Origin of the sequence: Confluentibacter sediminis, assembly GCF_003258355.1 — a bacterium.
GTDB lineage: Bacteria > Bacteroidota > Bacteroidia > Flavobacteriales > Flavobacteriaceae > Confluentibacter > Confluentibacter sediminis.
In genome coordinates, this window is sequence record NZ_QKPO01000006.1 from 57672 (window position 1) to 242527 (window position 184856).

General features: G+C 32.6%; 143 protein-coding genes, 2 tRNA genes, 2 pseudogenes and 1 riboswitch (1 of these 148 only partly in view). Of the genes and pseudogenes, 81 read left to right on the plus strand and 66 right to left on the minus strand.

The features are described from left to right. Positions 1–30: the 3' end of an acyltransferase family protein gene (locus tag DKT72_RS06350; protein ID WP_111307900.1), read on the plus strand. 1113 nt of this gene lie to the left of the window's left edge; 30 of the gene's 1143 nt are visible here — the last part of the coding sequence; the start codon falls outside the window, past its left edge; its stop codon occupies positions 28–30. A gap of 30 nt (positions 31–60) precedes the next feature. Here the strand turns inward: DKT72_RS06350 and DKT72_RS06355 are convergent, their stop codons facing one another. Continuing rightward, positions 61–1059 carry a carboxypeptidase-like regulatory domain-containing protein gene (locus DKT72_RS06355; protein WP_162623252.1) on the minus strand — a complete coding sequence of 333 codons (999 nt, stop codon included), beginning with the start codon at positions 1057–1059 and terminating at the stop codon, positions 61–63. 281 nt (positions 1060–1340) lie between these two features. Here DKT72_RS06355 and DKT72_RS06360 point away from each other — a divergent pair, with 281 nt between their 5' ends. The 5 genes from DKT72_RS06360 to DKT72_RS06380 all read left to right on the plus strand — a co-directional run bounded on the left by DKT72_RS06360 (position 1341) and on the right by DKT72_RS06380 (position 8228). Next, entirely contained in the window at positions 1341–2510 is a 1170-nt protein-coding gene (locus DKT72_RS06360; protein WP_111307902.1) for an endo-1,4-beta-xylanase, read from the plus strand. 19 nt (positions 2511–2529) lie between these two features. Next, positions 2530–4251 (plus strand): IlvD/Edd family dehydratase, encoded by a 1722-nt coding sequence (locus DKT72_RS06365; RefSeq protein WP_111307903.1) that lies wholly within the window; start codon positions 2530–2532, stop codon positions 4249–4251. Positions 4252–4286: 35 nt separating this feature from the next. Next, the gene (locus DKT72_RS06370) at positions 4287–5636 is read left to right on the plus strand and encodes a GntP family permease (protein ID WP_111307904.1); all 1350 of its coding nucleotides are present in this window, start codon (positions 4287–4289) and stop codon (positions 5634–5636) included. 61 nt (positions 5637–5697) lie between these two features. Then, positions 5698–6531 carry a fumarylacetoacetate hydrolase family protein gene (locus DKT72_RS06375; RefSeq protein WP_111307905.1) on the plus strand — a complete coding sequence of 278 codons (834 nt, stop codon included), beginning with the start codon at positions 5698–5700 and terminating at the stop codon, positions 6529–6531. Between the two features lie 116 nt (positions 6532–6647). Further along, positions 6648–8228, plus strand: a complete 1581-nt coding sequence (locus DKT72_RS06380; RefSeq protein ID WP_111307906.1) for an aldehyde dehydrogenase (NADP(+)) — start codon at positions 6648–6650, stop codon at positions 8226–8228. 66 nt (positions 8229–8294) lie between these two features. Here the strand turns inward: DKT72_RS06380 and DKT72_RS06385 are convergent, their stop codons facing one another. The 3 genes from DKT72_RS06385 to DKT72_RS06395 are packed head-to-tail and all read right to left on the minus strand — an operon-like array spanning position 8295 to position 15393. Further along, on the minus strand, positions 8295–10241 hold the full coding sequence (locus DKT72_RS06385) for a sialate O-acetylesterase (protein ID WP_111307907.1): 1947 nt from the start codon (positions 10239–10241) through the stop codon (positions 8295–8297). Between the two features lie 19 nt (positions 10242–10260). Beyond that, positions 10261–12498 carry a glycoside hydrolase family 3 C-terminal domain-containing protein gene (locus DKT72_RS06390; protein WP_111307908.1) on the minus strand — a complete coding sequence of 746 codons (2238 nt, stop codon included), beginning with the start codon at positions 12496–12498 and terminating at the stop codon, positions 10261–10263. Between the two features lie 27 nt (positions 12499–12525). Continuing rightward, positions 12526–15393 (minus strand): TIM-barrel domain-containing protein, encoded by a 2868-nt coding sequence (locus DKT72_RS06395; RefSeq protein WP_111307909.1) that lies wholly within the window; start codon positions 15391–15393, stop codon positions 12526–12528. 247 nt (positions 15394–15640) lie between these two features. On the opposite strand from DKT72_RS06395, the gene DKT72_RS06400 reads away from it, so the two are divergent. Genes DKT72_RS06400 through DKT72_RS06430 form a run of 7 tightly spaced genes read left to right on the plus strand, consistent with a single transcriptional unit; the run spans position 15641 to position 21686 of the window. Next, a complete protein-coding gene (locus DKT72_RS06400) occupies positions 15641–16654 on the plus strand; it encodes a zinc-binding alcohol dehydrogenase family protein (protein ID WP_111307910.1) in 1014 nt (337 codons plus the stop codon). 38 nt (positions 16655–16692) lie between these two features. Next, a complete protein-coding gene (locus DKT72_RS06405) occupies positions 16693–17466 on the plus strand; it encodes an SDR family NAD(P)-dependent oxidoreductase (RefSeq protein WP_111307911.1) in 774 nt (257 codons plus the stop codon). Between the two features lie 20 nt (positions 17467–17486). After that, the gene (locus DKT72_RS06410) at positions 17487–18347 is read left to right on the plus strand and encodes a fumarylacetoacetate hydrolase family protein (RefSeq protein WP_111307912.1); all 861 of its coding nucleotides are present in this window, start codon (positions 17487–17489) and stop codon (positions 18345–18347) included. Continuing rightward, positions 18344–19171: an amidohydrolase family protein gene (locus DKT72_RS06415; RefSeq protein ID WP_111307913.1), complete on the plus strand. Its 828-nt coding sequence runs from the start codon at positions 18344–18346 to the stop codon at positions 19169–19171. Before DKT72_RS06410 ends, DKT72_RS06415 begins: the two co-directional genes overlap by 4 nt. A 5-nt stretch (positions 19172–19176) precedes the next feature. After that, positions 19177–19968 carry an SDR family oxidoreductase gene (locus DKT72_RS06420; protein ID WP_111307914.1) on the plus strand — a complete coding sequence of 264 codons (792 nt, stop codon included), beginning with the start codon at positions 19177–19179 and terminating at the stop codon, positions 19966–19968. 47 nt (positions 19969–20015) lie between these two features. Next, complete coding sequence (fucP, locus tag DKT72_RS06425; protein ID WP_111307915.1) at positions 20016–21344, plus strand: L-fucose:H+ symporter permease; 1329 nt, start codon at positions 20016–20018, stop codon at positions 21342–21344. 6 nt (positions 21345–21350) lie between these two features. Further along, a complete protein-coding gene (locus DKT72_RS06430; protein ID WP_111307916.1) occupies positions 21351–21686 on the plus strand; it encodes an L-rhamnose mutarotase in 336 nt (111 codons plus the stop codon). An 86-nt stretch (positions 21687–21772) separates the two neighbouring features. On the opposite strand, the gene DKT72_RS06435 is transcribed toward DKT72_RS06430, so the two are convergent. The 5 genes from DKT72_RS06435 to DKT72_RS06455 all read right to left on the minus strand — a co-directional run bounded on the left by DKT72_RS06435 (position 21773) and on the right by DKT72_RS06455 (position 28545). After that, the gene (locus DKT72_RS06435) at positions 21773–23362 is read right to left on the minus strand and encodes a solute:sodium symporter family transporter (RefSeq protein WP_111307917.1); all 1590 of its coding nucleotides are present in this window, start codon (positions 23360–23362) and stop codon (positions 21773–21775) included. A 64-nt stretch (positions 23363–23426) separates the two neighbouring features. After that, the gene (locus DKT72_RS06440; protein ID WP_111307918.1) at positions 23427–24611 is read right to left on the minus strand and encodes an aldose epimerase family protein; all 1185 of its coding nucleotides are present in this window, start codon (positions 24609–24611) and stop codon (positions 23427–23429) included. Positions 24612–24637: 26 nt separating this feature from the next. Beyond that, positions 24638–26146 carry an L-arabinose isomerase gene (araA, locus tag DKT72_RS06445; protein ID WP_111307919.1) on the minus strand — a complete coding sequence of 503 codons (1509 nt, stop codon included), beginning with the start codon at positions 26144–26146 and terminating at the stop codon, positions 24638–24640. Positions 26147–26170: 24 nt separating this feature from the next. Beyond that, entirely contained in the window at positions 26171–26872 is a 702-nt protein-coding gene (locus tag DKT72_RS06450) for an L-ribulose-5-phosphate 4-epimerase (protein ID WP_111308040.1), read from the minus strand. An 8-nt stretch (positions 26873–26880) separates the two neighbouring features. Then, the gene (locus DKT72_RS06455) at positions 26881–28545 is read right to left on the minus strand and encodes a ribulokinase (RefSeq protein WP_111307920.1); all 1665 of its coding nucleotides are present in this window, start codon (positions 28543–28545) and stop codon (positions 26881–26883) included. 127 nt (positions 28546–28672) lie between these two features. Here DKT72_RS06455 and DKT72_RS06460 point away from each other — a divergent pair, with 127 nt between their 5' ends. After that, positions 28673–29365 carry an NUDIX hydrolase gene (locus tag DKT72_RS06460; protein ID WP_111307921.1) on the plus strand — a complete coding sequence of 231 codons (693 nt, stop codon included), beginning with the start codon at positions 28673–28675 and terminating at the stop codon, positions 29363–29365. Here the strand turns inward: DKT72_RS06460 and DKT72_RS06465 are convergent, their stop codons facing one another. From DKT72_RS06465 to DKT72_RS06485, 5 genes are all read right to left on the minus strand, one after another. After that, on the minus strand, positions 29366–30955 hold the full coding sequence (locus DKT72_RS06465; protein WP_111307922.1) for a 4Fe-4S binding protein: 1590 nt from the start codon (positions 30953–30955) through the stop codon (positions 29366–29368). Further along, positions 30952–32256: an NAD(P)/FAD-dependent oxidoreductase gene (locus DKT72_RS06470; protein WP_111307923.1), complete on the minus strand. Its 1305-nt coding sequence runs from the start codon at positions 32254–32256 to the stop codon at positions 30952–30954. The genes DKT72_RS06465 and DKT72_RS06470 overlap by 4 nt, the downstream gene beginning before the upstream one ends. A gap of 206 nt (positions 32257–32462) precedes the next feature. Beyond that, entirely contained in the window at positions 32463–34019 is a 1557-nt protein-coding gene (locus tag DKT72_RS06475; protein ID WP_111307924.1) for a PKD-like domain-containing protein, read from the minus strand. 18 nt (positions 34020–34037) lie between these two features. Further along, positions 34038–35195, minus strand: coding sequence for a DUF5074 domain-containing protein (locus DKT72_RS06480; RefSeq protein WP_111307925.1), 1158 nt, complete (start codon positions 35193–35195; stop codon positions 34038–34040). Between the two features lie 36 nt (positions 35196–35231). Then, entirely contained in the window at positions 35232–37292 is a 2061-nt protein-coding gene (locus DKT72_RS06485) for a TonB-dependent receptor plug domain-containing protein (protein ID WP_111307926.1), read from the minus strand. A 106-nt stretch (positions 37293–37398) separates the two neighbouring features. Further along, positions 37399–37630, minus strand: a riboswitch (cobalamin riboswitch). A gap of 214 nt (positions 37631–37844) precedes the next feature. Between DKT72_RS06485 and DKT72_RS06490 the strand changes: the two genes are divergently transcribed. The 5 genes from DKT72_RS06490 (at position 37845) to DKT72_RS06510 (ending at position 42536) form a co-directional block, all read left to right on the plus strand. Further along, the gene (locus DKT72_RS06490; RefSeq protein ID WP_235841631.1) at positions 37845–38792 is read left to right on the plus strand and encodes a glycoside hydrolase family 113; all 948 of its coding nucleotides are present in this window, start codon (positions 37845–37847) and stop codon (positions 38790–38792) included. Positions 38793–38982: 190 nt separating this feature from the next. Beyond that, positions 38983–39738 (plus strand): class I SAM-dependent methyltransferase, encoded by a 756-nt coding sequence (locus DKT72_RS06495; RefSeq protein ID WP_111307927.1) that lies wholly within the window; start codon positions 38983–38985, stop codon positions 39736–39738. A gap of 18 nt (positions 39739–39756) precedes the next feature. Continuing rightward, positions 39757–40848, plus strand: a complete 1092-nt coding sequence (locus DKT72_RS06500; protein WP_111307928.1) for a glycosyltransferase — start codon at positions 39757–39759, stop codon at positions 40846–40848. A 9-nt stretch (positions 40849–40857) separates the two neighbouring features. Continuing rightward, positions 40858–41664, plus strand: a complete 807-nt coding sequence (locus DKT72_RS06505) for a glycosyltransferase domain-containing protein (protein WP_111307929.1) — start codon at positions 40858–40860, stop codon at positions 41662–41664. Positions 41665–41693: 29 nt separating this feature from the next. Then, complete coding sequence (locus tag DKT72_RS06510; protein ID WP_111307930.1) at positions 41694–42536, plus strand: hypothetical protein; 843 nt, start codon at positions 41694–41696, stop codon at positions 42534–42536. Here DKT72_RS06510 and DKT72_RS06515 read toward each other — a convergent pair. The 7 genes from DKT72_RS06515 to DKT72_RS18190 all read right to left on the minus strand — a co-directional run bounded on the left by DKT72_RS06515 (position 42533) and on the right by DKT72_RS18190 (position 50161). After that, positions 42533–43831: an HlyD family secretion protein gene (locus tag DKT72_RS06515; RefSeq protein WP_111307931.1), complete on the minus strand. Its 1299-nt coding sequence runs from the start codon at positions 43829–43831 to the stop codon at positions 42533–42535. The genes DKT72_RS06510 and DKT72_RS06515 overlap by 4 nt on opposite strands. Continuing rightward, positions 43824–46034 (minus strand): peptidase domain-containing ABC transporter, encoded by a 2211-nt coding sequence (locus DKT72_RS06520; RefSeq protein WP_111307932.1) that lies wholly within the window; start codon positions 46032–46034, stop codon positions 43824–43826. Before DKT72_RS06520 ends, DKT72_RS06515 begins: the two co-directional genes overlap by 8 nt. Positions 46035–46131: 97 nt before the next feature. Next, on the minus strand, positions 46132–47781 hold the full coding sequence (locus DKT72_RS06525) for a hypothetical protein (RefSeq protein WP_162623253.1): 1650 nt from the start codon (positions 47779–47781) through the stop codon (positions 46132–46134). A 20-nt stretch (positions 47782–47801) separates the two neighbouring features. Then, positions 47802–48803, minus strand: coding sequence for a hypothetical protein (locus tag DKT72_RS06530; RefSeq protein ID WP_111307934.1), 1002 nt, complete (start codon positions 48801–48803; stop codon positions 47802–47804). 178 nt (positions 48804–48981) lie between these two features. After that, complete coding sequence (gwsG, locus tag DKT72_RS06540; RefSeq protein ID WP_162623254.1) at positions 48982–49584, minus strand: grasp-with-spasm system ATP-grasp peptide maturase; 603 nt, start codon at positions 49582–49584, stop codon at positions 48982–48984. Next, positions 49569–49943: an MvdC/MvdD family ATP grasp protein gene (locus DKT72_RS06545; RefSeq protein ID WP_111307937.1), complete on the minus strand. Its 375-nt coding sequence runs from the start codon at positions 49941–49943 to the stop codon at positions 49569–49571. Before DKT72_RS06545 ends, gwsG begins: the two co-directional genes overlap by 16 nt. A gap of 59 nt (positions 49944–50002) precedes the next feature. Then, positions 50003–50161 (minus strand): hypothetical protein, encoded by a 159-nt coding sequence (locus DKT72_RS18190; RefSeq protein WP_162623255.1) that lies wholly within the window; start codon positions 50159–50161, stop codon positions 50003–50005. A 691-nt stretch (positions 50162–50852) separates the two neighbouring features. Between DKT72_RS18190 and DKT72_RS06550 the strand changes: the two genes are divergently transcribed. Continuing rightward, positions 50853–51584, plus strand: a complete 732-nt coding sequence (locus tag DKT72_RS06550; RefSeq protein ID WP_111307938.1) for a metallophosphoesterase family protein — start codon at positions 50853–50855, stop codon at positions 51582–51584. On the opposite strand, the gene DKT72_RS06555 is transcribed toward DKT72_RS06550, so the two are convergent. The 8 genes from DKT72_RS06555 to DKT72_RS06590 form a co-directional block, all read right to left on the minus strand. Then, positions 51581–52360 carry a TIGR04283 family arsenosugar biosynthesis glycosyltransferase gene (locus DKT72_RS06555; protein WP_111307939.1) on the minus strand — a complete coding sequence of 260 codons (780 nt, stop codon included), beginning with the start codon at positions 52358–52360 and terminating at the stop codon, positions 51581–51583. The genes DKT72_RS06550 and DKT72_RS06555 overlap by 4 nt on opposite strands. 31 nt (positions 52361–52391) lie before the next feature. Beyond that, the gene (locus DKT72_RS06560; RefSeq protein WP_111307940.1) at positions 52392–53093 is read right to left on the minus strand and encodes a DUF547 domain-containing protein; all 702 of its coding nucleotides are present in this window, start codon (positions 53091–53093) and stop codon (positions 52392–52394) included. Further along, positions 53093–53977, minus strand: a complete 885-nt coding sequence (locus DKT72_RS06565; RefSeq protein ID WP_111308042.1) for a sterol desaturase family protein — start codon at positions 53975–53977, stop codon at positions 53093–53095. Before DKT72_RS06565 ends, DKT72_RS06560 begins: the two co-directional genes overlap by 1 nt. A 74-nt stretch (positions 53978–54051) precedes the next feature. Further along, positions 54052–55020: an arsenosugar biosynthesis arsenite methyltransferase ArsM gene (gene arsM / locus DKT72_RS06570; RefSeq protein ID WP_111307941.1), complete on the minus strand. Its 969-nt coding sequence runs from the start codon at positions 55018–55020 to the stop codon at positions 54052–54054. 79 nt (positions 55021–55099) lie between these two features. Next, positions 55100–55912, minus strand: coding sequence for a purine-nucleoside phosphorylase (locus DKT72_RS06575; RefSeq protein WP_111307942.1), 813 nt, complete (start codon positions 55910–55912; stop codon positions 55100–55102). 37 nt (positions 55913–55949) lie between these two features. Beyond that, positions 55950–56597, minus strand: coding sequence for a TIGR04282 family arsenosugar biosynthesis glycosyltransferase (locus tag DKT72_RS06580; RefSeq protein ID WP_111307943.1), 648 nt, complete (start codon positions 56595–56597; stop codon positions 55950–55952). A gap of 26 nt (positions 56598–56623) precedes the next feature. Beyond that, positions 56624–57676 (minus strand): arsenosugar biosynthesis radical SAM (seleno)protein ArsS, encoded by a 1053-nt coding sequence (gene arsS / locus DKT72_RS06585; RefSeq protein ID WP_111307944.1) that lies wholly within the window; start codon positions 57674–57676, stop codon positions 56624–56626. Positions 57677–57743: 67 nt separating this feature from the next. Continuing rightward, the gene (locus DKT72_RS06590) at positions 57744–58079 is read right to left on the minus strand and encodes an arsenosugar biosynthesis-associated peroxidase-like protein (protein ID WP_111307945.1); all 336 of its coding nucleotides are present in this window, start codon (positions 58077–58079) and stop codon (positions 57744–57746) included. A gap of 198 nt (positions 58080–58277) precedes the next feature. Here DKT72_RS06590 and DKT72_RS06595 point away from each other — a divergent pair, with 198 nt between their 5' ends. The 21 genes and pseudogenes from DKT72_RS06595 to DKT72_RS06695 all read left to right on the plus strand — a co-directional run bounded on the left by DKT72_RS06595 (position 58278) and on the right by DKT72_RS06695 (position 82205). Next, positions 58278–59267, plus strand: coding sequence for a type I phosphomannose isomerase catalytic subunit (locus DKT72_RS06595; protein WP_111307946.1), 990 nt, complete (start codon positions 58278–58280; stop codon positions 59265–59267). A 584-nt stretch (positions 59268–59851) separates the two neighbouring features. Next, positions 59852–61207, plus strand: a complete 1356-nt coding sequence (locus DKT72_RS06600; protein ID WP_111307947.1) for an exopolysaccharide biosynthesis polyprenyl glycosylphosphotransferase — start codon at positions 59852–59854, stop codon at positions 61205–61207. A 34-nt stretch (positions 61208–61241) separates the two neighbouring features. After that, positions 61242–61715 (plus strand): UpxY family transcription antiterminator, encoded by a 474-nt coding sequence (locus DKT72_RS06605; RefSeq protein WP_111307948.1) that lies wholly within the window; start codon positions 61242–61244, stop codon positions 61713–61715. Between the two features lie 369 nt (positions 61716–62084). Further along, positions 62085–64373: a GumC family protein gene (locus tag DKT72_RS06610; protein ID WP_111307949.1), complete on the plus strand. Its 2289-nt coding sequence runs from the start codon at positions 62085–62087 to the stop codon at positions 64371–64373. A gap of 199 nt (positions 64374–64572) precedes the next feature. Further along, positions 64573–65718: an acyltransferase family protein gene (locus DKT72_RS06615; RefSeq protein ID WP_111307950.1), complete on the plus strand. Its 1146-nt coding sequence runs from the start codon at positions 64573–64575 to the stop codon at positions 65716–65718. 42 nt (positions 65719–65760) lie between these two features. Then, complete coding sequence (locus DKT72_RS06620) at positions 65761–66717, plus strand: glycosyltransferase family 2 protein (protein WP_111307951.1); 957 nt, start codon at positions 65761–65763, stop codon at positions 66715–66717. After that, positions 66717–67520, plus strand: a complete 804-nt coding sequence (locus DKT72_RS06625) for a glycosyltransferase family 32 protein (RefSeq protein ID WP_111307952.1) — start codon at positions 66717–66719, stop codon at positions 67518–67520. Before DKT72_RS06620 ends, DKT72_RS06625 begins: the two co-directional genes overlap by 1 nt. A gap of 19 nt (positions 67521–67539) precedes the next feature. Beyond that, positions 67540–68466: a glycosyltransferase family 2 protein gene (locus DKT72_RS06630; RefSeq protein WP_111307953.1), complete on the plus strand. Its 927-nt coding sequence runs from the start codon at positions 67540–67542 to the stop codon at positions 68464–68466. Positions 68467–69005: 539 nt separating this feature from the next. Then, positions 69006–69203, plus strand: a pseudogene (locus tag DKT72_RS18815) (DapH/DapD/GlmU-related protein); the annotation flags it as partial. 169 nt (positions 69204–69372) lie between these two features. Beyond that, entirely contained in the window at positions 69373–70701 is a 1329-nt protein-coding gene (locus DKT72_RS06640; protein WP_111307955.1) for a UDP-glucose dehydrogenase family protein, read from the plus strand. A gap of 55 nt (positions 70702–70756) precedes the next feature. Beyond that, complete coding sequence (locus DKT72_RS06645) at positions 70757–71878, plus strand: glycosyltransferase family protein (RefSeq protein ID WP_111307956.1); 1122 nt, start codon at positions 70757–70759, stop codon at positions 71876–71878. Positions 71879–72021: 143 nt separating this feature from the next. After that, positions 72022–73257: a glycosyltransferase family 4 protein gene (locus DKT72_RS06650; protein WP_235841632.1), complete on the plus strand. Its 1236-nt coding sequence runs from the start codon at positions 72022–72024 to the stop codon at positions 73255–73257. Positions 73258–73286: 29 nt separating this feature from the next. Next, positions 73287–74624, plus strand: coding sequence for an O-antigen ligase family protein (locus DKT72_RS06655; protein ID WP_111307957.1), 1338 nt, complete (start codon positions 73287–73289; stop codon positions 74622–74624). Between the two features lie 15 nt (positions 74625–74639). Next, complete coding sequence (locus DKT72_RS06660) at positions 74640–75791, plus strand: glycosyltransferase (protein ID WP_111307958.1); 1152 nt, start codon at positions 74640–74642, stop codon at positions 75789–75791. Positions 75792–75800: 9 nt separating this feature from the next. Further along, positions 75801–76463 carry an acyltransferase gene (locus tag DKT72_RS06665; RefSeq protein WP_111307959.1) on the plus strand — a complete coding sequence of 221 codons (663 nt, stop codon included), beginning with the start codon at positions 75801–75803 and terminating at the stop codon, positions 76461–76463. Between the two features lie 24 nt (positions 76464–76487). Beyond that, the gene (locus DKT72_RS06670; RefSeq protein WP_235841633.1) at positions 76488–77678 is read left to right on the plus strand and encodes a glycosyltransferase; all 1191 of its coding nucleotides are present in this window, start codon (positions 76488–76490) and stop codon (positions 77676–77678) included. Positions 77679–77702: 24 nt separating this feature from the next. Beyond that, positions 77703–78905 (plus strand): glycosyltransferase, encoded by a 1203-nt coding sequence (locus tag DKT72_RS06675; protein WP_111307960.1) that lies wholly within the window; start codon positions 77703–77705, stop codon positions 78903–78905. A 207-nt stretch (positions 78906–79112) separates the two neighbouring features. Beyond that, positions 79113–79673, plus strand: a complete 561-nt coding sequence (locus DKT72_RS06680; protein WP_111307961.1) for an LbetaH domain-containing protein — start codon at positions 79113–79115, stop codon at positions 79671–79673. Positions 79674–79682: 9 nt separating this feature from the next. Further along, positions 79683–80504, plus strand: coding sequence for a glycosyltransferase family 2 protein (locus DKT72_RS06685; RefSeq protein ID WP_111307962.1), 822 nt, complete (start codon positions 79683–79685; stop codon positions 80502–80504). A 24-nt stretch (positions 80505–80528) separates the two neighbouring features. Continuing rightward, positions 80529–80945, plus strand: a complete 417-nt coding sequence (locus tag DKT72_RS06690; protein ID WP_111307963.1) for a VanZ family protein — start codon at positions 80529–80531, stop codon at positions 80943–80945. A 6-nt stretch (positions 80946–80951) separates the two neighbouring features. Continuing rightward, positions 80952–82205: a WcaI family glycosyltransferase gene (locus tag DKT72_RS06695; protein ID WP_111307964.1), complete on the plus strand. Its 1254-nt coding sequence runs from the start codon at positions 80952–80954 to the stop codon at positions 82203–82205. Positions 82206–82657: 452 nt separating this feature from the next. On the opposite strand, the gene DKT72_RS06700 is transcribed toward DKT72_RS06695, so the two are convergent. The 5 genes from DKT72_RS06700 to gmd form a co-directional block, all read right to left on the minus strand. Then, positions 82658–85198 carry a fibronectin type III domain-containing protein gene (locus DKT72_RS06700; protein WP_111307965.1) on the minus strand — a complete coding sequence of 847 codons (2541 nt, stop codon included), beginning with the start codon at positions 85196–85198 and terminating at the stop codon, positions 82658–82660. Then, positions 85195–85935 carry a DUF8740 domain-containing protein gene (locus DKT72_RS06705; RefSeq protein WP_162623256.1) on the minus strand — a complete coding sequence of 247 codons (741 nt, stop codon included), beginning with the start codon at positions 85933–85935 and terminating at the stop codon, positions 85195–85197. Before DKT72_RS06705 ends, DKT72_RS06700 begins: the two co-directional genes overlap by 4 nt. Positions 85936–85939: 4 nt before the next feature. Next, complete coding sequence (locus DKT72_RS06710; protein ID WP_162623257.1) at positions 85940–86380, minus strand: T9SS type A sorting domain-containing protein; 441 nt, start codon at positions 86378–86380, stop codon at positions 85940–85942. A gap of 1006 nt (positions 86381–87386) precedes the next feature. Next, complete coding sequence (locus DKT72_RS06715; protein WP_111307968.1) at positions 87387–88469, minus strand: GDP-L-fucose synthase family protein; 1083 nt, start codon at positions 88467–88469, stop codon at positions 87387–87389. 125 nt (positions 88470–88594) lie between these two features. Further along, positions 88595–89707 (minus strand): GDP-mannose 4,6-dehydratase, encoded by a 1113-nt coding sequence (gmd, locus tag DKT72_RS06720; protein ID WP_111307969.1) that lies wholly within the window; start codon positions 89705–89707, stop codon positions 88595–88597. A 614-nt stretch (positions 89708–90321) separates the two neighbouring features. On the opposite strand from gmd, the gene DKT72_RS06725 reads away from it, so the two are divergent. The 3 genes from DKT72_RS06725 to DKT72_RS06735 are packed head-to-tail and all read left to right on the plus strand — an operon-like array spanning position 90322 to position 93882. After that, positions 90322–91866: an MATE family efflux transporter gene (locus DKT72_RS06725; protein ID WP_111307970.1), complete on the plus strand. Its 1545-nt coding sequence runs from the start codon at positions 90322–90324 to the stop codon at positions 91864–91866. After that, on the plus strand, positions 91859–92668 hold the full coding sequence (locus DKT72_RS06730; RefSeq protein WP_111307971.1) for an LbetaH domain-containing protein: 810 nt from the start codon (positions 91859–91861) through the stop codon (positions 92666–92668). The genes DKT72_RS06725 and DKT72_RS06730 overlap by 8 nt, the downstream gene beginning before the upstream one ends. An 8-nt stretch (positions 92669–92676) precedes the next feature. Further along, the gene (locus DKT72_RS06735) at positions 92677–93882 is read left to right on the plus strand and encodes a DUF2264 domain-containing protein (RefSeq protein ID WP_111307972.1); all 1206 of its coding nucleotides are present in this window, start codon (positions 92677–92679) and stop codon (positions 93880–93882) included. Positions 93883–94182: 300 nt separating this feature from the next. On the opposite strand, the gene DKT72_RS06740 is transcribed toward DKT72_RS06735, so the two are convergent. From DKT72_RS06740 to DKT72_RS06795, 11 genes are all read right to left on the minus strand, one after another. Beyond that, positions 94183–96909 (minus strand): AMP-binding protein, encoded by a 2727-nt coding sequence (locus DKT72_RS06740; protein ID WP_111307973.1) that lies wholly within the window; start codon positions 96907–96909, stop codon positions 94183–94185. A gap of 669 nt (positions 96910–97578) precedes the next feature. Beyond that, complete coding sequence (locus DKT72_RS06745; RefSeq protein WP_111308045.1) at positions 97579–98178, minus strand: HAD family hydrolase; 600 nt, start codon at positions 98176–98178, stop codon at positions 97579–97581. Beyond that, entirely contained in the window at positions 98175–99059 is an 885-nt protein-coding gene (locus DKT72_RS06750; RefSeq protein ID WP_111307974.1) for a decaprenyl-phosphate phosphoribosyltransferase, read from the minus strand. The genes DKT72_RS06745 and DKT72_RS06750 overlap by 4 nt, the downstream gene beginning before the upstream one ends. Positions 99060–99066: 7 nt before the next feature. Further along, a complete protein-coding gene (locus tag DKT72_RS06755) occupies positions 99067–100407 on the minus strand; it encodes a hypothetical protein (protein ID WP_162623258.1) in 1341 nt (446 codons plus the stop codon). Positions 100408–100594: 187 nt separating this feature from the next. Beyond that, complete coding sequence (locus DKT72_RS06765; RefSeq protein ID WP_111307977.1) at positions 100595–103426, minus strand: HAD hydrolase family protein; 2832 nt, start codon at positions 103424–103426, stop codon at positions 100595–100597. A 139-nt stretch (positions 103427–103565) separates the two neighbouring features. After that, complete coding sequence (locus tag DKT72_RS06770; RefSeq protein ID WP_111307978.1) at positions 103566–104372, minus strand: 4'-phosphopantetheinyl transferase family protein; 807 nt, start codon at positions 104370–104372, stop codon at positions 103566–103568. Next, on the minus strand, positions 104344–108351 hold the full coding sequence (locus DKT72_RS06775) for a non-ribosomal peptide synthetase (RefSeq protein WP_111307979.1): 4008 nt from the start codon (positions 108349–108351) through the stop codon (positions 104344–104346). The genes DKT72_RS06770 and DKT72_RS06775 overlap by 29 nt, the downstream gene beginning before the upstream one ends. Before the next feature lie 61 nt (positions 108352–108412). After that, a complete protein-coding gene (locus DKT72_RS06780) occupies positions 108413–114028 on the minus strand; it encodes a polyketide synthase (RefSeq protein ID WP_111307980.1) in 5616 nt (1871 codons plus the stop codon). Between the two features lie 1455 nt (positions 114029–115483). Then, the gene (locus DKT72_RS06785) at positions 115484–115675 is read right to left on the minus strand and encodes a hypothetical protein (protein WP_220628091.1); all 192 of its coding nucleotides are present in this window, start codon (positions 115673–115675) and stop codon (positions 115484–115486) included. A 113-nt stretch (positions 115676–115788) separates the two neighbouring features. Further along, positions 115789–116073: a PID-CTERM protein-sorting domain-containing protein gene (locus tag DKT72_RS06790; protein WP_111307982.1), complete on the minus strand. Its 285-nt coding sequence runs from the start codon at positions 116071–116073 to the stop codon at positions 115789–115791. Between the two features lie 239 nt (positions 116074–116312). Then, a tRNA-Phe gene (locus tag DKT72_RS06795) sits at positions 116313–116385 on the minus strand. Positions 116386–116482: 97 nt separating this feature from the next. Between DKT72_RS06795 and DKT72_RS06800 the strand changes: the two genes are divergently transcribed. The 7 genes from DKT72_RS06800 to DKT72_RS06830 all read left to right on the plus strand — a co-directional run bounded on the left by DKT72_RS06800 (position 116483) and on the right by DKT72_RS06830 (position 124338). Then, a complete protein-coding gene (locus DKT72_RS06800) occupies positions 116483–117211 on the plus strand; it encodes a type III pantothenate kinase (RefSeq protein WP_111307983.1) in 729 nt (242 codons plus the stop codon). Continuing rightward, complete coding sequence (gene bamG / locus DKT72_RS06805; RefSeq protein ID WP_111307984.1) at positions 117211–118524, plus strand: BamG family beta-barrel-assembly machinery protein; 1314 nt, start codon at positions 117211–117213, stop codon at positions 118522–118524. Before DKT72_RS06800 ends, bamG begins: the two co-directional genes overlap by 1 nt. Positions 118525–118548: 24 nt before the next feature. After that, complete coding sequence (locus DKT72_RS06810) at positions 118549–119913, plus strand: hypothetical protein (RefSeq protein WP_111307985.1); 1365 nt, start codon at positions 118549–118551, stop codon at positions 119911–119913. Further along, positions 119914–120468 (plus strand): LPS export ABC transporter periplasmic protein LptC, encoded by a 555-nt coding sequence (gene lptC, locus DKT72_RS06815; protein ID WP_111307986.1) that lies wholly within the window; start codon positions 119914–119916, stop codon positions 120466–120468. 75 nt (positions 120469–120543) lie between these two features. Then, on the plus strand, positions 120544–120732 hold the full coding sequence (locus DKT72_RS06820) for a hypothetical protein (RefSeq protein ID WP_111307987.1): 189 nt from the start codon (positions 120544–120546) through the stop codon (positions 120730–120732). Beyond that, on the plus strand, positions 120733–122025 hold the full coding sequence (locus DKT72_RS06825) for a hemolysin family protein (RefSeq protein ID WP_111307988.1): 1293 nt from the start codon (positions 120733–120735) through the stop codon (positions 122023–122025). A 186-nt stretch (positions 122026–122211) separates the two neighbouring features. Beyond that, the gene (locus tag DKT72_RS06830; protein ID WP_111307989.1) at positions 122212–124338 is read left to right on the plus strand and encodes a peptidylprolyl isomerase; all 2127 of its coding nucleotides are present in this window, start codon (positions 122212–122214) and stop codon (positions 124336–124338) included. A 52-nt stretch (positions 124339–124390) separates the two neighbouring features. Here DKT72_RS06830 and DKT72_RS06835 read toward each other — a convergent pair whose 3' ends face one another. Both DKT72_RS06835 and DKT72_RS06840 read right to left on the minus strand, forming a co-directional pair. Further along, on the minus strand, positions 124391–125320 hold the full coding sequence (locus tag DKT72_RS06835; RefSeq protein WP_111307990.1) for a GYDIA family GHMP kinase: 930 nt from the start codon (positions 125318–125320) through the stop codon (positions 124391–124393). Continuing rightward, entirely contained in the window at positions 125313–126641 is a 1329-nt protein-coding gene (locus tag DKT72_RS06840) for a hydroxymethylglutaryl-CoA reductase, degradative (protein WP_111307991.1), read from the minus strand. Before DKT72_RS06840 ends, DKT72_RS06835 begins: the two co-directional genes overlap by 8 nt. A gap of 230 nt (positions 126642–126871) precedes the next feature. On the opposite strand from DKT72_RS06840, the gene DKT72_RS06845 reads away from it, so the two are divergent. From DKT72_RS06845 to DKT72_RS06855, 3 genes are all read left to right on the plus strand, one after another. Then, positions 126872–128425, plus strand: a complete 1554-nt coding sequence (locus DKT72_RS06845) for a peptide MFS transporter (RefSeq protein ID WP_111307992.1) — start codon at positions 126872–126874, stop codon at positions 128423–128425. 23 nt (positions 128426–128448) lie between these two features. Beyond that, positions 128449–130227: a peptide MFS transporter gene (locus DKT72_RS06850; protein ID WP_111307993.1), complete on the plus strand. Its 1779-nt coding sequence runs from the start codon at positions 128449–128451 to the stop codon at positions 130225–130227. Positions 130228–130315: 88 nt separating this feature from the next. Next, entirely contained in the window at positions 130316–130870 is a 555-nt protein-coding gene (locus DKT72_RS06855) for a thioredoxin family protein (protein WP_111307994.1), read from the plus strand. Between the two features lie 3 nt (positions 130871–130873). Here the strand turns inward: DKT72_RS06855 and DKT72_RS06860 are convergent, their stop codons facing one another. Genes DKT72_RS06860 through surE form a run of 5 tightly spaced genes read right to left on the minus strand, consistent with a single transcriptional unit; the run spans position 130874 to position 135694 of the window. Further along, the gene (locus DKT72_RS06860; protein WP_111307995.1) at positions 130874–132913 is read right to left on the minus strand and encodes a ComEC/Rec2 family competence protein; all 2040 of its coding nucleotides are present in this window, start codon (positions 132911–132913) and stop codon (positions 130874–130876) included. Positions 132914–132936: 23 nt separating this feature from the next. Then, a complete protein-coding gene (locus DKT72_RS06865; protein ID WP_111307996.1) occupies positions 132937–133518 on the minus strand; it encodes a C40 family peptidase in 582 nt (193 codons plus the stop codon). 6 nt (positions 133519–133524) lie between these two features. Then, positions 133525–134637 carry a lipid-A-disaccharide synthase gene (gene lpxB, locus DKT72_RS06870; protein WP_111307997.1) on the minus strand — a complete coding sequence of 371 codons (1113 nt, stop codon included), beginning with the start codon at positions 134635–134637 and terminating at the stop codon, positions 133525–133527. A 3-nt stretch (positions 134638–134640) separates the two neighbouring features. Continuing rightward, the gene (locus DKT72_RS06875; protein ID WP_111307998.1) at positions 134641–134925 is read right to left on the minus strand and encodes a hypothetical protein; all 285 of its coding nucleotides are present in this window, start codon (positions 134923–134925) and stop codon (positions 134641–134643) included. Next, entirely contained in the window at positions 134918–135694 is a 777-nt protein-coding gene (surE, locus tag DKT72_RS06880) for a 5'/3'-nucleotidase SurE (RefSeq protein ID WP_111307999.1), read from the minus strand. The genes DKT72_RS06875 and surE overlap by 8 nt, the downstream gene beginning before the upstream one ends. Positions 135695–135914: 220 nt before the next feature. On the opposite strand from surE, the gene DKT72_RS06885 reads away from it, so the two are divergent. The 3 genes from DKT72_RS06885 (at position 135915) to DKT72_RS06895 (ending at position 140704) form a co-directional block, all read left to right on the plus strand. After that, positions 135915–138062: a carboxy terminal-processing peptidase gene (locus DKT72_RS06885; RefSeq protein WP_111308000.1), complete on the plus strand. Its 2148-nt coding sequence runs from the start codon at positions 135915–135917 to the stop codon at positions 138060–138062. Positions 138063–138069: 7 nt separating this feature from the next. Continuing rightward, on the plus strand, positions 138070–139167 hold the full coding sequence (locus DKT72_RS06890; RefSeq protein WP_111308001.1) for an ABC transporter permease: 1098 nt from the start codon (positions 138070–138072) through the stop codon (positions 139165–139167). A 112-nt stretch (positions 139168–139279) separates the two neighbouring features. Then, complete coding sequence (locus DKT72_RS06895; RefSeq protein ID WP_111308002.1) at positions 139280–140704, plus strand: carboxylesterase/lipase family protein; 1425 nt, start codon at positions 139280–139282, stop codon at positions 140702–140704. An 81-nt stretch (positions 140705–140785) separates the two neighbouring features. On the opposite strand, the gene yihA is transcribed toward DKT72_RS06895, so the two are convergent. Together yihA and DKT72_RS06905 are read right to left on the minus strand one after the other, a co-directional pair. Next, complete coding sequence (yihA, locus tag DKT72_RS06900) at positions 140786–141391, minus strand: ribosome biogenesis GTP-binding protein YihA/YsxC (protein ID WP_111308003.1); 606 nt, start codon at positions 141389–141391, stop codon at positions 140786–140788. Positions 141392–141427: 36 nt separating this feature from the next. Further along, positions 141428–142192, minus strand: coding sequence for an alpha/beta fold hydrolase (locus DKT72_RS06905; protein ID WP_111308004.1), 765 nt, complete (start codon positions 142190–142192; stop codon positions 141428–141430). Between the two features lie 293 nt (positions 142193–142485). Here DKT72_RS06905 and mraZ point away from each other — a divergent pair, with 293 nt between their 5' ends. The 18 genes and pseudogenes from mraZ to DKT72_RS06990 all read left to right on the plus strand — a co-directional run bounded on the left by mraZ (position 142486) and on the right by DKT72_RS06990 (position 161829). After that, positions 142486–142956, plus strand: coding sequence for a division/cell wall cluster transcriptional repressor MraZ (mraZ, locus tag DKT72_RS06910; RefSeq protein WP_111308046.1), 471 nt, complete (start codon positions 142486–142488; stop codon positions 142954–142956). Further along, complete coding sequence (gene rsmH / locus DKT72_RS06915) at positions 142931–143839, plus strand: 16S rRNA (cytosine(1402)-N(4))-methyltransferase RsmH (RefSeq protein ID WP_111308005.1); 909 nt, start codon at positions 142931–142933, stop codon at positions 143837–143839. Before mraZ ends, rsmH begins: the two co-directional genes overlap by 26 nt. A gap of 26 nt (positions 143840–143865) precedes the next feature. Next, positions 143866–144183, plus strand: a complete 318-nt coding sequence (locus DKT72_RS06920; RefSeq protein WP_111308006.1) for an FtsL-like putative cell division protein — start codon at positions 143866–143868, stop codon at positions 144181–144183. 64 nt (positions 144184–144247) lie between these two features. Beyond that, complete coding sequence (locus DKT72_RS06925) at positions 144248–146203, plus strand: PASTA domain-containing penicillin-binding protein (RefSeq protein ID WP_111308007.1); 1956 nt, start codon at positions 144248–144250, stop codon at positions 146201–146203. Continuing rightward, positions 146200–147663: a UDP-N-acetylmuramoyl-L-alanyl-D-glutamate--2,6-diaminopimelate ligase gene (locus DKT72_RS06930; protein ID WP_111308008.1), complete on the plus strand. Its 1464-nt coding sequence runs from the start codon at positions 146200–146202 to the stop codon at positions 147661–147663. Before DKT72_RS06925 ends, DKT72_RS06930 begins: the two co-directional genes overlap by 4 nt. Continuing rightward, on the plus strand, positions 147664–148905 hold the full coding sequence (mraY, locus tag DKT72_RS06935) for a phospho-N-acetylmuramoyl-pentapeptide-transferase (RefSeq protein ID WP_111308009.1): 1242 nt from the start codon (positions 147664–147666) through the stop codon (positions 148903–148905). Between the two features lie 12 nt (positions 148906–148917). Then, the gene (murD, locus tag DKT72_RS06940; RefSeq protein ID WP_111308010.1) at positions 148918–150249 is read left to right on the plus strand and encodes a UDP-N-acetylmuramoyl-L-alanine--D-glutamate ligase; all 1332 of its coding nucleotides are present in this window, start codon (positions 148918–148920) and stop codon (positions 150247–150249) included. Positions 150250–150343: 94 nt separating this feature from the next. After that, the gene (locus DKT72_RS06945; protein ID WP_111308011.1) at positions 150344–151537 is read left to right on the plus strand and encodes an FtsW/RodA/SpoVE family cell cycle protein; all 1194 of its coding nucleotides are present in this window, start codon (positions 150344–150346) and stop codon (positions 151535–151537) included. 81 nt (positions 151538–151618) lie between these two features. Then, the gene (gene murG, locus DKT72_RS06950; RefSeq protein WP_111308012.1) at positions 151619–152725 is read left to right on the plus strand and encodes an undecaprenyldiphospho-muramoylpentapeptide beta-N-acetylglucosaminyltransferase; all 1107 of its coding nucleotides are present in this window, start codon (positions 151619–151621) and stop codon (positions 152723–152725) included. 2 nt (positions 152726–152727) lie between these two features. Beyond that, the gene (gene murC, locus DKT72_RS06955; RefSeq protein ID WP_111308013.1) at positions 152728–154080 is read left to right on the plus strand and encodes a UDP-N-acetylmuramate--L-alanine ligase; all 1353 of its coding nucleotides are present in this window, start codon (positions 152728–152730) and stop codon (positions 154078–154080) included. Positions 154081–154096: 16 nt separating this feature from the next. Further along, positions 154097–154789 (plus strand): cell division protein FtsQ/DivIB, encoded by a 693-nt coding sequence (locus DKT72_RS06960; protein WP_317048425.1) that lies wholly within the window; start codon positions 154097–154099, stop codon positions 154787–154789. Positions 154790–154792: 3 nt separating this feature from the next. Continuing rightward, on the plus strand, positions 154793–156106 hold the full coding sequence (ftsA, locus tag DKT72_RS06965; protein ID WP_111308015.1) for a cell division protein FtsA: 1314 nt from the start codon (positions 154793–154795) through the stop codon (positions 156104–156106). A gap of 74 nt (positions 156107–156180) precedes the next feature. Beyond that, positions 156181–158133 (plus strand): cell division protein FtsZ, encoded by a 1953-nt coding sequence (gene ftsZ / locus DKT72_RS06970; protein WP_111308016.1) that lies wholly within the window; start codon positions 156181–156183, stop codon positions 158131–158133. Between the two features lie 222 nt (positions 158134–158355). Continuing rightward, positions 158356–158805: a GatB/YqeY domain-containing protein gene (locus DKT72_RS06975; protein WP_111308017.1), complete on the plus strand. Its 450-nt coding sequence runs from the start codon at positions 158356–158358 to the stop codon at positions 158803–158805. Positions 158806–158871: 66 nt separating this feature from the next. Beyond that, positions 158872–158945: transfer RNA gene (locus DKT72_RS06980), tRNA-Arg, on the plus strand. Positions 158946–159234: 289 nt separating this feature from the next. After that, positions 159235–159459: pseudogene (locus DKT72_RS18650) on the plus strand (Arm DNA-binding domain-containing protein); the annotation flags it as partial. Continuing rightward, positions 159448–160443 carry a site-specific integrase gene (locus tag DKT72_RS06985; protein ID WP_369074219.1) on the plus strand — a complete coding sequence of 332 codons (996 nt, stop codon included), beginning with the start codon at positions 159448–159450 and terminating at the stop codon, positions 160441–160443. The pseudogene DKT72_RS18650 and the gene DKT72_RS06985, both read left to right, overlap by 12 nt. A 276-nt stretch (positions 160444–160719) precedes the next feature. Further along, positions 160720–161829: a Fic family protein gene (locus DKT72_RS06990; protein WP_111308018.1), complete on the plus strand. Its 1110-nt coding sequence runs from the start codon at positions 160720–160722 to the stop codon at positions 161827–161829. A 301-nt stretch (positions 161830–162130) separates the two neighbouring features. Here the strand turns inward: DKT72_RS06990 and DKT72_RS06995 are convergent, their stop codons facing one another. Both DKT72_RS06995 and DKT72_RS07000 read right to left on the minus strand, forming a co-directional pair. Continuing rightward, the gene (locus tag DKT72_RS06995) at positions 162131–163216 is read right to left on the minus strand and encodes a restriction endonuclease PLD domain-containing protein (RefSeq protein ID WP_111308019.1); all 1086 of its coding nucleotides are present in this window, start codon (positions 163214–163216) and stop codon (positions 162131–162133) included. A 332-nt stretch (positions 163217–163548) separates the two neighbouring features. Next, positions 163549–165636 carry an AAA family ATPase gene (locus DKT72_RS07000; protein WP_111308020.1) on the minus strand — a complete coding sequence of 696 codons (2088 nt, stop codon included), beginning with the start codon at positions 165634–165636 and terminating at the stop codon, positions 163549–163551. Between the two features lie 984 nt (positions 165637–166620). On the opposite strand from DKT72_RS07000, the gene DKT72_RS07005 reads away from it, so the two are divergent. Beyond that, positions 166621–167157, plus strand: coding sequence for a BfmA/BtgA family mobilization protein (locus tag DKT72_RS07005; protein WP_111308021.1), 537 nt, complete (start codon positions 166621–166623; stop codon positions 167155–167157). Positions 167158–167582: 425 nt separating this feature from the next. Here the strand turns inward: DKT72_RS07005 and DKT72_RS07010 are convergent, their stop codons facing one another. From DKT72_RS07010 to DKT72_RS07060, 10 genes are all read right to left on the minus strand, one after another. After that, positions 167583–168377: a nucleotidyl transferase AbiEii/AbiGii toxin family protein gene (locus DKT72_RS07010; protein ID WP_111308022.1), complete on the minus strand. Its 795-nt coding sequence runs from the start codon at positions 168375–168377 to the stop codon at positions 167583–167585. Continuing rightward, the gene (locus DKT72_RS07015) at positions 168374–169165 is read right to left on the minus strand and encodes a type IV toxin-antitoxin system AbiEi family antitoxin domain-containing protein (protein ID WP_111308023.1); all 792 of its coding nucleotides are present in this window, start codon (positions 169163–169165) and stop codon (positions 168374–168376) included. Before DKT72_RS07015 ends, DKT72_RS07010 begins: the two co-directional genes overlap by 4 nt. A gap of 311 nt (positions 169166–169476) precedes the next feature. Further along, on the minus strand, positions 169477–169713 hold the full coding sequence (locus tag DKT72_RS18195; protein WP_162623260.1) for a hypothetical protein: 237 nt from the start codon (positions 169711–169713) through the stop codon (positions 169477–169479). A 283-nt stretch (positions 169714–169996) separates the two neighbouring features. After that, on the minus strand, positions 169997–171058 hold the full coding sequence (locus DKT72_RS07030; RefSeq protein ID WP_111308026.1) for a hypothetical protein: 1062 nt from the start codon (positions 171056–171058) through the stop codon (positions 169997–169999). Between the two features lie 2 nt (positions 171059–171060). Next, positions 171061–171807: an NARF domain-containing protein gene (locus tag DKT72_RS07035; protein ID WP_111308027.1), complete on the minus strand. Its 747-nt coding sequence runs from the start codon at positions 171805–171807 to the stop codon at positions 171061–171063. After that, complete coding sequence (locus DKT72_RS07040) at positions 171797–172264, minus strand: Mov34/MPN/PAD-1 family protein (RefSeq protein ID WP_111308028.1); 468 nt, start codon at positions 172262–172264, stop codon at positions 171797–171799. The genes DKT72_RS07035 and DKT72_RS07040 overlap by 11 nt, the downstream gene beginning before the upstream one ends. Further along, positions 172261–173919: a ThiF family adenylyltransferase gene (locus DKT72_RS07045; protein ID WP_111308029.1), complete on the minus strand. Its 1659-nt coding sequence runs from the start codon at positions 173917–173919 to the stop codon at positions 172261–172263. The genes DKT72_RS07040 and DKT72_RS07045 overlap by 4 nt, the downstream gene beginning before the upstream one ends. A 3-nt stretch (positions 173920–173922) precedes the next feature. Beyond that, positions 173923–174900, minus strand: a complete 978-nt coding sequence (locus DKT72_RS07050) for a nucleotidyltransferase family protein (RefSeq protein WP_111308030.1) — start codon at positions 174898–174900, stop codon at positions 173923–173925. Between the two features lie 205 nt (positions 174901–175105). Continuing rightward, positions 175106–175549 carry a hypothetical protein gene (locus DKT72_RS07055; RefSeq protein WP_111308031.1) on the minus strand — a complete coding sequence of 148 codons (444 nt, stop codon included), beginning with the start codon at positions 175547–175549 and terminating at the stop codon, positions 175106–175108. Next, positions 175549–176628 carry a helix-turn-helix domain-containing protein gene (locus DKT72_RS07060; RefSeq protein ID WP_111308032.1) on the minus strand — a complete coding sequence of 360 codons (1080 nt, stop codon included), beginning with the start codon at positions 176626–176628 and terminating at the stop codon, positions 175549–175551. Before DKT72_RS07060 ends, DKT72_RS07055 begins: the two co-directional genes overlap by 1 nt. A 1323-nt stretch (positions 176629–177951) precedes the next feature. Here DKT72_RS07060 and DKT72_RS07070 point away from each other — a divergent pair. The 5 genes from DKT72_RS07070 to DKT72_RS07090 all read left to right on the plus strand — a co-directional run bounded on the left by DKT72_RS07070 (position 177952) and on the right by DKT72_RS07090 (position 184637). Further along, positions 177952–178275, plus strand: a complete 324-nt coding sequence (locus tag DKT72_RS07070) for a tyrosine-type recombinase/integrase (RefSeq protein WP_317048426.1) — start codon at positions 177952–177954, stop codon at positions 178273–178275. 275 nt (positions 178276–178550) lie between these two features. Beyond that, positions 178551–179660 (plus strand): Fic family protein, encoded by a 1110-nt coding sequence (locus tag DKT72_RS07075; RefSeq protein ID WP_111308034.1) that lies wholly within the window; start codon positions 178551–178553, stop codon positions 179658–179660. Positions 179661–180428: 768 nt separating this feature from the next. After that, complete coding sequence (locus tag DKT72_RS07080) at positions 180429–182210, plus strand: purple acid phosphatase family protein (protein WP_220628092.1); 1782 nt, start codon at positions 180429–180431, stop codon at positions 182208–182210. Between the two features lie 77 nt (positions 182211–182287). Further along, positions 182288–183706: a purple acid phosphatase family protein gene (locus DKT72_RS07085; protein ID WP_111308036.1), complete on the plus strand. Its 1419-nt coding sequence runs from the start codon at positions 182288–182290 to the stop codon at positions 183704–183706. A 64-nt stretch (positions 183707–183770) separates the two neighbouring features. After that, a complete protein-coding gene (locus DKT72_RS07090) occupies positions 183771–184637 on the plus strand; it encodes a glycerophosphodiester phosphodiesterase family protein (RefSeq protein ID WP_111308037.1) in 867 nt (288 codons plus the stop codon). Positions 184638–184856: the final 219 nt, after the last annotated feature.

Sequence of the window (184856 nt, forward strand, 5' to 3'; positions counted from 1 at the left end):
AATAAGAAGCGTATTTATATTAAAATTTAATTCTAAAGTTATAAAATAAGCATGCTTTAGTTAAAGACCATATTCCAAAGGCAATAAAAAGGCCAATTTTCTAATAGCTAAATTACCGCCTACTGTTATGGCATCTGGTGGCGAATGATTACCATATTTGTCTATATAGAATATTTCTTTGCTTATTAAGGTGCTTTGTAAACTATTATTAAACATGATAATGAGGTCTTTGGAAAGTAGTTCTACCGTTGCTAAATCATTTTCCATAGAAACTTTAATCTTGCTATAAGGAAGCACTTCCTTCCTGTTTTCATAAATTTTGAATTTATTTTCAATCAATTCTTTTTTATAAATGGATCTAAAGAAATGTAGAAGACTCCCTTCGTAGGATAATTTTCTGTTATCAGTATGTTTTTTGCTGGTACTTTTTTTAAGTTCTTCAAAAAATGTGAAACCATCATAATATGTTGATGTTATAAATTGAAATCCATTTGGGGGTGTTTCGTATTGGATTTTGAAATTCTGTAAATTATAATTTACTACATAGCCTAGAAACTTGTTTTTTATAACCAGTGGTTCATTGGCATAAGCAATTAAAATCCCTTGAGATGGTTTGTAGGTGAGTTTAATAGCATCTTCATTTAAAATTTTACACTCGAGTGCAGGAGATGTAGTTCCCAAAAAAACTTCTCTAAACTCACGTAGCTTTTTTTCTCTACTCCAGGTATCGGTTTCTATGATTACTTCGTCAAGTTCTTGGTTAGATTCGTTGAGCTGAATTTTAAGAGGTTCAGTGAGAAATGAATAATTGGTTATAAAAACAGTTTCGAATCCCAAAAAACTTATAATTAGTGGAATGGAATTGTCGCTAGGTGTTCCAATTGAAAATGAGCCATCATCTCTAGATATTGTACCTATAGAGGTACCATTGAAATAAACAGAAGCTCCAAATATTGGATCTTTATTTGAGTCGAAAATAATACCCTTTATCTCTTGACCGTAACCAATGAATGAAATGATTACAAATTTTAATATAAAAAATTTTTTTTCATATCGCAATATAACTATAAAAACAGTTGTAAAACTATATATATAGTTTATTTTTTTATATGGTGTAAATCATAGTTGAAGACTGATTTATTTGTCGTATGGAGATTCAAATTTTACAAGAACTAATTGAAAATGGTTTAGTGTTTTTTGTGTAAACTTGTAATAGGGGATAATGTTTTTTACTTTATAAATAATAGTTTTTGGTATCTTGTTATAGTAGATAAACTTCTTTTGATTGTTTTTAAATTTTATATATTTACGAAAAATCTATAGCCATATTTCTTTAATTTATGAAAATCTCTGCATTTTTTTTAAGAATTTGTTTGACATCTTTAATTTTATCTAGTTGTTCTTCGACGGAAAAGGAAAAAGATAATACAGCAACAATACAAGATTTAAAAGACGCCTACAAAGATGCTTTTTTAATAGGATGTGCACTAAATGAGGAAGTATCTTCTGGTGTTGATTCTGTTTCACAAAAAATCATTTTACAACAATTTAATTCTATAACCCCTGAAAACGTTATGAAAGCAGAAGTTGTAAATCCTGAACCAGGGGTGTATGACTTTAAAGCTGCGGACGATTTTGTGGAATTCGGACAAAAGAATAACATGTTTATTGTTGGCCATACATTGGTTTGGCACAATCAAACACCTGCTTGGTTTTTTCAGGATGAAGAAGGGAATCCAAAAACGCCAGAAGCACAAATCGAACAATTAAGAAGTCATATAGAAACTGTCGCTGGCAGATATGCAGGAAAAGTAAATGCTTGGGACGTTGTCAATGAAGTGATAGATAATGATGGATCTTACAGAAGCGAAACCGCTTGGATAAAAAGTGTTGGAAGTGGTGATGAATTAGTGAAACATGCCTTTAAGTTTGCAAGTGAATATGCACCGAATACTGAACTCTATTATAATGATTTTAACGCTTGGCGGCCAGAAAAAAGAGATGGGATTATGCGTTTGGTAAGAATGCTTCAAAAAGAAAACATTAGAATTGATGGTGTTGGTATTCAAGGGCATTGGGGTTTGAATTATCCAAAAACAGAATATATTGAAGCGGCTATAGATTCTTTTGCATCACTGGGTGTAAAAGTAATGATTACCGAATTAGATGTCGATGTCTTGCCATTAACTAAAGAAGGGCAAATTATTGGTACAGGATTATTACATCCACAATATCAATTAGAGGAGTTTAAAACCTTTTTAGATCCTTATAACTATGGACTGCCTGTGGCTGTAGAAGAAGCATTAGCAAACAGATATGCACAATTATTCGAAATTTTCTACAGAAAAAAAGATAAAATAGATAGAGTCACAGTTTGGGGTTTACATGATGGGATGTCTTGGAAAAATGATTACCCTCTTTTTGGTAGAACCAACTATCCGCTATTATATGATAGAAACAAAAAACCTAAACTAGCTTTAAATGCTATTCTAAGTATTCCAAATAAATAAATTTCAGTTTTACAACATTATGAGTAAAGATAAAAAATTAAGAAGTCAAGAGTGGTTTGGTGGCAATGATAAAATGGGCTTTGTACATCGTTCTTGGTTAAGAAATCAAGGATACCCCAATGATTATTTTGAAGGCAAGCCTGTTATAGGTATTTGTAATACGTGGTCTGATTTAACACCCTGTAACGGACATTTACGTGATGTGGCTGAAGTGGTTAAAAAAGGTATTTTGGAAGCCGGGGGCTTTCCTTTGGAATTCCCCGTGATGTCTTTAGGAGAAACCATCATGCGACCAACTACCATGTTATTTCGAAACTTGGCAAGTATGGATACCGAAGAATCCATTAGAGCCAATCCATTAGATGGTATTGTGCTTTTAACAGGTTGTGATAAAACAACACCATCAACCGTTATGGGTGCTTGTAGTGTGGATTTACCAACTATTGTAGTGCCTGGTGGACCGATGTTAAATGGGAGATTTAGAGGAGAAACGATTGGTTCTGGTTCTTTCAATTGGATGATTAAAGAAAAACAAGCGACACAGGATTTTGATGCAGAAGCCATGCAAGAAGCTGAAATTTGTGCTGCCAGAAGCATCGGGCATTGTAACACGATGGGAACAGCTTCAACTATGGGAACTATGTGTGAAGCTTTAGGATTGACACTTCCTGGATTTTCATCTATTCCTGCAGCAGATTCTCGTAAAAAAGTCATGCAACAATTATCGGGTCGCCGTATTGTAGAGATGGTAAAAGAAGATTTAACGATGTCTAAAATATTGACTAGAAAAGCTTTTGAAAATGCCATTGTAACTAATGCAGCAGTTGGAGGTTCTACCAATTTAATCATTCATTTAATTGCCATTGCACGTCGTATTGGAGTGGATTTGAAGTTAGAAGATTTTGATAGTGTTGGTAGCCAGATTCCGTTGTTGGTAAATTTGATGCCTTCCGGAAAATATTTAATGGAAGATTTCTTTTATGCTGGAGGATTACCTGTTGTTATGAAAGAGTTGGGAGATTTGCTTCATCAAGATATTATCACGGCAAATGGAAAAACATTTAGAGAAAATTACGCAAAAGCCAAATGCTACAATGATGAGATTATTGCCAAAATAGATAAACCTTTACAAGAACATGCCGGTATTGCGGTTTTAAAAGGGAATTTATCTGAAAATGGATCGGTGATTAAACCTTCCGCAGCTAGTAAGCGTCTAATGAATCATACGGGTAGAGCGGTTGTTTTTGAAAGTATGGAAGATTACCATCATAGAATTGATAATCCAGACCTAGATATAGATGAAGATTGCGTTATTGTACTTAAAGGTGTGGGACCAAAAGGATACCCAGGAATGCCAGAAGTGGGTAATGTCGATTTGCCAAAAAAATTGATTATGAAAGGCGTAAAGGATATGATTCGTATCTCAGATGGAAGAATGAGTGGTACGGCTTATGGCACCGTGGTGCTTCATGTGTCTCCAGAATCAACCATTGGAGGAACGTTGGCTATTGTACAAGATGGCGATATGATTACGTTGGATGTTGAAAACAGATTGTTGCAACTTAATATTTCTGACGAAGAAATAACGAAGCGAAAAGCTAACTGGAAAGCTCCAGAGCCTATGGCAACAAGAGGCTATGTTCGTATCTATTTAGATCATGTTGAAGGGGCTGAATTGGGAGCCGATTTAGATGTGCTTGTAGGTGGATCTGGTTCTAAAGTCGAAAGAGATTTACATTAAAAATTTATAAAACCAACCAACTAACCAACAACTAAATGGTCGTTATTTATTTATTAGTGAGTGTCGCCTTGATAATTTTGCTAACCACAAAATTAAAAGTGCATCCCTTTGTGGTATTGCTTTTAGTGGCCATTCTTTATGGAATCGTTTCTGGAATGCCATTAAACCAAATTATAGATTCTGTAAACAAAGGGTTTGGAAACACCATGGGGGGCATTGGAATGATTATCATTCTCGGTGTGATTATTGGTGCTTTTTTAGAAAATTCTGGTGGTGCTTATGCCTTGGCAGAAAAAGTATTAAAGTTTACGGGAAAGAAAAAAATCCCATTCGCCATGGGAATTATTGGTTGGTTTGTTTCTATTCCGGTATTTGCAGATAGCGGATTTATGTTATTGGCACCTTTAAATAAAAGTTTGTCCAAAAAAGCGGGGATTTCATTGTCAGGTTCTGCCATTGCATTGGCTTTAGGTTTAACGGCGGCACATACTTTAGTGCCACCTACGCCTGGCCCTATTGCTGCGGCACATTATTTAAATGCTGATTTAGGATTGGTCATGCTTTTTGGTATTCCTGTTAGTTTAGGAGCGTTAGCTATAAGTCTTATTTTTGTTAAAAAGGTTGTTTCAAAAACATATATAGAACCAAGTCCAGAAGTTTCTGATGAAGAAATCGCAGAGCGACTAAAAACAAAACCAAGTGCTCTTAAATCGGTTGTACCCATTTTTGTTCCTATCATATTGATAGTAATTAAATCATTATTATCTTCTGTGTATGGGTATAAGGCAGAGAATTACGATTCATTTCCAACATTTATCAAAATTTTAACCTTTTTGGGAGAACCCTTTATTGCATTATTGATAGGATGTTTTTTATCTTTAACGCTTCCTAAAAAATTGAGTACCATCATGTTTTCAACAGATGGCTGGATAGGAAAAGCCTTAGTTGGTGCGTCCTCTATTTTATTGATTACTGGTGCAGGGGGCATTTTTGGACAGGTATTACGTGATTCCGGGATAGCCATTACTTTAGGAAACACATTAGCAAACGTTCATATAAGTATTTGGTTGCCATTTTTATTGGCGGCGGCTATAAAAACTGCTCAAGGGTCATCAACGGTAGCTTTAGTAACAACAGCATCCATTTTGGCTCCTATGATGTCTACTTTAGGTTTTGAAACCGAATTACAAAAAGCGATGGTAGTGATTGCTATAGGCGCGGGGTCTGCAGTAGTTTCACATGCGAACGATAGTTTCTTTTGGGTGGTTACCCAATTGTCGGGAATGGATGTAAAAATGGGTTACCGTTTCCATACATTGGGAACATTCGTTTTAGGGACTTCCGCGGCCATATTGCTATTTTTCACCTATTTGATTTTAACTTAAAATAAACTAATTATAAATAAGTATTTTTTAATCTGACAACTAAAACAATAAATTTAAACTAATGAAGATCTACAACACTACGAAAGGAATTTTAATTCAATCCGACAAATCATTCTACTTAGTAAATGAAAATTGGGATGATTTTTTTAATGATGATAATTTGTATGATAAAGCTCAAGACATTGTTAAAAAAAGTTCGCCAATTAGTAATGCAGAAGACATGATAGCTAACCATTTACTTGTGCCAATGAAAAGCCAAGAGTTATGGGCGAGTGGGGTTACATATTACAATAGTAAATTAGGTAGACAAGAAGAAAGTAAAGATGCAGGTGGTGGAGATTATTACGAGCGTGTATATAGTGCAGATAGACCAGAATTGTTCTTTAAAGCAACGGTTAATAGAACGGTGCCTTCTGGAGGAAAAGTGAATATTAGAAAAGATTCTACTTGGGATGTGCCAGAACCAGAATTAACATTGGCCATGACATCTTCAGGAAAAATAATTGGATATACTATTGGGAATGATATGAGTTCTAGAAGTATTGAAGGCGAAAATCCTTTATATCTACCGCAAGCAAAAACATTTGATGCCTGTGCTGGTTTAGGACCATGTATTTATTTGACAAAGGAAGCACTTCCTTCAGATACTCAAATTTCTATGAAAGTATTAAGAGGCGGTAATGTGGCTTTTGAAGATAAAATTGAAATAAACAAAATCATACGTAAATTCGAAGATTTAGTTAAATACTTGTACAAAGAATGTTCTTTTGCTTACGGAAGTTTTTTAATGACAGGAACTGGTATTGTACCAACGACTTCATTTACATTACAAAGTGGTGATGAGATCCAAATTACAATCGATCATATAGGGACTTTAATCAATTACGTGAGATAGGACTCCTAAGCTAGATATTCTGTATTCCTTTTTTATAAAACTCATACTAAGTGTTTTTTGAGCATTAGACATCTATGCTCTTACTTTAATGAAAATAAAAACAAAGAAACAGCAACATGATATTAACAGGAAAGAATTATATCGCAGGAATACGGTCATCAGAAGGTAAAACGACACTAAAAGGAGTAAATCCTTCCAATGGATTGGAATTACCAACGACCTTTTATGAAGCAACAATAGATGAAGTAAACAAAGCAGCAGAAAAAGCTCATGAAGCCTTTGTCGTGTATCGTAAAAAAAGTGGATATGAAAAGGCATTGTTTTTAGATGCTATTGCTGATGAGATTTTAAATCTAGGTGATGATTTAATAGCGCGTTGTTCTGCAGAATCAGGATTACCATCGGGTAGAATAATGTCTGAACGAGCAAGAACAACCTATCAATTAAAATTATTTGCGACGGTTTTGCGGGAAGGGTCTTGGGTAGATGCCCGAATCGATACCGCGATACCAGACAGACAACCATTACCAAGAGCAGATATTCGTTATATGCAAAAACCATTAGGGGTTGTAGGTGTTTTTGGTTCTAGTAATTTCCCATTGGCATTTTCTGTTGCTGGTGGTGATACGGCTTCAGCTTTAGCCAGCGGTTGCCCTATTGTAGTGAAAGCACATCCATCCCATCCAGGCACATGTGAATTGGTAGCTATGGCTATTAATAATGCTGCTGAAAAAACAGGCATGCCAAAAGGTGTTTTTTCTATGGTTCATGGTGCGTCTGTAGAAGTGGGGATGGCTATTGTAAATCATCCACATATTAAAGCCATAGGTTTTACGGGTTCGACTAGAGGAGGAACAGCTATTTTTCACGCTGCTAATAAGCGTGAGGAACCGATTCCTGTGTATGCAGAAATGGGAAGTACAAATCCTGTTTTTATTTTGCCAGAAGCATTAAAAGAACGTTCGGAAGAAATTGCTAAAGGATTAACCGATTCTGTAACACTTGGGGTTGGACAATTTTGTACAAATCCGGGATTGGTGTTTTTAAATAATGATGCCCATGTTGCTAATTTTCAAAATCTAACGATAAAACATTTTGAAGAAGCCGAAGCAGGCCCTATGTTGAATAAAGGTATTAAATCTGCTTTCGATAACGGCATTGAGCATTTGGCTAGCAATAAGGTTGAAGTCAAATTATTGGCTAAAGGAAAATCAAGTTCAGAAGGTTTTAAAGGCAGTGCTCATTTATTTGAAACGACTGCAAAAAGCTTTATAATAAGAGATTATTTAGAGGAAGAACATTTTGGGCCATCAACGATTAGTGTTATTGCAGATTCTAGGGAAGAGCTTTTGGCTTCAGCTAAAAAAATGAAAGGACATTTAACAGCAACCCTTTTTGCTACGGAAAGCGATTTAGCTAATTATACCGATTTAATTGAGATTTTAGAGCAAAAAGTAGGTAGGCTAATCATTAACGATTTCCCTACGGGGGTTGAGGTATGCTATTCCATGGTTCATGGGGGACCATTTCCAGCAACATCTAATAGTCGCTCTACATCAGTCGGGACTGCTGCGATCACACGTTTTACTCGTCCTATATGTTATCAAAATTTCCCTGAAAACTTATTGGCAGATGAGTTGAAAACGGAGAATCCTTTAGGGATTATGAGACTGTTTAATGGAGAATATAAAAAATAAAGATTAACAAAAAAGACGCGCCAAGAATTTAATTCTTGGCGCGTCTTTTAATGGGGTTGGGTTATATTAAAATTTGTATGTTTCATTTTCGGTGATACCTTTCCAGTTATCTGTTCTGAATGGCGACGCAGGAAATTTTTCTTCGTTATAAAGATTGCAATCACCAGCATCGTCTGCCCATCCATAATGTACAGAAACTGGATTTTTAACATCATCGTTATAAACAATCACTTTATTATGGCTTATGTAGGCCTTAGCATAATGAAATACCTTATCAGCTCCAGCAATTTCAAAGCCTTTTAAGTATCCATACTTATCAGGAGTCATTAAGCCGCTTCCCAAATCATCAAAAGATAAAATGATTTTATGGTCTTTTATTTCCATCGATTTATAAGTAGGTCCGCTAAAAACGACCTTTTTATTATAAACCTTGTTTAAGGCTATAGCGGCCAATCGTTTCCCGACATCTTGTTTATTGGTTGGATGAATATCTTTGGGGTTTCCAATATCGGTGGTCACAGCCATACCTGTGTTAGCAACGTTTTGTAATGTGTATGTTTGTGCTTCCCTAAGTTCTGCCCATTTACTGCCTTTATTACTGTTTCCGCCAAATTCATCAAACGTAGATAATTGAACAAAGTAAAAAGGAAAATCCCCTTGATGCCATTTTTGTCTCCAATCGGCAATCATTAACGGAAAGGCGGTTTTGTATTGTTCTGCTCTACCCACATTGGCTTCACCTTGATACCACAAAACACCTTCAATGGCATATGGAATTAATGGATTAACCATGGCGTTGAACAATAAGGAAGGGTAACTATTAGGAGATATGGAGCTTTTAATTTCAACTACTTGAAATTTCCACAATCCGGTTAAAGGTATAACAGAATTTTGGGTGGTTAATTTTAAATCGGATGCTTCCCCATAAATGCCACCACCTCCTGTATTATCAACAATTCTAACGGCAATAACATTAGAACCTTCGTTTAGAATTCCTGCAGGAATCTTATAAGCTCTTTTGGCGTCATATTGATTCGTTGAACCTACTTGAATGCCATTAACATAAGTAATGTCATCATCATCTATTTTTGCTAATTCCAAAAGGGCTTCTTTATTGGCATCTTCTTTTGTTATGTTGACCATTTTTCGCATCCAAACAGTACCATCTAAATTTACTAATTGTTGATTTTCCCAAAGGCTAGGGGCATTCATTTCTGGCCAATTAGCATCATTAAAGTTCTGTTCTTTAAAAGAGGATTCGTTATCAGTGCTTACTTTTGAACCTTGAATTTTTTCTGCTTTTTCTGAAACGGATTTCATTTGAAATTCTAAAATAGAGTCCGTTTCAATGTCTGGCATGTTTGCGATTATACTTTTAAATTCATCACTACTTTCAAAAGCATCTCTACTGGTCCAGGCTTCCACTTGTGTGCCTCCCCAAGAGGTATGTATAATTCCGATAGGAATTTTTAATTCACTATATATCTTTTTAGCAAAAAAGTAGCCTACGGCCGAAAAATTACCGACCGTACTTACATTACATACCTCCCATTTTCCTCCTTTTAATTTTTGCTTAGGTGTTGTTGCTACATCATTTTCAACCAAAAACTGACGTATCATTGGGTAATTAGCATCATTGATTTCTTGTTGAGCGTTCAGGGCTCTATCTACTGTAAATTCCATATTAGATTGCCCACTGCAAACCCAAACTTCACCAACCAAGATATCTTTTAAGGTGATTAAGTTTTTCCCTTTGAATGACATTTCGTAGGGACCTCCTGCTTTTTCTGGTTTTAAATCGATCTGCCATTTACCATTTTTATCAGCTTTAGTTTTTACAATTTGTTTGTTGAAATGGATTTCGATTTTTTCATTGGCATTCGCCCATCCCCAAACAGGAATGGGTTTATTACGTTGTAAAACCATGCTATCTGAAAACACCAATGGTAGTTCAACGTTTGCATAAGAGTAAGTGCCAAGAGTTAAAAAGAATAGTAAAAAATAAGTTCTCATTTATTTAATTTTTATGATTTTAATTTACTGAAATCGAGACGTCTCCTTTTATGGCTCTAGACGAATTCCCAATTCTTATTTTATAAGTTCCGGGCTCTACTATCCATCCTTTTTTATCTACATTGTAATAACCCAATTCTTTTATCGGTAATAGTATGGTTACATTTTTTGAGGTCCCTTTTTGAATGTCTACTTTTTTAAATCCTTTTAATTCTTGAGATGCTCTTTCTAATTTAGAATTTGGATTGGAGACGTATAATTGTGCGACTTCCTTCCCATCAAAATCCCCTGAATTTTTAATGTTGAATGTTACTTCAATAACATCTTTATCAGAGTAAGTTTGTTTGTTGGTCTTTAAATCTGAAAATTCAAAAGTAGTATAAGACAAACCATAACCAAATGGATATAAAGGTTCTATATTTTTAGTATCAAACCAGCGATACCCCACTAAAAGGCCTTCTTTATAAGTAACAGATTCGCCACCAGGAAAACTATGAGTGGCATGTGCTGGAGAATCTTCAATTTTTTTAGGCATCGTCCAAGGTAATTTACCAGAAGGATTCACCGTTCCTAAAATAACATCGGCCAAAGCATTACCACCTTCTGAACCATTAAACCAACTCCAAATTAAAGCAGATGATTTTTCTTTAATAGTATTGATATCAAAAGGGGCACCAGCAATCATAACCACGATGGTATTTGGATTTATTCCTAGCACTTTTTCGATTAATTCTTTTTGTCCAAATGGTAACGACAAATCTTTTCTGTCAGAGGCTTCAGTTTCATAATCACGGTTAGAACCTGCAAAAATAATGGCCATATCCGAATTTTTAGCAGCGTCTATGGCTTCATTTAATTTTACTTCATCTAACGTTTCAACAGTGACAGGGCCATCTAAAGTGACTTCCTCTTTTTGGTTATTTTCATTTTTCGAATATCTTTCCAAATAGCCTTCAGCATAATTAATTTTTATATCCTTTGGTAATCTATTTTGAAGTCCTTCCAAAGGAGTCACTTCTCTTTTGGTTTTTACTCCAGCACCAAATCCGCCCAAAGCATTTTTTTTCATGGCATTGTTTCCAATAACAGCAATAGATTTAACGCCATCTAATTGTAAGGGCAACAAGTTTTTGTTGTTTTTTAATAAAACAATAGACTCTGCTGCGATGTTGTAGGCGTCTTTATAATGCGCTTCGGTTGCCAGACTTCCTTTGATTCTGTTTTCACCATCAATTGCTTTAACCTGAAATAAAACTCTTAAAATATGCTTTACATGTTTGTTGATTTCTTCTTCAGAAATCTCTCCAGCTTTGGCAGCTTCCACTAGCTTATCCGCTAAAAAGAATTCATTAAATGGTTTTGGTGTACCCATTTCAATATCCAAACCATTTTCCAAAGTTTTTACGGTAGAATGCACCGCCGCCCAATCTGAAACGACAATACCTTTAAATCCCCATTCACCTCTCAATATTTGATTAAGCATATAATCATTTTCGCATAAATAATCGCCTCTAAACTTATTGTAAGCTCCCATTAAACTGTAAGCATGAGCTTCTGTAACGGCAGCTTTGTAGGCTGGTAAATATAGTTCACGTAGGGTACGCTCATCAACCAAGACATCCACTGTGCCTCGGTTAGTTTCTTGATTGTTGACGGCGAAGTGTTTGACGCAAGCCATTACATCATTATCTTGGATGCCAACAATAAAGGGTACCGATAATTTTTTGTTTAAAAAAGGATCTTCTGTAAAATATTCGTAAGTACGTCCACCAAGCGGTGTTCTTATAATATTAATAGCAGGAGACAATATCATGTCTTTATCTCGAGCACGTGCTTCTTGCCCAACACTATTGCCAAATACATATGACAATTCTGGATTCCAAGTAGCGGCCACACTACCGGCGGCTGGATAATACGTCGCAAAGTCGTTATCCCAGCCTGCTGGAGCCCAACTATCTCTAGAAATTTCTTCTCTAATTCCTAAAGGACCATCAGCCATTTTTAGTTCAGGAATCCCTAAGCGTTCAACACCTCCATTAGAAAACATACTGTTACCATGCAGCATGCCTACTTTTTCTTCAAGAGTCATTTTAGCAATAAGTGAATCTATTTTTTGATCGTTTTCTAAACTTATTTCTTTGCCTTGATAGGTTATTTCTTCTGTTTTTTCAGCAGTTGATTTTTCAACATCCTTTTTGCATGATGTAAGTATTGATAGCATAATCGTCATCAATAAAATAGTTGTTTTGAATTTCATGTGTGGTGTCTTATTTATAGTTTAGTGTTACTTTAATTTAATAGTTTGCTTTTGTCCATTATAAGTCACTTCTTGTCCTTTAGCATCAAATATAAATGGCTTTGGGTTTTCTTTACTGACTGAAACTATGACGAATTTTCTATTTTTCAACATGCCCTTAAATTCACCTTTCCGGTTGCCTATTGTTAACGTTCCATTGGTTTCATTATAGGTAAAAGGAATGGTCGCATATTGTCCTTTTTCATAATCATAATTAGATCCTTCGTCTTCATATAATTCAAAGCTTCCATCTTTGCCTTTGTACACATAAAGAACAATCGTGTCTGCTGGTTTCTCATCGGTATATTGAATTTCTGGTCCCATAGGAATTATAGAACCGGCAGGAATAAACAAAGGGATACGCTCATAAGGTGCTTCTACATTTAAGGTTTGACCACCTTCAATATATTGTCCTGAATAGAAATTATACCAACCCTTACCATTTGGAACATAGACATCTCGATTTCGAGCTTCATAATCATAAACGGGACAAACCATTAATGAAGAGCCAAACATAAACTGATCGCTAATATTTTCTACTTTTTTATCATTTGAAAAATCCATAACCAACGGACGCATGATGGTATAATCATCAAAATAAGTTCTACCTGCCATCGTGTAGATATAAGGCATTAACCTATAGCGTAGTTGATTGTAGTATAGAATAGACTCGTAGGCAGGATGCCCCTTAGGCGCCACATTCCAAGGTTCACGAAATGGAAACTGTCCGTGTGAACGATACAAAGGTGCAAAAGCTCCAAATTGATGCCAACGCGTATTCAATTCTCGCCATTCTTTATAATCTGGATTTTCCTTTCCATTTTTATCATATTCCAACTGTGCTGCTACATAACGATCTTCTACACAAAAACCACCAATGTCCATTGTCCAATAAGGAATGCCGCTAACGGCAAAGTTTAAACCTGCTGAAATTTGGGCTTTCATATCTTCCCAACGTGTAGCAATATCGCCGCTCCATGTGGCTGTGGAATACCGTTGTAATCCTGCAAAACCAGATCTGGTTAATAAAAACACCCGCCTATTTGGTTCTACACTTCGTTGCCCATTATAAATCGCTTCCGCATTCATTAATGCATAAGTATTAAAATATTGAGTTGAAGAGCCTAAAGCTGTAGGACCTTGTAATGATTTACGATAATCCATATCTGTACAATCCAATACATTGGGTTCGCTAGCATCCATCCACCAGGCATCAACCCCTAAGGGGTATAAATTATCATAAATCTGTTTCCAAAATAGTTTACGTGCATCAGCCGAATAAGCATCATAGAAAGAGCCTATATAGCCAGGTCCTACCCAGTCACGAATACTATCTTTTATTGCTTGTTGGTACATCCAACCTTTCTCATCAAATTCTTTAAAATGCTCTGTGGTGCGGTAAAATTTAGGCCATACCGAAATCATCATTTTGGCATTCATGGCATGAATGGAATCGACCATGCCTTTGGGATCTGGAAAACGTTCAGCATCAAATTTATGACTTCCCCAAGCATTTTCTTCCCAATAATTCCAATCTAAAACAATATTATCGATTGAAATTTTTCGATCCCTGAATTCTTTCAGATTACTTAGAATGTCATCTTCTGTTTTATAACGCTCGCGACTTTGCCAATATCCCATTGCCCATTTAGGCATGATTTGAGACTTTCCTGTGAGCGTACGATAGCCTTTAATTATTTCGTCCATAGTGTTTCCATAAACAAAATAATAATCCATTTTTTTATTCATTTCACTCCACCAAATTTGATTGTTTTTTTCCTCAGAAAGTTGAGGTGTTCTTACTCTAAGTCCGCAATACGATGTAGCACCATTTGGTTTCCACTCTATTCGCAAAGGCAGACGTTTTCCAGCTTCTAAATTCATTGAGAATTTGTAACCATTAGGGTTCCATGCCGTTCTCCAGCGTTCAGGAACAACTAATTCATTATTCAAATACACTTGAATATAACCAGCATAGTATAAAATGAATTTATATTCTCCACTTTCAGGCGCTTCAATATCTCCTTCATATACCACATTGGCGTTTTTTAATGGAAAATTTTCTGGTAAATTTTTAATGCTTTCTTTGTCCTCGAAGAAGATGGATGCTTCTTTTCGTACTAAATTCATACCGCCATTTTCAGGAGCGGAATAGGTACCTGTTAAACCACCAATCTCTCCATTTTTATCATATAATTTAAAAACCGTATGTAATTGTTCATAAGGACGGCTATCGCCAAAACGACTTAATGAATAACTATCCCATAAAAGGCCATAGTTTTTATTGGATACGATAAAAGGAACAGACACTTTTGTGTTGTATTGAAATAATTCTTCACTTTTATCTTTATAATTAAACTCGTCTGATTGATGCTGTCCTAAGCCATAAAAAGCTTCATCTTTTGGTGATTCAAAAATTTGACGAACTGAATATCCTTTCGTGCCTTCAACGGTGATAGGTTTAAAAGATTTACCACCGCCAGATTTTTCAGCTAAAATCAGTTTGCCGTCTTCATCTTTAAATTTGATGCCACCGTCTTTTATTGATATTAGTACTTTTAAAGTTTCTGTGCTTAGTGTGATGGTGTCTCCTTCTTCAGATACGTTAAATAGAACCGTTTTTATATTAGGAACAATGATTAAACTAGAATCCTTTGGGAATTCGTTTTCTGGAGTTGCCGATACATGAATGAGTTCGTTTCCTAAAACTTGTAAATGTAATTTATTTAGACCACCATCTTTAGGTTGAAATATACTAAGAACAATACCATCATTGGTTTTTTCAAAATGTTTAGAGGTACATGACGTCAATAGAATTACAGTTAATAAGCTGATATATAGTTTGTGGTGTTTCATTTAATAATTAATTGTATTTTGAATATTTAGTTGCTGTGGTGTTGGATTCGATTTGCAAATTACGCAATCGGTTGCTTTTTGGCTTAAATTTTTTTAAAAATTAATATGGTTAAATACTAGTTGTAAAATCTTTCTAAAGATAAAAGTTAATTTAAAAAAAACAATAAATTTATTCACGCATAGCTGAATTTTGCAATTCTAATACTTTAAATTTGTTCAAAAGAAAATACGTTTAAAAAAGAATTAAATGAAATATATTGTTTGTGAAGAGCCTAATAAATTTGCTTTAAAAGATAAAGAAATCCCTGTCAAAGAAGATAATCAAGCCCTAATTAAAATACACAGGGTGGGCATTTGTGGAACCGACTTACATGCGTACTCTGGTAATCAGGCATTTTTTACCTATCCAAGAATTTTAGGTCACGAATTGGCTGGCGAAATATTGGAAATTGGTGAAAACCCTCAAAATTTAAAAGTTGGGGATAAGGTTATTGTCATGCCTTATGTAAGCTGTGGAACATGTGTGGCTTGTAGACATGGTAAAACGAATTGTTGCAGTAACATTCGAGTTTTGGGGGTACATACTGATGGTGGTATGCAAGAGAAAGTAGCCATAAGAACCGATTTGTTGATTCCTGCAAATCATCTTTCATATGAAGAAATGGCTATTGTAGAGCCGTTGGCTATTGGAGCACATGCTATTAGAAGAGCTCATGTGCTTAAAGGTGAAACGATTGTTGTGATTGGTTGTGGTCCCATTGGTATTGGTTTGATGAAATTAGCACAAATTAAAGGTGCTGACGTTATTGCTTTAGATGTTGACGATGCCAGATTGGAATTTGTAAAAAATGAAATAGGTGTTAAGCATGTGGTAAAAGTCTCTGAAACTGCTGTTGAAGAAGTGTCTAAGATAACTAATGGAGATTTAGCCGCCGCTGTGTTTGATGCTACGGGAAACAAAAGAGCTTTAGAAAGTGGGATTAGTTATATGTCTCATGGTGGTAGATATGTTTTGGTAGGTTTGTCTAAAGGAGAATTAACGTTTAGTCATCCAGCCATTCATGCCAAAGAATCCACAATTATGTGTAGTAGAAATGCCACTTTAGAAGATTTTGATTTTGTAATAAACAATCTGAATAAATTTCCAACGAAAGCGTTCGTAACGCATCAAGTAAGTTTTAACGATATGATTGCTAATTTCGATTCTTGGCTAGACCCAAAAAACAAGGTCATTAAAGCTATGGTAAATTTTAATATCTAGTAAAAATGTATATTGTACAACCAATTTAGATATTAAAAATGAAATTTAGTCTTAAAAATAAAATAGCCATTGTAACAGGAGGAGGTAGTGGTATTGGAAAAGCCATTTCCAAAACCTTGGCGCAACAAGGAGCTTACATCCATATATTGGAATGGAATGCTGATAATGCAAAAATTACTAAAAGTGAAATTGAAAACGAAGGAGGTTTAGCAGAAATTCACGCCTGTAATGTTGCTAATCAAGAAGATGTTATTAACATCATTAATAATATTTCCAAGAATAGCACTATTCATATTTTAATAAACTGTGCGGGAGTTGCCCATATTGGAAATATAGAAAAAACACTTGAAGTAGATTTAGACCGCGTTTATAATGTCAATATAAAAGGTATTTATAACTGTATCTTTGCTGTCATTCCTCACATGAAAAAAAATGGAGGTGTTATTATAAATATGGCGTCGGTGGCTAGTTCTGTAGCTGTTTCTGATAGATTTGCTTATTCCATGTCTAAAGGAGCCACGCTTACCATGACTTATTCTGTAGCAAAAGATTATATTGGTTATGGGATTAGATGTAATTCTATTTCCCCCGCAAGAATTCATACCCCTTTTGTTGATGGATTTTTAAAAAATAATTATCCAGGTAAAGAACAGAAAATGTTTGAAAAATTGTCTAAAACCCAACCAGTTGGTCGAATGGGTATGCCGCAAGAAGTAGCAGATTTGGCCTTGTATTTATGCTCTGATGAAGCATCTTTCATTACTGGAACTGATTTCCCTATTGATGGCGGCTTTATAAAATTAAACGGATAAACGATTAAACTAGTAAAAACATGAAATTAATAAGATTTGGAGACGTAGGTAAAGAAAAGCCTGGAATTCAATTAGAAAATGGAACAAAAATAGATGTGTCTAATTTTGGAGAAGATTATGACGAATTATTTTTTGAAACCAATGGGATTGAAAGATTAAAAAATTGGTTAAAAGATAATGAAAAAAAATGTGCTTCCATTTCTGAAGACATCCGTTTGGGTTCACCCATTTGTCGTCCGTCAAAACTGGTTTGTATAGGTTTAAATTATGCGAAACATGCCGCTGAAGCTGGTATGAAAATCCCAAGTGAACCTGTGTTATTTTTCAAATCTACTACAGCAATCATTGGTCCAAATGACGATGTCGTTATTCCAAAAGGAAGTGAGAAAACAGACTGGGAAGTGGAATTGGCCGTTGTTATTGGTAAAAAAGCATCTTATATTTCAAAAGATGAGGTTTACAGTCATATCGCTGGCTATGTGTTGCATAACGACATTAGTGAGCGTGCTTTTCAAATTGAGAAAGAAGGGCAGTGGTGTAAAGGCAAAGGCTGTGATACCTTTGCGCCTTTAGGACCATTTTTAGCAACAACAGACGAAATTAAAAACCCTAATAATTTGAATTTGTGGTTAAAACTAAACGGCAAAACCATGCAAGATAGTTCTACAAATGATTTTATATTCAATATAGAAGAATCTATCAGTTATATCAGTCAGTTTATGACTTTGTTGCCAGGTGATGTGATTTCTACAGGAACACCATTTGGAGTTGGTTTGGGTCTGACGCCACCATTATATTTGAAACCTGGAGATATTATGGAATTGGGAATTGAAGGATTGGGCGTTTCCAAACAAAAAGTAAAAGCATACCAAGGAAAATGATTATAGATAGTCATCAACATTTTTGGCACTATGAACCGATAAAGCATGCATGGATTGATGATGATATGGCTGTTATTCGAAAGGATTTTATGCCTTCAGATTTAGAACGTGTTTATAAGGAACATGGTATTGATGGTTGTGTCGCTGTTCAAGCAGACCAAACCCTGGCGGAAACAGACTTTCTTTTGAAGTTAGCTTCGGAAAACAGTTTTATTAAAGGTGTCGTAGGCTGGGTAGATTTAAGAAGTAATACGATCGAACCTATTTTAGAGAGCTATAATCAACATGAAAAACTCAAAGGGTTTAGACATGTAGTACAGGGAGAGGCCGACCATAATTTTTTGATCCGTCCTAATTTCTTAATAGGAATTTCGTTATTGCAAAGATTTGATTTTACATATGATATATTGATTTTTCCACATCAACTAGGGGCGGTTTTAGAGTTTGTGAAGCAATTTCCAAACCAAAGATTTGTCATCGATCACATAGCAAAACCCTATATAAAAGATGGTTTTTATGATGGTTGGGCCGTTTTAATGAAAGAAGTAGCAAAACATGAAAATGTTTCTTGCAAAATTTCAGGGATGGTTACCGAAGCTGATTATAAACTTTGGACTCCAGAACAAATTCATCCATATATGGAATTGGTTTTAGAGGCTTTTGGATCTAAACGCCTCATGTTTGGATCTGACTGGCCGGTATGTTTGGTAGCAGGAAATTATTCAAAAGTAAAAAATTTAGTTACCCATTTTATATCAGACTTGAGTTCCAACGAGCAAAATGATATCATGGGAATAAACGCCATAAATTTTTATAATCTCTAATTTTAATGGATTTACATTTAAAAGATAAAGTCGTCGTTGTAACAGGCGCAGCAGGAATAAAAGGAAGTATAGGAGAAACAATTGTGCAATCTTTAGCAAATGAAGGTGCCATACCGGTCATTGTTTGCAGGAACGATCGCGGTTATGTTTACGAAAAAGAACTGAAAGACAAAGGTATTGATGCCCTTTTTATAAAAACAGATTTAACTAAGCCTGAGCAAATTGAAGCCGCAGCAAAAATGATAGGAGAAAAATATGGACGCATTGATGCATTAATTAATAACGTGGGAGTTAATGATGGTGCTGGTTTAGAGGATTCTATCGAGGCATTTATGAATTCTTTACAATTGAATCTTGTTAGTTTTTTTGCTATGAGCAAATATTGTTTGCCTTACATTAAAAAAGTAAAAGGAAACATATTAAATATAGGTTCAAAAGTAGCCCTTACAGGTCAGGGTAAAACCTCAGGCTATGCAGCTTCAAAAGGTGGTGTCTTAGGGTTAACAAGAGAATGGGCAGTAGACTTAATTAAAGAAAGTATTCGAGTAAATGCCATCATTATCGCAGAAAGTTGGACGCCAGCTTATGACACTTGGATTAAAACATTGGAAAATGGCGAAGAAAAACTGCAATCCATAGTCAAGAAAATTCCTTTAGAAAATAGAATGACTACACCGCAAGAAATAGCAGACACTTGTTTGTTTGCTATTTCAGATAGATCGTCGCACACCACAGGACAATTTATAACAGTTGACGGTGGCTATGTTCATCTTGATAGGTCTTTATTGACAGAATAAAATTACATCAAAGTATCACATTAAATAACTAAACCAACTAAACAAACATGAATAATGTAACCAAAATTCCAGTTGTTGCCAAGTCCGTTGTCTTTCCTTTTATTCTAATTACCTCGCTTTTTGCACTTTGGGGTTTTGCCAACGATATTACAAACCCCATGGTAAGAGCATTTCAAAAGGTCTTAGAACTTTCAAATGTTGAAGCATCTTATGTGCAACTTGCCTTTTATGGAGGTTATGGATGTATGGCTATCCCAGCAGCATTATACGTGAATAAATATTCCTATAAAAAAGGAGTATTAATGGGATTGGCACTTTACGCTTTAGGTGCTTTATTGTTTTTTCCTGCTGCACAATATGAAAGCTATGGATTCTTTTTGGCATCATATTACATTCTAACTTTTGGATTGGCCTTTTTAGAAACTACTTCAAATCCATATATATTATCAATGGGGGCTGAAGAAACAGCGACCAGACGTTTGAACTTTGCTCAAATGTTTAATCCAATGGGTTCAATTAGTGGACTATTGGTAGCTCAAAATTTTGTTCTTAATGCATTGCAATCCGATGATACTACTCCAGAAGGAATACCTATTTTTGATACTTTATCTGATACAGCCAAAGCAGCCATGAAGACTTCCGATTTGGGGGTGATTCGCAATCCTTATGTGATTTTAGGATTCGTAGTATTGGTGTTTTTTGTATTGATAAGTTTACTAAAAATGCCTCAAAACAAAGATCAAGAAGCTAAAGTTAATTTTGTGGCTTCCGTAAAAAGATTATGGGGGCAACCTCAATTTGCATTTGGGGTTATAGCACAGGTTTTTTATGTTGGCGCACAAATCATGTGTTGGACGTATGTGTATCAATACGCAGAAACTTTAGGTATTGATAGTAAATCAGCCGTATGGTTTGGTTTAGCTGGCTATATTGTGTTTTTAATAGGTAGAATAATTGGTACGGCATTAATGAAGAATATAGATTCAGGAAAGTTATTAATGTATTTTGCCATAGGGGCTTCTGTTACAACTATTGGTGCTATGTTATTGCCTGGTATGGCGGGTATTTATTCGTTAATTTCGACGTCTTTGTTCATGTCAATTATGTTTCCAACTATTTATGGTATCGCTTTGGAAGGACAAGGGCAGGATGCTAAATTTGGAGCGGCATTTTTGGTGATGGCTATTGTTGGTGGTGCTCTTTTGACTCCTTTGCAAGGTTCTATGTTAGATTTAGGCGGTGCGGGCTATGAAGATGTTAGTTGTTTGGGGATGACTGAAATGCGTTTCTCTTTTATAATAACACTTATTTGTTTTGTAGTTATTGGTGTTTATGGAAAAAAAGTGTATTCAAAGTATAATAAAATAAGTGCCTAAATTATAATGCAGACCAAAAAATATTACCTTTTCTGTGACTTAAAAGATGATGCTAATTTAATTGCAGAATATAAAGCCTATCATAAAAAAGTATGGCCAGAGATAATTAAAAGTATTAAAGATTCTGGTATAGAAAATATGGAAATCTATAATAAGGGCAATAGACTGTTTATGGTTATGGAAGTGAATACCTCCTTCTCATTTGAAAGAAAAGCCAAGATGGATGCTTGTAATCCTAAAGTACAGGAATGGGAAAAGTTGATGTGGAGATACCAACAGAAGGTTCCCGTGGCACAGGAAGGAGAGAAATGGTTACTTTTGGATAAAATTTTTGAATTATAATAAAAGAATGGTATGAAAAACAAAAAGCCTTTAACTCTTAGTTAAAGGCTTTTGCTTTTTTATCATAAGGTTAATTTACATTATAACTATGAAAAATATATGTAAATTAATACTACAAGACCACAAATAGTGTATCCAACAGGTTTTAAATATTTCCATTGGGTAATGTCCACTTGTTTCGTGTATTCATCTTTAAATTCTGTTTCTCTAGGACTTATTTTGCTTAAAATGAGCATGAATATCACCACTATAGCAAAAATAATTCCCATTAGGTGTAAGAAATGTGGAAAATATTCGCCTGCCTCCAAACGCATAGGTCTAATAACATACATAGCAAATAAATATACAACAACGCTAAATACTATTGAGATATTAGCTGCTTTTCCAGTAACCCGTTTAGAAAAAATACCTATTAAAACAATAGCCAAAATAGGAACGCTATAAGAACCATTCAGTTCTTGAAGGTATGTAAAAACACCTCCTTGTACACCATAAAGTAGGGGTGCAATTGCCATAGAGAAAATAGCCAAAAAGGTTCCAAATATTTTACCAGCTTTTACTACTTGTCTTTCATTAGCATCTTTATTTATATATTCCTTGTATAGATCCAAACCAAATAACGTTACCGAACTATTTAAGGCACTGTTAAAAGAACTTAATATAGCTCCAAAAAGAACAGCAGCAAAAAATCCAATAAATGCTACGGGAAGGACTTTTTTAACTACCATAGGATAAGCTTCATCAGCATTAGGGATGTCTCCTTTAAATATGTAGAAAGCAATAATTCCAGGTAACACCACAACAAAAGGTCCTAACAATTTTATGAATGCAGCTAAACAAAGTCCTTTTTGCCCTTCTTTTAAGTTTTTGGCACCAAGGGCTCTTTGTATAATAGCTTGGTTAGTTCCCCAGTAATAAAAATTAACTATCAGCATTCCAGTAAATATGGTCCAGAAAGGCACATCTGAAGTAGCTCCACCAATAATATTAAATTTTTCAGGTAAAGCCGTTGTAAGTGTATTCATTCCATCGAAAACATTGCCATCTCCAATGTACATTAAGCCAAATATTGGGATTAGACAGCCACCTATAATTAAACCCACTGCATTTATAGAGTCTGATACAGCAACAGCTTTAAGACCGCCAAAAATAGCATAAATACTACCAATAATACCAATGGCCCAAACAGTAATCCAAAGTGCTGGAACGGGCTCCATTCCTAATTTCTCTGGAATATCAAACATACTATTAATAGCCAATGCTCCTGAATATAGAACGGTTGGCAGCATAGATATGGCATATCCCATTAAAAACAATAGTGAAACAATTGTTTTTGTTGTTTTCCCATAACGGCGTTCTAAGAACTGGGGAATGGTGGCGATACCTACATTTAAGTATTTAGGTAATAATACAAAAGCAGTGAATACCATAGCGACTGCTGCAATTACTTCATAAGCCATAATAGGTAGCCCATCCCTAAAGGATGCCCCATTCATACCTACAATTTGTTCGGTAGATAAGTTGGTAAGTAGTAATGATCCTGCTATAACAGGACCTGTTAGGCTTCTTCCACCTAAGAAATAACCATCTGAAGTGTTTTCATCGGTTTTTCGAGTGGCCCACCATGCTATAATAGCAACAAGCAAAGTAAAACCTACAAAAGAAATAATTCCCATAATTTATTTGTTTAATTTTTTTTATTAGTTTAAGCGGTTGGCAATATACGCACTTATTCCTTATTTATTTTACAGAAAATTTAAAAGATGTTTTTGTCATATATTTATCTCCCGGACTTAAAACTACCGATGGGAAATCTCTTTGATTTGGAGAATCTGGATAGTGTTGCGTTTCCAAACAAAAACCAGTTCTATGTCCATAAGTTCCGCCTTGTTTACTTGGCAAGGTGCCATCTAAAAAGTTGCCAGTATAAAATTGAATAGCTGGTTCATCGGTTGATACTTCTAATAATCTTCCACTTTCAGGATCATAAGCGGTTGCCGCTAGTCTCATGCCTTCATTTTGATTGTTAAGTACCCAACAATGATCATAACCTAAACCTCTTTTTAATTGCTCATCTTGCACGTTTATATCTTTTCCAATCACTTTAGCTTGTCTAAAATCAAAAGGTGTATTGGCAACATCTTTTATCTCTCCAGTAGGAATTAATGTAGCATCAACGGGTAAAAATGTATCAGCATGAATGGTGATTTCTTCTCCTACAATAGGTTTAGAAAAATCTCCCGATAAATTAAAGTATGAATGTTGGGTAAGGTTGATTACTGTTTTTTTATCGGTTGTTGCTTCATAAAGAACATTCAATTGATTGTCGTTATTAAGTGTATAAGTCACCTTGGTTTCTAAATTACCTGGGTAACCTTCTTCCATATCTTTACTTAAGTACGTTAATACTAAAGAAGCAGTACTGTCTGTTGAGGTTTCTGCAGCATTCCAAACCACTTTGTCAAATCCTTTAACGCCACCATGTAAATGGTTTTGTCCATCATTGGTTGCCAAGGTATATTGTGTTCCATCTAAAGTAAATTTACCTTTCGCAATTCTGTTACCAAAACGACCAATTAAAGCACCAAAATAAGGAACTCCTGGAAGTTGGTATTTTTGGATGCTATCAAAACCTAGAACAATATCTTTATATGTTCCATTTTTATCGGGTGCAGTCCAAGATGTAATGATACCTCCATAAGTAATGATACTTATTTCCATACCTTTTTCATTTTTTAAAATGTACTTGTCCACTGGAATGCTATCTTTTGTAGTTCCAAAGGATTCTTTTGTAATGGTGACAGGGTTTTTCATTTCTTCGACTGGGATATTAGTGTCTGCTTTTTTTTCATTTTTACATTGCATACTTAATAAGCAAACACTTATTAAGGTTAATAAATAGAAACTGCGCTTTAATGTGCTCATTTGTTTGTGGTGTTTTTGTTAAACAATTATAAACGATGCTGAAACATATTATAATATGCCTCGTTGGCATTGATTTTATCTTTAAATTCTCTTACCGAGGTATTGTTATCTATAACCAATAATTCTACACCAGCAATATCGGCAAAATCTTCCATGTATTCCGTGGTTATTGCTTGGCTGTAAACGGTATGGTGTGCACCTCCAGCTAAAATCCAAGCAGTTGCTGCGATTTCTAAATTAGGTTTTGCATCCCACAAGACTCTTGCTACCGGTAAATTTGGTAAATCTGCCATTGGTTTTACGGCTTCAACTTCATTGACGATCAGTCTAAATCTGTTGCCCATATCTACCAAGGATACGTTGATAGCATCTCCCGCAGGCGAGTTAAATACCAATCTCACAGGATCTTCTTTACCACCAATGCCTAATGGATGTACTTCGCAAGATGTTTTTCCATCAGTAATAGATGGGCAAATTTCTAACATGTGAGAGCCAAGAACATACGATTTTTCAGGTGTAAAATGATAGGTGTAATCTTCCATAAAAGAGGTGCCACCTTCTAAACCATAATTCATAACCTTTAAGGCTCTAACCATAGCAGCTGTTTTCCAATCGCCTTCACCAGCAAATCCATAACCATCTGCCATTAAGCGTTGTGCAGCAATCCCTGGTAATTGTTTTAATGCGCCTAGGTTTTCAAACGTATCTGTAAAAGCTTTAAACCCACCTTCTTCTAAAAATGAGCGTAAACCTAATTCGATTTTAGCAGCATCAATTAAAGATTGTCTTTTGTCTCCACCTTTTTTAAGTGACGGAGTTAAATCATATGAAGATTCATAAATGTCTAATAGTTTATTCAAATCATTCTCCGATACTTTATCGATATGCTTAACAATATCTGATGAATCATAACCATTTACAGACATGCCAAAACGAATTTGTGCTTCTACCTTATCGCCATCTGTTACGGCTACTTCACGCATGTTATCACCAAATCTAGCGACTTTCATATGTTGTAAATCATCCCAACCAAGCACCACACGGGACCAAATACCTAATTTTTTTTGAACATGTTCACTTTGCCAATGACCAACAACCACTTTACGTTTTTTACGCATTCTAGACATGATATAGCCAAACTCTCTATCACCATGAGCCGATTGGTTTAGATTCATAAAATCCATATCTATAGTACTCCAAGGGATTTCAGCATTAAATTGTGTATGTAAATGGCAAATAGGTTTGTTCAAAATATTTAAACCAACAATCCACATTTTTGCAGGAGAGAAGGTGTGCATCCAAGTAATTAAACCAATACAATTTTTTGATGCATTAGCTTCTTGGCATATGTTTGTTATTTCATCAGGTGTTTTAACTGTAGGTTTGAAAACAACGTTTAAAGGGATGTGCGATGATGCATTTAATCCTTTTACGATTTCTTGTGAATTAGCTGCTACTTGTCTTAGAGTTTCTTCACCATATAAGTGTTGACTTCCAGTTACAAACCAAATCTCTTTTTTAGATATATCTATCATTTTAATAATATGAATTATAGTTAGTTATTGACCGTAATAGGAGTTTTTTCCATGTTTACGCTCGTAATGTTTTTTTATTAATGAATCTTTTAGGCGAGGTGCATTTGGGTTTATTTGTCTTGTTAAATAAGCCATTTCTGCAACTACTTCCAAAACTTTACTGTTATAAACAGCTTTGGCTGCATTCTTTCCCCAAGCAAAAGGACCATGATTTCCAATAAGAATCATTTCTACTTCTTTATAAGAAAGCCCTTTGTTTTTGAAACAATCCAATATCTGAATACCTGTATTATGCTCGTAATTTCCTTGAATAAGATCATCACTCATAGGTGGTGCACAAGGAATATCAGAAGTTAAATGGTCGGCATGCGTTGTTCCGAAAATAGGAATGTCTAATTGCGACTGTGCCCAGGCACAAGAATATGTAGCATGGGTGTGAGCAATACCACCAATATCGTCCCAGTTTTTATATAGGAATGAATGTGTTTTAGTGTCTGATGAAGGGCGCATGGTGCCTTCGATGATATTATTATCAAAATCTAAAATAACAATATCTTCTGGTTTTAAAACTTCGTAAGGAACGCCACTTGGTTTGATGGCAAAAACGCCATTGGCTCTATCAACAGCACTCACGTTTCCGAAGGTATATACTACCAAGCCTAAGGCGTCTAATTGCATATTGGCTTCGTAACATTCTTGTTTTAAATCTTTATATTTTGAACTCATGTTTGTCATTAGTTTATGGATTCAATAAAAGTGCTTAATTCTGAGTAAGAATCCATTAACACTTTGTAATCTTCAGTTTTATCGCTTTCTGGAAAATATTCTGCTTCAAAATCACTTCCCATATGTTTACTGGCCTCAATCACGTTAGGATAAATACCTGCTGCAACGGCTGCATAAATGGCTGCTCCTAAAGCTGGAGCTTGGTCAGATTCAGCTACTTTAATAGGTTTATTCAAAACATTTGCTAATGTTTGCATGATGAAAGGCGATTTTCTAGCCACACCACCAATACCAATAACAGTATCGATTCGTACACCTTCTTCTTCAAACCGATCTACAATTTTTTTAGAACCGAAACAAATCGCATTGATTAATGCTTTAAAAATATGTGGAGCTCTGGTGCCTAATGATAAATTAGACATGGCCGCTTTTAATTCTTGATTGGCATCAGGTGTTCTACGACCATTAATCCAATCTAAAGCTGTTGGAATACTTTCTGATAACGGAATGGCTGCTGCTTGTTCACTTAATTTTTTTATAAAAGTAGTATCAATTTCTTCTTTTAAATCTTCTTTTTGTTCTGCACTCAGAATGTTTGATGATAATACCAAATTATCAATAGGCCAATATAATACATCTTTAAACCAAGCCAAAACATCACCAAAAGCAGATTGACCTGCTTCTAATCCAATGAGTCCAGGAATGACCGAACCATCAACTTGTCCGCAAATTCCTCTCACTGTTTTCGTTCCAATATTTTCTTTTGGAGACACAATGATATCACAAGTCGATGTTCCCATAACGCGAACCAAGGTATTATTGTCTATTTTGGCACCAACAGCTCCTGAATGCGCATCAAAAGTGCCGACGGCTATAACAGTGTCTGTTGTTAGTCCCAATCTGTTTGCCCATTCTTGGCTAAGATTACCAGCAATTTCATCTGAAGTATAAGTGTCTTTGTAAAGTCTATGTTTTAATTGCACTAAAGCTGGATCCAATCTCTCTAAAAAGGCATCTTCTGGTAAACCACCCCAGCTTTCATGCCACATGGCTTTATGCCCTGCTGCACATCTACTTCTTTTAAACGATTTTAAATCCTTGTTGTCAATTAACAAATAGGTCATTAAATCGCAATGTTCCATCCAAGTAAATGCCGCATGTTTCACTGCTTCATCTTCACGGATAACGTGTAATATTTTTGCCCAAAACCATTCAGATGAATAAATACCACCTTCATATTTGGTGAAATCTTCGCCCCCCCAATTAGCAGCTAATGCATTGATCTCATTGGCTTCGCCAATCGCCGTATGGTCTTTCCATAAAACCATCATGGCATTTGGGTTTTCTTCAAATCCCTTAACCAAAGCTAACGGAGTCCCATCTTCTGTTACTGGAACAGGAGAAGAACCCGTGGTATCAATACAAATGGCTTTTATCGATGCTGCATCTGTATTGCTTTTGGATACAATAGATTTTATGGTGGTTTCCAAACCTTCAATATGATCTAAAGGGTGTTGTCTGAACTGATTTATGGATGCTTTGCAATAAGCACCTTTTTTCCAACGCGAGTACCATTGTACTTCTGAGGCTATTTCTTTCCCATTTTCGGAGTCGATGAGTACGGCACGAACCGAATCCGATCCGTAATCCAATCCTATCACATAACTTTTCATTGTAACATCTTTAAGAGTAGCTACAAATGTAATATAAAAATTTAGTAGTGTAAAAAAAACACTTTATAATAATTTTAATTAAATTGCCTTTTATAATAATTTTGTTAAATTGCCTTCAAAATAATATATGGCGCTAAATAAATATAGTAATACAGACAAAATTCTCTTAGCTGTTGATTGTATTATTTTTGGTTTTGATAAAGGAGGTTTAAAAATTTTATTGATTAAAAGGGATTTTGAACCGGAATTGGGAAAATGGTCCTTAATGGGCGGTTTTTTAAAAGAGGATGAAAATTTAGATGAGGCCGCCATTCGTATTTTGCAACAACTTACAGGCTTGAGAACCATTTATATGGAACAACTTTATACCTTCAGTAAAGTTGATAGAGATCCTGTAGAGCGAACCTTATCTGTAGCTTATTATGCCTTAATTGATATTGAAATGCATGATGAAGAGCTCATTGAAAATAATTCGGCACAGTGGTTTAGTCTTGATAAAGCTCCTGATTTGATTTTTGACCATAATCAAATGGTAGAAAAAGCGATGGCTAGATTAAAACGAAGAGCTTTAAGTAAACCTATTGGTTTTGAACTCTTACCTTCAAAATTTACCATGCGCCAATTACAGAAATTATATGAGTCTATTCTTAATAAAAAATTAGATAAACGAAATTTCATTAATAAAATAAACTCTTTTGGCATATTGGTTAGATTGGATGAAAAGGACACCCATGAATCTAAAAAAGGAGCTTATTTATATACGTTTGATAAAGAAAAATATGACGAAAAAGTTTTGGAAGGATTCAATTTTAAAATTTAGTTATTTCTGATTTACCAAATCCATTAAATTGACATCATTGCCTAGTAATATGTCATTGGAGTTGATGCGACCTTTCATGGAATCATTCTCTAATTTTAATACCCCTCTGGGGCAAACGGCACTGCAAATGCCACAACCAACACAACTGCTCCGCACAATGTTTTCTCCTTTTTGGGCATAAGCTCGCACATCGATTCCCATTTCGCAGTAGGTGGAACAATTTCCACAAGAAATACATTGTCCGCCATTTGTGGTGATTCTAAATTTAGAAAATAATCGTTGTTGAAATCCTAAAATAGCAGCCATGGGGCAGCCAAAACGGCACCAAACCCTGCTTCCAAAAATAGGGTAGAAGCCCGTGCCAATCACACCTGAAAAAATAGAGCCTATTAAAAAGGCATAGGTAGTTCTTAAGGTTTCAGACTTTATTAAAAACAGTTTGGTATCCGTGCTGAAATAATGCAATCCAATTAAAGCAATGATAACTACAAAATAACCAATGGCTCCATAAATAGCATCTTTACCAAGTTCTTTTCGTTTAAAAACCATAGTTAAAACAAAAACAAGTGTTAAAAATGTAGTTACCAATCCTAAAAAAGCAGGCCTCGTCAGCCAATATTTACTAGAGTCATTCCCTAAATAAGAATACACCACAGCGGTCGTCATCAATATTACAAATACCAAAACACTATGGATCACCCACCGTTCAATTTTCCAAGCCACTTGACGCTTATCACTTAATTGCCTAAAAGGATCGCCAACCGTTTCTGCAAGGGCACCGCAACCACAAACCCAAGAACAATACCAACGTTTCCCATATTTGTAAGTTAGAATGGGGGTGATTATGAAGATGGAAACAATTCCAAAAATTAATAACCCCAAACCAACATCGCCAGCATCTATAAACTGATTGATTCTATAGCGTTCAAAATTATAATAGTTTAAAGGCCAAATACTTTTTAAGTCGTAATAAGGTAAATCTGAATTTAAACGATACATAAATTCAGGGATTAAAAAGGCGAATGCCAATTGAAAAAACATTACGGAAAAAGTTCGCAATTTTTCATACTTGTTATTACGGTATTTCAGTATAAACTTATAACCAAATATTAAAATAGCGACGGTGTAAAGTGTGCCATAAACAAACCATTGGGTTGCGGGTCTTCCGCTTAATAAATTACTTAAAGGGTCGAATAATCCAATTAAGCCTGTATTTGATTCTCCGTTTGAAGATTGCCCTAAATATTCAGGATAAAAATAAAGGACAATATAAAAAAGGGTTAAAAAAACTCCCGTCAGCCAGCCTAAAACACCTCTTGATGAGATGGATTTAAACCATACGCCATCATTTTTTATCCCTTTTGATGTATTCAAATAAGCATCATTGGAAAAAATAATAGTTCCGATAGAAATCAATACTAATGAAAGCGTTAAGAAGAAGCTTTTATTTGAAAAATTGGTATTAAAAAGAGCGAGTACTAAAATGAAAAAACCAATAAAACCAATAGCAAGAGCTAATTTTTGTTTTGTAGAAATATCTTGAGCATCTGGTTTGGCTAAAGACATGCTTTGGTTTAGTTTACTACTCATGCTAGTTGTAATTGGTTTTTATACGTTTTTTGAATCTCTCGCTCATAATGTTTGTAAAATTCTGGATCAAAGTTCGCTTCAGATAAATTTTTTATGACATAATCTATATCTCGATTTTCTGTGAGCCACCTATCAAAAACCTCATGGCGCATCCGAATTCCAAACGTATTGATGCCTAAAAATTGATTGGTATTTTTATCAAAAGCCATTGTGATGCACTTAGTGTCATCGTCGTGTTTCCAATGAAAATGAGATTCGTTATCAGATTTGTTTTTGTGGCTATTTACCCAGCCATAAGTTTGATATTCAATATCAAAAAACTTGGCAGAATTAAACCAATGTCCAGGATTGTAAGACATTTTATTACCGCAAATGGTTTGTGCCAACACTTCTCCCATCATACGTCCGGTATACCAAACGGCTTCAATAGGTTTACGATTCCCAGTAGCTTCTCTTTGTTCAGCACAATCGCCAACAGCGTAAACATCGGGGATATTAGTTTCTAAAAACCGATTGACTAAAACACCTTTATTGGTTTCTATATCCGAATTTTTTAAAAAATCAATATTTGGGGACACACCAGCCGTTAATCCCACAAAATCACAGGCAATTTCTTCTCCAGTTTCTTCAATGATTATGGATTTTGCTTTGCCTTTGTCATCGGATATAATCTCTTTTAAATTAGATGATAATCGCAAATCAATATGGTGCTTTTTAATATGTTTGTTAATCATTTGACTTTCACCTTCGGGCAAAACACTATTCCAAAAACTACTTTCGCGGACTAAGAATGTCACAGGAATATTTCTGGAACTAAGCATTTCAGCCAATTCAATACCTATTAATCCGCCACCAATAATGACAGCACGTTTACAAATGGTATTATTTGGTGTAAAAACCTCTAAATTTTCTAAATCTTGTTTGCTGTATAAGCCTTGCACGCCGTTTAAGTCTTGTCCTTTCCATCCAAATTTATTCGGTTTACTTCCAGTGGCGATAATCAATTTGTCATATTGTACATTGTCACCTTCAGAAAAAACAAGAGTTTTGTTTCTAGTGTCAATAGTTTTTACAAATCCTTTTTTAAGGTCGATTTTGTTTTTCTTCCAAAACCAATCTTCAAAGGGTTTAGTGTGTTCAAATGTCATGTGTCCCATATACACATACATAAGTGCTGTTCGGGAAAAGAAATAATCAGATTCAGCAGAAATAATAGTTATTTGTTTGTCGGAATGTTTTCTAATGTGCCTAGCAGCTGTAACACCAGAAATACCATTGCCAATAATAACGATGTGGTCCATAAGATGGGATTAGTTCAATATTTGTCGTAGGTTCTGTTAAAACCTTAAATTAGTATATTCATTTTGTTTAAATTTAGATATTAATCAAAACTTATCATTCTTTTTTGTATATTTTATTTAAATGATTAATGAATAATAATTCTCATCTTAATTCTATGAAATAAAAAAGAGACTGCTTTTTAAACAGTCTCTTTTTTTGGTTTGTTTTATTCCAAGTTTAAATCCTTGAATCCGGAGATCTCGGTAGAAACTTCTCCTAGCCAACCTCCTTCTGCTCGATTAGAAGTATATACTTTTATAAAATCTATACCTTTTAATTCAACGGCTTTTCCATTAGAGTTTACAGCCCAACTGATATCTATTTGTCCCTTAATATCGTTATTGCCCCAGTTATCTGCATATCCCCATTCATAGGCTGGATTTACCCAATAACTACCTGTGCCAGAGGTGTCATATACATTAGATTCCAAAAATGTGCCTTTAAAGGTAACGCTTTCTCCTTTCCATAAAGGGTAGTAGCTTTGACTGTGAAATGAGTTTTTGGAAACATATCCCTTTTTACCTTGGTTATCTTCCCATGAAATATAATCAGGCACATTGCCAGAAGGCTCAGATTTTGGTTTGAAATAGGTGATCTCATAATTTTTAATGGTACTTGGTTTATTGTACTCTGAACCAGCAATTTCATACCATTCATCATCATCTATTCCATTGTCATTAGCGTCATAAGAAACCATGATAATTCCTGGCTCAGCCCAACTGCTAAGAGCGTTACCAAGTATAACAAAATCATTTCCTTCTTTATTAATGATTGTATGGTCAAAGCCTATTTTAACATACCCTCCAAATCCACCTAAAGAGATCATGCTATTTGAAGTTAATTTTCCTTCAGCCATAACTCGCATCGTTTCGTTTGTATCTTCTTCTGTAGCTATAGGTAGTGTATTGATAAATTGACCAGGAGCAGGGAAATACTCTAAGACACGAGTGATTTTATTTTGGTAGACTTTGTCGTTAACAGTAACGATCAGATTCTCGGTTGTTTCTCCTACACTGTTTTTAGCTTTAAATTGAATATTATAAGTGCCTGCTTCTGAAAATACATATAGTAAATTTAACTCGGTTGAAAACTCTTTGTTATTTATGAGCCATTTGTAAGTGTTATTTGCACTATTAGTAACTTGAGGTTCTATGCGGAACCATTTCATTTTATCTATTGTAAAACCATTGGTAGGTTCTAGGATAGTTATTTTTGGGACACTGGCTTCTATGCTAATGGTGCGATTATCAGCAAAAGTAAAAGTCATGATACCGTTGACTAAACTTATTGATGTAATGTCTGAACCGTCTTTTCCATTTTCTCCAGAAGCAGATGTTTGAGTATCTATACCATTGATGTACCAATTACCGTTTTCTCCAATTACAATTTCAGGAGCTGCACCTTCATCACCAGTATCTCCTTTGGCAGATTTTCCTGTATCTGTGCCATCAATAATCCAGTTGCCATTTTCTCCTATTTCAATAAATGATGTGGTATTACGAACAGATAATTGTGAGCCATCACTCATAGTAATAATGTAATAGCCTTCTTTTGTTTCATAATTGGTTATGTAAAGCCTATTGTTTAATGCGTCTAGCAGGTTTTTGTATTGTGCCATTTGCTCTTTTAATTCGTTAATGTCATCTTTCAGATTATCTATATCATCTTTATAACATCCTGTTAGCATGAATGCAGTGGTAATTACTAGTATTAATTTTTTCATTTTTTAAAATTTTAATTATTATGGATTAATTATGTTTTCTTTTAAATTAAATGCAATATGGGCAGGAATATCCCCTGTGGTTACTGTGAATTTTAGGTTTTTATCTTTATCAACACAGTATAGGGTTCCTGGAGATACATAGTCACCTGCGTCTGTTATGAAAATATTTTTAGAGACAGGGTCTACGGCAATACCATAAGGGGTTTTAATGCTACTCCTAATAGTTTCGGGAAGAAACGAGTCCTCTAGCAATGTTTCAGTTTTTACATCTATCATGGAATAGTTGATATTCCAATCGAAAGTGGTATAGCTAAATTCAGATCCTATTACGTAGGCTATGTCATTGACAATAGTTAGGTTGGAACATGCAATGTCAAATGTTTTTTTTATGATATCTGTTTTTGTGTCTATAACAAATAATTTTGAAGGAATCTCGTAATAATCGCCACGAGAACTTACATATAAGTCACCATCTTCATCAGCTTTTAGGTTGTGAAGATTAATAGCCACATCAATATCTTTGGTTTTTGTAAATGTTTTTAAATCTATAACAGAAATCGTTCTTTCATAGTCTGGTGGACTATAACCTCCAGAATTAGCTACATATAATTTGTCATTTATAACAGACATTTCTTCGGGTTGTCTACCCACTTTAACAGTCCTGGATATGCTGAGTGACGTGGTGTCTATTTCAGCAACAAATCCATTTGGAGAGTCAGTTCCTAATTGAACCTCTCCGTCATAAGCACTTACATAAGCTTTTCCTTTTGAAAAGGTGATATATCTACAATTTTTTACATCGATAACTTTTAGTCTTTTAGCTGTTTTTACATCCATAACTTCTACTTTGTTAGAGTTATTAATTACAGCGTATAATTTTGATCCGTAAATACCAATATCATTTCCTACATCGCCAAGACCTAAAGTAGATTCTGGGTTTGCTTGTCCGTAAACATTTCTTCTATAAGTTCCTGTTTCATAATCATAATAGTCTAATGACGATTTGTTCATGTTCATATTGCCTTCGTTAAGCAAAAAAAATCCCTTTACGGTTGTTACAATTTCAGGAGGTAGATTTTCTTCTTCTTCAGGAATAATAGGATCGTCGGTTTGACATCCAGAAAAAGAAATGATAGCCCATGCTAGAATAGGCAAAAATTTGTGTGTTTTTTTCATTGTTAATTATTTAGTTATTAAAAAAAGATTTTGAGATTATAAGTTTATAGTGAGGTGGAATCGATAATTTCTACCAGGCATGGGAAAGTTTAATACCACATCATAATATTGGTTAAATAAGTTGTTTATTTCGGCTCCTATTTTTACAGGAATATTAAATAATTCTCCATCCCAGAGTAAGGCCATGTCACTTGTGTACCAAGGCTTTACATAATTTACGGGAATGTTGGCTTTTTGACTATATCTTTCACCTGTGTAGATAAAGCTATAGTTCATTTGCCATTTTTTCCAGTCTATAGACGATGTTAATGTGGCGCTATGTTTTGGGGTATAAGGAATTTGGTTTTTATAGGTTGTGCTTTTAGGAGTTATGTCAGTTGCTTTTTGGTACGTATAGCCAAAGCCTAAATCTACATACAGTTCTGAAGGAAGTTGAAATCTTAAATTGACATTGGTCTCTAAACCTTTAATGTCCACTTTACCTAAATTTATCATAGTCCATCTAAAAAGATTAGAAGAAGGCATTGCTATGATTTTATCCTTTACACGATTATAGTATATGTCGGTTTGAAAAGATACAGAGTTTATAAATTTATGTGGCTCTATAACCCATGTTGTTCCTAAATTATATTGTGTCGTGAATTCAGGTTGTAATGAGCTATTACCAATAAAAGTATAATATAAGTCGTTAAATGTAGGCATGCGGAAAGATTCTTTATAGAATGCCCTAAGGCAAATTTTTTTTGTATCAAACGGTTGAAATGAAGCCGAGATAACGGGGCGGAATAGTTTTCGGTTATCTCCTTGTTGGTAGTATTTTACCTGTTCGTTTATATTAGCAACAAGTAAATTTGTTTGTATGGTAAGCCTGTCCCAGTCCATGTCACTAGATAGAACTCCTAAATATGAATAGCGAGTAGGGTATGGAAAACGATAGAGATTTGCATCCAGTGTATTTAGAATAAAATCGGTAGCCAAAGATAGGCTCCACCAGTTTTTAAGGGCATACTGATTGACTAATGAAACGTAAAATTCATTTTGGTAATATTTGTTGTCTAAAGCACCCTCAGTGGTTTTGTAATCAGGATCTATATAGCGGTTATAATCTCTGCTATATTTTATATTTAAAAGAAGGTTATGATTTTTAAAATATGAATTTTCTAATAATCCGTGTATGAAAAAATTTCGATCCCATTGTCGTTGTGTGTTAGAAAAACGATTGGCTACAATGGCACCTGGAAGCCCTCTTTCAGAATCGTATAAATATGCTTTTAGCATAGCTTTTCCTTTTTCACCTAATTTGGCATGTAGGGCCATTTCGCTTCGAAATGCTGTTATGTCACCATTTTGTCTAACAGCAGTAGTATCATATCCACCATCTTTTTTATATCGAAATTTGTATCGTCCATGTGCTTTTATCCACTCTGCGTTTGTTGATAAAGACAGTGAAGAGTTTAATTTTTGTTGGAAAAATACGGAGGGACTTATCAGTCCAAAAGAACCTGTTTTTAAGGATGTTTTTAAATGGTTTTTTTCTCCTAAGGCAAAATGCGGCGATTTGGTTTTTAAAAATAGCGTATTGGAAGAAAAAAATCCTTTTGCAGGCTGAAAAATGGATGATTTTTGTCCATTATATAATTCAATGGATTCTATATTGTCTAACGTATATTTACCTAGATCAACCTGCCCATTTTGAGCATTGCCTATATTCATTCCATCATAGAAAACAGCCGTATGGGCACTTCCAAGACTTCTTACGTTAATGGTTTTTATACCGCCAACACCGCCATAATCTTTCAATTGTACACCCGAAAAGTATCTCATGGCATCAGCAACCGAAAGACTGTTTAATTTTTCAAGTTGATGGCCAGATAAGATTTGAGCTGGCATCGCAGATTTCACATTAAACCTTTGTCTAAAGATGGTTGTGCTCACTACAACTTCGTCTAATGTATAAACTTTTGTAGTGTCTAATTCAGTTTTTACAGGAGTTTTTAAAGTATTGTTCTGCGAATAACTAGAATTTATAAATAAAACCCCAGTCAAAACTAAGACAATAACTTTTGCCTGCAAACACTCGCGTTTACAGTAATACATAAATTAAACTATTTGATAGTTATCAAATAGCTTTAATGGATGAAATGAAATCAAATGTAACTTAGCTCATTTGCATTTGGTTTCAAAGCTTTATTCCACGAAAGCTCTAAAATTATATGCAATGGCAGGTATCCTGACTTATTCCCATTTTAAACCGCCTTCCCACATCTGAAACAAAATGCAGTGGCAAAAGATTTGGCTTCAAACTTATAAAAGTAGTAGCCTGTTAAAATGTTGCATGGAACTTACAGTAACGGGTTTGTTCAGGACTTTCACCTGATTCCCTCTTCGTTAATTACGTTGTAAAACGTAGTTAAACCAATGCGGTGCAAAGATAGATAATTCATTTAATATACCCGTCTGGTTTTTATTAAATGATTAAAAATAATAGATTTTAAATAAAGCAGGATGATATAATTTTTATTGTAAGATTTACTGAAATTTTAAGAGGATTCCATCAGTTTGTTTAAATTTAAATATTAATTAAAGGCTATGAAATTTTTCTATTCATTTTGTTTGTGTTTATTGTTGAGCGGTTGTAGAACAATATTATTGCCCAACACAAAAATTAATGGCGTTAGTTTTGTGTCTTCAAGAGATACTATAAATAGGACGCATATAGACCCCGTTGTGAATATTCATGCCAATTATGCTTCTATCATGCCTTTTGGTTTTATCAGGAATTTAGAGCATCCCAAGGTTTTATATAATTGGAATAGGCAAATGTTCGGAGAAAGTAAATCCGGAATAAAACAATACATTCATAGTTTAAATAAAAGAGGTATTGAAATCATGCTGAAACCCCAACTTTGGGTTGCTCGCGGAGAATTTACAGGATTAATAAAAGCAGATCATGAAGAAGCTTGGCTGGAACTAGAACAATCTTATACTAAATATATATTATATTTTGCTGAGTTAGCTGAAGAAGAACATGTGGCTATTTTTTGTATTGGTACCGAGTTAGAAGGGTTTATTGATAAGAGACCAAACTATTGGAAGCAATTAATTAAAAACATCAAGAAAATTTATAAAGGTAAATTAACCTATGCAGCCAATTGGAACGAATATGATAGAGTTCCCTTTTGGGATCAATTAGATTATATAGGTATTGATGCTTATTTCCCTGTGAGCGATTTAAAAACTCCGACTTTAGAAGATTGTAGATTAGGTTGGTTAAAACATAAAGATACCATTCACGCATTTTCCATTATGCATGATAAACCTATTTTATTTACTGAATATGGTTATAGAAGTGTCGATTTTTCTGGAAAACAACCTTGGCGAAGTGATCGAGATATGAAAGAGGTGAACTTTGAAGCTCAAAAAAATGCGACTCAAGCACTTTTGGAAACTTTTTGGGGAGAAGATTGGTTTGCTGGTGGCTTTGTTTGGAAATGGTTTCATCATCCTGAACGTACTGGGGGTGAGGATGATTCGCAATTTTCGCCACAAAATAAACCAGCGGAAGCTATTATAAAAGATTGGTATTCGAAATATTGATTCCCTTTTTTTGTCTAAAACTATTAAATAATAGTTGACCCCAAAAACAGATGTTTAATTAGTTTTATGAGTATTTTTAAATTATTTAAAAGAAAAACCTACAATTTTTGTAGGTAATTATATTAAAAATTATATATTTAGAGATAAGTTATATTTTGTTAAAATTTATAATTAATTATTCAGTTTTATAATGAACAACCAAAACGAAGAAGATAATTCGGAAAAGTTTTTAGAGTTTCTGACCAATACAATTTACCATTTAGAAAATAACAATAGGCTAAATCGATTCTTTTCAGAGGACATACTGAGTGTTAATTTTCTTAATACAATAATTCATGGTTATCCATACTTGCCTTTTTCAGGATCATCGTTGAGACCCTTCTGTTTAAACCACATACTTAATGATATTGTAATAAACAATAGAAAAAATATTATCGAATTTGGATCAGGTATTTCAACTATATTAATTGGCAGATTAATCAAAAAGAATAATTTAGATACATCCATAATTTCGATTGAGCATGATTTAGAGTGGTCTCAAAAATTATCACAATTACTTTCCAATGAGAATTTGGATGGGGTTGTTAGTGTTTTACATTGTCCCCTAGAAGAATGTAAATTAGCCCTCGACAATAATTTATGGTATTCTACAGAGATTTTAGACTCAGTTACAGAGAGCAAAACTTTTGATATGATTATTGTTGATGGTCCTCCAGCTTGGATACAGAGTAAAGGCAGATCAAGATACCCGGCATTCCCATACATGATTGATAAATTAGATGAAAATTATTCGATTTATCTTGATGATGCTATGAGAGAAGGTGAACAATCCATCATTAAATTATGGGAAGAAGAATTCCTGATTAAATTTAAACACTCAGGGAATTCATTGGCTTATTATTATAATGGTATTTCTTTTTTTACAGAGCCGTATGTGTATTATTAATCCCGATATTTATTATTTATGTCATTAAAAAAGGGAATAACGGTACTGATATGTACGCACAATGGAGCCAATAATCTTCCAGAAACATTAAAACATTTGGCATTTCAAGAGTTTGATAAGGATATACCTTGTGAAATCATTATGATTGATAATGCTTCTACCGATAATAGTATAGATGTGGCAAGAAGAGTTTGGGCTGAACTTCAGGCAGATATTCCAATCGAACTATTTTTTGAACCTAAAAAAGGAAAGGAAAACGCCATAGATAAAGGACTGAACATGGCTAATTATCAATATGTTATTATTTGTGATGATGATAATTGGCTTGAAAAAAACTATTTTCAAGTGGCTTTTGATATCATGTCTAAAAATGGAGACATTGGCATGTTGGGTGGGCAAGGCATTCCTGCTAAACATTTGGATTTACCTGATTGGTTTTCGGGAATGAAAACGTATTATGCTGTAGGACAGCAAGGCTTAATTAGTGGAGAGATAAAGCATTACCATCCAAAATCTAGATTTATTTGGGGAGCTGGCTCTGTAATTAATATGAAGGCTTATGCCTTATTGAAGCAATGTGGGTTTGAACGTATTCTTACCTATGGGTTTGAAGGTAAGATCGCTAGGTCTGAAGACCTAGAACTCTCACTTGCCATATGGTTGACAGGCTATAAATTGTGGTACGATAGGAGGCTTATTTACGAACATGCCCTGTCGCAAGATAGACTTTCCTGGGAGGCTTTAATCCATATAGTAAGGATCTCCGCACCCGCCTACCACATTGTTAGAACCTATGATATTCTTATTTTTACAGGAAAAGATAATGCGCCAAATAAAAGTTATTGGATAGATTACATTGTTTTTTCTTTAAAAAATCTTAAAACATATTTTAACTTTCCAAAAGACATAGGAACCATATTTTGCATAATTTTTGGGAAGCATAAGCGAACAATAAATTATGTCTCTCAAGTTAGAGCGTTTTACCAATTTTTGGGATTGCTGAAACTAGGAAAAAAATATGATCGTAATTTCAAAAAGATCAAACAATTACAGGTAAGACTAAGTGAAACAGTAGAAAACTATAACCAGAAATTACTTGGTTGTCAATAATGTTTAAGTATGGGTTTGAAAGTAGTTACAGTAGTAAATGATGTTAACGATATAAATTTTAATCTCCTAAGGTTTTCCTGCATACTAAACGGGCTGGAGTTGGTTGTTTTGGTATCAAGTGGCAAAATATTCCATACGAGAAGAATTAAGGATGAGCTTCTTTACGATTACCTGTCAGACGATAGCATTGATGATGATGAACTCATTTTTTTTACAGATGGAACAGACGCTCTATTAGTAGCTGGAGAAGATGAGATTATTTCAAAGTATAATGCTTTTGATAAAAAAGTGGTGTTTTCAGCAGAAACAGGCTGTTGGCCAGATTCGAGCATGGAAAAGCGGTATCCTGATGACAATATACATACACCATACAAATATCTGAATAGCGGTGGATTTATTGGTAATGCAAGGACTATAAAAGACTTGTTGGAGGACAATGATTTTGATTTAGAAAATTATCCCTTGAGTAATCAATATCTATGGGCGCAACGTTATTTAAAGCATAGGGATAAAATCGCATTGGATTTTAATTGCGATATCTTTTGTGCTTTTTTTTCAGAAGAGGGAGAAGAGTATTTCCCTAAATCAGATAATGGTGATTTTTCACAATATTATCTTTACAAAAAAGAATGGTTCCACACAAACTTTGAAGTTATAGTTAATAGATTAAAAAATAATTTGACCCAAACATTCCCCTGCCATTTACATTTTAATGGTACATCAAAGTTTTTAATAGACCAAGACATACATGATATGGTATATTCAAATATTAAAAACTACAAACCCGTTCAATATTATTTTGAAAATGAAGAATAAAGAGTATAAAATTAAAAGTGTTTTTTAGTATGGATGAAAATCATGCTTGGTTTAACTCTACCTTTTTTTACGATATAAAAAAATGGCATCTTGTTTTATCTGAGATAGAAAATTTCATATTGTACCTCAAAAAAGATGAATATGTTTATTATCAAGTGTCTTTGAATTATGTACCTGTATATACTATTCAATTTGCTATGTTGTTTCCGAATGAACACATAATGGATGCCATCGGGAAACGATTTTTCGACTATTTCACACAGTTTAAAGAAAATAATAGACCTGAAAAATATATAGTAGAAGTTAAGGGAATTGGTTTGCCTTACCCGTCAAACACATTCCATATTGGTTTAAATCCAATCCCACATAATAAAAATGGACATGCTGTTTACAATATACAGGAGCATTTTTCAAAATTGATGTTTTCAGGGCTGAAGACCGAAACATTTATACAAGAAGACACCCATACTTTATCCATATATGCCTTAATAACTTTAGGAAAAGCCATTAGGAACCATAATCAGCAAGTAGCTAAAAATGTATTTATGAATCTGCAAAACAATTATTTTCTACACGGACAATCCATAAAAAAAGTCTTTCCTGAAGAATATGATGAAATATCAAATCTTTCAAACTCATTATTATCTGCTAATGATATTGAAAAGGAAGAGCCGTGGTTGGCAGCATGGTATGTATTCTGTAAAACATATGTTGAAGATTATTTAATTAACCAATCAGAACCAATTCAAACAGAAAACAAAATAAAAGAGTTATATTTAAAAAAAATAGACCTTATTGCGAATCAATTGGGAATTCCAATCGAAACAAAGGAAACCTTATCCAGTCTGGTTACCTGTTCTTTAATATATTAATACTTGAAAATATCCTTAAACTTATAAAACAAGCGTTCGGCGACACTTAAATCTTCAGTTACAATTTCTGCATTTCCCAATAATTCTTGAGTAAATTTAAAGTTTTTGTTGTATGAGGTTTTGATGCCATTTGGCAGTGAAATGAATACGGTATAATTATTTTCAGCGTTAGGAGAAATAGAAAAATTAGTAACCTTACCAATTAACATGCCGTATTGTTGGTAAGGAAAGTTATCTAATTTTATAAATACTTTTTGTCCCACAGTTACTTTTCCAGCATTTTGTGCGGGTATGACGAGCTTGCCCACTAAGGCAGACGTATCTGTGGGCAAAATCGAAAATACAATATTGCCAGAATTAACAAATTGATTTTCTCCCCAGTAATCTTGGAAACTAATAACACCATCGGTTGAGGACTTTAAAACATAATTATACTCCCAAGTCCTAATCGCTTCTTTAAGTATGTCATAGGACTGGATGAGATTTTTTAAGAATTTGGTATTGTCCTCTTGTTCATTGATACGTGTGCTTTTTAAGGTATGGCTTGCTGTAGAAATAGCCTCGGTCATTTGCGAAATCGAGATAGCCATGGCACTAATATTCTTTTGCATTTGAATGAACTCTAATTGTTTTAGTTCATAATCCCTTTGGGAAATCACACCTTTTTCAAATAGTTGTTTATCTCGTTCATAATCTGTTTGTTTTAGCTTATATTCTTGCTCCAATAAGTTTTTTTGATTAATCTGACTAATTAATCTATTCTTTAATTCTTGAAGTGATACTTTGTTGCCGCCCAATTGATTTTCATAAGGATCTAAATCTTTCAGTAAAAAATAATCCATATAACTTTTTTCAAAACTAAGATAGGCCATACTGACGTCACCCAATATAAGAAAAGCCGTTTTTTCAAAAGGAAACTTAAAAGAATTGACATTGAAGGGCAATGTGTCAATAATATTTTTTAAGAGATACACATCATTGAATTTTGCAGTGTTCTTTATAATCGCTAATTTTTGATTAACTTCTACTGTGTCACGATTATTAACAAAGATTTTCTCTAATTGCCCAGAATATCTAGATATTATTTTTTCTGTAGGTTGCTTGGTAGTTACCAATACTTTTGCCGTCACAAAATCGGGATATTTAATCATAAAAGATAGGGATACGATGATACACACGAACATAAAAATAAGTGTGATGCCCCACCTAACAATCCATGAAGGTGGATTGGACAAGATTTCCTGTACTTCTTCCGACCGTAACTCTAAATTGTCCTGTTTTGTCTTTTTAGGCATCTTTTGTTCCGCTTAATTTTTCCAATTCCAATTGATTTTTTACTAAATTATAATAAGCACCTTTTTGTTTTAATAACTCAGTATGATTTCCAGATTCTATAATCATGCCTTCATCAACAACAACAATTTGATCCGCATTTTTAACAGTGCTTAAGCGATGCGCAATAATAACAACCGTTTTCTCTTGGAAGAATTCATTTAAATTTTCCATGATGATTCGTTCGTTCTTAGCATCAAGCGCCGAGGTTGCTTCGTCAAAAAATAGTATTTCAGGATTTTTATAAACAGCTCTGGCAATAAACAATCGTTGCTTTTGTCCCGTACTTACGCCAATGCCTTCATTCCCTATTTTGGTGTTAAATCCTAAAGGCAGAGATTGAATAAAGTCATAAATATTAGCAACCTTAGTTGCTTTAATCAACCGTTCTTGATCTATCACGTCCTCTCCAACAGCAATGTTATATGCGATGGTATCATTAAACACATACCCTTCTTGCATCACTACACCGCAATGGGTTCGCCAAGCTTTATGAGAAAGCGCATTTAAATAGTGTTCACCATATAGAATGGAGCCTTTTTCTACATCATAAAACTTAAGCAGAATTTTCATTAAAGTCGTTTTTCCGCTACCACTGGATCCAACGATGGCTGTAATTTTATTGGCAGGCACCACCATGTTTAATCCTTTGATAACCTGTTCATCACTTCCAATATATCTAAAGGTGATGTTTTTAACCTCCAGATTTTGGTTAGGCTTGATATTGCTAATCAAGTGTTTTTCTTTGCTTTCTTCGTCGTCTTTATCATGAATTTCGCCTAAACGCTCCAAACTTATTTTGGCATCTTGCGTAGCTTGAATAAAACTTACTAATTGGCTTATGGGGCTATTTAATTGTCCGATAATATATTGAATGGATAGCATCATACCCAACGTGATAGAGCCTTCAATAACTAATAAGGCAGAAGTAAAGGTTATAAATATATTTTTAGCTTCATTGATAAAGGATGATCCAACACTTTGGGTTTGCTCTAAAGCCAAGCTTTGCATAGACACTTTAAAAAGGCGAGCCTGTACGTATTCCCATTTCCAACGTTTTTGTTTTTCTGCATTGTTCATTTTAATCTCTTGCATCCCATTTATAAGCTCTATAACCGTGCTTTGTTCCTGGCTTAATTGGGAAAAGCGTTTATAATCCAGTTCTTTTCTTCTTTTTAAGAAAAACAATATCCAGATAATATAGATTATGCTGCCAATGGCAAAAATAAAGAAGATAGACGTACTATAGTAAATAAGGACTGCTCCAAATACTAGCAAGTTTACCATTGAAAAAAGTGTGTTTAAGGTAGAACCTGTTAGCAGCTTTTCAATTCGGGTGTGGTCATTGATGCGTTGCATGATGTCCCCAGTCATTCTGGTGTCAAAATAAGCAATGGGAAGATTCATAAGCTTTATAAAAAAATCTGAAACTAAAGAAATATTGATACGCGTGCTTAAATGCAATAAAATCCAACTTCTAAAAACATCAACACTGGTACGCCCTACAAAAAGCATTAATTGAGCCATTAACACCATATATATAAAGCTGATGTCTTGATTTTGTATACCTACATCTACAATGCTCTGTGTTAAAAACGGAAAAATAAGTTGCAATAAACTGCCCACTATCAAGCCAATAATAAGTTGCAACAGGAGGCTTTTATATTTAAACAGGTATTGGAATAGAAAGCGAAACGATTTTTTATCGGTTGCTTCCCAGCTAAGTTGTTTGAATTTTGGAGTAATTTCTAACAGTAAGGCAATGCCTTCTTTGGTGTTTTCAGTGGCGTTATTGCCAATCCAGCGTTGAGTGAATTCTTCTTTGGTGTAGGTGATTAATCCATAGGAAGGATCTGAAATATAGACCACATTATCCTTAATTTTATAGACCACTACAAAATGGTTTTTATTCCAATGAACGATTAAGGGGAGTGGGGCTTCTTTTAGTTTCTTAAAATCAAATTTGACTCCTAAAGACTTAAATCCCATAGCCTCGGCAGCATCGCTTAATTTTAATAGATTGCTGCCTGCTCTTGTGGTTTCGGATAAATCTCTAATGTCCTGTAAAGAAATAAGCTTACCATAATGTTTGGCTATGATCCGCAGGCATGTGGGACCACAGTCTTTAGAGTCTGGTTGTTTATAAAATGGAAATTTTTTTTTCAATATTTATATTTTGAGTGCATATTAACTCATCTTAAGCAGATTATTTAATGATTTGTCAGATAGGATTAGATAAATTATTATCACAAATATTTTATTTTTATACTGAAAGGGAAAAAGTTTTAAAAGAAGTGTTGTCCGTTGTACAAATTCTAATAACGAGATTTCCTTCAGGTAAAATTAAATCAACTGTATTTTCAGCGGATGTTTTTCTTATAATGGATATTATTGGAACACTTCTGTTTTTGTATTTCGAATATTCTTCCTCATAGTATACAGAGATTAATAAATCTTTGTTTTTATTAAGTATTAAAAAATCATCCATTAATCTTATCTCCTTGAACTCTTTATGAGGATAAATTTCTTTGAAGTTTTTGCTTAGATTATTTATAACAAAATAATCTACCGGCTTCCATAATCTATCATTGTGCTTAAATAAATAAGAAGGCATCATAATTAATTCATCACGAATGTTTGAAACTATATTTACTTGGTCAATTGTTAGCGGATTAATATTAGTTAATTCTTTGAAAAAAGAAGCCATTCTCCTACTCCCTTTACTTGTCTCTTCTTCATAAATATGATCAAATCCAGCATACACAAATACTTTGTTATTAGAATTATTATCCAGTATTTTTTTTAAATTTTTTGCTTGAGCAACTTCTCTGTCGATACTATTATTAAAATCCTCATATCCTATTATTGTAAATCCTAAATCTTTGGCTTCTCTAATTAAATGTCCAAAGAATGGCTCTCGAGTATAATATCCTGTATTTATTTTAGGATAAGGTTCTACATTATTGAGTAAGGAGTCTTGGTCTTTATATAATGCTTCTAAAGCTAGGTGAGTATAACCGCTATTCTTTAAGGGATTTAAAAGTTTTATAGCTAATAGTCTATTTTCAGGACACCAATGATTTTCATTTAACATTACGACACGAGTTTTTTTTGATAAAGAAGTGATTTTTTCAATTACATCGTTAGCTTTATCAATTTCGGAACTATGAAATAAAGTATCTAAAACTGTTGATAAGTAGGTTTTTTTATCAAAAGCAAATTTATTAATAAGGCTATCATATTCAATATTATTGGACATAAAAGAATTTATTGTTATCAAATACTGAAATTGTATCCATTCATTTTCCTTAGATTTAACAATTGGTGCGTTTTTAAGTTTTTCTCTAACAAATAAATAGTTGGTATGTTCCTTATATGTTTCAAACACTTTAGAAAAAGTAAGTTTTTTTAAATCAGAATTAAAAGAAATTTTTTCAGATAGTGACAAACCGTCAATTAATATTGATTTAATATTATTGTTATTTATTCCTTTTAAAAGTACAAAGGCATTTTTATTGCCTCTACTCTTTTTGTATAAAACGACATTCTGTATAGTATCTTTAATAAGTAATTTTATATATTCTGTAGTATCTTTAGGTTTTTTTTTTGAATTTTTAAAAAATAAGAATACGTCGTATTTTGGTGAGACATTTGTGGAACCAAAAACTAACAGATTTCTTTGATCAATATCTTTAATCCCTTCAATCTTATTTTTTATTTCATTTTTTTCTAATGTGTTAAATTTAATATCTCCAAAAAAATCAATACTCATGTCAATCTCTTTATTATACAAAGTATTACCGTCAAAATAATTATATTTAATAAGTGGGTGAAAAGATTTACAAGAACTCAAAATCAATAACAAGAAAAGACCTGAAAACTTTAGCAAAAAATAATATTTTTCTGTTTTCATTATAATTAATTTTTTTTTGACTAATTTTTCCAAAGATTGGTGTAAGGATCATAATTGCATAATGATTTGTGATAATAAATATTTTTCTTTTTGACAGGGATTCTATTATCTGGGCACATATATCTAAATTCACAGTCTCTACATATTTCTATTTTGTCTTTGGTTACTTTCCATAAATCTCTAAAACCATCTTTTAAAACAATATCATTTATATTTTCATATTCAATATTTCCATAATATTCTTTTTGAATGTAAGAGGGTTTAACTTTTCCTATATTGTTGATATATATCCGTCTATTATAATATAGGTTATAATTTAAAGATTCTAAATAACTGTTTTTATTCATTACAAAATCCTCCATTTTTTCTATTCCTCTAGTTAATAAATCTTTTAATGAGTTAGTAAAATAACTTGTTTTATTATCTTTTGAGCCATTTTCTGCATATTCTAGTGGGCTTTTAATAAAAACTATTTTTTTTAATCTTTCATGTTTTGTTTTTAATTCCATAACAGGCTTTACTAAATTATCATGGAACAATGAGATAAAAGTTACTAACTTAACTCTAGAATAACTTAACAAATTTAAAACCATATTAAAGTTTTCAATGGAATTAGTAGAATTTATAATTATAATTTCATCTACTCCTGTTTTGTCGACTGATTTTTTTAAAAAATCAATTTTGAAATCTTGTAAATCATCAATCTCTATAAATATAAAATCTAATTTATGGGGTCTTTCTAATTCTAAACCCATTGAAGAAAACGGCTCAGGATTATTTGTTACAAAAATTAATTCATTGGTCAATAAATAATTGAAATATTTCTCTAATTCTTCCTTTTGAGACGAATAGTCATAAAAAAGAGAATCTATTGATTTATTTAGATAATTTATAAAAATTTCAATTACGGGATTAGGGATGTAATAAAAATTTGAACGTTGTAAATCGTAAATAATAGTTCTATTGACTCCTTTAACAATTCTACAACATTCATAAAATCTATAATACTCATTTCCTTTCATAAAAAGCTAGGTTTATAATATAAATAACATCTCATTTTATCTGTATTATATAATTTAGACTTGGCATAATGTAAAGAATTTACTTTGATAACAACATTTCTTTTTTCTGCAAAATATATGGACGCAGGGAGTTTGTTCTTATATTCTTTTGGTATTCTATCTATTAATTTGGACATATTTAATTTGAATTTTCATTAAGGTACTTCGCTACTTTTCTATGCAAACTATAATTACAAGGATCGCTTGTCATGCCGAACTGCCCGGCAGGATTAACTTCTAGAAAATAATATTTTCTATCAGGTGAATAAATAATATCAAGAGATCCCGTATTTAAATTTAATTTAATCATCATATTATTTATTTTTTCTTCTATATCTTTGGGCAATTTGTATGGAACATATCTAGTTGGATTTTCTAAATCATAATTTCTAAAATCTACTTTTGTTTTTTTGTCATTTTGAGAAAATATTGCCATCGAGTAACATTCACCATTCAAATAAAAGGTTCTTATTTCTATGATTTTATCAGTGTACTTCTGAAATAATGTCGGACTAAAATTTTTAGAAATAGAGTTTAGATTCTCAATTTTAAATGTAAAAAAAGGATAATTCTCATTATTATATTCTATATGCTTCCCTTCACCTAATGATTTTGTGAGAATTTCATTATTATTCGATTTAAAAAAATCATGTAGTAAAGTTTTGTTTGATAGAATTTTAGTATTAGGTACATTTAATCCACATTCTTGGGCTATTTTTAATATTTTTATTTTGGATGGCATATTTTTTTTTTGTACAACCATTTTTTATCGTTTAATAAGTCCATAATAATGGATCTTATTACACTAAATTCAGAATATAGATATTTTATTATATCACTTTTACCCTTAAATGTTTCTTCATAGGATTTAAGAAAACCAAATTTCCTAAACCAAACTATATTTACATCTTTTAAGAAAATCTTTTGGTTATCTTGTCTAAAATAAGCTTGTGACTCATTGGATAAATCATAGTAAAATTGGACATTTCCATTTAATAAGTCCTCATCATTCAAACGAAAAAAAGGTGCATTATACTCAATAAGCCACTCTATTACATTTTGAGTATCTAAATCAGTTGGTGTACTTAATATAAGAATCATAGTTAAAAGAAATTTAAGAGTGGATTAATTTATTAATCCACTCTTAAGTTTAAAAAAGTTTAATCCCAGTCAGAATCATCTCCATCATCTGAAGTTCCTCCATTGCTGCCAATAGTTACAGTATTTTGACTAGAATTTCCTCCATAGCCTCCGTAAATAGTTTTTAGAGACACTTTTTGACATTCAAACTCTCCAAAATTTAATTTTAATTTTTTCATAATAGTAAAATTTAATATTTATTTTTGCCCTGAACATTTAACGACCATCAAGGTTTTGGTCTGCCTTTCGCGAAAAGGATTTTGTTCATGCTCAAAGTTTTTTACTTTGAGCTTTTTTATAGATAAGCTTTTCTAATCTTTATTTTTTTTATTTTTCATAATACTATCTATAAAATCATATTGTAATCATTGGTTTTAACATATGTATAGTGATATCTTTTCTCAATTTTTACAATTAAAGTTGTTTTGTTGTGCTTATGCAATGCGTCTGAAATATACAATAACATTGAGTCTTAGGGATGAGCGACGATGTTGTTTTCGAAATATTTTTTGATGGTTTAAATTGAAGGAGTTCTAAAAATCTCTTTGTTGCATAAACGCAATTATTCATAACTGTGGTAGTTTAGTTGATGAGAGATGTTCAAATTTAGTAAATATAAAGTATAAAAAAAGTAAATTATATAAAAAATCTTATTTTTAACATATTTATAATACTATATTAATTGATTTTTAATATTACAATAATTATATATTAATAGGAAATTACTAGTAATATTAGTGCTTAGGTACAAATAAATATTATAATATTTCAGTAATTAAAGTTATTGGGTAGTGGTAATTAATACAAAAATTAACCTCATATTTTATCATTCTAATTAGTAGTAACCCTTAGTTTTGCAAAAAACAGATTATGAGTATATATGTTATTGGAGATATTCACGGTGGATTGAAGGCATTAATCCAATTGTTGAATAAAATGGAAATTAAGGATGAAGATCAACTCATTTTTTTGGGTGATTATGTGGATGGATGGAGCGAATCGGCTCAAGTCATTCAGTTTTTAAGAGAATTATCTGAAAAAATAAATTGCATTTTTATAAAAGGGAATCATGATGCTTGGTGCGAAACGTGGTTAAAAACGGATTATGTAAATCCTACTTGGTATATGCATGGAGGCAAAGAAACCATAGAAAGCTATGTGAATTTCTCTAAAGAGGTGAAAGAACAACATCTTCTGTTTTTTCAGAATATGCCATTATATCATATAGACGATAAAAACAGATTGTTTATTCACGCTGGTTTTACCTCCATGCATGGCGTAGAAAAAGAAGTTGTTAAAGAAACGTTTTATTACGACCGAACACTTTGGGAAATGGCGTTGTCGTTAGATAAAAATATTAGTCAAGATTCCGAATTATATCCAAATCGATTAAAGCATTATAGCGAAATTTTTATCGGGCATACACCAACCATAAATTTTAATTCTTATGAGCCCATGAATGCAGCCAATGTTTGGAATGTAGATACGGGAGCTACGTTTTATGGAAAACTATCAGGGATGAATATTGATACCAAAGATTTTTTTCAAAGTGATGTTGTAAGAACTCTATACCCTAACGAAATGGGTAGAAATAAGGTTTAGCAAATATGTTTTTTGTAATATTGGTAAAGTGTTTCGGCATCTGCACCCAGCCATTTTTTTATATGAATTGTCCAAAAGTGATATTGTAATTTAAAAACACCATGTTTTTCATATAATCTCGCTGAAGTTTGTAGTTTTTTATTAATAACTACAAAAGCATTTCTTTTATATAGCTCGTTGACTATAACCGAATCTTCACAGACTATGTAGTTTTCGTCAAAGCCCCCAATATCGCTAAAAAGAGCTTTAGTAATAAATAAACTTTGGTCGCCGCCTCTGCATATTTTCCAATTGAACTGTGTAAACCAACTGGCTAATTTTAACCACCAATGCTTGCTATCGAACTGCATTCTAAAGCAACCAGCGTTATGCCCTTTTTTTTTGTTGTTAATAATGAATTGGTCGAAATTTTTAGGAGGAAACGAATCGGCATGTAAAAAATAAAGGATTTTTCCTTTTGCTTTTTTTGCGCCAAAATTCATTTGTTTGGCGCGCCCTTTTTTAGAGTTTAAAAGCAGGATGTCTGGTCGAGTGTTTTTGCTTTTCAAAAATGTATTGAGACCTTTTTGATTTGCTTTTCGATACAATGCTTTGCTAGGATCAGAGTCCCTTGAATTAATAAAATCATTGACTATGTTTTGTGAATTATCCGTACTTCCGCCATCAATAACTATTATTTCAAAGATGTTTTTTGGGTTAGAATTATCTAGCAAATATGGTAGCAATTTACCAATATTTTTTTCTTCGTTTAAAATGGGGATTATAATGCTTATCATACGTTCCTATACATAAGGATGATATTTCGATTTACTCATTTAAAGCCCAATGGTAATCTTTATATTTTATTTTGGCATTTTCTGAAATTTTAATGGTTGAATATCGATTTAAAAAATCAATCAACGAACCACCTTGTTTAAAATCCTTTGAAAACCATTGAAAAATTTTTGAAAGTTGAAGATGGTTTTCACTGATGTTATTTCTGTTGGAGTCAGCTAAAAACGCTTGGGTGGCTTTAGTGAGTTGCGCGTCTAATTTTGATGCCACATAAGCTTCATTTTGCAATTTCGGACAAGAATATGAAGCGCAAACTATAGCAAAATGAATACGTGGTTCATTCATTTTTATTAAAATGTCATGTTCGATTTCATCTAAATTATACCATTTGTTTCCTAATTTCCATAGTCGTTGTTCCCAGGGATTTTTTATGTCTTTTATGCTTTTTATAGGATAATTGCGTAAAATTAAATCGACTGTCAAGGCATTATAGGCATTAATCCAATAAGCTAATTTTTCGTTTTTTGACCAATTATCTTTTGGTGTGTTTTCACTTAAATAAGCAATATAGTTGCTTAATGATTTTCTGTCTTTTTTGAGGTTTTGATAGTCAACTTGTTCGTTTTCAGATACGTACTTTTGTAAAATAGTAGTCCACTGTGAATGGTCAAAACTTTGAGCATGGATTGAAAATCCTAAAATGAAAAAAACTATTCCTGCAACTAATTTTGACATTACTTTTTGTTTAATGGATATAGCTCCTGACTGATAAAATCCTTTGGGAAATCTTCATCACCTTCAAAGCCCAATTCAATATCTCTTCCGCTATGCGGGATATGAACTGTTTTGAAAATATAATCCCAAATGCTTAATGTTAGACCAAAATTTACGCCAAACCTTGCCTGTTTAGGAAGTTGTTTGGAATGATGCCAAATATGCATTTTAGGATTATTGAAGATATATTTAAAAGGGCCATAGTTCCAGCCCAAATTAGCATGATTCAAATGTCCGATAACTATGTTGAAAAAATGAACAATAGCAATATCTTGTGCGTTAAACCCACCAATAATGGCAAGGGGTATATATCGGATTGAGTTATAAACGACAGGTTCCATCCAATGATAGCGCAAATGGGCTGCAAACCCCATTTCTTTAACGCTATGATGTACTTTATGAAAATTCCAAAGCAAAGGCACGCGATGTAATAATCGATGGGTATTCCATTGCACAAAATCGTTTACAATGAATAAAATAAATAAACCTAACCATTTAGGTAAGTTATTGGAATCAAAAAGTTTAAAACTTGAAATGGATAACCCCACCATTTTTAAAATATCATTTAGAATGGCTTCAGCGGTATTTGAAAGTGCTATGAGTACCATTAAATTAAGTAGAAAGAAATTGAAGAACATGTAAAATGTATCCAACAAAAAATCTTTCCGAAAAATGGATTGATTTTTCCGCCAAGGAAATATAATTTCAAGCAACCAAACTAATAATGAAATAGCAATTAAACCATAAAAATAGTTATCCCAGTGATTGATTGAAATTAACTCGTGTTTTAAGTAATTCCAATAACCAGAATATGATTTTTTTATGAGTTCAATATATTTTTCCATGCTACTTCCTGCAAAGGCAGAAAACTGTATTTTGAATTCAATTAGATAAAAAAGATTCCTGTTTTCGCAGGCATTTAACAACACCCACCACCATCATAATGATAGGTGGATCTACTAATAAAAATATCATCTCGACCCAAACTAGCCAAAGCACCCGCAGTTTTATCACAAATAGCCAAAGGTTGATTTTTTAGTAAAACATGTCCTTTTTTATCATCAAAATAATCAGCATCCCCGTAATAAATAGCGGCTTTTCCTGTAAAAATACATGGGCCATCGGCAGGCATGGGGTCTTTTATGGCAGCCACTTCAATAGATTCTATATAAATCAATGCATCAGTTGCGTAATGTTTTGGGTCTAAAATCCGGTATGGTTTTCTAGCTCTAATTTCTATGGTTCCAAAACCAGCATCAGTGAGCATTTTTACATAGTCAGCTATTGGTAAACTGCCACTAAGGCATAATGCGCGAAGCCTATCATCATTTCTTAGATCATCATTCATAGGTTGTTCACAAGTGGGGTCGCTCATTACCAATTTACCGTGAGGTTTTAACACCCGATACATTTCAGCAATAGCTTTTTTTAAATCATCAGCTTTAAAAATATTGAACAAACAGTTTTGAGCAGCCACATCAATGCTGTTGTCTTCAACAGGAAGATGCATGGCATCCCCTTTTTTAAGGTCAACAAACTCACTTTTAAACCAAGGGTTTAATTTTTCAGCTTCAATGAAGTTTTTACGGGAAGCTTCTAGCATTTCATCAACTACATCAATCCCAATAACACCACTTTTTTGACGATTAAAATATGAGAACTGCAATAATTCCATACCGCCACCAACACCAACATAAAGCATTTTTGGGTTGTTGGTTAAATCACGTGCATGTACGGTACTACCACAACCATAATTCATTTCCTGCATGATTTTAGGGATTTTAAGCCCAGGAAGTTCCCAAATGGGGTTTGTGGTGCAGCATAAACCAACATCTGGTGTTAAGGCTGCTTCTTTATATACGTTATGTGTGGTTTCTAAATAGCTCATTTTTTTAGATTATTAGATATTAGCCCGCTTCACTGTTAGACTTCATTCTAGTTTGTAATTCTTAGAGGCTGATGACTATTTAAAGTGTTTTAATCAATTCTTTAAAAAGCGTAATCATATTTGGTTCTGCTTTTTCTGCCATGCCTATAATTTCTGATATATCCACAGGTTTTAAATTATCTGGATCGCATTCATCTGTTAAAACAGAAACAGCTGCTACTTTTAATTTTAAATGATTGGCAACAATAATTTCTGGTACGGTGCTCATGCCTACGGCATCGGCTCCCAGAATTTTTAGCATGCGGTATTCGGCTCTGGTTTCCAATTGCGGTCCAACCACACTAGCATACACACCTTCATGAAGTTTGATGTTATTGGCCTTGGCAATGCTTTTAAATTGTGAATTGATTTCAGCATCATACGGTGCGCTCATATCTGCAAAACGCTCCCCTAAATGTTCTACACCTTTAAAAGCTAGTGGAGAGTTTCCTTGAAGGTTGATATGGTCTTCAATCAACATTAATTCGCCTTTTTTGAAATTAAGATTGATGGCACCAGCCGCATTGGAAACCAATAAAGTTTTTATGCCTAGTTTTTCCATAATGCGAATAGGGTAAGTAACATCTTGTAGCGAATAGCCTTCATAAAAATGAAAACGTCCTTGCATCACAATCACTTTTTTACCTCCTAAAATACCGTAAATTAGTTTGCCTTTATGAAATTCTACGGTTGCAGTTGGGAAGTTTGGAATGTGGTTATAGCTAGCTTCTTTTATGATGTCAACGTCATTTAATAGTTCTCCTAACCCAGTACCTAGAATGATGCCAATTTCAGGGTTATCAAAGCCTTTGCCTTGTAAATAGTCTACGGTTTCTTCTATATATTTAATCATTTAATTATTTGATTTTATTGCAATTACAAATGAGATTTTATGCTATGAAATCTTCATAGGTATCTATATCATTTAATGCTTCTAAAGTAGTAAATGATTTGTTCTTATTATTTAATTCTTTTATGGTTTCTTCCAATAGATTGGTAGTGCTCCATGGTTTATTTTTAAAAAGGCCTACATTCATTTTGGACAGTCCCAATAAATAATAACCACCATCTTTTGCAGGACCTATAACCACCTCATTTGTGTTTAAGTCTTTATAAGCTGTGTTAATGTGATGTGGTCTTAGTTCAAATAAATCGCTACCAATAATAATAACTTTATCATAACCCATTTGAAAGAGTTCTAAAAAAGCATTCTCCATTTTAACGCCTAAATCACCCTCAGATTGTACTTTTTTTCTAAAAATGTTATCATCCCAAATATCGTTTTTTTGAATAGTTTTAGAGTAAAAAACGAATCTGTCTGCAGGAATGTTTTTAGCAACAGTAGCCGTATGTAATAGTAGGTGTTTATATATTTCTAATGCCGTTTCATCGCCAACAGTTTCTGCAAGACGTGTTTTACATTTACCCAGTTCTGGATTTCTAGCGAAGATAATTAGTGCATTTTTTGATGTTGGAAAATAAAAATTAGCAATCATATCTTGATTGTCCTCAGTGTCATTGTTACTTAAAATTCCCATGTCATTATTTTTTAATAATATTATTTTTATGTTACGCTGCCTTGGCAACTACTACCTGCACCAGCGGTACAGCCATAGCAATGTTGTGAAATGACGATGTCTCGTCCTTTTAATAAGTCTTCATTGTATTCAGAGATATGTTTTATTTTATTATTTATAGGCAGCCCCAGCATTTGATTGAAGTCGCAATCGTATAAATAACCGTCCCAGCTAACAGAAATGGTATTGGTACACATCACGTTGGCAACAGCAGCAGGATTGTAAGCTTCTACTAATGTATACATATAATCTTCATAATTATCAGAAGCTATTAAATAATCTAAAAACCGACTAATAGGTAAATTGGTAATAGCGAATAAATTGTGGAATTGAATATCAAAATCGTCTTTTAAAGCCTTTTTGAAATCTTTTTCTAAGGACATTTGATTTCCTGGTAAAAATGCCCCCGATGGGTTATAAACCAAATCTAATTTTAAAGGGCTGTTTGGCATACCATACCCAATGGCATTCAACATTTTTAAAGCGTTTATAGATGCATCAAAAACACCGGTGCCTCGTTGTTTGTCTGTTTTTCCACGCGTCCAATGCGGCATGGAACTTACCACATGAATGTTGTGTTTTTTAAAGAACTCAGGTAAATCGTTGTATTTTTTGTTGGCGGTCATAATGGTTAGGTTAGAGCGAACCATAACATCTTCAACACCAACTTTACTAGCTTCTTCAACAAACCATCTAAAATCTGGATTCATTTCTGGGGCACCGCCCGTTAAATCTAAAGTATGTGCGCCGGTTTTTTTTATAACCTCCAAACATTGCTGCATGGTTGTTCTAGTCATAATTTCTTTTCGGTCGGGACCAGCATCTACATGACAATGTTCACAAACCTGGTTGCACATATAACCCACATTTATTTGAAGAACCTCTAGTTTTTTCGCTTTAAGTGGAAATTGATTGGTTTCAGAAATTTTATTCTTAAAAGTCGGCAAATCACCAGTTTTAAAAATGCCATTAGATAAAATCTCTAATTGTTTATGGGTATTGGCAAGTTCACTTTCGCGCTTGTGTAGGGACTTAATCATACTTAGTTTTATTTAGAAATCCTTCGGCTTCTCTTTAGCCATTTTAAAAATCAAAATGGATCTCTGCTTACATATCTAATTTATTAACTTTATTCATCATTTGAACCCCATGAACCAACGAAGCACCGCCCCGAATAGCCGCCGCCACATGTAAGGCTTCCATCATTTCTTCTTTAGTAATGCCTCGTTGTAAGCCATCGCCTGTATAAGCATCAATACAATAGGGGCACTGAATGGTGTGGGCAACAGCCAAGGCTATTAACGATTTTTCACGTTCGGTAAGTGCCCCTTCTTCAAATACTTTCCCATAGTAATCAAAGAATTTAGAACCTAATTCTTCATTCCATTCAGAGATTTTTCCAAATTTTTTTAAATCGGCAGGATCATAATAAGTCTTTTGCATAGTAGATGTTTTTGTTTAAAAAAGAAAACTACTGATTTAGGTCGAAAAAAACTAACCTAAATAACAAAAAGGACAATATATTTATAAGGTCGTGAAGTGTTTTAACAAGTATTATTAGTATTTGAAGGAATAATTTGGATAACAACTTCATCAAGGCTAATTTTGACGAATAATTTAATTTAATAAAGTTTTGTTATTATGATATCAAATACATCTGCATTGTATCCTTTGAAATTCCAACCTATTTATAGTTATAGAATATGGGGTGGAGATAAACTTAAAACAGTATTAAATAAGAACTATGATGAAGACTTTATTGGTGAGTCATGGGAAATCTCGGATGTAGACGATAATGAGACACAAGTTTTAGAAGGTTTTTTAAAGGGAAAGACATTAAGGGAATTAATTGATATTTATAAAGCTGATTTTGTAGGGAGTAAAGTATATAAGGAATTTGGTAATGAGTTTCCATTACTAATTAAATTTATAGATGCCAAAACGCCATTGTCTATTCAAGTACATCCAAGTAATGAGTTGGCAAAAGAACGCCATAATTCATTTGGAAAAAATGAGATGTGGTATATTATGCAAGCTGATGAAGATGCCGAACTTATTGTTGGATTTAATAAAGCGGTGGAGAAAGAAGAATACATACACCATTTAGAGGATTCAACCCTCATGGATATTCTAAATATTGAAAAAGTAAAGGTCGGCGATACCTTTTATATCCCAACAGGTCGTGTACATGCTATTGGTGCGGGCGTTTTATTAGCGGAAATTCAACAAACATCCAATATTACTTATAGAATTTACGATTATAATCGCGTAGATGCTAAAACTGGAGAAACCAGAGAGCTGCATACGGCATTAGCGGTGGATGCTATTGATTATCAATGTTATGATACATACAAAACGGATTATAAGGCAGAATTAAATAAATCTAGCAAATTGGTGCATTCACCATATTTTAAAACCAATATTATTGAAATTGATGGCGACATGGAAAGGGATTATAGTCATCTTGATAGTTTTGTTATTTATATGTGTGTTGATGGTGGTTTAAAATTGGAATGTCATAATGAAAGCTATACTTTGAATAAAGGTGAGTCTATACTCATTCCGGCATCTATAAATCATATAAGATTAACAGCCTTACATAAATCCCGAATTTTAGAAGCCTCTTTATAATACATTGCTATAGAATAACTTGCTTTAATGATAAAGCTTACTTCATGTAAAATTGATGTGGGATGCTTTTTTTATTATTTCTAAATCAATTGAAAATATATTCTTAAAAAGTTTGGTTTTAATAATCAATACTTTTACAAGTAGAATTATTATTTAAGGTGATTTTTTGTTTTAATAGAATTAAGCAATCTTTAAGAATCGTTAGATTAAAAAATCTAAAAGCCTTTATTTACAAGAATATCTCTAATGCTTTTCTGATAATTCAAACAAAAATTTAAAATTAGATAGTATTAATAATTTCAAAAAATAGTAATTCAACGAATATTAATGCTATGTATAGAACATGTAATAGTTATAGTTTCATTCTATATTATTTTTACACCGTAATAATATTGGACTAGAAAACAGTATTATAATAAATAAGACACCGAATTTTTGATTAATAGCGCATACATTGTATTGACACAAAAACCCTTATGAATAATAATATATTCAATACATTAAAAAAAAATTTGTTTTAAAATAACTTAATTTAATATGATTTGGCAACCAAGTAGCCAAAAAGTTGTTTAAATAATTGCTATATGAAAACTAGGAGTTACTCTCATTTAATTATTCCCTTCTCCATAATAATACATTTAACTATCATTAATGGTGTTTTGTATATTATGACTCCTGAAACTTACCAAAATGTTTTAAGTATATTGTATTATAACATTTCTTGGTTAATCATTACATATACTTTAAATTATTACCCAACTGCTCGTAAGGAACAGTTTATGACTAACATCAAGAAAATGTTTTATCTATACTTGATTTATGGTCTCGCTTATTTCTCTTGGTTTGGGTTTACCGGTAATTTGCCTAATCTTATTCAATATCATTTTTTAGTTTATTTAGTGATTTGTGTATTACTTACTATATACAGATTTATCTTCTATTATTTTATACGAAATTACAGGCTAAAAGGAGGTAATTATGTTAATGTAGTCGTTATAGGAAGGGACAAAAACCTAAAAAAGATACGTCGTGTTTTTGATAATCCATATTTTGGGTACCGATACTGTGGTTTTTTTGATGATGGCGCTTCAGCTAGTCCAACTTACCTAGGAGGATTTTTTGATTGCTTTAAGTATATAATAGATAATGATGTAGATGAGGTGTATTGTACAGCGGCCAAACTTTCTAAGTCAGAACTTCAAAGCCTAATTAATTTTGCAGATAACAATTTAATTAAGCTTAAAATTATTCCAGATAATAAGGATGTTTTTACCAGAGCTATGAGCATCCAGAAATATGATAATATTCCCGTCCTGGATTTGAGAACATTGCCATTGGATACTGAATTTTCCCGTATTGGTAAGCGTGTATTTGACTTGGTCTTTTCTTCTTTGGTAATTGTTACATTGCTTTCGTGGCTAATACCCATTTTATATGTGCTTATTAAGCTTGAATCCCCTGGTCCCATATTTTTTATGCAAAAAAGGAATGGACTAAAACGCAGAGCTTTTATGTGTATTAAGTTTAGATCTATGACTTACAATGGTGAAGCACATAGCAAGATGGCTACTAGAAATGATTTGCGTGTTACAAAAATTGGTAGAATCATGAGAAAAACCAGTATAGATGAACTTCCTCAGTTTTTCAATGTTTTTATGGGGCATATGAGTGTTGTGGGGCCTCGTCCGCATATGGAGCTTCAAACTACCGATTATGAAATATCAGTTGATAAATATCTTGTTAGACATTTTGTAAAACCAGGTATAACAGGTTTGGCCCAAATAAGTGGTTATAGAGGTGAGGTTAGTAAACCTTCAGATATTTTAAACAGAATTAGGTTAGATATTTTTTATGTAGAAAAATGGTCTTGGCTATTGGATGTGAAAATTATAATTAAAACAGTAACCAATGCTATAATTGGTGAAGAAAAAGCATACTAAAAGTAAAACAATATTAATTAAATAACAGATATTTATGAGTTGGTTTGTATTATGTGTAAAAGAACAACAAGAACTAGAAGTAGCAAATATACTGGAAAGAATGAATGTAGAAGTGTTTTGTCCAGTTGTGAGAGATACAAGGGATTGGAGCGACAACAAAAAAGTTGTGGAAACACCTTTGTTTAAATCTTTTGTTTTCGTTAATCTTGAAGAAAAATATAGAGGCCTTGTCTTTGGAGCTCCAGGCGTAGTACGTTATTTGTTTTGGCAAGGTAAACCTGCAGTTGTTTCCAATGAAGAAATATGGACTATGAAAAAATGGATGGCAGACGATAGTAATGATGTGGAAGCACTTTCAAAATTAATTCCAGGCAGTGAAATCATGATAGAGAAAGGTGTGCAAAAAGATCATAGCGGTATCGTGTATTGGGTTAGAAAAAACAATGTGTCCTTTTTATTAAAGGAAATGGGGGTTGTCGCTCAAGCCAAACTTAAAGACGTCGTATAATACGGTTAATTTTAATTTATAGAATAACCCAAATATTATATGAATAAACTCTAAAAAGTTAAATGATATTTATATATCTATTTTTATCATATTAAATGATTACTTTTTGTATTTAAACCCCGATAAAAATCTATATCCTGTAAATTTTAATTAATTCGCTTTTCAACTTATTTAGTTGCTTTGAAATATTAAAAAAAAAATGTTTCTTTGAGATTGTATTCTTAGAAATTAGTATAGAAACATGTTTAAATAACACGATAAATAGCTAGGTTTACGTTAATTTTATAAATCTCACTTTATTTAATTCTTTTATAAATAATAAATTATTTTGATTCACATATTACATTCATATAAATATAATCTGCAACTATGGAAAAAGATATTATGAAAATACTACGCAGCTATTTGCGTTATTGGTATTTGTTTTTAATAGGAGGAGCAATATGTGTTGCACTTGCTTTTTTGTATATCAGATATGAGGTGGTGCCCCAATACTATATTAGTGGAAAGATTTTGCTTAATGATAAAGAGCAAGGGAATGGTGCTTCGGGAACAGAATCGTTAAGTAATCTTGGCTTGATAAAAATGTCTAGAAATATTCAAGATGAAATTGGGGTATTTCAATCCTATGATTTAATGGCCATAACCTTGGAAGAATTGGGTTTGGGTGTTGGGTATTATGCGCAAGGTAGATTTGGTGATGTAGAATTGTATGGAGAAGCCCTCCCTTTTAAAGTGCAATTATATGATAGTCTTCCCATTTTACAATATGGGAAGGTGGGCAATATTTCAATATTAGATGAGCAAACTTATAAGCTAGACACGTTTGATTCTGAGGATCAAGTAAAGAGTATGACCTATAATTTTGGGAAGATTATAAGTACACCTTCCGGATCCTTTAGTGTGGAATGGAATTCAAATGATGGCGATTTCATATCAAAAGCCCCAATATCCATAGTATTTCGTAATGTGGAGAATATGGCCATGGGCTATAGTCAAAATTTAACGGTTTTTCCAGTTAGTGCAGAAGGAGGGGGGCTTTTAGAAGTAAGTTTAACAGATGCTATTCCCCAAAGAGGTGTTGACCTTATTAATAAGCACATTGAAGTATACGCTCGCAAATCTGCTGAAAACAAAAATGTATTAGCAAATACAACGCTTGAATTAGTAGATCAACGATTGGAACTCTTGACTGGAGAATTGGGAAATGCGGAAAGGGATGTGGAGGTTTTTAAAAGAAGTAATAATCTTACAAATGTTGAGGCGGATGCATCGCGATTTGTCACGCTTGCAGATGAAGCAAGTCGTGAATTAATTACTGTTAGAGCAGAAATAGATGCTATAAAGTCTTTAGAAATGAACGTGGAACAATCTAATTTAGAATCTTCTTCAGTGGTCACTTCTTTTAATATTCAAAATCCGTCGTTGATTTCATTACTTTCCAAATATAATGAGCAACTTTATAGCAGGAAAGCGATGATTAGAAATACGGGACAGAGCAATCCGTTACTGGTCGAATTGGATAGACAATTGAGGGATATGAAAACTACTATTTTAAATAATGTTCAAAGTATTAAATCCAGTCTACTTAAAACTGAACGGGATATATTAAACAAATCGAATCAATATAAATCGAAAATATCTTCTGTCCCTACAGCGGAAAGAACCTTATTTGACATTAATAGGGATCAGAGTATTAAGCAACAGTTGTATCTATATCTCTTACAAAAAAGGGAAGAGGAGGCCTTATCCATAAGTGCACCGTTTTCTGATACACGAATCATAGAGACTCCAAGGTCTACCAGCTATCCCATAAGTCCCAATAAAACATCCATATATTTGGGAGCGATGCTCTTTGGTTTATTTGTACCATTTGTTTTTGTGTTTGTCAAACAAAATTTAAACACAAAAGTAGGTTCTACAGATGATATTAAAGCCTTAACGGATACTATGATATTAGGCTCTATTGCAAGTAGCAAGCATAAGGAAACTATCGTAGTATCTGAGAACAATGTGTCTGCTGCATCGGAGTTATTCCGTTTAATGCGATTTAATTTAAAATTCATTTCTAAGGGTGAGGATAAGCAGGTAATAATGGTTACCTCCGGAAAGAAAGGTGAAGGTAAAACATTTATTTCTGTGAATTTAGGAGCCAGTTTGGCCATTACAGGAAAAAAAGTAGTGGTATTAGGATTCGATTTGAGGGCTCCTAGATTGATGAAAGACGTTGGGCTTCAGTATAAACATGGTATTACGGATTATATTGTAGATCGTCAGGTAGAAGTGACCGATATTATAGTGCGTTATAAGGGTAATCCGAATCTGGATTTTATCGCTTCGGGAACCATCCCTCCAAATCCCGGGGAATTAATGCTTAGCGACCGTGTCAGTGAGCTGATAGCAATACTTAAGCAGACGTATGACTATATTATTATTGATACACCTCCCATTGGTAAAGTGGCGGATGCCTTTTCGCTTAGGAACTATGTAGATTCTACCTTGTATATAGTAAGAAGTAATTATACCACCAAATCTGAGATTAAAGGCATTAATGATATCACACTTAATAAAAAGTTAGACCAGGTCATGATCGTTTTCAATGATGTGAAGTTCGATAAATCATCTACGTACGGTTATGGAGAAAAACTAGGTAAATAAAATAGATGCATTAATATTTAGCAATCAAGATGGAGAGTTTTTTGCAAGAATTGCAGTGATGGTTTATAACCTTCTCCCCATCTAAATAAACGAAAGTCGCTTATGCTGGCATGTTAAATAAAGTTTTAAATAAGCGTAAAGTACCTAAAGCATTTAAGTGAAATGGTACATTATTGATAAGCACTCAAAATTATAAAAAGTGAGTAAAACAGGGCATAATAAGCATATTAAAATTTTAGACATAGCGAAAGGGTTAAGTATTATTTTAATGACACTTGTGCACTATCCTTTTACTCAAGGAGATAATGTTTATCCAAATCTTAGTTTTTTAATTAATGATGTTTTGATGATTTTTGTAGTGCCGATTTTTATTTTTATATCAGGGTATTTAATGAACGATGGCTCCAGTTTCAAGGCGTTTTTGTTTGATAAAATAGACGCATTAATAAAACCTCTGATTGGGTTTTTATTTAGCATTACAATTTTAAATATCATAAAATATAGCATAACGGCTGATTCTATAGGTTTGCATGGAATAATAAGTCCAGTTAACGCCTTGTTATCGGTAGTTATATTTGGTAACTTAGGGTTTGTAAATTACGCCTTGTGGTTTATAGTGGCCTTGTTTTGGGGATTACTAGCATTAAAAGGGGGAATAATTATTTGGGATTTAAAAAAACCATTGAAGTATGTGCTTTTATCAATTTTCGTCTTACTCTTGGTCATTCTAAATAGAACTAGCGTTACTGCATATTATGTGGTATACGTGCCTGTGTTTTTTACTTTTTTGGGCTTAGGATATATCTTTAAAAAATGGAGTGACCGATATTTTAATGGGATTTCATTTTTTTACAGTAACGTTATGTTTGTTTTTCCCATATTGTTTAGTATCGGATGGTTTGTTTTAAATAAGTTTAAGCTCAGAACCGATTTGGATTTATTCCTATTTGTTTTTAATTATCACTATTTATTATTATTATCTATAATGGGTATTTTTTCTGTCTTTTTTTTCTGTCGTTATCTTGAAAAGATACCCTACTTAAACACGGTTTTAATTGAATGTTCTAGAGCTAGTTTTTTTATTTTAGGACTTCATATCTTTATATTAGATGTATACAGACACATTTTTGACTTAAAGGTATATGATCCCCTATTACATTTTTTTCTATTTGGGTTCAACATATTTCTATGTTACATTATTTATAGAATATTAATTCAAACGCCATTTATTCGCCTTCTATTTGTTCCTTTAAAAAGAATAGAACTATCTGAAAGTGAAATTAGACTATTGAAGTTTAAACCTATAAATAGACTGATACCTAAAGAAATCTTAGTTTTAAACTAAATACAAATGGTTTTTAAAGAATAAAAGTATATTTAAATCTAAATGATTGAAGTAGATAAAAATAACCCACTAGTGTCTGTTTGTATTCCTATGTATAATGCCAGCCTTTATGTTGAAGAAACGATGCAAAGGATTAAAGACCAGACATATAATAATATTGAGGTTATTATTGTAGATGACGGCTCTAGCGACAGGTCGGTTGAAATAGTAAGTTCGTTTTTAAGCAACAATATTAAGTTATATCATAACCCAAGCAAAGGTGCTAATGCAGCTCGAAATTATGCATTCGAAAAATCTTCTGGAGATTATATTAAATTTATGGATGCAGATGATTATTGTTCCATTAAATTAATAGAGAAGCAAGTTGACATGTTACAAAAACAAGGCACTGAAACATCCTTTGTTTTTTCACCACTAAAAATGTTATTTCCTAATGGAGATATCGTGTCACCTAGGAGAGGAATAGATAAAGATTATGATCCTGCCATTGGATTACTGATAGATATTTGGAATGGACTTGGATTTAATTGTCCATTATGCCATTTAATGCCAAGAAAATTGGTGACGCTTTCAGGGGGATGGGATGAAACTATATTAAAAAATCAGGATGGTGAATATTTTGCAAGACTTTATAATAAAGCTGATAAGGCATTATCACTAACAGAGGAGTATGTTGTATGGAGACAAACAGGAACAGGCGTAAGTTCCGTACTATCATCAAAAGCCATTGAATCGGTCTTAACGACTTATGATATCATTATTGGTATCATTCTTCAATATAATAATGATATACAGCACAAAGAAATTTGTGAAAAATATGTAGGGAATTTTGTGTATGAAAATTATATATATGATTCTAATTTATATAATAAAGTACATGTGATACTTAAAAAGTATGATTTAAGTTTTAGACTTCCTAATAGAAAAGTGTTGAGTTTACTAAGAAAACTGTTGGGATGGAAACAAAGTGTTAAATTAATTCATAAATATAATTTGTAATGATTCCAAAAAGAATTCACCTTTGTTGGTTTAGTAATGATGAGATTCCACCATTTTTAAAAAGGTGTATAGATACATGGAAGGAGATAATGCCCTCTTATGAAATTAGGATTTGGGATGCTTCAAGTTTCGACTTTAATTCTGTTCCTTTTGTAAGAGACGCCTATGCAGCCCGCAAATGGGCATTTGTAACAGATTATATCAGGTTGTATGCACTTTATAAAGAAGGAGGTATTTATTTAGATTCTGATGTTAGAGTATTTAAACCATTTGATGAATGGTTAAATCGAGGTTTTTTTAGTGGAATAGAAATTGTTCCAGGAATGTACGAGGATAACAAAAAGTATTTAGACGAAAACGCAAAACCCATTAATCCTGAAGATCGATTTCATGGCATTGGTATTAATGCTGCTATTATGGCTGCAGAACCTAATCATCCTTACATGAAAGATTGCTTAGAAGCTTATAATAACATGTCATTTTATAAAGAAGATGGCTCCATCGATTTAAATAATATTGTAATTGGCTCTTATATATCTAAAGTAGCAGAAAAGTATGGTTTTGTTTACAAAGATGAGCAACAAATATTAAAGGAAAATATGTTGATTTTGCCTTCAAATGTTTTAGTAGGTAATACCTTGTATTTAGATAAAAACTCTTATGCTATTCATTTATGTAATGGAAGTTGGCATGACAACAGAACATCATTTGAGTCTTTTCTTCATAAATTGAAAAATAATTATCCTTCTCTTGATAAAATGATTGGATTTTTGAAAAAAGTAAATAATAGGCTAAAAAAATGATTTCTAATCATTGTAAATTATGCAATTAGAAAAAGAGAGATATATAAAAGTTACTGTGGGCATAATGAGCTATAATAATGCCGATTTTATTATAGAAGCTATAGAAAGTGTCCTTAAACAAACCTATAATAATTGGGAGTTATTTATTGTTGATGATGGTTCAAAAGACAATACGCAGGACATCATATCCCAGTATTTAAATGACTCAAGAATAAAATATATTGGGCACGAAGTTAATAAAGGTCAGGCTGCTACTTGGGAACATGTACTAAGCCTTGGTGAAGGAGATATTATAGGAACTCTTCATGCAGATGATTATTGGGATGAAAATATGCTTAATGAGGTTGTAAGTAGTTTTGCTGAAGATTCTGGATTGGATTTATTTTATACCAATTGGACGTTTATTGGTTCTAACAATACGGGGCCTGTTGTCAATAAGTTTGGCTCAGGACTCGACTTTCTTAAGTATGAAATAAAACAGTATACCATATTGCCTTCCGCTTCTTTTTTAAGTAGAAGTGTTATAAAAAAGTCGCCTTCGCCCATTTGCAATTATCGTGCTGCGGTAGATACCTATTATTTTTATCGTGTATTGCTTAAGGCTAATAAAGTAAAGTCCTCTCATCTTGCATTAACCAATTACAGATTACATGATAATAATGAAACTACAGTTTCAAGAGCTACAGGGTATGTGTTTGAAGAATGTATAGACAATTTGAAAAATATTAAGAAGGAAGAAAAAATTTCTAATTTATCAAATTTGATTGATAAGCGAATTGCAGATGCGTTTCTAATTCTTGGAATACAACGTATTAAATTTGGCGACTCAACAAATACTTGGCATTATATTGGAAGCGCTTTTAAAAGCAGTAGTTTAAGTTGTATAAGAAATAGTAATTTTTATAGACTTTTGTTTTATCATGCGAAAACATTAGTGTCAAATTAATAATAAAACGGTTTATAATGGAATTTTTTATTTGGTTTTAGTAGTCTGTCTTACTTGTATGCTTCTTCGTATATGAAAAGTATTCGATTTACAAATTTGTAGAGCAAGATATGGTGTTTCTTTGTTGTTTAAGAACTAAATGATTAAAATCTTAACTAAAATGTTTCAATGTTTTTAGAATTGATAAAAATGAATATAACTCAATCAATGATTAAATCATTAGTAGATATTAAAATTTTAAAGTTATATAAATGAAACATTTTTTTTCAGAGTTAAGACTATATTTTTGTAATCATTTCATTGCTATAGTGCCTAGTCATTTTATACGTAATTGGTATTATATAAAAATTATGAAGTTTAATATTGGCAAGAATAGTAGCTTTTTAATGACATGTGTATTTGATTGTGCAAAACATTTAAGTATTGGAGAAAATTCTGTTGTTAATGCCCGTTGCCGAATTGATAACAGAGGAGGTATAACTATAGGAAATAATGTATCTATCTCTTCAGATGTTACTATTTTAACAGCCGATCACGATATGGATAGTCCAGATTTTGCGGGGAGAGTTCGCTCGGTTATAGTAGAAGATTATGTTTGGGTTGGTACGGCCGCCATGATTATGCCTGGGGTTTCTATTGGGAAAGGTGCTGTAGTAGCAGCAGGAGCCATTGTTACAAAGAATGTCGAACCTTATCATGTGGTTGCTGGGATACCAGCTAAATTTATTAAAGAACGAAAAAGAGAGTTAAATTATACGTCATCTTATAAACGATTGTTTCAGTAAAAAATACATAACCATTTGAAAGTATAAACAACATATATAGGGTTGTTAGTTAAGCTTAAAAAGTAATTTAATTCGTATATATAAATAATTGAAAATTATACAATAAATAAAAAGCAATTTTATGAGAATAACAGTAATTGGTACCGGATATGTAGGTCTTGTTAGTGGTACGTGTTTTGCCGAAATGGGTAATAAAGTCACTTGTATAGATGTTGATAATAAAAAAATAGCAAAGCTTGAACAAGGTGTGATTCCTATTTTTGAGCCTGGATTAGAAGCCATGGTTAAAAGAAATTATGAGAATAAAACCCTAAAGTTTAGTACAAAATTATCTGAAAATCTGAATAATTGTGACATAGCTTTCATCGCAGTAGGAACTCCCATGGGAGATGATGGCTCTGCCGATTTAAAATACGTTTTACAAGTAGCTAGAGAAATAGGACAGTATATGTCAACACCTTTAATTGTGGTTGATAAATCGACTGTCCCAGTTGGTACTGCAGATAAGGTAAGAGCAGCAATTACTGAAGAACTACAAAAAAGAAATGTAGATATTAAGTTTGAGGTAGTTTCCAATCCCGAATTTTTAAAAGAAGGGGATGCTATTAATGATTTTATGAAACCAGACCGTGTTGTTATTGGTGCAGACGATGAAGCAACCACAGAGAAAATGAGAGCTTTATACTCACCTTTTTTTAGAAGCGGCTCAGCGCGTTTAATTACTATGGATGTACGTTCGGCAGAAATGACCAAATATGTGGCAAATGCTATGTTGGCTACTAAAATTTCATTTATGAATGAGGTGGCAAATATTTGTGAGTTAGTTGGTGCCGATGTTAATGATGTGCGTATTGGTATTGGTTCAGATAGTCGCATTGGTTATAGTTTTATTTATCCAGGAAGTGGTTATGGAGGGTCTTGCTTTCCTAAAGATGTAAAAGCATTGCATAGAACGGCTGCAGAAAATGGTTATGAAGCGCAATTAATAGCAGCCGTAGAAGCTGTCAATGATACTCAAAAACTTGTAATTGCAAAAAAAGTCATCAAGCGTTTTGGAGAAAATCTAACAGGAAAAACATTTGCAATTTGGGGACTTTCATTTAAACCAGATACAGATGATATGCGCGAAGCACCATCCATTTATATTATAAAAGAGTTGGTAAAACGTGGCGCAAAAATTAAAGCCTACGATCCAAAAGCCATGCATGAAGCTCAAGAATTTTACTTAAAGGGCTTAGAGGGTATTACTTACTGTAATTCAAAATATGAAGCATTGATTGATGCAGATGCTATGGTTTTATTAACAGACTGGAAAGAATTTAGAATTCCAGATTTTGAAGAGCTTAAAGCACAACTAAAACAACCTATAGTGTTTGATGGTCGAAATCAATATAATAATAAAATGATGGAAGAACAAGGTTTTGAGTATTTTCAAATTGGAAAAAAATAGATTTTTAATTCTTTAAAATAATTCGTGTAAAATTCTGTTCTTGATTATTTAACATATGAAGATACTATTTGTTTGTGGCGGTTTAGAGTCTGGAAAAGATGGCGTAGGGGATTATACAAGGCGTTTTTGTGCGGAGTTAATGCGTAAAGATATTGAGGTTGGTATGCTAGCATTATATGATTCTTATACAGACTTTGTTGATGAGACAAGTCAAGAGATGTATGGTTTGTCTATTCCTACTTTACGCTTACCCTTACATTTAACAAAGCAAGAGCGCTGTAATATTGCTAAAAACTGGATTGATTCTAATAATCCTGAGTGGCTAAGTCTTCAATTTGTTCCTTATTCATTTAATATCAGGGGGTTGCCATTCGGTTTGGGTAGTCAATTAAAAAAAATTAGTGGTACAAGAAAGTGGCATGTGATGTTCCATGAACTTTGGTTGGGATTACGTCAAAATGATTCTATAAAATTTTTGTTAATTGGATATGTTCAAAGATTTTTAGTAAAATCATTGATAAAAAAAATATGTATTGAAGTTGTACACACACACACACAATTTTATTTACATGAATTAAAAAAGCTTAATCTGAATCCTCAATACCTTCCTATATTTGGAAATATTCCATTAATTAAAAAAGAAGGCAGGAGTTTATATTTACAGAATAATAAAATTTCATTAATAAATTTTGGTTCAATTCACCCAAAAGCACCCGTAAAACAATTTGCAGAAGAAGTTTTAAATTATTTTGATAAAAAAAAAGAAACGCATCCTTGTATAGTATTCATTGGAAGATCTGGTAATGAAAGAGAAAATTGGATCAAAGAATTCGAATCACTAGGAATTGAAGTCGTTGTAATGGGAGAATTAGAAGCTGATGAAATTTCAGCTGTTTTACAAGAAGCCTCTTTTGGTATCACAACTAATCCTTCCTTTGTTATTGAGAAAAGTGGAACAGTTGCAGCAATGAGAGAGCATGGTCTTCCTATTTTAATAGTCTCAGAGGATTCAAAACCCAAAAGTGATTTTAACTTAGTTTTAGCGAATGACTTATTACAATATAAATCAGGAAATTTTTCAGAATTAATGAATATAAAATTACCTAATACTACTGAAGTTAAAGGTATTAATGAGATTGCTGATAAATTATTGAAATCTCTTTCGTTTAAGGGCTAGATTTTTTAGATTAATTGTTTTATATAATTAATGCTTTCATTTAAGTTTAGTTAAGTAGGATTAAATTTGGTAAATAATTTTGGTAAAAATTTTATATCTAATTCAGATTTTTGGGTTGGAATAATTTATAATAAATTTATAAAATGATAAAAATTTTGGTAGCTCACCCTACTAGTAATCAAAATAGCAGAGCAGCCGTTAATGGTTTGTTAAAGGCAGAAATGCTAAATGAATTCTATACAACCATTGCCGCTTTTCCTGGAGATACTCTTGATAAACTAAGCACTATAGGGCCTTTTAAAGAGATTTCCAGAAGACAATTTGAATCTGAATTAAAACCGTTTACAAAAACCTCTCCTTATATGGAAATAGGAAGATTGGTAAGTTCTAGGCTAGGCATTAAAAGTTTAATAAAACACGAAACGGGAGTTCTTTCTGTAGACGCTATATACCAAAGTCTTGATATAAAAATCGCTAATAAGTTAAAAAAAGCATCTAAACAAGGTTTAAATGCTATATATGCCTATGAAGATGGAGCCCTTAATTCTTTTAAAAAAGCGAAAGAATATGGTATAGAATGTCTTTACGATTTGCCTATTGGGTATTGGCGTTATGCACAAAAATTGCTTTCAGGGGAACAAGAACGTTGGCCAGATTGGTCATCAACGTTAACAGGTTTTATGGACTCTGAAGCAAAACTTGAAAGAAAAGATCAAGAATTAGCATTGGCCGACCGTATTTTTGTTGCCAGTTCATTCACGGCAAAAAGTTTAGGTGAATATCCTGGTAAGTTAGCACCTGTAAAAGTAATACCCTATGGCTTTCCTGAACCTATAAAAACAAGGGAATATAATATGGGGAATAGACCTCTAAAATTATTATTTGTAGGTGGATTATCCCAACGAAAAGGTATTGCGAATATGTTTGCTGCAGTAGAAAATCTATTACCACATGTGGAGCTTACCGTGGTAGGAAGAAAAAGTACAGACGATTGTGTGCCTTTAAATAAGGCGTTACTAAAGCATAAATGGATACCCAGCTTACCCCACGACCAGATTTTAAAACTTATGCAAGATCATGATGTGTTGTTGTTTCCTTCACTTTTTGAAGGTTTCGGATTGGTTATTACAGAAGCGATGTCACAAGGGACGCCAGTTATAACAACAGATAGGACAGCGGGACCAGACCTGATTGAACATGGACATAATGGTTGGTTGGTACAAGCAGGCTCAATAGATGCCTTGCAGGATTGTATTCAATTGCTAATAAATAAACCTGAAAAAATAGCGGAGGCAGGAAAAGCAGCTATAGAAACAGCAAGGAAAAGACCATGGTCTGTTTATGGACAAGAATTGGCAGAAGCGATTTTAAGAAAATAAATCATATTTGACGTAAATAGTCATTAAAAATGAATAAAGAATTAGTAATAAATACGAGTAATTTAATAAAAGAAGCAGCGGTACTCAATCTTTTAAAAAAAGGAGTTTGGCTTTATTTTTTCTTATTGATTTTTGAAGGGGCATTACGTAAATGGTTTTTACCTTTTTTGTCCACGCCATTATTAATTGTTAGAGACCCACTAGCTATATGGTTAATATATTATAGTTGGAAACATAATGTGTTAAAACCAAACATGTATGTTTTGGCCATGACTTTCATAGTTTTATTATCATTCTTTGCAACACTTTCATTTGGACATGGCAATTTAAAAGTGGCTATTTTTGGAGTGCGTGTATTAATTATTCATTTTCCAGCTATGTTTATTATTGGGAAAGTGTTTGATAAAGACGATGTTATTAAAATGGGTAAGGTATTATTATTAATATGCATTCCCATGGTAATCCTTATAGGACTACAGTTTTATAGTCCACAATCGGCATGGGTGAACAGAGGAGTTGGAGGTGACATAGAAGGTGCGGGATTTAGTGGTTCTATGGGCTATTTTAGACCCCCAGGAACCTTTTCGTTTACAACTGGTAATGTGATGTTTTTTAGTTTTGTAGCTTGTTTTGTTTTTTATTTTTGGTTAGCCAAGATAAAAATAAACAGAATTGTATTAATAGCGGCAACCTTTGGGTTGTTAGCGGCTATACCACTCTCAATAAGTAGAACATTGATGTTTTCTATAGGGGTTACTCTTATTTTTACGCTTTTTTCGGTCGCCAGTAATCCTAAATTTTTCCTGAGAATGTTTGTTTTTGTAATATTAGGAGGAATGACTTTGGTACTATTGAGCAATTTGTCTTTTTTTCAAACAGCAACTGAAGCTTTTACAAGTCGTTTTGAAGTGGCTAGTAGAGAGGAAGGTGGGGTGTCTAACTCCTTAATAGATCGTTTTTTTGGAGGTATGATTGCTGCTTTAGGAGCCAATGATTTACCATTTTTTGGATATGGCTTGGGTATGGGAACAAATGCTGGAGCAGCCATGTTATTAACAAAAGGTAAAGAAATGACTTTTTTAATTTCAGAACAGGAATGGCTTAGGGTTGTTGGTGAAATGGGCTTTGTTTTGGGTATTTTGGTTCTATTGATTAAAGTGATCTTTTGCGCTGATATTTCCATGAAAAGTTATAAAAGTTTAAAATCAGGTAATTTATTACCATGGTTGCTTTTAAGTTTTGGACTTTTGGTTTTAATTCAAGGGCAATGGGCCCAACCAACAGTACTTGGTTTTGCAACATTATCGGGAGGTTTAATTCTGGCTTCAGCTAAAAAGACAACATTAAAAATAGAGGAAACGGAATAGATATAATTAAAAAAGATGCACATTATATTAATTGGAAATTATGAGTTAGATAAGCAAGAGAGCATGGAACGTTTCACGTTGATGTTATCAGATGGTTTTAAAAGTTCTGTAATTAATACAACCATTTGGAGACCCATTGTTTTTTTTGGTATAAAATCACTTAATCCACATAAAGGGATTGGGAAATATTTAGGTTACCTTGATAAATGGTTGCTTTTCCCTCTAATAATACAATTGAGAGTATTCAAAAATTCAAAAAAGAATGCTAGTTTTTTTTATCATGTTTGCGACCATTCAAATGCACCATATTTAAAGTATTTGCCAAAATATCAATCAGGGATTACGTGTCATGATGTTTTAGCCATTAGAGGTGCTTTCGGCTATTCTGATGCTTATTGTCCTGCCACGAGAATGGGTAAAATACTTCAAACGTGGATTCTTAATAATTTATCTAAAGCCAATAAAGTGGCCTGTGTATCAGAACACACATTGTTTCAATTAAAGGAGTTATCTGATTCTGAAATCACAAAAAATAGAGATTGGAGGGTTATTCACAATGCCTTTAACGCGCCCTTTTCTCCAATGTTTAAACAGGACTATCAAACCATATTAAATAATAATGGTATGGATGTTAGTAAAGAATTTATATTACACGTAGGATCTTCATTACCGCGCAAGAATAGAAAACTTTTACTAGATATGGTTCATGTTTTAGGAGTGAAATGGGATGGATACATTTGTTATGCCGGAGAAGCATTAGAAGAAGACCTATTAAATTATGCTAAACAATTAGGTTTAGAACACAGAATAATTTCAATTGTACGGCCAGAACACCAGGTTATTGTGGCATTATTTAGTGCATGTAAGGCGTTTATTTTTCCATCGCTTTCAGAAGGTTTTGGTTGGCCGGTAATTGAAGCGCAAGCTTGTGGAGCTCCAGTTATTGCTAGTAATTTAAACCCCATGCCAGAGGTAAGTGGAGGAGCCGCAATACATGTTGATCCAACAACCCCTGAATTATTTGCTGAAGCATTTATAAAGCTAGAAGACGCTATATTTAGAAGAAATCTTATTGAAAATGGGTTTGAAAATATTCAAAAATTTTCTAATGATAAAATGATTCAAGGCTACCTTGGTTTATTTGCTGTAGATGAATTAAAAAAATAATTAGAAGCAATGATACTTAAAATTCTTACAACTGTAATGCCTTGGAGAATACGTAGATTTTTACTACAAAAGTGGTTTGGTTTTGAAATCGATTCTACTGCTCGCATAGGCATGTCTTGGATATTTCCAAAAAAGCTGATAATGGCAGCTAATACGAGAATAGATCATTTTACTGTTGCTGTAAATCTAGATTTAATTCAAATAGATAATAACGCTACCATCGGAAGAAGTAACTGGATAACTGGGTTTCCTACACAAACAGACGCTTCACACTTTAATCATCAATTGGATAGAAAAGCTGAATTAATTTTGGGGGCGTCTTCGGCAATAACAAAAAACCATCATTTGGATTGCACAAATACTATACATATAGGGAAGTTTAGTACCATAGCAGGATATGATTCCCAATTTTTAACTCATTCAATCAATGTTATAGAAAATATTCAAGATAGTGCTCCCATAGAGATCGGGGACTATACATTTGTTGGTACAAATTGTGTAGTGCTTGGAGGTGCTAAATTACCTTCGCATTCGGTTTTAGGAGCAAAGTCTCTGTTGAATAAAGCTTTTGAATTGGAGTGGAAATTATATGGAGGGATTCCCTCTAAAGAAATTAGTGATATCCCGAAAACAGCAAAATATTTTTCAAGAACAGAAGGATTTGTTTTTTAGTAACATATAAAAAAGTATCAATTTATGTCCCAAAAGATATTACATGTTGTAAGTAGTATGGATCCTGTTTTTGGAGGTGTTTCTAAAGCGGTTCGTACCATTGCAACCAGCCTCATGGAAAACGGTATCGTCAATGAAGTGGTTAGTTTGGATGATATACAAGCCGATTTTATTAACAATGATTCTTTTAAACTTCACGCCTTAGGCTCCAGCAAGAATCCTTGGGCATACAACTCTAAATTGCTCCCATGGCTCAAAGATAATTTGCATTATTATGATGTGGTTATGGTACATGGCTTATGGTTGTATAGTTCGTATGTGGTTTATTTAGCAATAAACAGCATGAGAAAACAAGATCGACTTAAGTATTTTGTCATGCCACATGGGATGTTAGATCCTTATTTTCAAAAAGCGGAAGGTAGACGATTAAAAGCCATACGTAATTGGTTGTACTGGAAACTCATTGAATACAAGGTGGTTAATAACGCCGATGGATTGTTATTTACTTGCGAAGAAGAACGGCTTTTGGCAAAACAACCTTTTAAACCTTACAAACCCAAAAAGGAATATATTGTGGGGCTTGGGGTTGACGTTCCACCCATTCACAATGCCGATATGGACAAAGCATTTCAAAACTGTTGTAAAAGTTTAGAAAATCGACCTTTTCTGCTATTTTTAAGTAGAATTCATCAAAAAAAAGGTGTTGATTTACTTTTAGAGGCATACAAAAGATGTATAAGTGAAGTTGATTTAGATTTGGTTATTGCAGGTCCAGGTTGTGAATCGGATTACGGGAAATATTTACTCAAAACCGTGAGTGAAGATTCTAAATTAAAATCTAGAGTACACTTTACGGGTATGCTATCTGGCAATGCCAAATGGGGAGCTTTTTATAATGCAGATGCATTTATCTTACCAAGTCATCAAGAAAATTTTGGTATTGCTGTGGTAGAAGCTTTGGCTTGTGGAACGCCCGTTTTAATATCGGATAAAGTTAATATTTGGCGGGAAATTAAAAATGGCAATGGAGGATTTGTGGAACAAGATGATTTAAGGGGTACCACTAATCTTATATTAAAATGGGTAGCTTTAAAAACACATGAAAAAAAAATAATGGAACAAAATGCTAAAAAAACATTTTTGGAACACTATGCTATTCAACTTGTAGCGAAACGTTTGGTGGAGTTACTAATTAAACCTTTGGAAATAGCGTAACAAAAAAATAAAAGAAGTAAAATCATGAGAAATATTTTGTTTGTTATAGGAACTTATCCTTCATATGGTGGTACAGAAAAGGTTACTACTGTTCTAGCAAATGCGTTTGTAAGTAAAGGACATTCAGTTTCAATTGTTTCATTTGAACAACCAAACCCAGAATTACAAGAAGAAGAATTAGATCCATCCGTTCAATTGTTTGCTTTAAGTACTCCATTACGCAAAAAACTGAATGTTTCACTACTTGAAGAAATTATTATCAATAGAGATATTGATGTCATCATAAATCAATGGTGTTTACCGTATTATGTTACCTTGTTAATTAATCGAGCTAGAAAGAAAAAGAATTGTATTTTGATATCCACCCTTCACGGTGTGCCTGATCAAAATAAGCGCTTATTGAAAATTCTTCATTATAAAAATAATTCAAATAATCTAATATCAAGGTTATTTTATAAAACTTTACATGCTTCAATGTTATACTTAACAGGTCTGAATCTTAAATATGTATATATGCAAAGTGATCTATATGTCGTTTTGTCAAAAAGTTTTATAGAAATTTTTCTTAAATTATCTAAAATTAAGAATAAAAATAAAATCATTTCAATAGCCAATCCTATTACGATCAAAGCTCCTTTAAGGTTTGATAAGAATTATCAAGATTCTAAAGAAAATGAAATAGTATTCGTTGGCCGCATGGATTATGTTAACAAAAGGGTACATCGCGTAGTTGAAGCATGGGAGGAGTTGCATAAAAAATATCCTCATTGGAAATTGGTATTAGTTGGAGATGGTCCTGAGAAACAGAAATTAGAGTCTTATGTAAAAATTAAAAATATTGAAAGAGTAATATTCGAAGGTTTTAAAAAAGAGGCTCCCATAGAATTTTATAAACGGGCGAAAATTTTGTTATTAACTTCGGATTTGGAAGGGTTTGGGCTAGTTGTTATCGAGGGCATGATTTATGGGGTTGTGCCAATTGTTTATGGTAGTTATTCTGCAATATATGATATAATAGAAAATGGCAAATCTGGTTTTATAACCACTACGCCTTATAGTAAAGATAAAACTTTAGAGTACCTTAATAAATTAATGTTAAATGATCAATTATATCAAACAATTTCGGAAGAAGCTTACAATAAAGCTCAAAACTTTGCTCTTGATAGAATTATCATGGAATGGGAAAGTGTTTTTGAGAGGGTTTATAAAAAGAAATACATCGCTTAAGTATGTAATAATTAGTTAGAAAATATCCAAAATGAACAGTTATAATTTTAAATATGATAATTTATGATGAGAATATGACAACTTGCTCTACCAATTCCATTTTAGTAGTTGAAAAGAAAGAGCATTTATTATTTAAATAAAAGTTTAAGATATATGAACTATTCTTTTGGTTACATAGTTATCCTTTATTAAAAAAAATATTTGATTATGAATGATTTTGATTTGTCCACCTATAAAGAAGATAAGCCATTTTTTATAAAAAGAATTATATGGATGGTAATAAATAGAACAATTTTTAGATGTATACCAGGAGTTAAGCTCTCTTTTGTTAGAAATGGTATGTTAAAACTTTTTGGAGCAAAATTTAAAGGATCTGCCCTGATTTATCCATCAGTAACAATATTTGCGCCATGGAATCTTGAGGTCGGTCAACATTCTTGCGTAGGACCTAGAGTTGAGCTTTACAGTAAAGATAAAATTATTATAGGAAGAAATACAATAATATCTCAAGGCAGCTATATTTGTACCGCATCTCATGATATATCTAAGCTTATACTTCCTTTGGTAACTAAACCAATTACAATTGAGAGTGGTGCTTGGGTTGCAGCTGATGCCTTTATTGGACCAGGCGTAACAATTGGAGAGGGAGCTATTGTAGGGGCTAGATCGGCGGTTTTTAAAGATGTTAAACCGTGGACTGTTGTAGGAGGGAATCCAGCTCAACTTATAAAGCGAAGAGTTCTTGAAGATTTAAATCAACCAAAATAATAATAGTTTATGATTTCAATTGTGATACTCACTAAAAATGAAGAGAAGGATTTGCCAATGTCTTTACAATCTGTTAGTTGGAGTGACGATGTTCATGTTCTTGACTCGGGCAGTACAGATAAAACATTAGAGATTTCTAAAGAATTTGGTGCGATTGTAAGCCATAATCCATTTCAAAGTTTTGGTCAACAGCGAAATCATGCTTTAGATCATTTAAAAATAAAAAATAACTGGATTTTGTTTTTAGATGCCGATGAAGTAGTCACTAATGAGTTTAAAAATGCCATGTTTGATGCTATTGCAAATGCAGATGCAACAATAGCAGGTTACTTTTGTTGTTGGAAAATGATGTTAGAAGGAAGATGGCTTAAACATTGTGATAATTTCCCGAAATGGCAATTTAGACTCATGCGAAAAGGAATGGCTAGATTTACGGATTTTGGTCATGGGCAGAAGGAAAGTGAAGTAAAAGGTAGAATTGAATATTTAAAAGAGCCGTATTTGCATTATGGTTTCTCTAAGGGGTGGGCTTTATGGATTGAAAGACATAATAGATATTCTACTCAAGAAGCGACAGAACGTTTAAAAAATAGACCACCTTTTAAACATGTTTTTGAAAAACACGCTAGCAAGCGAAATCCAGCACTAAAGTCTTGGTTGAGTCTTTTACCAGGTTGGCCATTTATTAGGTTTTTTCAGGCATATGTATTAAGTCTTGGTTTTTTAGAGGGTATTCCAGGGTTTATCTATTGTATCAATATGTCGTATTATGAATTTCTGATACAAATTAAAATTAGAGAGATAAAAAAGGAATCTGTTACTAAACAATAAAAGTAACTACTATAAATTTTATCAATGAAAAGAAACGTTTTTTATTTTTTTTTAATCATAATAGGAGCTCTAATAGTGCTTTATTTAAGCTGGGTAAGTAGTCCTAAAATTGGAGGCAATGTATTAATACCGAGTTGGATAGCTTATTGGGTAGATGCTTACAGGTATAATGAAATACGTACCGCTGTACCCATGGTTTTTTTAGGAGTATTATCAGGTTTTATGATTTTATCCAATAAATTAGACAAAAAAACATGGGGCATTATAGCTTGGTTATCTTTAACGGTTTTAATAAGTATTGCCGAAATCGGACAATATTTTAGACCCATGCGCTCATTTGACTTGAAAGATATTGCTTGGGGATCAATAGGTTCTGGGTTTGGCTTATTGGTAGCATTTATTGGTGCTGGTGTTTTTAATAAAATGAGGCACACAAAATAATTAAATATGGGAAAACGCATTTTGCTTATCGGTTATAATTTTAGCCCAGAGCCTACAGGAATTGGTAAATACAGTGGAGAAATGATCCATTGGCTTGCCAATCATGGCTATGATTGTACGGTGATTACCACGTATCCCTATTACCCCTATTGGAAAGTTCAAGAACCTTATTATAAAAAACGTTTTTGGTATTTAAAAGAAGTTGCTGATTTCAATTCTGGTGGAAAAATAACAACATACCGTTGCCCCATGTATGTACCTAGTGAACCATCAGGAAAAAAACGTATGCTTTTAGATTTGTCTTTTATGGGATCTGCGTTTTTTCAGTTATTAAAATTAGCGTTTCATAAAAAGCATGATACGGTTATTACTGTGGTGCCTTCTTTTCAATTTGGTATTTTAGGTTGTTTTTATAAAGCTATCAAAAAGGCTAAAGCAGTCTATCATATCCAAGACATGCAAATTGAAGCGGCTCAAGATTTAAAAATGATTACATCTGAAAGATTGCTAAAAAAGTTGTATAAAGTTGAAGACTATATATTTAAAAATTCCGATGTTATCAGTACTATTTCAGAAAAAATGGTTGAAAAAATATCTAAAAAGGCAAAAAAGGGCGTGTTTTTATTTCCTAATTGGTCGGATACTCACTTTTTTTCTCCACTTCCAAATAAAGAGCTATTAAAAACAAATTTTGGTTTTGCTGCCACAGATAAGGTTGTCTTATATTCAGGAGCCATTGGAGAAAAACAGGGTTTAGAGTCCATCATATATGCAGCAGATTATTTTAAAGAGGACCAGAAAATTAAGTTTGTTATATGTGGCTCTGGACCCTATAAAGAAAAATTACAGGACTTAACAAATTCACTTAAATTATATAATGTTATTTTTTTTCCTCTTCAACCTATGGAAAAATTTAATGAGTTTTTAAATATGGCAGATGTGCATTTGGTGATACAAAAGACAAAAGCTAGCGATTTGGTGATGCCTTCTAAGCTAACGACGATTCTATCGGTGGGCGGTTTAGCATTGATTACGGCGAATCCTGATTCGGGATTATATGGTTTAGTGAGCAAATATAACATGGGTGTTTTAGTAAATGCCGAAAGCCAGAAAGCTTTAAATAAGGGCTTGTCAGATGCTTTACTAGAAGGGATAGGGATACACGATAACATACGCCAAAACGCACGACAGTATGCAGAGACCTACCTGGATATAGATACCATTATGAGTAACTTTCAGGTTAAGGTTTTAGAAGGATAATATTAATGTAACGAAACCGTTACATGACCTCTTTGCGAGCAAAGCGGAGCAATCTCATTAATGGTGTTGGTTAATGTCATATACTTTCAATTAAAAAGACACATTTTGACTCTTTATCCTTTAGGAGAAAGCGAAACAATATTTTTAAGAGAATTTACTAAAGTGCCAAATTACATTTCTTAATTTATTAAGGTTTCTCAATTCAATTGTTGAGAATTACTTCTGCTGTGTCACAGTAATGCGCTTAAAATGCATACCATGCCATTTTTTAATGGCCTCTAAAGCGCTCTGATTTTTTTTAAATAGATAAGGACAGTTTGGGAAATTTTTATTTGGTATTTATTTAAGTATTGATATTCATTAATTTAATGAGAGGGTCTAAATTGAATATGAAAGGTGTTCGTGAAAAATAGTATGAATACTTTTCAAAAACTTAAATAACAGCATTGTATTTAATGTTTTACAAAAAATTGAGGGTATGGGTTTGCTGGTGCATCCAAAATAACAGTACGCACATTTTTTTTAATGTTTGTCATTAGTTTGTTTAAATCAGTATCTAAAGCAAACGTGCTGTTGATTATAGAAGCATTTTTAAAGTTCCAACCGCCACCTAAATCACCGTTACATTTACTATTTAATATGTAAAAGCCTGTTTCATAGTGGTAGTTAGAAGTTAATGTTGTGGAATCTAAAAAATTACAACCTTCTATGTAAGCACCTGTCGTACCTAGAATATATGTGCTGCTATTTCCAGAAAAATTACAGTTATACATAGATATAGGATTACCTCTAAACAATACATCATCAGCAGCATTTACAGGATGTGTGTTTCCTTTATTATTTGTGAAATCGCAATTTACATAAGTACAAAAATTATTACTTCCATGATTTCCAACCAATCCATTTCCAACAAAATTACATTCCATCCACATATTGAGGTTACTCCCTCTAATAGATTGTACCTCTAAAGCAGTACCACAATTAATAAATTGGTTTTTATAGTAGAATGTTTTATCCATATAGCCTGCATTATTAATAGTGTAAACAGGAGCATTATCATTATTAATGCCATTCACACAGTCAATAAAATTTAGATGGTCTAAGAAATTATTATCAAGTCCAAAAATCCAATGTAAACGAATACCATTTGTTTGGTTTCTAAATATTAAATATTTTAAAGTGCAACCATAAAGTAAATTTGTTGCATCTGGAGCATATACGCCTTCACTACCACCTTGAAGTGTTAAATTTGCCAAATGAAATGTGTTTAAGTCTGCGGTTGTACCAGAATTATATAAAGATATTAAAGGAAAATCATCTGTTAAACCACATATTACGGTTTTGCCTGTTCCTTGACCTATAATCCCTTGTTGATTAAAAATATTTACATTTACTTTTAAAGTTGAACCAATATAAAATACACCTTCTGGCAATTCAGCAATATTATCCGTATCTATTAAATTTTGAATATAGGCCGTACTATCTGGTTTACCTAATCTTTCAGTTGCCCAATTAACGCCTAATGGGTCTGGCAACGTTTCATGTACTGGTCTTGCTATGGGTGTACGCGGTGTTTGCTGAATCATATTAGTTAACTTAGTTACTAAAGCTGTGTTTGTAATAGTCGTTGTAACTTCTTTATCGTCATTAAAAACAGAATAATTAGGATATTTAGATTGATTACTGTTATGGTGAGCAATAAAATTTAATCCCCCCGCTTCTTTTATATACACCTCTTTAAATAAGTTATCATACATCATGAATAAATTTGTATTCGCTCTTACAGTGCTATAAACAAACTTTTGGGGAGGGTTTACAGATAGGCTTGATGTATTACCTATTTGTTTATTAATCATAAATAGGTTATCGGCTTGTATATCAAATGGAGGCGTTTCGCAGCCAGCACAATAGCCATTGCCGCCACCCATATCGGTTATTTTAAGGCTCCCTATGTTAGTGGCATTAAACATCGGAAGTTGGTTGGAACTACTTCCATTATTAAAATTCCATCCTTCACTATCCAGTCCTATAAAGGTAATATCTTCCACATTATCTATAACAGCTCCATAAGCTTTAGGTGTTAAATAGTTTGTCCATGCATTTACATTACCATAACTTGGGGTTGCATTATTTCCCTTTAAAAGGAATGGCGTTACACCAGCTTGATGTCTGTAAATTCTATTATTTCTAAAATACCCACTTGCACTCATATTAAAATTAAGAGAACATCTTACATTTACAAAGAGGTTATTTTCTAACATACCACCGACAGAACTTATATTGGTATCTATTATAGATTTAAACACGCTGTTTTTTATTGGAGCACCAGATAAAAATTTAAATAGATGTATTTTTAAATTTTCTACATGAACGTTTGTGCTTCCTGCCAATACATTAATGTCTGGAAATTCTGTAATTGCAGGAAACCCATAAATGGCTTGATTACTTCCTATATTTATAGGTGTACCATTAATACGCCCATAATTTCCTGGCTCTAATCTTATTGATTTATAAGTATCTAAATAATACTGTAAGCTATCTTTAGCGGTTAATGGTACCAAAATAGCATCAAAATAAGCTATTTCATCTATCATATTATTCGTTGCAACGTAGGCTTCTGTCGTAACAGTTTCAATATTACTATCCCCAGATTCATTATCGGCAGCGTCAATAGCTCTTACGGTTAGACTGTAATTTGTTGCAGCAGTTAAACCGGTTACAGTAAAAGTGGTTTCTATTCCACCAGTGGAATCTACTAAGAGCATACCATTATTATAAATCCTATAACCTGTAACAGCCATATTATCGGTTGATGCCGTCCACGTAAGATTTACTGTGTTTTGTGTAATGTTACTAGCTACTAATCCAGTGGGATTTGTAGGCACTTCTGTGTCAGGCTCACGGCTAGTTGCTGTCTGATCGATAGCGTAATGGTAATTCTGAGCCATTACAGTCGTTGAAAAAAGAAAAAAGAAAATTATGTGTTTCATCATTGTCCAGAAATTATATAGGCGTTTTCGCCCGATTTTCTAAGCAATCCAAATCTTACATTTCCTGTGTCACTTATAAAACTGGCACTCCCAGCATTTGTATAATTTAGCGTTACCCCAGAGGCAGCTCGAATAGTTAAAGCGGCGCCATTATGGGCTTCTAAATTAATGGTATCGCCTATTTGCATGTCGGAAAACCCTGTGGCGATGGTTAATGTAGAAGATACAGTGCAAGCTATAGTGTTATAGATATCGGCCGTATTGATATTTCTGGATGAGGTTAGAGATCTAATGCTTGCTTTATAAGGGGTAGTGCTAGCGCCACCTCCTACAATACGCTCAGCCGTTTTGGCGTGTAAAGCATAAGGCACACTAAGCAATTGACTAATGCCAATAATGTTGTAGTTAGAACCTCCAGTAATATCAACTTGGGTTTCTATAAAATAGGGGCCTTGCGACCAAGCTATTTGACTAAAGTTTCCAATAGCAGTCGTTCCAGTGCCAATTTCTAAGCTTACCAGACCATTTGCGTTAGTCGTTTTCGTGTGCGATTCTTGATACACAACAGCTCCTGTAGTTGTCGTTTGGCGGATAAGGATTCTTACGCTAACAACCGCATTGGTGACTAAACTATTGTCATTGGCACGTATAATGGCTTGATAGCTTATTTTGTCAGGTGTTTGTGCATACATATTTATCGTTGTGACTGCAAAAAATAGTAAAGTATATAGGTATTTCATGAGGTTATTCTTTTAATATCTTAAATGTTTTCCAAATTTTGTTTTTAACAAATACTTGAAGTAGATACATTGACGAACTTAAATGACTTAAGCTAATTTGGGTTTTATCATCTTCAATAGTTTGTTGTTGTATTAATTTACCTTGATAGCTAAAGAGCTGGTAGGTATTTTGCCCGTTTTGTAAATCAACGCCTTTCATTGACAAATTTACAAAATCTGTTGTTGGGTTAGGATAAACAGAAATACTGATTTCTGCATTAATGATATCTTGAGGGTTATTAATATTTTCACCACTATCTTCTGCTAAATTACTGTGTTGTACCCCTTGGGCAACATTATACACCGATTCTCCTACATAGGTAAAAAAGACTTGACCAATGGAATATGATACAGACCCTGAACGTCCTAAAGCGTCATTGCCAGTAGCATTTGTATTACTCATCATAGTAGTGTTATTTTGGCTTTCAACTACTACAGATGAAAATAGCATGACAATGAGTATAAGTAAGTTATTAATTTTTGAGAGTCCTTGCTTCACAGTTCATTGGGATATTTAGAAGTTCAATAATCTTTTCGATACAAAATTACCATAAATAAAAAAAATAATCGATGAATGTTGCTTTATTTTCGACGAAGTGCATGTTTGATTTTCGATGAACTGTAATTGATGCTGTTGATAACTAGATTTTCTGAAATTTATTATAAATAAGTACGTATGTTTATAATCTTTAGATGTTTTTTTTTATTATTTTATAAATTTTATGAATTATCTATTTTTTTAATTAATTAGTAGCTAATAATATAAATATGTGCTGTATAAATTGGTTTTAATACATCGATGCAAAAATCATTATATAGGTTCTTAAATCTTGTCAAGTTATGATACCTTAAATAATAAGTTGATTCAAAAATGATACGGTGATAAATGGTTGATATTTAACAAAACTACTTAGATTTCATTGTTTTACGCTGGAATGAATAAGAGAAGTTATTAACAATTTGTTTTTTTATTTAAAATACTATTTGGTATGGGGAAAACTGTAATAGATAGTCTCTGTTGAATTAAAATAAATACTTTCTAAGGTGTAAATTAATGCTTTAATCGGATTTTTTTAACAGTTTGAGGAGGTAAGTATTTGATGTCTTTGATTTATACCTTAATTTTTGAAATATGAGGTCTTAGTTCTAAAAGGCTTAGGCTGCTTGTCAAAATGAAGTTTCTATCAGACAGTATTTGAGTAAAATTAATTAGAATTTAGTTCTCAATGGAAACACCTTATATTTAACTATAGCACTCTATGGAGAGATAACCTAAAAAACATACTGAATAAGCCTAAATGTCATTTCTCATGGCGAAGAGTGAGATAACCTAATCGAGAAGTTATATAACAAAAGTAGCTATAAAATATTTCTAGCCTCATCTATTTGAAACTCATAAATTATCCAAAAAGTTATTGTTTGGTATACCAATTATAAACTGTATGAATTCCTTCTTCAATAGTCACTTTATGTTTCCAGCCCAAGGCATGTAGTTTTGATGGGTCCGTCAATTTTTTCATGGTGCCGTCTGGTTTTTCAGTATTGAAATATAGGGTTCCATTAAATCCAATAATGTCTTTAATAAGAGCAGCCAAATTCTTGATAGATATGTCTATACCAGTGCCAATATTAATATGCGTATTGCGTACATCTTTGGAGTTTGTATAGCAATCTGTGAAATTCCTGTTTTCCATCAAGAATACGCAGGCATCTGCCATGTCTTCACTCCATAAAAACTCGCGCATGGGGTTGCCACTTCCCCAGACTTCCAGTTGTACGGTGTTATGGGTCTGTTTTATGCCATATTTTTCTAGAATACTTAAAATGTGTTCCTTTGATGCTGAACCGTTGATGCCTTTGATAGGCATATTGTTCAAATCTTGACTAATAATTTCCCAATTATTGTCTTCCAAAGCCTTTCCTAAATGTATTTTTCTAATAAGTGCTGGCAGGACATGTGATTTTTCTAAATCAAAATTATCATGGGGTCCATATAAATTAGTGGGCATGACCGATATGAAATTGGTGCCGTACTGTAAATTATAGCTTTCACACATTTTAATGCCCGCTATTTTGGCAATGGCATAAGGTTCATTGGTATATTCCAAAACATCAGTAAGTAAAGAATCCTCTTTCATGGGTTGAGGACAGTTTTTAGGATAAATACAGGTGCTACCTAAAAACATCAATTTTTTTACATCATTCAAATAACTTTGATGAATCACATTATTTTGAATCATGAGGTTTTCATAAATAAAATCAGCTCTATAGGTATTATTAGCTACTATACCACCAACTTTAGCGGCAGCTAAAAAGACATAATCAGGTTTCTCTTCTGAAAAAAATGTGGCGACAGCGAGACTGTCTTTTAAATCAAGTTCGTTATGAGTTCTTGTAATAAAGTTTTGGTAACCTTTAGCTTTAAGATTTTTTAAAATGGCACTACCCACCAATCCTCTATGTCCAGCGATATAAATTTTGGAATTTTTCTCCATGTTAATTTTAATTAATGACCTTATATAAAATTGTCATTTTAAGATATTGATTAAAGTATAGGTATGCTATTTGTTGCATACCTATACGGTAGTATTTAATGGTTTATGGTGTAAGTCGCTTTTAACTATTCAAAATAATTAAATGTTTGGTAGCCGCCATCTTTAAGGTGTTGGTCTTTTTGCATTAAAACAACATCACTGGCCATCATATCTTTAACTAAATCTTTTAAATCATATTCTGGAGTCCATCCCAATTTGGTGTTGGCTTTAGTGGCATCTCCAATAAGTAAATCGACTTCTGTAGGTCTAAAGTATTTAGGGTCTACTGCTAATACTTCTTTACCTATTTCTAGTTGGAATTTTGGATTAGAGCAAGATTTTACATAGCCTTTTTCTTCAATCCCTTCTCCTTTAAATTCTAAAGCGATACCAACCTCATTAAAGGCCATTTTTACAAAATCACGAACAGGTGTAGTGGTGCCAGTAGCAATCACCCAATCTTCTGGCTGTTCTGCTTGAAGAATCATCCACATCATTCTAACATAATCCTTGGCATGTCCCCAATCTCTTTTGGCATCCAAATTGCCTAAATATAATTTATCCTGTAAACCAAGTGCAATACGGGAAGTGGCTCTGGTTATTTTTCTTGTAACAAAAGTTTCTCCACGAATGGGAGACTCATGATTAAATAAAATACCATTACAAGCATACATGCCATAAGCTTCTCTATAGTTTACGGTGATCCAAAACGCATACATTTTAGCGACAGCATAAGGGCTTCTTGGATAAAATGGGGTGGTTTCAGATTGTGGTACTTCTTGTACTTTACCATAAAGCTCAGAAGTTGAAGCTTGGTAAATGCGCGTCTTTTTTTCAAGACCTAACAAACGTACCGCGTCTAAAATTCTTAAAGTACCCAAGCCATCAGCATTACCGGTATATTCAGGTACTTCAAAAGACACTTGAACATGACTCATGGCTGCCAAATTGTAAATTTCGTCTGGTTGTATTTCTTGAATAAGCCTTATCAAGTTGGTACTATCGGTCATATCGCCGTAATGCAATATGAAATTACGGTTTTCTATATGTGGATCTTGATATAAATGATCGATACGATCGGTGTTGAATAATGAGGATCGTCTTTTTAAACCATGCACTTGATATCCTTTTTTTAACAAAAATTCACTTAAATAAGCCCCGTCTTGCCCTGTGACTCCTGTGATGAATGCTACTTTCATATATGTTTAATTTGGTTAAAATAAAAGTGTTGATTCATAAGAAGTACCATTTAAATGGATGACAAGTTATAAATCAAGATGTAAACTTAATAAAATAAAGGAAAGCACTCTCCATGAATGTTGAAAAGTTATTATAATTTACTAAGCTATAATTATTATATAAATTATTCATTAATTTATAAATTTTGAGGAAGGTTTATTGAGAAGTTTTAAACATGGTTAAATAATTTTATTAATAACTTATTATTAGATATTTTTCTAAGTGAGAAATTATTGAGATGCCATACTCTAATTTAAAATTAAACTAAGTCAATTAAAGTATTTGATACCATTAACATCGATAAAAACTAACCGACATATTATTAATAACATAACTGTTACAGGAAAATAATTGTAAAATCAAAAAAATAAAAAGATATTATGGTATGTTTGTTTTTTGAAAATAAAAACAAGTAATTTTGAGTGAAAAAAGGAAATTCAGAGATTTTGAAAAACAATTGTTACACTCCAAATTTCGTATTAAAAAAGCTATTATCAAGAGGTTTAACAAGACTATTTAATAATGTCAGCCAGGATTAATTCTTAAAACTTGAAAATTAAACAATATCGATTGAATGACCACATCAGAAAGTAATAAACGCATCGCAAAAAATACAGCATTACTATATGTACGCATGCTATTTACGATGAGCATTGGCTTTTACACTTCAAGAATAATATTAGATGCTCTAGGCGTTGTTAATTATGGGATTTACAATGTTGTTGGAGGGATTGTTACAACACTTTCTGTTCTTAATGGATCCATGGCAGGGGCGACGCAACGTTGGATTACCGTTGCCTTGGGAGAGGGTAATGTTGACAATTTAAAAAAGGTGTTTTCTATAGGGGTATCCGCACAGGTTATCATTGCGACCATTGTTTTAGTTATCATCGAAACAGCTGGTTTATGGTATCTTTTTAACTATGCCGTGATACCACCTGACCGATTTAATGCCAGTTTTTGGGTATTCCAGATATCGGCAATAACTATGGTGTTGGAAATTATAAATGTGCCATTCACAGGAGCGATTATGGCTCACGAAAAAATGGGTGCCTTTGCTATGATTTCAATTATAGAAGTTGTTATGAAGCTTTTAATTTGTTATTTGCTTTACATCACCTTGCTAGACAAATTAATTGTTTATGCAGTTTTGCTATTTATAACTTATTTAATAATTTTTTTAATTCAAAAGATTTATTGTTATAGAAATTTTATTGAAGCAAGGTTTACATTAGGCTGGGATAAAAAAATTTTAAAAGACATGTGGTCTTTGGCATTTTGGTCTATGTCTGGAAATATTGCTTATGTAGGTTATACCCAAGGGATAACACTGTTGATTAATTTGTTTTTTGGGCCAGCCATGAACGCTGCGATGGCCGTTGCCAACCAAGCGGGCAATATAATCAATCAATTTAGCAGTAATTTTCAAACTGCTATGAACCCTCAAATCACCAAAAATTATGCTAAAGGTAACCTAAAGGACATGCATGATTTAGTTTTTCGATCCGCAAAATTCTCTTATTTTTTAATGTTGATTTTTGTGGTACCTCTTTTTTTTGAAGCACCATTGTTAATTGGTATTTGGTTGAAAGAAGTGCCAGATCATACTGTGAATTTTTTGCGAATTGGTCTTTTTGTTTCTATGCTTATGGCTGTTCGTAATCCACTGATTGTTTCTGCGCAAGCTTATGGGGATTTGAGAAAATACCAATTTGTGGTTATACCTATTTTACTAATGGTTTGCCCTATAAGCTATGTTTTTTTAAAACTAGGAGGATTTCCCGAAATCACGTCTTTGGTGATGCTCTGCATAATGATCATTGCTGTTTTTGCAAGTGCCTATATGCTTAGAGATATGGTCTCTTTAAATTTTAAGGATTTTGTCGAAAAAGTAATATTTAAAGTTTTAATTGTTACTATCTTGTCTTTTATTCCTCCAGCTGTTGTATATGTGATGTTAGAGGAAGGCATTTTACGCTTTTTGATATTAGGTGCTTTATCCTTAGTGACATCTCTTATAAGTATTTATAAAGTAGGATTGACGACCTCAGAACAAATCTTTGTAGTATCTATGATTAAAACAAAAATTACCAAGAAATTGTATAAACCAAATGAATAAAATAATTCGACTTTATAAATTGTTTTATGAAAAACGGTTTCGATTTGTGCTTTGGGGATCTAAAGTAACTGTTGAAGAAGGAGGTGTTTTTGAAATTGGTAAAAATGTTACAATCAAAAACAGTCAGATTTATGTTAAAAAGGGAGCTCGGTTAATTATAGGGGATAACACGTCTTTATCAAAAGTTTCCATTAGTATGATTGTTGGTGAAAAATGTGAGTTATATATTGGAAAGGACTGTAAAATTGAAGCATTTGATTTGAGTTTGACAGCGGGCCGTATTCAAATTGGAGATTATAACATGCTTCAAAAAGGAGATTCGGCTGTAAAACCCCATTTTGAGGTGGAAGGAACATTAACTATCGGGCATTATAATCGTTTACGTTGCTCTATTTGGCTTCGTTTTAACGGTCAAGTTGCGATTGGTTCTCGGAATGCCATTAATGAAGGGACAGAAATAAGATGTGACGAAAAAGTTACAATTGGGGATTATAATCAAATATCATACGATTGCATTTTTTGGGACACCAACACGCACAACCTTTATAAAGCACAAAAGAGAAGGGAGATTACCGATAAACAATATCCCGATTTTGGATTGGAATTTGAAAAGCCAAAAACCCTGCCCATAGCTATTGGCAGTGATTGTTGGATTGGAAAAGCCGTTACTATGTTAAAAGGTACTAAGGTTGAAGATAAATGTATTGTAGGTTATGGTACCTTATTAAGTAACATCTCGATTTCTGAAAACAAAACGATAATGAATCAACCGAATCTAAGAATAATTGACAATCAACTATAATTTAAATAATGCGTAGTAGTTGGGTATCTTCTTTAGAAAAAATCGCTTTTCCTGTATTAAATGCAGCTGCAGCAGATTGCCTAAAAGAAACAATGCCTGTTTATAGAGGAAGAAACGAATTTCAATATTTAGAAGCTGTAGGTAGGATTGTTTGTGGCATAACACCTTGGTTAAATTTACCAAGTGATGAGACTGAAGAAGGAAAACTTCGGGAAAATTATAAAAACCTAACGGTAAACGCTATTAAAAATCTTGTAGAGCCAAAAGCAAATGATTATGTTGACTTTGGTATAGGCGCACAAGCACTTGTAGATGCAGCGTATTTAGCACAAGGCCTTTTAAGAGCTCCTGTATTGTGGGAAGCTTTGGGTACAGAGACCCAAATAAAATTGTTGGCAGAGATGAAAAAAACACGACAATTTAAACCGGCAAAAAACAATTGGCTATTATTCGCTTCCATGATAGAAACATTTTTATTAGTGTATGACAATGCTTTTAATAAAAAAAGATTGTATTATGGTGTAGATAAATTTATAAACGATTATTATTTTGGAGATGGATTTTATGGTGATGGAGCAAGTTTTAGTATGGATCATTATAATAGTTTTGTAATACATCCCATGCTTATAGATATATTAAAATATATGAATACGCACGGACTGAAAAAATCGAATCTGTATCAAGCGAAGCAATTACCAAGGTACAAACGTTATGTTGAAATTCAAGAACGAATGATTTCACCTGAAGGTGCTTATCCTATTTTTGGAAGGACTTTAATTTGTAGGTTTGGCACATTTCATGCCTTGGCTCAAGCATCATTATTGCAATTGCTTCCAGCTAACATACCTTATGCACAAGTTCGCTGCGGGCTAAACGCCGTTTTAAAACGTCAGATGGAAACACTTACTAATTTTGATTCGCAGGGGTTTATGAAAATAGGGTTCAATGGAAAACAAAACCAAATGGCAGAGCATTATGTCTCTTCTGGAAGTCCTTATCATTGCAGCACTATTTTCCTTCCTTTAGGTTTAGATGATCGACACCCTTTTTGGGCTAATAAAGACAGAGAATGGACGTCGTTAAAAGCATTTAATGGACTTGAATTTAATGCAGACCATGCTTATCATGAAAAAAACATAACTAAAGAATTTTTTATGCCATTTGTCTATAAATTTCAATCGGCTTTATTTAAAATAAAAAGATTTTTAAAATAAAATGATTATCCTATAAAGTTTCCAAATCGTAGTTTTTTTTAATTGTTAACGGTTTGTTTTAGATGGAAATTGCATGAATGGTGAGTCACAAATAATAAATATCTAAGAACAACCTTTATCTTAAATTTGTTACGAACTAAAGAAGCACTTTAAATTTTATTACTAAAATCTGCCAATATAAAATTAATGGGAGGGTTAATTTATGAAGCAGTTCAACTCATAAATTAACCTGAAGAATTGTTTCAAACAAGAATCAAAACGTTCAATAAATTTTGTCAAAAAAACCAAGTAATTTAAAGATCAGTAACCTGTAATATACTTGCTTTTAGAAGGAAATACTTTTTTAATAAGTAAAGCAATCAATATGCTAAAAGCAGTGAAGATAAATGCATATAATATCCACATTACAGGTTGCATATATTCAGGTAAAATTAATGAAGGGTGTCTGATAAGATATGCATACGTAAAGTAAATAAACCAATAATGAAGAAAATATACTGCAAAACTTGTTGATGCTAACAAGTCAAGGATAGGGGATTTAATATTTTCATATTTGTGAAGGAATATCATCAAGAAATAACACATACATATTTTCTGAATCAATTGATAATCTATACCATTATATTCAAATAATTTAGAAGCGTCATTGTCAGAACGACCATTAATAAATACCTGAAGAATAGAACATCCGATTACAAAAATCAATAGTAACAAAGATTTGTTTTTTAGGTAATTGTAGATATCTGCTTTATATTTTGAACTTATGATTCCGAGCAGATAAACAGGGGTATAATGGATGAGATTCTGTATAGGATTCCAAAGATTCCATGGACGATGTATTATTAAAGCAGCAGCGAGTAAGAGTAATAATAATATATTTCTAATACTTGTTCGCAATTTTGTAAACCTAATAAAGAGAGGGGTCATTAAAAACATAATGAACATAAAAGGGACAAACCAATAAGGAACAAGAGCCGTTCCTTTTATAAGAGCGGATAATACAGATTTAAAAGAGTTAATTTCATACCCGGTAATTAGCAATTTAGAACCATTTAGGCAATACTGGATTATTATGATGCTAATTGATAAAATAAGGTAGGGAATAACAAGATTTTTTATTTTACCTATAATAAATTTACGGTACTTGAAATTGTTTTCTGAAAAATGATAAAATATAAAACCTGAGATAAAAAAGAAAAGAATGGTATTGTCCCTAACAAAACTCATTATGATTTTCTCAAATTTCGTATTGATATTCCAGGCTATTAAATCAGTATGAGCTAGGACAATAGAAAATATAGCAATAGCTCTGAAGTAATTAATCGAATTCCATGCATTTTCATTCGACTTTTTAGATGATAATTCTTTGTTTAAAGCTGCTTCTTCAAGGTCTTTTATTGTTATAGATTCCCATTTATTTGGAAGGAAACCAATACTTTTCTGTAATTTGACAGATAATGAGACATATCTTAATGAATCTCCGTTAAGAGTTAGGAAGCAATCGTCATCTGCTACTTTTTCATAACCAAGCTCTGACATAAAACATTCTTTAATAGAATGGTTAGGGCTAGCTTCTTTCGTATAGAAAAATGATACTATTTTTTTAAATATATTTTTTGGCTTATTAGTAATATCGGTATCACCAACAATTCTTTTTGCAAAGACACTTAGTTTGGCATAATCAGGCTTTCCTGATGGTAATAATGGAATTTCGTCTTCCTGAATAACGGTAACTATATTTGCTAAGAGTTTATAAGATGAAATTATTAAATCTTTTATTTGTTTTAATTCATTTTTATCGGTAGTCAATACAACCAACTGTTGATCGGTTCCCCCACAAATAACAGATTTACCTTGGCGACGCAGATGAGATTCTACTTCATCAAGATTAATTCTCTGCCCAAAAAGCTTTAGGAAACGACTTTTTCTTCCTACAATATAATATAATCCTTCTTTATTATAACAGGCAATATCTCCTGTCTTGAGTTCATTTATTTGTGAAGGTAAAGAAAGATCGTCACGGTTTAAAGCATATCCCATCATTACATTTGGGCCGTTATAGACTATTTCTCCAGGAGTATCAATTTTTTTAATCTCTTTTTTTCCATCATATAACTTAATTTTACCTCGAGGAATTGGAATTCCCATACAGTTGGGGTAATCCAAAATTTTATCAGAAGGCATATAAGCAATTCGGGCAGTAGCTTCGGTTTGCCCATACATCACATAAAAACGCCGTCTAGTATCTTTAGCGTATTGAGCAAATTTTTTTACAAGTTCAGGCCTTAGCTTTCCTCCTGCCTGGGTGAAATATTGCAATGAAGGCAAAGCCATTTCATAAAAACCTGTTCGATCCAGCATTTCATATACATATGGTACTCCTGCAAAACTGGTAATATTTTCCCGTTTAAATAACTCCCAAAATGAATCATCTATCATAGATTCATCAGTAACAACTATGCTAGCTCCACTAGCTAAATGAGAATTCAAGATAGATAATCCATATGAATAGTGTAAAGGAAGATTGGTAATAGTTTTTTGTGAAACATCTAGATTAAGATATTCTACAATTGATTGAGCATTTGCATTCAGATTATCAGCACTAAGTCGAATGTATTTGGGACTACCTGTTGAACCAGAAGAACTAAGCAAAAGAGCTAATTCAGGAGAAAAATGATTCGACGGGACATTATTATTTAAATTGTAATGTAGAACAAATTTACCGTCCGATTTTTCATATACTATATCAGGAGCATAAGCTTCTTTTATTTGTGCAGTAAGTTCACGGTTTTCAGGATAAACCAGCATTGCAGGATGATTTCCTCTTAAACATGCTAAATATGCTATGATAGGATCAAGTTCATTAGCCATTTCAATCAGCACTAATTTTTTTTCACTGGGCAATTTTTTCAGAAAATTATCAGCTAAGTCAGCAAGTTCTGCATATGAAAGACTCGTTTTATCTTTGAGAATTAATGCCGTATTGCTTGAAAATAACTCTAAATCATTAAAAAAATATTTTATCATCGTGAAACTATCTATAAAGTGGAACTAGACCCTGCCGTTTCGGCATTACCAATAATTAAGGATTAAATATATTAAATTTCATCAGTTAGTAATTGTTAAGCATGGAAAAAGTGAAAAGAATAAGATCGTCATATTACCCAAATCTGTAAATACTCATTTAAATAATGATTTGAGTTAAGGAAAAGTATTGTATAATAAATATTTTATTAAGGAACGCTAATATAGTTTGTATTTGCCAAGGGTATACGACTTGTATAATGGTTCATATAGATTATAATAGAACTAGTCTTAATATGTTGTATAGGCTTAATGTTGAGGTTTATGGTTTTAAAATTAATTAAAATCAGGATTTTAGAAGTGAAAACAATAATCAGATATCCAGAGATCCAACATAATACCTTGGAAATGAATGTGATTTTATCATGCCCCATGCCTGTAATTCTTTCAGGTATATCAAAAAGCAGTTGACTTGAAGGAGGATATTGGAGTTTCACACATAAATAGGAATATCAGGAAATTATTAATGTCAGTTGTATTTTATTGCATGAGTACGGTTCTTGTGACCTATTAAATATTGGAATGGACTAAAAGCTTTTAAAAATAATGCACAAAGTAGTATTAATATAATCTATTATGAAAGTAATAATTTTGGAAATGAGTATCTAGTTTTTATTTAAATTTATTATAGTAACCTTTATCTGATATTTCTATTAGCTCCTTATCTCCACGACTATCGCCGTAAGCAATAAGTCTATATTCTTTTCTGTTAGGAAATATCTCCAATAGTCTGTTAACTTTTTCTTGTCCGAAACAGTTTTTTGAAACAAATTTTCCTGTAAGGATGTTAGTTGTATTCTTTTCTATTTTTGTGGCTAAAACCATATCTGCACCAGCTTTTTCTGCCCATGGTTTAATCCAATTTTCGATGGAGGCACTAATAATAATAACTCTATGCCCATTCTTTTTATGCAGTTTTATTGCTTCCAATGCTTTAGGACGGATTATTCCATCAATTTCTGAACTAAATGTATGGCCCCAATTATCGAACTTTTCAACCGAAATACCTTTGTAAAAAAAAGAAAATAATAGCTGTTTAACTTTCCAATTTTGATATAACTTCAATTTCATAGCTACGATCAAAGGCGAAAAAAGTAAAAAACCGAAAAAGAAAGAAAGTTTTCCTTTACTGAATTTTATAAATAGGAGCAAAGTGTCTTTCGTAGTAATTGTCCCGTCAAAATCAAAAACAGCTATTGTTTCTTTTTTCATAAATAAATTATGAATGAAAACATTATTATCCACCCCACAATACAAGCTTGTATAAACCGATCTTTTAACAAAACTTTAGTGGGATTACCACTTTTGGTATCTACAATTGTAACTTGCAGGTATCGGATGATTCCTGTGAGCACAAAAAATGTTGTGGTGTATACATATCTAGATTTAAATTGTTCAATTACATTGGGCGAAATAGAATACATAATATAAGCAATTATGATTATAGTTGATATTACAGTTATTACCTGGTTTAAAAAATCTATATTATACCTTAAAATGTTTTTACGATGTATTACACCAGAGTTATTATACAAAATTACATCATCTCGCCGTTTGGCAAATGCAAGAAATAATGCAATTAGAAAAGTCATTATTACAATCCACTCTGAAAGCATAATGTTAGTGGCTTTACCTCCAACTATTATTCTCAAAACAAATCCAATCGAAACAATTAACACATCAATTATAGGATAGCTTTTCAGTTTCATGCAATAGGCAATGTTCATGCAAAAGTAAAATCCTATTAATGCCATTAACATATAACGTTGATTACCTGCAAAAAAATAAAGAATTAGCATGGATAGAAGTAAACAAAACATCATAACAACATAGGCCGTTTTTATCGAAACTTTGTTCGAAGCAATTGGACGTTTACATTTTTTAGGATGCAATCGGTCAGCTTCAACATCGTAAATATCATTAAAACAATAAATTGAACTTGCTGCCGCTGAAAATGCAAAAAATGCTACAGTGGTTTGGACTAGTAAGTCTATATGTAGCATTTGTCCACTAAAAAATAATGGTAAAAAAATAAATGTGTTCTTTACCCATTGTTCAGGACGAATTAGTTGAATAGTATATTTTAACTTCATAATTAAATTATAAGATATTTAGTAAAAAATCTTTTAGTAAGATAATTGGTTTTGAAATTAGCCATAATATATTATATAACATCGTAGTTCCGTATGCCCAATTAATCATCCAAGTATACTTCGAGATTCCTATAAACATCATTAAGAAAACAAGAGAAGTCTTTGTTGGACGTAAAAGATTTGATAGTAATAAATTGATGCGTTCCGTAAAGCGAATAAATACAGATGGGAATAATTTTGCAAGGTTGTCTTTCGGTATTATTAAGAATATAGCAAAAGAACTTGCTATCCAATAAAAAATTATTCGAATATAATCGCATGAAAGTATAAGAAATATTGGGGATAAGCAAAAAAGTTGAAAAAGTAGAACAGTTGACAAATTAATTTTATCTCTATCCGTGAAAACCCTTTTGTCTTTCCTAAAAACCATCAATGCATTTGTTACAATATAATAAACAACCGGAAAAGTAATCGTCCAAATCCAAATCGAAATAATACCATCTTGTATTGCAAAGAAATTTAATTTAATATGGTATACGACCGTATCATTTAATGACCATCCAAGAGCATTCACAGCATTACTGGATGGTCCATAATCATTCACATACTTATTAAATTGTAACGGTTCATTGCTAACAAATGAAGCCCATGAATTCCAAATCGAATTTATCATTTCATGATTCCCATGAAAATATAAAGTGCTAAGAAATGCAAATATACTTGGCAATAAAAAAGCTAAAGACAAAGTAATAGATTTGAAAATGCCTTTGTTTTTATATTGATTACACAAAAGCAAGTATAAAATAGGTATAGAAAAAAAAGCAAAAACTTCGTGACTCAATATGATAAATGTAGTCAAAAAATTGACAACAATAAATTTCATTATGAGTGATAAATTGTTTTTATATAATAAAAATATAATTGGAATAAAAAAACAGAAAAAGAGATAATCTTTTCTAATCCAATCATTTGAAAAAATGCCTGAGCCTAGAAAAAAACACAATGGTAAAATATATAGTGAATATCCTTTCTTTAAAAAAGCTCTAATAAAGAAAATGGAAACCATTACTAGGCAAATAAAACAAATAATTTTTATTGTCCATTCAACATTGATATTAAAGTTTCGAGCTATAAAAAATAAAATTTCGCCTGTTAAACCTCGACGTACAAAACCACCTTGGTAGTTGACTAAAAATTCAGAAATATTCCAACTATCATATGTATATGTTGCAAACAATTGCTTAATAAAAAGGCGCAATAATGACAGTGAAAAGAGGATGTAACTTGCATCTAAGAGAATTTGTTTGATATTATTTCTCGTGAAAATATTTTGTAATCTTGTTTTCATTTAATTAAATATTTTTTATTCACTTTAGATGGCTATTTGTCTTAGCAGGAGCTTCATGGTTCCTGTAATTTTATCCTATTTCAAACTGTTTTCATTTTTGTTAAATGGCTACCAAGTGATTAAATATCTTATTTAAACCAATCAATTCAAGAGATTTTTTTTTAACAAGAGTAACATATTTTATTGGTTAAAGAAAATGATCTTTGAAAGCCCCAAATAGATTTTCATTGAAAATGGCTTCCAATAGTCGTCGAGGTTTCGACTTTTCCACATCAGAAAGCATATCAAATAGTATCTTATTGTGTTCCTTTTGTTTAAAACTCGGCTTTTCGTCAAGGCGGGTCTTTCCTCCATTCGTCTGAATAATGTGACGTACTATTTCCAGAAGGCCTAGCTGAAACGGTTTATCAACGACATGACATCCTATTTGTATCGCAGCGTTTCTGACATTTGTATGTGATGGCGCATAGGAATGATTGGCAACTCGAAACATTGATAAATCAGGCTCGGTATCTCCAATGGCTATAGTATTACACGTACTGCAATTGAGGAATTGAAGAAGGGCCATCATGCCTGTGCCTTTATCAATCCCTGGAGAGAGTATCGCTGTATCGGTACTAGTTTGATGGGCATAAAGATCTTCAGCCTCACATTGAGCCAAAACACTATTAACAAGCTCCGATGGAACAGGGATGGTTCCAGTAATACTGTCGCCATATTTAAAAGCTTTAATAGAATATTTGTAGTAAGGATTTGTAAAGACACCAGGTATGTCTTCTAGAGCTAATTTTACCCGTTCTATTTTAGTCAAAGTCTCCGCACTAACCAATATTTGTTCTTTATCTGTAGCGGCATCCCAAATATAGCTTCCTGATTCGGCAACGCCTCCTAAAAAGCCATAAGCCTTACAATATTCTTTAACATCATATACAGAGCGGGCAGTATTCAAAACAATAGGATATCCATTCATATGAAGTAAAGAAAGTGCTTCAATACCTGATGGCGTATTTGATGGGATACCTATGATGTGCTGATCTATAACTCCATCCACATCAGAAACTACAATGGTGTTAAACGGCGATTTGGCTTCTAATTTTGGAACAAAAGACGCGGTGTATCTAGCTAATTGAATCATTGTAAAAGTCCAAGCTTTTATAAAATCATCACTATACTCTCGGTGACGAGAACTTAGTTTGTTATCATGAAGTCTAAATCTGCTCTGTTGCATACTCCATAAGCCTGTTAATACTTTATAAAGAGTAATTCGCTCAGCAATGTTTATGTCTCCAGAAATACTCATATACATTTGCATTAAGTCCATTTCTTCCTGTTCAGACAGTTCAAAAGAGAGTACACTATTTGCTAAATCATAGGCAGGATCTGTTACATTAACTTCAATTTTTCCAAGACCATGTTGTGCATAATCAGTTTTTACTAGTTCAAATTCATGTTTCAACCAATCTGCTATGCGCATATTACCATCAATAAGACATGCATTAGGACATGTTAAAGTAGACAATCTATAATTAAACGCCTTTCTTTTCAAACTATTGGTAATTCTCCCTAAAAGTGTTGTAGAATGATTCCTGTATACGAGCAACATTCCTACTTGTGTCTCGGAAATAAACGATGAAGGATCTTCTTCGAAAGATAACCCTTTAACACGAGCTGCTAGATATTCTGAAACAATCTCAATGATCTTATTTCGGTCTATTTTCTTTGCACTATTTGGACTGTTTTCAATCCATTCATAATATAAAATACCATCCCGTAATCCCAATATTGATGGAACAAAACCTTTAAGACAATTGGCAGCAAAAAATTCACGATAGGACTGCCAACCCCAACCAACACTTTTTGCAACGATGTACTGTATTTCTACTTCACCCGATTGTCTTTCTAATTGAACACCATATACACGCTTTAAATGTTCTGTCCAACTATTTTCTGATTGATTGCTAAGTGTTTCATTGAATTTATGGACATTGGTATCAGTAATAAGGGTTGCTTTTTTATAATCACGTGCAAGAAAATATTCTTCCAACTGTTTTTCAACTTCATCTTTTTTGAGTCTTCCATATTTAAAATATTCATCAGGAGAGGAGGTGATAAAATGGCAACCCTTTAAAGCGGAAGGTGCTTCCGTTTTATTCAAGTCTGTTGCAGAAGGATGCAGAGGGAACAACACACTAACAGATTGGCGTTGAACTTTTAATTCATCAAGTATTTTTACACAGATTTTAAGGGTTAATCCCACATATATAGGTTCGTCAATAATAACGATATTCCCATCTAGATTTACAAATTCTTGAATTTTTTCTTTTTCATTTCGACTAGCCCCCTTTTTTGGTCGAAGGGTTACCATACTAATATTATTATAGCCGCGTTTAGCCAAATCTGCACGAAGGACAGGAGCAAAGTAGGATCCTGCAGAGCGAAGGCCTATAATCAAGATAGGTTTATTTTTATCTGTGTTTTCTAAACAGTATTTTTTGCTCAATGTTAAGACATCATAAGGTGTCAAATCCTGACAACGGAAGGCTCTTGGGCTAGTAACGGCTTGATTCAACATTTTTTTAGGCAAGACAGTTCTCGAAAGATCTGCAAGTTCTAATGCAGCACTTTTACAGAAGTTTCGATCAATGGAACCCTCTATTAAATAGCTGTCTAAAAGAGAAGCAATCGTATCTTCCCATCTTATACGCCACTGCAACAAGGATTTAAGGGGAATTTGACGATATCTTTTTTTATTTAAAAAATCATCAGTAGAACAGGAAACAGCACATGCTAGGGAAAAAATAGTCATGATGCTTTCATTTATTTGCCAAGACCCTTCCATTTTTTCCAACCCCTTAGCTTCCCTCCGAATTATATCCATAACTTGAGATACCTTTGGATATGGATTTAAGCACCAAGAATAGTTGCTGTAGAATCTCTGTTCTGAATCAATGAAGCCACTTCTTGAATCAAAACTTTTATGATCTATATATGTTTTTTGATCAACTACTTTTTTTTTCATTCCATACTTTTTTTGTGATTAAATTAATATTATATAAATAACAAAGTCCACATAAGTAGTGAACTTTAATTTAATATTAAAGTTTTGAATCAATAAATTTCATAATGGATTTTAATTGTTTTACATAGGTAAAGATTTATCACATTTTTTTAAGCCATAACGCTTTTAAGTCTTTTATTTTATTAGGTAAAGTGAATACTAATATTTTTTCTGGATTTGGTACTTTTACTTCATAGGCCACCGCACCTATATAGTTGTCATCTATTTCAAATCCATGTATTTGCCAGCTTTTTTCTGACCCGGTTAGGGAGGAATCTATAACATGAGCTCCATTAAGACTAGGGAATTTTGAAAAATCGTCATCTATGCCTTTGCCTAATGCCTTTACAAAAGCTTCTTTACGTGTCCACAAGCTGTAAAAAGCATGATTTTTATTAGTTGCATTTTGAATAAAGGATGTTTCTTTATCACTATATATATGCAGAAGAGAATTTACTAAATCATAATTTTCAGTAATCTGTTCAATATCTATACCAATACTGCGATTAGCTATTGAAATAAGAGCAAAGTCTCCAGAATGAGAAATATTGAAAAATGTAGAGGGATGTATTGATAAATATGGTTTTTTATTAGTATGGTAATCAAGTTTTATTTTATGTATATCTATTTCCGTATGAATAGACAAAATTAATTTAAGCAAACCTCTGCAAATTATAAATCTATTCTTGTCTATTTCTTTGTAAAACTTATTTGATCTGTCAATTTCTTTTGGATCCAAAAAACAAAATAATTCATTTAAAATGTTTAAAAAATCTGGTAAATAAATTTTGTAAATAATTATTTCTGAACCTTTATGATTTATGGATGATTTCAATAAATCAGAAGCAATTAACTTGCCATAATAGTTGCAAAATATATTAGTTTTCAAATTTAGAACTTCGTTCATCTAAAACATTTTGCAAAATTAAAGCAGCTTCTTTATCAAAAGGTGGTGAAAAAATTTCAGCATGATTTCCTGGAACTTCATGTATACTTATTCCTTTTAATGTTATAGGTTTCCAGCCTAGATACATGGTGTCATGCATATAATGAGATTGACTTTTTGCTCTAAACAAATCAATTTCAATAGGTAAAGGAGTAAGATGGTATTTATCTCTTACCATTTCTGTTACCTTAAAATTATCTTGTATGTATTCTGGATTGATGTGTTTGTTTTTTTTGAATTTGTTATAATAAAATTGAAATAAACGTTCTTTTTTTCCATTAATCCTACTCTTTAAATAGCTCTTGCTTTTGAAAATTAATTTTAAATCATATAGTCTCCAATTAATTTGATAAACAGAAGATTCTATTTTTTTACGTAAAGGAGATTTGTAATAATAATATGGATAAACGTAACTGTCAAGCATTGCTAATACACTCACTTTTTTACCCTGATTAATCAATTGTTTTGCCATTTCAAAGGCTATAATACCGCCAAAAGAATATCCAGCTAAAGCATAAGGCCCATTTGGGTTTTTCTTAATAATACTAGATATATAGTGTTGTGCAATTTCCTCGATTGAATTATAGGGTTCGTTATCACTATTAACTCCTGTACCTTGAATTCCGAAAACGGGTTGATCATCATCAAGATGTTTTGACAAGTCAATGAATTTTAAAACGTTTAATCCAGCACCATGAATAATATAAAGTGGGGTTTTTGTACCTTTGGGCTTTATAGGTACTAATGAATCCCAAGTTACTGATTCATTATCCTTTTCTAATAATTGGGCTAACTTTTCGACAGTCGAATATTCAAATAAAGAAGACAAGGGTAGTCTTTTTCCAGTTTCTGTTTCTAGTTTATTCATAACCTTCACAGCAATTAATGAATGGCCTCCGAGTTCAAAAAAGTTACTAAAAATATCTACTTTCTCAACTTGAAGAGCTTCTTGCCAAATATCTGCTACAATTTCTTCTGCCTTATTTCTAGGAGCCGTGTATTCTGAAATTATATTCTTTGGAGTCTCTGATTGTAATAATAATAAAGCTTTACGATCAATTTTACCGTTTAATGTCTTGGGTAATGCTTCCAAAATATTGTACTCTTGAGGTATAAGATGCTCTGGTAATTGAGTTTTTAAAGAGTCACGCCATTGTTTGGTAATATCATTTGGAATGTTGTTGCCTTTATTAGAAACAATATAGGCAATGAGACGATCAGAATTAGCAACCACTACAACATCTTGTATGTCTTCTAACAATGATATAGCATGTTCTATATCTCCTAATTCGATTCGATGACCTCTAATTTTTATTTGTTGATCGGTTCGACCTAAACATTGAAATTCTCCATTAGGAAGCAATTTACCCAAATCTCCGGTACGATAAAGAATAGCATTTTCATTAGTTGAAAATGGATTTACAATAAATTTTTCATTAGTTAGTTCTAGTCGATTCCAATAACCTTGAGAAACTCCGTCACCAGAAATACATATTTCGCCAATAGCTTCAGGGGGTAAAAGTTGATTATTTTCATCTAATATGTAAATTTGAGTATTGGCAATAGGTTTACCTATGGTAATTAACTCGTCATTTTTATGTATTTGCTTTATGGCTGACCAAATAGTAGTTTCAGTAGGACCATACATGTTCCAAAGTGAATCACATTTTGATAGTAGATTATTTGCCAGATTAAAAGGCAAAGCTTCTCCACCACATAGTGCTTTAATTGGTAAAGGATGTTCCCATCCAGAATCTAACAACATCTTCCACGTAGTGGGCGTTGCTTGCAACATAGTTATAGCTTCACTTTGCAATAAATCAAGAAGTAACCGTCCATCTCTTGCCGTGTCATTATCAGCTAATATTAGAGTAGCTCCACTTAATATTGGTAAAAATAATTCAAGACCAGCAATATCAAAAGATATGGTGGTAATAGAAAGAAATCTATCATTGTTAGAAATGCCCGGCTTGAGTTTCATACTAAACAGGAAATTTACCAGATTTTTGTGAGAGATTGGTACGCCTTTAGGTTTGCCTGTGGAACCTGAGGTATACAATATATAAGCCAAAGATTCTGGTTTAATATCTAGTTTTAATGGTGTTAAAGGGTAATCTGTTAAGACATCTAGAGCGTCCTCTATTATTAATTTAATTGATTCTGAAGGCAATAAGTTTGATAGCTCGTTTGTAGTAATCAAAAACTTAGATTTAGAATCGCTTAGCATGAATTCTAATCGTGATTTAGGATAAGCAGGGTCTAATGGTATGTAGGCAGCACCACATTGTAAAATTGCAAGTAAAGTAATTAGTAATTCTGGACTACGATGCATAGCTACAGCAGCAAAATCCCCAGGGCCTAGACCCTGTGCTTGAAAATAATATGCTAATTGATTGGCTTTATTTTGTAAGTCTGCGTATGTTGTCTTTGTTTTATTAAATTCTAAAGCAACATCATTTGGAGTTGAATTAGCTTGCTCAATAAGTAATTCATGCAGAGCTTTTTTTGGATAAGTAGCTTCAGTATTGTTTAGCGTATAGTAAATATCTTTTTTGTCACTATTTATTATTTCTGATAAAGGTTTGTCTGGATTTAATATAAGTTTATTAAGAAGATCCTCAAATGAGGTCATCATTTGTTTTATAGTATCAGGTTTGAATAGTTTTGTATTATAATTCCAAAGGAAAGAAGGACCATTTTTTGCTCTAAAAGCATAAAGTTGAAGTTCGAATGTTCCGTAGAACCTTGGGCCAATATTAAACTTATGTGAAAGTCCTGAAAATGAAAATGAAGTTTCTACATCATTATTTAGGTCTACCGTTAGTATAACAGGAACTAAAGGAACTCTTGAGGGGTCACGAGCTATATTAAGTTTTTGGAGTATATGGCCAAAACTAACTTGTTGATTTTCATAAGCATCAAATAAATCATTATTTCTCTGTTTTAAATAGTCATGAAAGTTGTTTTGACTATTAATGTTGCTTCGTAATGGTAGTAAATTAGCTGCGTTACCAATCATTTGTCTCATGTGGTATAACGCACTTGCTGAAAATGGAAATCCTACAATTAAATCATTTTTTCCAGTGAGTTGGTATAGAAATACCTCAAACGCAGAAAGCATGGTAGTAACTAAGCTGCAGCCAGACTTTATTCCTAACTTTTTTAATGATTCAATAATAGTATTATCTAGAGGTAATACAATACGATCACAATTATAAGTACGTAAAGGAGGGCGTACATAATCTATTGGTAAATCTACTATAGGTGGCGATTTCTCATACATATTTAGCCAAAACTTTTCTAAGTCCTTGTAATCATCACTTTCTGCGAATGAATTTACTTTTTTTGCAAAAACATGAAATGGTATGGCATCAGGAAGCACTGGGCTTTTATTTTCTACATATGCTGAGTAAAGAATGCTTAATTCTTCCATTATAATATCAGTACTTAATCCATCGGCAATAATATGATGTTGTGTTAATACTAATATATGCTCTAAATCATCACATTTTATTATTTTAACCCTAAACAAAGGGCCATTTATTAAGTCGAATATGAATGTAGCTTCTTCTTTAATTAAATTATTTTTGGACTGCTCTTTTTCAGTACCACCTAGATTCGAAATATCGTTATATGAAATCTCAATATCAAGGCTTTTATAAACACTCATTAAACCCCCATCGGAGCTAAAAGAAGCTCGTAACGATTCATGCCGTTGTACAAGAGTTTTAACTGCATTTTGTAATGCATTTAAAACCAAATTACCCTTAAGAGTTATATAAACGCATAAGTCATATGCTCTGTTAGCATCATCACCTCCCCAAATACAATCCGACCAAATATCTAACTGCGATTCGGTAGTCTTAATTACACGTTCTAATTCAGGTCCTGAAAAAGGGTTAAATTGAGTTTTATTTTCTAATTGAGATTGATTATTCATAATTTGAGCAAATGTGGTGCTGTATAATTTGTTTATTTGAAAATAAATGATCTATGATTATTTATAGTTCTATTTTGATATAATTTCCTGTTTGATCTGGATTGGGAATAAACCATGCTGGATTTCCCGCCTCGTCACGTCCAAGTTTTGCACCTGGCATAGGAGGTTCATCTGCTAATATAGAATACTTATCACTAATATTGAGTTTATTATCTTTTTGATTTATCTTTTTTGAAACATCATTAAATATGTCTGTTTTCTCAAAACTATTAAAACCATTTTTACATTCTCTATTAACATCAATAAGATGTAAAGATTCAGCTTTAATATTCTTTACAATGGAAGCGCCATTAACGGGGATAGTATGGTTGTTTTGTAATGCTTCAATTTTATTGTTCAAAAGATGAAGTTGTTCAACTATTTGCTCCAAAGTTATTTGATGCTGACTTGATAGTTTTTGTGCTTCTGTAGTGGTTTTTATACTCTGGTTAGAGGAGTTTAAAGTTTTATTGTTATTATTTATACCATGAAATTCAGGTTGTTCTTCAGGTAGATTAAGATTTAAAAAATCTGCCAAAAGCTCTGGTGAAGATAAATCTTGATTTAATTGTCTAAAAGTAATAGGGAAATCAAACTCTTTCTTTAATATTCCAGACAATTGGCTGAGCGTTAATGAATCTAATCCTAATTCTAAGAAAGAATAAGAACCAGAATTTAAATCATAAGATATACCAGAGGCATGAGTCATTATTTCTAAGATTTTACTCAGAATTTTTGGAACTCTATTTGGCACTTCATTTTTTGCATTATGAGTTTCAATAACTTCAGAAACTTTAGGTAGATTATGGTTTAAAAAATCTGCTAAAAGCATTGGTGAAGATAAATCTTGGTTTAGTTGTCTAAAAGTAATAGGAAAATCAAACTCTTTTTTTAATATTCCCGATAATTGGCTGAGTGTTAAAGAATCTAAGCCCAATTCTAAAAAGCTGTTAGAAGCTGAGTCTAATCCATAAGATATACCAGAAGCGTGATTCATTATTTCCAATATTTTATTGAGTATATTAGAAACTCTTGAAGTGTCTTCTATTTTTATACTAGTATTTACAACAACTTCTTCAACTTTTGGTATTACATTAATTGTTTGTTTTTGGACTAAAGTTGATTTATCAAATATCACAGGGTCTACCCAGCATAGTTTGCGGTCAAAAACATAACTAGGTAAATTAATTTTTTGCCTTTTTTGTTCTTTATAAAAAGAGTTCCAATCAGGATTTATTCCTTTTAGCCACATTTCACCCAAAGCATTCAAAATACTAGTGTATTCATTTTCTTCATCCTCTTTTGGTAAATTTAAACTTGAAAAGGCTGATATAATTTTTTTGCCTGCTGCTTGTTGTTGAGCTAAAGAAGTGAGAGATTTTCCAGGACCAACCTCTAACAATATAAAATTGTCTTCTTCTAAAATAGTATCCATAGCATTTGCAAATCTCACTGTATTTTTGACATGATTAACCCAATAAGATACGCTTGTTGCTTCTGTGTCTGTTAACCATTTCCCTGTTACTGTGGAAACAATAGGTAGTCTAGGTACATTTAGAGTAACTTTTTTTAATGCATCTTCAAAGCTTTCTAGCATAGGTTCCATCATAGGAGAATGAAATGCATGACTTGTAAAAAGTACTTTATGCGGTATATCTTGAGGTTGAAGAGCTTTAGAGAAATCCTCTATATCTTTGTCAGTTCCAGCTACCACACATAATTGTTTTGAATTTACAGCTGCAATTGATAAGGATTTTGGAAGCATTTCTTTTAAACGATCTTCAGATAATCTAACAGATAACATGCTACCTCCTGGAAGTTCACTTACCAAACGACTTCTAGTAGCGATTACAAAAAGTGCGTCTTTCAAGTTAAGAATACCAGCTAAATGCGCGGCTACAAATTCTCCAACACTATGGCCACAAAGCAATGTTGGTTTTATTCCCCAACTTATCCATAATTGCGACAGTGCATATTCAGTAATGAATAAAGCTGGCTGTGTAAATAATGTATTTTTTAATAATTTTTGAGCTTCTTCTGAATTATTCTCAGGATATATTATTTTACGAATATCTAATTTTAAACTGTCTTTTAATAACTCAGCACACTCATCAATGGCGTCTCTAAACACTTTCTCATTATCGTAAAGTGTCTTACCCATTTGTAAATATTGAGATCCTTGTCCAGGGAAAAGAAATCCTATTTCAGTAGGTACAATTTTTAAAATACTAGATTTAACAATGTTTTTATCTGAAGAAATTAAATTTTTAGTTGCGTGTTTGTTTGAGTCTGTTACTAAAAAACTACGATGGTTAAAATCATCACGAGTAACATTAAGAGAATAAGCTACATCAGCTAAAGAAGTACTTGTAGATTTATTTATAAAATTACCCAGTTCAGCATTATAACCTAGTAAACTATTTTGAGTCTTTGCAGACCAAGTTAGTAATTGAGTGGGTCTTCCATTAGTTGATGAAATTGGTTTCATCTCATAATCTTCTACAATTACGTGAACATTCGTACTTCCAACACCAAACGAACTAACTCCTGCTAGTCTGGGGCCATCAGTATTCCAGTCGCTCAATTTTGCATTAATATAGAATGGACTATTTTCAAAATCTATATGAGGATTTGGTTTGCTAAATCCAACTAAAGGAGGGATTTGTTTATGCTGCATGGATAAAATGACCTTTAATAAACCAGCTACCCCAGCAGCAGCTGTTGTGTGTCCGAAATTTCCTTTTACAGAACCTATGGCACAATACCCATTTTTATCTTGTTTACCGTAAGCTATTTTTAGTCCTTCAATCTCTATTGGGTCCCCTACTAAAGTAGCTGTGCCATGTGCTTCAACATAGCTAATAGATGAAGGTAAAACTTGAGCATCATTTAAAGCCTTAATAATGGCACCAGATTGACCAATGGAACTAGGAGCCATAAAACTACCTTTGTCTCCTCCATCATTATTTACACCTACACCCTTTATAATACCATAAATAGTATCGCCATCTTTTTTTGCAGCTTCAAGATTTTTTAGTAATACTACCCCAGCACCATCACTAAAAACGGTTCCTTTTCCAGCTGCATCAAATGGACGAGTTCTGCCATCTGGATTTTTAATAAAACCCTCATCATAAGGATGGCCACTGTAAATGGGTGATGTTACACTTGAGCCTCCAGCAAGAGCTACGTCGCATTGACCGCTTCGTATAGCATTTACAGCTTCAGCAACTGCTAATAATGATGTCGAGCATGCAGAATGAACACTAACAGCAGGGCCTTTCAAATTTAAATGATATGCAACTCGAGGGGCGATGAAATCTTTTTCATTAATTGACTCAATTTGTATTTTTCCAACCTGTTCTTGTAATTCTTCATTTGGAAAAATGTTATGTTTAAAATATGAGTTGTTTTCACAACCTGCGTATACACCAACAGTGCCTTTGTAATGTTTTGGTAAATATCCTGATTGTTCTAGAGCTTCCCAGCATATTTCTAAAAACAATCTGTGCTGAGGATCCATGGCTTTAGCAATTAATGGGTTTAATCCAAAAAAAGCAGCATCAAATGTTTTAGCAGAAGGTAAAATTCCTCTTGCTGTTACATAGAAAGGATCATTACGAACTTCATCAGGAATACTAATATCTAATTCTTCTTTTGTAAAAAAGGTAATAGTTTCTTCGCCATTTTTAAGAATTTTCCATAATTCATCGATTGATTTGGCTCCTGGATATCTACCTGCCATGCCAATAATAGCTATATCTTTTGAAGTATTAGGATTTATAGGAGTCTTTAAAACAAATGATGCTTGGTTAGTTATATTATCAACAGATAAACTTGAAAGTTCGCTAATTGTTGGGTGCGTATAAATTTTTGAAACAGATATGTCTATTTTTAAACGTTCTTTCATTAATGAAACTACTTTTTGAGCAAGTATAGAAGTACCTCCTAAATCAAAAAAATTATCATCAATGCCAATATGAGGTATTTGAAGTTGTTCGCTCCAAATATTAACAGCCTCTTTTTCAAACTTAGTTCTAGGATGTTTTAAAAGAGGTGCGGAATCAGGTCTTACATACTCAGGAAGTGGTAAATTTTTCTTATCAATTTTCCCGTTTGGAGTTATAGGAAATTCATTTAACCACATATAATATGAAGGTATTAATATATCAGGTAAAATTTTTGAGAGTTCATTACGAATTGTTTTTGTATCCTTTGGTAATTCATTATCTGATTTTAAGTAAGCTACAATTTTAGATTCACTACCCAAATCATTCCTTACTATTACCGCCGATTGTTTAATACTTGAAATGCTATTTAGAACAGCTTCAATTTCGCCTAACTCAATACGGTGACCTCTAATCTTAACTTGTTCATCTATACGGCCAAAGCATTGTAAATCACCATTCAATAATAATTTTCCTAAATCACCTGTGCGGTAAAGAGTAGAGTTTGGTTTATTTGAAAATGGGTTGGGAATAAATTTTTCACTTGTCAGTTCTAAGCGTTTCCAATAACCTTGAGCCACACCATCGCCACCAATAACTATCTCACCAATTGCGCCAAATTCAACAGGCTTATTATTTTCATCTAATAAATAAATTTGAGTGTTTGCAATGGGTTTGCCAATGGTAATTAATTCATCATTTTTTTGGATTTGTTTAATGGTTGACCAAATGGTAGTCTCTGTAGGACCATACATATTCCATAGTTCATCACATCTTTCAAGTAATTTATGTGCTAAATTCAGAGGCATAGGTTCCCCACCACAAAGTGCTTTTAAAGATAAAGGTAGTTCCCATCCAGCATCTAATAAAGTTTGCCATGTAGTTGGAGTAGCTTGTAATATAGAGATTTTTTCATTTTGCAATAATTCAAGTAAGAGAGAGCCGTCTTTAATTGTTGTGTCATCAGCAAATACTAGCATTGCGCCTTTAAGTAAAGGGAGGTATAGTTCAAGACCTGCAATATCGAAGGATATAGTAGTAATTGAAAGGAGCCTGTCATTTTCAGTAATGCCAGGTTGAGCCATCATGCTATATAAAAAGTTAATCAGATTTTTATGTGAAATGCTAACTCCTTTTGGTTTGCCTGTAGAGCCTGATGTATAAAGTAAATAAGCTACTTGTTCCTCATCTACAATTATATCAAGAGGTGTTTCAGGTTCTTTAGTAATATTAGATAAGGCATCTTCAATTAGCAATGTATTATTCCAAATTGGTAAAGATTCTGAAATTTTTTTGGTTGAAACTAAAAACTTAGCATCTGAATCTTTTAGCATAAATTCCAATCTAGACTGAGGAAATTTAGGGTCTAAAGGTAAATATGTTGCACCACATTGTAAAATAGCAAAAAGTGTAGTAATTAAATCTGGAGATCGGTCTAAAGAAATAGCCACAATGACTCCTGGACGAATACCTTTTGACCATAAGTAATGAGCCATTTGATTTACGCGAATCCTTAATATACCATAGCTGATTTGTTTGCCATCATGCTTTATGGCATTCGATTCCAATAATAATAAAGCACGTTCTTCGAAAAGCCTATGGAGGGTTGATGCTGGATACTCCATTTCAGGACCTTGAATTTGGTATTTGGGCTGTTCAAACATTTTCATATTTTCGTTAGGTTCAGACATTTTAAAAATAGTTTTTAAATATAAAAACTATTTTTATTATTGTTACACATCAAGAACTATTCTTATATGTGTTTGTTTCTAAATCTGTATTTCAAAATTTAGAATTATTTTCTTGAGGGATTTTGTGGATTTTTAATTACTAGTTTGCGATCATTTAGTAAATTTAAATAATATTTTTAGCAAATGATATAATAAATAGTTTTTAGCAATCATTTGTGCAATTATTTTGGTTTATAAATGCTTTTTTCTCCGGTTAAGGATATTTAAGCTGTTAAATAAACGTATTTTTTACTATTAATCGAACTTATGTGCATGAGGGCATAAATTTCAAGAATAAAATTAATATATATCTTGAGATATTTGATAAAAATTCTTCACACAGCATTTTTTTTCGTTAAAATGTCAATAAAATATACTAGACAATATAAAGATGGATTAAAATCATTATTAATCAGTTTTGGAAACCTCTTTTTTTAATCGCTGTTTTTTAGTTGGTTATCCCTGTAATTGGTGCTTTATAAAATATATTTATACTATTCATGCTCATTTTGATAAATGATGTGTAGAGTTCAGTATAGGTTTAGCAAATATTAGTTTTTTTCAATAATTGTTATAAAATACCTGTCCAGAACCCTGATAAGTTGCAATAATAACAGGGTTTGGTAAACATTAATGACATGTAGTATCCTAATTATTGATGCTTGCTTATACTTGTATTAATAGTTCCTCTTTTTTAGGTATTTCTAGGTCACTTAGGTAAGTCAAATCCATTCTTGAGTTAACTAAGGGGGATTGTGTTTTTAATCAAGTTTTTGTTCAATAGTCCCATAGCAACATATAGAACGGGTGAGATTAATAATTCTTGAACCGTATAGGCAAACTGTTTTAAATCCAAGCCAATGTCTGCTATAAGCCAGCTAAATAATCCTAAAGAAATGATAATACATAAGCCACTGATATGTATAAAATGCCATAGCGAAGACATCCAAAGGTCTTTTAATTTTTCTAAATGGATAGTCCCAATTATGTATATAAGTACGGTTATTGAAAATCTAATAATGTGAAGTATTATTTTGGGGATAGACGTTAAATTCTGGTTTTCTATAAATAAAATAGATATAGTATAATGAATAGAAAATAACTATGAGTACAAGACCTGATATAAAACGTATGTTATCCGATCGGTATAGCTTCATTTTTTAAATTAATTTTTACGGGCATAAAATCTCCAAATTAAAAAAGTAGCTGCATATACCGTGATCTTAAATAAATATTTATGAGCAAATTGGAAATAGGCTTGTAGATACTACAGTAAGTACATAAGGCCTATGTATCTGGCAATATTAATCAAATCAAGTAAACGACCCCCAGAACTATAATATTAAGACTTTTCTCCAAAATGTTGAGGGCATGCAAATGATAAACCCAATATATAATACGATCAATTCTAATCTGTTACAGGAATCTGCTATGAACAATACCAAGTTTGTCATGATGAAGAATTTGAGAGGCTTCTTCAAATAAAAATTCGCCTTCATTGATCCAACTGGTATCAACACGGCTCGTAGAAAACCCGCTCATGGGCGTCAAGTTGTTTAGAGAAAAGGCAGAGGCTTCTGCAACATGGGTAGTCAATGGATGATCCAAAACATTAGAATCCTTTATAAAAAAAACATACAAAATTTGCCATACAATGAAAACCAATAAGGCTCTTCCTAAAAAAAGCCTTATTGGTAAAGGGATGTCTTTTTTTTAAAGAATTAAGCTTCTTCATTGTTTTTTTGACGTAGTTTTTTTACTCCAAAAGCAGTAGCGCCAACTAATAAAATGCCAAGACCGCCATCTAAAGGAATTGAATCGCCACCTTTATGTCCGCCACCTTTATGTCCGCCTCCTAGATTTCCTCCATTGAAAAAGCTTCCTAACCATTCAAAAAAACCACCTCCAAATGCTGGCGTTGCAGCATGCATGTTCGAGGAAAACGTTAAAGCAAAAACAATTAGTGCAATTCTCATTGTTTTTAAAAAGTTGTTTTTAGTATTCATAAGGCTAAAATTTAAGTTAAATTAATATTATTGGGCTAAATTATAGATAGCTTGAAAAATATATTAATTTTTTCGATGAAATAGGGCATTTTCACTATTAAGAGATTTTTTTGTTAGATTCTTATTTTGTTCTGCCTAAAAAATGTTCTTGGTGTCTTTGTGAGATGTTTATGTGTCTGTTTTTGAGTGTCTTAAAAATAAAAAACCCTTGAAATCATAATGAAATCAAGGGTTTAATGTGGTACCTCCAGGAATCGAACCAGGGACACAAGGATTTTCAGTCCTTTGCTCTACCAACTGAGCTAAGGTACCTCGCCAAAGCGGATGCAAATATATATTCATTTTTATTATTCCCAAAGGAAAATTTATAAAAAATGGTTTTGTAATTTTATAGCTTTAAATAAAAATCATGAATTTAATCATTGATGTTGGTAATTCTTTTGTTAAACTTGCTGTTTTTCAGGAAGGTGGCTTGGTTTTGAAAAAAGTAATCAATCCAGATGTTTTAATAAAACATATAGATATTTTAAGAAAAGAGTTTGTATGTATTGAAAAAGCTATCATAGCTTCGGTCGGTAAATTAAAAGAAAAAGATATAATTTATATAAAAAAGCATTTTCTATTAATCGAACTAAGCCATAAAACAAAAATGCCTTTTATAAATTGTTACGAAACTCCTAATACACTAGGAGTGGATAGAATGGCACTAGTATCTGCTTCCATACAACAATTTCCTAATAATAATGTACTTATTATTGATGCTGGTACCTGCATAACTTATGATTTTGTAACTATTAAAAATGAATATTTGGGAGGTGCCATCTCTCCAGGTATCGCAATGCGTTATAAATCATTAAATAATTTAACCGCTAATTTGCCGTTATTAGAAAAAGAAGTACCTAATAATATTATTGGTAACACAACAAATAATTCCATTCATTCGGGTATTATTTATGGTGTTTTAAAAGAAATTGACGGAAATATTCAAACATATAAAGAAAAATATTCAGATTTAACAGTTATTTTAACAGGTGGCGATGCTAATTTCTTGTCTAAACAATTAAAAAGTAGCATATTTGCCAACTCTAATTTTCTTTTAGAGGGACTGGACTATATTTTACAATTTAATTCAAACTAATGATAAAAAAACTGGTATTAGTTTTTATTGCGATTTCAACATTTCAATCTTACGCGCAACAGCGAGGTACGGCATCACCTTATTCTTTTTATGGAATTGGTAGCTTAAAGTTTAAAGGCACCGTAGAAAACCGAAGCATGGGAGGGCTTAGTATTTATACAGACAGTATTCATGTGAATTTAAGAAACCCTGCGTCTTATGCAACAGATAATGTAGGTTTGTACCCATTTGATGGGGAAAGTAGACCTGTTAAATTTTCTGTTGGTGGTAGTTATTCTAGTGTGGGATTAAAAAGCAACTTGGATACTGATAATTCTTCTACAACAACATTTGATTATTTAGCATTATCTCTACCCATGGGCAGATTTGGTTTTGGTTTTGGGCTTATGCCATATACTTCAGTTGGTTATAAAATGGAATCCTTAAATGCTAGCGGGGATATTTCAAACAGATTTAATGGGCAAGGAGGTTTAAATAAAGCGTTTTTTGGTTTAGGATATCAAATAAAAAAAGGATTAAGTGTTGGTGTTGATGCCCATTATAATTTTGGCAACATTGAAAACAGTGCTGTCGAGTTTGTTTATGACGGCGATGGGGTTCCTATACTGATTCAATCTCGAGAAAATAATAGATCAAGCTTAAGTGGTTTGAATATTAATTTAGGGCTTTCATATAAAACCATGTTGAATAATAAGTTAGAGTTGGTTACTGGAATAACGTATACGCCCGAAAGTAATTTAACATCAAATAACAATAGATCTTATTCAACAATTACAGTATCATCCACTGGGGTGGAAAGAGTAAATAATACTATAGATTATGACTTAGAAGCTATCGGTCTTAAGCAAACAGATTTGGTGTTACCATCGAAATTTTCGGTAGGTGCTGGTATTGGGGAGGTTAGAAAATGGTTTGTAGGCGCAGAATTTGTTACACAAAAAACAAGTAATTTTTCTAACGAATTATACAGTACCACAGCAACAACATTTGAAGATGCTTATACGTATTCATTAGGAGGCTTTTACATTCCTCAATATAATTCTTATACAAGTTACTTAAAACGAATAGTTTATAGGGCTGGGATGCATTTTGAAAAAACAGGTTTAAATATAAATAATGAATCCATAAAAGAGTTTGGCATGTCTTTTGGAGTAGGTGTACCAGTAGGAAGCTTATTCTCTAATGCAAACTTAGGTTTTGAATTTGGTAAGCGTGGAACTACTAACAGTAATTTAATACAAGAGAATTTTATAAATTTCCAGATAAGTTTATCTTTGAATGATAGATGGTTCAGAAAAAGAAAATATGACTAACAATTATAGTATAAATTTAATATCATGAAACAGAACATTACATTATTTCTCTCATTCCTATTTTTAGGTTTAAATATAGGTTTTGCACAAAGTGATCCTGAAAAGGATGTCGTTCAATTATCATTAGTTGATCAGTTTGTAAAGGCTGGCGATTTTAATTCGGCATATACACCTTTTATGGAGTTAAGAAAAAGAAACCCTAAATATAGTCTAGCAATTTATTCAAATGGAGAAAAAATACTAGGAGATAAAATTGAAAAATCTACAGGTGCTGATAAAAAAGCTTTTATCGAAGATTTAGTTAAGTTATGGGATGAAAGAGCTGAGCATTTTGCAGATAAAACACCTAAAGGAGTTTTTGGTACAAGAGCCTGTCAGTTAATGTATGATAATAAAGACGTTTTAGGTAAAACAAATACCGAATTATATGATTGCTTTGATGCCGTTTACAAAGCTGATAAAGATAGTTTTACAAATCCTCAAAGTTTGTACACGTATTTTTCATTAATGGTAGATTTATATGACGCAGGCACAAAACCAGCAGAAGATTTATTCAATAAATATGATGACATTACAGAAAAAATTGAAGAAGAGGTTAAAAACTATTCAGAAAAAGTAAATGTCTATCTTGAAAAAGAAGAAGCAGGTACGGCATTGACGGGTAAAGAAGAAAGGTTTAAACAGTCATATCAAAGTTATCTAGATGCTTACGATCAAGTTTCTGCTGGCGTTGATCAAAAATTAGGAGAAAGAGCAAATTGCGAAAATTTAATTCCTTTATATGAAAAAGGATTTGAAGATAATAAAGAAAATGCTGTTTGGTTACAAAGAGCGGCAGGTAAAATGTCTGAAAAGGAATGTACTGATAGCCCTTTATACTTTAAAATTGTTAATGCTTACCATGAGTTAAGTCCTTCATCAAAATCTGCCTATTTCTTAGCCGTATTAAAAGATAGAGAAGGGAAAACCAGTGAAGCTCTTCAATTTTATGACCAAGCGATAAGTTTAGAAACAGATAACTTTAAAAAAGCCAAATTATATAAATTAATAGGCTCAAAACTTAAATCTAAAGGTAGATATGCACAAGCAAGAGGCTATTATAGAAATGCTTTAAAGTTCAATCCTTCAGACTTAACGCCTTATTTATCAATTGCGGCTATGTATGCAGATAGTGCTAATGATTGTGGAGATTCAACGTTTAATAAAAGAGCTGTATATTGGTTAGCTGCTGAGGAAGCTAGAAAAGCAGGTGGGGCAGGTGCTAAATATGTAGAAAGCTATATAGGAAGAGCGCCTTCAAAACAAGATATTTTTAGTGCTGGTAATGAAGGTAAAGTTATAAATATAGGTTGTTGGATAGGTGCTTCGGTTACAGTGCCAAAACTATAAATGATTTTTTTTAAAAAACATACAATATTAAACATAGTCACAGTAATTACTGTGACTATGTTTTTTTCATGTAAAGACAACTTTAAAGAAGTCCAAAAAATAGGTGTTTCAGAAAATGAGCCTATCGGTATTGCTGATACGTTTAATTTAAAATATACAGATTCTGGAAGAGTAAAAGCTATTTTAATCAGCTCGAAAATGTTAGATTATTCAAACCGAGACTTTCCTTTTAGTGAATTTCCAGAAGGCATTTATCTAGAGGTTTTCGATGAGGATAACAATAAAAGTGTGGTCGTAGCAGATTATGCCATTTCATATACAAAAACAGACCTGATAGATTTGCAAGGTCATGTAAAACTGTCAACTTATAAAAAAGACACCTTGTTTGCTCAACAATTGTACTATGACCAAAGTAAAGAATGGTTATTTACTAATAAGCCTGTGACTTTTAGAATGGGCTCAGATAAGATAAATGGTAAAGGTTTCGATTCGAATTCAAAATTTACCAATGCTGAAGTTCTTGAAGTAGATGGTATTATTACTGTTGATGAATAAGTATGCAGATCATCTTAAACGTCACCTAAAACACACTTTTTTCAGTATCTTTACACTCATAAAAAATATACAAAAATGAAATTCTCAAAGATTTTTCAATATGCTTATTTAATTTTCGCAGCACTTTTTTTATATGATGGTATTGTTAATTGGGGTAAAAGTAAAGCCTATGTATCTTTGGCATTAGCAGGACTGGCCGTTTTTATGTTTTTCTTTCGAAGGAAATTCAATAAAAAATATGATAATAAAAAGGATTCAAAATAAATGAGTGTGTATGTTTTAATTATCATTAGCACTTTAATTCTTTCTGCTTTTTTTTCGGGCATGGAGATTGCCTATATATCTTCAAACAAAATCCATATCGAAATTGAAAAAAAGCAAGAAGGTATTTTAGCTAAAATATTAACCAAACTAACGGCTAAACCTTCAAAATTTATAACAACCATGCTTATTGGTAACAATATAGCGTTGGTTATTTATGGATTTTTTATGGGGGATTTATTGGTAAATTGGTTTCAGTCCATGTTGCCAACATCTTCTTCATTTTTAAATTATATGTTGAATGATTTGAGTTTGTTAACGCAAACTGTTTTATCAACCCTACTTATTTTAATTACTGCCGAGTTTTTACCAAAAGTGTTTTTTCAAATTTATTCAAATTCGTTACTGAAAATATTTGCAATACCTGCTTATGTATTTTATGTGCTGTTCACATTTATTTCAGATTTTATTATCTGGATTTCAGATTTTATTTTAAAGCATGTATTCAAAACAGAAGGTGACCAAATACAATTGGCATTTACAAAAGTGGAATTGGGCAATTATATAAGCGAGCAAATGGAATCAGTGGAAGCTCATGAAGATGTAGATACTGAAATTCAAATATTCCAAAATGCTTTAGAGTTTTCAGAAGTGAAAGCTAGAGATGTTATGGTGCCCAGAACCGAGATTATTGCTGTAGAAGTTAATGAGACGATAAAAACATTAAACGCTCTTTTTACAGAAACGGGTTGTACAAAAATTTTGGTTTATAAAGATACTATCGATGAGATTTTAGGATATGTTCATTCTTTTGAATTGTTTAAAAAGCCGAAATCTATAAAATCAGTCTTATTGCCCGTCGAGTTTGTTCCAGGAACAGTTTTTATTCATGAAGTACTTAATATATTAATAAAAAAACGTAAAAGTATTGCTGTTGTTTTAGATGAATATGGAGGGACTTCTGGTATTATGACAGTAGAAGACATAATAGAAGAATTGTTTGGCGAAATTGAAGATGAACATGACAGTATCGATTTAATTGAAGAAAAAATAGACACTAATTTATATAAGTTTTCCGCACGTTTGGAAGTCGATTATGTTAATGAGGCATATAAAATTAATTTGCCGGAAAGCGAAAATTATGATACCATTGGTGGATTGATAGTTGATGATACTGAAGAAATCCCTTCCCAAAACGAAATTATAGTGATAAACAATATGTTTCAGTTTACAATTTTAGAAGTATCTAACACAAAAATAGATTTAGTAGAGCTTAAAATTTTAGAAGAAGATTGATTTCAAAACATAAAATAATTAATGCATCTTTGTGCTTTTATTATTAAATAGAAAATGGTATTTTCGCGCACGATATTTTTTTCTGATTAAAAAAGAATTAATAACATAATTTATATAATTTTTCAATTTAATTGATTTTAACAAGTTAAATCCTGAAGAGGGTTTTTTATAAAATTTAGATGACAAATGGCAGTTTTAAATAAAATTAGACAACGATCACTTATCTTAATAATTATTATAGCATTAGCATTGTTTGCATTTGTGTTAGATGGAGTCATTAAAAATATTGGATCACCTTCTGCTAAATCTCAAAACACAGTTGGTGTTATAAATGGTAAAGACATTACCAGGGAGGATTTTTTACAAAAAGTAGAGGCCGCCCAAAGACAAGCTGGACCTAGTGCTACTAGTAATCAAGTAATGAATAGTATTTGGGAGCAAGAAGTGAGACAAGCCATTTTGGAAACTCAATTTGAAAAATTGGGAATGACTGTTGAAAAAGACCAAATGCGTGATGTTTTAAAAACAACTTTGGGGAGTAGCCCAGAATTTTTAAACGAGGCTGGTTTGTTTGACGAGAATAAGCTGAACGAGTATATTGCCAATTTAAAAGAAACATCTTCAGAAGCTTACCAAAGCTGGATTAATTATGAGAAAACGTTAGCTTTGAGTGCATTACAGCAAAACTATTTTAATATGGTTAAAGCGGGCTTAACAGGTACGCTTGCCGAAGGTGAGTTGGAACATAAATTGGAAGGCAATAAAATTGATATAAAGTTTGTCCAAGTTCCATATTCTTCTATTCCAGATAGTACCGTGGTTGTTTCAAAATCTGAGATTTCCGATTATATAAAAAAGCATGAAAAACAATATGAAGTTGAAGCGTCAACAGATATTAAATATGTTGAGTTTAAAGAAGAGGCGAGTGTAGAAGATGAAAAGGTTATTAAAGATGAACTTCAAACGTTATTAAAAGACAGACAAGAATATAACGAAGGCCTTAAAGCCAATGAAAATGTTATTGGGTTTTTAAAAACAACAGATAATGAAGACTATATAAACTCACATTCCGATATTAAATTTGATGACCGTTTTGTGTTTAAATCTGCTTTGCCATCAGTGGCGGCCGATAGTATATTTAACCTAAGCGAAGGACAAGTTTACGGACCTTATAAAGATAACGGATATTATAAAATATCTAAATTAATAGCGGTAAAACAAGTGTCGGATTCTGCCAAGGTAAGACACATATTAATTCCATTTGTTGGAGCTACTAGAGTGGATCCAAGTGTTACTAAAACAGATGAGCAGGCAAAAGCTACCGCAGATAGTATTTATAATATTATAAAATCTGACCGTTCTAAATTTGTTGATTTATTGGATTTGTCATCTGATAAAGTTAGTAATGAAGAAGAGGGTGTGATTAAATTCTCTTATATGGATTCATTTGCGCCTGAGTTTAAAGATTTTTCATTTAATAATAAAAAGGGTGATTTACAAGTTGTAAAAACCTCTTTTGGATATCATATCATTGAGATTTTAAGCCAAACCGAAGCAAAAAAGGCAGTCCAAGTTGGAACCATTGCTAGAAAGGTTGAGCCATCTGAGTCTACTGTAGATAAAGTATTTAGAGACGCCTCAAATTTTGAAATCGCTATTGGTAATGAAGATTTTGAAACGGTAGCAACAGAAAGTAAATATGTTGTGCGTCCTGTAAACGGCATTAAAGTTTTAGACGAGAATATACCTGGTATTGGAAGTCAAAGACCTATAGTACGTTGGGCATTTGGAGATGAGGCTAAAATAGGAGATGTAAAGCGATTCAATATTCCGAATGGTTATGCTATTGTACAATTAGTTGCAAAACATGAAAAAGGACTTATGAGTGCAGATGAAGCAACTCCTACTGTTTTACCAATTATCAGAAATGAGAAAAAAGCTGAAATTATTAGAAATAGAGTGAAAGCTACAAACTTAGAGGCTTTGGCATCTGCAGAGCATACGACAGTTAGAACAGCTTCGGCTATTAATATGAAAAGCCCAACCATTTCTGGAGCAGGAAGAGAGCCTTTAGTTGTGGGTGCAGCGTTTGGTTTAAAAAAAGATCAAACTTCTAAGCTAATTGATGGTACTTTTGGTGTTTATATGGTTCAAGTAACTAAAGTGGAGCCAGCTGTTAAGTTAGATAGCTATCAAGCGGCAGCTAATAGAGTAGAACAACAAAAAGTAAATGTGGTGTCTTCAAACTTATATAACGCTTTAAAAGAAGCTGCAGATATTGAAGATAATAGAGCTAAAACTCAAGTTCAATAAAAGGACAGTACATATATAAAATTAAAGCCTCATATTAATTATGAGGCTTTTTTTATGTTTTGTTTTTTAGAACCATGCTATCATAAGAGATGACTGTTTCAAACCCTTTGCTCCTAAAATAAGCCGTTGGATTACCCTTTGAGGTTGCCAAAATAAAGTCGCCACCCCAAGCACCAAGACTTTTTATCTGTCCGCTAAAATCATTAAACAAAACCTCTTTTACAGGTTGTTGTTTTATAATGTTTGAAATGATGTGTTCGTGTTTTAAAATTAAACTATCAAAATCTTCCAATGATTTGCAAGAAACCAGATGAGAGGTTATCTCATTTATTTGAATAATAGAAGACTTTATATGGGTTCTATTTTCTTTATAGTTTGAAATCCCATCCCGGCTGTTTTGTTTTTTATTCAAGTAGACAAAATAAAGATGTTGTTTAAATAATGGGTTGAATTCAACGTCTTCAACGATTGGTTTGTCATTTTCCAAATGATAAAAAATAGGATGATTGTGTTGGGCACACGCAATATCATAACCACTGCCACCAAACGTTTTTTCTAATAATTTATAAGCATCTATACCTGCCCAATTCGCTATGTTATTTATGAGCGTTGATGAAGTTCCAAGTCCCCAATTTTTGGGAAATGTTAAGGATGTCGTCACTTTAAATCCCCCCATGGTATTTAAAAAATCAGGATTAAGTTGTTTAGCGGTATTCAATATTTGTACCAGTCTGTTGGAAAGGTCATTGCTTGAGACTATTGGAGATGTAATCTGTTTAATTAAAATGTCATCTTTAAACCAAAGATGTCCATTCTCATCCAAACTTTCCCATATGAGTCTTGGTTCATCAATGGGTTCAACAATTAAAGATTGTCCATATTTAGTTGGAATGGCTAGTGATAAAGCACCATCGAGAACCAAGTATTCTCCAGAGATTAAAAGTTTTCCGTTACTGTAATAAGGTTCGTTTAAATTAATCATCTATACGCATTCTTAAATGTGCTAAAGTATCGGCAACAGCATTAAAACTAACCGTATTTGTTTTAAAATGTTCAATTAAAATAGCTTTCTCGGCATCATTGGCATTGAATTGATTTAGAATGTTCATTAAATGCATTTTCATGTGTCCTTGTTGAATGCCAGTAGTGGTAAGCGAACGTAAAGCTGCAAAATTTTGAGCCAATCCAGCAACCGCAACTATTTGCATGAGCTCTTTAGCGGATGGTTTCTTTAGCATGTCCAAAGCCAATTTCACCAAAGGGTGTAAGCCGGTAAGTCCACCAACTGTTCCTAAAGCTAAAGGTATTTCTAGCCAAAACGTAAATATGCCATTTTCAATTTTGGCATGTGTTAAACTGCTATAGATGCCGTTTCTGGAAGCATAGGCATGCACACCAGCTTCAACGGCTCTAAAATCGTTCCCTGTGGCTAAAACAACCGCATCAATCCCATTCATAATACCTTTATTATGGGTTACGGCTCGATAAGGTTCTATTTCTGCAATTTGTATGGCTTGAAGAAATTTGTTGGCAAACTCTTCCCCAGAGAAAGCATCACTATCGCTTAAATCTTCAACCTTGCAACTGACTTCTGCACGTACCAAACAATCTGGAACATAATTGGATAAAATACTCATCACTATGTGAATATTCTTTTCATCTTCAGTAAAACCATTAAACAATAAAGCTTCGCTTTTAAAAGTTTTAGCAAATTGTTCTAAACAGGAATTAATAAAGTTAGCACCCATGGCATCTAGAGTTTCAAAAGAGGCATGAAGTTGGTAATACCCTTTTATGTTTTGTGTTTTATCACGTAATTCAATATCTAAAATACCACCACCACGTAATTCCATATTTTTTGTAATGGGCTTACAGTCTTCAATAAGTTTTGATTTTATAGAGGTAAAAAAATCTTTTAATGCATCTTTCCTACCATGATAGATAAGATGAACTTGACCAATTTTGGTAGTAGAAATAACATGTGTTTTAAATCCGCCTCTGTCTAACCAAAATTTAGCAGCTTTGCTAGCGGCTGCTACTACCGAACTCTCTTCAATAGCCATAGGAATGGTATATAACTTGCCGTTAATTAAAAAATTAGGAGCCACACCAAAAGGTAGATAGTAGTTGGTTATGGTGTTTTCAATAAACTCATCGTGAAGCTGTTGTAATTTTTCATCAGAGTTCCAATACTGTTTTAAAATATGTTCAGCATCATGGGAACTTGAAAAATAAGTCTCAACAATCCAATCTATTTTTTTGGATTTAGAAAGTTTAGAAAAACCAGAAATAGTTTTACTCATAGCAGCATTATTACGGGGCAAAGATACTATTCTTGAAAAGAAATTATAATATCTTGTTTTTATTGACTTATTTATCGACTGAAATTACCGTTTTTTGCATAATTTTTAGTAAACTTGAAAACTTTTAATAATACATCAACGATTATTTAAAATTGGCAAGATTATTATAATGTGAAATCTTATGTTTCATAGCGTTAAGAGTAAAAATTTATATTTATCTAGATTATTTTATGACAGAAACCATACTTAAACCACATCAAAAAGAGCTGTTTGGACATCCTAAAGGTCTATTTATTCTCTTTTTTACCGAAATGTGGGAGCGCTTTTCTTACTACGGGATGCGTGCATTATTAACACTTTATTTAGTTGAAAAAACAACATCAGATAATCCAGGCTTAGGTTGGTTAGATTCAAAATCCATAATGCTTTATGGCTGGTACACCATGTTAGTGTATGTCATGTCCATACCTGGAGGTATTTTGGCCGATAAAGTTTTAGGGCAGAAAAAAGCGGTATTATATGGTGCTTTAACTTTAGTTGCAGGACATGGTATTTTAGCTATTGATGAAATGTGGGCTTTTTATACAGGTTTGGCACTCATTATTCTTGGGGTAGGATTGTTAAAGCCTAATATTTCTACAATGGTAGGTGGATTGTATAAGCAAGGAGATATTAGAAGAGACAAAGGATTTAGTATTTTTTATATAGGTATTAATTTAGGGTCATTATTAGCGACCTTTATAGTTGGCTATGTTGGAGAAAAGATTGGATGGCATTTTGGTTTTGGACTTGCTGGAATTGCCATGTTATTGGGTCTTATCGTATATTTATATGGTCAAAAGTATTTGGTAAATGTTGGTAACAAGCCGACTGAGGAAGATAAAAGAAATGATGTTTCTATACCAAGATTAATGGGCGATTTAATTACATCTCCCATCAATCTTGCTATTGTTGTTTTAATTATTATTTATGCGATTTATGCGGGATTTACATATGATGGTGTAGATAGTTGGGGGTATACAGTGCTGTATATTTTTATTGCACTGGTAGCAGGTATAATGATGATGATTTATAAAAATTTAAATTCTCAAGTTTCTAAAGATCGATACTTAGTTCTTTTATTATCGTTTTTAATTGTTATCGTTTTTTGGGGAGCCTTTGAGCAGGCGGGAGGATTGATGAGCATTTATACGAAAACAAATACAGATCGAATGTTGTTAGGTTGGGAGATTCCAGCTACCTGGTTTCAAGGCTTAAACGCGGGATTTATAATCATTTTTGCAACATTCGTTGCGGGATATTGGGCTAAAAGAAAATTAAAAGGAAAAGAAGCATCTTCCTTATTCAAAATGGCTATCGGTACTATGATAATGGGATTGGGTTTTGTTTTCATGATTTTTGCAGCATCAGAATATAACGCTAAAGGTAGTTCGGGAATGCAATGGTTGATCTTGGCATATTTATTTCACACAATTGGAGAACTGTGTTCTTCACCAGTGGCGTTGTCATTTATAACTAAATTAGCACCTGTAAAATATGCATCATTAATGATGGGAGTTTATTTTGCTGCTACAGGTTTAGGGAATAAAGTAGCAGGAGTTATTGGAGAGTCAGCCTCAGAGTTTGGTGAATATGCTATATTTTCTGGTATAACAATATTTACGGTACTCTTTGGATTGTTAGTGATCTTATTATTAAAGCCACTTAAACGATTAACACATGGTGCAGAAGATAACGAACGTATTATTGATGAAGCTGAAGGTTTTGAATTAACCGACAATTAACATTTTAAAATTAAAACTAAAATATGACTGAGAATTCTACCGACCAATATTTTAAGAATAATGTTCTAGGGCATCCTGCTGGATTATTTGTATTATTTTTTACAGAAATGTGGGAGCGCTTCTCGTTTTATGGAATGCGAGTTCTATTGGTTAATTTTTTGACTTTTACGGTTATAGGTTCTAATCCGGGTTGGGGTTGGTCTGCTGAAAATGCAGGGGCTTTATTTGGTACCTATGCCATGTTACTTTATATTACTCCAATAATAGGTGGGATTATAGCTGATAAGATTACAGGATATCGTTGGGCAGTTGTTATAGGGTCTTTGATTATGGCTTCTGGACATGCCTGTATGGCGATAGAAACAGAGTTTACTTTGTATTTGGGCTTAGGTTTACTAGTTATTGGTACAGGTTTTTTTAAGCCAAATATTACGTCGATAATTTCGGAAATGTATAAACATAATGAAGAAAAAAAGGATGGAGCTTATACCATTTTTTATATGGGAGTTAATGCAGGAGCTTTTTTTGGTATGATGCTTTGTGGATATTTAGCAGAAAAAATAGGTTGGTCATATGGTTTTGGCTTAGCTGGAATATTTATGCTTTTAGGAACCTTACAATTTTGGCTGTCCGGTAATTTATTTGGCGATATAGGGAAAAAACCGGCTAAGATTCATGAAATGGAAGACTTGCAGGATGCTGATAATAGTATGGCGGAAATCACCCAAGATAAAGAAATAGAAAAGCAAAATCCATTTACAACTTTGGACAAAATATTGATAGGTGTTTCTTCAATCATAGGCTTAGAATATGCCATTAATGATCCCATGTCTAAAATTGCAGGCATTGATATGTTTTCCTATTTCCAAATAGGGCAATTTGAAGGGCAATATGTTGCTGTGCTAGTGGCGTTAGGATTGTTTTTGTTTTTAGTTATAAGTAGAATTTTAAGATACACAGCGATTGTTCGTGATAGAATGCTTGCTTTTATAATTTTTGCTTTTTTTACAGTGTTTTTTTGGTTGTCTTTTGAACAGGGAGCCTCGTCTTTAGTCTTGTTTGCTAGAGATAATGTAGATCGTGTATTAACAGGTGAATCCGCTCTTATTTTTAATATCGTAAATGCTTTATTGACCGTTATTCCATTATTGATAATTACTTATGTTTTATATGATTTATGGCGTAAGACCTTTAAAATAATACCGTACTCTAACATTGTTTTGGCTATTTGTTTTTTATGCATGTGGGGAATTGTAGTGTGGATGCTGAATAGAGAGTTTTCTGCAGATGTTTCAGAAATAACGGTGTCTTGGTTTAGTATTCTTAATTCTTTTTTCATCATTGTATTTGCGTCATTTTTTTCTAAATGGTTTGAAAGTAAATACAATCCATCAGCGGCAGCTAAATATGCACTAGGCTTAATCATTATGGCTATAGGTTTTGGCTTATTAGCATTTGGGGCGTATGGAGTTCATGAAGGAGTAAAAGTTAGTATGATATGGCTCATATTGGCTTACTTATTCCATACACTTGGAGAATTGTGCTTATCTCCTGTTGGTCTATCATATGTTAGCAAACTAGTGCCTGCAAGAATGATCGCCTTAATGTTTGGTATGTGGTATTTAGCTATTGCTATAGGAAATAAGTTGGCAGCGGTATTAGGTGGGCAAATTGAAAATATAACCAAGCAGTATAGTCTATCGACTTTTTTCCTTATTTTTACTATCGTTCCAATTACAGCAGGATTAGTGATTTTTGCCTTAAATCCAATGCTTAAAAAACTCATGCATGGTGTTCGTTAATCGAAAAAATAGTTAAAATATAATCAAAAAAGCCCATAATAGGAGTGGATTTTGTAATTTCGGAACAAATATTGCAACTAAGACTAGTATGAAATATATAAAATACATATTCCTTTTCATTGTTTTAATTTCAGTTAAAGGACAAGCGCAAGAAATAAAATGGATGTCTTTGGGAGAAGCTATGGCACTTCAAAAAGAAAATCCAAAAAAGATTATGATGGATGTTTACACCAATTGGTGTGGGCCTTGTAAGATGTTAGACAAAAATACCTTTCATAATAAAGATGTGGTAGATTATGTGAATAAAAATTATTATGCTGTTAAGTTCAACGGAGAAGGTAATGATGTTATTGAATTTAATGGTAACACCTTTAAGAATCCTGGTTATGATGCTTCAAGAGCCAATAGTCGTAATTCTGCACATCAATTAGCCAGTTATCTTCAAATTAGTGCATATCCAACCATTGTGTTTTTTGATGAAAAAGCAGGGGTTATAGCCCCCATTCGTGGTTATCAAACCCCTCCACAATTAGAATTATACTTAAAGTTGTTTAAGGATGATGCGCATAAAACAATTGATACTCAAGAAAAATTCAATGCTTATTACAAAGCTTTTTCCCCACAATTTGTTGACAGTCAATAATTCTTAATAATCAATAATAAAAGCTCCTTTTTTGCTAGTTTGGTGAAAAGGGAGTTTTCGTTTTTGGCAAATAGCTTCCCAATTTTCTATATAAGATTTGTAATTGCTGCCATCTGCAATAATATATTTTGGCTTTATGGAATCAATCAATCTATTCAGGTTTATTTGTGGAGATTGTCTCAAAAGCACATAATCGGGACTAAAAGATTTAATATTGTAAATCCCCAAGCTATCAATCACTAAAAGGGTTTTGTCATTTAATGTATAAACAGATTTAAGTATATCAGTTTGAACATTTTTAATATGATTACCTATAACATAATTTGTAATTATTTTGTCTTTTGAGAATGTTAAACTATCAAAATCACTATTCACATCAATAGTATTAAACATTACATTTCCAATCAAGGTAAATCGATTTTTGTTAAATACAATGAATTGATTTTTTGGGCTGCTATATTTTGTTAAAATGATGGCGCATTGAATAGCTAAAATGCTAAACAATACGAGCCTTAACCTTTTATAGCTTGTCTCTCTCCATAAATTTATTATTGAAATAATAAATAAATAAAAAACACATACATACAACAGGCTGAAAGCAATGTCATTAAAAATGAATTGTTTTTGATTAGAAATCCAACTCACAAAATCATTCATCATGCTTATCATATATCCATAAGTTTTTGACATAAAGACAGGAAGTATATTAAATAGGGCAAGAGTGATTACAAGAATACCAAAGCCTAAGATGACTTCCAGAAATGGTATGATTACTAAATTTGATATAAAAAACAATCCAGGCAGTTTATGGAAATAGTATAAGCTTATGGGTAAAATACCAAACTGTGCAGAGAGCGTTACCGTTAACGTATGCCAATAAAAATCTATTATTTTATTTTTTGGTTGCCACAATTTGTAAAGTAAGGGGTCTATAACAACAATAGCCAAAACTGCCATGTAGCTCAACTGAAAACCAACATCAAATAAAAACATAGGTTTTATAAGAAGTAATACAAATATGGATATGGCTAAGGTGTTAAAAATGTTTGTTGGTCTTTTATAATTAACAGCAATGGTTATAATGCTAAACATAGTCACAGCTCTGGTGACAGATGCCGATAATCCCGCAATAATTGCAAAACTCCATAGCATTAAAATGAGTAAAATAGTTTTTATAAGTTTTCCATGTTTAAATGTTTCTAAAGGTTTTAAAACAAAACTTAAAATCAATAGAATAATACCAATATGCAATCCCGAAACAGCTAAAATGTGTACAGCACCTGCGTTGACATAATTGGTATAAATATCTTCGCTTATGTCTTGTCGTTGCCCTAATAAAAGTGCATTAATAAAGCTAAGTTCGTCTGGTTTAAAAGAATAGGTTTTTAATTTTGAATTGACATGGTTTCTAATAGCATCTGCTATTCCATAAAGCGTATGTAAATGCACGTCCGTTTCAAGTAAAGATGGTTTGCTGATGTAGAGTTGATGATAGATGTATTTTTTCTCTAAAAAAAATTTATAGTTAAATTGATTTGGGTTTAAGGGTGGGTTAATAGTCTCAAAATTGGTTTTCGATATAAAAACATCATCCACTTTTAAAGAATGTTTGATAGAGTCTTTTTCAATGTTTACTAATAATTTTCCACTAACATTCAAATCATCAACTTTTAAGATGTCAACGATATATTTATTATAATAAGTGTTAGGTTTTAAAACTTCTTTAATTCTAAAAGTAATGGTTTTCAGGGAATCGTTTTCAGATAAAACAAAGTGCGTGTAATGGTTTGAAAAGTTTTTTTCATTATGAATGTTTACGGTCAAAATACCAATAGATAACATGGTCGTAAAAGCTAAAACACCAAACCAAATGGTTTTTAAAAATTGGTTTTTAGCAATTAAAAAAGATGTAAATAAAGCAATTACTAGTATGGTCGTGCTGTATAACGACCACTTTAAAGCCCATTGAAAATAATATCCAATAATTATGCCTATGATAAGGCAAAGTGTTAGTTTTATGATGGCAAAATTTAGTAGTTTCATTTCGCCGAAAGATATAAAATTTCCTATAAAATCCTTCTTGCTTCTGCAAATGTCCTATCCCAATAATTTTCGGTAATAGATGAAATGATAACACCTGCACTTGTTGTGGAATGAATGAACTCTATATTCCCATTTCTAGATGAAACAACCAATCCTACATGGCTAATATCGTTTCTTCTGTTGCCAGTTTTAAAGAACAATAAATCACCTTCCTCTACATCATTCAATGAGATTTTTTCTCCATTTTTGGCCATGTCTCTAGAAATTCTTGGAAGAATAATATTAAAGGCCCTAAAAGATTCAAAAACTAAACCAGAACAATCCATTCCAGATTTTGTGGCACCACCAAATTTGTATCTAACACCTTCAAATTGTTTGGCATACTCCACAATGTTATAGGCCTTAGATTCTGAAGAATTTAAGTGCCTAGAATGTGTGGTAATATCTCTTGTTGTAATACTTTTGTTCGGATTTATTTCTTGGTTAGAATTTGAACCAATAATTACTTTTGAAGACGATGACTCTTTGCTTTTGGTTTGTTTTGAAGATTTACAACTACTAAAACTTAAAAAGAGGATACATAAAACAACTACGTGTGTCTTCATACTAAATTAGGCTTGTATAGATTTAAAAATTAAATGAGCTGTTTTTGCGCTGGCTCCCTTACCGCCAAGTTTTTTTTCTAAATCGTAATAATTCATGAAAAATTTTGTGCGTTCATGCGGGTCAAGAATAATGTCCAATTCCTTTTTTAGGTTTTTTGAATTAAACTCATCTTGAATAAGTTCTTTTACGACTTCTTTATCCATAATCAAATTTACTAACGAAATAAACTTGAGGGTTATTATACGTTTTGCTATTTGATAAGATATATTACTGCCTTTGTAGCAAACCACCTGAGGAACTTTAAATAAAGCTGTTTCTAAAGTTGCCGTACCAGACGTTACCAAAGCGGCTGTTGAGATACTTAACAAATCATAAGTTTTATTAGCAATGAATTTAATGTTTGTGGCTTTTATAAATGGCTTATAAAATTCATAATCTTGACTTGGAGCTCCTGCAATAACAAATTGATAGTTGGGATAGTAATCTACCAAGCTTAGCATCACAGATAGCATGTTTTTTATTTCCTGTTTGCGGCTTCCTGGCAACAGGGCTATTACTGGTTTGTCGCTTAGTTCGTGTTCTGCTCTAAATTCATATTCATCTACTTGCGTTCTGTCTGCAATGGCATCAATTAAAGGGTGACCTACAAAAGTTACTTTATAATCATACTTTTTGTAAAAGCCTTCCACAAAAGGCAAAATAACATACATGGCATCAATATCTCGTTTTATGGCTTTTACTCTGCTAGCTCGAGACGCCCAAACTTGAGGAGAAATATAATAGTTGGTTTTGAAGTTTTGTTGCTTTGCCCATTTGGCAATCCGAAGATTAAATCCGGAATTGTCAATAAAAATAATGACATCTGGATTGAATTTTTGAATATCGGTTTTGCATAATGAGATATCTTTATAAATTTTAGGAAGGTTTTTAATTACTTCTGCAAACCCCATAAAAGATCGTTCTTTGTAATGTTTTACCAAGGTGCCTCCAACTTGCTGCATTAAATCACCACCCCAAAACCTAAAATCGGCATTGACATCTTCTTTTTGTAATGCTTTCATAAGGTTAGAGCCATGTAAGTCTCCAGATGCTTCTCCTGCAATAATATAATACTTCATTAATTATAGCATTTTAAATACAAAGGTAAAAACTGCAATTACAATAGTTATTAATAAAACACCTCTAGCTCGGTAATCTTGCTTCTTTTTAATAAAAACAAAAAAAGCTATCAAATTTAAAATAGCTCCAAGACTGATTAATTTTCCTAAAAACCCTTCTTTAGAGGCCGCCTTAATAACAGTTATAAAATCATCACCTTGACCTAACAAGGTCGATACAATAATTAATCCTGTAGTATTGGCAATTAATCCTACTAATACTCCTATAAAAATATCTTTTTTAATCATTTAATTTCCAAGAATTTAAATTTTGCATGAAATGATGTGCTGTTAAATCGAACTGAATGGGTACTACCGATACGTAATGGTTTTCCAAAGCCCATTCATCAGTATCTTCTCCGCCATCTAAATTAACAAACTTTCCAGAAAGCCAATAATAATCTTTTCCTTGGGGGTTTTTACGTTTATCAAATGCTTCAACCCAATTTGCTTTCGCTTGTCTGCATATCTTTATTCCTTTAATATGTTTTTCTTTAACGTTGGGTATATTCACATTTAGTACAACACCATTGGGCAAACCTTGCTCCAATGCCCTTTTAACAATGGTTGTTACATAATTTTTACAAGCGTCAAAATTGGCACTCCAAGCATAATCTAATAATGAAAAACCAATAGAAGGGATTCCCTCAATACCCGCTTCAATAGCGGCACTCATGGTGCCAGAATATATGACATTTATGGATGAGTTGGAGCCATGGTTAATACCGGAAACACACAAATCAGGTCGCCTATCTAAAATTTCCCTTATAGCTAGTTTAACACAATCGGCGGGGGTTCCAGAGCAGCTATACTCTTTTTGTGGACCATCGTCAAGGGTGATTTGTTCTGCATAGAGTGTCGAATTAATAGTTATCGCATGCCCCATGCCACTTTGGGGGCTATCTGGGGCGACTACAACTACGTCGCCAATAGTATTCATTAGTTTTATTAAAGTTCTAAGTCCTGGAGCACTAATGCCATCATCATTGGTTACTAAAATAAGGGGTTTTTCTGTCATAAATCGTTGTTTAATCGCTTTGCTAAATTAAGCAAAATCCGATGAATGTTTTAATTTGTTTAGTTTAACAAAAAATTAGTAGCGCATGAGTTTATTGGCATGGTTTTTTCTTTATTTTAGTGAAAAATATATTATGTATTTTTGTGAAAACTAAAATTAGATTATTTGCGTTTAATCTAATATAATGTGCTTTTATAAAGGAGCATGGTATTAAAAAATTATGAAAAACATGTTAAAAAGGAATTATAAAGTTTTAGTGTTGTTATTATTATTGGCATTTGCGTCATGTAGTTTTACAACAAAAACGTTTAGTGATCCAGATAAAGATAAATTACTTATACAGGTAATAACATTTGTATTACAACAAGGGCATTTTGATCCTATTGCAATGGATGATAGATTTTCTGAAGAATTATTCTCAGATTATATAGAAGGTTTAGATCCAGCGAAACGCTATTTTTATGAATCAGATTATAAGGATTTTGAAAAGTTCAGAACTAGTATTGATGATCAATTAAAGGTGTCTGATATCACGTTTTTTAATATCACCCACGAGCGTTTAATGCAACGTATTGCTGAAGCTAAAGAAGTTTATAAAGAGGTGTTGTCAAAACCTTTTGACTATTCTAAAGATGAGATTTTTGATACAGATACCGATAAAACGGAATTTGTAAAAAACAAAAAAGAAATGAAAGAAAGATGGAGGCAACAGCTTAAGTTTTCGGCGTTGTCTTACTATGACGATATTTATACTGAAGAAAAACAGAAAAAGGAAAAAGATGCTTCATATACTATGAAGACAGAAACGCAGATAGAGCAAGAAGCTCGTGATGCAACTTTAAAATCCATTGAGGTTTATTTCAATGATAATTTAGAAGATTTAAAGCGAGAAGATTGGTTTGCCATGTATGTTGATGCTATTGTTGGAGAGTTTGATCCTCATACTTATTATTTAGCCCCTAAAAGTAAAGAAGATTTTGATGAGCGTATGCAAGGGAAAATTGAAGGCATTGGAGCTCAATTACAAAAGCGTATGGACAATATTAAAATTATAGGTTTGATTTCTGGTGGTCCCGCTTGGAGAAGTAAAGAATTAGATGTTGAGGATATTATTTTAAAAGTAAAGCAAGAAGATGAAGAATATCCAGTTGATATAGTGGGTATGAGAATCAATGATGCCATTAAATATATAAAAGGCCCAAAAGATACTAAAGTCACTTTAACTATTAAAAAGCTTGATGGTACTATAAAAGATGTAACTTTAGTTAGAGATGTTATAGAATTAGGAGAAACCTATGCCAAGGCATCTGTAGTTAAAAAAGATGGTAAAAAATTTGGTATTATTGACTTGCCTTCATTTTATGTAGATTTTGAAGACTACAAAAAAATAAATGCTGCGGCTGATGTAAAACGTGAAATCGAAAACTTAAAAGCGGAAGGTATAGAAGGACTTATTTTAGACTTACGTGATAACGGAGGCGGTTCATTACCAACAGTCGTAGATATGGCTGGGTTGTTTATTAAAGATGGCCCTATAGTTCAGGTGCGTTCTACCGGAGAGCCAAAAGAAGTATTGAAAGATAGAGATAAATCCATAACTTGGGATGGTCCTTTAGTGATTTTAGTAAACGAATTATCTGCTTCAGCTTCAGAAATTATGGCTGCTGCTATGCAAGATTACAAAAGAGCTATTATTATAGGTAGCAAACAAACTTATGGAAAAGGTACGGTTCAAAATGTGTTAAACCTTAATAATTTGGTTAGAAATAATGCTAGTGGCGATTTAGGTGCGTTGGCATTAACTACCCAGAAATATTATAGAATTAGTGGGGGTTCTGTGCAGCTGGAAGGTGTTAAAAGCGATGTAAAAGTCCCAGATAAATTTAGTTTTATTGAGGTAGGTGAAAAAGATAAATCAAATGCGTTGCCATGGGATGAAATTGACGCTGCAGACTATACAACATGGGATAATTATTTTGATTACGAGCAAACCATTAGCAAAAGTAATGAACGGATGTCTAAAAATCCGCAGTTAAAGCTTATTGAAGAGAACGCCAAATGGGTAAAAAGTAAAATTGACGAAACTGTTTTTCCTTTGAGTTATGCAAAATATAAAGAGACATTGGCATTAAGAGATGATGAATCAAAACGTTTTGATGCCATGACTAATTATCAAACGAATCTCACGTTTGAATCTCCAGCATATGAAAAAGAATTATTTAATAATGACACCACTAACCTTAAGGAAAAACGTGATAGATGGCATGTTTCTTTAAGTCAAGATGTTTATGTTGAAGAAGCTTTAAATGTACTTGAAGATTTAAAAACGTCATTTAATATTAAAAAAATAGCTAAAGTAAAAGAATAGCTAAAATATGAGTCACACATCACACTCATTAAAACAATTAGCGCTCCAAAAGTTTAAAAAGAACTTTTGGGGCGTTTTTAGTTTTTATTTTATTGTTTTAGTTGGTCTCATTTCTGTGTTTGCGTATGTCATGGCTCCAGATAACTCACAATATGCGAACCAAATGCATTTGTCTATTCATTCAAAAAAGCCAGGATTTACAGTCAAAATACTTACGATTCCTTCTGGTTTAGATTTAAACCAAAATATATTTGATAAAATCTTCTTCGGAAGAAAAAATACAGATACAGAAATTCCTATTTCTGAATTTGAAATTAAAGATGACTCTTTATCATATACAGAATATACATCCAATGGTTTGGAAGGTGTTAAAAAAAATATACCCTTGAGCATATTTCACCCCATGAATTCTGCAACAAGTTTTATAAAACAAAAGACCTTCATTTTTGGTACCGATAAATATGGACGGGATTTATTGAGCAGAGTCCTTGTTGGGGCTAGAATTTCTTTTTTTATTGGTTTTGTAGCCGTATTCATTTCTTTGGTTATAGGCGTTTTTATGGGTAGTGTTGCAGGTTATTTTGGAGGTAAGATAGATGCTGTTATTATGTGGATTATAAATGTAACTTGGTCCATACCCACTTTGTTATTGGTTATTGCTATTACATTAGCATTAGGTAAAGGTTTTTGGCAAGTATTTATTGCTGTGGGGCTTACTATGTGGGTTGAGGTTGCGAGAGTGGTTCGAGGACAAATAATAAGCATTAAGGAAATGCAGTATGTAACAGCTGCAAGAGCTTTGGGATTTAATGATTTTAGAATCATTACCAAACACATATTGCCAAATATCATGGCACCAGTCATAGTGATTTCAGCTGCTAATTTTGCGTCTGCTATTTTGGTGGAAAGCGGACTTAGTTTTTTAGGTATTGGCGCACAACCACCTATGGCAAGTTGGGGCGCCATGATTAAAGACCATTATAATTATATCATTTTAGGAAAACCTTATTTAGCTATAATACCTGGATTGTGTATTATGAGTTTAGTGATGGCATTTATGCTTATTGGTAATGCCTTTCGTGACGCATTAGATGTGAAAGGGTAGTTTTGCTGTTATTTATTATCTAATAAGTTCCTGAAATTCTTCTGTTTATTATTGTTATATTTGATTAACTATACTTTTTTTAAGCTAAATATAATATTTTAAACTAATTATTATGAAAAAATTATCTTTTCTCATTTTTATGGCTTTTTCATTGGCATTGATGTCATGTGATGAAAAGCAGAATTCAAATCCCATATTGACTATTGAAGGAGGTCAAATACAAGGAGTGCAAACCTCAACAGATGGTATTGTTGCCTATAAAGGGATTCCTTTTGCTGCTCCTCCAGTAGGTGATTTACGTTGGAAAGAGCCTCAACCTGTTCGTTCATGGGAAGGTGTTAAAGTAGCAGATGCATATGGTAATGCAGCGTCCCAATTAACATGGGATCCCGAAAGTTTTTATGGAAAGGAATGGCAAGCTAGTGGTTCTGTGCCGTTTAGTGAGGATTGCCTTTATTTAAATGTTTGGACGCCAGCGGCGGGTAAATTGGACGAGAAACTCCCAGTTGCTATGTGGATACATGGAGGCGGCTACCGCGAAGGTTTTGCTTTTGAACCAGAAATGGATGGTGGTGAAGATTGGGCGTCCCATGGAGTTATTTTAGTAACTGTAACTTATCGTCTTGGTGTTATGGGATTCTTTTCTCACCCACTTTTATCACAAGAAAGTCCTAATGGCGTGTCTGGAAACTATGGTTTAATGGACCAAGCCGCAGCATTGAAATGGATTAATAAAAACATTGCACAATTTGGCGGAGACCCCAATAATATAACCGTCTTTGGTCAGAGTGCTGGGGCTGGTAGTGTACAATCGCTATGTGCTTCCCCTAAATCTAAAAATCTAATAAGCAAAGCTATTAGCATGAGTGGTGGAGGTTTAGGAGGAAGGCCTGGTACTCCACTAGATACGGCACAAATAGCGAATAAAAAGATGATGGACTTTTTTGAAAAAACGACGTTGGATGATATGCGTAAGCTTTCTTTTGATGAACTTATAGAATTGTCCCAAAAATATGCGGATACTACAAAAACTCGCGTTGGTTGGAGTCCTGTTATTGATGATTATTTTTTAAATAATACATTTTCTGATGAAGCATTGGTGAATAATATACCAGACATTCCTTATATGATAGGTTTTACAGCTAATGATTTAGGAGATATGACTAAGCCAGTGAACGATTTTGCTGCTTTACGTGCAGAAAAAAGTAATAAACCAACGTATGCTTATTTATTCCAACGTCAATTGCCAGGTGATGAAAGTGGCGCATTCCATTCATCAGATTTGTGGTATATATTTCATTCACTAAAGCATAGTTGGAGGCCTTTTACAGCTGGTGATGAAGCACTGAGTAATCAAATGGTTGATTTTTGGACCAATTTTGCAAAGTATGGAGATCCTAACGGAAAAGAAGGTGGTGTTTGGAAGCCTTATACAAAAGAACATCCTGAGTTTATGTTGCTTGATGTAAATGGAGATAAAGCAGATTTAAAAATGACCGCTACTCCTGAATATAAAGGTAATTCTTTTAGAAGATAAAAATTCAATGAAATATGTTTTGAAGGTGGTACCGATAAATTTAGGTGTCACCTTCATTCTTTTTTTTGATAAAAGCGAAATTTAATGGAGTTTCATATTTCCATTTAACGCGTCAATATAATTTAAAACAGCTTCTTTTCCAGTCTCTAGAGATGCAGACGTTATAAAATAATTTGGCATAGCTTCCCATGTTTCTAAAAGTACATTTTTGTAATCTTCTACATGGTTTTCAATGGCTTTTGGTTTTAACTTATCGGCTTTAGTAAAAATAATAGAGAACGGAATGGCATTTTCGCCTAGCCATTGCATAAATTCCAAATCAATGGGTTGAGGTGCATGTCTAATATCTACCAATACAAAAGCGGATACCAATTGCTCTCTCAAACCAAAATATTGAGTAATGAATTTTTGAAATGTTTTTTTTGATGATTTTGAAACACGTGCATAACCATACCCTGGTAGGTCAACTAAATGCCAGTTTTTATTAATCAAAAAGTGGTTGATTAACTGAGTTTTGCCAGGTCTTCCGGATGTTTTTGCTAAACTTTTTCTGTTGGTGAGCATGTTTATTAAAGACGATTTGCCCACGTTACTCCTGCCTATAAAAGCATATTCTGGTAGCAATGCCTTAGGGCATTTTGCAACATCAGAATTACTCATAACAAATTCAGCAGATTTAATATCCATGATTATAATTTATGTGAGGTATTGGGTTATATAAATTTAATAGCCTCTTTTTTGTAACCAACCATCAAGAATTTGATTAAATTCATCAGGGTGTTCCATCATGGCAGCATGCCCACATTTATCTATCCAAAATAACTCCGAATCTGGTAATAAATCATGAAACTCCTCGGCGACTTCAGGAGGGGTCACGGTATCATTTTTGCCCCAAATAATACAAATTGGGGTTTTCATTTTTGGCAAATCTTTAGCCATATTGTGTCTAATGGCACTTTTGGCAATCGCTAAGGTTTTAATCAATTTGTTTCTGTCATTAACAGTTTGGTAAACTTCATCAACAATTTCTTTTGTAGCTACTGCAGGGTCATAAAAAACCTCCTGAGCCTTCTTTTTTATCACCTCATAATCCCCTCTTTTGGTGTAGCCACCGCCCATAGCGCTTTCGTAAAGTCCTGAACTCCCTGTGATTATAAGTGCTTGTACTTTTTCCGGATGTAATTTGGTGTGATACAAACCAATATGGCCTCCAAGAGAATTTCCCAATAAAATAACTTTCTCAAAACCTTTAAATTCAATAAAATCATAGAGATATTTTGCGAAGTTTTTAACATTGGTTTTAAGGAGAGGTTTGGTATAAATAGGCAACTCTGGAACAATTACTTTGTAACCTTTACTGCTAAAAAAACTTATAACGGAATCAAAATTACTTAAGCCACCCATAAGACCATGTAATACTATAATTGGGGTGCCTTCACCAGCTTCTATGTAGCTGTAGTTTTTTTCTTTTTTTAAACGATGCGTCATTAAATGGTTAGTCCTTTTCGTTAAAAAACAAATATAGTTATTTCATTCATATTTCAGCATGTTTAATTGATTCTAGAAAAAATACTTTTCAGGGATGTTAACAACGAGCCTAATCTTAAAAAATAATAATCTAACAAATTGAGAGTAAGAACTTAGTGGGATTTAAGCCCAATTAATTTCGGCAAAATGTGTGTGAGGGTAAAAATTATTAACAAAGTGGGGTAAAGTGGTAAAAAGTGGTAAAATTTTCAATATATTTGAAGCTTAAACATCTAAAAGCGAAAAAAAACGGTTTGAATTCATTAATAGGAACATACGATTGTAAAGTAGATATCAAAGGCAGGCTTATGTTGCCTTCTGGTATTAAAAAGCAGTTGTCTCCTATTTTGGAAAATGGATTTGTTTTAAGGCGTTCAGTTTTTCAAGCATGCTTAGAGTTGTATCCCATGGAAGAATGGCAGCTTTTAATGCAAAAAATGAATAAGTTAAATAAGTTTAAAAAGAAGAACAATGATTTTATTCGCCGCTTTAGTGCCGGAGCCAAAATTGTTGAGATTGATGCTAGCGGACGTTTATTGATACCTAAAGACTTAACCGTGTTTGCTGGAATTTCAAAAGATGTTGTGATTTCTCCATCTATAAACATTATTGAGATTTGGGATAAAGAAAAATATGAACAAGCCATTGATGATGCTACAGGAGATTTTGCGGATTTAGCTGAAGAAGTAATGGGACAAGATGACGACGATAATGGAATATCATAACCCTGTTCTGTTAACAGAAACTGTTGATGGATTAAATATTAAAGAAGATGGAGTCTATGTAGATGTCACTTTTGGTGGTGGCGGACATAGTAAAGAAATATTAAAACGACTTGGTGAAAACGGAAAATTGTTTGCTTTTGATCAAGATGAAGACGCTCTTGAAAATACGATTGATGACAACAGGTTTAAGCTAATCCATGAAAATTTTAGACATATAAAACGGTTTTTAAGATTTTATGGGGTTAAGAAAGTTGATGGAATTTTAGCTGATTTTGGGGTGTCATCTCACCAATTCGATGTAGCGGAGCGTGGGTTTTCAACACGTTTTGATGCGGATTTGGATATGAGAATGAACCAGAAAAACACTTTGTCTGCCTATAATGTGGTGAATGATTATGAAGAGCAGAAGCTAAAAGAAGTGTTTTGGCAATATGGTGAGTTGAGACCGGCACCAGCCATGGCAAAACTTATTGTAGAGTATAGGGATTCAGAAAAAATTGTAACCAGCGCTCAGTTGAAAGAGGTTCTTAAAAAATTTTTGCCACCAAAACATGAGAATAAAGTATTGGCACAAATATATCAAGCCATTAGGATTGAAGTGAATCAGGAAATAGAGGCTTTGAAAGAGTTTTTGGTGCAAACACCAGATTTGCTAAACGAAGGAGGTCGTTTAAGTTTTATTTCGTACCACTCTTTAGAGGATAGATTGGTTAAAAGATTTATAAGAAGTGGCTTATTTGAAGGTGAGCCCGAAAGAGATGTCTTCGGGAATTTTGAAGTGCCATTAAAAAAAGTAAATGGTTTAATAGTGCCTTCTAAAGAAGAGATAAAAATTAATAATAGAGCACGAAGTGCAAAACTTCGAATAGCGGAAAAAATATAAGGATTATAAAGTGTTTAGAATAGTAAATGAAGCAAAACATCTACAGCATATTAAAAGGAACATTTTTAGTTAATGATGACTCTTTTAAAAATTGGAGATTCATCATCTTCATTTCGGTTCTTGCTTTGATTATGATTGCGAGTTCGCATAGTGCAGACAAAAAAGTATATCAAATTGCACGTATGGATAATGAAGTTAAAGAAATGCGTTCGGCTTTTGTGGATGGACGGTCAAAATTGATGCAGTTAAAGATGGAGTCGGAAATCACGAATAGAATGAAAGAAAAAGGCTTGTCACAATCTGTGATCCCGCCAAAAAAAATAAAAGTCAAATCCCAAAAATAAAGTTCGAAAGTTGGCAGTAAACGAAAAGAACATATTAAACCGATTGTATTTTATAGCAGGATGTATGTTCATCTTCGGGCTTGGTGTTGTCTTTAAATTGGTAAACATTCAATTTGTCCATGGAGATAAATATAGGGCTTTGGCAAGTCAGCGTATTGTTAAAGATTTTGTGATTCCTTCAAACAGAGGTAATGTATATTCTGTGAATGGTAATTTATTAGCGACCTCAATTCCTAAGTACGAAATACGGTTTGATGCTATGACACCATCGGCTAAGAATTTTGAAGCCTATTTAAACCCATTGTCAGATTCGCTTTCTAAATATTCGGGTAAGTCGTCAGGATATTATAAAAATGAGCTTAGAAAAGCTAGAGCTAATAAAAACAGGTATTTTCTTTTGGCTAGAAATATTAGTTATTCTGATTACATACGAATTAGAAACTTTCCATTATTAAATCTTGGAGCGTTTAAAGGTGGTTTAATTGTAGAGCAAACTACAAAACGTGAGCATCCTATGGGAGGTATTGCACAGCGTTCTATTGGTTATGAAAGGTTTGATGACCAGGGTAATTTAACAAGAGCGGGGATAGACGGAGCCTATGGTGTACAATATTTAAGAGGAAAGGATGGGAGAAGAACCAAGCAACAAATAGGTAAAGGCCAATGGAAGCCTATTAGCGATGCCAATGAGATTGAGCCTCAAGATGGTTACGACGTGTACACAACCATTAATGTGAACATTCAAGACATTGCACATCATGCGCTATTGGAACAACTGGAAAAATATAAAGCAGACCATGGGTGTGTGGTGGTCATGGAAACTAAAACAGGCGAAATTAAAGCAATTTCTAACTTGGGTAGAAATCCTGATGGACTATATCTAGAACGTTTAAATTATGCAGTTGGTGAACGAGCCGAAATAGGTTCTACATTCAAACTTATGGCGGTAACTGCTGCATTAGAAGATAAAGTAATCGACACGAGTGATGTGGTTGATACCGAAAAAGGCATTTTAACTTTTTATGGAAAAAAAGTACGAGATTCTCATAATGGGGGCTATGGTAAAATTACTGTTTCGGAAGCTTTTGAAGTGTCTTCTAATACTGGTATTGTTAAAGCTATAGATAAAGCCTATAGAAATCAACCAGAAAAATTTGTGGATAGGTTGTATGATATGCATTTAAATCAGAAACTGGACATTCCAATAATAGGAGAACCTAGTCCGATAATACCGGATCCTAGAATAAAAAATGGACGTTGGAGTGGTATTGCGTTGCAATGGATGGCTTATGGGTATGGGGTGTCATTTACCCCGTTACAAACATTAACCTTTTACAATGCTATTGCTAATGGTGGTGAGATGGTAAGACCTCAATTTTTAAAGGAGGTAAAAGAATTTGATAAGACCATTGTACCATTTGAAAAACAGGTTATCAATAAACAAATATGTTCAAAAGAAACTATTTATAAAGTAACACAATTGCTTAAAAATGTGGTTGAAAAAGATCATGGTACAGGCCATAAGTTGTATTCGTCTAATTTTTCAATGGCAGGCAAAACAGGCACATGCCAAAAGAATTATGCTAAAAAAGATAAACTAAGTTATATATCGTCTTTTGCAGGTTTTTTTCCTGCTGATAACCCGAAATACTCGTGTATAGTGGTCATTCACGAACCTGACAAAAGCGTAGGGTATTATGGAGCCGATGTGTCTGGTCCTGTGTTCAAAAAAATTGCTCAAAAAATATTTATAGATACGCCCATTGTTGACGAAGTGGAGTCTCTTGAAGTTAAAAATGCTTCTGTTGAAAAAGAATTTGAAAATTACTATGGAGCAGCTCAAACATATAAAACCATTATGCCCAATGTGGTTGGTTTGCCAGCTATGGATGCCATTTCTTTATTGGAAAACATGGGGCTTAAGGTAAAACTAAGTGGCTCTGGAATTGTTAAAAAGCAGTCGCTTACATCTGGACAAAAAATAAATAAAAATCAAACCGTTGTTTTAGAGGTATCATGATAGCACTAAAAGACATATTATATAAAGTCACTCTAAACGCTGTAGTAGGTAACACAGGTGTAGAGGTTCATGCTATTGATTTCAATTCAAAAAACATCACTAAACATGATGTGTTTGTTGCCATAAAAGGTAGTGTGGTTGATGGGCATACATATATTGAGACTGCCATTAAACAAGGAGCAACAGCTATAATCTGTGAAGTATTGCCTGATAAATTAATTGAAGGTATTACTTATGTTGAAGTAGATAATTCAAGCAAAGCACTGGCTATTATGGCTTCCAATTATTATGAAGAGCCGTCGGCTAATTTAAAACTCGTTGGTGTTACTGGTACGAACGGAAAAACAACCATTGCCACCTTATTATATCAATTATTTAAAAATGCTGGATATAAAGTAGGATTGCTTTCAACAGTAAAAATATTGGTTGATACTAAAGAATATAAAGCGACTCATACGACGCCAGATTCTTTAACTATTAATAAATATTTACAGGAAATGAACGAAGCAGGTGTTGAGTTTTGCTTTATGGAAGTGAGTTCTCATGGTATCCATCAGCACAGAACAGAAGGCCTGCATTTTGAAGGTGGTATTTTTACCAATTTAACCCACGATCATTTAGATTACCATAATACGTTCGCGGAATATAGAGATGTGAAAAAATCGTTTTTCGATGCCCTTCCGCCTAAAGCGTTTGCACTTGTAAATATTGATGACAAAAATGGTTTGGTCATGCTTCAAAATACTAAGGCTAGAAAATATACCTATGCCCTAAAAACCTATGCTGATTATAAAGCCCAAATTTTAGAAAACCAGTTAGGTGGTTTATTGTTGAAGTTGAATGAAAGTGAAGTTTGGACACGCCTTATAGGCAACTTTAATGCCTATAATGTATTGGCCATTTATGCAACAGCTGAATTATTGGGGCTTGAAAAAGTTGAGATCCTTCGATTAATAAGTGGCTTGGAAAGTGTAAGTGGACGATTTCAATATTTTATTTCAGATGAAAAAATTACTGCTATTGTTGATTATGCCCATACCCCAGATGCTTTAAAAAATGTATTGGAAACGATTAATAGCATCCGTACTAAAAATGAAGAATTAATAACGGTCGTTGGTTGCGGTGGTGATAGAGATAAAACCAAGCGTCCTATTATGGGGCAGATAGCTGCTGCATTAAGCACTAAAGTTATTTTTACAAGTGATAACCCAAGAAGTGAAGAGCCAGAAGCCATAATTAAAGAGATAGAAAAAGGCGTTGAGCCTCAAAATTTTAAAAAGTCTCTTTCCATTACAGATAGAAGTCAGGCTATTAAAACAGCATGCCAAATGGCACAAGCTAATGATATTATTTTAATAGCTGGCAAAGGGCATGAGACCTATCAAGAAATTAAAGGAGAACGTTTTGATTTTGATGATTATAAAATGGTACAAGAATTTTTAAAACAATTACAAAAATAAATGCTGTATTACCTATTTGAATATTTAGAAAAGCAATTCCAATTCCCAGGAGCTTCACTCTTTGGTTTTTTAACCTTTAGAGCGGCATTGGCAATGATTTTGTCATTGCTTATTTCTACTATTTATGGGAAACGGGTTATTAATTTTTTAAGAAGAAAACAGTTAGGGGAAACCATTAGAGATTTAGGGCTTGAAGGTCAAAAAGAGAAAGCAGGAACGCCTACCATGGGTGGTATCATTATTATTATGGCCACATTAATTCCCGTATTGTTATTGGCAAAACTTGGTAATACATATATCATATTGTTAATAGTTACAACATTATGGATGGGAACTATAGGCTTTATAGATGATTATATTAAAAAGTTCAAAAACGACAAGGAAGGTCTAAAAGGTAGGTTTAAAGTATTGGGTCAAGTAGGTTTAGGTGTTATTGTTGGGGCGACTTTATATTTTAATCCGAATGTTACTATCAAAGAAAAAGTGTCTGTTGAGGTACAACAGCAAATGCGTTCGGCAGACCCTAATGTCTCTGTCGCTAAATTTTTTAAAGAAGAACATAAATCAACGAAAACAACCATTCCATTTGTTAAAGGCAATGAATTTGATTATGCTGATATCATTACTTGGATAAGCCCGAAATTGAGTGAATATGCTTGGGTAATATTCATCATCATTTCAATATTAATAATTACTGCGGTTTCAAATGGAGCTAATTTAACTGACGGAATTGATGGATTAGCAGCTGGAACATCTGCTATTATTGTACTCACTTTAGGGATATTTGCATGGGTTTCTGGAAACATTATTTTTTCAGATTACCTCAATATAATGTATATCCCAAGGGTAGAGGAAATAACCATTTACATCGCAGCATTTGTGGGAGCGCTTATTGGGTTTTTGTGGTATAATACGTATCCGGCTCAAGTGTTTATGGGAGATACAGGAAGTTTGACTATCGGGGGCATTATAGCTGTAATTGCTATTGCGGTTCGTAAGGAGTGGTTAATTCCAGTGCTTTGTGGCATTTTTTTAGCAGAAAATGTATCAGTGATTATGCAGGTGAGTTATTTCAAATACACAAAAAAGAAATTTGGGGAAGGAAGACGCATTTTTAAAATGTCACCGTTACACCATCATTATCAAAAATTAGGATATCATGAAAGTAAAATCGTTACCCGTTTTTGGATTGTAGGAATTTTACTGGCTATTATATCTATTGTGACATTGAAAATTAGATAAAAGGAGTCGTAAATGAAAAGACTAGTCATATTAGGAGGAGGTGAAAGTGGTGTGGGTACAGCACTTTTAGGAAAGGAAAAAGGCTTTGATGTGTTTGTTTCCGATAAGGGAAAAATAAAAGATAAATATAAAGAGGTTCTTATACATAATGAGATTGAATGGGAAGATGAAAAGCATTCTGAGGAGAAAATCCTAAATGCAGACATTGTTATGAAAAGCCCTGGAATTCCTGATAAAGCACCTTTGGTGAAGCAAATTCGTGAAAAAGGAATTTTACTGGTTTCTGAAATTGAATTTGCTGCTAAATATACCAAAGCGACCATTGTTGGGATAACGGGCAGCAATGGTAAAACAACCACGGCAACCTTAACGCACTATATTTTAAAACAAGAATTGGAAGTGGGGTTGGCTGGAAACATTGGCGACAGTTTTGCAAAGCAGATTTTAGAAGAAGATTACCAAAACTATGTATTGGAAATAAGTAGTTTTCAATTAGATGATATTATTGATTTTAAACCACACATAGCTGTAATAACAAACATAACACCGGATCATTTAGATAGATATGATTACAAATTCGAAAATTATATCGCATCTAAATTCAGAATAACAATGAATCAAACCAAAGATGATTATTTGATTTATGATGCTGATGATGAGGTGATAAATAATCATTTAAAACAACACCCAATTCAATCGAAATTATTACCGTTTTCATTAATAAGAACTATTGAAAATGGTGCGTATTTAAAAGATAATAATATAATAATAACTATAGATAATAACCAAATAATTATGCCAACAACAAACCTAGCATTAGAAGGTAAGCACAATATTAAAAACGCCATGGCTGCTTCAACAGCAGCTCATTTATTGAAAATAAGAAAACAAACCATTAGAGAATGTTTGGAAAATTTTCAAGGAGTAGAGCATCGTTTAGAGCATGTGTTAAAAATTAATAAAGTGCAATATATCAACGATTCTAAAGCAACAAATGTGAATTCGACTTACTATGCTTTGGAAAGTATGGATGCGCCAACCGTTTGGATTGTTGGAGGGGTTGATAAAGGCAATAATTATGAGGAATTATTTCCTTTTGTTAATGAAAAAGTAAAAGCTATCATTTGCTTAGGTGTTGATAATGAAAAGCTTTTTAAAACATTTGGCAACATGGTTGATGTTATTGTTGAAACACAATTTATGAATGAAGCTGTGAAAATAGCTTACAAAATAGCCGAGGCAGGAGACAATGTGTTATTGTCGCCAGCATGTGCAAGTTTTGATTTATTTGAAAATTATGAAGATAGAGGCCGTCAATTTAAAAACGCTGTTAGAAATTTATAATATGTTGTCATGCCTGCTTTCATAGGATTGACAGAAAGCGATTGAATAAATTAAATACTTCCATTTAGGAAGATGCCTTGAAAGGATATACAAAATGAAAACACTATTTGAAAATATAAAAGGAGACAGGCTTATTTGGGCTATAGTTGCTTTGTTGGCTATTTTATCCTTTTTACCTGTTTATAGTGCTTCAAGCGATTTGGCTTACGATAGAGGGGAAGGCAATACGTTTGTGTTTTTTGTTAAGCATTTTATGCACTTGTCTTTAGGTTTTGCAATAATATATGGGGTTCATAAAATCCCTTACAGATATTTTAAAGGTTTGTCTTTAGTCATGATTCCTGTGGTATTGGTATTGCTTGTTATTACCATGATGCAAGGGACGGTAATGGGCGGAGCTAGTGCTAGCAGATGGATTCAAATACCTATTGTGGGGGTGTCATTTCAAACATCCACGTTTGCATTGGTTGTGTTAATGGTATATGTGGCTCGATATATGTCTAAAATACAAGATAAAGATATAACGTTTAAGTCTACGATCATTCCTCTTTGGGTTCCCGTTTTTTTAGTATTAGCATTCATATTGCCATCTAATTTTTCTACAGCCGCCATTATCTTTTTAATGGTATTAATATTGGTGTTCATTGGAGGGTATCCCATTCGTTATTTAGCAATTATTTTAGGGTCTGGACTTATTGCTTTAGTGTTTTTTATTATGGTGGCTAAATTAACAGATGGACCATTGAACGTGAAAGTAACCACTTGGGAAAATAGGATTTTGAATTATGCCAATGATGAGGATACGGAAGCCGATTATCAGATTGAAAAAGCTAAAATTGCCATTGCTTCAGGAGGTATTCAAGGTTTAGGGCCAGGGAAAAGTATTCAAAAGAACTTTTTGCCGCAATCTTCGTCCGATTTCATTTTCGCTATTATCATTGAAGAATATGGATTGATTGGTGGTGTTACTTTGGTGATACTTTATATGTGGTTATTGTTCAGAATAGTCATTGTAGCACAGAAATCTGATACAATATTTGGTAAACTTTTGGTTTTAGGTGTTGGGTTGCCAATAATTTTTCAAGCCCTAATAAATATGGCAGTTGCGGTAGAATTGTTTCCGGTTACAGGTCAAACATTGCCATTAATAAGTAGCGGAGGAACCTCTATCTGGATGACGTGTTTAGCTGTGGGAATCATTTTGAGTGTCAGTGCTAAGCGAGAAGAATTAAAAGAGCAGGAATATATGGAAGAAAATCCGTTAGAAATTCTATCGGAAACCATTTGATTTATAAGTGTTTTAAAAAAACATTTATATATTAACTAAATGTCATACTGAGCGCAGTCGAAGTACTTAAAAAAAATAAAAGTGAGTAACAAAAACAGAACATATAAAATCATTCTTTCGGGCGGCGGTACTGGTGGGCATATATATCCAGCGATTGCTATCGCTAACGAATTAAAATATCGTTTTCCTGATGCAGAATTTTTATTTGTTGGGGCAAAAGATAGGATGGAAATGGAAAAAGTGCCACAAGCTGGATATCCTATTAAAGGCTTATGGATCTCTGGTATTCAGCGCAAGTTTACTGCCAAAAATTTAGCATTTCCGTTTAAATTGATTAGTAGCTTAATGAAAGCAAAAAGTATTATTAATGAATTTAAACCAGATGTCGTTATAGGAACAGGTGGTTTTGCAAGTGGTCCATTGTTAAATGTAGCAGCTTCAAAAAAAATACCGACGCTTATTCAGGAGCAAAATTCATATCCGGGCATAACGAATAAATTATTGGCAAAAAAAGTGAATAAAATATGTGTTGCTTATGATGGTTTGGAGCGTTTTTTTTCAAAAGATAAAATCATAAAAACGGGAAATCCTTTGAGGAAAGGATTATTGGATGTTGAAACAAAAACACTTGAAGCAAAGGAGTTTTTCAATTTAAAACATGGGAAGTATACCCTTTTGGTTTTAGGTGGAAGTTTGGGAGCTAGACGAATCAATGAATTGATTGAAAGTAAATTAGATTTTTTGAGTACCCAAAATGTGCAGGTTATATGGCAATGTGGAAAACTTTATTATCAGCAATATAAGATTTATAGTCATACAAAAAATGTTCAGGTGCATGAATTTTTGAACAATATGGATTATGCCTATGCAGCAGCAGATGTGGTAATTTCTAGAGCGGGAGCGATTTCTGTTTCAGAATTATGTGTGGTTGGTAAACCAGTCATATTCATTCCATCGCCAAATGTTGCAGAAGACCATCAGGCAAAAAATGCGATGGCTATTGTGGATAAAAATGCAGCTATGATTATTAAAGAGGAAGATTTGGAAGCAGATTTTCAAAATAAATTTTCACAACTCATGTCATCTCCAGAAAAGCAAAAACAGTTAGGGGACAATATAAAAAAATTAGCATTGGCAAATGCAACAAACCAAATAGTAGATGAAGTTGTAAAGTTACTTGAAGAATAAAAATGAACTTAAATAATATACATAACGTTTATTTTATCGGCATTGGCGGTATAGGCATGAGTGCCTTAGCTAGATATTTTAAAGCCAATGAGAAACATGTGGCGGGTTATGATAAAACACCAACCGAGATTACTAATAGCTTAACGGATTTAGGTATTGAAGTTCATTTTGAAGATGGTATTGAACATATTGAAACGTCATTTTTAAATCCAGCTACGACTTTAATTGTTTACACACCAGCTATTCCTAAAAATCATTCAGAATTGACATATTTTAAGAATCATGGTTTTCATGTTTTAAAACGTTCTCAAATTTTAGGGCTAATCACTGAAAATACGTTTTGTTTGGCTGTTGCTGGAACTCATGGAAAAACAACCACTACAAGCATTCTTGGGCATTTGATGAAAGAGTGTGATGTGCCATTAACTGCATTTTTAGGTGGTATTAGTGAGAATTATAATTCCAATTTGATACTTAATGGCACTGAAGTTTCAGTAGTTGAGGCAGATGAATTTGACCGTTCGTTCTTGACTTTATCACCAGATATTGCTTGCATTACATCTATGGATGCCGATCATTTGGATATTTATGGAAATGCTGAAACTTTAAAAGAATCCTTTGTTGCTTTTTCAAAGAAAGTAAAACAAAATGGAAAATTATTTGTTAGAAATGGATTGCCAATTAAAGGCATTACCTATGGTATAGAAGATAATTCAGATTATACCATCCAAAATATAAAAATCGAAAATGGTACCTATGTTTTTGATGTTAAAACACCTAAAACAGTGCTGGAAAATTTAAAATTTAACCTACCTGGTAGACACAATTTGTCGAATGCATTAATAGCCTTGGCGATGTCTGTAGAATATGGTTGCCCGTACCAACAGCTCGCCAAAGCTTTAGCATCTTACCAAGGAGTTAAAAGACGATTTACATATCAAATCAAAACAGAGAATTTGGTTTATATAGATGATTATGCACATCATCCAGAAGAAATTAATGCCGTCCATCAGGCGGTTAGGGAAATGTATCCTAATAAAAAGATTTTAGCTATTTTCCAGCCTCATTTATTTAGTAGGACGCGAGATTTTATTGACGATTTTGCTAAAAGTTTATCACAATTTGATGATATTTTATTGCTTGATATTTATCCGGCAAGAGAGCTGCCGATAGAAGGTGTCACATCGTTGTGGTTACTAAGTAAAATAACCAATGATAATAAGCAATTAGTTAGTAAAGAAGCATTGATTTCTAAAATTAAAGAAAGTCATGCGCAAGTGATATTAACCATTGGAGCAGGCGATATAGGGGAAGAAGTAAAAAAAATTAAAAAAGAATTGAGCGTTGCGAGTTAATTGGAATTACATAAAAATGATCGCACTACTAGGTTTGGTAGTTTTCTTGTTTGCGTTTGCATCAAGTAGAAATGCCGTTAGAAAAGTATCGCAACCCAACATTCAATTTATTGGAGATAATAATCTTTTTATCACCTACGAAACTGTTAGTAAATTGTTAATACAAAATTATCAGGATGTAAAAAATATGCCTAAAGAAACTTTAGATTTGAATGTATTAGAGCGCGCCCTGAATTCTAACCCAATGATTAAATCAGCGGAAGTGTATATTGCTGTAAATGGTATACTTAACGCTGAAATCGAGCAGAAAAGACCAATTGCTAGAGTGTGTACAAATGCGTCATATTATATTGATGACGAAGGTTTTTATATGCCATTGTCATCAAATTATTCGGCAAGAGTACCATTAGTAACCGGTAATGTTGATAAAAATAATTTGGAGAATTTGTTTGTTGTGGCAAATAAAATTGAAAGTGATGATTTTTTAAAAATGAATGTTGTTGAGATTCGTCAAGATACAGACAAGATGATTTATTTAAAACTAAGACAATGTCGTTTTTTAGTTCAATTAGGAAGTGTTGATTTTTTAGATAAAAAAGTAAACAACCTAAAAGCATTTTATCAAAAGAGTTTAAAAGAAAAAACACTTAATAATTATAGTAAAGTTAATTTACAATTTGATAATCAAGTAGTATGTACCAAAACGTAAACTATGGATCATAATATAGCAGTAGGATTAGACATAGGAACCACAAAAATTGTGGCAATGATTGGTCGTAAAAATGAATACGGCAAACTTGAAATTTTAGGTATAGGTAAATCTAAAAGTTTAGGAGTGCATCGTGGCGTGGTAAATAATATTACACAAACCATCCAATCTATACAGCAAGCGATCCAAGAAGCCGAAGCTTCTGCCGAAATGAAAATAGAAGGTGTTACGGTTGGTATAGCGGGTCAACACATACGTAGTTTACAGCACAGTGATTATATCACAAGGCCTAATTCAGATTTGGTTATTGATGAGGAGGATATTGACAGACTGATCAATCAAGTGCATAAGTTGGTTATGTTGCCTGGAGAAGAGATTATTCATGTATTACCTCAGGAATATAAAGTGGATGGACAGGCTGAAATTAAAGAGCCGATAGGGATGTATGGTGGCAGATTGGAAGCGAATTTCCATGTGGTTGTTGGTCAAGTGTCATCTATAAGAAACATTGGGCGCTGTGTGCAAAGTTCAGGATTGAATTTAGAAGGTATCACATTAGAACCTTTAGCGTCTGCAAATGCTGTATTAAGTCAAGAAGAAAAAGAGGCAGGTGTAGCTTTAATAGATATAGGGGGTGGAACCACAGATTTAGCCATTTTTAGAGATGGTATCATTCGCCATACAGCGGTGATTCCTTTTGGTGGAAATGTTATTACAGAAGATATTAAAGAGGGATGTTCTATTATAGAAAAACAAGCCGAATTATTGAAAATAAAATTTGGCTCAGCTTGGCCAGGAGAAAATAAAGAAAATGAGATTGTGTCCATTCCTGGATTAAGAGGTAGAGAGCCTAAAGAAATCACATTAAAAAATCTGTCTAAAATCATACATGCACGTGTTGTGGAAATTGTTGAGCAAGTGTATGTAGAGATTAAAAACTATGGACATGAAGAACAAAAGAAAAAGCTCATAGCCGGTATTGTTTTAACCGGTGGCGGTGCTCAACTAAAGCATCTTAAACAATTGGTAGAATATATTACAGGAATGGATACCAGAATAGGATATCCAAACGAGCATTTGGCAGGTGATAGCGATGAAGAAGTTACAAGCCCATTGTTTGCTACGGCAGTTGGTTTGGTTTTGGATGGCATAAAACGCAATGAAAGAAAAAAGATAGAACAAAAAGAAAAATTGTCTCCTAAAACAGAAGAGGAAAAACCAGAAGAAAAACCTGTTGAAAAGCCAGTAAAGGAGCGACGTTCGTTTCTAGATAAGTTAACCGAAAGGGTTAAGGATTTTTTAGATAACGCAGAATAATAATAAGAAAAATCAGAATCAGCCAACCATTGAATCAAAAATATTAAGTAAAAAACCCCAGTAAAACAGAATTTATGAGCAGCAAAAAAGAATTCGAAAGTATCGCATTTGATTTACCAAAAAATCAATCAAATGTTATTAAAGTTATTGGCGTTGGCGGTGGCGGTAGCAATGCTATCAACCACATGTTCCAACAAGGCATCAAAGGTGTAGATTTTTACATTTGTAATACGGATGCACAAGCCCTTCAAAACAGTGGTGTACCCAATAAAATCCAATTAGGTCTTAATTTGACCGAAGGGTTGGGGGCAGGAGCAAATCCACAAATAGGGGAGCAGTCTGCTGTTGAGAGTTATGAGGATATTTCTAATATGCTCGATTCAAATACAAAAATGGTTTTTATTACTGCTGGAATGGGTGGTGGTACTGGTACGGGTGCTGCACCTATTATTGCTAAAATGGCTAAAGATTTAGATATTTTAACAGTTGGTATTGTAACCATGCCTTTTCAGTTTGAGGGTAAAATGCGTATTGAACAATCTCAAATTGGTATTGAAAAATTAAGAAGCGTGGTTGATTCTTTAATTGTGATTAATAACAACAAACTTCGTGAAGTGTATGGGAATTTGGGCTTTAAGGCTGGTTTCTCTAAAGCAGACGAAGTACTCTCTACTGCTGCTCGTGGTATAGCCGAAGTTATTACACACCATTATACACAAAATATCGATTTACGTGATGCTAAAACCGTATTAAGTAATAGCGGTACAGCCATTATGGGGTCGGCTTTAGCCTCAGGTCAAAACCGTGCGCAAGAAGCTATTAGGAAAGCTTTGGATTCACCATTATTAAATGATAATAAAATTACCGGAGCCAAAAATGTATTGCTGCTTATCGTTTCTGGTACTCATGAAATAACAATTGATGAAATTGGGGAAATAAATGACCACATCCAAAATGAAGCAGGACATGGAGCCAACATTATTATGGGTGTTGGGGAAGATGAAGCATTAGAAGAATCTATTGGTGTTACAATTATTGCTACGGGTTTTAATGTAGAACAACAAGATGAAATTTCTAATTCTGAAACCAAAAAAGTAGTACACTCTTTAATTGATGAAAAAGAATTAAGTCCAAAAGAATCAGAGCCCGTAATTATAAATCCTTTAATAGAACTAGAAACCAAAAAAGAATCATCTGTAGTACGTCATACTTTAGATGTTGAAGTTGAGGAAGAAGTGGATCAATCTGATAATAAAAAGCAAGAAACTCAATCAAAGCAAGAGAATTTTTTAAAAGACATCAACTTAATTCCAACTACCGATATCATAAGAAACATCAATGTGGTATATGATGAAGTAAAGGCTCATATCAAAGAAGATGACTTCATTATTAAGCCTGTTACCAAAACGTCAAATAAGGTAAAAGAGATTGAAGTAGAAGAAGAACAACAAATTACATTAACTTTTGATTTACCTCTTACCAACACTAAAACAATTGAAGAGGATGACATGATTTCAAATGAGGTTAATGACGATATAAAAAAAATGCCTGTTAAAGATTATGTAGAGCTCATTACGGTAACAGAATCTAATGAGGAAGGCGATGTTCGTTATACATTAGAGGATTATGTTGAAGAGGAATCTTCTCTGAAGAAAAAACAAATATCTATAAAAGATGTGGCTGAAGAAGAAGATTATAATGTGGTTTTTGAAAAGAAAGTTATAGCAAAAGAAGTTGTTGAAGAATCTTGTGAAGACATTGATCCAATGAATAGTCCTATTTCTGACATGCTTAAAGAACGTGCTCAAGAACGCAGACGTAAAATGAAAGATTTTAATTATAAATTCAATAGTGCCAAAATTGATGACATTGAAAAAATACCAGCTTATAAACGTCAAGGATTAAATCTGGATGAAACCAAACATTCATCTGAAACAGATATGTCTAGAACGAGTATTGGGGTAGATGATAATGATGATATCCAATTAAGAACAAACAATTCTTTTTTACACGATAATGTAGACTAAAAATTTATACTTACCTATCTTGGTTATGAACCCGAAAAGAATCCCTCAGCTTTTCGGGTTTTTTAATTTCTGCAAAGGTGAGAATCTGTTTTTATTATCTATTCTATCTTTTTTGAATTAAAAAAGTGTTTTTATTGTCATTTGAGTTTAATTTTTACTGTCATTTCTGCGAAGGCAGGAATCTATTTTTTATATTCGCACTTACTTTACAAATTTAAAATTATGAGTTTACAGGAAAAGATCATGTCGTCATTAAAAGACGCCATGAAAGCAAAGGATCAAACGGCTTTGACGGCTTTAAGAGCTGTGAAATCGGCTATTTTATTGGCTCAAACAGAAGATGGTGCACAAACGGAATTAAGTGAAGAGCAAGAACTTAAAATACTTCAAAAGCAAGTTAAACAACGTAGAGATAGCGCAGCTATTTATCAAGCGCAAGGGCGTGAAGATTTAGCAGCGCCAGAATTAGCGGAAGCAGAAATAATAAGTCAATTTTTGCCAGTAGCTCTAAGTGATGAAGATGTTGAAAAAGTAGTTGTAAATATTATAAATCAAGTTGGTGCTCAAGGCATGAAAGATATGGGAAAAGTTATGGGGCTTGTTAGTAAAGAATTAGCTGGGCAAGCAGACGGAAAGACCATTTCTAATATTGTAAAAGCCAAGTTGTCTTAAAAGTGCTGGTTGTAATTACTTCATGGCTATAAAATATAAATAGTCAATAAAAATAATCCATAATTCGGCTGCGTAGTTCAATTGGATAGAATATCAGATTTCGGCTCTGAGGGTTGGGGGTTCGAATCCCTTCGCGGTCACTAAAACTAAAATTGTTTAGTACCAAAACCATGTAATTTTTATTAATTACATGGTTTTTAGGTTTTTAGAAGTACATTAAATTTGAATCATTTTGGTTTAAAATGTTCGCTAATCGACAGTAAAATTCAAAGTGTCAGTTATACTGTCGATTTGTTAAAATTTTGTTAACAAATTTTTGTTTAGTTGATTTGACTTTCGTCTCAATAAATGTTTAATAATTTAAAGACGACAACTATGCGCACTACAAACACATTCTCAATTCTTTTTTGAGTTGACCAAAAGAATTACACAAACGACCATGCCTTACTTTATGCAAGAGTAACAGTAAACGGTAAAAGAGTTAACATCAGTCTCAAAATGAAAATTCCTTTTTCTCTATGGGATAATAAGAAAAAACGAGCTAGAGGTAACTCAGCTGAGGCTAGACAGATTAATTTGTATATTGACCAAGTGTATTCCCAAATTTTTAAGTGCTATCAAGATATGGTATTTAAAAATAAATTGGTAACAGCTAAATTAGTAAAGGCAAATTATCTAGGTGAGGGTGAAAATGTCAAGACCCTTCAAAACATCATAGATTATCATGGCAAAAAAGCAGAAAGTTCTTTGGCATCAGGAACTATCAGAAACTTTGCAGTTACAGAAAAGTATATTAAGAGATACTTAAATAAAATTTTAAAAACTTCAGATATCTACCTTAACCAATTAGACTATAAGTTTATTTGTGATTTTGAGCATTTCCTTCATACTTATTGGCCAACAGGGCATCCAAATGCCATGAGCCATAATACGGTCATGAAACATATCCAGCGTTTCCGAAAAATGGTAACACTTGCATTTCATTTGGAATGGATAGATAAAGACCCATTTATTCGTTGGAAGCCAACCTTTGAAAGGAGGGAAAGGGAGTTTCTTTCAGCTAATGAACTATCAAATTTGGAAACCTATAAGTTCCCCATTGAGCGATTGGAAAGGGTTAGGGATTTATTTGTTTTTAGTTGTTACACAGGGATTAGTTATGCGGATATAATAGCTTTAACCGAATCGAATATTATGATTGGTATTGATGGGCTTAATTGGATAGTTACCAAACGCCAAAAAACAAAAACACCTGTAAAAGTGCCTATATTAGATACAGCCCAAAATCTTATTGATAAGTATCGCCATCATCCTATGACGTGCATTACCGAAACGTTGTTTCCAGTAATTTCGAATGCAAAATTAAATCTCTATCTAAAGGAAATTGCTGATGCCTGTGGTATAAAAAAGAATCTTACTTTCCACATGGCACGGCATACCTTTGCTACAACGGTCACTCTGACCAACGGAGTTCCAATTGAGACGGTTTCAAAATTATTGGGGCATACTAGAATTGCCACAACCCAAGTTTACGCCAAAGTCATAGAGAGAAAAGTAAGTGATGATATGCAATCTCTAAAAAATAAACTTAGAGCAGATAAGGATGATTTAAAATCAAACAAAATTGATAATGATTGATGTTTTAAAGGAATAATCTAGGTCTTGTGGCAAAAATATGTTAGAGGAGGAGAGGGCATTTTGATGAATTTTAGATAAGTCAATAGTATCTTTTGTGATTGTTGAAAACAGACCTTCTCTAGCATATTTTTTTACATCTTAGTACCCTAATAGATAACTTATTTGATAAGACCTTTTGTTTTATCTTTCTGGTTTAATATGATAATGAGCCGATTAATTTTGTAATCGGCTCATTATTTTGCTATATTTGAGCCGTAATTTAATCGTAATCGGCTCATGAGCTATAATTGGCAACAACCTGACTGGACACAATTTAAATATGATCTAGAGCATATTGAGGATGCTTTTTTTGAATTTATTGAAAAAACGGGTCGTATCAAAGGGTATTTAGAGGGACTGTCCAAAGAACTACAATTAGAGACCATGATAGAGATGATGGTCTCGGAAGCCATTAAAACGTCAGAAATCGAAGGGGAATATCTAAACCGAAAGGATGTTATGTCCTCCATTCGCAATAACCTTGGGTTCAATAAAAATCCTGAACAGGTCAAGGATAAAAATGCGGAAGGTGTTGCCGAGCTCATGATAGATGTTAGAAACAGTTTTTCCGAAGACTTGACCGAAGCAAGCCTCTTTTCATGGCACAGGATGCTGATGAGGGGACGGGAGAATATGGTGGTTGGTGGTTGGCGTACCCATAAAGAACCTATGCAAGTGGTTTCAGGTGCTATGGGTAAGGAGCGTGTACATTTTGAGGCTCCACCTTCTGAAAGTATTCCAAGTGAAATGGAACGCTTTATAAAATGGTTTAACGAATCGGCTCCTGGTGGCACATATGAGATTAAAAAACCTATGGTTCGCTCCGCCATTGCCCACCTGTATTTTGAATCCATACATCCCTTTGAGGATGGTAATGGTCGCATCGGTAGGGCTATCTCTGAAAAGGCACTATCCCAAAGCATTAAAAGGCCTATACTTTTAAGTCTTTCCATATCAATAGAGGCTAATAAGAATGCTTATTATGATGCTCTTAAATCGGCTCAGAGGTCAAACCAAATAAGTCCTTGGATAATGTATTTTGTGAATACCGTTCTTGATGCACAACGCCATACCGAACAACAAATCGAGTTTACCCTGAAAAAGGCTAAGTTCTTTGACCATTTTAAAGATCAATTGAACTGTCGTCAGTTAAAGGTCATTAGACGGATGCTCAAGGAAGGTCCAAACGGGTTTGAGGGTGGCATGACGGTTAGAAAGTATATTTCCATTACCAGTACATCAAAGGCTACGGCGACAAGGGATTTGCAAGATCTTGTTGGAAAACAAATTTTTATGCCTTTTGGGGGTGGTCGGAGTACGCACTATGATGTGAATTTAACGGTCTAATTGTTTTCAAATTTATTTTTATGGGCTGTAATTATATTTCCAGATTTATAAATATAATTCCGTTGCAGCACATTCACATAACATGTCTTATAAATCCATGATGGAAATGAGTATCTTACCTGCGGTTTTATTCATTAAAAAATAACATTGCGCTTTGCAAAATGTATTTATTGATAAAGAAGGATGATAGAACTAACTTTATTTTTGTAAAACACTATTTTAAAGCATTTTAATCGGTCTTTATCAAGCAGATTCACCGAATTGTTCACAAAAGACAAAAAGAACTAATTAAAGACAAAATTTATTTGTTTTTTGTATACACTTTTTCAATCATAAATTTCGCAAATCCAGTTGACAATCTAAGCTTATCTTTCCCCCAATTAAGTCCACCTAAAGATTTGCTGCCATTTGCTAAAATGTGATTGTTCGTATTTTGATTAAGATACTCATTTGCAAGTAATCCAATATTAAAATTATAGTTTGACCAATTTGTTCCATAAGTGATAGTCAAATTTTCGCCTTTAATATACCAAGGCCATCTTTCCATCCAATCCTCCTCTTCGATTTCCTCATCAGAAACTTTAATTGGAAGCGTAGTCGCTTTATAAATTGATAATATTTTCCCTGTACCTACTCCATAACAGATAAGAATATCATTGATTTTTACTCCAGTTGGTCGAAGTTTTGAAAAATGCAAATCAAATTCAATTTCATTAAATTTTCTACTTGGTTCAACCGTATGTTCAGTAACTCCAATTGGTTTTAGCCAATAATTCACCGAATCATCAAAATGATTTATCAAATTAATATTCAAATAGGAACTTAAATCTAAGTCAATTTCCCTAATCACAGCGTCTGGTTTTTGCTCTAAATATGAATTGGAAACTTCAACAAGTTTGTAAACATCTGCTTTTGTAATATCATCAATTTCAATACATTTAATTATAGAAGACTCTAATTTTTCTATTTCTATCAAATCAGAAATCTCAATCCCCCATTCATGATTATATGACAATCCACTATCAGTAAAATTTGCAGAAGTAATTATCGCTTTAAAGGGATTATCTGACTTTTTGAAAATATAAATTTTTCCATGCAATCTATTGTTAATTGAAATTTTAAAATCAACATTATCATTATTGAAAATCGGCAAATCAACGAAAGTCATCAATGAGTTGGCTTTACTAATCTGGTCAAAAGACTTAGGTTTCAATGTTGTGATTAAATGAATGTGATTTAAACTATCTAATTTTAAGTCATTAAAGAACGTATTAAAATCACCCATTAGAAAAGGACTAACAATACTTATTTTATCCGATTCTAATACTAACTCTTTGATTCTTGAAAAGTGATTGCTTACTGAATCTAAATTACTTATAATTTTCATGGTTCTGCTTTTTTTCAAATTCTGAGCAACATTTTTATAATGTTACTCAGAATTTAAATATTTTAATTTTCAGTCCTTTTTTTTGTCTTTTCTTGGCAAACTAAACGTCACCATAGAGTAATTATTATCTCTCCCGAAAAAGGAGAAATTGTCGAAAACGTTTATGTTAATTGAAAGCTGCATGTTTGTGTACGAGAATTTTGTTTCACCATTCCGCTTTGCTCGTGTCCCGAAGGAAAATCAGAAACTAACAAACAATCAACTAGCTTTTGTTTAGCTATGATTAGCAATTTTTCATATACGGCTACAGTCAGTTTTTTTTTACTGTTATATTACTCTAAAATAAATTTGTCGCATTCTTCCAAAATAAAATCAGGAATTAGGTCATATTCGTTAGGATCTAATTGGCAAATAAGTTCATTTTCAATATGAAATGTTTCGTTTATAAATTTTCTTAAGATGTTTGGTACTCCAGAAAACTTTTCATTATAAATTAGTCTAAAAATATTTAACTTAGAATAACTGTTTTCAGCTGAATTATATAAATTCTTTAAGGTTTTTATATCTTCTAATTTCGCCAAAAATGTCACATAATTAAAACTCGGTATAAGTTCTATAATTTTATTTATTCCAGAATTAAAATCCGATTCAGACATTAAATCATTTCCTATTTCTTTCCTTTGGTCTTTACATTCTTCTCTTTTTCGTTTGTGAAATAAATTTGAAAGAATTTCATACTCATTTCCTAAATCATCGATAATTTCAAAATGTCGTCTTAAATAAATAAGCTTTATAATGTCGTGAAAATCTGATTTTAATACATTTTTGCATATTTGAGCAAATGACAATAAATTTTGTTTTTTAATTTTTGTTTCTGTGAGTATTCCGTTTTTAGTAGTTAAAAAATTTGCATCACATAAATTGTTAAACTCTTTTAGAACTTTCACAGTATCAATAATTGGATCAAGGTCGTGAGTTAGCATTAATACGCTTTTAGTTCTTAATTGTCCATTTTTTTTACCAAATAACATATCAATTATTGCATATTTTTTGCTTTTATCAAATGAAGAAATAGGGTCGTCAAGAACTATTAAGTCTGGTTTTTTATACAAAGCTTCATACATAAACAAGACCAGTGAAAATGCGTTTTTTTCTCCAAAGCTTAAATGCTGTTTGCCTCCGTTTATAATACTATCTGATTCAATATGTCTCAGTAATAGTTTGTAATTATTTAAATTATCGTTTACTATTTCAACAGTGTATTTATAACCTGCATTAGTAAGAAATGAGTTTATGCTTTTCCGGTGTTTTTCTATTAGGATTTTAACTAAACGTTTTTGTTTATTGATTTCACCTTGAAGTAGGCCAACTTTTTCCAGAACAGTGTCAAGCGAGTTATTTAATGATTGAATTATCGAAGTAGTCTTTTCCGCTTTAAATCTATCAAATACTTCTATGTTAATTTTGAGATTTTTTAACTTTTCTTCTACTTTTTCATTTTCGTTGAAACTAACTGAAGATATTTCTTTTAAGGCTTTTAGTTTCAATAACAAATCGTCAATTTGTTGTTTAATAACAACAATGTAATTCATTTCAGACTCATCTAAACCTGTTTGCTTTTCTGTTATGGTTTGTAGTGTCAAATTTGCATTTTCAGAAAAATACTCTCCTAAATTTTTGAGTGCTTCTATAATAACCGTAAAGTTTTTAATTACATTTTTATCATAAAATGTTGAAACAGATTTTATTGTTTCTTTATTTTCAGTTGTTGGGGAAGTACAGTATGGACAATCGTCAGATATTTCCAGAAATTGTTCGCCTTTGTTTTGCCAATCCAGCCAATTTACACAATTTTTGTCTTTAATTAATTTACTATATCCTTTTAATGATTCTGGAATATGTTGAATTTTGTTACCTTCCTTTAATCCTTTGTATAATGCAGAAGATTTCGAAAGTCCCGTTTGTGTTGTTGCAAAACTCTTAGATAAATTTTCAAAATCAGATATAATTTTATTAAGGTCTTCATTTTCTGAAAATATCTTCTTTATTTCAGATAGAACTTGTTCAATTTGTTCGGTTGAGCTTTTATATTCGGGAGTATTTATAAAAATTTCATAACTGTTTGAAATTAATTCATCTTCTTTAAAAAGAAATTGATTTAGGTATTCTTCATTAAAAATTAGAACACTTTTAATCTCTTCGCTTATAGTAATCTCTGGAATAACTTGAATTTCTGAATTTCTATGTTTAAAAGGGATTAGTTCATTTAATAGTTGAGGAGAATCAATTGCATATTTAATTGCTCTTGCAATTGTACTTTTTCCTGTACCATTAATTCCAAATTTAATATTTAGTTTATTGTTAGTGATTTCAATTTTTCCACTATCAATATTGTTACAATTTGTAATTGTTAACTGCATAGATTAAGTTTTGTTAGTTTAATGGTTTTATCTTTTGATATTTGCGAAAAAGGTTTTATACATGATTAGTTTCAAACAACTGGCTAAAAACTAGACGTTGTTTTATTTTTTATTCAGGATTTTCATATCAAATAGAAACAATTTATAAGTCAAATGTAAATCGCTTCACAAAATATTAAATACGGTAAACCATAAGAGTTCTTAAATAAAATGCTTATTAATAATAGGGAGATGTTAAATGTACTAAATAATAGTAAGTGATTACGTTATTAAATTAGCTAATTTTCTGAATTTAGAATCGTTTTACACAAAAAAATCCAGACATTATGTATTCAATATAGCAGGTAGTAAATCTTGACACTTGGCAAATATATTGGCTAATAAATAAGTTAGAAGATCATATAAGTGCCTCAGTATAGAATACCCTATGTAACATTATAAACACTACACTTATATTGGTGAAAAAAGTAGGTTTAAGAAGTGTTTATGTATGGCATAGTATATTGCTATTTTTTCATGCCTCAAAAAAGCAAAACACTATCACTGTAAATTCCAGTATAAGTAGCTTAATCATTTGTACTCTATTATCATAAAAAGTATTATAATCCGCTACATATACATACGCATCAACCAACGCTCAGAATTAGTAACATAAACCTATTTTTCAATTTGATATTAGTGAGCAATATTTGTATTGAAAAACTATGATAATGAATTTTATAGCGTGGTTATAAGAAGAGTATTCCTCTTATCATGATACAGATTAATAGAAAATTTCATCCATAAATCTTGAAGAAAACTATTAATATGAAACTAAGGTGTGGAATAGCAAGAGGGTAACACGCTGCGCGATGTTACTTATTTGTATTTAACTGATATTCAATTAATTAAATTATAAAATTTTTTTGTTGTTTTTCAAATTTGCTGTAAATTCGATATTCACCCCAGTAGAATCAGTGTTTCATTGTAACAATTCAATAAATTATGGATGATTTTAATACGATACGGTTAAAGAAAAAGACCATTGATAAATTTAAGAAATATTCTAAAAAGATAAGCCCAAGCTATTCGGAAACTTTGGATTTCATGATTGCTTTTTTTCAGGATAATAATATATCTCCCTATGATACTTTAAGAGTGAATTTTTCATCTCTTCCCAACATTCTCAATAAGCGCATGGATGCCGTGGTCTCTATTTTAAGAAAAATTGAAGAGACCCAATTAAAGCCAACCAAGAAAATGCTTGAATCTTTGTTCGAAGAAATGGAAGAGAAAGAAGAACCTATGTATATTGACAGAACCCAAGAAGAGATTGAAGCGTCCAAAACAGAAACAGAAAAGCTGTTGGATTATTATTCTGTGGAATATGATAAGAGTAGGGAAGAATTACATGAGATAAAGAACGAATTTAGCAACCTTTTAAATGAGTTGTCCTATATTAAAAACACATTTGGCAGAAGTTATTATAGGCTGGATATTCCGAAAGAAAAAATAGAGGATATGAAGTCAAGGCTTTTCTAGTCCTTTCACCACTTAAGAGTTAACTACCGCGCTCGCTTTGGGCGAGCTTGCTGCATTTTTAAAGTGATGGATTCCCCTCGCTCAAAATCGAAGCCATACAAAATTCATTTTTAAAAAGCCAGCATCTAAATCCATCCCTTTAAAAACGGATTACCCTGTATGGCGTGAAATACCTTTCCACTTACCGACTATGGACATTGCGTTGTTCGGTGTGGTTGGCATTCATCTAATGAAGTCACTTTGGTTTTTCTTTTAATTATCCTTCTTTTTGTTCTTTGAAAGGGTTTCAGTGACCTTGTCCATATAGTAACACCTATTTATGTCTAAATACGTCACAAGCTTTAATCAGAAGGAATTCTAGTTTAGGTAAGGTCGTTTTTTTTTTTTTTTCAAAAGTCATTTAATATCTGTGTCTTAAAATATGTCTATTTAAATTCTTCTATCATTTCTTTTTTAAGCCATTCAAAAGCGGCTCTTTGGTCATAGTTTATTTCTGGTCTCAATAAAGCCTCCATATCACCAGTAAAATTGGGGTCGTTTTCCTTTTCTTCAATATTTAATAAAAACTCCTTTTTACTGGGAGGTCTGTTTCCTGTGGCAAACGTTATGTACTCATTAAAGCAATGAACTATTTTATCTAAGTCTAGCTCTATATTTTGTCTGGAATAGTCTAAATCAAATAAATCGCGGCCTTTACTTCGTTGGTATAATGCACGAAGTTTAGTGCCTAATAATTCATTTATATTATATGTTTTAATATTAGTTTTTCCTGAAAACCATTCACTTTCTACCTCAAAAGGGAAATCTACCCAATCCAAAACATTAAAATGTTCTTTGCAATTGATTTCTAATTTTAGTCTAAGTTTTATCTCTTCGTATTCTGAAGTAAAACGATATAATGCTTTTGCTCCATGACCTCTTACTTGTGTTTTTCTAGGTTCTTCAAAAAAAGTAATTACTTCTTGTAGTCGTTTCATGATTGGGTTTATTGGGCCAGGTTTAATTTGAACCAAATCAATATCTTCTGAATATCTTGGAGCGGGATTTAAATACAATTTATGTAATGCAGTCCCTCCTCTAAAAGCTAGATTTTCATTTAAAAAATCATCAGAAAAAATAGCTATTATTGTGCGGCTTATAACTAAGTCTTGTTCTACCTGAGCAAATTGTTTCCATGGAGCATGCTCTTGCCACTTGGCAATATCTGGTTTAGGAATCATAAATCATTTTCTAGTTTAATGTTAACATCAACCTTCCAAAAATTATCAACCGCACCAGGCTTTTCTTTTGATTCGGGACTTAATAATACTGGGAAATATGTTATATCTTTTAAATGATCATGTAAAACGTCAATTAATTGGGCATCTGCTTCAAGTTCTTCCATTAAAAAACCCAATCGCTGCAAGGCACTTCTCTGAGGATACCATGAGATTAAATCTTTTAAATTACCTAATTTAATTTCTTCCATGAGTTCCTCAATAATAGCCAACATCCTATTTATACCCCCTAATTTTGTTTGATGATATATTAGATCTACTGTTGTTAATGCAGCATCGGAAATTTTAAAATTCCCAGCATCCGATTTTTTGGTGATTATATTTTTTTGTGGCCAATTGGATGCGGTAAAGAAGCGAATATCAATGGTCGCCTTTTTAATATCCAAAAGCGTTGGTGGAGCAGTAACTATATAATCTCTCTGGATTTGTTGATGACTAGCTCCATGAAATTTAGCTGCTGAATATAAACCTAAATAATAGTCCTTTTTTAGATATTTAAAAAGTTTATCTATGTATAATTCTATTGGTAATTTGCCTTGCCTAGAATACCTAGGTGGAATAATAAGATAAAAACCCTTTCTAAGAGGGATTATTTCCCCTTTTTTAGTCAAATAAGATAAATCAGTAGTTAAAGCAGATTTGTCTTTTTGACTAGTTGCATGAAGCTCATCCTTTGAAAAAGAGTATTCTTCAAGAGATAAGCGTTCTTTTATGAAATCTGACAGATACAATCTTAGTAAATTTTCGAGAAAGTTAGTAAAATTTGCTAATTATCTCGCATATTTACTATAATTTTTTAATGAATAATATGGAGTCTAAAAAAATAACTAGAAACCAATTGTATAATTTGGTTTGGTCTAAACAAATGACAGCACAAGAATTTGTAAACTCTGATACTGCTTTGAGAAAAAAATGCATTAAACATATATATCATTATGCCAAAAAGAGGGTATTGTTAAGAACAATGCACTTATTGCAATTATTGAAGATTTGACTTAATAATTAGTAAATAGCACAAACAAAAAGTTATGATTTATTGTAGTTATTCTTCCGAAAGGATTTTAGTAATTTCATCCAACAAAACCATTTGTTCCCTGGGCAGTAAATTGATAATAAACTCCAATGCTGTAATAACATTGGATTTAGGGTGTGCATTGGAAAGTGCAGATGATGAAAATCTAGCGTCTCCTTCTAGAGCTAATACACATGTTTTCAACAAACAGGATATATTGAATAAAAGTTCGTCATTGTTCCCTATTAAAAACTCTCCTTTCATCATAGGTGTATTGTTGCATGAATATCCAGCAGGTCTTAATAATCCGTCTCTTATTTGACAATGCTTTTTGAATTTTCTTCAATATACGTTTCTTATATAATGTGGTACAAATCTATAGAGCAAAGCTTTCTCAGATTTGGTTCTATCCAATGAGGGCAAATTCTACCTACAAAAACAAAACGGGAGTAAAAAAACTTAAAAAACGTCCATGTTTGTTTATCATTTGAGATTAACTACACGTTCCGAGGCAAATTGTAAATGGTTACATATAGAAAACCTATTGATTTTAATAAGAGGGTAGAAAGGTTGGTGGAAAATAATCAATAATATTTCTCCTATCTTTTTTGATTTTACTAATCATATCTAAACAATAATTGCCTAATGATACTTTTTCATCATAAGATATAGTGTCAGAAATAATATTATTGCTGTTTGCAGGATCAATTATTCTTATTTTATGTATGTTTTCACCAAGATAGTTTAAAACTTCCAATAGACATTTATCAATATTTCTTGGTAGTGTTCCGTTCTGAAACGCTTTTTTTACTAACAATTCTAAATAAATAGATTTAATATCTATATCATTTTCATTTTTCCACATTTTAAGAAGTTTAACCACTTTTCTCTCTTGATTGGTGAAATTTAGAACTCTTAATTGCTTACTGGGATTAATCTTTTTAAAAGTTGATTGTCCAAACAATGAAGTTTCATTAACATAAATATAATCATCATTGAATGCATTTTTACTAATTCGAGTAGGAACAATATCGATTCGGTATTTTTCACCATTCACATCATAAGTTATACCTATAGAATGTTTTTGTTTCCTAACATTGGTTATAGCCTCATCATCAAGTTCGTAATTTAAAAACTCATAAACTTTATTAAATACATGCTCAATCGTGCCAGTTGGCTTTTTAAATCGTAATTGAATATCAACGTCTGAATTTTGTATAGATGTTCCCTTTATAATAGATCCATTAAAACTTGGATATTTAAATAAATCATGCTTGAATTTATAATAAAGTTTTTGTTTTAATTGGTTAGCTTTTTCAATTATAAAAGTATTATCAGTTTTATCATGATTATTTACAACACCATTAAGATATCTTGGTACACTTCCCCCTGTATTGTTTAGTATTTTATTCGTACGTCTATCTTCAATGCTACCAAGAATAAATCCTCCAGAAGCTCCTACTGCAGCACCTTTCCCTGTAGCAAGGAAAAATTGTTTCCAATTAAAAGGTTCATTATCTATTTTGTTGAGCTGTTTTAATACGTTAAATAATCCATTACCAATACCAAAGATTATTGCCCCATTTCGTGTATATTTTATTGCTTTATTCATAACTATGCTTTAAATGTTTCGGTAAAACTTAATGTTGTGAAAATGTTATTATACAAGGTGAATTTTGAGTTTGCAAAATTTAATCTTGGATTATTTTCTAATCTTTCAGTAGTATATATAACAAAAAATACATCCTCGTCATCGATTTCCTTCAATAGTTTGTTTACTTCTTTTTGTTTGAATTCTCCATCAATATTATTGATGATTACTAAATCATGTTCAGGTAAGTTTTTATACGATTTATTTATTCTATAAATTACATTTTTGAACTTAAACTTGGTCATTATTTTTTTCATTTCTTTTTGTCCAAATTCATTATCGCTAATGACTAATAAGCTTTTAGTTTGCTTTAGTTTGCGTTCAAATTCTTGGGATTGTATTAATTTGATTATGTCTTCTCTTTTTTGTTCAACGATGTCTTCTATTCTTTTGTTTATTTGTTCATTTGCTTTCTTTTTTATACCATAGAACCATAGGTAAGCTCCAAATAATCCTCCAGATAAACCTAAAAATAAAATTATTTTCAAAAGACTTTTTAAATCTCCATACTGACTATCAAAATCTTTTTGATACGCTTTAATAGCGTTATCTAATTCAATTTTATAAACAGATTCAACATTGCCTTTATATTCCTCAAGATATTTGACCCTATTTTCCAAGTCACTAATTTTTATGGAATCTTTGTTTTGTGCATTTAATCCAATACTAAGGAAGAAAATGACTGTCAATAAATTATTTTTAATTTTCATACTTGTAAATTTTATCTTTTATTAATACATAAAACCCAATTTCAGTATGATTATCAGTATAACCTATAATCAATAAAACTGGATTTAAAATAGCAACATCTTTATCATTTCTTATTGAGTTAATTGCTTTTATATCTGTTATACTAGGGATGGCTTTATTGTTTGGGTGCGTATGCCATTCCCCAACATAATATTTTTTTGGTTTTTCTTTATAGAAATTTTTAAAATGCTGTTTTACGCCAATATTATCTCTCATAAATAAACTTGGTGTGGCATTATATTTTTTTGGCAATATAGTATCAGTAATAGTCAATATTTTCTTGTCATCTGAATAATATCCAATTAAAAACCCTCCATATTCATTGGGGTAATGAGCTTTACCAATCCTAGCAAGCTCATTTATAAAGCGTTCTTCAACTTGTAATTCTAATGCTATATCTTTCAATCTTAACTTCAAAATTCATTTAATTTTATAGTAAAGCCTTTTTCTGAATTTGTGTTCACAACAAAATTTCTTAAAGGCTCTTTATTAAGCATTTTTGTATTTATATGCTTAATAGCATATTGTACTAGAACATTGATGTCGTTATAGGATGCTTTAAAGGTAGGGCTCCAGCATCCAGTAGGATTGTGAATATTTTCTAAATCATTATCTAATACGTTTTCATACTGATTCATTGTCCAAGAGTAACTTTTAGGCTCAACCGAACATACAAGTTCTTTGGCTTCGTTTGTAATTGATAGATTAATATACTTATTGATTTTACAATCGTTAAAAACATATAATAGATCATTGTCTGTTGAACAATCAATTACTATATCATATTCTTTAAGTTTTTCCTGAAGGTTAGTTTTTATACTATCTTCATTTGGAAAAAATTTAGTATTGGCTTGAAAAAAGTTCTGGTCCATTATTCTAATATCTACAAAAGGAGATGTAGTTATTAGCTCATTTTGTAGTTCATGTGTTTTATTACAAATGCCATTAAAAAAGGAGTATTCAGACCTGCAAACATTTTCGGGCTCTTTTATATCATAATCTACAATATCAACTTTAGTGCATCCGGATTTCACTAAAGTTTTGGCAACAATGCTACCAATAGCTCCAATGCCAATTATTAGTATCTTACTTTCTGTAATTTGAGTATTTAATTTTCCTCTTCCAAAAAAGTAATCATATGAACTATTTCTGGTTATTCCCCAAGTGATGCTTTCGTTTACAAATTGACCACCCCATTTTTGTTTTATTTTGACTGATTCGACAGGAAAATTTCCAATTTCTAAAAGAGCTACTTGCCAATGGATTTCTTTTTTAGGTATGTTATATCCCACTAGTAAAGGCATTGGATAACCATTTGTTTTCCTATTGTTTTTTTGGAAATCATAAAGAAATTTATGAAACTCTTCATTAACGAAGGGTTCTAAATCACTCCAGTTACTAATGATGAATTTTTTGCTTTTTACTGGTGGCTCTTTTAAAAAAATATAAAGCCCAAAATTTCTTCTTAATACCTGTTTGATGTGATTACTCCACTTGCATTCAACAACAATTTTATTTGAAGGGTTTCTAAAATTTTGTACTATATGATTAAGGATGTTTTTGTCAAAATAAGTGCCGTCATTTATTTTTGAGTATTCAAAAAAGCCAAACTCTTGTTTTTTAAAAGTGTATTCGACTTCTGTAAATAAAAAAGAAAAATGGATATTCTTAAAAGGGCTTGGTTGCATGATTAAATGTTCATAATGAGTATCCTTTTCTTTTTTATAGTAATATTTCCATATCCATCTTTTTAAAGAATCAAAATCTATTTTTATTTTGTTTTTTAATACTGGATGGTGTGAGGTATGTATGCAAATATTTCCATTGCCCATTACATGCCCATATTCTAAAAAATCAACGTTTGAAAATGATATAGCTTCTGTTGTAAATCTTTTTAAAGGGTATTCAGGCAAAATTGTAATATCGAACTCTAAAGCATCAGGTAGTTCTTCAATTTTAACGCTTACTTTTCCTGAAATATTCATATGCTCATCCAAACTAAAAGGAACTTCAATTGAAACTCCTTTTAATTCAGAAATTAAATGTTGTATTTGGCTTAATCTTTTTTCCATAGATTAACCAAATCTTTCATTTTTAGGAGGTATAGAAAATAAACCAGCCCCTTTATCCCCATAGGTATCGTCATTATCCTCTTCAATAAATTTTTCATTTTCTGGAAAATATGTTTTGATGTTTTCATCATTATCTTCAATTCTATTAATGATGTTATCCATATCATTCGAAAAATTTTGTCTTTCGGAAGTAGTCAATGTATCAATTAAATCATTAGAGCTGTTTCCAGGATCTTTTAATGTGAAGTTTTCTTTAGTAACTTCATCACGTATATATTCCATTACGGCTTCTAATTTGTCCCATAGACTTCCTGTTATATCATTATTGTCAAACGCTTTAATTGTTATAAGTTCAAGTAAAAATGATTTGGTTGGATAATTTAACTTTGTTCCTTTCCAAACTTTTAGCAGCCTAATGATTTTTCTAATGGAATCTTTTTCATTCGTTGCTCTATCTTTAATATTATTAATTTGAGCCTTAACATTAGTTTTAATTCTCTCACTTCCTGCATCATAATTTCCATACTTATAGTAAACGTATAGGTTTAGATTTTCATCATCTGGATATTTGTCTTGATTAAGTTCGCGACCTGGTACGACATCTATTTTCACTATATCGCCTTCTTCATCCCTAAAAAATTCAATACCAATGGAAACTTTCTGTTTAATAACATTGGCTTCATCCTTATACTTTTCATATAGAAAGTCATATACATTATTATACATGTCCTTTAGCGTCCCATTACTGCCAAATGCATTCTTTTTAAAAGGAGCAATCATATCAAAGTCAAACTTTGTATTAATAGCTGTGTTTTTAGCATAGGAACCAGAATTAAAAGGAGAATAAATATTACTTCCGTATTCTTTTTCCAGAGATTCTTTTACATCTTTACTTTTATCTCTATGCTTGTTTAAAAGTTGCTCTTCTTTGGCGATTTGGTGGGTTTTAATAACCGATTCTAAATGTTTGTTTTTATCCATAATAATTTCTTTTTGTGTTTAAATGATTCATTGATTGCTTAACCACAATAGAGGTAGAATTATACTTGGATAACCGAAAAATTAAAGTGAAGAATTAATAAATACTAAAATATGTAGTATATTTGTTTCGCTAGAAAAAACTCTTTACGATATTTTAATTATCCTAAAGTATAAGGCTGATGTCACTTGTGGTATCAGCTTTTTTTTATATAATTACTTTATCTTTATTTGCCATTAAAAAATTATAATACTGTTCATTTTTAATTACCGTTTTCGTGAAATCTTCTACAGTAATTGTTTTTATTTTTAACTTATTACACAATTGTACCTGGGCTATATTATGATTGTCAATGATTAAAATTAAATCCTTCCTCATACAACAATACAATTGATATAAAAAACCAGTGCCGAAAAAACTGTTGTTTAATTCATGCTTATTTAAAAAAGGTAGAAATCCATTGTCATCATCATATATAAATTTTAAAAACCCTTTATTATGACATTGTTGTATATCAAGCTTAACATCACCACTATAATTCTCTAATTGAAGCAGTGGCACGTATATTTCATAATTATCTTCAGCAATAACTTGTAATTGCTGAAGCTTATGTAGCAGGCATAAATACTCTATGTCATAGAAAACAAACATTAATTCAAATTAAAGTTTTTAATGGTTAATTCATTTAATTTATCAATAGGGATATTGCTTAATTCGGAAGCCTTGTTTTTTTCAATACGCTTTTCAGTTAAAGCACTTCTTAATAAAAATTTAAATCTTTTTGGTTTTTCATCACTTTTGGTATATTCTCCAAAATCTTCTCTACCATCTTGCCATATTTCATAGTCTTTAATAACCATATCCTTTATATCATCATCAATCAATTTCAAACTATTCATTCTATATATTATAGCCTTAATGGAGATACCATATTTCAATTTAATTTCTTTTAATTCTCCTAAAGAAATTGAAGTTCTGTTTTTTCCAAAGTATTCAACAGCGGCTTCATCTACAAGTAGGAATGCAGCTGCAAACCTATTACAATAGTACTCTTCAATATCCTCTGTTATGGAGTCTAAATCAAGTTTCATTAGAATATGTCCTAATTCGTGTAATAGAGTGAACCTTCTCCTAGTAGTTTCTCTAGTATGTTCAAAATAGTCGTTAACAATTATTACGGGAATATCTTCTATCCATCCGCTTAAACCTCCAGAACCAATATTTCTATTAATAGAAACCACTTTTACACCTTTACTTTCTATTAAATCACAAATACTATCTATAGGTGAATTCCCTAATTTCCATTTTCTCCTTATTTTTTTTACAGCTTTTTCAACATCAGAATAACTAGTAATTAAAAAATCAGAAATTGGATTTTCAAATTTTACGTTATTGTCTAGTATTGATTCTAACTCAATATAGTTTCTTACATATTTAATAACGTCTTTCTTAATAAGGGTTTCTTCTTTTTTCTTGTCAAACAGAGTATGGCCATCTCTAAATTTAACAGAATCTAAACCGTAATTAATTACAGGTGTTTTGAAAAAATCCCAAACATTTATTCCAAAAGCCGTAGCAATATTTTTTAAAACAATATTACTGGGTGTAGTAGATCCATTTTCGTATTGTTGAATCGCTGCTTTTGAAACATTAACCATAGAAGCTAAATCTTGTAATGAGTAACCCATTAAACTTCTTAACTCTTTGATTTTATCACCTATAGTGTTCATGTGTAACAATTGAAATTATTAATCCGTATAGCAAATTTAATAAAAAATATTTTCACTATACGATTAAGTTATTAACATTAATGTTAAAAATAATTTTCCCAAAGACAAAAACTCGGATGGAACGTTAAAGAAGCATTTTGTAGATGCTTTTAGTGAGTGAGCATAATTGCGAGTTGTCTAATTACAAAACTTCAATTAGTTTTTAGTATAGAATCCTATATCTTTTGGTTTATTCCGTTCGTAGAACTCCTATGGTGTTTAAATTTTTCTTCTATTAGTTATGTCCTTTAGCAGTTTATATGCTAGTCGTAAATAAAGGAGTAAAGAGTTGTACCCTTGCAAAAAGCTATTAAATTAAGCTCAATCTCAATCTATTTTAAAATAATGCTCTGTTATAGTAGCACATCTTACACTTTAGTTTCATCTCACTATACATGTGCATCACAAAATAATAGAAATAATACGAGTTAAATAACCGCAGGTTCAACACTTAAATTGTATTTCCATTTTGGAATTATAGACTCTTCTTTTGCAAATAATAAGGATGTTTTTGATAAATATTTTAAAAAAATACCACCTTTTGGATGCAAATTCTTTCAAGATATTATGACTTATTTTAGACAAATAAACTCATCTAATTTATCACAATAGATGAATTCTTGGAATACAAAGTAATTAAATAGGTGATCCATATAATTATATTGGTAAAGAAGTACTACATTATTTATTAAGTTTAGTACTATTTTAGTATCTTTATTTCAGATTGAAAGTCATTGAGCAACAAATCAATATAATTAATATGGTAGTTATTTAACCACCTCAAATTAAAGACATCTTCAAACACCTATAAATATTACTGGTTTCGGATGGGGTTCGAATCCCTTCGCGGTCACAAATAAAATCGTAATACTCTAAATTTTAGTTTATTGCGATTTTTTGTTTTTAAAATGTGTCACTTTTTGTATCACGGTATACCTTTATCTCTTATATTTTCTAAAAGCTTGAATTGTTTGGTATATTCTAAAAGCAACAAATGCTCTGCCAGCAAAATCCCAAAAATAGGACTAATTTTTAGGATTAAGTTCATCCATGTAACAAACCTTATGTGTTGGTGTAATAAAATTAAAATAATATTTAACGCTATTTTGAGTTGATGACCAGAAATTTTCAAAACAAAAAGAATATACTTCTGTTGCAATTAAAGCAAAATAAGACAATGGGCTTAATTGGATTGTTACTAAAAGACAAAAAACAAAGACATCTGTAAAAGTACCGATATGAGATACAGCGTAAAATCTTATTGATAAATATCGCCATCATCCTATGAGGTGCATTACCGAAACGTTGTTTCCTTTAATTTTGAATGCAAAACTAAATCTCTATCTAAAGGAAATCGCTGATGCCTGTGGCATAAAAAAGAATCTTACTTTCCACATGGCACGACATACATTTGCTACAACGGTCACTTTAACTAATGGTGTTCCTATTGAAACGGTTTCAAAATTATTGGGGCATACGAGAATTGCCACAACCCAAGTTTACGCCAAAGTTATAGAGAGAAAAGGAAGTGATGATATGCAATCTCTAAAAAATAAACTTAGATCAGATAAGGATAATTTAAAATCAAACAAAATTGAGAATGATTGATGTTTTAAAGGAAGAATCTAGTTCTTGTGGCTAAAATATGTTAAAGTAGGAGAGGGCATTTTGATAAATTTTACATGAGTCAATAGTGTCTTTTGTGATTGTTGAAAACAGACCTTCTCTAGCATATTTTTTACATCTTAGTACGCTAATAGATAACTTATTTGACAAGACCTTTTGTTTTATCTTTCTGGTTTAATATGATAATGAGCCGATTAATTTTGTAATCGGCTCATTTTTTTGCTATATTTGAGCCGTAAATTAATCGTAATCGGCTCATGAGCTATAATTGGCAACAACCTGACTGGGCACAATTTAAATATGACCTAGAGCATATTGAGGATGCTTTTTTTGAATTTATTGAAAAAACGGGTCGTATCAAAGGGTATTTAGAGGGACTGTCCAAAGAACTACAATTTGAGACCATGATAGAGATGATGGTCTTGGAAGCCATTAAAACGTCAGAAATCGAAGGGGAATATCTAAACCGAAAGGATGTTATGTCTTCCATTCGCAATAACCTTGGGTTCAATAAAAATCCTGAACAGGTCAAGGATAAAAATGCGGAAGGTATTGCCGAGCTCATGATAGATGTTAGAAACAGTTTTTCCGAAGACTTGACCGAAGCAACCCTCTTTTCATGGCACAGGATGCTGATGAAGGGACGGGAGAATATGGTGGTTGGTGGTTGGCGTACCCATAAAGAACCTATGCAAGTGGTTTCAGGCGCCATGGGTAAGGAACGTATACATTTTGAGGCTCCACCTTCTGAAAGTGTTCCAAGTGAAATGGGACGTTTTATACAATGGTTTAACGAATCGGCTCCTGGTGGCATATATGAGATTAAAAAACCTATGGTTCGCTCCGCTATTGCACATCTGTATTTTGAATCCATACATCCCTTTGAGGATGGTAATGGTCGCATCGGTAGGGCTATCTCTGAAAAGGCTCTGTCCCAAAGTATTAAAAGACCCATACTTTTAAGTCTTTCCATCTCAATAGAGGCTAATAAGAATGCTTATTATGATGCTCTTAAATCGGCTCAGAGGTCAAACCAAATCAGTCCTTGGATAATCTATTTTGTGAATACTGTCCTAGATGCACAACGCCATACGGAACAACAAATCGAGTTTACCCTGAAAAAGGCTAAGTTCTTTGACCATTTTAAAGATCAATTGAATAGTCGTCAGTTAAAGGTTATTAGACGGATGCTCAAGGAAGGTCCAAAAGGGTTTGAGGGTGGTATGACCGTTAGAAAGTATATTTCCATTACCAGTACATCAAAGGCTACGGCGACAAGGGATTTACAAGATCTTGTTGGGAAACAAATTTTTATGCCTTTTGGGGGTGGTCGGAGTACACACTATGATGTGAATTTAACGGTCTAATTGTTTTCAAATTTATTTTTATGGGCTGTAATTATATTTCCAGATTTATAAATATAATTCCGTTGCAGCACATTCGCATAACATGTCTTATAAATCCATGATGGAAATGAATATTTTCTCCGCAGTTTTATACATTATAAAATAACATTGCTATTTGCAAATGTATTTATTGATAAAGAGGAACTATCCACAATCATTTTTTTTATTTCATAGGGTAAGTACTATGGTTAACAATTATCAACGTACCGAATGATGCCCTCTTATTATTTATATATCTAAGCTCTATTCAAAACAGGGTAAATTATCTTAAAAATTATAGTGTATTTTATTAAAATCTATACAAATCTTTTTCAATTTGCTAAAAATTTAATGTACCTAACAATTTCGGAATAAAATAAAAGCCAAACTCCATATTCAAAATAAAAATAGCGACTTAAGCTCATAAACTAACAAAGCAATCAAAAAGCTAAATAAGTATTTGATGAGAGTTGCTGAAAAAGCAAAATATTTAAAAAGGCACAATATAAGATATTAAAACAGAATTTAACAACAAGTAAAACGTAGCAAAAATCTTAGCATTTTTATTCCACAATGTGTTGCTATTCCTATGCAGATTTCCTAGCATTTCGTTAACATTAAGTTAATGAAACTTCATTAGTATCTCCATAGTTTTACGCATTTATCGAACACAAACAAAAGCAAAATATAATCTCAAAAAGGGATATGTAAGTGCTTTTTAATCAGATTGTCAAAAAAATAATATCGTATATGAATAAATTTTTAGTAAGCTCCATGCTTTTTTTGATATGTTTTTGTTCCATGATGGCACAGCAAAAGCATGACGCTTCTGTAAAAAGTGTTATGGATAATGTTATCACAAGATTGTACAGTAAAGTACCTCCGAAAAAATACGATTCCATTGATGATGGTTTTATGCTCAATTTTTTGACCAAAAATGAAAAAACGGTTTTAGCCACAAAGTACCAGTATTTTAAGGTAAACGTACCAGTGACGGTTTCATTAATGCGCTATGTAAATCAAGCTAATGTGCCATTTTGGTTAGCCGAAAGTGGCTTTAAAAAAACGACCAACAAGGTAAAAAATACTGAATATGAATATGAAGTCTGGCAAAAAAACTTTGTGCCTGGTTGGGTAAATTTAGGAATTCCAGGTTTTGACAATAATAGAGTGGTCTATTTTATTACAGTAGGAGCAAAGAATAAAAGTGATGAATTAAAAATAACCCATCAATATCCTTCAGAATACGGTTTGTCAAAAATGGAAAAAGGGTCTTTTACTTACCATGATTGGTCTGATTTAAAAATATCTGAATTACCAGAAGAGCTTGAAGGCCAAATACTTTTTACAACGGTAAGAGGAAGATCAAGAGAAGCACATGTGGAAGATGCTTTCCGGAAAACACTATTTCCTTCCTCAAAAAAACCAGATCAAATCATGCTCACATGGAGCGAGAACCCTTCAAATTCTGTTGCTATTCAATGGCGGACTAATACTGCAATAAATGATGGAACTGTAAACTATTGGAAAAAAAACACCTCTGATACGCTCTCTGCAAAGGCATCTGTATCCGTTATGGAAGATAGAATGTTGTATAATGATCGATACATCAATCGATTTACATCAGAAATAAAACAATTAGAAGCAAATACTACTTATGACTATAGAGTCGGTTCGGAAATAGCGCATTCATGGTCTGAAGTTCGGAATTTCAAAACAGAAGCCAAAAACACGAATCAATTTTCGTTTATATGGTTTGGAGATACCCATAGAGATCCAAAATGGGCGGAGATGTTACAGGATTCTTATCTGCGCCATCCAGAAATCGCTTTTTATTCAATTGCGGGAGACATTGTTTCTACAGGTCTTTACAGAGACGAATGGGATATGTTTTTTGGATATTCAAAAGATGTATTTTCATATAAACCTTTAATGACCGTGCCAGGTAATCACGATCGACAGGATGGTTTGGGGGCTTGGATGTACTACCAACTATTCAGTTTACCAAAAAATGGTCCTGAAAAAGTAGATCCAGAAAGTACTTATGCCTTTGAATACGGAAATGCCTTATTTCTTATGATTGATGCAACGCAACCAAATGAAGATCAAACAGCATGGATTGAGAAACAATTAAAAAACACCAAAGCGACTTGGAAGTTTGTGATGTTTCATTTTCCTCCTTATAATTTTGAAGAACCTTATTTGGATATTCAACAAGAGTGGTGTGGCATTTTTGATACCTATCATGTTGATATGGTGATGTCGGGGCATATTCATTATTATATGCGTTCTAAACCCATTAATCATGGTAAGGTTGTAAAGTCCTTTAACGAAGGCACCGTTTATGCCGTTTCTATTGGGACGCATGGTAATCATGATGATATTGGTCAAGAACCTTATGGAGAAAAAAGATATAAAGATGGCCAATTTTACCAGCATATGGAAATAAAAGACCGTGTATTAAAGTACACAACCTATAACAAAGAAGGCAACATTGTAGATGAACTACTAATAGATAAAAATCAGAATTAGCCTAAATCTTTTATGAAGAAATAACACTTAGATATTCATATTAAAACACTACCGTATAAACCTATAACTTAATAATAATGAAGCTAATAAAAACAAAATTAACCTTCTTAATTTTTATAACAATCCTTTGTTGTAATGCTCAAAATTCCAAAAATTCACACAATCATATAGACGATCATGAGCATGTTCATCCGCATTCACATTATCCTAAGTATGATTCAATTGTAGCTCATAAATTAATATTTCCATCTCAAGTTCCAGATAGGATTATTGCTAATTTAACGGTAGATGCAGCACATAGTTTTGCCGTTAATTGGAGAACAGATCAGCAAATAGCATCTGGTGTTGTAGAAATAGCATTGGCAACTGATGGTCCTGAATTTTTATTTGATGGTGTCCGTACAATTGAAGCTAAAAATGAAATCTTTGAAAACCAGAATTCAAAAGAACCATTAGTTAAAGCTGTTTATCATTCTGCCATTATAGATAATCTAGAACCAAAAACGACTTATGTTTATAGAGTTGGTAATGGAATAAAAGAAAGTGCGGCTTGGAGTGAATGGTTTCAATTTACGACTGCCAGTGCTACACCAGGTGACACTTTTAGTTTTATTTATTTTGGCGATGCCCAAAATAGTATTAAATCGCTTTGGTCTAGAGTGATACGAAGCTCTTATCAAAAATTTCCAAAAGTAAATTTTATGTTGCATGCAGGGGATTTAGTTAATGATAGAGATGCCAATTTGGAATGGGGCGAATGGTTTTTTGCAGGAAGTTTTATTCACGCCACAGTGCCCAGCATGATGACTCCTGGAAACCATGAATATAGAAAGGGCGTACTCTCCGCATTATGGCGACCTCAGTTTACATTACCGCAAAATGGGCCGTTAGAGGTGATTTCTGAAACCTGTTATGCTCTAGATTATCAGGACATGAAATTAATTTCAATAGATGCAGAAGCTTTCGATGAAATAAAAGAAGCACGTGAGGTGCAAGTAATATGGTTGGATTCTGTATTAAGCACAAATACCAAAAAATGGACAGCCATAACCATGCATTATCCTATTTATTCTACCGCAAAAGGTAGAGACAATAAAGAACTAAGAGAGGCTTTTCAACCTATAATTGATAAGTATAAAGTGGACTTGGTTTTACAGGGACATGACCATACTTATGCCCGTGGCTATGCGGACAATGAGGGGAAAGGACTTACTATGGTAAATGATGCTGGTACTATTTATGCCGTTTCGGTAAGTGGCCCTAAAATGTATGATTCACAAGACAAAGATTGGATGGTTCGACGAGGGGAATATACACAGCTTTTTCAAATTATTACGGTTGAAAAAGATACCCTTAAATACGAGGCCTACACTCCTATAGGCACGTTGTATGATGCCTTTGATTTAATTAAAAATGAACATGGAAAAAAACAGCTCATCAATAAAGTTCCGAAAACCCCGATAAGATTAAAAAAGGACTATATAAAAGAGAATTAAAAATAGTAGCATTCAGAATAACTCAATACCTTGAATTTTGAAAAAAATAATTTTAGCCTTAGTAATGCTGATTTCTATAACAGGAATACAGGCACAAAATGGTACCTCTACGGAAAGCATTACAGCCACATCGCAATCAAAATTAGATAGTATTTTATTTGATTTTCATAACCGACCAGAAATGGTATTGGTCGCTGCGCATCGTGCTGCACATACTTCATATCCAGAAAATTCCCTTCCTGCCATGCGTGAAGCCATTAGACTTGGTGTTGATATTATTGAAGTAGATGTAAGAGAAACAAAAGATGGTGTTTTGGTATGCATTCACGATAAAACCATCGACAGAACAACCACTGGCAAAGGGAAGGTAGAAAATATGACATACGCAGAATTGCAAGACTATTTTTTGCTGCATGATGGCAAGCCTACACTTGAAAAAATCCCCGCTTTTAAAGAAGTACTTGAATTGGTAAAGGGAAAAATTATGCTGGATATAGATTATAAGGCAGATGGGAAGAGAGCCGCTTTATCCACAACTAAATTACTGAGGGATATGAATATTGAGAAACAATGTCTGTTTTTTTTATATGATTATAAAGATGCAATACCATTGTACAAGATGAATAATAAGCTACAATTTCTTGTTCGCGCATATACTGCGGAAGACGTAGGTAACATATTGAAAATGAAGGAACCATCATGTGCAATTCATGGTGATGATGATTGTTATTCAGATACGTTGATGAAACAAATTCGTAGTAGCGGAAAACGCGTTTGGATGAACGCCTTGGGAAAATATGATGACATGGAAAAAACAAAAAGAGATTCAGGCTTTGATGTACTGCTTCAGAAGAAGCAAATGAATATGATCCAAACAGATTTTCCTGAAGCATTATTAAGTTACCTCAGAGAAAAAGGATTGCATAGGTAGGCTATCCAAGGATAGGTGCTTAAAACCATCAGTGATTGAAGTTAAAATAATAACAATTATAAGAAATCATTCAATAAAATAAGTAAATATGAAAAAAACAATGCAGAGATTTATTCTAATCAATCTTATAGCAATTTCTCAACTCTTTGCCCAAGAGCAAAATAATAGCTTTGTAGTAAAACCCTATTTACAAGATGCCGAACCTACATCCATAAAAAT

Coding starts and splice junctions, on each gene's coding strand:
- DKT72_RS06360 (WP_111307902.1), top strand. CDS start 1,341: ATGAAAATCTCTGCATTTTTTTTAAGAATTTGTTTGACATCTTTAATT.
- DKT72_RS06365 (WP_111307903.1), top strand. CDS start 2,530: ATGAGTAAAGATAAAAAATTAAGAAGTCAAGAGTGGTTTGGTGGCAAT.
- DKT72_RS06370 (WP_111307904.1), top strand. CDS start 4,287: ATGGTCGTTATTTATTTATTAGTGAGTGTCGCCTTGATAATTTTGCTA.
- DKT72_RS06375 (WP_111307905.1), top strand. CDS start 5,698: ATGAAGATCTACAACACTACGAAAGGAATTTTAATTCAATCCGACAAA.
- DKT72_RS06380 (WP_111307906.1), top strand. CDS start 6,648: ATGATATTAACAGGAAAGAATTATATCGCAGGAATACGGTCATCAGAA.
- DKT72_RS06385 (WP_111307907.1), bottom strand. CDS start 10,241: ATGAGAACTTATTTTTTACTATTCTTTTTAACTCTTGGCACTTACTCT.
- DKT72_RS06390 (WP_111307908.1), bottom strand. CDS start 12,498: ATGAAATTCAAAACAACTATTTTATTGATGACGATTATGCTATCAATA.
- DKT72_RS06395 (WP_111307909.1), bottom strand. CDS start 15,393: ATGAAACACCACAAACTATATATCAGCTTATTAACTGTAATTCTATTG.
- DKT72_RS06400 (WP_111307910.1), top strand. CDS start 15,641: ATGAAATATATTGTTTGTGAAGAGCCTAATAAATTTGCTTTAAAAGAT.
- DKT72_RS06405 (WP_111307911.1), top strand. CDS start 16,693: ATGAAATTTAGTCTTAAAAATAAAATAGCCATTGTAACAGGAGGAGGT.
- DKT72_RS06410 (WP_111307912.1), top strand. CDS start 17,487: ATGAAATTAATAAGATTTGGAGACGTAGGTAAAGAAAAGCCTGGAATT.
- DKT72_RS06415 (WP_111307913.1), top strand. CDS start 18,344: ATGATTATAGATAGTCATCAACATTTTTGGCACTATGAACCGATAAAG.
- DKT72_RS06420 (WP_111307914.1), top strand. CDS start 19,177: ATGGATTTACATTTAAAAGATAAAGTCGTCGTTGTAACAGGCGCAGCA.
- fucP (WP_111307915.1), top strand. CDS start 20,016: ATGAATAATGTAACCAAAATTCCAGTTGTTGCCAAGTCCGTTGTCTTT.
- DKT72_RS06430 (WP_111307916.1), top strand. CDS start 21,351: ATGCAGACCAAAAAATATTACCTTTTCTGTGACTTAAAAGATGATGCT.
- DKT72_RS06435 (WP_111307917.1), bottom strand. CDS start 23,362: ATGGGAATTATTTCTTTTGTAGGTTTTACTTTGCTTGTTGCTATTATA.
- DKT72_RS06440 (WP_111307918.1), bottom strand. CDS start 24,611: ATGAGCACATTAAAGCGCAGTTTCTATTTATTAACCTTAATAAGTGTT.
- araA (WP_111307919.1), bottom strand. CDS start 26,146: ATGATAGATATATCTAAAAAAGAGATTTGGTTTGTAACTGGAAGTCAA.
- DKT72_RS06450 (WP_111308040.1), bottom strand. CDS start 26,872: ATGAGTTCAAAATATAAAGATTTAAAACAAGAATGTTACGAAGCCAAT.
- DKT72_RS06455 (WP_111307920.1), bottom strand. CDS start 28,545: ATGAAAAGTTATGTGATAGGATTGGATTACGGATCGGATTCGGTTCGT.
- DKT72_RS06460 (WP_111307921.1), top strand. CDS start 28,673: ATGGCGCTAAATAAATATAGTAATACAGACAAAATTCTCTTAGCTGTT.
- DKT72_RS06465 (WP_111307922.1), bottom strand. CDS start 30,955: ATGAGTAGTAAACTAAACCAAAGCATGTCTTTAGCCAAACCAGATGCT.
- DKT72_RS06470 (WP_111307923.1), bottom strand. CDS start 32,256: ATGGACCACATCGTTATTATTGGCAATGGTATTTCTGGTGTTACAGCT.
- DKT72_RS06475 (WP_111307924.1), bottom strand. CDS start 34,019: ATGAAAAAATTAATACTAGTAATTACCACTGCATTCATGCTAACAGGA.
- DKT72_RS06480 (WP_111307925.1), bottom strand. CDS start 35,195: ATGAAAAAAACACACAAATTTTTGCCTATTCTAGCATGGGCTATCATT.
- DKT72_RS06485 (WP_111307926.1), bottom strand. CDS start 37,292: ATGTATTACTGTAAACGCGAGTGTTTGCAGGCAAAAGTTATTGTCTTA.
- DKT72_RS06495 (WP_111307927.1), top strand. CDS start 38,983: ATGAACAACCAAAACGAAGAAGATAATTCGGAAAAGTTTTTAGAGTTT.
- DKT72_RS06500 (WP_111307928.1), top strand. CDS start 39,757: ATGTCATTAAAAAAGGGAATAACGGTACTGATATGTACGCACAATGGA.
- DKT72_RS06505 (WP_111307929.1), top strand. CDS start 40,858: ATGGGTTTGAAAGTAGTTACAGTAGTAAATGATGTTAACGATATAAAT.
- DKT72_RS06510 (WP_111307930.1), top strand. CDS start 41,694: ATGGATGAAAATCATGCTTGGTTTAACTCTACCTTTTTTTACGATATA.
- DKT72_RS06515 (WP_111307931.1), bottom strand. CDS start 43,831: ATGCCTAAAAAGACAAAACAGGACAATTTAGAGTTACGGTCGGAAGAA.
- DKT72_RS06525 (WP_162623253.1), bottom strand. CDS start 47,781: ATGAAAACAGAAAAATATTATTTTTTGCTAAAGTTTTCAGGTCTTTTC.
- DKT72_RS06530 (WP_111307934.1), bottom strand. CDS start 48,803: ATGAAAGGAAATGAGTATTATAGATTTTATGAATGTTGTAGAATTGTT.
- gwsG (WP_162623254.1), bottom strand. CDS start 49,584: ATGCCATCCAAAATAAAAATATTAAAAATAGCCCAAGAATGTGGATTA.
- DKT72_RS06545 (WP_111307937.1), bottom strand. CDS start 49,943: ATGATTCTTATATTAAGTACACCAACTGATTTAGATACTCAAAATGTA.
- DKT72_RS18190 (WP_162623255.1), bottom strand. CDS start 50,161: ATGAAAAAATTAAAATTAAATTTTGGAGAGTTTGAATGTCAAAAAGTG.
- DKT72_RS06550 (WP_111307938.1), top strand. CDS start 50,853: ATGAGTATATATGTTATTGGAGATATTCACGGTGGATTGAAGGCATTA.
- DKT72_RS06555 (WP_111307939.1), bottom strand. CDS start 52,360: ATGATAAGCATTATAATCCCCATTTTAAACGAAGAAAAAAATATTGGT.
- DKT72_RS06560 (WP_111307940.1), bottom strand. CDS start 53,093: ATGTCAAAATTAGTTGCAGGAATAGTTTTTTTCATTTTAGGATTTTCA.
- DKT72_RS06565 (WP_111308042.1), bottom strand. CDS start 53,977: ATGGAAAAATATATTGAACTCATAAAAAAATCATATTCTGGTTATTGG.
- arsM (WP_111307941.1), bottom strand. CDS start 55,020: ATGAGCTATTTAGAAACCACACATAACGTATATAAAGAAGCAGCCTTA.
- DKT72_RS06575 (WP_111307942.1), bottom strand. CDS start 55,912: ATGATTAAATATATAGAAGAAACCGTAGACTATTTACAAGGCAAAGGC.
- DKT72_RS06580 (WP_111307943.1), bottom strand. CDS start 56,597: ATGGGAATTTTAAGTAACAATGACACTGAGGACAATCAAGATATGATT.
- arsS (WP_111307944.1), bottom strand. CDS start 57,676: ATGATTAAGTCCCTACACAAGCGCGAAAGTGAACTTGCCAATACCCAT.
- DKT72_RS06590 (WP_111307945.1), bottom strand. CDS start 58,079: ATGCAAAAGACTTATTATGATCCTGCCGATTTAAAAAAATTTGGAAAA.
- DKT72_RS06595 (WP_111307946.1), top strand. CDS start 58,278: ATGATATCAAATACATCTGCATTGTATCCTTTGAAATTCCAACCTATT.
- DKT72_RS06600 (WP_111307947.1), top strand. CDS start 59,852: ATGAAAACTAGGAGTTACTCTCATTTAATTATTCCCTTCTCCATAATA.
- DKT72_RS06605 (WP_111307948.1), top strand. CDS start 61,242: ATGAGTTGGTTTGTATTATGTGTAAAAGAACAACAAGAACTAGAAGTA.
- DKT72_RS06610 (WP_111307949.1), top strand. CDS start 62,085: ATGGAAAAAGATATTATGAAAATACTACGCAGCTATTTGCGTTATTGG.
- DKT72_RS06620 (WP_111307951.1), top strand. CDS start 65,761: ATGATTGAAGTAGATAAAAATAACCCACTAGTGTCTGTTTGTATTCCT.
- DKT72_RS06625 (WP_111307952.1), top strand. CDS start 66,717: ATGATTCCAAAAAGAATTCACCTTTGTTGGTTTAGTAATGATGAGATT.
- DKT72_RS06630 (WP_111307953.1), top strand. CDS start 67,540: ATGCAATTAGAAAAAGAGAGATATATAAAAGTTACTGTGGGCATAATG.
- DKT72_RS06640 (WP_111307955.1), top strand. CDS start 69,373: ATGAGAATAACAGTAATTGGTACCGGATATGTAGGTCTTGTTAGTGGT.
- DKT72_RS06645 (WP_111307956.1), top strand. CDS start 70,757: ATGAAGATACTATTTGTTTGTGGCGGTTTAGAGTCTGGAAAAGATGGC.
- DKT72_RS06650 (WP_235841632.1), top strand. CDS start 72,022: ATGATAAAAATTTTGGTAGCTCACCCTACTAGTAATCAAAATAGCAGA.
- DKT72_RS06655 (WP_111307957.1), top strand. CDS start 73,287: ATGAATAAAGAATTAGTAATAAATACGAGTAATTTAATAAAAGAAGCA.
- DKT72_RS06660 (WP_111307958.1), top strand. CDS start 74,640: ATGCACATTATATTAATTGGAAATTATGAGTTAGATAAGCAAGAGAGC.
- DKT72_RS06665 (WP_111307959.1), top strand. CDS start 75,801: ATGATACTTAAAATTCTTACAACTGTAATGCCTTGGAGAATACGTAGA.
- DKT72_RS06670 (WP_235841633.1), top strand. CDS start 76,488: ATGTCCCAAAAGATATTACATGTTGTAAGTAGTATGGATCCTGTTTTT.
- DKT72_RS06675 (WP_111307960.1), top strand. CDS start 77,703: ATGAGAAATATTTTGTTTGTTATAGGAACTTATCCTTCATATGGTGGT.
- DKT72_RS06680 (WP_111307961.1), top strand. CDS start 79,113: ATGAATGATTTTGATTTGTCCACCTATAAAGAAGATAAGCCATTTTTT.
- DKT72_RS06685 (WP_111307962.1), top strand. CDS start 79,683: ATGATTTCAATTGTGATACTCACTAAAAATGAAGAGAAGGATTTGCCA.
- DKT72_RS06690 (WP_111307963.1), top strand. CDS start 80,529: ATGAAAAGAAACGTTTTTTATTTTTTTTTAATCATAATAGGAGCTCTA.
- DKT72_RS06695 (WP_111307964.1), top strand. CDS start 80,952: ATGGGAAAACGCATTTTGCTTATCGGTTATAATTTTAGCCCAGAGCCT.
- DKT72_RS06700 (WP_111307965.1), bottom strand. CDS start 85,198: ATGATGAAACACATAATTTTCTTTTTTCTTTTTTCAACGACTGTAATG.
- DKT72_RS06705 (WP_162623256.1), bottom strand. CDS start 85,935: ATGAAATACCTATATACTTTACTATTTTTTGCAGTCACAACGATAAAT.
- DKT72_RS06710 (WP_162623257.1), bottom strand. CDS start 86,380: ATGATGAGTAATACAAATGCTACTGGCAATGACGCTTTAGGACGTTCA.
- DKT72_RS06715 (WP_111307968.1), bottom strand. CDS start 88,469: ATGGAGAAAAATTCCAAAATTTATATCGCTGGACATAGAGGATTGGTG.
- gmd (WP_111307969.1), bottom strand. CDS start 89,707: ATGAAAGTAGCATTCATCACAGGAGTCACAGGGCAAGACGGGGCTTAT.
- DKT72_RS06725 (WP_111307970.1), top strand. CDS start 90,322: ATGACCACATCAGAAAGTAATAAACGCATCGCAAAAAATACAGCATTA.
- DKT72_RS06730 (WP_111307971.1), top strand. CDS start 91,859: ATGAATAAAATAATTCGACTTTATAAATTGTTTTATGAAAAACGGTTT.
- DKT72_RS06735 (WP_111307972.1), top strand. CDS start 92,677: ATGCGTAGTAGTTGGGTATCTTCTTTAGAAAAAATCGCTTTTCCTGTA.
- DKT72_RS06740 (WP_111307973.1), bottom strand. CDS start 96,909: ATGATAAAATATTTTTTTAATGATTTAGAGTTATTTTCAAGCAATACG.
- DKT72_RS06745 (WP_111308045.1), bottom strand. CDS start 98,178: ATGAAAAAAGAAACAATAGCTGTTTTTGATTTTGACGGGACAATTACT.
- DKT72_RS06750 (WP_111307974.1), bottom strand. CDS start 99,059: ATGAAGTTAAAATATACTATTCAACTAATTCGTCCTGAACAATGGGTA.
- DKT72_RS06755 (WP_162623258.1), bottom strand. CDS start 100,407: ATGAAAACAAGATTACAAAATATTTTCACGAGAAATAATATCAAACAA.
- DKT72_RS06765 (WP_111307977.1), bottom strand. CDS start 103,426: ATGAAAAAAAAAGTAGTTGATCAAAAAACATATATAGATCATAAAAGT.
- DKT72_RS06770 (WP_111307978.1), bottom strand. CDS start 104,372: ATGAACGAAGTTCTAAATTTGAAAACTAATATATTTTGCAACTATTAT.
- DKT72_RS06775 (WP_111307979.1), bottom strand. CDS start 108,351: ATGAATAATCAATCTCAATTAGAAAATAAAACTCAATTTAACCCTTTT.
- DKT72_RS06780 (WP_111307980.1), bottom strand. CDS start 114,028: ATGTCTGAACCTAACGAAAATATGAAAATGTTTGAACAGCCCAAATAC.
- DKT72_RS06790 (WP_111307982.1), bottom strand. CDS start 116,073: ATGAATACTAAAAACAACTTTTTAAAAACAATGAGAATTGCACTAATT.
- DKT72_RS06800 (WP_111307983.1), top strand. CDS start 116,483: ATGAATTTAATCATTGATGTTGGTAATTCTTTTGTTAAACTTGCTGTT.
- bamG (WP_111307984.1), top strand. CDS start 117,211: ATGATAAAAAAACTGGTATTAGTTTTTATTGCGATTTCAACATTTCAA.
- DKT72_RS06810 (WP_111307985.1), top strand. CDS start 118,549: ATGAAACAGAACATTACATTATTTCTCTCATTCCTATTTTTAGGTTTA.
- lptC (WP_111307986.1), top strand. CDS start 119,914: ATGATTTTTTTTAAAAAACATACAATATTAAACATAGTCACAGTAATT.
- DKT72_RS06820 (WP_111307987.1), top strand. CDS start 120,544: ATGAAATTCTCAAAGATTTTTCAATATGCTTATTTAATTTTCGCAGCA.
- DKT72_RS06825 (WP_111307988.1), top strand. CDS start 120,733: ATGAGTGTGTATGTTTTAATTATCATTAGCACTTTAATTCTTTCTGCT.
- DKT72_RS06830 (WP_111307989.1), top strand. CDS start 122,212: ATGGCAGTTTTAAATAAAATTAGACAACGATCACTTATCTTAATAATT.
- DKT72_RS06835 (WP_111307990.1), bottom strand. CDS start 125,320: ATGATTAATTTAAACGAACCTTATTACAGTAACGGAAAACTTTTAATC.
- DKT72_RS06840 (WP_111307991.1), bottom strand. CDS start 126,641: ATGAGTAAAACTATTTCTGGTTTTTCTAAACTTTCTAAATCCAAAAAA.
- DKT72_RS06845 (WP_111307992.1), top strand. CDS start 126,872: ATGACAGAAACCATACTTAAACCACATCAAAAAGAGCTGTTTGGACAT.
- DKT72_RS06850 (WP_111307993.1), top strand. CDS start 128,449: ATGACTGAGAATTCTACCGACCAATATTTTAAGAATAATGTTCTAGGG.
- DKT72_RS06855 (WP_111307994.1), top strand. CDS start 130,316: ATGAAATATATAAAATACATATTCCTTTTCATTGTTTTAATTTCAGTT.
- DKT72_RS06860 (WP_111307995.1), bottom strand. CDS start 132,913: ATGAAACTACTAAATTTTGCCATCATAAAACTAACACTTTGCCTTATC.
- DKT72_RS06865 (WP_111307996.1), bottom strand. CDS start 133,518: ATGAAGACACACGTAGTTGTTTTATGTATCCTCTTTTTAAGTTTTAGT.
- lpxB (WP_111307997.1), bottom strand. CDS start 134,637: ATGAAGTATTATATTATTGCAGGAGAAGCATCTGGAGACTTACATGGC.
- DKT72_RS06875 (WP_111307998.1), bottom strand. CDS start 134,925: ATGATTAAAAAAGATATTTTTATAGGAGTATTAGTAGGATTAATTGCC.
- surE (WP_111307999.1), bottom strand. CDS start 135,694: ATGACAGAAAAACCCCTTATTTTAGTAACCAATGATGATGGCATTAGT.
- DKT72_RS06885 (WP_111308000.1), top strand. CDS start 135,915: ATGAAAAACATGTTAAAAAGGAATTATAAAGTTTTAGTGTTGTTATTA.
- DKT72_RS06890 (WP_111308001.1), top strand. CDS start 138,070: ATGAGTCACACATCACACTCATTAAAACAATTAGCGCTCCAAAAGTTT.
- DKT72_RS06895 (WP_111308002.1), top strand. CDS start 139,280: ATGAAAAAATTATCTTTTCTCATTTTTATGGCTTTTTCATTGGCATTG.
- yihA (WP_111308003.1), bottom strand. CDS start 141,391: ATGGATATTAAATCTGCTGAATTTGTTATGAGTAATTCTGATGTTGCA.
- DKT72_RS06905 (WP_111308004.1), bottom strand. CDS start 142,192: ATGACGCATCGTTTAAAAAAAGAAAAAAACTACAGCTACATAGAAGCT.
- rsmH (WP_111308005.1), top strand. CDS start 142,931: ATGACGACGATAATGGAATATCATAACCCTGTTCTGTTAACAGAAACT.
- DKT72_RS06920 (WP_111308006.1), top strand. CDS start 143,866: ATGAAGCAAAACATCTACAGCATATTAAAAGGAACATTTTTAGTTAAT.
- DKT72_RS06925 (WP_111308007.1), top strand. CDS start 144,248: ATGTTCATCTTCGGGCTTGGTGTTGTCTTTAAATTGGTAAACATTCAA.
- DKT72_RS06930 (WP_111308008.1), top strand. CDS start 146,200: ATGATAGCACTAAAAGACATATTATATAAAGTCACTCTAAACGCTGTA.
- mraY (WP_111308009.1), top strand. CDS start 147,664: ATGCTGTATTACCTATTTGAATATTTAGAAAAGCAATTCCAATTCCCA.
- murD (WP_111308010.1), top strand. CDS start 148,918: ATGAAAAGACTAGTCATATTAGGAGGAGGTGAAAGTGGTGTGGGTACA.
- DKT72_RS06945 (WP_111308011.1), top strand. CDS start 150,344: ATGAAAACACTATTTGAAAATATAAAAGGAGACAGGCTTATTTGGGCT.
- murC (WP_111308013.1), top strand. CDS start 152,728: ATGAACTTAAATAATATACATAACGTTTATTTTATCGGCATTGGCGGT.
- DKT72_RS06960 (WP_317048425.1), top strand. CDS start 154,097: ATGATCGCACTACTAGGTTTGGTAGTTTTCTTGTTTGCGTTTGCATCA.
- ftsA (WP_111308015.1), top strand. CDS start 154,793: ATGGATCATAATATAGCAGTAGGATTAGACATAGGAACCACAAAAATT.
- ftsZ (WP_111308016.1), top strand. CDS start 156,181: ATGAGCAGCAAAAAAGAATTCGAAAGTATCGCATTTGATTTACCAAAA.
- DKT72_RS06975 (WP_111308017.1), top strand. CDS start 158,356: ATGAGTTTACAGGAAAAGATCATGTCGTCATTAAAAGACGCCATGAAA.
- DKT72_RS06990 (WP_111308018.1), top strand. CDS start 160,720: ATGAGCTATAATTGGCAACAACCTGACTGGACACAATTTAAATATGAT.
- DKT72_RS06995 (WP_111308019.1), bottom strand. CDS start 163,216: ATGAAAATTATAAGTAATTTAGATTCAGTAAGCAATCACTTTTCAAGA.
- DKT72_RS07000 (WP_111308020.1), bottom strand. CDS start 165,636: ATGCAGTTAACAATTACAAATTGTAACAATATTGATAGTGGAAAAATT.
- DKT72_RS07005 (WP_111308021.1), top strand. CDS start 166,621: ATGGATGATTTTAATACGATACGGTTAAAGAAAAAGACCATTGATAAA.
- DKT72_RS07010 (WP_111308022.1), bottom strand. CDS start 168,377: ATGATTCCTAAACCAGATATTGCCAAGTGGCAAGAGCATGCTCCATGG.
- DKT72_RS18195 (WP_162623260.1), bottom strand. CDS start 169,713: ATGATGAAAGGAGAGTTTTTAATAGGGAACAATGACGAACTTTTATTC.
- DKT72_RS07030 (WP_111308026.1), bottom strand. CDS start 171,058: ATGAATAAAGCAATAAAATATACACGAAATGGGGCAATAATCTTTGGT.
- DKT72_RS07035 (WP_111308027.1), bottom strand. CDS start 171,807: ATGAAAATTAAAAATAATTTATTGACAGTCATTTTCTTCCTTAGTATT.
- DKT72_RS07045 (WP_111308029.1), bottom strand. CDS start 173,919: ATGGAAAAAAGATTAAGCCAAATACAACATTTAATTTCTGAATTAAAA.
- DKT72_RS07050 (WP_111308030.1), bottom strand. CDS start 174,900: ATGGATAAAAACAAACATTTAGAATCGGTTATTAAAACCCACCAAATC.
- DKT72_RS07055 (WP_111308031.1), bottom strand. CDS start 175,549: ATGTTTGTTTTCTATGACATAGAGTATTTATGCCTGCTACATAAGCTT.
- DKT72_RS07060 (WP_111308032.1), bottom strand. CDS start 176,628: ATGAACACTATAGGTGATAAAATCAAAGAGTTAAGAAGTTTAATGGGT.
- DKT72_RS07070 (WP_317048426.1), top strand. CDS start 177,952: ATGAGGTGCATTACCGAAACGTTGTTTCCTTTAATTTTGAATGCAAAA.
- DKT72_RS07075 (WP_111308034.1), top strand. CDS start 178,551: ATGAGCTATAATTGGCAACAACCTGACTGGGCACAATTTAAATATGAC.
- DKT72_RS07080 (WP_220628092.1), top strand. CDS start 180,429: ATGAATAAATTTTTAGTAAGCTCCATGCTTTTTTTGATATGTTTTTGT.
- DKT72_RS07085 (WP_111308036.1), top strand. CDS start 182,288: ATGAAGCTAATAAAAACAAAATTAACCTTCTTAATTTTTATAACAATC.
- DKT72_RS07090 (WP_111308037.1), top strand. CDS start 183,771: ATGCTGATTTCTATAACAGGAATACAGGCACAAAATGGTACCTCTACG.